This window comes from Pseudomonas sp. H3_E07 (assembly GCF_054668895.1).
The window spans coordinates 4595924-4824246 of record NZ_CP162795.1 but is presented as its reverse complement, the minus strand read 5'-3'; the positions used below and the strand labels follow the sequence as shown (position 1 = coordinate 4824246).

Genomic DNA, 228323 nt, shown 5'->3' with positions numbered 1-228323 from the left:
GACCGCCCGAGGCCTGGCCGCGACCAGGCAGGGTTACATCAATGGACTCGGCGGCGAGTTTGGCCGCGAGATCGGCCTCCTCCATGGTCGCCTTGCGCGCATTGAGCACCTCTGTGACACGCTCCTTGGCGACGTTGATCAGCGCACCGACTTGCGGACGCTCTTCAGCCGGCAAATTCCCCAGGGTCTTCATCACCTGAGTCAATTCACCTTTTTTGCCAAGGTAGTGAACCCGGATTTGCTCCAGGGCATTTACATCTTCAGCGCTTTGCACAGCCTCAAGGGCTTGGGCGACGAGCGCGTCCAGGTTTTCCATGTACAGACTCCAGATACAAAATAGGGGAAGAGCTTGAAGGCTCTTCCCCTATTTATGACGTTTAACACCTTGGGCTACAGCGTAACCCAAGGTGACTGTCGGGGGTACTTAAGCCAAGGTGGCTTTAGCTTTCTCGACAATCGCAGCAAACGCCGCTTTTTCGTTCACTGCCAGATCAGCCAGAACCTTACGGTCGATCTCGATGGACGCTTTTTTCAGGCCAGCGATGAAACGGCTGTAGGACAGACCGTTAACACGTGCACCAGCGTTGATACGAGCGATCCACAGAGCGCGGAACTGACGTTTTTTCTGACGACGGTCACGGTAGGCGTATTGGCCTGCCTTGATTACCGCTTGCTTGGCAACACGGAATACGCGTGAACGCGCGCCGTAGTAGCCTTTAGCAAGTTTCAGAATTTTTTTGTGACGTTTACGGGCAATGACGCCACGCTTTACACGAGCCATGAGTTACTTCCTCTATTCTTGATCCAAAAATTAACGAAGGCGCAGCATGCGCTCGACTTTTGCCACGTCAGACGGATGCAGCAAGCTGCTACCGCGCAGTTGACGCTTACGCTTGGTCGACATTTTGGTCAGGATGTGGCTCTTGAAAGCGTGCTTGTGCTTGATACCGTTAGCAGTTTTCAGAAACCGCTTAGCAGCACCACTTTTAGTCTTCATCTTTGGCATGTTCGGATACTCCGCATTCAGTTGATAAACATAATCAGAAGGCCTGCCGTGCCCTGTTGATTACTTCTTCTTTTTCGGGGCGATGACCATAATCAGCTGGCGTCCTTCCATCTTAGGATGCTGCTCGACGGAACCGTACTCCAGCAGGTCAGCTTCAACCCGCTTGAGGAGTTCCATCCCCAGCTCCTGGTGGGCCATCTCACGGCCGCGGAATCGCAAGGATACCTTGGCCCTGTCCCCATCACTCAGGAAACGTACCAGGTTGCGCAGTTTTACCTGGTAATCCCCTTCCTCCGTCCCTGGACGAAACTTGATTTCTTTTACTTGAATCTGCTTCTGGTTCTTCTTCGCCGCAGCAATCTGCTTCTTCTTTTCGAAGATCGACTTGCCGTAGTCCATCACCCGGCAAACAGGCGGGACTGCGTCGGCGGAGATTTCCACCAGGTCCAATTTGGACTCTTCAGCGATACGAAGCGCTTCATCAATCGAGACGATGCCAATCTGCTCGCCGTCAGCGCCAATTAACCGAACCTCGCGTGCCGAGATATTCTCGTTGATCGGGGCTTTCGGTGCAGCTCGTTTATCTTGTCTCATTTCACGCTTAATAATAATTACTCCGAATCTGGGCGACCACGCCGGGAAACCGCTTGCGCGAGGAACTCAGCGAACTGGGCGACGGGCATCGAGCCCAGGTCAGCACCTTCACGAGTACGCACAGCGACAGTCTGCATCTCGACTTCCCGATCTCCGATAACCAAAAGATAGGGAACCTTGAGCAAAGTATGCTCGCGGATTTTAAAGCCGATCTTTTCATTTCTCAAGTCGGACTTGGCACGAAATCCGCTTTCGTTGAGTGTTTTTTCAACTTCAGCGGCAAAATCTGCCTGTTTATCAGTGATATTCATGATCACTGCCTGGGTCGGAGCCAGCCACGCAGGGAATGCACCCTCGTAGTGCTCGATCAGGATCCCGACGAACCGTTCGAACGAGCCGAGGATCGCCCGGTGCAGCATGACCGGGTGTTTACGGCTGTTGTCTTCGGACACGTATTCGGCGCCCAGACGGATCGGCAGGTTAAAATCGAGCTGCAGGGTACCACACTGCCAGACGCGGCCAAGGCAATCTTTCAGTGAGAACTCGATCTTCGGACCGTAGAAAGCGCCCTCGCCCGGCTGCAGGTCGTACGCAAGGCCCGCGCTGTCGAGCGCAGCGGCCAGTGCAGCTTCGGCGCGATCCCACAGCTCATCGGAACCGACGCGTTTTTCCGGACGAGTGGACAGCTTCATCTCGACGTCGGTAAAGCCGAAATCGCGATAAACGTCCATGGTCAGCTTGATGAACGCGGCGGATTCAGCCTGCATCTGCTCTTCGGTGCAGAAGATGTGGGCGTCGTCCTGGGTAAAGCCACGCACGCGCATGATGCCGTGCAGCGCACCCGATGGCTCGTTACGGTGGCAGGCACCGAACTCGGCCAGGCGCATCGGCAACTCGCGGTAGCTTTTCAGGCCCTGGTTGAACACCTGCACGTGGCAAGGGCAGTTCATCGGCTTGATGGCGTAGTCGCGGTTTTCCGACTGCGTGGTGAACATGTTGTCGGCGTAGTTGGCCCAGTGCCCGGACTTTTCCCAGAGGCTACGGTCAACGACCTGGGGAGTCTTGATCTCCAGGTAACCGTTCTCGCGCTGTACTTTGCGCATGTACTGCTCAAGCACCTGGTACAGGGTCCAGCCATTCGGATGCCAGAACACCATGCCCGGCGCTTCTTCCTGGAGGTGGAACAGGTTCAGGCGCTTGCCGATCTTGCGGTGATCGCGCTTCTCGGCTTCTTCGATGCGCTGGATATAGGCCGCCAGCTGCTTCTTGTCAGCCCAGGCAGTGCCGTAGATCCGTTGCAGTTGCTCGTTCTTCGCGTCGCCACGCCAGTAGGCGCCGGACAGCTTGGTCAGCTTGAACGACTTGAGGAAGCGCGTGTTCGGCACGTGCGGGCCACGGCACATGTCGACGTATTCTTCGTGGTAGTACAGGCCCATGGCCTGCTCGTCCGGCATGTCTTCCACCAGGCGCAGCTTGTAGTCTTCGCCACGGGCGGTGAACACGTCGATCACTTCGGCGCGCGGCGTGACTTTCTTGATCACGTCGTAATCTTTTTCGATCAGCGCATGCATGCGCTGCTCGATGGCAGCCAGGTCGTCCGGAGTGAAAGGACGTTCGTAGGCGATGTCGTAATAGAAGCCTTCTTCAATGACCGGACCGATCACCATCTTCGCCGTTGGGTACAGCTGCTTGACCGCATGGCCAATCAGGTGCGCGCAAGAGTGGCGAATGATCTCCAGCCCCTCTTGATCCTTGGGCGTGATGATTTGCAGGCTGGCATCGCGAGTGATCAGGTCGCTGGCGTCGACGAGCTTGCCGTCAACCTTGCCGGCCACGGTGGCCTTGGCCAGGCCAGCACCAATGGATGCGGCGACCTCGGCTACGGAAACCGAATGATCGAATGAACGTTGACTGCCGTCGGGAAGAGTAATAGTTGGCATGGCGCCTCCTCTCCTAGTGGTGACCCCTACCAAAGGTCACGTGGGTTGGGATGAGCCAGTACAAGATCCAACACCAGGCCGCTCAGTAATGAACGCCTGCCTTACAGCGGCAGGAGCCTTTCGGCCAACCGATAATCGAACCAGAGTGACTGGAGTGAGCTAAAAAGAATATGGCAAGGCGGCAATTGGCGCGCCTGGAAATAGCCAAGCGCAAGATCCTAGCACAGATGAACGGTCATCGCGGCGCTGCTATCTTGCGTAACGACAAAATCCGGCCTTTATAGCTGCAAAAGTGAACTTGAGCTGTACGCACTACCTCAAACCCACTGAGAATCGCCGTTCGTCCTCGACCCAAAGGAGCATCCTCATGATGCGTTTTACCTCTACTCTCGCTCTCGCCGCTTCCCTGACTGTTCTTTCCCTTGGCGCGCACGCAGCAGCCCCGTCCAACTGGCCAGCCGGTGCTCGCGATAGCTTCGTCAGCGATTGCAGCGCAGCTGCCAGCCAGAACGTAGACGTCAAAACTGCCAAAGCCCACTGCGAATGTGGCGCCGACAAGATCAACGCCGAATTGAGCACTGCCGAAATCAAGGAACTGATGACCAATCAGAACGCCAGCCCGGAGCTTAAAAACAAAGCGGTCGCGGCTATTTCGTCCTGCAAAGTGGTGAAGAAAAAGTAAGATTTGCGGCTGATCACACAGCTGTTTTGCCGAAAAAATGGCCCGAAAACTGCCATTTCGCACAAATTACACAGCTTTTACGGCTTTTTTTACTAGCTGATATTTCGAGCCAAAGCCCCGTAATTCGGGGCTTTCAGCCGACCAAAGCACTTAATGCGACGCTATTGATTAGCAAACAATGCCTTGGGGGGGCTCCCAAGTCGAACATTTCGACTATGATAGCCCGGTGTGCCCAGTTGGCCTGAGCAGCACAGCACTACTGAAAATATATGTTTCTTGGAGATACACCATGTCTAATCGCCAAACCGGCACCGTTAAATGGTTCAACGATGAAAAAGGCTTCGGCTTCATCACTCCTCAAGGTGGCGGTGACGACCTGTTCGTACACTTCAAAGCTATCGAAAGCGACGGTTTCAAAAGCCTGAAAGAAGGCCAAACCGTTTCCTTCGTGGCTGAGAAAGGCCAAAAGGGTATGCAAGCTGCACAGGTTCGCGGCGAGTAATTCTCCGCTGAGCTAAAAAAACCCCGTCCATGTGACGGGGTTTTTTATGGGCGCTGCTAAAGCCTGGAGCGGTTTACCCGCAATTGACCCGCGTGATCACCAGGTTATCGTCGGTGTTCAGATTCAAGCGGTCGGAGCGGTACTCCAGCGTGATCATATCGTTAGGCTTGAGGATGCGTGCGTTCTGGGCACCGGCACGGGTACGGGCCTGCTCCAGCAACTGGGGCGAGGCTTTCTGGCCGATGGTGAATTCGGCGGCCTTCGACTCACAGCGGCTATGACCGGCATCGGCCACGGCGTCTTTGGCTGGCTCAGAGGCGCCCTGGGTGCTGCAACCCGCCAACGCGAGCGCTGCCAACAAAGTACCGAATGATGCGAGCTTCCAAGGCATGAAGCCTCCTATGATAAAAAATGGACAGAGATCGTGCGACAGCGATTGGGCGGATTGGTTTCAAGACGTAAACCGCCGCTGGGCAAGTCTGCCTGACTCTGGGCAGGCATTCGCCCGGTCAATCGTGACCAGATATGAATGTGTTCAGTAGATGTCGATGTAGTCGAACGCCGGCTTCGGCCAGTTTTCCTTCAGCGCATTGAAAATCTGCGTCACCCAGACTTCATCGCTGGCGGCCACATTACCTACGTATCCAGAGCCTTTTGCCCAGGTCTCCAGGCGGAACAGCAGCCCGTCGATATCCACACCACCTACCACCCTCCCAGAGGAGATATAGGCGATTCCGGCCTTGGTCACGCGCAACTGGGTATGTTCGTCGTCGCTGGCACTGGCGAGCAGCAGGCGCACATTTCCCAATGTCAGGTTCTCGGGATTGTTCAAATCGATCTGCACGTGGTGTCCCCGGCAATTAAACAGGCGAACAGTGTCGCACAGCGTCGCCGTCATTCCGAATCGCCTCATGCCTAAGTATCAGTGCCAAACGCGGTACAAAATGGTTAACTGGCCCGGTAAGAACCGCGTTCCAGCGCATTGCCCAGTACTCTCAACCCCGCGAGACAGTCATGACCACCGTAACGCTCCAAGCCGACATCAAAGCCAAGTGGCCACAAGGACAAAGCTCCTACAGTCCTGGCAGCCCAGAGGAATTGGCAATCATTGGTATCGACCTACTGGTCAAGGAACTGGGCACGCAGGCGGCGCAAGCGTTTATCGGCCAGATATTCGAAAAGTATCCGGCCGATCACATGGGGGCACACGACCCCGAGCGCGAATAAGAACCGGCCAGCGAACGCCGACCGGTCAACCCCTTACTTCAGGCGCGCCAGGCGCTCAGTCAACAAATCGAAGAAGCCCTGCGCGTCGCCATTCTCAACCCAGAACACATTCTTGTCCTGCTTCAGGCCGTCGTACCAATCGACGATGGTCTGGCCGAAGGTCGGGCCTTCACGGCTATCCACCACCATATTGGCCTGACGACCACTGAACAGCGAAGGCTTGAGCAGGTAGGCGATAACGGTAGCGTCATGCACCGGGCCGCCAGGAATGCCGTAGTGCTCCATGTCGCCCTTGACGTATTCGTTAAGAATATCGCCCACCACCTTGCTCGCGTTGTTCTTGATGTCGGCGATCTTTTTCAAGCGTGCTTCGCTGGTCAGTACCTTGTGGGTCACGTCCAGCGGCAGATAGGTCAGCTTTACGCCGCTCTTGAGCACAATCTCGGCTGCAACCGGGTCGGCGAACAGGTTGAACTCCGCCACCGGGGTGATATTGCCGCCATTGAAGTGCGCACCGCCCATCACCACCACTTCCTTGATGCCTTGGGTGATTTCCGGCGCCTGGGTCAATGCCAGCGCCAGGTTGGTCTGCGGGCCAAGCATGGCGATGGTGATACTGTGAGGCTTGGCGGTGCTGAGGGTCTTGATCAGGTAATCAACGGCATTGCCGTCCGCCAGGCCCTTTTTGGGCTCATGCACGGTGACACCGGAAATACCTTCCTTGCCATGGATGTTCTCGGCGTAGATCGGTTTGCGCAGAAGAGGTGCCGGCGCACCGGCGTACACCGGGATTTCTTCCCGCCCTGCCCACTCACGGGCCAGCCGGGCGTTACGGGAGGTCTTGTCCAGGCGAACGTTGCCGGCGACGGTGGTCAGCGCGCGGATGTTCAGCTCATCCGGAGAGGCCATGGCGAACAGCAAGGCCACCACGTCATCAGCGCCGGGGTCGGTGTCGATGATCAGATCGATCTTTTCCGCCGCCTGGGCGCTTGCAGCAGTGAGTGCGGACAAAAGCAGAACACTCCGGAACAGGTTTTTCAGGGTTGGAAGACTACATTGCATAAAACACTCCTTGTCGTTGAGAACGCTAGAACGTTACGCCGGACACCAGCGCGATATTGCAGTAAGGCTGGCATTCGCCAGTGCGCACCACGGCGCGTGCCTTGCGGCTGAGCTGTTTGAATTCTTCATGGCTGACCAGGCGCCGCTCACCGAGGGCGGTCTGTTCTGTGAGTGCGTTGAGTTCAGCCAGTGCCGGCGGTTGCTTGAGCAGGATTTCTTCGGCCAACACATGGCTCTCCACTTGCATTTCACTGAGCACGATACGCAAGGTGCTGATGAAATCCGGGATGCCCTGGGTCAACGCCAGGTCAATCAGCTCGACGCCCGGCGGCACCGGCAGGCCGGCATCACCGATCACCAGGATGTCACCGTGCCCCAGAGAGGCGATCACGCGCGACAGGGCGATATTGAGCAGAGGTGTCTTTTTCATGAGGGCACAAAACCTTGTACGTCGTGCAGCGTTGGAATAGAGGGCTGTGCACCGGCACGGGTGACCGACAGTGCCGCCGCGACCTGGCCAAAACGGATGGCCTCGGCCTCGCTTTTGCCGTTGGCCAACGCCGCGGCAAAGCCACCAACAAAGGTGTCCCCCGCAGCCGTGGTGTCGACTGCCTTGACCTTCGGCGCCTGCAAATGCTCAAAGCGCTGGCCGTCGGTAAACAGCGCGCCCTGAGCCCCCAGGGTGACGATGACTTTGCCGGCGCCCGCCTGAATCAATTGGGTCGCAGCCACTTTGGCAGCGTCAATCGAATCGACTGTCACGCCGCTGAGTGCGGAGGCCTCACTTTCATTGGGGATCAAATAGTCGATCGATGCATACCACTCAGCCGGTAATGGACCGCTGGCCGGAGCCGGGTTGAGGATCACCGTCTTACCCAGCTCACGGCCGCGCTTGAGCGCATAGCCCACCGTATTCATCGGGACTTCCAGCTGGCAGACGATCACGTCAGCCGCCTGCAATACTGCGTCGAACGCCTGCAACGACGCAGGCGTCAGTTCGCCGTTACTGCCCGCCACGATCACAATCGCGTTCTGGCTACTGTCATCGACCACGATCAGGGCCACGCCACTGGAGCCGTCCACGGTGCTCACGGCCTGGCAATCGATGCCTTCCACCAGCAATGCCTCGCGCAACTGACTGCCATAGGCATCGCTGCCAACGCAGCCAATCATTGAAACATCGGCCCCCAAGCGTGCCGAAGCTACAGCCTGGTTCGCGCCCTTACCGCCAGGCACCGTGGAAAACGTTTGGCCGATCAGCGTTTCACCGGCACGCGGCAGCCGGCTGGCGCGGGTCACCAGGTCCATGTTCAAGCTGCCTACTACCACTACTTTTGCTGGCATACATCAGTACTCATCAATTCGATTCAGCGGTATTGGGCAAATGTACCGGCGACGGGCGCCGTCGACTCGCGCAACACAATGCTCGGCGTCACGATACGTTGATCGATCGGCATGTGGGGTGTTGCAATTCTTCGCAGCAAGAGTTCGGCCGCCGTCTCGCCGAGTTGCACGATCGATTGCCCGACCGTGGTCAACGCCGGGTAGACATAACGGCCCATTTGAATGTCATCAAAACCGATCACCGACAGCTCGCCCGGCACGCGGATGTTACGCTCCGCTGCTGCGCGCAACACGCCGAAACCAATCATATCGTTGCTGGCAAAAATCGCGCTGGGCGGATTTTCCGTCAACAATTGCACGGCGGCGGTATAACCGCCCGTGCTGGTGAAGTCACTTTCCTGGGTGCGATTGGCTGCCACCGTTACGCCTGCCTCTCGCAGCGCACGGTGATAGCCCGCCAAGCGCATTTGCGCGACACGGGTATGGGCAGGTCCGCCGATGCAGGCGATGTCTCGATGGCCCAGTTCGAGCAAGTGTCGGGTCGCCAGGTAGGCGCCCTCCTCGTGGTCAATACGCACCAAATCCACGTCGATGCCATCCAGCGCCCGGTCGACAATCACCATGGGCGTACGTACCGCGCTCAATCCAGCGGCAAGGCCGCTGTCATCGCCGCCCACCGAAGTTACGATCAAGCCGTCGATGCGTTTTTCCAGCAACACGCGCAAATAGTTGCGCTGCTTTTCGGCATTGTCGTCGGAGTTGCACAGGATCACGCAATAGCCGTTACGCTCGCAGTAATCCTCGATGCCCCTGGCCAACTCGGCAAAATACGGGTTGAGGCTGTTGGGCACCAACAAACCGATGGTGGCTGTGGTCTTGGCCTTGAGCGAACGCGCGACGGCACTGGGCACGTAGTCGAGCTGTTTGATCGCCGCTTCGACCTTGATGCGCACCGGCTCACTGACCGGGCGCGTCTTGTTCACCACATGAGACACCGTCGTGTAGGAAATACCTGCAAGCGCTGCCACATCCTTGATCGTTGCCATGGTTCAGCCTCGCCGACTGGCGCGCTGACTGCGGTAGGTATCGAGGACCACGGCAATCACGATCACGGCACCGGTAATGATGCGCTTCGTGGGTTCCGTGGCGCCGATCTGCGCCAGGCCTGCCGCCAATACCGAAATAATCAATACACCAAAAAAGGTACTGATCACCGAACCGCGCCCGCCCATCAGGCTGGTACCGCCGATCACCACCGCCGCGATCACTTGCAGCTCAAGGCCGGAGCCGGCATTCGGGTCCGCCGCTTCCAGGCGCGAGATCTGGAACAGCGCAGCCACACCTGCCAACAGGCCCATGAGGCTGAAGACCAGGATCTTGTAGGGCTTGGGATTGATCCCCGCCAGGCGTACGGCCTCTTCGTTGGTGCCGATACCGATCAGGTAACGACCAAATACGGTGCGCGTTAGTACAAGCTGTGCGGCGATGATCACCAGCAAGGCGATGATGAACGACGGCGAAATACCAAAGGCAATCGGATTGGACAGCCAGGCAAACGAATCACCAATGTAGGCAGTGCGCGAGCCGGTCATCTGGTACGCGACGCCACGGGCCATCTCCAGCACGCCGAGGGACACGATAAACGACGGAATGCGCCAGGCCACGGTGATCGAGCCGGTGATGGTACCGGCCAAGGCTGCACAGCCCATACCCAGCACGGCAGCCGGCAACACACTCCAGCCCCAGCCGAGGATCGCCACGCTGACGGCCGACGCCGCCAGTGCCAGTACCGACCCCACCGACAGGTCAATGCCGCCGATGATGAGGATGAAGGTCATGCCCACCGCCAGTACCATCAAGTCTGGAATCTGGTTGGCCAGGGTGCTGAAGGTGTCATAGGACAGGAAGTGGTCGCTGAGCACCGAGAACAGAGCGATCATCGCCAGCAAGGCGCCCGCCAGGCCCAGGTAGGTGCCGAGGCCGTAGAAGTTGCCGCCAGTCTTGCCGGGGGAAGTTGTGGTTTTCATGGGGTATCCCTAAGCACTGCATCGTTGAGCAGCGCATCACGTTTCTGATAGCCGGCAAAGGCGGCGGCGAGCAATTCGTCCTGGGTCCAGCTGTCGCGCTCGAAGGTCTCGATCAAGCGACCGGCGGACAACACGCCGATGCGGTCGCAGATCAGCATGAGTTCACGCAGATCACTGGACACCACCACCAGCGCTTTGCCCTGGCGGGTCAATTCGCCAAGCAAGGCATAAATATCGAATTTGGCACCGACGTCGATGCCACGGGTCGGCTCATCGAACAGCATTACCGAGCAATCGCGCTCCAGCCAGCGGCCGATCACCACTTTCTGCTGGTTACCGCCGGACAGCTCGGAGACCAACTGCGCCGGGCTGGAACTGCGGATGCGCATGGCGTCGATCTGACGCTTGGCCAAGGCGGTTTCGTCGCGGCTGTTGACTACGCCCCCGCCAGAGATCTCCGGCATGTTGCCCAAGGCAATGTTGGCACTGATGGACTGGGTCAGCAGTAAGCCTTCCCCCTTGCGGTCTTCGGTGATCAGGGCAATGCCATGACCTACCGCGTCCACGGGCGAGCGGATGCTCACGACCTGGGCCGGCGAACCGAGCGCCACAGTGCCGCTGTCGGCCAGGTCGGCGCCGAAGATCAGGCGCAACAATTCAGTCCGCCCCGCGCCGATCAGGCCGGAGATACCGTAGATTTCGCCTGCGCGTACTTCGAAGGACACGTCGCGGACCTTGTCCGAGCGGGTCAAGCCTTTCACCGTCAGGGCCGAGCCGCCGATGGTGCGTGGGCCCAGGTCAATGTGCTCGCCCAGCTCACGCCCCACCATCAGGGTGACCAGTTGCTCGCTGTTGTAGTTGGCCATCGGCTCGACACAGACCAGCTTGCCGTCGCGCAACACCGCAATGCGCTGGGCCACACGCGCCAGCTCTTCCAGCCGGTGTGAAATGTAGATAATCGCCACGCCCCGGGCCTGCAGGCGGGTGATTTGCTCAAAAAGCATCTCGACTTCGCGGGCAGTGAGCATGGCCGTGGGTTCGTCGAGGATCAGTACATGGCAGTCGCCGATCAGGTTGCGGGCGATTTCGACCATCTGCTGATGGCCAATCCCCAAGCTGCCGACCAGTGTATCCGGGTCGATAGCATCCAGGCCGACCTGGGCCATGGCCTCGATCGCAGCCTTGCGCAGTTGCTTGCGGCTGATCCAGCCACAATGGCTGGGCAGGTTATCCAGGAACAGGTTTTCGGCGACAGTCAGGGTCGGCAGCAGGTTGAGCTCCTGCATGACCATGCGCACGCCCAGCTCTTCGGCCTGGGTGCGGCTGCCAGGGCGGAAATCCTGGCCATTGAACTGCATGTGCCCGGTGGTCGGTGTGACCAGCCCGCCGATGATCTTCGACAAGGTGCTTTTGCCTGCGCCGTTCTCACCGGTCAGCGCCAACACTTCCCCGCGATTGAGCGTCAGGGTGATGTCGGACAGAACCGGCTGGGCATAGGTCTTGCCGATACCGCTGACCGAGAGGACAGCGTTCGGGGCGGAAGATGACATAGGAAAATCTCCAGGCGCCCGCTCAGGACGAGCGGGCGCTGTTGGGTACTGCCAGGATTACTTCTTGAGGACGAGTTCGACCGGGGTTTCGATCACGCCGTCTTTGGAGTCGACTTTCTCACCCTTGACCAGCTTGAGCGCGTTCTGGATACCGAACACAGCTTGCTGGGCAGCTGCCTGGTCAGCGGTGGCGAGCACACGACCGTCTTGCAGCATCGGCTTGATGGCCTCGATGTTGTCGTAGCCGACCACCAGTACTTTGCCGGCCTTGCCTGCCGCTCGCACAGCGGAGACGGCGCCCAGCGCCATGTTGTCGTTACCGGCCAACAGCGCCTTGAGGTCCGGGTATTCACTCAGCATGGCGGAGGCGACCTTCTGGCCCTGGTCAATTTCCCAGTTGCCGGATTGAGTGGAAACGATCTTCATGCCTGCAGCGTCCATCGCATCCTTGTAGCCTGCGGTGCGCTGCTGGGCGTTGGTGGTCGTCGGCACACCTTCGATGATGCCAACCTTGTCACCCGAAGCCAGTTGCTTGGCCAGGTAATCGCCCACCAGCTTTGAGCCCTTGCGGTTGTCCGGACCTACGAACGGGATATCGAGATTCTTGCTTTTGAGCACGTCCGGGTCCAGGCGGTTGTCGATGTTGACGACTTTGATACCCGCATCGGACGCCTTCTTCAGCACGGTGACCAGCGCCTTGGAGTCAGCGGGTGCGATGACGATCGCGTTGACCTTGGCGAGGATCATCTGGTTGACGATATCGATCTGCGCGCTGGTGTCGGTTTCGTTCTTGATCCCGTTGGTGATCATGTCGAAATCGGCGGCGTGTTCTTTCTGGTACGTCTTGGCTCCGTCTTGCATGGTGACAAAGAATTCATTGGCGAGGGATTTCATGACCAGGCCGACCTTGGGTTTGGCGGCGTCATCAGCGAATGCAGAGGAGAGAGGCAGGGCAGCGGATGCGGCGGCAAGCACAGCGACAGCAAGAAGACGTCCAGCGAATGGCAGCTTCATGGGTTCACTCCGATCTTATGATTATTGTGAGCAACGCTTGCACCGAAGGGCACTTCGGCAGCCTTCCCACCCGGGTGGCTGAAACGAGCTGTCACGATACTCCAGGAGTGTTCCGTGAAACATCTCGCAAACGTTTGCGTTGTTCAAACTATGAGAACCTTGTCGAGATTTGTCAACGGTTGAAAATAGCCTTTCATCTCACCCTTCCCTCGCGATAGACAACCACGTCTGTAAACATAGCGCGCGCTTGATCGTTCTCTAAAACGACAGACTGTGCTGCGTCACGCCTGCAAACCTCCACGCAGCGAGCGCCAGCTCTTTCGGACAACCGAACGCAATGTCGTCTGATGTTCGGAAAGCCGGACGCCCACCGGGTCAATCGCCATTAAATTTCAATATAAGTTGTTATAAATCAATGATTTAATTTGTAAATGGATTCACGCTCGGCCTGGTACAAATCCTGCTCTACCCCGTTACCTCGTGGCATTCAGTATCGCCCGGGTGTTCTAGATGAACCTGCTACAGCACTCATCAAAAACCAGAGAGAAAAATAATGAAATCTGCACTGAAAAACTTTGTTCCGGGCGCGTTAGCCCTCCTGCTGCTGTTCCCCGTTGCCGCCCAGGCAAAGGAAGTTGAATCCAAGACCAAACTGTCCAACGTGGTGATCCTCGCCACCGGCGGCACCATTGCCGGCGCCGGCGCCAGCGCGGCCAACAGTGCCACCTACCAGGCGGCCAAGGTCGGCATCGAGCAATTGATCGCCGGTGTTCCTGAGCTTAGCCAGATCGCCAACGTGCGCGGCGAGCAAGTGATGCAAATTGCGTCCGAAAGCATCAACAACGAAAACCTGCTGCAGCTGGGTCGCCGCGTCGCCGAATTGGCCGACAGCAAGGACGTGGACGGCATCGTGATCACCCACGGTACCGACACCCTGGAAGAAACCGCCTACTTCCTGAACCTGGTGGAAAAAACCGACAAGCCAATCGTGGTGGTCGGCTCCATGCGCCCAGGCACCGCCATGTCGGCAGACGGCATGCTCAATCTGTACAACGCCGTGGCCGTGGCCGGCAGCAAAGATGCACGCGGCAAGGGCGTGCTGGTCACCATGAACGACGAGATCCAGTCGGGTCGCGACGTCAGCAAGATGATCAATATCAAGACCGAAGCGTTCAAGAGCCCATGGGGCCCACTGGGCATGGTGGTTGAAGGCAAGTCCTACTGGTTCCGCTTGCCTGCCAAGCGCCACACCATGGATTCGGAATTCGACATCAAGAACATCAAGAGCCTGCCCGATGTCGAGATTGCCTATGGCTATGGCAATGTGAGCGATACCGCCTACAAGGCACTGGCTCAAGCCGGCGCCAAAGCGATCATCCACGCTGGCACCGGCAATGGCTCTGTGTCCTCCAAAGTCGTGCCCGCACTGGTAGAACTGCGCAAACAAGGTGTGCAGATCATTCGTTCTTCCCACGTGAATGCCGGCGGCATGGTGTTGCGTAACGCCGAACAGCCTGACGACAAATACGATTGGGTCGCGGCCCTCGACCTCAACCCACAGAAAGCCCGCATCCTGGCAATGGTCGCCCTGACCAAGACCCAGGACAGCAAAGAGCTGCAACGGATGTTCTGGGAATACTGATTCCTAGCCGCGTCCTGTAGGAGCGAGCCTGCTCGCTCCTACAAATCCCCGCCCCCGCCCTACACGAAATTGCCTGATTTGCTGTCAGACGGACTTCTTGAAGTTTAAGCAGTTGCGAAAACGCCTACAGTTAAATACTGTATGTGCGTACAGCATATTAAGGAATACTCCGTGGCAAAGTCCTCTTCCGCAGCGCCAACCCCGCCCGATGCCTACGAACGCCTGGCTGTTCGTGTGCAAAAGATCATCAATTCGACCAACGCGCAGAAAGCCAAGGCGGCCTTGATCTTCCGTTTGCCGGAAGAGCCTGAGGATGAGTGGGCGCGTTTGCTGGAGGAAATCGCTGAAAACGACAACGTCACCCTCGCCTATCGGGACGACGGCGGTGTACAGATTTTCTGGGTTGTACCGAAGGAAGATTGATTCAATGAGTGTCCGTTTTATCGCTGTGTGCTGCCTGTTTCTCACCTTCACCGCCCACGCCCAGGCGCCCCGAACCTTCAGTGAAGCCAAGAAAGTCGCCTGGAAGCTCTACGCCCCACAATCCACCGAGTTCTATTGCGGTTGCAAATACACCGGCAACCGTGTGGATTTGAAGGGCTGTGGCTACATCCCACGCAAAAACGCCAACCGCGCCGCACGCATCGAATGGGAGCACATCGTTCCAGCGTGGCAGATCGGGCATCAGCGTCAGTGCTGGCAGGATGGCGGGCGCAAGAACTGCACGCGTCACGACGACGTGTTCAAGCGCGCCGAAGCCGACCTGCACAACCTGGTGCCGAGCATCGGCGAGGTCAATGGGGACCGTAACAACTTCAGCTTTGGTTGGCTGCCGGTGCAAAACGGGCAATACGGCTCTTGTCTGACCCAGGTGGACTTCAAGGCCAAGAAGGTCATGCCGCGCCCTTCCATTCGGGGGATGATCGCCCGCACGTATTTCTACATGAGCAAGCAGTACGGCTTGCGCCTGTCAAAACAGGATCGCCAGCTATATGAAGCCTGGAACAAGACTTACCCGGTGCAGGCCTGGGAGCGTCAACGCAACCAGACCGTGGCGTGCGTGATGGGGCGTGGCAATGAATTTGTCGGCCCGGTAAACCTCAAAGCCTGCGGTTGAACGTGGGCGGGGCGCCCGCCCACGTGGCCCTTATTGGGCGGCACTGTGCTCAATGATTTCTGACACAGTGTCGGTTTTTTTGGCGCGGGCCATTTTCTCGTTGAGCAGGGTCTGTTTCGCCTCGGCTTCAGCCTTGGTTGCGAAAGGCCCCAGCAGGACTTCGTCCTTGCCATCCACTTTCACGATGTAAAAATTGAAACCATGCTCCAGCAGCCAGGCCGTGAGGTCGGTGATCGCCTGCAACTTGTGGTCCGGCGGGCCTACCCGAACGTCCCATTCCTGGGCGGCAATCGCACCGGTCTGGGGCTGGCTTTCGGTCACGGCAGGCTTGGGCTTGGGCGCATCGACGCTTTTGCCTTCACCGCAACCGGCCAATGCCAACACCGCAATTGCCATCGCTACTTTACGCACTGCCCTGCTCCTTAAAAGATAAAGAGGCGACTTTATCATTCACTGTCTATTCTGGCCGTCATAAACGTTGGCTTAAACAATGCGAATCATGTATCGCAGACCTGTATGATGCCGCCATGGGAATTAATGTCGCCTCTATGCGTCCTAAAAGAGGCAGTCACAGGGAAGCGCTTAGCAGTAAGCTACACACATCCGACACCTGCCCTGTCTGAAACATGTGTCCTTAAAAGTAATCAAGGAGAAGTCCATGCTTATACTCACCCGCAAAGTCGGTGAAAGCATAAACATCGGTGATGACATAACGATCACCATCCTGGGCGTAAGCGGCCAGCAAGTACGAATCGGCATCAACGCCCCCAAAGATGTTGCCGTGCATCGCGAGGAGATCTACCAGCGCATCCAGGCTGGCCTGACTGCACCGGACAAAAACCAGACGCCTTGAAGCGCCTTCAGTAGCCAGCCTTTTCGTTCACTGTAATGGCTGGCGAAAACTTCTTCGGACTGCTCTGATCTTTGTTGCGTGATAGACGTCGCCAACGTGTTCATCTTCGTGGAAAGATGAAACTGTCTTCACGCCTGGAACTTGTTGTTTCATTCGCGGCCGAATCCCCTGACTGACACTCAGCCATCCATGTGCATTCAGGAGCACGTCGATGAGGCCTACGACCGCACCGCCTTTTTCCTACATTTCTTGGATAATTGCCCTATTGATCGGGTTGATCGTTGTGGGGCTGGCGTATGGCGTGAGGCATGCAATCGAAGGCACTGACTCCAACACCCCCCACTCCTGGCTGAACCTGACACTGCTGCTCGGCGGCTACCTGCTGCTGTTCTGCCTCCAACCCATCCAGAAAGCCGTGCAGCGTAAGTTGTGCCGGCAAGCGGCCCGTTGAAGCGGCACCGCTCGCTATCAGATCACCGGTATTTACAGCACCACAACACGACCTATGCTTGGGCGTGCATGATCAGGAAAAGGCACTGACGCAAGATGGATACCCTGAGCAAATCCCAGATCGAATCCGCACTGGCGGCACGGCTGCCGAGCTATCAGGTGACCTGTACGTTGCACGCTGACGGAACCCTTTCGGTCGTGCTCAGCGGGCCGGAAACCGACCATTTTGCAATTACCGGGATCGTGCGCGCGCATTACCGCGGAGCCGAAGCGATCGCAGGGCTGGCCAATGAAATACTCAGGGAGATGGTGCAGTCACGCAAGAGCATGAGGAATGACCGGATGCAGCCGCCCGATCCATCCAGCGCAGAACACGGCCGAGACCGTTAACGGGCTCGGCCTTTTCGCGTCAGCCCGCCGCGTTCTGCACGTACAACAATCCTTGTGCGTCACGCCGTACGTTTAGCTGCTCGTACCCGTCAATCGATGGATGCTCGGTAACCATTGGCGTGTGATGTGTCGAGGTCACGACCATCACATCCGCCTCTGCGGCCTCTCCCGCACGGATGCCTACCGTCGCATCTTCAAACACCAGGCACTCTTGCACCGGCACGCCCAGGCGTTGCGCGCCCAGCACGTAGCAGGCGGGGTTCGGCTTGCCGATGGCAACATCTTCGGCCGTCACCAGTACCGCCGGTGGCGCAATGCCCGCCGCTTGCAGGCGACGCAACGCCAGCTCCCTGGGTGCTGAAGTAACCAGTGCCCATTGATCGCCCGGCAGGCTGTTCAGAAACGTGACAGCACCGGGAATCGCGACAACGCCCTCGACATCATTGAGCTCTGCCTCGGTGATCCACCGCGCCTCAGCCTCGGGATCGACGCCGGGCAGTGCCTGGCGGGTGATGGTGTCGATCGCGCGGGCACCGTGAATGGTCTTCAAAAACGCCGGCACATCCAGACCATGGCGTTCAGCCCAGATGCTCCACACTCGCTCGGCGGCAGCAATGGAGTTGAGCAACGTCCCATCCATATCGAACAGAAAGGCACGGTAACGGCGGTTGTATACGGCTGAACCTCGGATGGACACTGCGCGGCTTCCTCATGGACGGAGACAAATGATGGGCCCAACGCAATCTACGGATCACCTCGTCGCTTGTAAACGCTCCCGACCCGATTGCATTACAGCTTTGTAATCAAACGGTAAGTCTTGTCACCACCCTCACTTCATACAGTGGAGTCGTCAGTCACCCACACCGGATGACGCCACTTCCTACTGATGAAAAGGGTCTTCACCATGAAACCTGCAAGCAAACTCTGCCTGATCGCCGCCACGCTGCTGATGCTGGGCACTGGCACCGCCATGGCCGGCACTGTCGCGCCGGTCAAAGCCAATAATGTGGTACTGGTGCACGGTTCCTGGGCTGACGGCTCAAGTTGGTCCGAGGTGATTACCCGCCTCCAGGCCGCTGGGCTGCACGTCACTGCCGTGCAGAACCCACTGACCTCGGTGGCCGACGATGTCGCCGCCACCAACCGTGTGCTGGATCAGCAAGACGGCCCTACCGTGTTGGTCGGCCATTCCTACGCAGGCACCGTGGTCAGCGACGCCGGGGTCAACCCGAACGTCAGCGCCCTGGTCTACGTGGCCGCCCGGGCTCCGGATGCCAACGAAGACTTCGTTGCACTCTCGGCCAAGTACCCGACCATGCCTGTACGCGCCGGCGTCGAAGATCACGGCGGCTACCTCACCCTGAACCAGGACGCCTTCCTCAAGTATTTCGCCGCCGACGTGCCGCGCGCCAAAGCCATGCAGCTGTATGCCGTACAGCAACCCATCACCAAGACGCTTTTCAGCGGCCGCACCGTCAATGCCGCCTGGCACACCAAGCCGTCGTGGTACGCGGTGTCGGCGAATGACCAGACTATCAACCCGGACCTGGAGCGCTTCCTTGCCAAACGCATGAACGCCACCACCATCGAGTTGCCATCAAGCCACTTGTCGCTGGTATCCCACGCCAAGGAAATCACCGACCTGATCCTCGAAGCCTCGGGCCGCCAGCCTTAAGCCTTGCATTACACACTTGTCATCATCCTGTTGGTTGGCTGTTCGGCCCCCCTGGTTACTGTGAACTCACTGCCATGACCTGGCAGCCAACCCATTAAGAGAGATACCGCCATGAAACTGTTTATCTTCGGCGTTGCCGCGTTGCTCGCTACCGGTTCCGTGTTTGCCGCCGAGCCCGTGATCCACGATAAAACCGGCTTTTTCGTCCACCTGGACGTGGCAAAAGTCCTGTCGAGCACCGACACCTACGGCCAATGCGGCATCGTCCCCGCACGCCTCAACTACCTCGACAGCCAAGGCCGCGAACACGTGCTGGACTACCAGGTGCAGGGCATCGGTTGCGCCAGTGACAATTGATCGGGCTACACTTGCGCCACGCATTGAGACAGGGCATTTCCCATGAACATTCTCGTAGTCGAAGACGAACCCAAGGCCGGCAATTACCTGCTCAATGGCCTGCAGGAACTGGGCTATTCCGTGAGTCTCGCCCGCGACGGCGTGGACGGTCTGCACCAGGCCCTGGAAACCCCGTTCGACGTGATCGTGCTGGATGTGATGATGCCAAAAATGGACGGCTGGGAAGTGCTGCGCCGCCTACGCAAGGAAGCTGACACGCCAGTACTTTTTCTGACTGCACGCGATGACATTGCCGATCGTATCAAGGGACTCGAACTGGGCGCCGACGATTACCTGATCAAGCCGTTCTCCTTCGCCGAACTGGTAGCACGCTTGCGTACCCTGACCCGTCGCGGCCCGAGCCGGGACGAGGAACAGCTGCAGATCGCCGACCTGCAAATCGACGTGCTGAAGCGCCGCGTTACCCGCGCCGGCACGCGCATTACCCTGACCAATAAAGAGTTCGCCCTGCTGCATCTGTTCGCAACCCACCAGGACCAGGTACTGTCCCGCTCGCTGATCGCCTCGCGGGTGTGGGACATGAACTTCGACAGCGACACCAACGTGGTGGACGTCGCCGTGCGGCGCCTACGCTTGAAAATCGACGACCCGTTCCAACTCAAGCTGATCCACAGCGTGCGCGGCATCGGCTACCGTTTCGATACCCAGCCATGAACACACGTCGCCATTACTCCCTGACCCTGCGCCTGGCGCTGATCTTTGCCCTGCTCGCCTTCGCCTTGCTGGCAACCCTGGGTGTGGCGTTGTACCGCGAGCTGGAGCGCGAGCTGATCATGCGTGACGATGCCGCCTTGATCTATCGCATCGACCAACTGCGCAACCTGCTCAATGACAGCAACACCCTGGACCTGATCAAGACCAAGCCGGAACTGTTCCAGAACATGCTGGGCAACCGTGAATCAGTGCTGAGCATCGCCGCGCCAGGGCAACAACCGTTGCTGACGGTCAACCCCGGCAATATCAACCTGCCCTCCGTGCCCCCCGTCCCGAAGAACCACAAGCTGACGTTTGCCGATGTGCACCACTTTCCCGGCATCAATGGCGTGCCCTTCGCGACCGTCGCCGCGTCCATCGACTCCGGCGACCTGGGCAGCCTGCAGGTCACCACGGGGCGCCTGATGACCGAGCGCACCGCCGTGCTCGCCAGCTACCGTTTGAGCGTTTATGTCCTGGCGAGCATTGCCGCAATCATCCTGGCCGTGGTCGGTTACCTGCTGGTTCATCGTGGGCTTTTGCCGCTGCGCCGCCTGGCCCGACACGCCCAGGGCATCGGCGTCGGCAACCTCGCCGAACGCCTCGACAGTCACGGCGCGCCAAAAGAACTGCTGCCGATGATTGATTCGTTCAACACCATGCTGGAGCGGCTGGCCAAGGGCTTTGTACAGCTGGGCCAGGTGTCCACCGACATGGCCCACGAACTGCGCACGCCGATCAACAACCTGCTGGGAGAAACCCAGGTCGCCCTGCAACAAAACCGCAGCATCGAGAGCTATCAGCAACTGTTGGCGTCCAACGTCGAAGAACTTGAACGCCTGGCACGGATGCTCGACAACATGCTGTTCCTGGCCCGCACTGACCCCGCCAGTGCCCTGCGTCAACGCCAGGAACTGAATGCCGCGGACGAAGTGGAACGCATCGCCGAGTACTTTGAAGGCCTGGCGGGGGATGTGGATATCAGCATTCTTGCTGAAGGCGACGGGGTAATCTGGGCGGAGCCGATGCTGCTGCGCAGGGCCTTGGCGAACTTGTGCGCCAACGCCATCAAATATGGTGCGCCGGGCACTGTGCTGCAGATCCGGGCGGTTCCAAGTGCCGAGGGCATTCACCTGAGGGTCAGCAATCGAGGCGAAACCATCGCCGCCGAGCACTTACCGCGACTGTTCGAACGGTTTTACCGGGTGGATGAGTCACGAGAACGTTCGGCGCAGTCCAATGGGCTGGGCTTGTCGATCGTGGCGACCATCATGCAGCTGCACAATGGACGTTACGACGTGAGCAGCGAGGCAGGGGTGACGTGTTTTGAGTTGTTCTTTCCGAAACGGGAAGACTGAGCGTCAAAACGCCCGGTGTTATTTTGCAAAAGTTTGTCGCTTACTGTTTGACTGAAGCCGCACTAATCTTTCTTCCCAAGGGGCTCAAGGCAGAGCCGGCAACCGCCAAAAAATGGAGATTCAGGAATGGAAATACGATTAGGTTTACTGGAAAAGGGGCTGGCTGAAATGAATGAAAAGCTGATCAGCGTTTCGAACAAGGCAGACGCCATGGATAAGCACTTCGCGTCCAAGGCAGACCTGGCAACCACTGAAACGAACCTTATCAAGTGGTACGTGGCCACCGCATGCGCAATGACAGGCCTAGCCTGCACGATCACCTTCGGGCTCACCCGACTGTTTGCAATGTGAGACGCGTCGGGCCGGTCAGCTGACCTGCCCGCCCGCTTCTTTGACATCCACCGGTGTATGCCAAGCTGTCAGTACAGCCGCCTGCAATCCCGCAACCATTGTATCCAGTGCCATCGAGGGCCGCTGCGAACCCGCCACCTGCTCCGGCAGAAACGGCACGTGGATAAACCCACTGCGTACCCCAGACCCTGCGAGCGCATGCTGCAGCAGATAAAAAACCTGATTACACACGAACGTCCCTGCCGTCTGCGATACCGAGGCCGCGATTCCCGCTTCACGCACGGCCTTGACCATCGCCTTGATCGGCAGCGTCGTAAAAAAAGCCGCCGGGCCGTCAGCCACGACTGCCGTATCGATAGGCTGCTCACCCAGATTATCGGGGATGCGTGCATCATTGATGTTGATCGCCACCCGTTCGACTGAGATATCGCTACGCCCCGGCCCCAATCCGGTGGCGATCACCATCGCCGGGTGCAACTCGTCGATCAGCCGGGTCAGGCATTCACCCGCCGTGGCAAATGCACAAGGCAGCCGGCGTGCAACAATCTTCACGTCGCTTCCCAACTGCACGCCATCCAGTTGGCGCACAGCTTCCCAGGAGGGGTTCACCGGGTCTTGATCAAAGGGTTCGAAACCCGTCAGCAGTACAATTCGCATCCTGGCCTCACATCAACAGGTAGAGCAGTACAATATTGACCACCAGCATCATCAACGCAGTCGGCAACTGCGCCTTGATCACCGCGTTCTTGTCCGGCAGCTCGAGCAATGCCGCCGGCACGATATTGAAGTTGGCGGCCATCGGCGTCATGAGGGTACCGCAATAGCCGGAAAACATGCCGATCGCCGCCATCACCGCCGGGTTACCGCCGTAGATACCGACCAGCACCGGCACGCCGACGCCGCCCGTCATCACCGGGAAAGCCGCAAAGCCATTCCCCATGATCACCGTAAACAACGCCATGCCCAGTACATAGACCATCACCGCCACCAACTTGAAATCCAGGTTGATATAGGTGGTGGTGACGTGCGCGACTGCCGTACCGACTCCAGCTTCGTTAAATAGTAAGCCCAACATTGCCAGCATTTGCGGAAGCACCATGGCCCAGCCAAGTGCTTCAGTCAGGCGACGGGATTCGCGCAAGGCTTGCACCGGCGTATCACGGGTCAGCCAGCAGGCCAGGCCGAGAGCGATCAGGCAGCCGATGCCGAGTGACACAAAGGTGGTGTTTTTCGGGTCCAGCAGCGGGACACCGCCGATCTCTGTGTGCTTGAGCAACACCGAACCGATGACGGTGGTCAGGGGAATGGCCAACGCCGGGATAAACAGCTTATGACCCAGGCGACCGGCACTGGCACGGGATGCCTTGTCATGCAGTTCGACATGTTTGCCACGACCGACGCCGCCCATGCCGGCGATCAGTGCCATTACCACGATGCCTGCGCCGATAGCCACCGACGGCAGACGCTCACCGATCAGGAACGGAATGGCGAACAACAGCCAGAACAGCGCAGTGGACCAGCGCTTTGGATGGGTTCGGTCCATCACAATCATGCCCGCCGTGATCAGTAGCAGAACGCCAGCCAGCCAGTACAGGTATTGAATGGAAATAATCATTGCACAGCCTCCACCGAGGCGGCGGCAGGCGTCATCTCACGGGTGAGTCTTCGGTCGAACCGATGCAGGCGGATTGCGTGGATGATGAAAGCGCAGATTGCCGTCGGAATCCCCCATACCGCAATGTGCAGTGGCTCCACATCAATCCCCGAGCCAAGCAGGAAGGTGTGCATCAAGGCAATCGCGCCAAAGGCGACAAAGATGTCTTCACCAAAGAACAGGCCGACGTTATCCGTCGCGGCGCACATGGCCAACACCTTGTGACGCAACTTGTCCGGCAGCTTGCCGTAGCGTTTTTCCGCCGCGCCCTCGGCCATCGGAGCCAACAGTGGCCGCACCATCTGCGGGTGTCCACCCAGGCTGGTCAAGCCCATGGCGGCCGTGGACTCGCGCACAAACAGATAGATGATCAACAAACGCCCCACCGTGGCGCGCTCGAACCGCGCAATCCAGTTCTGCGCATGCAGGCGCAGCCCATGACGCTCCAGCAGGCCGATGACCGCCAGGGGCAACAGGAGGATCAATTGCAGGGCACGGGTCTGAAGGAAGCCATCGCCCATGGTCGCGAGGATTTTTTCCAGAGGGAAATGGGCAGCAAGCCCGGTAGCGATAGCGGCGGCGGTGACCACCAACAGCGGGTTGAAGCGCAAGACAAAGCCAACCACGATCACAAGTACGCCGATCAACGGCCATAAGTTCACAACAGTTTGCATGGCGTGAGGTCCTTAAATGCGCGCTGCGGCGCCATTACAGCAGGATGTGAACAACGGGCTCACAGCAAGAATGGGCGTGCAGTCGGCTCGGTTTTTTATTGTTGACCCGAAAGGTCGAGCGTCAGTGGCGGCAACTTTGCTGCCTGGGGGCGGGAGGTGTCCAACAAGAAAAATTGTTGCTGCGAACCAATAAATTTTGTCGGTGATTGAAGCGCTATGGATTGTTCTCGAGGGTCGCGGCTGGGGCTGCCGCCCCACCAAAAGGGGCCTCGTCCTTCGGGGTGCGTCGGCATCACTGCCCGCATGCTTGCCGTGGCAATCTTCAAACCGCTGTCCAGCTGGCTCAAGCCCCCGCGCCACGAAGGTGAGACACCCGACAACGTGGCGCGGGAATTCCGTAATAAAAGCCTGCTCGCCACCCAGAAAGACCCTGGCGAGGAGAGAATCGAACCCTTATCGACTTAATCGAACGCTCCGTTGAGCACCTCGTAAATGATGCCTGAGGCGATGGCTACCAGTATCAAATCAGTGCCCGCTTGTTGCCACTCGTAGCCGTCGTAATGGGGCAACCTGCCCAGCAACCGGCCATCCAGCTTTTTGGCGATGCCAGGTGGAAGCGGCTTTCCTCTAGCGAGATTCTTCTGTATTCCGGGTGGCAGTGAAGGGCCTGGGCGCCAATAGTCACGATAGCCACCGATCACGCCCAGCACACCGCCCCGGTCAATGCTGGGCCCGTGATCCCAATCACTTGCGCTGGAACCTTTCCCCTTGTTGCCCTGGTTGCCATGGCCTTGGCCGCCTTGTGAATTGCCTTTCCCATTGCCTTGGCCTTTACCGTTGCCAGGATCGGCCAGGGCCGTCACCGAACCCACGGCCAATACAAGACAGGTAACCGCGGATACAAGCGAGCGAGCTTTAAACATGATCGTCTTCTCCGAAAGGGAACTCCCCCTTGAAATGTAGACGGGATTGCCGATTTTAGTTCCGCATTTCCGACCCTATTCGCTGCGTCCGGCAACCGGAGGGCAGCGCCTGACTGCAGATCATCCTGCACGTCGTGTTCTTTACTTTGGCGTTCTGAGAGGGGTGTCTTGCAAACGTTCTGAAGAAATCCAGGACAACAAAAAAGGGCCCACCTTTCGGTGAGCCCTTCTAGACCGCCCAGCAGAGCGGATTTTGTTTGGTAGGCGCGATTGGACTCGAACCAACGACCCCCACCATGTCAAGGTGGTGCTCTAACCAACTGAGCTACGTGCCTGCTGTGAGGCGGCATTCTACGGAATTCCGGAGGGGTGTCAACATCTTTTTTGCAGCTAACCCTATGAATATGCGAATTTTTTATTTGCGGGAAGCACACCCGTGAATTTCGGGTGGCTGGCAGGCAATTTTCAACTCAGGTAGGATCGACGCACTCGTAAAAAATATAAAACAGAGGTTCCAGGATGGCGAACACCCCCTACCCCCAGTCGTATTACGCCGCTTCCGCGAATGCCGTTCCGCCTCGCCCGGTACTTCAAGGCGAAGTCGAAACCGATGTGTGTGTGATCGGTGCCGGCTATACCGGCCTCTCCAGTGCCCTGTTTCTGCTGGAGAACGGTTTTCGCGTCACCGTGCTGGAAGCCGCCAAGGTGGGGTTTGGCGCCTCGGGCCGCAACGGTGGGCAGATCGTCAACAGCTACAGCCGTGATATCGATGTGATCGAGCGCAGCGTCGGGCCCAAGCAAGCGCAACTGTTGGGCCAAATGGCGTTTGAAGGCGGCAAGATCATCCGCGAGCGAGTAGCCAACTATCAGATCCAGTGCGACCTGAAGGACGGCGGCGTATTCGCCGCACTCAACAGCAAGCACATGGGCCACCTGGAGTCGCAGAAGCGTCTGTGGGAGCGTTACGGCCACACTCAACTGGAGCTGCTGGACGAACGCCGTATCCGCGAAGTGGTGGCCTGTGACAACTATGTAGGTGGCTTGCTGGACATGAGCGGCGGGCATATCCACCCGCTCAACCTGGCACTCGGCGAAGCTGCGGCCGTGGAATCCCTGGGTGGCACGATCTACGAACAATCGGCGGCAGTGCGGATCGAGCGCGGCGCAAATCCAGTGGTACACACCGCGCAGGGCAAGGTCAGGGCCAAGTTCATCATCGTTGCGGGCAATGCCTACCTGGGCAACCTGGTGCCGGAGCTGGCGGCCAAGTCGATGCCCTGCGGCACGCAAGTGATCACTACCGCTCCTCTGGGTGACGAACTGGCAAAAACCCTGCTGCCGCAGGATTACTGCGTCGAAGACTGCAACTATTTGCTCGACTACTACCGACTCACCAGCGACAAGCGCCTGATCTTCGGCGGTGGCGTGGTGTACGGCGCGCGCGACCCGGCCAATATCGAGGCGATCATCCGTCCGAAGATGCTCAAGGCGTTTCCGCAACTCAAGGATGTGAAGATCGACTACGCCTGGACCGGCAATTTCCTGCTGACCCTGTCGCGCTTGCCGCAAGTGGGACGCCTGGGCGACAACATCTACTACTCACAGGGCTGCAGTGGTCATGGCGTAACGTACACACACCTGGCGGGCAAGGTACTGGCCGAAGCGCTCAGAGGCCAGGCAGAGCGCTTTGATGCGTTTGCCGACCTGCCGCACTACCCGTTCCCGGGCGGGCAACTGCTGCGCACGCCCTTTGCGGCAATGGGTGCCTGGTATTACGGGCTGCGCGACAAATTGGGATTCTGACTCGGAACCGGTAGCCCGCTTGCGGTCGATGGCGATTTAACTGACGCCATCGCCCGCAATCAGGATCCCACGGGTCGCATTATCAAATCGCAGGCACAAAAAACCCCGGTCTTTCGACCAGGGTCTTTGCTATCGGATCAAAGTAGCCAGAGGCTTGCTTCGTGCTTCAAGGCGTTCAGTGGGCCTTGAGGCAGATATGGCGCAGCGGACGGGACTCGAACCCGCGACCCCCGGCGTGACAGGCCGGTATTCTAACCGACTGAACTACCGCTGCGTATCGCTTGACCGGCTGCGCGTAAAGCCTCAACCGTCTTTAAACATCTGATCGTTCAGCCTTGACTGTTCAATCTCAAGCCTGACGAATCAGACCTGGAAAATATGGCGCAGCGGACGGGACTCGAACCCGCGACCCCCGGCGTGACAGGCCGGTATTCTAACCGACTGAACTACCGCTGCGCGTCGGTGCAACCTTTAACGTTGCGTCTTGCCCTGAGGCAAAACTCTCAAGAAGTGGTGGGTGATGACGGGATCGAACCGCCGACCCTCTGCTTGTAAGGCAGATGCTCTCCCAGCTGAGCTAATCACCCTTTGCTTCGTTGAGGCCGCGAAATTTACGCAGGTAACGGACCTAAGTCAATAGCCTGCTTGAAGTTTTTCTGAAAAAGACAAAATTGCTTCAAGACGGCTACCCACCCTACTCGCTGTAAATCATCTTCTTGCTCATGCCACCGTCCACGACAAACTCTTGCCCGGTGACAAACCCCGCCTGGCGCGACAGCAGCCACGCCACCATCGCCGCCACGTCTTCTACAGTCCCCACCCTGCCCGCCGGATGCTGAGCGTGATCGGCATCACTCAACGGCGCAGCGCGGCGCGCAGCAGGGTCGCGCGCATCGATCCAGCCGGGACTGACCGCATTGACCCGCACTTCCGGCCCCAGACTCATCGCCAAGGCATGCGTGAGCGCCAGCAGGCCACCTTTGCTTGCCGCATAGGCCTCAGTGTCCGGCTCAGACTGGCCAGCCCGGGTCGATGCCAAGTTGACGATGGCACCACCATGGGCACGCAGGTAAGGCGCGCAATGCTTGGCCAGCAACATGGGCCCACTGAGGTTCACGGCGAGCACCCGATTCCAGTAAGCCAGGTCGAGGCTTTCCAAGGTGATGTTGCGAGGGTCAGCCACCGCGGCATTGCAGACCAGCGCATCCAGGCGCCCAAACTGCCCCAATACCTCGGCGACCCCCTGGGCCACCTGTTTTTCGTCGGCCACGTCCATGCTGATGAACCAGGCGTTTTCGCCCAGCACCTTGGACACCTTGGAGCCGCGCTCGCGGTCCAGGTCGGTCAACACCACCTGCCAGCCTTCGCTGATCAGCCACGCGGCAATGCCGAGGCCAATGCCCCGCGCCGCCCCCGTCACCAGCGCGACGCGCCCATTGCTGGCTGCCGCGGCTTCCATGGACCACTCGATCACAAGGCCGCCAGCCCACGAGCCAGGTCAGCTTGCAGGTCAGCGACGTCTTCCAGGCCCACTGCAATGCGGATCAGGCTGTCACGGATACCGGCCGCTTCACGCTCCTGCGGCGCCAGGCGCCCGTGGGAGGTGGTGCTCGGGTGGGTAATAGTGGTCTTGCTATCACCCAGGTTAGCGGTGATGGAAATCAGACGGGTCGCATCGATAAAGCGCCAGGCGCCCTCTTTGCCGCCCTTCACTTCAAAGCTCACGACGGCACCGAAACCACGCTGCTGGCGCTGGGCCAACTCATGTTGCGGGTGGCTCTTGAGGCCGGCGTAATGCACCTTCTCGATACCGTCCTGCTGCTCCAGCCACTCGGCCAGGGCCTGAGCGTTGGCGCAGTGGGCCTTCATCCGCAGGCTGAGGGTTTCCAGGCCCTTCAGGAAGATCCAGGCGTTGAACGGGCTCAAGGTCGGGCCAGCCGTGCGCAGGAAGCCGACGACTTCTTTCATCTGCTCGCTGCGCCCCGCAACCACGCCGCCCATGCAACGGCCCTGGCCGTCGATGAACTTGGTGGCCGAGTGCACGACGATGTCCGCGCCCAACTTCAACGGCTGTTGCAGCGCCGGAGTGCAGAAGCAGTTGTCGACCACCAGCATGGCGCCCTTGGCATGTGCCACTTCGGACAATGCGGCGATATCCACCAGCTCGGCCAATGGGTTGGACGGCGATTCGACGAACAGCAACTTGGTGTTGGCCTTGATCGCCGCATCCCAGCCAGACAGGTCCGCCAGGGGCACGTAGTCAACTTCGATGCCGAAACGCTTGAAGTACTTTTCGAACAGACTGATGGTCGAACCGAACACGCTGCGCGACACCAGCACGTGGTCGCCGGCACTGCACAGGCTCATCACCACCGCCAGGATGGCCGCCATGCCGGTGGCCGTGGCCACTGCCTGCTCAGCGCCTTCCAGCGCTGCGATACGCTCTTCAAACGCGCGCACAGTCGGGTTGGTATAACGCGAATACACGTTGCCCGGCACTTCGCCAGCAAAGCGCGCAGCGGCGTCGGCAGCGGTACGAAACACGTAGCTGGAGGTGAAGAACATCGGATCACCGTGCTCACCTTCCGGGGTGCGATGCTGGCCAGCGCGCACAGCCAGGGTATCGAAAGCTACGCCATCGAGGTCGCTGTCCAACCGACCGGCATCCCATTCCTGACTCATGCTGCGACTCCTTACTCAATTCTTTATTTAAGATACAAAACCGGCCCCTCAGGGCCGGTTGTCACTCAGTTGTTGTACAAGTCGATGATCGCGCTGACCGCCTGGGTCTTGATCTTCGAGGAGTCGTTGCGCGCCTGCTCGATCTTGTTCAGGTAGGTCTCGTCGACATCACCGGTCACGTACTTGCCGTCGAACACGGCGCAGTCGAACTGGTCGATCTTGATCTTGCCACCGCCAACCGCCTCGATCAGGTCCGGCAGGTCCTGGTAGATCAGCCAATCGGCGCCGATCAGGTCGGCCACGTCCTGGGTCGAACGGTTGTGAGCGATCAGCTCATGGGCGCTCGGCATGTCGATGCCGTAGACGTTCGGGTAACGCACGGCAGGCGCTGCGGAACAGAAGTACACGTTTTTAGCACCGGCTTCGCGGGCCATCTGGATGATCTGCTTGCAGGTAGTACCGCGCACAATAGAGTCATCCACCAGCATCACGTTCTTGCCGCGGAACTCCAGCTCGATGGCGTTGAGCTTCTGGCGCACCGACTTCTTGCGCGCAGCCTGGCCCGGCATGATGAAGGTACGGCCGATGTAGCGGTTCTTCACGAAGCCTTCGCGGAACTTGACGCCCAAGTGGTTGGCCAACTCCAGCGCAGCGGTGCGGCTGGTATCCGGGATCGGGATCACCACGTCGATGTCGTGTTCAGGACGCTCGCGCAGGATCTTCTCGGCCAGCTTCTCGCCCATGCGCAGACGCGCCTTGTACACCGAAACACCGTCGATGATCGAATCCGGACGCGCCAGGTAGACGTGTTCGAAGATGCACGGGGTGAGTTTCGGCGCCACGGCGCACTGACGGGTGTGCAGCTTTCCGTCTTCGGTGATGTAAACCGCTTCGCCTGGCGCGAGGTCGCGGATCAGGGTGAAGCCCAGCACGTCCAGGGACACGCTTTCGGACGCGATCATGTACTCGACGCCTTCGTCGGTATGACGCTGGCCGAACACGATCGGACGAATGCCGTGGGGGTCACGGAAGCCGACGATGCCATAACCGGTGACCATGGCCACTACCGCATAACCACCGACGCAACGGTTATGCACGTCGGTGACGGCGGCGAACACATCTTCTTCGGTCGGCTGCAGCTTGCCGCGCTGGGCCAGCTCGTGGGCGAACACGTTGAGCAGCACTTCCGAGTCGGAGTTGGTGTTGACGTGGCGCAGGTCAGATTCGTAAATCTCCTTGGCCAGCTGTTCAACGTTGGTCAGGTTACCGTTGTGCGCCAAGGTGATGCCGTAAGGCGAGTTGACGTAAAACGGTTGAGCTTCGGCCGACGTCGAGCTACCGGCAGTCGGGTAACGCACATGGCCAATGCCCATGTGCCCGACGAGGCGCTGCATGTGACGTTGGTGGAACACGTCACGCACCAGACCATTGTCCTTGCGCAGGAATAACCGGCCGTCGTGGCTGGTCACAATACCGGCAGCGTCCTGGCCGCGGTGCTGGAGGACGGTTAGCGCGTCATACAGCGCCTGATTGACGTTCGACTTACCGACGATACCGACGATGCCACACATGCGACGCAACCCCTACTTAATGAATCTTGACTGAACACAGCTTACTGAGGCGTTTTGGCCGGTAAGAGGTGTTCCTTGAACGGAAGATCAGCGGGTACGCTGATTCCGCTGGCCAGCCACTGACTGCTCCACCCCAGAATGAGGTTCTTGGACCAATCTGCAACCAATAGAAATTTTGGCACGAGTACCGACTCCTGCCACCACGAATCCTGCTGTACCGGCCCCAGGCTCAACAGCCCGACCGCCACGACCACCAGCAACGCGCCACGCGCGGCGCCGAAGGCCATGCCGAGAAATCGATCGGTCCCGGAGAGGCCGGTGACACGTATCAACTCGCCAATAAGATAATTGACCATTGCTCCCACCAGCAGCGTGGCGATGAACATGATGGCGCAGCCCGCGATGACGCGAGCCGAAGGTGTCTCGATGTATCCGGCCAGGTAGACCGACAATGAACCGCCGAACATCCAGGCTACGACTCCTGCGATGATCCAGGTCAGCAACGACAGTGCTTCTTTGACGAAGCCGCGGCTTAGACTGATCAAAGCGGAGATGGCGACGATTGCAACGATCGCCCAGTCAACCCAGGTAAATGGCACGTTTGAGCCTACGGACAGATAAGGCGGCGCATTTTAGCAGAGCGTCGGGCTGTCGGTAAGCTGTGATTGTCAGTGCCTTGCAAATCAGTCAGTTGGGGCGAGCGAATCCGATCTCAAGCCCACCACAAAACAAATGTGGGAGCTGGCTCGCCTACGATGGGGCGGGCACATTCAACATCCCTGTTGATTGGCCCACCGTCATCGCAGGCAAGCCAGCTCCCACACTTGGCCTGCATTCCAACCAGAGGCTGGCGGTATCAGCCGCGCTCAGGCTGGAAGCGGGTGACAAACCCCTTCAGGTTCTGCTGGCGATCCAGCAGGTCCCGCAGGCGATCCGCCTCGGCACGCTCGATCAGCGGACCGATAAACACCCTGTTCTTGCCGTCAGCGCTACGGATGTAAGCGTTATAGCCCTGGCTACGCAGCTTTTTCTGCAAGGCATCAGCGCCTTCGCGATTACCCAGGCTGGCCACCTGGATCGACCAACTGATCGGCAACCCATTCGGATCGATACGGCTTTGCCCCACGTCCGGCTTGCCCGGCGCGGCAGGTTGCGGCGCTACCGGCTTGGGTGCAGGTGCGGGCGCAGCGGGCTTGGCGGCAGCAACCGGTGCAGCGGGTGCCGGCTTGACCACCGGTACGCTCGGCTGAACCGGCATCGACGGGGCTTGCTGGGCAGCCACTTCAGCATCGGTCGGCACCGGCTCTTCTTCCGGCAAGGCCTGGGGCTCAGGCACCACCACCGGCTCAACCTGTACTTGCGGCACCGCCGGGGCCTGTGGGGCAGCCGGCGCCTCGACGACCACTTGACGCTCTTCATCCTGGCGAGAAAACAGCATCGGCAGGAAAATCACCGCCAACGCCACCAGAACCAGGGCTCCGACCATTCGCTGCTTGTATGCGCTATCCAGTAATGCCATGTGCAGCTTCCTCCGTGGAGCGCCGGGCCAACCACTCGAGCGCCTCGGCAACACAATAAAATGACCCGAACAACAGAATCTCATCGTCGGGGGTGGCAACGGCGCACTGTGCTTCAAGGGCATCGGTCACGCTTGCATACGACGCTACCGGCGCACCAAGGTTCTGCAAGGCCACTTCCAGCTCGGCGGCCGGACGGCTGCGCGAGGTATCCAATGGCGCTACCGCCCAAGCCTGGACGCTGCCCAGCAACGGCGCGACGACACCGTCCAGGTCCTTATCGGCCAGCAAGCCAAAGACTGCAAGACGACGACCGACCGGCGGCGTACGCGACAGGCGTTGCGCCAGGTACTCGGCCGCATGGGGGTTATGGCCCACATCCAGCAACAGGTTCAGGCGCTTGCCTTGCCATTGGAACTCACGACGATCCAATCGCCCGACCACACGTGTCGACAACAAGGTGGCGGCAATCTGCTCGGCATTCCACGGCAGGTCCAGCAACAGATAGGCCTGCAGCGCAAGCGCAGCGTTTTCCATCGGCAGATTCAGCAGCGGCAGGTCGCACAGCTCTACCACCTGGCCGCGGGCATCGCGCCCACGCCATTGCCAGTGCTGCGCACCGATCTCGAGATTGAAGTCGCGACCGCGCAGGAAAAACGGGCAATCCAGCTCGCGCACCTTGTCGAGCAAGGTGTGCGGCGGATCCAGGTCACCACACAGCGCAGGCTTGCCCTGGCGGAAGATCCCGGCTTTTTCATAGGCAACGGATTCGCGCGTATTGCCCAGGTAGTCGGCATGGTCCACGCCAATGCTGGTGACCAATGCCAGATCGGCATCCACCACATTGACCGTGTCCAGACGCCCGCCCAGGCCGACTTCCAGCACCACCACATCCAGTTGCGCACGCTCGAACAGCCAGAACGCCGCCAGGGTGCCCATCTCGAAGTAAGTCAGGGAAATCTCGCCACGGCCGGCATCGAGTGCGGCGAAGGCTTCGCAGAGTTGCTCATCCGTGGCTTCGACGCCATTGAGCTGCACCCGCTCGTTGTAACGCAGCAGGTGCGGGGAATTGTAGACGCCGACTTTCAGCCCTTGAGCCTGCAGCAGCGCCGCGACAAAGGCACAGGTAGAGCCTTTGCCGTTGGTACCGGTCACCGTGATCACACGCGGTGCCGGACGGCCCAACCCGAGGCGGGCCGCTACCTGTTGCGAGCGCTCCAGGCCCATGTCGATGGCGGACGGATGCAACTGCTCAAGGTAAGCGAGCCATTCGCCCAGGGTACGCTGGGTCATAGGTTTGCAGGCACCGGCGGCACGACGATCGGTTCAACTTTAGGCGCGACGTACACAGGGGTAGGCAGGCCCATCATTTGTGCCAGGAGGTTACCCAGGCGTGGACGCAGCTCACCGCGCGGGATGATCAGGTCGATAGCACCGTGCTCCAGCAGGAATTCGCTGCGCTGGAAACCTTCCGGCAGCTTCTCCCGCACGGTCTGCTCGATCACACGTGGGCCGGCAAAGCCGATCAATGCCTTTGGCTCGCCGACAATCACGTCACCCAGCATCGCCAGGCTGGCGGAAACGCCGCCGTAGACCGGGTCAGTGAGTACGGAGATGAACGGGATGCCTTCTTCGCGCAGACGCGCCAATACCGCAGAGGTCTTGGCCATTTGCATCAGGGAGATCAACGCTTCCTGCATGCGCGCACCACCGGAGGCGGCGAAGCAGATCATCGGGCAACGGTTTTCCAGGGCGTAGTTGGCGGCGCGAACGAAGCGCTCACCGACGATGGCACCCATGGAGCCGCCCATGAAGGAGAACTCGAAGGCCGACACCACGACCGGCATGCCCAGCAGCTTACCGCTGACGGAAATCAGCGCGTCCTTCTCGCCAGTCTGCTTCTGCGCGCCGACCAGACGGTCCTTGTACTTCTTGCTGTCGCGGAACTTGAGACGGTCAACCGGCTCCAGGTCGGCACCCAGCTCGTTACGACCTTCGGCATCCAGGAAGATGTTGATGCGAGCGCGAGCGCCGATACGCATGTGGTGGTTGCACTTGGGGCAAACGTCCAGGGTCTTTTCCAGCTCCGGGCGGTACAGCACCGCGTCGCAGGATGGGCACTTGTGCCACAGACCTTCAGGAACCGAGCTTTTTTTCACCTCGGAACGCATGATCGAAGGGATCAGTTTGTCTACTAACCAGTTGCTCATGCTTTCTTTCTCCAGTACCGGTGGCTTGAACACAGCCCCGCGTATGCCCTTGAGCTAAATTCATATGTGGCGATGACACAAGCTGGACGGGGTCAGACGTTCGACCGGCCTTTTCCCGCCTGTATCCTCAGCCTTCCAGACAACCTGCCAGCGCAGGGTTGCCACTTCGTTTCCGGACCACCCTCAGGCGGCGCCGGGCTGTTTTACACAGTGGTAGTTATGGACGGCGGCAGACTGCCAGCCGTCACATCCCGTCACTGCTGTTGCGCACGGCCTGCATGAATGCGCGAATCTTGCTGTGATCCTTGATGCCCTTGCCCTGCTCCACGCCGCCGCTGACATCCACGGCATAAGGCCGGACTTGCTCTATCGCCGCCCCGACATTACCGGGGTTGAGCCCGCCGGCCAGGATGATCGGCTTGCTCAGGCCCTCGGGAATCAGCGACCAATCGAACGCTTCGCCGGTACCGCCGGGCACGCCTTCGACATAGGTGTCGAGCAGGATTGCGCGGGCGCTGCCATAGGCCGCACACGCCGCAGCGATATCGTCCCCCGCCTTGACACGCAACGCCTTGAGGTACGGACGCTGGTAGCTTTCACATTCGTCCGGCGTTTCGTCGCCGTGGAACTGCAGCATATCCAGCGGTACGGCATCCAGGGTTTCGTTGAGCTCGCAGCGGCTGGCATTGACGAACAAACCCACAGTGGTCACGAATGGCGGCAACGCAGCGATGATCGCCCGCGCCTGCACCACACTCACCGCCCGCGGGCTCTTGGCATAGAACACGAAACCGAGAGCATCCGCCCCCGCCTCGACCGCCGCCAGCGCGTCTTCTATGCGGGTAATCCCGCAAATCTTGCTGCGAACGGCTGACATGTCGTGGAAACCCCAGGGATTGGACCGATAAAGTCCCGGATGGTAACAAAAGCTTTTCCGGGCGTCAGCCGCCAAGTTCGCTGAAACCTGTGAGGAAGTGTGGCCCGATGAAACGCTCCGGCAATTCGAACTCGTCACGGTACTCCACATCCACCAGGTACAAGCCAAACGGATGCGCCGTGACCCCGCCCGTACGACGGACGCGGCTCTCCAGTACTTCCTTGGCCCACTCCACCGGACGCTCGCCGGTGCCGATGGTCATCAGCACCCCGGCAATGTTTCGAACCATATGGTGGAGGAACGCCCCTGCACGGATATCCAGCACGATCATCTTGCCGTGACGGGTCACCCGCAGGTGATGGACTTCCTTGATCGGCGACTTGGCCTGGCACTGGCCGGCACGAAAGGCGCTGAAATCATGCACGCCGACCAGATGCTGTGCGGCTTCGGCCATGCGCTCGGCGTCGAGCGGGCGATGGTTCCAGGTGATTTCTTCGTTAAGGTGCGCCGGACGGATCTGGTCGTTGTAGATCACGTAGCGATAACGCCGGGCGATGGCCTTGAAGCGCGCGTGAAAGTGCGCTGGCATGACCTTGGCCCAAGTGACGCTGACGTCATGGGGCAAGTTGATATTAGCGCCCATCACCCACGCCTTCATCGACCGTTCAGCCTGAGTGTCGAAGTGCACCACCTGGCCACAGGCGTGCACGCCCGCGTCGGTACGCCCGGCGCACATCAGCGACACCGGCGAATCAGCCACTTTCGACAGTGCGTTCTCCAGGGTTTCCTGCACCGTCAGCACGCCGGACGCCTGACGCTGCCAGCCGCGATAGCGCGAGCCTTTGTATTCCACGCCCAGGGCGATGCGGTAAAAGCCTGCGGCCGCCATTTCGGCGGCCGCGTTATCTATATTTGCCAAGAACTGAGAGCCTGATGAGTTGCGCAAAGGCGGCCATTATGCCGATTTGTGTGAGTGCCCACAAAAGCAAAACGGCGACCCGAAGGTCGCCGCTGCCTTGACGATTGACGGTCAGACCAGCCTGCCGAGCATTTCCTTGGCCTCGCCACGCTGAGCTTCATCACCTTCGGTCAGCACTTCGCTGAGGATATCCCGCGCGCCGTCCGCATCGCCCATGTCGATATAGGCCTGGGCCAGGTCGAGCTTGGTCGCCACTTCGTCCGTACCGGAGAGGAAGTCGAATTCCGGCTCATCGTCGCCCTGCGCCGCGTCTTCTGCGGTGAAGGATGGCTCGATGGAAGGATGCTCCAGGCTCTGGGACAAACGGTCCAGCTCGGCGTTGACATCGTCCAGCTCGGACGCAAATGCATCAGGCTTGGCCGCCGCTTCCGGCTCATCGGCCAAGGACAAGTCGAAATCTTCCGGCAGGTCGAAGTCATCCAGCGCCGTCGGGGCCAGGGTGGGCGGCTCGACGGCCGGCACATCCTTCATCTGCTCTTCCAGGCCGGAGAGGAAGTCGTCATCGGATTGCGCCGAAGCCGGGCCATCCAATTGCAGGTCCAGGTCGAAGTCCGAGAGGGCATCCGGCGCGGCCTTGGCTTCGGTCTGCTGTTGCAGCAGCGATTCGAAGGTCTGCTGATCGTCCTTGGCTTCAGCCGGGGAGGCTTCTTCTAGGTCGTCCAGGCTCAGGTCGAAATCGGTGCCGAACGCTTCCGGCTCTGTAGCCGCAGGCGCTGGCTTGTCTTCCAGCAAATCCTTGACGTACTGAGCGTCCAAGGCAGCCGCGGCCACCGCAGCACTGACACCCGCCGCCAGCACGGCCATGGCCGGGAAGCGACTCTTGAGCTGTTCGACCTGGGCATGGTTCTCACCATTGGCCACCAGTTGACGCTCCTGGGTCACGAAGCCGTCCTTGTTGTTTTGCAGGCCGTAGACCTCCATCAGCTTCAAACGCAGGTCGCTGCGCTTGGGCTCCTGTTTGATCGCCTGCTCCAGCACATCGGCGGCCTGGTTCAGGTGACCACGGTCGACAAGGGACTGCGCTTGGGCCAGAGCATCGCTGGCGTTCACCGGAGCCACGGCAACCGCCAGCGGCGCCAGCACCGAGGCGACAGTCGGCACAGCGACTGCCGGCTCAACCGTAGGCGTGGGAGTTGGAGCTGCGGCCAGCTTGACGTTCGGCGGCGGCACTTCCAAGCCTTCGAAGCTGTCTGGTGGCAGATCCTGGTCGATGTTCGAGGTGAATACCGGCTCTTCAGCCAGCGCGCGCGCCATGCGCAGGTGTTTTTCCTCCTCGCGGCGCGCATTGCGGTGGCGCACCCACAACAGCAGGAGCAACAGCACCAGCAGGCCTGCGGCACCGCCGATCACACCGAGCACGACCGGGTTGGTCAGCAGGTCATTGAACTTGCCTTCGGCGCTGGCCGGCGTTGCATCCGCCTTGACCGGCTCAGGCGCCGGCGCGGCAGGTGCGGGGGTAGCAGTGGCGGCGTCGGGCACTGCCGGAGCGGCCACCGGCTCACCTGCCAACTGCGCGGGCATCGCCGCCGTGGCCGGAGCGGCCGGGGTGCCCTTTTCGGCCTGCAGACGTGCGAGCTGATCATTTTTCAGTTGAATCAGCTTTTGCAGCTTGTCCAACTGGCTTTGCAGGTCTGCTGCGCGACTTTTCAACTCTTCGTTGTCGCGACGGGTAGTGTCCAGTTGCTCCTGGGTCATCGCCAGTTTGTCGCTCAACGCCGCACTATCGCCCGCCTTGCCTTTGACGCCTTTCTTGGCCGCCTCAGCGGAAACCAGGCTCAGGTTGTCCTTGGCGCCGGTGCTCGCTGGCGCATTGCCGGCCTGGGTGCGCTTGGTGGCGTCCAGTTGCTGCTTGCCCGCGGCGGGATTGTTGGCGGCGCGTCGGCCTTGGCGCCAGGCCGCATTCTGCGCGCTGACTTCGGCGATCGCCTGGGGTTGTGGCAGCGAGGTGCTTTGCACGGGATCCGGCAGGCGCAGGACCTGGCCGGTTTTCAAACGGTTGATGTTGCCGTCGATAAATGCGTCGGGATTCAGCGCCTGGATTGCCAGCATGGTCTGCTGTACCGAGCCGCCATTGCGGTTCTTCGCGGCAATTTCCCACAACGTGTCGCGAGACGTCGTGGTGTGTTGTGCCGGCTTGCTCACGGCCGGCGCGGTGCTGGCCGGTGCCGCCAATCGCGGCGCAGGCGCGGCGGTCGTCGGTGCCGGCTGGTCGAACTTGGCCGGGTCAAGCAATACACTGTAGTCGCGCATCAAACGGCCATTGGGCCATTGCACTTGCAACAGGAAGCGGACATAGGAATCCGGCAATGGCTTGCTGGAGGTCACACGCACCACGCTGCGGCCGCTGGGATTGACCACCGGGGTAAACGTCAGGTCGTCGAGGAACGCCTGGCGATCAACGCCGGCATCCACGAAGGCTTGGGACGAAGCCAGGCTTGGCGTGATCTCGGAGGCGGTGAGCCCACCGACATCGAGCAATTCGATTTCCACCGCCAACGGCTGGTTCAACTTCGACTTGAGGGTCATCTCCCCCAGCTGCAGCGCCTGCGCCATACCGGAGGACAGCGCCGAGGCGGCCGCTATTGCTAACACCAGTTTGCGAACTTGAACCATAGCCTCATCCTTTGTCTGAACACTCCCCGGCCTGCGAGAAGGTTGGTAACCGCTGCCATAAGGCATGGCGAGCCGATAGGTCACCGACGCGCAACTTTTCCTGCCTGGGGCCAAGCATAGCGCTTGGCTAGAATCAATCTACAAATTGCCGCCAAGTATCTTTTACGCAAGGCCTTTTATCAACAACTGCGCCAGCTGTACGGCGTTCAGTGCCGCGCCTTTGCGTACGTTATCTGACGTCAGCCACAGATTTAGTTCCGCAGGGTCATCCACACCTGCGCGGACCCGTCCTACATAGACCACGTCCTGGCCAACCGCGTCGCCCACCGCCGTTGGGTAGTCCCCCTCCTCAACCCGCTCTATTCCCGGCGCTGCGTCGAGCAGGCGGTTCACGGCGGCGAGGTCGACCGGTGCACCCAGTTGCAGAGACACTGTCAGGCTATCGCCAAAAAACACCGGGGCTTGAACGCAGGTTGCGGAAATCTTTAGCAAAGGTAATTCCAGCACTGCGCGCAGCTCGTGTACGAGGCGTTTCTCCAGGGCTGTATGACCTTGGGCGTCCGGTGTACCGACCTGAGCCAGCAGGTTGAAGGCGACCTGCCGATCAAACACCTTCGGTTCCAGTGGGCGCATATTCAGCAGCTCGGCGGTTTGCCGGGCCAATTCGCTGACGGCTTCACGCCCCTGGGACGACATTGCCAGGTTGGCGGTGACGCTCACGCGCTGGATATCCAACAGGCCCCGCAATGGCGCCAGGACGACTGCCAGGTGGGTCGCCGATGGACTTGGGCTGCCGAGCTGGAAGGGTCTTTCCAGGCCGTCGAGCACATGGGCATTGACTTCCGGCACCACCTGCGGTGCCTGTTCGGCCGACAGCGCGCCCGACAAGTCGATCACCGAGCAGCCCACCGCCGTGGCACGCGGCGCAAAACTCAAGGTCACCGCCGGCCCCGCCGCAAAGAACGCCAGCTGGACTTTGCTGAAGTCGAACTCATCGACCTCCCTCACCCGCACGTTCTTGCCGCGAAACGGCACCGATGCACCGGCAGAGTTACTGCCCGCCAGCAGGTGCAGGGTGCCCACCGGGAAGCCCAGTTCTTCGAGGATCTGCACCAGGGTTTCGCCAACGGTGCCGGTGGCGCCAATCACGGCGATATCAAAGGTCTGGGTCATGGGGGCTGCCTCGGGCATTGCGGGGGGAGCGGCACTTTACCGGGTGGTGGGGGGTGAGGCAATTAACCCAGCTTTTGTGGTGTGGCTGATGGCCTCTTCGCGAGCAAGCCCGCCCCCACATTCGACCGAGTTTCGTCAGTTGAAATGCAATCAAATGTGGGAGCTGGCTTGCCTGCGATAGCGCCCGAAAGAACAATAAAAAACCCGCGCCTGTCACCAGAACGCGGGTTTCTCATCTTGCCTTACGCCATCAACGCTCCAGCAGAATCCGCAGCATGCGACGCAGTGGTTCGGCCGCGCCCCACAGCAGTTGGTCGCCCACGGTGAACGCGCCCAGGTACTGGGTGCCCATGTTCAGCTTGCGCAAGCGGCCCACCGGTACATTCAGGGTGCCGGTGACCTTGGTCGGGCTCAGCTCCTGCATGCTGATGTCGCGGTTGTTCGGCACCAGCTTGACCCAAGGGTTGTGCTGGCTGATCAACGCTTCGATATCGGCGATCGGCACGTCTTTGTTCAGTTTGATGGTCAGCGCCTGGCTGTGGCAGCGCATCGCGCCGATACGCACGCAGATGCCGTCCACCGGGATCGGGCTCTTGAAGCGACCGAGGATCTTGTTGGTCTCGGCCTGGGCCTTCCATTCTTCACGGCTCTGGCCGTTCGGCAGTTCCTTGTCAATCCAGGGGATCAGGCTGCCGGCCAAAGGCACGCCGAAGTTCTCGGTCGGGTAGGCCTCGCTGCGCATGGCCTCGGCCACACGGCGGTCGATGTCGAGGATCGCGCTGGCCGGGTCAGCCAGTTGATCGGCCACAGCCGCGTGGGTCGCGCCCATCTGCTTGATCAGTTCACGCATGTTCTGCGCGCCGGCACCGGAGGCCGCCTGATAGGTCATGGCGCTCATCCACTCGACCAGGCCCGCTTCGAAAAGGCCACCCAGGCCCATCAGCATCAGGCTGACGGTGCAGTTGCCGCCGACATAGTTCTTGGTGCCCGCGTCCAGCTGCTGGTCGATGACCTTGCGGTTCACCGGGTCTAGGATGATGACGGCATCGTCCTGCATGCGCAGGCTCGACGCGGCGTCGATCCAGTAACCCTGCCAACCGGCTTCACGCAGCTTGGGGAAGACTTCGCTGGTGTAGTCGCCACCCTGACAGGTCAGAATCACGTCGAGGGTTTTCAGCTCTTCAATGTTGTAGGCGTCCTTGAGCGGGGCAATGTCCTTGCCCACGGACGGCCCTTGGCCACCCACGTTCGAAGTGGTGAAAAACACCGGCTCAATAAGATCGAAATCCTGCTCTTCCAGCATCCGCTGCATGAGCACGGAACCGACCATACCGCGCCAACCGATCAGACCTACACGTTTCATCGCAACTACACCTTGTTAAAAAGTGGGCCGCCTTGCAGCAAGAACTGCAAGCGGGCCCGAGAGATTACAGATTCCGCAGCGCGGCGACTACTGCGTCGCCCATTTCTTGCGTACCGACCTTGGTGCAACCCTGCGACCAGATGTCGCCGGTGCGCAAACCCTGATCCAGCACCAGGCTCACAGCTTTCTCGATCGCGTCGGCTGCGTCGCTCAGGTTGAAGCTGTAACGCAGCATCATCGAGACCGACAAAATCGTCGCCAGCGGGTTGGCAATGCCCTGGCCCGCGATGTCCGGCGCCGAACCGTGGCAAGGCTCGTACATGCCCTTGTTATTGGTGTCCAGGGACGCCGACGGCAGCATGCCGATGGAACCGGTGAGCATCGACGCCTGGTCGGACAGGATGTCGCCGAACAGGTTGTCGGTGACGATCACGTCGAACTGCTTGGGTGCGCGCACCAGTTGCATCGCAGCGTTGTCGACGTACATGTGGCTCAGCTCGACATCCGGATAGTCCCTGGCCACTTCCTCGACGATTTCGCGCCACAGTTGGCTGGAGGCCAGGACGTTAGCCTTGTCCACCGAACAGACTTTCTTGCCGCGCACGCGGGCCATGTCAAAACCGACACGGGCGATACGGCGGATTTCGCTCTCGCTGTACGGCAGGGTGTCGTAGGCCTGGCGCTCGCCATTTTCCAACTCACGCACACCGCGTGGCGAGCCGAAGTAGATGCCGCCGGTCAGCTCACGCACGATGAGGATATCCAGGCCCGCGACCACTTCCGGCTTGAGGCTCGACGCGTCAGCCAGTTGCGGGTAGAGGATCGCCGGACGCAGGTTGCCGAACAGGCCCAGTTGGGCGCGAATTTTCAGCAGGCCGCGCTCAGGACGGATGTCACGTTCGATCTTGTCCCATTTCGGGCCACCCACGGCGCCGAGCAGCACGGCATCGGCCGCACGGGCACGGTCCAGGGTTTCATCGGCCAGGGGCACGCCGTGCTTGTCGATGGCCGCGCCGCCGATTACGTCGTGGCTCAGCTCGAAGCCCAGGCTGTACTTGGAGTTGGCCAGTTCCAGCACCTTGACCGCTTCGGCCATGATTTCCGGACCAATACCGTCGCCAGGGAGAATCAGAATCTGCTTGCTCATGCGTTCCTCATTTCATCAAGCGACCCGCCCGTGGGCAGGTCGGGAAAAATCGATCAGCGTTCGGCGAAGACCACCAGTACGTCGGTGCTGAAGGTGCCGTCGGCCTGAATTTCGTAATAATCGCGCACTTCCTGGCCCATGGCCTTCTGCAGCTCAAGGATTGCAGCGCGCAATACCTCTGGCGTGCGCATGCGCTCGACCCAGGAGGTGTATTCCAGGCGCAAGCGTTGGCGGCTGCTCGTGCGCACGTGCAGACCGGACTCGCTGAGCTGTTGCATCCACTCCGCGGCGGAATAATCGCGCACGTGGCTGGTGTCGCGCAGCACTTCGACGGTTTGCAGGTAAGTGTCCAACAGCGGGCTGCCCGGTGACAAGACGTCGACGAACGCCGCCACGCCGCCCGGCTTGAGTACGCGGCGCACTTCGCGCAGGGCCAGGCCGAGGTCGCTCCAGTGGTGAGCCGAATAACGGCTGAACACGAAATCGAACTCGCCATCGACGAACGGCAGACGTTCGGCAGCGCCGTGCACGGTGGTGATGTTGCCCAGGCCACGATCCCTGGCAGCGGCTGCAACCACGTCGAGCATCTGCTGGGACAGGTCATACGCCACCACGTCCTTGACCAGCGGCGCCACATGGAAACTCACATGACCGGCACCGCAGCCCAGATCCAGCAGCCGTGCAGCGCCCTGCCCGGCCAGTTCGGCCTGGAGCAGCGCGAATTCGGTGCCTTGGGCGTGCACGGCACTGCTCAGGTAGGCAGACGCCTGTTCGCCGAATTGTTTTTGCACGACGTGGGTGTGGGCGGTGGTGGTCATGGTGGCTTTCCTTGGGACGTGTGTTGTTTTTGCTGCCGCCTTCGCGAGCAAGCCCGCTCCCACATTTGACCGAGTTTCTTCAGTTGAAATGCAATCAAAAGTGGGAGCGGCGGTGCGACGATTCGACTTGCTCGCGAAGGGACCTGTCCGGCTTATATAAAATCAAGCATCGCGAAACAACCAAGGCTGGCTCGCCCGGTGCTTGGCTTCAAACGCTGCAATCGCATCGCCGTCCTGCAAGGTCAGGCCGATGTCGTCCAAGCCGTTGATCAGGCAGTGCTTACGGAACGCATCGACTTCAAAGTGATACACCTTGCCATCCGGACGGGTCACGGTTTGCGCAGCCAGGTCGACGGTCAGTTGGTAGCCCTCTTCGGCCTCCACCTGCTTGAACAGCTCGTCGACTTCTTCGTCGGTCAGGATGATCGGCAACAGGCCGTTCTTGAAGCTGTTGTTGAAGAAGATGTCGGCATAGCTCGGCGCGATGATGCTGCGAAAGCCATATTCTTCCAGGGCCCACGGCGCGTGTTCACGGCTGGAGCCGCAACCGAAGTTTTCCCGGGCCAGCAGTACGCTGGCGCCTTGGTAACGCTCGGCGTTGAGCACGAAGTCCTTGTTCAGCGGGCGCTTGGAGTTGTCCTGGTAGGCGTAGCCCACGTCCAGGTAACGCCACTCGTCGAACAGGTTCGGGCCAAAACCGGTGCGCTTGATCGACTTCAAGAACTGCTTGGGGATGATCTGGTCGGTGTCGACGTTGGCACGGTCCAATGGGGCGACAAGGCCGGTGTGTTGGGTAAAAGCACGCATCGGGTATTCCTCAGATCAATTCGCGAACGTCGATGAAACGACCGTTGACGGCAGCCGCAGCAGCCATGGCCGGGCTGACCAAGTGGGTACGCCCACCGGCGCCCTGACGCCCTTCGAAGTTACGGTTGGAGGTGGAGGCGCAATGCTCGCCCGATTCCAAACGGTCCGGGTTCATCGCCAGGCACATCGAGCAGCCTGGCTCACGCCATTCAAAACCGGCTTCAAGAAAGATCTTGTCCAGGCCTTCGGCTTCGGCTTGCGCTTTGACCAGGCCCGAACCCGGCACCACGATGGCTTGTTTGATGGTCGACGCCACTTTGCGGCCCTTGGCGATCACCGCCGCAGCGCGCAGGTCTTCGATCCGCGAGTTGGTGCAGGACCCGATGAACACGCGGTCCAACTGGATGTCGGTGATCGCTTGGTTGGCCTGCAAGCCCATGTACTTCAAGGCGCGCTCGATGGAGCCGCGCTTGACCAGGTCGGTTTCTTTAGCCGGGTCCGGCACGTTCTGGTCGACGGCCAGGACCATTTCCGGCGAAGTGCCCCAGCTGACTTGTGGCTTGATCTGGGCAGCGTCGAGCTCGACCACGGTGTCGAACACCGCGTCGGCGTCGGAGACCAGGTCCTTCCAGGCTTCAACAGCGGCGTCCCAATCCGCACCTTGCGGAGCAAATGGGCGACCCTTGACGTATTCGACGGTTTTTTCGTCCGCCGCGACCATGCCGACGCGGGCACCGGCTTCAATGGACATGTTGCAGATGGTCATGCGGCCTTCGATAGACAGGTCGCGAATCGCACTGCCGGCGAACTCGATGGCATGGCCGTTACCGCCAGCGGTGCCGATCTTGCCGATCACCGCAAGGACGATGTCCTTGGCAGTCACGCCAAATGGCAATGTGCCTTCGACCTTGACCAGCATGTTCTTCATTTTCTTGGCGACCAGGCACTGGGTGGCGAACACATGTTCCACCTCGGAGGTGCCGATGCCGTGGGCCAAGGCGCCGAATGCACCGTGGGTGGAGGTGTGGGAATCACCGCACACCACGGTCATGCCCGGCAAGGTGGCGCCCTGCTCCGGGCCGATCACGTGCACGATGCCTTGACGCACGTCATTCATCTTGAATTCGGTAATGCCATATTCGTCGCAGTAATCGTCGAGGGTCTGAACCTGCAAACGCGAAACCTGGTCGGCAATCGCGTCGATGCCACCTTTGCGCTCGGGAGTGGTCGGCACGTTGTGGTCGGGGGTGGCGATGATGGAGTCGACGCGCCAAGGCTTGCGCCCGGCCAGACGCAGGCCTTCGAACGCTTGGGGCGAGGTCACTTCATGGATGATGTGACGGTCGATATAGATCAGCGACGAACCATCGTCGCGCCGTTTCACTTCATGGGAATCCCAAAGCTTGTCGTAAAGCGTTTTGCCGGCCATCAGTCGGTCCTCATCAGCGGTATTTCTTTATGCCGGGCTTTTCAATAACCCTTTGGCTTGTGAGGCTGATGGTATGGCGCTACATTAAATAACTCAAATTCATATTTTTTATGCTTTGGATTACCAACTGGAATACATCCATGGATCTGGCCAACCTCAATGCCTTCATTGCCATCGCCGAGACTGGCAGCTTCTCCGGCGCCGGCGAGCGCCTGCACCTGACCCAACCGGCCATCAGCAAACGCATCGCCGGTCTGGAGCAACAATTAAAGGTGCGCCTGTTCGATCGCCTGGGCCGTGAAGTCGGCTTGACCGAAGCCGGACGGGCCTTGCTGCCGCGCGCCTATCAGATCCTCAACGTGCTGGACGACACCCGCCGCGCACTCACCAACCTCACCGGCGAAGTCAGCGGCCGGCTGACCCTGGCCACCAGTCACCACATCGGCCTGCATCGCTTGCCGCCGGTGCTACGTACTTTTACCCGGGAATACCCGAATGTGGCGCTGGATATTCAGTTCCTCGATTCGGAAGTGGCCTACGAAGAAATCCTCCATGGCCGCGCCGAAGTGGCGGTGATTACCCTGGCGCCCGATCCTCACAACCTGGTACGCGCCACCCCGGTCTGGGATGACCCGCTGGATTTCGTGGTGGCGCCGGAACACAGCCTGATCAGCAACGGCAGCGTCAGCCTGGCCGATATTGCCGGCCACCCGGCGGTTTTCCCTGGAGGTAATACCTTTACCCACCATATCGTCAGCCGCCTGTTCGAGGCCCAGGGCCTCACCCCGAACATCGCGATGAGCACTAACTATCTGGAAACTATCAAGATGATGGTGTCCATCGGCCTGGCCTGGAGCGTGCTGCCACGCACCATGCTCGATGATCAGGTGGCAAGTATCGCTTTACCGGGCATACAGCTCAGTCGCCAGCTAGGCTATATCGTGCACACCGAAAGGACGCTGTCGAACGCTGCGCGGGCTTTCATGAGCCTATTGGATGCACAGGTCGATCTGCCAGGGATACCGGCATGAAGCCGTGCGGCCTCAAGGTCTGAACAGAACCGCGCTGAACGCCCATTGAGCCAAGGCCCTTTGATAATGCGCAACCCCGTCGATTCCGTGCCACCCCTGCCCCGCATCTACGCCCTGGATCCCCAAGCGGCGGAACAAAGCTGGGACAGCGCCCCGCAATTGCTGGCAGCGCTCAATGCTGCCCGGCTAGGGGCTTGGTGTTGGGAAATCGACAGCGGACGTATCAGCTGGTCACGGGGCACCCAGGCACTGTTTGGCTTTGACCCACGCCAGCCGCTGCCCAACGACCTGGACTACCTGGACCTGCTGGCCCCCGAAGACAGCGCCCGCGTAGTGCGAGCATTCCATGCGGTGCTGGCGGGCGAGCCGTTCGAACAGGCCATGCATCACCATATCCAATGGCCAGATGGCAGCCTGCACTGGCTGGAAATCAACGGCAGCCTGGCGCCGGACAAGGCCGGACGGCGCCGCATGATCGGGGTGATCCGCGAAATCACCCACCAGCGCGACCGCGAAAACGCCCTCAGCCACTCCGAGAAACGCTTCGCCACGCTGTTCCACCTGTGCCCGAACATGGTCCTGCTGACCCGCCAGGCCGACGGCCTGATCAGCGAAGCCAACCAGTATTTTGAAATGCTGTTCGGCTGGCCGCTCGCCGACGCCATCGGCCGCACCACCCTGGACCTCGGCCTGTGGCGCCACCCGGAGCAACGCGCGCAGCTGGTAAAAGCCACCCAGCGCAAGGGCGAGCCGATCACCATGGAGGTGCAGTTTTGCGCCAGTAATGGCCAAATCCACGATGGTACCCTCAGTGCACAGAAGGTCGAGCTGGAGGGCGAGGCCTACCTGATCAGCACCTTTCTCGACACCACCGAGCGCAAAAACGCCGAGCAGGCCCTCAAGGACAGCCAGGAGCGCCTCGACCTGGCCCTGGATTCGGCGCAACTGGGTACCTGGGACTGGCACATCCCCACCGGCATGCTCTATGGCTCGGCCCGCGCCGCCCAATTGCACGGGCTGCCGCCGGAACCCTTCCATGAGTCGTTCGACGCCTTCTTCGAAGGCATGCCCGATGACGAGCGCGAAAGCATGCGCAACGCCTATCGGACCCTGCGCGAAGGCCCAGCCGGCAACTATCAACTGACTTACCGCGTGCCGATGGAAGACGGCAGTTCGCGCTACCTCGAAAGCCGCGCGCGCCTGTACCGTGACGAACAGGGCGCACCGCTGCGCATGGCCGGCACCTTGCTGGATATCACTGACCAGGTGGAACGCGAACAGCGCCTGACCGCCTCCGAGGAAAAATTCGCCAGCCTGTTCCAGGTCAGCCCCGACCCGATCTGCGTCACCTGTCTGGACGGCGGCACGTTTATCGAGATCAACCCCGCGTTTACCCAGACGTTTGGCTGGACGGCCGCCGAAGTCATCGACAAGAGCGCCGAACAGATCGGCCTGTGGGACGAATCCAGCAAGCGTCTGCAACGGATCGAGCGGGTGATCCGCGAGCAGGCGTTGAGCAATGTGGCGATCGTGGCGCATCACAAGAACGGTCAGGCGCTGACCTGCGTGATTTCCAGCCGACTGATCAAAGTGGGCGACCAGCCGTGTATCGTCACCACCTTGCGCGACATCACTCAGCAGCAACGCTCGGAAGCGGCGCTCAAGGCCAGCGAAGAGAAGTTCGCCAAAGCCTTCCATTCCAGCCCCGATGCCATCTCCATCACCGAGCGCGACACCGGCCGTTATGTGGAGGTCAACGACGGCTTCTGCCGCCTGACCGGCTATCGCGCCGAGGAGGCCATCGGCCTGACCCTTTACCAGATCGGCATCTGGGCCGACGAGAACCAACGCGCCGCGCTACTGGCCGAATTGCAGATCAAGGGCCGTATCAATTACTTGGAAATGCTCTGGCACAACAAGCGCGGTGAGTTACTGGCAGTGGAAGTCTCGGTAGAGCCCATCACCTTGAACGAAACCCCGTGCCTGCTGCTGACCGCACGAGACGTGAGCCTGCTGAAAAACGCCCAGGCACAGATCCGCCACCTCGCCTACCACGACCCACTGACCAACCTGCCCAACCGCGCCCTGCTGATGGACCGCCTGAGCCAGCAGATCGCCCTGCTCAAGCGGCATAACCTGCGCGGCGCACTGTTGTTCCTCGACCTCGACCACTTCAAGCACATCAACGATTCCCTGGGCCATCCGGTGGGCGATACCGTGCTGAAGATCGTCACTGCCCGCCTGGAAGCCAGCGTGCGCATGGAAGACACCGTGGCGCGCCTGGGTGGCGATGAGTTCGTGGTGTTGCTCAGCGGCCTGGATGGCACGCGCACGGAGGTCAGCAACCAGGTACAGGAGCTGGCCGACACGTTGCGTGAGCTGCTTTCCGAGCCGATGTTTCTGGACGGCCATCGTTTACAGGTCACACCGAGCATTGGCGTGGCATTGATTCCCGATCACGGCTCCACGCCGGCGGACCTGCTCAAGCGTGCCGATATCGCCCTGTACCGCGCCAAGGATTCAGGACGCAATACCACCCAGATGTTCCACAACAGCATGCAAAAAACCGCCAGCGAACGCCTGCGCATGGAGACCGACCTGCGCCTGGCCCTGTCGCGCGGTGAATTCAGCGTGCATTACCAACCGCAAGTGGATGCGCGCGGCAACCGCATCGTCGGCGCCGAGGCTCTGGTGCGCTGGCAGCATCCGCAGTTGGGCGCGCAGTCACCCTCCGAATTCATCAAGGTGCTGGAGGACAGCGGCCTCATTCTTGAAGTCGGCACCTGGATCCTGGATGAAGCCTGTGCGGCCTTCCAACAACTGATTGCGGAAGGCCTGGTCGACCCGCTGAATTTCAGTCTGTGCGTGAACATCAGCCCTCGGCAGTTCCGCCAGAACGACTTCGTGGAGCGAGTGGAGCGCAGTCTCAAGCAGCACAAATTGCCGTTCAGCCTGTTGAAACTGGAAATTACCGAAGGCATCGTGATCCAGAACCTGGACGACACCATCAGCAAAATGCGTCGCCTGAAAAAACTCGGCGTGAGCTTTGCGATGGATGACTTCGGCACCGGCTATTCATCGCTCACTTACCTCAAACGCCTGCCGGTGGATGCACTGAAGATTGACCAGTCTTTTGTGCGTGACGCCACCCATGACCCCAACGATGCCGAGATCATCCGCGCCATTGTCGCCATGGCCCGCAGCCTGAACCTGGAGGTGATTGCCGAAGGGGTGGAAACCCAGGACCAACTGGCCTTCCTGCAGGGCCTGGGCTGCCATTTGTACCAAGGGTATTTGCATAGCCGACCGCTGCCCATGATCGGATTCCGCGAGCGTTTACTCGCGGGAGAAGGCCGTGGTTAAACCAGTTTCAAGGCGTGACCTTCCTTTTGCATCCAGTCCGAACCTTGCAACTCGCGCTTGATGCCATATTCATCAATGACCCCCTCCACAACGACCACCGAATGCCCGAAGTTCGCCAAGGTGCCTGGCACGCCTGATGCCAGCTCCTGCACGCTACTGGAGCGGGTAAAGGCGTATAAGCCGAGGCGACGCAACGCATCGCCCGGAATCTCACCGTCGTTCAGCGTTTTCAGGGCGGCGTCAAAACTTGCACTGGCGCGGAACTCATGATTTTCCAGCTGGGCACGCTTGGCGCTCGCCGCGTAGAGGAATACCGCATCGTCAACCAGGCCCTTGTCCTCGCCATGGAAGTTGGCAGCCGCTCGCGCCCTTTGCAACTCGACGTGAGTGAAGCGCACCGTGCAACCATCACGCATGATGGTGGTGAAACCTTCGGGCGTTTCGGTGACATGCTTGAAGATCCCCATAGGGTTCTGCCCATACTTCATCATCGCAGCCTTGATTGCCGACACCGTGACACAGTTACCCTCGACGCCTTGATAGAAACCGTTCCAGATATCGACAGGCTTTGTGCCGACGGGCACCGCCGAGAACTGCGCAGGCTTACCGTTGGGTTCGACCGGTACGTCTGCGGCAAGCTGGTAGCCATAATCCTTGCTGACAGCCGCTTGCCCACCGTTATCATGCTTGATGCCATCCGCGACCAATGCACCCGAATAGTTAAAGGTGCTGATAACGCCGACGCTGCCTGGCTCACGCAATTTATCGGGGGGCACAATGCGTATGAAGCCGATCAGGCCCATGCCTTTCAACACGCGATAGGTGTGCTCCCCACGCAAGGTGCTCGATAGCGCTGCATCAAACTCAACATTGCCCTCGACCTGCTTGCGCTTGGCAAAGGCGGCCAGCATGAAATTGGCATCGGCGCCCATTGGCGCGTCAGGGCCGGTCAATCGTGAGGCTTCACACGTGCGTTGCAACTCCTGCGCTGACAGCGTCACTTCAAACCCATCTTTCATGGTGATGCGGTAACCCGTTTTCGTGGCCTCGACCGTTTCAAACATGTCGGAGGGCGAGCGGCCAAACCGCAGCATCATCATCTTGATGACGGCAGCATGGCTGCTCAGATCAAACACTTCGCCGAAACCACGCGAGACCGGCGCAAATCCCTGCAACACCTCTGCAACGCCGGGACGGACACTTTTGTTGCGCAGTTCAACCTCGGGGACGACCGTCGGCGTTTCGGGGGCAGGGGCAATACGGGGCGTTGGCACACTGTCGCTCACCAACGTATACATATAGCTTCGATCGGGAGAACGTTGCCGACCAAACTGATGCGCCTTGTCAGCGTAAATTAACGACGAGCCAGAGTCATAGCTGTCTGCAACCCCCGCCAGCCCCTCCGAGATAGCCGTTGCAGTGGGGCGGTATTGGAGATGGCCGGACAACCCCATGCCTTTGAGCATGTTGAACGCCGTTTCACCCTGCAACGACTGGGTCAAGACCGACTCAAAACCAGGCCGATCAGCCGCATTACCGCTGCCTGATTGTTTGCGCTTGATAAACACAGCCAACGCAAAATGGGCACTGCTCAGTGCATCGTTGTGATGGCCGGTAAAACGCGACGCGGACGCCGCCTGCTGCAACTCCTGTTTGGAAACATGCAGCGTGTAACCATCTTTCATGGTCACGTCATACCCATCGTTACTGCCCTTTACTTCGTTGAAAAAATCCGCAGGACGCGGGCCAAACGTGAGCATCATCAGATTAATGACGGCGCTGTGCGAACTGGCATTGAAATGCTCACCGAAGCCACGCTCCGGCACATCAACAGGGGGAGTGCGAGATATTCCTGAAGCACTCGACAACTGCGCAGCCATGGGGTTAGAACGCACGAAAGATCCAATTGCAAACGTACTCATATCGTTAACTCTTTTATTAATTAGTTGGACGAGTTCGTGACAAGAAAATCAGATCAAACGTTGTTGTCACATCAACGCGATGGCTTGGCCGCCTGTGGGCCGGCCGCCTTTGCGCCCATAGTTCTCTTCAATTCCGTCCACGATAGCCACTGAGTGCCCGCGCCGGTTGACCATGCCAATCAATGACTTGTCAGCGAATTCACGCACCGATACACGCTTCATATGGTCTTTTAGCCCCAGACGTTTGAACCCCTCCCCAGGGCCCCATTCATCTTCACCATCGTTGAGGCTTCTTATGGCGGCTTCATAACTTTTGCCTGCCCGTCCGTCGTTGTTCTCCATTTGCGCCCGCTTGGCAGAAACTGCAAACAGGAAATGTGCATCCTTGAGCATGCCAGGATCATTTATTCCAACAAAGTTGGAGCCGCGGATGGCACTGTCCAACTCCGCCTTGCTGAGTTCTACCGTCATGCCGTCACGCATGACAACTTTAAATCCATCCACGCCTTTCTCGACAGACTTGTAAATATCCTTAGGGCTTTGGCCAAACTTTGCCATCGCCGCCTTGATAGCGGAGATTGTCACACAGTTACCATTTCTGCCCTGACGAAAACCACTGAAGATATCTTTGGGCTTTGCACCTCGACGCTGAGTGGAAAGCTCGGGGATAGGTTCGTTTTGTTTATCGGTGAGCCTCGTATCGGGAGTGGGTTGTACGCGTGGCGACGGTGCAGGTACATCGTTGTTTTTCGGTTCAACCGGACGCACGTCTCCACGCAAGAGGCTTTGCAATTGAGTGAAAAACTGCTTGAACACTTCTCCCAACATGCTGAGCAAGGCCGAAGTGTCCGCGTTATTACTGAAACTATCGGACTTTACCTCTGAGCGAGGAACAGCTGTTGCAGTACGAACGTTTTCTCTGGGCACAGAGTGGAGCGATGCACGAACTGAATGGTCTGGTGTCCGGCAAGGCTCAATAGTTGGCGATACAACACGGTTATGGCTTATCGATAACATGTTTTAAGTCTCATTGAGTGCCCCCTGGCCGTAACGACCAGAGGACCAGCATTTATGTTCAACGCGTCAAGATAACGGGCTCAAAAACGTGGACGGAGGCCAGGCTTGTTAGCTCGGTGGTTGTCGAAACGCTTATGGGATTGGCTGCTGCAATCATCAACCAAGTCATCCGGTGCGGGGGATGTAAGGTCCGTATTGGGTGGGGTATTAGGCTTTGGATTCACAGGGGCCGGGGTATCAGGCTTTGGATTCACGTTGGTCGGGGTAACAGGCCTTGGATTCACATGGATCGGGGTATCAGGCTTTGGATTCACGTTGGTCGGGATGTCCGGCCTTGGATTCACATTGGTCGGGGTAACAGGCTTGGGATTCACGTTGGTCGGGGTAACAGGCTTGGGATTCACGTTGGTCGGGGTAACAGGCTTGGGATTCACATGGGTCGGAATGACCGGAGGCTGTGGCGACGGCTGTCCGTCGGGCTTCGGCATTACCGGGGGTTGTGGAGACGGCTGCTTATCAAGCCTCGGCGTCACCGGGGGTTGTGGCGCTACTTTTTCATCTGTATGCGGGCAATGACAGTTTTGGACCTGCACCGTCACGTTGATATCAGACGACAGCTTATTTTTATAATCCACAGGGGTGAGAGGAGGCTTTGCCTGCTGAGTATCGAGTTTGCCGTCAGGCCTAATGCTCACCTGGGTACGACCATCCGGCATGACTTTAACCTCCGGGTCCGGTTTCACCCGTGCCTTGGTATCCGCTTCGGGTGCAACCTTGTCCTGCGCCTTCGCATCCACAACGGTCTTGGCATCGGTGCCAGGCAGCACGGTCTTCTTGGTATCCGCCCCCGGTGCGACCTTGTGCTCGACCTTCACATCCGGCACGTTCTTGGCATCGGTGCCAGGCAGCACGGTCTTCTTGGCATCCACCCCCGGTGCGACCTTGTGCTCGACCTTCCCATCCGGCACGTTCTTGGTATCGGTGCCAGGTAGCACGGTCTTCTTGGTATCCACCCCCGGTGCGACCTTATGCTCGACCTTCCCATCCGGCACGTTCTTGGTATCGGTGCCAGGTAGCACGGTCTTCTTGGTATCCACCCCCGGTGCGACCTTGTGTTCGGCCTTCATATCCGGAACGTTCTTGCCATCGGTACCAGGCTTCACCGGGGGCTGGGCATCAAGGTCACTAGGCAGGCGGGGCAACACCCCCATGCCCGCGAGCATGCTACGCATCGCTTTGACCGCGAACTCAAACATGGCAAATAACTTTTCCAGGGACTCCTTATTCATCGGCACATTGTTTTCTTTTGGTGTCGGACTACTGTCCTTTAGAAACTTATTCATACTGTCCATAGACGGCGACAATTCGAGCGATTTATCAGCGTGCACGGAAGTCTGGTTAAGCTGTGGATAATGTGTGTTCGTTGGCATGAACTGCTTGGCCGAGACATTAGACATATTTTTATTCCTGAATCTGTGCCCACCCCCGCACCGGCAGGAGAGAGACCATGATTGACATTAAGTGTGAAACAACGGTGAGTTCGACAAACTCGCAAGATTCGTGGGGCGCAACGGAGATGAGTTCCGAATAATCGTGGCTTATATAAGGAAACCAATTGGGCACCCGAGACGTTTGCCTATGGACATTCGCAGAAAAACCCAGACTGCACGCGCCTCACATCCACCCAAGAGTGGAAACTTCAGGAAACACCCCATGAACAAAGCAACTTAATGAAAACAACAACGCTATTTAAAAAACAAAAGCCATGTTAATTGGCGCACGCGCAAGTACCTGTCCTACCACCCGAGAACATTAAAAAATTAAACTTCAGTAGCAGTTGAGCCAAACATTCATACGCCTTTGCATATATCTCGCAACACCACAACAACCACCCAAAACAAATAAAAACCCAAGCCAGGCCCAGGCAGCACAGGGCGATGCCAAACATATTTTTCAGACAAAAAAAAGGCACCTTTCGGCGCCCCTTACAGCAACAGATGAAACACTTATATATGTAAACCTAATCTTGCAGCGCCACAGACTGTTCGCGCCGACTGGGCATACCCAACAAACGCCCGACCTGCTCCAGGTCGGTTTCCCTGCGCATCAGCGTAAACAAATCCACCGCCTCAGGGTAATTGCGGGTGAGCATCGCCAGCCATTGCTTCAAACGCCCCGGCGCCTGACGCTCGGTCAGTTGTGCCACCGACTGGGTCCAAAACTCCTGGAGCATCGGCTGCATCTCTGCCCACGTCATCTCGACCACCTCCTCCCCTGCCCGCGCCGCAGCGATCTGCCGCGCCAGGTCCGGACGCGCTACCAGGCCACGGCCCAGCATGATGTCTTCGGCGCCACTGACTTCGCGACAGCGCTTCCAGTCTTCAACACTCCAGATATCGCCATTGGCGAACACCGGGACCTTGACCACCTCCTGTACGCGCGGGATCCATTCCCAATGGGCAGGCGGCTTGTAGCCGTCGGTCTTGGTACGCGCATGCACCACGATATGCGCCGCGCCGCCTTCGGCCAGGGCCGTGGCGCAGACCAGAGCGCCATCCGGGCTGTCGAAACCCAGGCGCATTTTCGCGGTGACGGGAATGTGGGCCGGCACTGCGCGTCGGACGTGTTCGACGATCTGGTTGAGCAGCTCCGGCTCCTTGAGCAGCACCGCACCGCCTCGGGACTTGTTGACGGTCTTGGCCGGGCAGCCGAAGTTCAGGTCGATGACCTGCGAACCCAGCTCACACGCCAGCGCGGCGTTTTCCGCCAGGCACACCGGGTCGGAGCCGAGCAATTGCACACGCAACGGCACACCCGCAGCGGTGTGGGCACCGTGGAGCAGTTCCGGGGCGAGTTTGTGGAAATACGCTGGGGTGAGCAGGCGGTCGTTGACGCGGATGAACTCGGTCACGCACCAGTCAATACCGCCGACACGGGTGAGAACGTCCCGCAGGATGTTGTCGACCAACCCCTCCATGGGCGCCAAAGCAATTTGCATGGAAAACACTCAACAAAAATCGTGGCGCAGTTTACTGGGTTTCCCACAGCAACCGTTAACCCCCTGTCAGGGCGGGGCCATAACCGTCGAGAAATTCCGCGGGCATGCGCTTGGGCTTGCCGGTGGACAGCTCGATGCAGACAAAGGTGGTGTGCGCGCGTAGCAGGGTCGCGCCGTCACGCGGGCGTACCAGTTGAAAGCGCCGGGTCATCTTCAGGCGCTGGTCCCAGTCGACGATCCAGGTGGCCAGTTGCAACTCATCGCCTTCGTAGCCTGCGGCGAGGTAGTCGATCTCATGACGCACCACCGCCATGGCACGGTCCAGGCGGCGATATTCGGTCAGGTCCAGGCCCAGCCGCTGGGAATGGCGCCAGGCGCAGCGCTCCAGCCAGGACACGTACACCGCGTTATTGGCGTGCCCCAGTCCGTCGATGTCTTCAGGGGCGACCTGCAGATCGATGATAAACGGCGTTGCCAAATCCCAGCCCATGCCTTGCTCCCGGTCGATTAACTTAACCGGGGCAGTGTATCAGGCAGTTTGCCGCTCCTGTAAACGACGGCCGGCCAGCAGCGCCAGCACACCGTCGATCACGCGCGGATCGGCCAGTACTTTCTGGTGACCGCCCTGTTCCAGGCGCAGCAGACGGCTGTCAAACCAGGCTTCGTGAATGGCTTGGGAGGCTTTGACCGGGACGAAGGTATCGTCTTCGGCGTGCACGATCAGGCCAGGAATGTTCATCTGGTAGTGGGCCACATCCAAATGCTTGAGCGGCATGCCGAAGGTCATTTCGACCTCATGGATGAAGGCTGAGCGTGCCCGCGCCGGCAAACCTACCATCTTGGTGAAGCCACGCAGCACATCCAGAAAGCGTGACGGTGCAGCGATGCTGACCAGCGCCTCGGTACGCAAGCCCAACTGCACCGCCAACATCGCACTGGCGCCGCCCATGGAATGGCCGATCACCGCGTGCAGCGGCGGCAACTCGGCAGCGGCTTCGAGCATGGCACGGGCGAACAGCAGCACATGGGCTTCACGCCCTGGCGAACGACCATGGGCAGGGCCGTCGAGCGCAATCACTGAATAACCGTTATCGACCAACGCCGTGATCAGGCTGGCGAATTGAGTGGGCCGCCCTTCCCAACCGTGCATCAACAATACTGCGGGCCCCTGGCCCCAACGCAAGGCGGACAAACCGAAACGCAAGGTGATGCGCTCCGATTGCGCCAGCAGCGGCAGCTCCCAGTCACGCGGCGGCAGGTCGCGGGGTGTCATGAAGGCGCGGCGCATCTTGCCGGCCACCGTTTGCGGCGCCAGGTGCCCCAGGGTGCCGTTGAAGCGACGAATCCAGGTTAATGTGCCCATCATGACAACCCTCTTCTAGCGCACGGCCGACTTGGCGGCGCGCAGCACACGGTCAGACAACTCACCGGGCCCCAAGGCGCGGGCCAAGGCCAGGCCACCGATCATCAGCGCCATGTCAGCCAGGGCTTTGTCGGTGTCTTCAGGGCTGGCGGCGAGTTGCGCGGCCATCAGCTCGCAATGCTCGTTCAGCGCTTGGCGGAATTCATCTGGCAGGCGGCTCATCTCGCCGACAGTTGCCGGGATCGGACAGGCCTGGGCAGTTGAGTCACGGTGTTTGCGTGACAGATAAAACGCCGCCACAAGGCTTCTGCGCTCCTCTCCGGTCAACTGGGCGTCCATGTCATCAATCGACGCACGACGCTTGGCCAGCAACTGGGTGAAGGCCTCCAGCATCAGTGCGTCCTTGCTTTCGAAGTGCGCGTAGAAACCACCGACGGTCAGCCCCGCCGCGCCCATGACTTCACCCACACTCGGCTCAGCCGGGCCGCGCTGGATCAACGCGGCGCTGGCGGCCTGCAAAATGCGTTCGCGGGTTTGCGCTTTTTTATCGCTCATCATTGCCTCCGATGCTCATGGGTTGAATATTATTACCATAATAATATTCCGCAAGCCACCCGCGCGACCGTTGGTCAGAGGAGAAGAATGGGAAAGAGGAGAGAATTGGCCAAACGCCAGACAAACAAAAGGGCCATTCAATAATTGAATGACCCTTAAAAATCCCGCAGAGCGGGTAATCGTGGCGTCCCCTAGGGGACTCGAACCCCTGTTACCGCCGTGAAAGGGCGGTGTCCTAGGCCACTAGACGAAGGGGACACAAACCTTCTGTACACTGATCAGCGCTGAGAACTGATCGATTCAAGGACGGTGTGGCCAGACCTTGAACCTGTAAATTGGTGGAGCTAAACGGGATCGAACCGTTGACCTCTTGCATGCCATGCAAGCGCTCTCCCAGCTGAGCTATAGCCCCGGATTTTTCGTCTCGCGACGCAGCAGACCTTTCGAGCTGCTTGTTGAAACTGGCGTCCCCTAGGGGACTCGAACCCCTGTTACCGCCGTGAAAGGGCGGTGTCCTAGGCCACTAGACGAAGGGGACAAAACCTTCTGTACATCTGATCAGGGCTGAGACCTGATCGATTCAAGGACGGTGTGGCCAGACCTTGAACCTGTAAATTGGTGGAGCTAAACGGGATCGAACCGTTGACCTCTTGCATGCCATGCAAGCGCTCTCCCAGCTGAGCTATAGCCCCTCATCGGTGAGGACGGGGCGAATCTTAATGGCGCTTTGGAAGTGTGTCAAATTTATTTTCAACAATTTCCAAAATTTTTTGCCGGGATAACAATCACTTACCGGTGAAACCCCGGAAAACCGGGGTTTCGCCGTTTCAACCGCATGCTCAGCCGATAGCGCCCAGCAGCTTTTCCCACTCTTTGTTTTCTTTCTTCGACACACCACCAAGCAAATCAAGGGCTTGGCGCAGACGGAAACGGGTCAGGTCCGGGCCGAGGATTTCCATCGCATCGAGCACCGACACCGAACTGGCCTGGCCGGTGATCGCGGCAAACATCAGCGGCATGGCATCGCGCAGCTTCAATTCCAGAGACTCCACCACCGCCTGGATCGTCGCGGTGATCGCATCCTTCTCCCACTGGCGCAGGCTTTCCAGCTTCCACAGGATCAATTGCATCAACTGACGAACCTGATCGCCCGAGAGTTTCTTGGACTCGAACAGCTTGGGATCCGGACTAACGCCCCCGGCAAAGAAGAAGCTGGCCAACGGTGCGACCTGGCTGAACGTCTCCACCCTGCCCTGCACCAGTGGCGCAATCTTCATCATGTACTCAGGGTTCAGCGCCCACTGCTGCACGCGGCTGGCGAATTCATCCACCGGCAGGTCACGCAGCCATTGGCCGTTGAGCCACGACAACTTCTCGATGTCGAAGATCGGCCCACCCAAGGACACTCGGGACAGGTCGAAGTTGTCGACCATTTCCTGCAGCGAGAACTTCTCGCGCTCGTCCGGCATCGACCAGCCCATGCGGCCCAGGTAGTTGAGCATCGCTTCCGGCATGAAGCCCATGCGCTCGTAGAAAGTCACCGAGGTCGGGTTCTTGCGCTTGGACAGCTTGCTCTTGTCCGGGTTACGCAGCAGCGGCATGTAGCACAGCTGCGGTTGTTCCCAGCCGAAGTACTCGTAGAGCAGGATCAGTTTCGGCGCCGACGGCAGCCACTCTTCACCGCGCAGCACGTGGGTGATGCCCATCAGATGGTCGTCGACCACGTTGGCCAAAAAGTACGTCGGCAGGCCGTCGGTCTTCATCAGCACCTGCATGTCCATGCGGTCCCACGGGATTTCGACGTCACCGCGCAGCATGTCCGGCACCACGCACACGCCTTCGCTTGGCACTTTCATGCGGATCACATGGGGTTCGCCAGCGGCCAGGCGACGGGCCACTTCTTCCTTCGACAGCAGCAACGCGCGGCCATCGTAGCGCGGGGTTTCGCCACGGGCCTGTTGCTCGGCGCGCATCTGGTCGAGTTCTTCGGCGGTGCAGAAACACGGGAAGGCATGGCCCATGTCGACCAATTGCTGGGTGTACTGCTTGTAGATGTCGCTGCGCTCGCTCTGGCGATACGGGCCGTGCGGGCCGCCGACGTCCGGGCCTTCGGCCCAGGTAATGCCCAACCAGCGCAGGGCATCGAAAATCTGCTGTTCCGACTCGCGGGTGGAACGCAGTTGATCGGTGTCTTCGATCCGCAGGATGAATTCACCGCCGTGCTGCTTGGCAAAGCAGTAGTTGAACAAGGCGATGTAAGCAGTGCCAACGTGGGGATCCCCAGTAGGCGATGGCGCGATGCGCGTGCGGACGGTGGTCATGGCAGGTCTCGAATGGGCGATAAAACTGAAAATTGAAACAAGGGGGAATGGTAACAGCCTGGGGTGGTTGGGCTCCAGCCTGGGTGAATCCGGGAGACCGAGGCGCGGCCATCGCAGGCAAGCCAGCTCCCACATTTTGATTTGTGAATACAGTCAAATGTGGGAGCTGGCTTGCCTGCGATGAGGCCAGTCCTGTCAGCGCAGATCAAACAGCCAAAAGGCGCTCGCGCAACTTGCCGATCTCATCGCGCGTCTGCGCCGCCGCCTCAAACTCCAGATCACGCGCCAACTGGTACATCTTCTCTTCCAACTGACGGATCCGCTTGGTGATCTCACTCGGCGAGCGCAATTCGTTCTCGTACTTGGCGCTTTCCTCGGCAGCCTTGGCCATGCCTTTGCGCTTCTTGCTGCGCGAGCCCGGCACAGTGGCGCCTTCCATGATGTCGGCAACGTCCTTGAACACGCCTTTCGGGGTGATGCCATTTTCCAGGTTGAACGCGATCTGCTTGTCGCGACGCCGCTGGGTCTCGCCAATCGCCCGCTCCATGGAACCGGTGATGCGGTCCGCGTAGAGAATCGCCCGGCCGTTGAGGTTACGCGCCGCTCGGCCGATGGTCTGGATCAGCGAGCGTTCAGAGCGCAGGAAGCCCTCCTTGTCCGCATCGAGGATTGCCACCAACGACACTTCCGGCATGTCCAGGCCTTCGCGCAGCAGGTTGATGCCTACCAGCACATCAAAGGTGCCCAGGCGCAAGTCGCGAATGATCTCTACACGCTCCACGGTGTCGATGTCCGAGTGCAGGTAACGCACGCGCACGCCGTGGTCGGCCAGGTAGTCGGTCAAGTCTTCGGACATGCGCTTGGTCAGCGTGGTAACCAACACCCGCTCTTCCAGGGCCACGCGCTTGGTGATTTCCGAGAGTAAATCGTCGACCTGGGTCAGTGCAGGGCGGATTTCGATTTCCGGGTCGACCAGGCCTGTCGGCCTTACCAACTGCTCGATCACGCGCCCGGCGTGCTCGGCCTCATAGTTACCCGGCGTGGCGGACACAAAGATGGTCTGCGGGCTGATGGCTTCCCACTCGTCAAAACGCATCGGCCGGTTATCCAGTGCCGACGGCAGGCGGAAACCGTACTCCACCAGCGTTTCTTTGCGGGAACGGTCGCCCTTATACATCGCGCCCACTTGCGGCACGCTGACGTGGGACTCGTCGATTACCAGCAGCGCGTCAGGCGGCAGGTAATCATATAGCGTCGGCGGCGGCGCACCGGATTCGCGGCCCGACAGGTAGCGCGAGTAGTTTTCGATGCCGTTGCAGTAGCCCAGTTCCAGGATCATCTCCAGATCGAAGCGGGTGCGCTGCTCCAAGCGCTGGGCTTCCACCAGCTTGTTGTTGGAACGCAGGTACTCCAGGCGCTCGGCCAACTCGACCTTGATGCCTTCAATGGCGCCCATCAGGGTTTCACGCGGGGTCACGTAGTGGCTTTTCGGGTAGAAGGTGAAGCGCGGCAACTTGCGGATCACCTCGCCTGTCAGCGGGTCGAAGGCCGACAGACTCTCGACTTCATCGTCGAACAGCTCGATGCGGATCGCTTCCAGGTCGGATTCCGCCGGGTAGATGTCGATGACATCGCCGCGCACGCGGAAGGTGGCACGGGCGAAGTCCATGTCATTGCGCGTGTACTGCAGGCTGGTCAGTCGGCGCAGCAGCTCGCGCTGGTCGAGCTTGTCGCCGCGATCGACGTGCAGGACCATCTTCAAATAGGTTTCCGGGCTGCCCAGGCCGTAGATGCACGACACTGTGGTGACGATGATCGCGTCCTTGCGCTCCAGCAAGGCCTTGGTCGCCGACAGCCGCATCTGTTCAATGTGATCGTTGATCGACGCATCCTTCTCGATGAAGGTATCGGAGGACGGCACATAGGCTTCGGGCTGGTAGTAGTCGTAGTAGGAAACGAAATACTCCACCGCATTGTTCGGGAAGAACGCCTTGAACTCGCCATAGAGCTGCGCGGCCAGGGTCTTGTTCGGCGCCAGCACCAGGGTGGGCCGATTGATCTGCGCAATCACGTTGGCAATGCTGAAGGTCTTGCCCGACCCGGTCACCCCGAGCAGCGTCTGGTGGGCCAGGCCGGCTTCAATGCCCTCGACCATCTGGCGAATGGCTTCCGGCTGATCGCCAGCGGGTTCAAAGCGGGTGACGAGTTGGAAATCCGACATAACGTACCTCGTGTGGTCACCCCCAGACTGTAAACCCGTCGAGGACGAAATAGACCGCCACCCGCGAAGACTCAGAGCGGATAGTAGGAAAAAACCATGATAGACATAGAAGTGGTGGCGAATGTCATGGGTTTCAAGGCAATCGTCGCGCACGCCCTTACCAATCAATGTTGCAATAAGACTAACGGTCGGCAAATAAACCGAAAAACTTGGCCGAAAAGCCATTTCGGCTGTCGCCCTTGGCGGTGATGGCCTCTATACTAGCTCCCCGTTTGTGCACCGCTCTAGTGCATTCGGCTGGAGCGCGACACGTCCCTCCTATCCCCCATAGAGCTGCCGCAAAAATGAGCCTGTTCTCCGCTGTCGAAATGGCACCACGCGATCCTATCCTGGGCCTCAACGAAGCATTCAACGCCGATACACGAACCACCAAGGTCAACCTTGGCGTGGGCGTTTACTGCAACGAGGAGGGGAAGATTCCACTCTTGCGTGCCGTTGCCGAAGCGGAAGCCATTCGCGTGGCGCAACACGCCGCCCGTGGTTACTTGCCGATCGACGGCATCGCGGCCTACGACAAGGCCGTGCAAACCCTGCTGTTCGGCGCTGAATCGCCACTGCTGAACGCTGGCCGCGTCACCACCGTGCAAGCGGTAGGCGGCACTGGCGCCCTGAAGCTGGGTGCAGACTTCCTCAAGCAATTGCTGCCAGACGCCGTCGTCGCCATCAGCGACCCGAGCTGGGAAAACCACCGCGCGCTGTTCGAAACCGCTGGTTTCCCGGTGCAGAACTACCGCTACTACGACGCCGCCACCCACGACGTGAACCGTGCCGGCCTGCTCGAAGACCTCAACGCCCTGCCGTCCCAGTCCATCGTGGTGCTGCATGCCTGCTGCCACAACCCGACCGGCGTCGACCTGAGCCCGGCCGACTGGCAGAACGTGCTGGACGTGATCAAGGCCAAGAACCTGGTGCCATTCCTCGACATGGCCTACCAGGGCTTTGGCGATGGCATCCACGAAGACGCTGCCGCCGTGCGCCTGTTCGCTGAATCGGGCCTGACCTTCTTTGTGTCCAGCTCGTTCTCCAAGTCGTTCTCGCTTTACGGCGAACGTGTGGGCGCACTGTCCATCGTCGGCGACTCCAAGGAAGAAAGCGCGCGCATCCTGTCCCAGGTCAAACGCGTGATCCGTACCAACTACTCCAACCCGCCAACCCACGGCGCGGCGATCGTTGCAGCGGTGCTGAACAACCCTGAGCTGCGTGCCCAGTGGGAAGCCGAACTGGCCGAAATGCGCCTGCGCATCCGTGGCATGCGCGAGCAGATGGTGGCCGAACTGGCCAAGGCAGCTCCGGGCCACGACTTCAGCTTCGTCGGTCGCCAGCGTGGGATGTTCTCCTACTCTGGCCTGACTGTTGAGCAAGTCACCCGCTTGCGCAGCGAGTTTGGTATCTATGCCCTCGATACCGGCCGTATCTGTGTGGCAGCGTTGAACCAGTCGAACATTGATGCAGTCACAAAGGCGATCGTTCAGGTGCTGTAAACCTGCAGCGGTTGCACCAGAAGGGGAAGCCTATGGCTTCCCCTTTTTCGTATCCAGCCCCTAGACTGAACCTTGACCGCCCCTTCGCTGTGAGAATGCTATGAGAAACGATGACCTGGACCTGCGTGCCGACCGTGACGAACTGGATGACTACGCCCCACGCGCACCGCAACCCAAGCCTCAAAAAAGCCTGGTGCTGCAAGTGGCGCTGGGCGTCTTTCTGGGCGGCCTGGCGCTGTGGCTGGTGCAATTGGGTGCGACCGCACTGATGGCAAAGCTGGCGATGGGCACCCTGCAATTCGGTGGCTAAGCCGCACGGATGGCGCCCTGCTCCTCCAATAACTTCACGAAACTGTTCAAACTCTGCGACACCGTCCCCCGCCGCCAGATCAGCCAGGTGTGCAGGATCCGGAAGTTGTCCATCAGCGGCCAAACACTCACCGCCGCCGACCCCGGCATGCTGTCGAGCATGCTGCGCGGCATCAGCGCGAGGCCCGCGCCGGCGCTGACGCAAGCGAGCATGCCGTGGTAGGACTCGATCTCGAAGATCTTGCCCGGCACGGCGCCGTCCTGTGAAAACCAGCGCTCCAGGTGATGCCGGTACGAGCAGTTGGAGCGAAAGGTGTAGATGCTCTCCCCGTTCACGTCCTGCCCACGGGTGATCGGCGCGTGATGCAGCGGCGCAATCACCACCATCTCTTCCTCAAACACCGCCACACCTTCCAGGGTCGCGTGCAATAGCGGGCCGTCGACAAACGCTGCCGTCAGCCGCCCCGACAACACGCCTTCGATCATGGTGCCTGAAGGCCCGGTACTCAGGTCCAACTCGACCTTGGTGTGTTTCTGGTTGTACGCCGCCAGCAACGCCGGGATACGCACCGCCGCCGTGCTCTCCAGCGATCCCAGGGCAAACGCACCCTGGGGCTCCTCCCCCGCGACTGTCGCGCGGGCTTCCTGCACCAGGTCGAGGATGCGCCGCGCATAACCGAGGAAATTCCACCCGGCCGGTGACAGGCGCAGGCGGCTTTTCTCGCGGATGAACAACTCCACACCGAGGTCCTGCTCCAGTTGCTTGATGCGCGTGGTCAGGTTCGACGGCACGCGATGAATCAACTGCGCGGCGGCGCTGATGCTGCCTTGCTCGGCAACGGCCTTGAAGATTTCCAGTTGCACCAGGTCCAAATCATTCTCCAATCGTGAATGTATTGCTTAATATTATTCAGTTTCCAGAAAAGATATAGCCCCGTACGCTGAACTCAACCTAATTCACTCAGCAGGACGGTGCCATGAACGCGACTACCCACGCCCTCTCGATCAACCCGGCCAACGGCGAAACGGTCGGCAGCTATCCGTATGAAACCGCGCAGCAACTGGACGCCGCCCTCGACCGCTCCACCCTCGCCTTCCGTGCCTGGCGCCGTCAGCCGGTCAGCCAGCGCGCCGAGTTGCTGCTGAGCCTGGCCAGCGCCCTGCGCGAACAAGCCGAAGACATGGCGCAGATGATCACCCTGGAAATGGGCAAACCCATCGCCCAGGCCCGTGCCGAAATCGAAAAGTGCGCGCAACTCAGCGAGTGGTACGCCGCCCACGGCCCGGCCATGCTCGCCCCGGAACCGACCCTGGTGGACAACGGCAGTGCGCAGATCGAATACCGCCCGCTAGGCCCTATCTTCGCCGTGATGCCGTGGAACTTCCCGGTGTGGCAAGTGCTGCGCGGCGCCGTACCGACGATGCTGGCCGGCAATACCTACGTGCTCAAACACGCGCCAAACGTGATGGGCAGTGCCTATCTGATCCAACGAGCGTTCCAGAAGGCCGGCTTCGCCGAAGGTCTGTTTGAAGTGGTCAACGTGACCAACGACGGCGTGTCCAAGGCCATCGCCGATCCGCGCATCGCCGCCGTCACCCTGACCGGCAGCGTACGTGCAGGCATCGCCATCGGCTCTCAGGCCGGCGCCGCGCTGAAAAAGTGCGTGCTGGAACTGGGCGGGTCCGACCCGTTCATCGTACTCAACGACGCCGACCTCGACGCCGCGGTGCAAGCGGCGCTGATCGGTCGTTTCCAGAACAGCGGCCAAGTCTGCGCCGCCGCCAAGCGCCTGATCATCGAAGAAGGTGTGGTGGAGGCTTTCACCGTCAAATTCCTGGAAGCCAGCCGCGCTCTGGTGATGGGCGACCCGACGTCAGCCGCCACCTACATCGGCCCGATGGCACGCTTCGACCTGCGCGACGAGCTGCACGGCCAGGTCCAGGCGACCTTGGAAGAAGGCGCCACCCTGCTGCTGGGCGGCCACAAAGTGCCCGGCGCCGGCAACTACTACGAACCGACCGTGCTGGCAGACGTCACCGACCAGATGACCTCGTTCAAACAGGAACTGTTCGGCCCAGTCGCCTCGATCATCACCGCCCGTGATGCCGACCATGCGGTGGCCCTGGCGAATGACAGCGAGTTTGGCCTCACGGCCAGCATCTTCACCACCGACTCCGCGAAGGCACGGGACATCGCCAATCAGCTGGAAACCGGCGGCATCTTCATCAACGCCTTCAGCGTCTCCGACCCTCGGGTGGCATTTGGTGGCGTGAAAAAGAGTGGTTTCGGACGCGAGCTATCGCACTTCGGCGTGCGGGAATTCTGCAACGCCCAGACGGTGTGGCTGGATCGCAAGTAAATCAAGCGACATCGGTGGCAAGGGGGCCTGTCGAACCGTCCCGCTAGACCTAAAGCGGCCTCAACAGCGAATATGCCGTCGCACGCACTGCACCAGCCCATCCAGCGCCTGCGACTTCACCGGCGCGAGCACGCAAACGGTGTGCTCGCGCTCGTCGTCCTTTACCGTCACGGTGTAATGCACTTGGCCCGGATTACCGGGGGCAGGCGCATTGCTGGGCGGCAGTTGAAAGAAGTCGCAAGCCTCGACAAGCTGCCGCAGCTCCTGTTGTTCCTGCTCCGGCAGCGTGTCCAGTTCCACCGTCTGTGGCTTGGCCAGGCCCGGAAAAAAACCGGGCCCGCCGTTTTCCTTGATTGAAATTTGCATGGCCGTTCCTCTCGTCAGACAGCAATGCCGACCGCCTTCCAACCGTCCTTGACCGCTTTCTGTTCGTCCTTGTTAGCGCCGTAGAGTCGGCCTGCAATATCGTAAGTAATGCGCGCAAAGCGCAGGAAACCCGAGTTGGGCCGCAGCCGCGCATCACGCAGCGCGTCATACCAGATGCGCCCGGCGCGCTCCCAGGCGAACCCGCCCAGTATGGTCGCCACCTGGTAGAACGCATGGTTGGGAATGCCGGAGTTGATATGCACCCCGCCATTGTCCTCGTAGGTCTGCACAAAATCATCCATGTGCCCGGGCTGGGGGTCCTTGCCCAGCAGTTTGTCGTCAAACGCCGTGCCGGGGGCTTTCATCGAGCGCAGGGCGGTGCCTTTGATCTTTTGGGTGAACAGCCCTTTGCCGATCAACCAATCGGCGTCTTCCGCACGTTGCTTCAACGCATACTGCTTGATCAGCGAACCGAACACGTCCGACAGCGATTCATTCAACGCCCCGGACTGGTTGAAATACATCAGTTTGGCCTCGTCCTCGGTGACGCCGTGGGCCAACTCATGGCCAATCACGTCGAGGGCCACCGTAAAGCGGTTGAACAACTGCCCGTCTCCATCCCCGAACACCATCTGGGTCGAGTTCCAGAACGCATTGTTGTAGTTCTGGCCAAAGTGCACAGTGGCGTCCAGCGCCATCCCGGCATCGTCGATGGAGTTGCGATCGAAGACCTCGTCGAAAAAATCGAAGGTGGCGCCCAAGCCATCATAGGCCTCGTCCACCGCCGCATCACCACTGGCGGGCTGCCCCTCGCCACGCACCAGCGTGCCCGGCAGGCTGTCGGCGCCCTCGGCGCTGTAGATCGAGCGGCGTTTATCGGCCCCCATGGCCAGGGCCATATGCGCCGGCCCTTTGGCAGGCACGGCGACCATCCGTAGCGAGCGGAACGTTGTGTCCTTGGCGCGGGTGCGCAACGCGACCTCCCGTTGCGCTTTGTCCCCGTTGCGCGCGATCTGGTCGAGCATATAGGGCGGGATCAGGCAGAAAATCGGATTACGATTCGGCTGGCGAACACACATTGGCTGGCTCCATTTGGCAGGTAACAACGTCCGGGTCATCGATTCAGGATAGCCTCCAGGGGTTATCGCGTGTCATCAATTGTCATTAACCTATGTTGCAGTCGTGTTTATCCAAGGAGGACTGACCGATGCCCGCACGTAAAGCCAAAATCGACCTTTCATACCGCCCCAGGCTCGCTGACCTGCGCCCATTGATCGCACCGAGCCCCACATTGCTGGAGGCACGAGCCGCGACGCCCCGCGTCACCTCGGCCAACGACTTGAAGGACCGACGCGGCTACGCTGAGGACTTTCTCGGCAGCTTCGGGGTGCCCTGGCCTACGGTTGAAGAGACCTTGGCCGGCGATGTCCAGAAGCGCCTGGACTACACGCACTTCTCGATAACGATGTCACGCTCGAAGCGGCTCGCGCTGTATGTGGGCGTCAACATCGATGGCGGGCAGCATGTGGACATCATTCGCAGCAACGACACCTGGGCCTACGACGGACGCCTGCCCATTGATGCGCAGGTGGGCGAAGCACTGTATGCCAGCAACGGCCTGGATCGCGGCCACCTGGTGCGCCGACAAGACCCCAACTGGGGCGACGCGGCGCAAACCGCCAACTTCGACACCTTCCATTTCACCAACTGTTCACCGCAGATGAGCGGGTTCAACCAGAAAACCTGGCTGGAGCTCGAAGACTACATCCTCGACAACACCCAGCGCTGGAAAGCCCGAGCCACCGTGTTCACCGGCCCGGTGTTCGCCGACGACGACCGGGTGTACCGGGGCGTCCAGATCCCCAAGGCGTTCTGGAAAGTGGTCGCCTACCTCAGCGATGACGGCAAGCCTTCGGCCAGCGCCTACATGATCGACCAGAGCCGCGAGCTGGGCCAGCTCGACCTGGTGTTCGGCCAGCTCAGGACCTACCAGCGCAGCGTAATCCAGATAGAACGCCTCACCGGCCTGCGTTTTGCCAACCTGGCCGACTACGACGGCTTCAGCAACGAAGAACGCGCCACCGGCACGCGGATTGAAGCGCTGATACAGGGGCCTGAAGACATTCGTCTCTGACCGAGCGTGCCTCGGGCTATATCGCCCCGCCCTAATCAACTACCATACCGCGCCGGTTCCCAAACGGGACTAATAGGGAATCCGAAGCGCGGTACACCCTCGCCAATCGGAACTGCCCCCGCAACTGTAGGTGCTGAGCCTGCTCCCTGATGCCACTGGACCTTGTCCGGGAAGGCCGGAGCCTGGCGACGACGCATCAGTCAGGAGACCTGCCGGCCCAAGCTCAATTACCAACCGGCGGGGTGTCCGGGAAGGACATTCTTGCCTGTTTTTCTAGTGCAGCGCTTAAGGGTGTATTTCCGAATGGCACGTACGGTTCATTCGGAGATTGCCCCATGCTGCCACGCGTTACCGCCCTGCTCACCGGCCTGGGCTTCTGTGCCCTCGCCCAAGCCGCGCCCACCCACTACCCGCTGACCGTGGAAAACTGCGGCAGTCGCCTGACCTTCCAGCAAGCCCCCGCCCGCAGCGTGACCATCGGCCAGGCGGCCACAGAGATGCTCTACGCATTGGGCGTGGGGGACAAAGTGGTCGGCACCTCACTGTGGTTCAACAGCGTACTGCCGCAGTACAAGGTGCAGAACGACAGCATCGAGCGGCTAGCCAACAATGAGCCGAGCTTTGAAGCCGTGATCGCCAAGCGCCCGCAGCTGGTGGCCGCCGAGCTGGAGTGGGTGGTCGGGCCCCAGGGCGTGGTCGGCACCCGCGAGCAATTCCATGAACTGAAGATCCCCACTTACCTGCTGCCCTCCGACTGCGAAGGCAAGGACAACCTGGTAGGCGCCGACGGCACACGGCTGGAGCCGTTCCGTATCGAAACGATCTATAAAAGCATCGGCCAACTCGCCGAGATCTTCGACGTACAGGCGCGCGGCCAACAGTTGAACGACGACCTCAAGGTACGCTTGGCCAAATCTGTTGCCACCGTGCAAAGCAAAGGCCTCAAGCAAGCCAGTGCCTTGGTGTGGTTCTCCAGTTCCGAGATGGCCAGCGATCCTTACGTGGCCGGCCACAAGGGCATTCCAGAGTTCATGCTGGAAACCCTCGGTCTGCACAACGTGGTGCAATCCGTTGAAGAATGGCCCGCCGTCGGCTGGGAAACCCTCGCCAAGGCCAACCCGACCTTTCTGGTGATCGCACGCATGGACCGCCGCCGCTACCCCGCCGACGACCATGAAAAGAAACTGGCCTTCCTGCGCAGCGATCCCGTGACTCGCAACATGGACGCGGTGAAAAACAACCGCATCATCATCCTCGATGCCCTGGCGCTGCAGGCCAGCATCCGCACGTTCGACGGGCTTGAGCAACTGGCCACGGCCATCGACGGCTACGACCTGCCCAAATGACGCGCACCCTACTCGCCCTGGCCCTGCTATTAGCCGCCCTACTCGCGGGGGTGGCGATCGGCGAAACCGCCATCTCACCGCAAGTCGTGCTCCAGGTGCTCGCCAACAAACTGTGGGCGGCCAGCTACGTGCTTGACCCCATCGACGAAGGCGTGGTGTGGAACTACCGCCTCACCCGCGCCCTGGTCGCCGCTGCGTGTGGCGCCGGGCTGGCGACGTGCGGGGTGATCCTGCAATCGCTGTTGCGCAACCCACTGGCCGATCCCTACCTGCTGGGCATCAGTGCCGGCGCTTCGACTGGCGCGGTGCTGGTGGCGTTGATCGGCGTGGGCGGCGGGTTGATTTCGTTGTCGGCGGGCGCGTTTGTTGGCGCCATGGCGGCGTTTGCGTTGGTGATCCTGCTGGCGCGCGCCAGCGGTTCGGCCAGCGGCACCGGCCAGATCATTCTGGCGGGCATTGCCGGCTCGCAGTTGTTCAATGCGCTCACCGCCTTCCTGATCACCAAATCCGCCAGTTCCGAACAGGCGCGCGGCATCCTGTTCTGGCTGCTCGGCAACCTCAGTGGTGTGCGCTGGCCCTCGGTGTGGTTAGCGGTGCCGGTGGCCGTCGCAGGCTTGGCGGTGTGCCTGTGGCACCGCCGTGCGTTGGATGCGTTTACCTTCGGCAGCGACTCGGCAGCGTCCCTCGGCATTCCGGTGCGCCGGGTGCAATTTGTGCTGGTGGGCTGCGCGGCCCTGGTGACGGCGGTGATGGTGTCGATTGTTGGCTCCATCGGCTTTGTCGGATTGGTAATCCCCCACGCCGTGCGCCTGCTGCTCGGCACCGGGCACTCGCGCTTGCTGCCGGCCAGTGCGTTGGGCGGCGCGTTGTTCTTGATTGCAGCCGATGTACTGTCGCGCACCTTGATCAAAGGCCAGGTGATTCCGGTCGGCGTGGTCACGGCGCTGGTCGGCGCGCCGGTGTTTGCGCTGATCCTCATTGGCCGGAGGAATGCGCGATGACAGTACTGAGCTGCAGAGGGTTGGGCTTCAAGGTGCGTGAAGCGCAGTTGCTGCGCGATATCCATCTGGACGTGCAGCCGGGCGAAACCCTCGGCATCGTCGGGCCGAACGGCTCCGGCAAATCCACCTTGCTCAAGCTGCTCGCCGGGCTGCGCACGCCGGCGTCCGGCGAAGTCTTACTGGGCGGCCAACGCCTGGGCAAGCTGTCGCGCCGCGCCATCGCGCAGCAGCTGGCGGTGGTGGAACAGCAGGCCGACACCGACGACGCCATCCGCGTGTTCGACGCGGTGGCGCTGGGCCGCACTCCATGGTTGTCAGCGCTGAGCCCGTGGTCCGGCGAAGACGACGCCATCGTCAATCAGGCCTTGCGTGACGTCGACGCCACCCACTTGAGCCATCGCGCCTGGCGCAGCCTCTCGGGCGGTGAACGCCAACGCGTGCACATCGCCCGTGCGTTGGCGCAGCGGCCGCAGATCCTGTTGCTGGATGAGCCGACCAATCACCTGGATATCCAGCATCAGCTCGGCATTTTGCAGGGCGTGCAAGGGTTGCCCGTCACCACCTTGATTGCCCTGCATGATCTGAATCAAGCGTTGACCTGTGATCGGCTGGCGGTGCTGGATCACGGGCGGTTGGTGGCGCTGGGTAAACCACTGGAGGTCCTGACGCCGCAGCGTTTGCAGGAGACGTTTGGGGTGCAGGCGCACTACCTGACGGACCCGTTCGATGGGGCGCAGATACTGCGCTTGCGCCCGAACTGATCAGGGCATTCAACTGTTGTGTTAGAGGGCGCGCTGCATATGCGTCGTGCGCCACACCAGGTCCGCGTCCACATCCACTACCTCGAACCCCTGTCGAAGCCAAAAATCAATCGCCCCCGGTAAAAACGGATGGGTGTGCAGGTACATCACCGCGACCCGATCCTCTTTAGCTTGCACCTCCAGCGCACGGTACAACTCGCCCGCCAGACCACAGCGGCGAAACGCCGGCAGCACAAACAGGCGCACCACCTCCACGGTCTTGCGGCCCTGGTAATTCAACTGCGGGAAACGCCCGTCATAGGGCAGATAGCCGATGCCAGCGACGATCTGGCCCTCATCGCGAGCAACAAGAAAATGCCCATCGCCCTGCAGGTAGGTCGCCTCGAAATGCGCCAGGTCCGCCGGCACTCCCGTCGCGCTGAGCGTGGGGAAAAGCTCGGCGCGGGCGCGCAGCACGAACCTCATGACCTCAGGGATATCCGCCGCTGTGACTGCCTGAATACTCGGCCTTGGGCTCATGCAACCTCGATCTGCGTAATCCCCATCACCTGTGCCTGCTGCAGAATTTCATCCGGCGTCGCATCCGCAGGCGGCAGGATCAAACCATTTTCCGCATCGCCGAAATGCAACTGCAGCAAGTGCAACGCCGCTTCATGCACCGGCAGTTGGGGTTGCTGGAGTGCGAACACGTGGGTCCGCGGTTCGTCGTTGAACAGGTAGTTGAGGGTGTATTCGCGCATAGGGGAACCCTTGTTATGGAAGATGAACAACCTGACCAACCGATCAACTTTTAAGTTCCAGGCCCATTCACACGATGCCTTATCCACTGGCGACTATAGGCAAGCACACTCGCCCCCATTGCCACCGGAAAATGAATAAAGCCATGCGCCGCCTCCGGCAACAAATGCGCTTCTGCCCCCGGCCACCGTTCAGCGATCAACAGCGTGTCATCCTTCAACGGGTCCAGTTCACCCACAAACATCAACGCCGGGGGCAGGCCTTCAAAGTCGCCATACAACGGTGACAACGGCGGCTGCCGACGCATGTCATCGCTCAACCCCGGCGTGAGCATGCGCAGCGCCTCGACCATGCCCGGCCCGTCCAGCAATAAGGTGTCCGGCCCTGCCATGCGCACACTGGGTGTGCCGGCCAGGTCATAAACGCCGTAATACAACATCGCGCCGCTCACCCGCTGGAGCAACGCCGGCCATTGCTTCAACGCCAGTAAGGTCGCCGCGGCCAAATGACCACCGGCCGATTCGCCGACGACGATCACCGGCAGGTCGGCAAATTCCTCGGTGGTGAGCAGCCAACGCGCCGCCGCCAGGCAGTCGTCCATCAGGCCCTCGATCGGTGTGTCGATCGCCAGCCGATAATCCACCGACACCACTGCCACGTCGCAGGCATTGACCAGGCCCAGGTTGAGGTCGTCATCCATCTGCGCGTTGCCGATCACCCAGCCGCCGCCGTGGATATCCAGCACCACGCCTTTGGGCTTGCCCCTTGGGCGCAGGATGCGCACGGGCACTGAGTCGGCGCAGTGGGTTTCAGCCAGAGGGGCTTTCTTGATCTTTTGACTGACCCGCAACAGCGCCTGGATCAAACGCGGCGTGACCCGATTACGGATCTTGAAGCGCGGCAACCAGGCGAGCTTTTGATTGAAGCGGCGCATCTCGACCCGTTCTGTCTCACTGGCGGGCCAGGGTTGATAAGCCATCAGCGATTGTTCCGCAGGATCGAGAAGTTCAGCGCCGCCGCCACGCACAGCCACGCCAGGTACGGGAACAGGATCAAGCCGGTGATCAGGTCCAACTGCACCGCCAACACCACCATCGCCGCGACGGTCAGCCACAGCACCGCCAGAATCACCATCCCGGCCAGGAGGCGATGAGCACCGAAGAACACCGGCGTCCACAAGGTGTTCAACGCAATCTGCGCCGCCCACAGCGCCAACACGGTTTGGCTGCCAGGCATCAGGCTCAGGCGATAACCGGCCCAGGCCAGCAGCAGGTAGATGAGCGTCCACGCCACCGGGAACAGCCAATTGGGCGGGGTGAAGCTGGGTTTGACCAGGGATTCGTACCAGGCACCGGGTTTAAAGAGCATGCCGGTACTGGCAGCGGCGGCGCAGGCGAGCAGGAAAATGAAGAAAGTCATGAGCGGTCCTTGGCTGGGCATTTCAAGCTTTGACGTGTTGTATGCAGGTAAAAGTTCACTGCGGATCAACAGGTGGGAACTGGCAATGCCGGGCCACTTTATCGCCTGGCCTAGCGCTTTCGCAGCCTCGCTAAAGCCAGGCAGGCTCCACAATCCTTAACCCAGGCCAGCGCGCCTTATAACTGCGGGCCTTCTGCATAAACAACTCAGGCTCCGGATGCACCGGGTTGATGCGCAGTACCCCCTGCTCCACATCCTCCAGCCCATAGGGCGCGTACACCTCGCCCGTCGCAATCTCCAGGCCGATGCAGGTGCCCGCGACCAGATACCGGTCGATGCCCTGTTTGGCCGTGTGCAACTGCGGATAAGGCCGACCAAATCGCTCGCCGTACCAGAGATGAACCCGTGCCTGATTTTTGACTTCCACATTCACGCCCAGGTCCTGAAACAACACCTCGGCCGCACGGATCACCGCGTCCTCAGCCTCGTAGGACAGGTCCGTATCAAAGTAGAAAACGTCGTAGTCCTTGATGCCCTGGGCAGCAGGCAGGTTCGACTGATGATTCCACACCGCCTGGAACAGGCAGCCCGCTGTGAGAAAGCACTGGTCCACCCCGAGGTCAGGCAGGCGCGCGGTGATTTCGGCGTTGATGGGGTTGGCCATGGCCAGGTTGAGCAAATCGTCGACAGTCAATGTCATGGGCATTCCTTTCTATCGGGCCAGCGTCAGGCACCCACTCTAGCGCACCCTCATGACAGGACTAGCACCTAGCCGTTCAATTCAGTTGCCCGGTGACTCGCCGCGTCGTCGTAGGCCACATACAGCGACTCGGCGACCTGGCTTTTGATCGCCTTGGTGGATTCCAGCCCGAGAACAAAACCTTCGGCCTTGCCACCGGCGCGGTTGAGTGCTTCGTGGGTGGCAGCGCCGGTGATGGCGTCGAGGAGTTTGCTGGCGTGCGGGCCTACGCCTTTAGGGAGGGAAATCTGGTCGATGGACATGGGCGATACCTTGCAAGAGAGAGATCGGTAGCGCGTGGAACCACTGCCGGGGAGGCATGGTAGACCGGTTTGCACAGAAAGGGGCTGGTTTTGATGCTGGCACCGGCAACGACGTCTTCAACGGACATGCACCATCATGAGGAGGGCTAAAGGTTCAGTGAAATCAATTCAGTTTCACTCACGTTATAGCCCTGCCTAAAATACACCTTACTTAAAGACAAGTTATAGACCGCTGAATAAGTACCTGAACACTCAATACCTTCAGGTTCTATCGCGACAAAAAGGGTGTGGTATCACAATGAACAAAGAGTTTGCATTTACGGTCAAGAGCATTCGTTTCGACGAACACTACCACCCCGCCGAAAATACGCGCATCACCACCAACTTTGCCAATTTGGCGAGGGGCGCGAGTCGTCAAGAAAACTTGCGCAATACGTTAAGGATGATTGACAACCGTTTCAACGCCTTGGCCCACTGGGATAACCCAAAAGGCGATCGTTATTCTGTCGAACTTGACATCATTTCCGTTGAAATGGACATCGATGATCAACGTAGCGGCCATGCCATTCCGTTGATTGAAATATTGAAAACCCATATTGTCGATCGAAAAACCAACGAGCGCCTGCCAGGCATTGTCGGTAATAACTTCTCCTCTTACGTGCGCGACTATGACTTCAGCGTGCGCTTGCTGGAGCACAACAAGGACCGGCCCCACTTCAGCACACCCGCTGACTTTGGGGAGCTGCACGGAAAGTTATTCAAGAGCTTCGTCAACTCAAGCACTTATAAAGAACACTTTAACAAGCCGCCCGTCATCTGCCTGAGTGTGTCGAGTGCCAAGACCTATCATCGCACTGAAAACCTGCACCCTGTACTGGGCGTCGAATACCTGCAAGATGAATACTCCCTGACGGATGAATACTTCAAGAAGATGGGGCTGAAAGTGCGCTATTTCATGCCTGCCAATAGCGTGGCGCCCTTGGCTTTTTACTTTGCTGGCGATGTGCTCAGCGACTACACCACGCTTGAGCTGATCAGCACCATCAGCACTATGGACACCTTCCAGAAGATTTACCGCCCGGAGATCTACAACGCTAACTCTGCAGCCGGTAAATCTTACCAGCCCAGCCTGCAACACCAAGATTATTCATTAACGCGGATTGTGTATGACCGCGAAGAACGCAGCCGATTGGCCATTGAACAGGGCAAATTTGTTGAGGAAAACTTCATCAAGCCCTACCAGTCGGTGCTGGAGCAGTGGTCTGCCCACGGCGCGCGTTGATTCATTTAAAATGACAAGGTCACCCCGAATGAAAAAGTTATTACCTACTTCAACGGCCGGCAGCTTGCCTAAACCGTCCTGGCTTGCACAACCCGAGACACTTTGGTCGCCCTGGAAACTGCAAGACGAGGCCTTGCTCGAGGGCAAGCAAGATGCGTTGCGCTTGTCCCTGCAAGAACAACAAAACGCCGGCATTGATATCGTCAGTGATGGTGAACAAACGCGCCAACACTTCGTCACCACCTTTATCGAGCACCTCGGCGGCGTTGATTTCGAGAAGCGTGAAACTGTCAGAATCCGTGACCGTTATGAGGCGAGCGTCCCGACGGTGGTGGGTGCTGTCACGCGTCAAAAGCCGGTGTTTGTCGAGGACGCCAAGTTCCTGCGCCACCAAACTCATCAACCGATAAAGTGGGCCCTGCCAGGCCCCATGACGATGATCGATACGCTGTATGACAACCACTATAAAAGTCGCGAAAAACTGGCCTGGGAATTTGCCAAGATCCTCAATGAAGAAGCCCGCGAACTGGAGGCGGCAGGTGTGGACATCATCCAGTTTGACGAGCCGGCCTTTAACGTCTTCTTCGATGAGGTGAATGATTGGGGCGTTGCCACCCTGGAAAGGGCCATCGAGGGCCTTAAATGTGAAACCGCGGTGCACATCTGCTACGGCTACGGCATCAAAGCCAATACCGATTGGAAAAAGACGCTGGGCTCCGAGTGGCGGCAATATGAAGAGGCGTTTCCCAAGCTGCAGCAATCCAGTATCGATATCGTCTCGCTGGAATGCCATAACTCCCATGTGCCCATGGAACTCATCGAACTCATTCGCGGTAAAAAGGTGATGGTCGGTGCCATTGACGTGGCCAACCACGCCATTGAAACACCGGAAGAAGTCGCCAATACCCTGCGCAAAGCCCTGCAGTTCGTGGATGCCGACAAGCTTTACCCGTGCACCAACTGCGGCATGGCCCCCCTGCCCCGCCGCGTGGCACGCGGCAAGCTGAATGCGTTGAGTGCAGGCGCTGAAATCATCCGCCGAGAACTGTCGAACTGATGCCCACCCTGTCACGTCCCCGTGCGGCCATCGAGCCCTTGAGTTTTCGCGAAGCGCTCGGGCACTACGCCTCCGGCATCACGGTGATTACATCGCACATCGATGGCGAGCCGATTGGCTTCACCTGCCAGTCGTTCTACAGCGTGTCGATGAACCCACCGCTGGTGTCATTCAGCGTCATGGCCAGTTCCGCCAGCTACCCCAAAATCCGTCAGGCCGGTCGATTCGCCGTCAATATCCTCTCGGGCGCGCAGGTCAGGATCTCCAACCAGTTCGCGCGGCGCGGCACCGACAAGTGGCACGACGTCGACTGGCAGGCATCGCCGCTGGGCAACCCGATCATCGCCGGCAGCCTGCATTGGCTGGACTGCGACATTCACGCCGAACACGCCGCCGGAGATCACCTGATCGTGATTGGCGAAGTGAAAGCACTGAACCTGCAAGAGGCGGAAGCGACGCAGCCGTTGCTGTATTTCAAAGGGCAATATTGCAACATCGCCGCGCCTGACGTGGTTTGAGCCTCTACCCACGCCGCCGTGACTGCACCTACGGCAACGCCAGCGTCATCGTCAGCGATGAAGAACACCTGGTGAAACGCGTGATGCAATTGACCGCCGGCCAAGGCGTTTATCCTGAATGAGCTGGCGTCGGGCGCGTTGTCGCCGGTGATTGAGAAGAAACAAAGGGAAGCCTTGCCCTCAGCTGTGAATGGGCAGCGCCAACCCAAACACTACAAAGAACCCACCGCAGACTTTATTGAACCGTCGCCCGCTACGCGCCAGCCAAGGTCGAACCCGGTGTGCGGCGCTGGCCACTGTGTATTCAACGACAAACTCGACGACAGCGTAGGTCAGTGCAATGGTGGCCGTCTGCGCGATGAGGCCTCTGTGCGGGTCCAGGAAAGGTGGAATAAACGCGGTAAACAGCAGCAATGCCTTGGGGTTTGAAATGGCCGATACCAGTCCCTGACGAAACAGCGACCCACTGCTCAGCGTCGGGGCGCCGGCCGCGTCCAGGCTGACCGGGGCGGATCGCCACAACCCGAAACCCAACCAGATCAGGTACAGCCCACCAGCCACTTTCAAGGCGGTAAACCAGGTGGCGGAGGCCTGGATCAACGCGCCCAGGCCCAGTGCGCACAGCATGAGCACAAAGGCAAAGCCGAGCACGCCTCCGCTGATAGTGAACAGGGTTTTGCGGCTGCCATGGATCGCGCCATGGGTAAGCGCCAACAACGCATTGGGGCCAGGCACTACCGCTATGCCACAGCAGGTGAACAGGTAGAGCAACCAGGTCTCGAAGGGCATGATCAGGTCCGGCAACGGTGGATTCAAGCCCGTATCCTGCGAGCGAACGGCTATCATGAAAAGCGCATAATTCACTACACAGCCATTCGATAAACGAATAGAGGTAAACCGCATGCCTTCCAGTGATTTGCAGATCGATTGGCTCAAGTGCTTTGTGGCGGTGGTGGACGCCGGTTCGCTGTCGGGCGCGGCCCATGAGGTCAACCGTTCGCAGTCCGCCGTCAGCATGCAAATGAAGAAACTGGAGGCCGCGCTGGGACGGCCTTTGTTGAACCGAGGCCCGAGGCACCTGCAGTTGACCGATGACGGCCAGACATTGCTGGGCTTTGCCCGTCGCATGCTCGCCTTGCACGCCGAAACCCAGGCGGCGTTTCATGGTGAATCCTTGACCGGGCGCATTCGTCTCGGGGTCGCGGAAGACTATGCGGCAAAGTATCTCACGCCGGTGCTCAAGCGTTTTGCGCCGCGTTACGCCGGTGTGGACATCGAACTGACCTGTGAACAGTCCACCGCACTGATCCCACGCGTGCGCAGTGGTGACCTTGATCTGGCGCTGGTGTCCAGGGACTCGCCGCACAGTGGCACCTTTCTGTTCAAGGAACCGATGGTGTGGCTAGGCTCGCCTCAGTTCGAACTGTGGCGCCGGGACCCGGTGCCTATCGCCGTCTACGAAAGCGCCAGCCTGGCTCGCCGGTATGCGGTGAATTCACTGGCCCAGCAGGGGCGTCAGTTCAAGGTGGTGTACAACAGCTCCAGCCTCGCCGGCCAAGTGGCTGCGGTTGAGGGCGGGCTCGCGATTGCCGCAATTACTCAGTGCACGGTGCAGCCGTCACTTCAGGTCTTGGGCAGCGAGCACGGTTTGGGGAATATCGAGCCGATGGAGGTGTCGATTCTACGCAGCCGGGCGTCTCGCGGGTCGAAGGCGGTCAATAGCCTGCATGGGTTTATCATCAGTGCGCTAAGAATTCAGCCCTAGCCATCACCTGCGCCCTGTTAATCTGCGGTGCCTGCCTTCTTTCGGAGCTTTCTGTGACTTCATCAAAACGCGACAGCGCCCGCATCGAACGTCGCCTTGTCGCCACCCTGACCGACGCTTGCGAAACCGCCAAAGCCGAAATCCCAGGGTTTGAATGGCTGACCCACACCGTCAACTACGCCGACTTCCCCCACAGTCTGCGCATCACTTGGGTCTTCGACACCCGCGCCAACCAGGCGCATGCCGTGGCCACGGGGCTGGAGGCACGTCTCCGCGAGCTGACCGCCACCGCGCTGCACGACGCCGAGATCCCGCCTGTACATTTGGCGCGTTGTGTTCACGTTGATTCTGAAGAAGCCTGCCATGCTCAGCACGGCGGCAATTGGCGTTTGCGCCTGACGCGCTCAGCCAACTAGAGCCTGGCGCCCAACTGCTGGATAATGCCTCGCCCTGTTTCTCGCCCGCCGATAAGGAAGTCCTTTCCCATGAAGTTGCCGTTTTCCGCTGCCCTGCTCGCATCTGCCCTGCTGTCGCCTTCGATTGCCCAGGCTGACGACGCTGCGTTGGTCGACACGCTCAAGGCCTTCACCCGCTGTGACGAGACGTTCTTCAGCCGTCTGAACACCCACCGTGACGCCTGGCAGGCCTATGCACCGCTCAAGCAGGAAAAGGACTTCGCCTGGATCGCGGTGCGCGATCGCACCGACCCCAAGGCCACTGCGGTGCCGGTGAGCGCGCCAGCCATTGCGGGGTTGAAGCTGCTGTCCTACAACGACGAGGTCAGCGATCTTGGCCCGTTGGGCCTGTATTATTTCTGGGGTTTCACGGTGGACGGCAGTCTTGATGACGTCGCCCAGCGCTTCGCGGCATTGCTGGACCAACCGGGGGCGCTGCAAAAAGGCGAGGGGCAATACACGCGCAGCGAGTTGAAGGTGGGCAACAGTTGGCAGGCGATCAAACCCATGCCGGGCAAGGCGCCGGGGCTGCGCAATGTGGAACGGGTGCTGATCGTGGAGCCGGAGGGCAAGTATTCCCGTGTGAGCTGTTCGGTGCAGGGCGGCGTGAATGCCGGGTTGCTGGCGCTGTTGCGGCCGGACATTGCGCCGGTGGATTACCCGCGCACCGTGGCCGACACTAACCTCGCCGATGTGCCGGTGCCGCCCAACGTGCTCCAGGGCCTCGACTCGCCGCTGTTGCAGCCCAAGTTCAAGACGTTGAGCTACACCTACCTGTCAAAGAATGGCGCGGGCAAGGACGCACCGATCACGATCAGGTTCAAGGCCGAGGGCGGTTTGCTGGTGAAAAATGAAGCCTACGGCAGCGCCTTCAATGTGGACCGTTTGATGCTGGCGGACCTGATCCAGCTGAAATCGAAAATGAACGGTGTGGGCGACGGCCAGGTACTGCAGACCCGCGAGGCCGAGGTGAAACTACCGACGAGCTGGGCGCCGGGCCAGACCTTGAGTGCCCATCTGAAGATGGCCAATGTACCGGTCAAGTCCACCGACAAACCGACCGAAACCACCTTGACCTGCAAGGTGGGCGAGCGCTTCCCGGCGCGCCAGGTGTTTGCGTCGCTGACGGGCGATGCGATCCGGTTGGCCTGCGAGCAGGACGGGTATTCATCGTCGCGCGCGTTTATCGAGGACCTGGGCGTCGCGCTGACGCTGGAGTCGACATCGAGCCAGACCCACTATGTGAATGAAATCCAGACGCTGGACGTGGTGCGCTGACGCAGGTTGGTCTGACCACTGCAAAGGGATAGGTGGGTCTCAAAAGCTGCGGATCAGCGAGCCGAAAAGATCCCCTTCAGGCATCTTGCTCAACGGAATATCAGCATTCTCGAACCACGCTTGCCCGGCCTCAGGATGCGGGCCACTTAGCACCACCACGCCTTTCTCATAGGTGTACCGCGCGGCCGCCACATCACCGTTGCGGTAGGTCGCGATGGTGGTGTGTGACCCTTTGGGAAAGTACGGGCCGTCCTGGAAGAAGACGTGGTCAACCTTGCCCGCCCAGGTGACCTGAACGGCGGCATCGGCAATGCCAGGTACTTCAAAACCGGGACGACCGGCTTCTGCGTCGAGGTCCTGCGGGATCAAACCGAGGTTGCTGTCATCCGCCAGGTAGGCGCCCATGCACAACCCCAGGTAGCGCCCACCGTTGGCAACATAACCACGGATGGCCTCGCTGCGCGCCTCTCCCAGGCTGCGCAGGGCGCCGGCGATGTCCTGGCCGCCGCCGGGTTGCACGTAAAGGTCATAGCGCGCCAGGGTTTGCGGCGTGATGTCGATCGACTCATCCGCGCCCACAAAATCAATGTGGTAGTCAGGGTTGAGGCGTTGCAGGGCTTTTGCCACGTTTTCGGAACAGTCGTCACAGCCCGCCGGCCCCCGGTAAATGGCGACGTGGGTGATAGGCGTGCCGGCCTCGGCCGGTGACGGCAGCAACAGGGCAAAGGCAAACAACGTGGCGGCGATGGCTCGCAGGTTCATGGCGTACGACTCCGGTTTGGACACCGCCAAGCCTATAGCGATTGCCCCGTTCAATTCGTTAACAGTTGTAAACACTGCGACGAGAAATGAACGGAGCCCCGCTGCTGCTTTAAAACGTCACGCCGGGGCCTTTATTTGGCAAACGCATACTCCCCGCCCTGCTCCACTGCCTTGCGATACGCAGGTCGCGCCTGGAATTTCTGCACCCACGCCGCCAGGTTCGGATAAGCCTGCAACTTGCCCTGGGCCTTGGCGATTTCACCGATAAAGCTCATCTGGATATCCGCGCCGCTCAGTTCATCGCCGAGCAGGTAGCTTTTATCCGCGAGCACGTCGTTCAGGTAACCGAGGTAGTTGGCCACTTCCGATTCGATACGCGGATGCAACGGCGCGCCAGCCTCGCCCAGGCGGCCGACGTAGAGGTTGAGCATCAGCGGCAACATGGCCGAACCTTCGGCAAAATGCAGCCATTGCACGTATTGGTCGTAGGTGGCGCTGGCCGGGTCCGGCTGCAGGCGGCCCTGGCCGTGGCGGCGGATCAGGTAGTCGATGATGGCGGCGGACTCGATCAGCACCCGGTCGCCGTCTTCGATCACCGGGGATTTACCCAGCGGGTTGATCGCCTTGAGTTCCGGTGGTGCGAGGTTGGTTTTCGGGTCGCGCTGGTAGCGCTTGATCTCGTAGGGCAGGCCGAGTTCTTCGAGCAGCCACAGGATGCGTTGCGAGCGTGAGTTGTTGAGGTGGTGGACGATGATCATTGAGTGCTCCGCGGGGCGAGAGGGGTGTCTTGGAAACAGACTACGCCAGCCTCCGCGAGTGCCGACAAATTATTTTCTGCGTGACAGACGCCGTGGTTACCATGGGGATCGGTTCGGAAGGGGACACACCATGGATCTGAAATTCAGCCACGTCGACATACTGGTCGAAAACCTTGAGGAAGCCTGTGCCTATTACGCACGCATCCTCAATGCACGCATCTCCAAGACCTTCGTGTGGGAACGCGGCGGCCTGCATGTGCGCTATGCCGTGGTGCTGATGGGGCAAGAACGCTTCATGCTGGTCCAGCCGATCGCCGGGAACCTGCGCGAACTGTTGGATGCTCACGGCGAAGGCATGATTTATCGCCATTGCTACACCACGCCGGACATCGAGATCGCTTATGACCAACTGATCGCCGCGGGTGTGCAGCCTGAGAACGAGAACGGCGTGCCTCTGGCCCGTGAGCATCTGCAGTCCCCTTCCGGAGGGCGCATTATCTGGCTGCCCAAACGCTTTGGGCATTTCTCCATGGAGATCCTGGAAGAGGCGACGCTGGAGGCGTTTATTCTGGAGGCGTTTGACTGATCGAGGCCCACGCCGCCTGCGCCAGCAATTGCGCGTAGTGATTCGGGCTGTGCTTGACCCGGCCGGATAACCACGCACGGGCGTAGCTTTCCGCCGAGCCGATGATCAGCGACAGCAACAATTCCGCCGGGATATGGCTGAACGCCTCACGGCGGCCTTCGCCGCTCATCCACTCGGTCAATTGCGCATTGCGCTGCTTGTTGCGGGTGAGCAGTTCGTCCTTGTGCGGGCCGTTGGCCACGGCGAAGCGGCTCTGGAACATAAAGCGTGCCCACTCGGGTTGCGCATCCACCCACTCCACATAACTGCGTACCAGCGCTTCCACCCCCGCCTGAGCGGTTTGTGCCTGCTTGAGGTGTTGTTCTCGCAGTGCGGCCTGATCGTCCAGCGCGGCAAAAAACAGCGCGGCGACGATACCTTCCTTGTTGCCGAAATGATGGTAGATGGCGCCCACACTGGTCTCGCACCGCGCGCGGATGGTTTCGATATTCGTCGCTTCAATACCGACTTCGTTAAAGCTGGCCAGGGCCTCGCGCAGGATGCTGCGCTTGAGGTCGCTGCGCCGGCTCGGGAAGGTGCGCTCGATCAGATCAGGTGCGTGCATGAAGTGGCTCGCCAAATGTGCGGAGTCTAAAGGTACAGCCGCCTGCAGAGAAGGCATGGCTTGACACTCGCGCAATTTACAGAATATTGTTCCGTTACAGAATATTATTCTGTTAACCCATTGCGAGGATAATCCATGAGCCAGTTTCTCAGCATGTTCAACAGTGTAGGCCCGGCAGCGTTCAGCCAAATGGCCTGCCAAGTGGCGCCCTACTTCAGCACCATCAACCCGGAAATCGCCGAACTGCGCCCTGGGCATGCCGTGGTCAACGTGCCGTTTCGCAAGGAAATCACCAATCACCTGGCCTCCGTGCATGCCATTGCGCTGTGCAACGCAGCGGAATTGGCGGGTGGGACGATGACGGACGTGTCGATCCCGTCAGGTGCCAAATGGATTCCCAAGGGCATGACCGTGGAGTATCTGGCGAAGGCCAAGTCAAACATCCGCGCCGTAGCGGATGGCAGCGGCATTGATTGGTCAACCGCTGGAGACAAGATCGTGCCGGTGGATATTTTCGATGAGGGTGAGGTGAAGGTGTTTACCGCGAAGATCACCATGAACGTGAAGATCGCCTGAGGCCGTGATGGCAGGCTCGGCCTTTGCCGAGCCACGCTTCAGCTCACCATCGACCACAGTGATGCCCCTACCCCGGTGATGCTCTCCCCCGCAATCAAACCGGCGGCAGCGGTGATCGCAAAGCGCTCGGTGAGGCTCGGCCAGCGGCAGCTCACCAGCCAGGTCAGTATCGCGCCCAGGGCCATCATCAGCGAGACCGAGGCCGGCAATACGAAGGCCAGGCCAAGGGCGGCGGCACTCGGAAGGAAGCGGGCACGATGGGCAGGCAACGTGCTGTCCAGCACACCCAGCACCACGCCAACCAAGCCGCCAATGACAATCGCCCAGCGGATGCTGGTGGACAGAGAATCGAGTCCATGGGTGAGGGTTTGCGCCACGGCTTTCCAGGTGGCGACCGCCGGTGCCGGCCATTCTTCGGTGAGCAGCATGGATTGCGGATCAGGGATCAAGGCCAGGTAGGCGAATACGCCGACAATGCTGCCGATGAAGATCCCCAGGATTTGCGCGATCACTTGCTTGTGCGGCGTGGCGCCAATGGCCTTGCCCACCTTGAAATCATTCATCAAGTCCGTGCATTGCCCGGCCGCACCGCCGGCCGTGTTGGCGCTCATCAGGTTGATCGGCACCTGCCCCGGCGCGACGATGCCGAAGCTCAGCTGGGACAGTTGCCCGATGGCACCGATGGGCGGAATACCGGTGGCGCCCACCACGCGCGCGGCGACGGCGGCGAGGCAGATCGCCAAGGGAATAGTGAGCAACGCCATGCCCAGGTTGATACCGAACAGCAGCGCTTGCAGGCTCACCACCAGCACAATCGCCAACGCAAAACCGGCGGCCGGACCTGGCTTGGGCACTGTCCAAGTCGATCCACCGCTGGAGTGCGTTGACCTGTACAACGCCCACAAACGAATCGCCAGCGACGCTAAAGTGGAACACACCATCAAGCTCACGCCCGGCCACAGCAACCACTCCACCAGCGCGGCGAACTGCGGGCCGCTGCTGTCCGCAGGCAACGTGACCAGGTGTTGCGCCAACAGCCAGGGGCCCAAGCCGCCCCAGGCGAGCAAAGCACCGAGCAGCAGAGTCAGGCCCACGCGAATGCCGATGATGCCGCCGAAGCCCACCAGCAGCAGCGAAGGGTCGGCGGTGAAGGTCAGGCGCTCCAACTGAGCGCTGGGCGACCAGCGCGGGAAGGCCCACATAAAGGTGTCCACCCACTTGACCAGCCCGGAGAGCAACGCGGCGCTGAGCAACACCTTCAAGCGCGTCGCGGCTTCGCGGCCGTGGTTATAGATGTGCAACAGGGTTTCCAAGGTGGCCATGCCTTCGGGGAATTTCAGTGCCTTGTCATTCAGCAGCGAGGGCCGTAGATACCAGGCGATCCAGATGCCCAGGAAACTCACCGAGAACACCCAGGCGATCATCGGAACGGCGTCCAACTGGTTGCCGGTCAACAAGGTATAGGCCGGGATCGGCGCCACCAACCCACCGGAAATGATTGACGCGGCGGCCGACGCGACGGTCTGGTTGATGTTGCTTTCGTGCAAGGTCCACGGCAGGTGCTCGGTGGAACGCTTGGCCACTCCCTGAAAGATGGCGTAGCCGATCAGTAGCGCGATGATCGACATGTTGAACGACCAGCCGATCTTCAACCCGGCATACACATTGGAAGGCGTAAGGAGGATGCCGAGGACACTGCCGGTGATGACCGCGCGCAAGCTCAGCTCGCGGGTGACGGGGCCGTGCGGGAGAGTCGTTGGCGGGGCTGAAGTCATGCGGAGTCCTTTCGGCGACGAAACGGGGCGACTTAGTAAGTGAGCCCTGGAGCGACCGAAGGTTCCTGCCATGAGGATCGGGACAATGTGGTGAGCGGGCTTGCCCCGCTCACCACAACACGCTTGCCCTTCACAAAATCCTGGTCAGCTCAGACGAAATCGCGCGGTGTTGTCGCTCAGCGCCTGGCTGCCTTTGCTCAGGGTGTCAGCCGCCTGGTTCACTGCCCGCGCACCGTCCAGTAAACGCCCTGCCGCCTGGTCCACTTGCTGGATATTGCCGCTCACTTCATCCGCCGTGGCGGCTTGCTCCTCAACCGCGGTGGCGATCTGTGCCAGGGTGTCGGTGACGTGCTGCACCGCGCCGGCAATCTCGCCCAAACGGGTACCCAGCCCGGTGACGGATTGCGCATCCGTCAGCGCTTGCTCACACGCCGCGCCCATCAGGGCGACTGCCTGGCTGACCGTGGCGCGCAGGCTGTCGACAGTGCCGGCGATCTGCGCCGTGGAGGCCTGGGTACGTTGCGACAGGCTGCGCACTTCATCGGCGACCACGGCAAAACCGCGCCCCTGTTCACCAGCACGGGCGGCCTCGATGGCGGCGTTGAGCGCCAGCAGGTTGGTCTGTTCGGCGATGCCACGGATGGTGTCGACCACCGATTGAATCTGCTGCCCCTGCTGGCTGACCTGCTCCAGCGCATCGGCGGTGTCGGTCAGGCGCACGTTGAGTTGCTGGATGCTGGCTGTGGTGCGCTGGCTGTCGCGGCTGCTGTCTTCGGCAATGCGCCGGGTCTGTTGGGCGCTGTCCGAAGCGTGCTCACAGCTTCTAGCGACGCCCAAAGACGTCGCGGCCAGTTGGGTGGCGGCGGTGGCAATCTGGCTGATTTGTTGTTGCTGGTCTTCGACTTCGGTGAGGGTGTTGCCCGATTGGGCGTTGAGGGTCAGCACTGCCGAACCCAGCTGCTGCGTCTCGTGATTGACTCCCAACAGGCTGGTGCGCAGTTGCACCACCGCCACGTTGAGCGCGGTGCTGATGGCCGCGAGTTCATCGCGCCCTTCCACCGCCACTTCGACACACAGGTTGCCGTCCCGCAGGGATTCGGCCAGGGTGGTGATGCCGCTGGCGCTGCGGCGGATCGAGGCTTGCAGGCACATGAACAGGTACAACGCGGCCAAGGCCAGCAGGCTGAACGTTGCTGCCACCGGCACGAATTTCTGCAACGAACGGTCACGGTAGTGGCCCAGGCGCGCATCCAGCGAGGCGAGGGACTGGTTGCGCAGCGCGCCCAGGCTGTCGAGCATGCCGTCGACACTGGTGTCGAAGGCCGCCGTGTCGAGTTTGATGGTGCCGCCGAACACGCCGTCGTCGAGCACTTTGAGTTCGCTGTCCAGGCGTTGCAGGCTGTTGTCGTACTGCGCCGTCCAGGGTTCAATACCCGCATATTGCTTGGCCTTGAGTGAGGCCGCCGCCTTGACCAATTGGTCCCGCGCATCGCCAATGCGGCTGCGCAAATCGCGCATCTGCAAACGGCTCTGCAAGGTGAACTGACCCGAAGCAATGGACGCCTGACCGACACTGGCCATGCGGCCGATGCGCTCGATCAGGTCGGGGGTGTACTGGGTGGAAATCTGCATCAGCAGGTAGGTTTCCAGCCACGGGTCGAGGATCAGCCCGGCATCCAGGGTGATCTGCTCGCGCAAGATTTGCATCGCGGTCAGGGCCGAGGTGAAACGGTCGTAGCCATCCGGCCACCAGCCCACGGTACGCAGGGATTGGGAGTCCATGCCCTTGACCGTGGCCTGCAACGCGTCAAAGCGGGCCTGGATGTCCGCACTGGCGTTCTGGGCTTTGAGCGAATCGCCCAGGGCTTGCAGGCTTTGCAGGATCACCGGGAAATTGGCGTCGACCTTGTCCATCGCCGCCTTCGCCGCCGGGGTGGGCGCGTGCAGGATGTCTGCCGCTTTCCAGCGCGCGGCGAGGTTGCGTTGGGCCGTCAGTTGGCCATCGAGCGCATCCAGGGCCAGCAGTTGCCGAACCCCGGACTGCTCGCTGGAAATCACGGTCAATTTGTCGCGATAGTCCGAACCGATCATCCACAGGCTACCCGCCAGGGGCAGCATGAACAGGAAGAACAGGATCTGGAACTTGCGCGCAAAACCGAAACGCCCCAGCAGGCGGATACCGGGTGATAAAAGGCTGTGCATGTCCGACCACTCCCCAAAAACGACCCACGCGGTGCACCGCGGGGTGAAGCCTTGAAATGACTAACGGCAAAATGCCATGTCATTGATTAGCTTGGCTCAAGCAAGATACGGGCCGTGGGTAGTGGGGCTGGAGACAGGCGGCCTCGCGCGTTTAGCGTGCAAGTGCCGTGCTCGAAAATGGGGCAAAAGCACTCAGTGCTGAAGACGCCGCTGTAACTATTGGCGCAGTCCGTAGGAACAGCGGAATTACTTCCTGCTGATTAGCGCTTTTCTCCACGCTCACACTGAAATCTCCTAACACCACTGGAGATTCATCATGCCCGTACGTCCATTGACCAGTTCTGAAAACCGAACCTTCCGCGCAGCACGCTGGGCGGCACTGCGTTCACTCAACTACACCATCGACCAACTCAATGCCGGTAATGCCACTGTCGCCCGGGTTTGGATGGGCGTCGCCCATCCTCAGAATCTGCAGGAATTGGCGCGACGCCTGGGGCTGATTCGTACGGCGTTGAGCAACATTCATCAAAACCAGGTTTTTTATGACACAGACCCGCAGGCTGACTGGTTCGCCAAAGTAAACGTCAACCTTCAAGGCCCGGCGCACGTCATCACAGTCGCCCGCCCCTTCTTCGAGGCCCCGACGTATGGCAATGACTCCCGCGCCGGTACGCTTATCCACGAAACCAGCCATTTCCGCGATGTGCTGAACACTGACGACAATGCTGATGGACGCGACGCCTGCCTGCGCCTGGTTCAGCAGGCACAGCAACATGACGGGAACCTGAATGCCGTCATTAACAATGCCGACAGCTGGGAGTATCTGGTGGAAGACACCTATTGATCCAGGGCTGCGGCAATCGGAAAAAGCCTGTTTTCGGACAGGCTTTTTCATCCCCCACTATCAGGAGTTGAACATGGAACGTCGATTATTGATGGGCGCCTCACTGGCAGCGCTATACATGTTGGCGGCGCCGGCGCACGCGCTCAGTACTGCCGATGTTGAACCTCAAACGCTAAAAGAGTATGCCGTCACACTAAACGCCCATGCAAGTCATTTTCAGTGGCAGCAATTATGGAGAGCCACGCGTGAGCATGGTTTTTTCAACAAAAACTCCCCCACGTACTTCACTGCACCCATGGCACAAGTACCCGACCTTGTGTCCACCGTTTTGAATAAGGCAACGACCGTTACACCCTTCGCGTCAACCCGCGCCACCTACCGCTATGACTTTGCAGACAAAGTAGGTTTATTCAACAACGTGGCCGTCACGGCACTGTGCGTTGATGTGGACTGGCGCACTCTGCACGAAGGCGCCGATGTTGAAGATGCCCACGCGATGCGATCGGTGAGCCTGTTGCTCGCCAAACCCTGCCCTTGATGCAAACAGCCACCCAAGATTCGCTTGGGTGGCTGTTCCTAGAGTGTTACAAAGCACTCGCCAACAAAGCGGCTTCCTTGCAACGTCGGGTGGAATAACGATCGCCGAAATTCCTCAAGTTGCTCTCGGCTGCGTTCCAGTCCGCCGCCACAACTTGCGCCCAGAACTTCGGTGTTCGGCTGGCAAGGTTGCCATATTGGAAGGCAACCGAGGCGATCACGGTTTGCATCGGAGCGGGTAATGCATCAAATGGGCGTCCGGCAGCTTTGCTGTAATCACTGGCCAGGCGCTTGATGAAGGGTGCCTTGTAGGCCTCGTCAATCCTACGCGCATCCTCCGCACTGACATTCAGCGGCAGGCGTTCGAGGCATGCGACGGCTTCCGCACCGATCAACCCCAGGTAGGGTAAAAGCCGGTCACTGAGATCCTTGGGCAGCATAGTCAGGTCCTTTTGCTGGCCCAGGTCAAAGCCGGTGCCGATGGTGACGCCGCTACGGCTGTTTTCCGGATCAGGCACGTAACCACGTGTGGCGCTACCGCCTTCGAGCTGAGCGATGAAAGCCATATCTATCGAATTGTTGGGCATGGTGAGTTTCCTCTTGGGTTTAGGAAACTGCAGTCCATCACCCACGCCTCCCCCTCTTCAGAAGGTAAAACTTCCCCATCTTCATAGGTAAAGTTTCCTACTGATTATCCGCACGCATTACTTCCTAAGCTCTGACCAGCTCACATCACAAGGAGGTTAGGCCGATGGAACCGAAAGACCTGGAACACATCGATGTTCGACAACTCCCCCACTCCCTTCAGGTGCTGGTTGCCTGTATCGGTATGGAAAACGCGTTCCGCCTGACCTGCGTATATGGCGGTCGCCCCAAGTACATCCCCAAACACGCACAACGTACTTCGCTGGCGCTGATTTTATCGCCGGAAGCCTTACGGGCCTTAATCAATGACTTCGCAGGTATTTCTTTGGAGATACCCAAGTCCGACCATTTTTTTCGGCAGATCCGTAATCAGAATATCCAGATGGGTATTTCCGATGGCATTTCACGAAGTGTATTAGCCGAGAAGTACGGACTGAGCCTGCGGCAAATCGCCAATATTCGCCGCCAAGACATTTGCATTCATCGGTAATTACTTCCTACTGAATCACAAAGTGCCACATGGATAAATTGAAGTTGCGCACTTTCGCGCACTCAAGATAAGGAAATTAAAAATGCCAGATATTGATAAAGGTCTCATTGGAGGCGTGATCGCCGCACTCCCACTGGACAAGATGATTACCGGGCCGCTGATGGCAATGATCCAGGCCCAAGTCGCTGCCAGTAAAGCGTATGCGGACTTTCTCATGGGCGTGTGTATCCAGGACGGCAAGGCCGTTTCGGTACAGTTTGACTATGACGAAACCCTCGTCGATGAGCAGGGCATCTACAAAGGCACGGTCAGCAAGACCATGCGCATTCCGCTGCTGGCTGCGATCAGCCACCCCAACATCACCATCGAAGAAGGCAGCATCGAGTTTGAGCTGACCATCACCCAAATGGCCGAGGACACCAGCTCCAATGATGTTTCCGGCAGCTTCGACGCCAAGATGGGCTGGGGTCCTTTCAGCGTTTCGGTCAAAGGTGCCGCCAGCCACAAGTCATCCCAGACACGTAAGACAGATACCCGCGCACGCTACGAAATCAAGACCAAAATCGTTCGCCAAGACCCACCGGAAGCCTTGATGCGCGTCATCGATTTCCTCACCGATGCCGCCACCAAGCCGGTCACTCTGCCGAGCGCCACTCCAACCAGCCCGACTGAGCTGCCAAAAGCAGGGGTGCTTCCACTGCCTGACGCCAAGCCTGCGGAAAAAACCAAATAGTCCCACCCCGCCCCGTCCCTCTGGGCGGGGCAACCCACTCGACTTGAAAGGAGCTCACCATGGCATTTTTTTCGCGCCCCAAGGAACCCATGTCGGCCAGCGACTTGAGCCACATCACCCGCGGGTTGCAGCAGGCCGCAGCGGCCACGCATAACTTGATCGCCCATCAATACATTGCGCTGTTCGACCAGTTCTTCGACTACAACGCTGAGGACCTGGGCACGCCAATGAAAGCCAAGATGGTGGAGATTTCGCTGACCGAGGGACATACCATCAGCGTACCGCTGATCGCACTGGTCGCGCCGAAGGGTTTGGCGCTGCACAAGATGGATGTAGACCTGTCGGTAAAAATGCACAGCACTGAGGTGCAAAAAGCCAGCCACGACCTGGAGAACGGCGACCTCCACAGCGAGAAGTTTTTCGTGACCTTTGGCGCCACCAAGCGTGAGGGTCAGGAACGCGATCCCGATGAGGTGCAGATTCGTATCGAGTTCAAGGCGTGCGAGCCACCGGAGGCGATCAACCGAATCATCGAGGAGTACACCCATTTGATCAGCCCCATCGCAAACCCGCCAGGTCCGTCCCCTATCACCGAACAGCCCACCGCACAGGCCCCTTCGGACTTCGCCCCCTAAAGGCGCTTAAAAGGACCTATTGCATCACCTTGTACCGGTCGAAATTATTGATGTGATCATCCAGATTATCCTCAAGCATCATCCGGTACTGGTCACAGAAGTACTTCAACATCGCCTCCCGTGCATCGGCCATTTCCGCGCCGGACTTGAAGTTGCGCGCACTGGCCCAGGCATTGAAGCGCGTGGTGCCGAACATCATCGAGGCGCTGACCTGGCCGAGGTTTTCGTGAGCCTGCAGCTGCTGGTTCGACAGTTCGATGTGCGCGTCGGCGCGGTCGTAGAAAGTGAGGTCGGTGGCGTCGGCCATTGTCGGTGTCCTAGGTCATCAGGTTTGAATGAAGGGGTATCAGGCCAGTAACGCGGCAATCCATCTGGCCTGTTGGGCAATCTCTTGTCGCTTCTCTTGCGACACCGCCTGCCGAGCGCGCTCGAAGCTGGACAGGGTCTTGTGCTTCTGGCGCAACATGCGTTGCCACTTGGCGATGAACGCCGGGCTGCGGGCCTGCATTTGCAGCGGCCCGAAGTACAGCTGTTCAGCAGTGTAAGCCACTGGCCCAGCGCGCTCGGCGACGATGATTTCGTAGTAGAAACGGTTCTCCAACAGCAGCTCTTCACTGAGGATCGTATAACCGTTATCCATCAGCCATTGGCGCAGCGGTTGCTCGCCGCCGTTGGGTTGCAGGATCAGGCGTTCCTGGCCGCTCAGGTGCTGCTTGCCGCTTTCGAGGATGTCGCGAATCGTCTCGCCGCCCATGCCGCAGAGGCTGATCGCGGTGATACCGTCATGAGGTTCGATGGCCGCCAAGCCATCGGCCAGGCGCACCGTGATCTGTTGCTCCAGGCCGTTGTCGCGCACGCTACGTTGCGCCGCATGAAAGGGCGTGGTCGCGACCTCCCCCGCCACGGCCGACGTGATCAGGCCGCGACGCATCAACGCCACCGGCAAATAACCGTGATCGGAGCCAATATCGGCCAGGCGCGCGCCAGCCGGTACGTTGGCGGCGACGCGCTCCAGGCGTTTGGACAAGGTGTGTTCGTTCAACGGCCCTGCTCCCCCGAAAAACGATCCCGGCTGTTCGTCAGGTGCAACACCATGGCCGCGCGGGCAGCGTCCGGGTCCTGGCGTTTGATCGCGTTGAAGATCGCCTCATGTTCCAGGTTCGCCAACTGGCCCAGCTTGGCAAAGTCGGCGCCGCCACGTTCATCGCCTTTCACCTGGGTGCGCGGGATCATTGCATTGCCCAGGTGCAGCATGATTTCGGTGAAGAAGGTATTGCCGGTGGCCTCGGCGATCAACTGGTGAAAGCGTTTGTCTTCCTCCACGCAGCTGTCGTTGTTGGCCAGGGAGGCCTGGTAGTCGTCGAGTGCCTGGCGCATGTGGTCCAGCTGTTCGTCGGTGCGGCGCAATGCCGCCAGCGCGGCGGCTTGCACCTCCAGGCCCAGGCGCAGTTCGAGCATGTTGCGCACGCTGGCCACCGTGTCCACATGCAGGCGCAAGCCCTGCTGGGCCTGTTGCGCCAGCACGAAGGTGCCGATGCCGTGGCGGGTCTCGACCAGCCCGGAGGCCTGCAATTTGGAGATCGCTTCGCGCACGACGGTTCGGCTCACACCGTGCTCAAGCACGATGGTGGATTCCGAAGGCAGCTTTTCGCCGGGTTTCAATTGGCCGAGCAGAATGCGCTGGGTCAGCACATCGACCACGCCCTGGGCCAGGTTGGTGGAGCGTTTACGCAGGGGGATTCCACTTTCGATGGGCATTGCAACAGGTCCACGGGGTTGAGCTGCGGGGAGCTTAACACCCAGCCCGGCGCCAAGCGTGGGTTGATTGAAAAAACCCACAACTTGTATGACAACCAAACTTATCGTTCACGCTCACAGACACCCTCCTCACGCTCTTTGCCGGTAAAAATCTCGCTCAAGAACCCGCACCGCGCCCAATAAACACGCTATAAATAACCGGAATATCTGTTCTACCCACCGCGTTATAAGAAGAAAAACACTCCCCAGCGGATTGCGGTCGCAAGAAACCTACTTGTATGATGTCTATCAACAAGACACGCAAACCCGCATAAAAATAATCAGGGGGAGTTTTGAATTGTGAACAATTCAAGCCATGCATCTGCCGCTCCACACCGTGATCCCGTCCTCGCGCGCGCCGTGAGCAAAGTGAAGAGCCATGTGCTCCCACTGTTCGTGATCATGTTCATCCTCAACTACATCGACCGGGTCAACATCGGCTTTGTGCGCACGCACATGGAGCATGATCTGGGCATCGGCGCGGCCGCCTATGGTTTCGGCGCCGGGTTGTTCTTCATCGGCTACGCCCTGTTCGAAGTGCCGTCCAACATGCTGCTGCAAAAGGTCGGCGCACGTCTCTGGCTGACCCGCATCATGTTCACCTGGGGCATCGTCGCCACGCTGATGGCGTTCATCCAGAACGAAACCCACTTCTATATCCTGCGCTTCCTGCTGGGTGTGGCCGAGGCCGGCTTCTTTCCTGGGGTGATCTACTACTTCACACGCTGGCTGCCTGGCGCGGAACGCGGTAAAGCCATTGCAATCTTTTTGAGCGGCTCGGCGGTTGCGTCGCTGATTTCCGGCCCGCTTTCAGGCGCGCTGTTGCAGATCGAAGGCTTTGGTTTCCATGGCTGGCAATGGATGTTTGCCATTGAAGGCCTGGCCTCGGTGGCACTGGGGTTCTTTGTGTGGTTCTGGCTGGACTCGAAACCCCACGACGCCCAGTGGATGACCCGCGAAGAGCAGGACGCGCTGGTCAACGCCATCGACCAGGAGCAGCGCGACCGTGAAGCCCTCACCACGGTCAAACCGACCCTCGGCAAACTGCTCAAGGACCGCCAGATCCTGCTGTTCTGCGCACTGTACTTTTGCATCCAACTGACGATCTATGCCGCAACCTTCTGGCTGCCGAGCATCATCAAGAAGATGGGTGACCTCACGGATGTGCAGGTCGGCTTCTTCAACTCGATCCCGTGGCTGATCTCGATCATCGCCATGTATGCCTTCGCCTCGCTGTCTGGCAAATTCAAGTTCCAGCAGGCTTGGGTCGCGGCGGCGCTGTTGATTGCGGCAGCGGGCATGTTCATGTCTACCACGGGCGGGCCGATCTTTGCCTTCGTGGCGATCTGCTTCGCGGCCATCGGTTTCAAGTCGGCGTCGTCGCTGTTCTGGCCGATACCCCAGGGTTACCTGGATGTGCGCATTGCCGCCGCGGTGATCGCGCTGATCAACTCCATCGGCAATCTGGGCGGCTTCGTCGCCCCCACCACCTTCGGCTTCCTGGAACAGACCACCGGCTCGATCCAGGGCGGCCTTTACGGCCTGGCCGGCACTTCGTTGCTGGCCGCGATCCTGGTGTTTTTCGCCAAGACCTCGCCCTCTGCCGTTCCGATTTCACCGAGCGCCGAGCCAACAAACGCCGCCCTCAGCAAACCTCTTTGAGCTTATTCAGGAACTTGCCATGACTACGCCCGTCGTTACTCACTTTCAGGTCATCCCCGTCGCCGGCCATGACAGCATGCTGCTCAACCTCAGCGGCGCCCACGGCCCCTACTTCACACGCAATATCGTGATTCTCAAGGACAGCTCCGGCAACACCGGCGTGGGCGAAGTGCCCGGTGGCGAGCGCATCCGCGAAACCCTGGAAGACGCTCGCAGCCTGGTGATCGGCCAACCCATTGGCCAATACCAGCGCATCCTCAACCAGATGCGCAGCACCTTTGCCTCCCGCGACGCTGCCGGTCGTGGCTTGCAGACCTTTGACCTGCGTATCACCATCCACGCCGTCACGGCCATGGAAGCCGCGCTGCTCGACCTGCTGGGTCAATTCCTCGACGTCCCGGTGGCGGCCTTGCTCGGTGAGGGGCAGCAACGCGACGCGGTAAAAATGCTCGGCTACCTGTTCTATGTCGGCGACCGCAGCGCAACCCCTCTGGCCTACCGCAACGAAGCCGACAGCGACGATGAGTGGTTCCGCCTGCGTCACGAAACAGCCCTGACGGCCGACGCCGTGGTGCGCCTGGCTGAAGCCGCCAAGGCCAAGTATGGTTTCAACGACTTCAAGCTCAAAGGCGGCGTGCTGAGCGGCGACGAAGAAATCCAAGCCGTCACCGCCCTGGCCGAACGCTTTCCGGATGCCCGCATCACGCTCGACCCGAATGGCGCCTGGTCATTGAAAGAAGCCATCCGGCTGTGCCGCGACCAGCACCACGTACTCGCCTACGCAGAAGACCCTTGCGGCGCCGAGAACGGCTACTCGGGCCGCGAAGTCATGGCCGAATTCCGCCGCGCCACGGGCCTCAAGACCGCCACCAACATGATCGCCACCGACTGGCGTGAAATGGGCCATGCGATCCAACTGCAATCCGTCGACATCCCCCTCGCCGATCCGCATTTCTGGACCCTGCAAGGCTCGGTACGCGTGGCGCAGATGTGCCATGAATGGGGCCTGACCTGGGGCTCGCACTCCAACAACCACTTCGATATTTCCCTGGCGATGTTCACCCAGGTAGCCGCCGCGGCCCCTGGCGACATCACCGCCATCGACACCCACTGGATCTGGCAGGACGGTCAACACCTGACCAAGGCGCCACTGAAAATCGAAGGCGGCTACGTGAAAGTGCCAAACAAGCCAGGCCTGGGGGTGGAGATCGACATGGACGCGGTCGCCAAGGCCCATGAGGTGTACAAAGGCATGGGCCTCGGCGCGCGGGATGACAGCGTGGCGATGCAGTTTCTGATTCCGGGGTGGCGCTTCAACAACAAGCAGCCGTGCCTGGTGCGCTGATTCAGAGGTTTGTAGGGGCGGGCTTGCTCGCTCCTGCAATCGGCCGCACAGTCAGCTCAATCCCTGGCGCCAGCATCAGCTTCTGGATCATTTCATAGCGCGTCTTTGCCCCGCTTTTCTGGTCGGTTTTATCGCGCCCCCACAGCCTCAAGTAGGCCGTGATACCCGTACGCACGAAATACATCCAGTAGCCGGGCCCGACAACCATTGGGTGGATACTATGAGGGCTTGTTTCCCCCGTGTTTAAAGCACCCGATCAAACAAAGGCGCCACGTCATACCGCCGCTTCAACATCTGCGCATCCACCAAAAAATCCGCCGTGGCCTGGGCCTCGCTGATAATCGTCGGCGAGATCGGCAGCACCTTGATCGCGTCGCGCTTGAACCACACCTTGGCGATTTCCGGCGCCGACTGGTTGGCCTTGGACCAGGCTTCGGCGTACTCATCGACGTGGGTGTTGCTCCACTGACGGGCGCGGGTCAGGCGGGCGATGAAGTCCTTGATGATCGCGCTTTTCTGCGCCAGGGCCGGCTCGTAGGCGACGATGTAGGTCGGTGCGCTCATTAGGCCCTTGGCGTTGCGGATCAGGGTGCTGCCTTCTTTTTCCTGCAGCGACACGTAGGGTTCCCAGGTGCCGAAGGCGTCGATGTCGCCCTGGGTCAGCGCCAGGCTGGCCTCTGCCGGCAGCAGGTATTTGAAGTTGACGCTGCTGCGCGGCACACCGGCTTCATCCAGCGCCTTGTATGCCAGTTGCTGGCTCCACGAGCCGTTCCAGATGGCGACGGTCTTGCCTTTGAGGTCAGCCACCGAGTGAATGCCCTTGCGCGCCACGATACCCACACCGTCGAGGCTGGTCTGGGTGCTGGCGACCACTTTGACCGGCGCACCATTGGCGGCCAGGCTGATCACCGGGGTGTCGCCGACGATGCCCACATCCAGCGCGCCGCTGGCCACGGCCGAGGCCACCGGCGAGCCGGTGTTGAACCGTTTGAAATCGATTTTGTACGGCAGGTCTTTAAGCTCACCCGACAGCTCCAGCACGATACGGTTGGAGAAAAACTGATCACCCACGGTGAGGGTCAGCGGCTCGGCGGCTCCGGCCGACGTTCCAGACAGTGCAAGAGAGGCCAGGCCCAGCAAGGACAGCAGTGTTCGACGGTTGATCATGGAAAATCCCACAGGGTTGGAGGGTTGGTTCAACCATCTGTGGGTATGCAGTCTGGCCGTTTGACGTAGAAGCTAACGCAATAAAAGCGCGGGGTTTAATACTGTTAGGCACTATCGATAGAACCGTCGTACAGCTCGCTAGCTGCTTTTCGTATTAAAAACTTTGCCGCACCTGAGTTAGGGTGGCCGTACCAGACCACTGGACCCCAGCACCTGAACCATTTTCTGCAAGGTCCATTGCATGTCGATTCCCACTTTGAATATCTGGGGCACACCGCCCACCGCCCGCTACGAACAACTGGCCGCGCCGTTTCGCCCCCTCTTTGCGCAGATTCTCGCGCAGGCGGCGGTGGCGGATCAGACACGCGGCAGCCTCGCCACCGTGATCCAGCAACTGAACGCCTTGGGCTTGCCGCGCTGGCGTCTGCCGGCCAGTTACGGCGGCCAGGATGCGACGCTGGTCGAATTGCTGACGTTGCTCACGGAACTGTCCGCCGCCGACTCCAACATCACCCAAGCCCTGCGTGGGCACTTCGGTTTCTGCGAAGACGTGCTCAGTGCCAAGGACCGGGTTTGGCGCGCCAAATGGCTAGACCGGCTCGGCCAGGGCGCCCTGCTCTCCCCCGGCAGCACCGAAGTCGGCAACCAGACCCGCGGCGATTTCGAAACCCGCCTGCACCGTGACGAAGCTGGCGCCTTGCGCATCAGCGGCAGAAAGTTCTACACCACCGGCGCGCTCTACAGCGACCTGATCAACACCATCGCCACCGGCGAAGACGGCACGATCTACAGCGTGGTCGTCGACCTCAAGGCCCCCGGCGTGCAGATCGTCGATGACTGGAACGGTTTCGGCCAACGCCTCACCGCCAGCGGCACCTGCATCTTCGACAACGCGCCCGTGGTGGACGACGACGTACGCCTCACCCAACAGCGCTTTGGCCACGGTCAATCGTTCTTCCAGCTCTACCACCTCAGTACCCTCGCCGGCATCGCCCGCCGCGCCGCCCTCAGCGGCGCCGAAGAACTCCGCCAACGCGCGCGCACCTTCACCACCGGCAATGCCGACACCGCCGGCCAGGACGTGCAACTGCTGCAAGTGATCGGCGAAGTCGCCAGCCAGGCCTACGCTGCGCAAGCCATCGCCCAGCAAGCGGCGCAACGGCTGGAGCACACCGCGCAGTATGTAATCGCCCATGACCAACCGTTGCACGATGACGATCCGCAGGTCGCGCTGGCTGAATTGGAAGTGTGCCTGGCCGTGAACCCGGTGGTGGATGCGACACTGGCGGCCACCACGGCGCTGTTCGATGCACTGGGCGCCAGTGCCACCGCCAGCAACAAGGCGCTGGACCGGTTGTGGCGAAACGCGCGAACCCTGGCGAACCACAACCCGCGCGTGTACAAGTCGCGGATTGTGGGCAATTACCTGGTGAATGGGATCCTGCCGCCTGCGCAGTGGCGGGTGGGTGTGGCACAGGTATAACGGCCAGAGGTCACAGACACCCCGCTGTGCCCTGGTTCATCAGGACTTCCAGCGGGGTTTGCATGGTCGCTCTCCGGTTGTTTGCGGCGAGTGCATCGCGTGTAAAACAGTGTGCGACGGGGCAACAACGCTCGTAATCCTACCTGGGTAGGGGCCGTGTATACCTTAGTTTGCAGGCTGGCTCACAAACTCCAGCACCCGCGCCAGCATCCGATCACAGGCCTGCAACTGCGCCACGCTGATAAACTCGTCCGGCTTGTGCCCCTGCTCCATGCTGCCCGGCCCGCACACCACCGTGGGAATGCCGGCCTGGTCAAACAATCCGCCTTCAGTGCCAAAGGCCACGGTGGCGAACTCCCGCGAGCCGCAGAACTGCGCCACCCACTCGGCGGCCTGGCTTTCCAGCGACGTGGCCAACCCCGGATAGCTGGACAACTCGCTGAGGCTGATCGCCGATTGCTCGCTCACCGCCCGCATCGCCGGCAACAGGGTTTGCTCGGCGTATGCCTGCAATTGCCGGGCAACCTGCCAGGGATCCTGGGCGGGCAAGGAGCGCACTTCGAAATCGAAACTGCAGTCCTGCGGAACGATGTTCAGTGCCTTGCCACCGTTGATCAGGCCGGTCTGCACCGTGGAAAACGCCGGAGCAAAGCGCTGATCCAGATGCTGCGGCGCCTTGAGCGTTTCGCCGAGCCGCACCAGTTCGCTGATCAAACACGCGGCGTATTCAATGGCATTCACGCCCGCCGGTGCATAGGCCGAATGGCACGCCGCTCCGTGCACGTGGCAACGCATCGCCAGTTTGCCCTTGTGGCCGAGTACCGGCTTGAGTTCGGTGGGTTCGCCGATCACGCACAGCAGCGGTTTGACCGGTTGCTCATGGAATCGCTCGATCAGCGAACGCACACCCAGGCAACCGACTTCTTCGTCATACGACAGCGCAATGTGCACCGGCATGCGCAGCGAAGCCTTCACCAGGGCCGGCACGCACGCCAGCACACAGGCGATATAGCCCTTCATGTCCGCCGTACCACGGCCGTACAACTTGCCGTCTTTCTCGGTGAGGTCAAACGGCGCCACGCTCCAGCGCTGCCCCTCCACCGGCACCACGTCGGTATGCCCGGACAACACGATGCCGGGCACTTCTGCCGGGCCGATAGTCGCGAGCAGGTTGGCCTTGCTCTTGTGTTCGTTGTACACCAACGCGCAGGCCACGCCGTGGTCCTGCAAATACGTGCGCACAAAGTCGATCAGGGCCAGGTTGGATTCGCGGCTGGTGGTGTCAAAACGCACCAGTTGCGCCAGCAGTTCGCGGCTGTTCATCGATCGTCTCCGGGTACGGCGTAGCCGGGTGCGATCTGCGGGTTGATGGCACGGTCGATGTAGGCCTGCAACTGCCCGCGATAAGCCTGCCAGAGCTGGTCGAGGGCGCCGATGGGGTCTTCATCCGCCCAGTCCACCCGCAGGTTGACGATGGGCCACAAGAGGTCATCCACCACCACCAGTGCCGCCGAATGCACCGGCCCGGCTTCACCACCGCCTGCCTCACCGGCGTGCATCGCCGCCAGCAAGCGGTCGGCCAGATGCCCGGAGGCTTTTTCGAAAGCAGCCACCATGGCATCGATCACAGCAGGATGGGCGAGCATATTCCCCGCCGCCACACACTGCTCGCCACTCACCGCATGGTGGATGCCCAGGGTCTGCGCGCCGCTGAAATGCGCCGTGCGGCCTGCGTTATCAATCACCGTCACCTGGCGATATTCACTGTGATCCTGCCCAGCCAAGGCGGCCAGCGCCTCACTCGGCGCCACCCCCTGTTCCAACAGGTCCAGCACCTGCGGCCCCAGGCTCGGCAAGGTGATGTTCTGCGACGCCACTGCCCCTACGCCGGGCCGCAGCCACGGGCAACGCGCGCCCACGGCAATGCTCGAAGAGCTGATGGCGATGCCCAACTGGCCCGTCTCGGCGCAGCGGGCGACAACGGAAAAAGTCATGTGGAGTCCTCAGTCGAGCACGGAAGGGTCTGCGTCGATCATCAACTGCTTCATTTCTTCAAAGTGCCGGCGCGAGAAATCGGCAATACCTTCCCAGCCGCGCGCGGTTTTTTCCGCCACTTCATCGGACAACACCCGCAACGGCTGCCCGGTGGACCAGGCGGTGACGAGGATCTGGCAGGCGCGCTCCAGGGTCCAGATATCGTCAAAGGCTTCACCGATGGAGCCGGCCGTGACCATCACGCCGTGATTGCCCATCAGCAGCCGACTCTTGCCATCCAGCAGCCCGGCCAGGCGTGCGCCTTCGGCCTCGGTGTCGGCCATGCCGCCGTACAGTTCGTCCACCGCCACGCGGTTGAAATAACGCGCGGTGTTCTGGTCGATCGGCGGGATATGCGGCTTGGCCAGGCAAGCCACTGCCGTGGTGTAGACCGGGTGCAAGTGCAACACCGCGCGGGTCTGCGGCAACAGGCGATGGATCTGCCCGTGGATCGACCAGGCGGTGGGGTCCACGTTCGGGTGATCGGCACAGGCCGAATCATCGGCGTTCAACAACAGCAGATCGCTCGCGCGAATACGTGAAAAGTGCTTCCACTTCGGGTTGAGCAAAAACTGTTTGCCATCGGCCGACACCGCAGCACTGAAGTGGTTGGCCACGGCTTCGTGCATGCCCAGGTGCGCGATGATGCGAAAGGTCGCCGCCAGGTCGATGCGCGCCTGTTCTTCGTGGGATAACGCCATGAATCGGTCTCCGCAGGGCGCGGCCGCACGCGAATGCGGCACGCGCTGATAGGTTTACTTCGGCATCAGCGCCGCGATGTCGGCATCGGTCGGTGCCTGGAAGTTGTACTTCTTAAGCAAGGCGGCGTATTCCGGCGTGGCGCGGTATTTTTCCAGGCCGTCGAGCAAGGCCTTCTTCACCGTGTCATTGCCCTTCTTCACACCAAAGCCGTTCAGCACCGGGTAGATCAGCGTGTCGGAGGAAATCACCACGCGGCTGCCGAGCTTGTCGATCACGCCACGGGCCACGGCGGCGTCGGTGATTTGCGCTTCTACCGCGTGGGCCAGCAGGGCCTGGGTAGTCTGCGGGTCGGTGCTGTATTCGCTGATCTGGATCGGCTTCAGTCCCTTGGCCACGCAGTACTCGGTGGACAGCTTGTTCATCTGCGCCAACCACGAGGTGGCGCCCATGGAGCCGATCTTGTGGCCGCAGAACTCTTCCGGGGTCTTGGGCTGGAAGATGCTGTCCTTGAGGGTGAGGATCGACTCACCGCTCTTGAGGTAAGGGATCATATCGATGACTTTGACCCGTTCCGCCGTGATGTACATCGACGAGTTGGTCACATCGAAACGCCCGGCCTGCAGGCCGGTGATCAGGTTGGGGAAACGCGTGTCGAGGGTTTCGACCTTGCGGCCCATGACCTTGCCCAAGCCGTCCATGAACTCGATGTCAAAACCTGCGGGCTTGTTGTTATCCATGTACTCATAAGGGAAGAATGTCACGTCGGAGCCGGCGATGATCTTGCCGTCCTGCTGGAACGCCGAAGCTGCCAACGAAGTCATCGCAACCGCGGCGCCCAGCAGGCACACGGCAAGGGGACGAATACTTTTACGAAACGCTGTCATGGTGATTACCTGCAAGGTTTTTGGGAGGTTAGGCAGTGGCGGAATCTTGGCCGGCCTGTTGCACGAAGAACGAGGCGCCACGGGGCTTCTGCGGCAAGCGCATGTGGTTGTCCGTGGAACGCACCAAGCCGCTTTCTTCACCGGCCACCAACAGGCCGGCGTGTGCACTGGGCAATGGGTTTTCGCCGAATGGCAACGCGTCTTCAGCGGCGTACACGCTGATGAAGAGGGTCCGCGGCAGTTCGGTCTCGTTAGGGCTGGAGGCATGCAGCAGACGGGTGTGCATGAAGCACACGGAGCCAGCGGGGCCGTAGCAGGCCACCGGGTGCTGGCAGTGCGCGTCAACGACGGCGTCGTCCACGGAACCGGTGAAACGCTGGTGCTGCCAGTGCGACCACAGCGGGCCCTTGTGGCTGCCGGGGATCACGTTCAGCGGTCCGTTTTCAGGGGTCACTTCGCTGACCATCAGCAAGGCGGTGACGATGTCGTCGTTGCTGTGGGGCGTGAACAGGAAGTCCTGGTGCCACTTCACCTGAGTCGCAGTGTGGGGCAGTTTCGAGTTGATCTTGCTGTGGTGAAAGCGTGCGCCATTGGCGCCGATCAGCTGTGCGGAAATCGCCGCCATGCGCGAGTGCAACGCCACGCGCTCATAGGCCGCTGAGATCTCGGTGGGCGAACTGACCCGGCGCAGCGACGGGTGATCGGCGCGGTGGTCGCCCTCCAGGTCAAAGCGCTCGCGGCCATCCACGGTGGCGCCCCAGCCCTGCGAGTGGCCGCGGCTTTCTTCGACCCACTGGTCGAAGTCGTGTTGCAGCTCAGCCACTTCCGCCGATGACAGCACGCCTTCGACCACCAAGAAACCGTCCCGCTGGAATTGTTCGATTTGCGCTTGCTCGATCATGTTGTGTGTCCTGAACGTTGAGGGGGTCACGCCAACGAGACGTCCTTGAGGAACGCCTCCACGCGTGGGTTGTGTCCGCTGCGCAGGGCGCCCGGCGTGTCGTCGCAGACCACGCGGCCCTTCTCCATGAATACGATGCGGTCGGATACCTTGAAGGCGAAGTTCATCTCGTGGGTGACGATCACCATGGTGATGCCCTCCTCGGCCAGGGCTTCGATGACTTGCAGCACTTCGTTGACCTTCTCCGGGTCGAGCGCCGAGGTGGGCTCGTCGAACAGCATGATCTGCGGGCGCATCATCAAGGCACGGGCAATGGCCACGCGTTGCTGCTGGCCGCCGGACAGCTGGTGCGGGTACTTCCAGGCGTGGTCGAGCATGCCGACCTTGTGCAGCAGTGCGTAGGCCTGCTGCTTGAGTTCGGCGGTCGCGCCCAGGCGATGGTATTTCGGCGCCATCAGCAGGTTGTCGAGCACGGTCAGATGCGGGAACAGGTTGAAGCTCTGGAACACCATGCCGATGTTCAGGCGATGCTCGGCGTGCTCGATGTACTGGGGTTTCTGCGCGCCGACTTTATTCAAGTGAATGAACGGCTGGCCGTTGATCCTGATTTCGCCGTTGTCCAGTTGTTCAAGGCCGTTGAGCAGGCGGATCAACGTAGTCTTGCCGGAGCCGGACGGGCCGATCACCGACACCACTTCACCGGGCTGTATTTGCAGGTTGACCGAGCCCAGCACCTCGATATCGTTGTAGGCCTTGTGCAACCGCGCAGCTTGCAACGCGGGCTCGCCGTGGGTGGCCGGACGCGCCAAGGCTGTGCGCTGCTGACTGGCCAGGGCCAGCACCGCCGCATCGGGAACACGGGAGACGTTGCGCTCGTTGACGTCGAGAAAGCGCTCCAGGCGTTTGAGCAGGAAGTCGAACACCGTGACGATAAACACGTAGAAGAACGCCACCGCCGCCATGGTCTCGATCACCAGGAAGTTCTGCGAATACAGGCGCTGGCCGACCATCAGGATTTCAGTCAGGGAAATCACCGACACCAGGGAGGTGAGCTTGACGATGGAAATGTATTCGTTGGCCAGCGATGGCAAGGCCACCCGCAGTGCCTGGGGAATCACCACGCGCCATTGGGTGCCGAAAAACTTCAGGCCCAGCGCCCGCGCTGCTTCGGCCTGCCCTTTGGGAATCGACAGCAGTCCACCGCGATGGATCTCAGCCACGTAGGCGGTTTCGCAGATCACCAGCGCCAGCAGGCCGGACCAGAAAGGGTCGGCCAGGATCGCCGAGGTGCCGGGCAACGCTTGCGGCAGGTTGTAGATAAAAATCAACAACACCAGCAGCGGCAGGCTGCGGAACAGCCAGATATAGCCGCGGGCCGGCACACTGAGCAGGCCATGCCTGGACTGCTTGGCCAGCGCCAGCAGAAAGCCCAGGCCAATGCTCAAGACCCAGGTCAGGGTACTGAGCTTGATCACCGTCCACGTCGCCCGCCAGAACTCGGCATCGCCCAGCAAACCAAACATGTAATTCCAGTCGAATGTCATCGTCGCTGTGCCCTGAGAAATTGATCTACATCGATGGGTTCAGAGTCGTGGGGGGAGGCACTTGGGGTCAATTCGTAAAAGCCGGGGCACTGGGTAGGCAGAACCTATGCAGCGACATTACAGTGATAAGCCGGCTTGCCCCGCGCCAGCGCGGGGCAAGCCCGCTCACCACCAGGTGATAGGTGCCCCTTTGTGGAGCATCCTCAATTCACACCGGTCAGCGTCCGCACCGCATGGGGGTCGAAAAAGCTCGGCGGCGCCATGCCGGGGATGTACTGGTCGGACACGAACATGCGGCAACGCTCGGCAAACGCCGACACCACGCGCGACAGCTGAGTGTTGCTGGCCGTGGCGTAGCCCAGGCGCATCGGCCGGTGTGCGCCGGCCAGTCGCAGGCGGATCACGCGCTTGCCGTCCTGGGACAGGTTCGATTTGGGTCGCGCATTCGCAAAGGAATAGCCGATGCCATTGCCCACCATGGCACGCACCGTTTCGAGGTTGGTGGAGCGCATGATGATGTTCGGCGTAGTGCCGGCCTGGATGAACAGGCTGAGGAAATAGTCGCGGCTCCACGGAGTGTCGAGCAGCACCACCGGGTAAGCCTCAAGGTCTTGCATGCTGACGGCCGGTGAATTCGCCAGCGGGTGATACTCGCCGACCATCACGTACGGCGGCAGCTGCGCCAGGGGTTGAAAGTCGATGTCCGCACTGGTCACCAAGTCGTAGGTCAGGGCGATATCCAGCTCACCGCTGCGCAGTTTTTCCAGCAGCTCTTCATGGTTACCCTCAGCTTGCGTCAGCCGCACGCCTGGAAACGCCCGGCCGAAACCAAACACCAGTTCCGGCGTGATCATCGGCGCCAGCGACTCCAGGCAGCCGACTCGCAACGGCCCACGCACGGTGTTCAAGGACTCCGAAGCGATGGTGTAAAGGTTGGTCATCTGCTCCAGGATCAGCTTGGCTTCCTGCATCACCAGGCGCCCCACCGCCGTGAGGGAAATGCCCTGGGCGTGGTGGCGGATAAACAGTTGAATGCCCAGCTCGGCCTCCATATGGGTGATCGCCGCCGAGATCGATGGCGACGACACGTGGATGCGTTCAGCGGCCGCACTGATGCTGCCCGCCTCTCCCGACGCGACGAAATACTCCAGTTGACGCTGAGTAATACGACTGAGCATCACGCCTGCCCTCTCAACAATGACTGTAGGGGAAGCGTTGCAGGGTTCGTGCCGGGTCACGCGCCAGGCGATGAGTTGCAGGGGCTTCGGTTTTTCCTAAGCACTACCCCGCGCAAATGCTGGTTTCGCCGGAGTCAGGGCGGTGTGAAGCTGGCGTCATCCCGTTTCCCACGAGTTGCCGTTATGCCGACCCACACTCGCATCCGCATGTTCAACACCCGACAGACCTACCCTAACCAGGCGCTGGACAACGACCTGTGCCAGGCCGTGCGTGCCGGCAACACCATCTATGTGCGCGGCCAGATCGGTACCGACTTCGACGGTAACCTCGTCGGCCTCGGCGATCCACGCGCCCAGGCCGAGCAAGCGATGAAGAACGTCAAGCAACTGCTAGAAGAGGCGGGTTCTGATCTGTCGCACATCGTGAAGACCACCACCTACCTGATCGACCCGCGCTACCGCGAGCCGGTGTACCAGGAAGTCGGCAAGTGGCTCAAAGGCGTATTCCCGATCTCGACCGGGCTGGTGATCTCGGGCCTGGGCCAGCCGGAGTGGTTGATGGAAATCGACGTGATCGCGGTGGTGCCGGATGACTGGCAGCCCTGAATGACCTGGAGTACGCCATGACCCACCCTGTGTTTTTCCTCAACGGGCCCAACGCCAATCTCTATGGCCTGGACAAAGCCGGCACCTACGGCAGCGAAAGCTTTGCCAGCATCCAAGCCCGCTGCCAAGACCTCGCCGCGACCCTGGGCCTGACCCTGGATTTTCGTCAGAGCAACCATGAAGGCGTGCTGGTGGACTGGATTCAAGAGGCACGATTGAACGCCGACGCCATCGTGATCAACGCCGCCGGGCTCAGCTACAGCTCGGTGCCGATCCTCGATGCGCTGCTGGCCTTCGACGGTCCGATCATCGAAACGCACATGAGCAATATCTGGAAGCGCGAACGCTTCCGGCACCACTCCTACGTGTCCAAAGCCGCCACCGGTGTGATCGCCGGGCTGGGGGCGCTGGGTTACCAACTGGCACTCACGGCCGTGGCCGAATTGCTGGACCAAACCGCCTAATGACTGTGCAGGAACCGCCTATGTCCGTCGAAAAAATCAACACTCTGGTCGTCGGCGCAGGCCAGGCCGGCGTCGCCATGAGCGAACACCTATCGCTGATGGGCGTGCCGCATATCGTGCTGGAACGCCACCGCATCGCCGAACGCTGGCGTTCGGAGCGCTGGGACTCCCTGGTCGCTAACGGGCCGGCCTGGCATGACCGGTTTCCCGGCCTCACATTCGAAGGCATTTCGCCGGAAGCCTTCCCCCCCAAAGAGCGTATGGCCGACTACTTTGAAGCCTACGTGGACAAATTGCAGGCCCCCGTGCGCACCGGCGTCGAGGTGCAGCAGGTAGAGCGTCATGTGGGACGACCCGGCTTCAAAGTGACCACATCGGCCGGCGTGATCGAAGCCGCCAATGTGGTCGCCGCCACCGGCCCGTTCCAGCGCCCGTCCATCCCGAACATCGTCCCGACCAACGCACCGCTGCATCAACTGCACTCTTGCACCTACAAGAACCCCGGCCAACTCCCCGAAGGCGCAGTACTGGTCGTCGGCGCCGGCGCCTCCGGCTCGCAAATCGCCGAAGAACTGCAAAAGGCCGGCAAGACCGTGTACCTCTCGGTGGGCGAACACTACCGCCCTCCCCGCGCCTATCGCGGTCGCGATTACTGCTGGTGGCTGGGTGCGTTGGGCCTATGGGATGAAGTCAAAATCCAGCCGAAGAAGAAGCACGTCGCCTTTGCGGTCAGCGGTTACGAAGGCGGTAAGACGGTCGACTTCCGCCGCCTGGCGCACCAAGGGATTCATCTGGTGGGCGTCACCGAGAATTGGAAAGACGGCGTCATGACCTTCCAACCCGGCTTGGCCGAGAACGTGGCTCAAGGGGATCGCGCCTACTTTGACGTGCTGCGCGATGCGGATGCCTATATCGAGGCGAACGGGTTGCCGTTTCCCCCGGAACCGCAGGCCTGGGAGTTATTGCCAGATCCTGAGTGTTTGATGAATCCGATGTTGAGCCTGGACCTGGCAGAAGCGGGCGTGACCACGATCCTCTGGGCCACTGGCTTCACGTTCGATTTCAGCTGGTTGAAGGTCGATGCATTCGATGAGAAAGGCGAGCCGTTCCACAAGCGCGGGATCTCCGCGCAGAGCGGGATTTACTTCCTGGGCCTGCCGAATTTGGTGAACCGCGCATCGTCGTTTATCTATGGGGTTTGGCACGATGCGAAATACCTGGCGGACCATATCGTGTTGCAGAACGAGTACATGGCGTACGACAAGTCCTGATCCCTGACGACGGCTCGGTTTTTTTGCGATCTATCGGTGTTGTGTCAACACAAGCCCGTGTGCCCCTGCCCTTTCAGCCGCGCTTCGGCAACGTCCAGTTCGGCCGGATAAAGTGGCAGGTATACCCGTTGGGAATCCGCTCCAGATAATCCTGGTGCTCCGGCTCTGCCTCCCAAAACGGCCCCGCCGGCGCAATCTCCGTCACCACCCGCCCCGGCCACAATGTCGAGGCATCCACATCCGCCACCGTATCCTCGGCCACATCCCGTTGCTGCTCGCTCAGGTAATAAATTGCCGAACGATAGCTCGGCCCAAGATCATTGCCCTGCCGGTTGGGTGTGCTCGGGTCATGGATCTGGAAAAAGAACTCCAGAATCTGCCGGTAGCTGATCACCGCCGGGTCAAACACGATCTCGATCGCTTCCGCATGGTTGCCATGGTTGCGATAGGTGGCATTCGGCACATCGCCGCCGGTATAGCCGACGCGGGTGTGCAGCACGCCGGGGTAGCGGCGCAACAGGTCTTGCATCCCCCAGAAGCAGCCGCCGGCGAGGATCGCGGTTTCGGTTGAGTGGGTCATGGTGTGTTCTTCCGCGCAATGGATACACGCTAGTTATGGGGCTGTGTTGGCAAATACCAAGGGTAAGGGGTACCCAGACGATTGGTTTCGGGTAATGATGCGCCACCAGAATCAAGGACGATAACAACAATGAAAACCGCGTTGCGTACGCTGCTGCTCTGCCTGGCCACTCCCGCCCTCGCGGCCGAGAGCCCCGTCGGCTTCAGGACCGCCACCCTGCCCGACGCGCAGAGCAGCCGCCCGTTGGAGATGGTCGTCTGGTATCCCGCGGCAACCACCGCCAAACCCGTGCTGATCGCCGACAACGCCGTCTTCATCGGCGCCCTCGCTGTGCCCGATGAAACGCCGGCTGCCGGTGAACACCCGCTGATCGTGCTCTCCCACGGCTACGGCGGCAATTGGGGCAAACAGGTGTGGCTGGCCAGTGCCTTGGCGCACAACGGTTACGTGGTGGCGGCGGTGAATCACCCCGGCACCACCACCAAAGATCGCAGCCCGCAGACCGCCGCTCAGTTATGGAAACGCCCGGCTGACCTGAGCCGCGCCATCGATGCGGTCCTGGCCCAGCCCAAGCAATTTGGCGCGGTGGCGGAACACCGGATTGCCGTAGTAGGCCACTCCCTCGGCGGCTGGACCGCGTTGGAGATTGCCGGCGCACGCTTCGATCCCGACCTGTTCACGAAGGAATGCAACGCACACCCGAAGCTCGGCGGCTGCATTGGCTACCACGAGATGAACCCCGCCGGCACAGCCGAAGGCAAAGCCCAGTTGGCCGCGGACTTGAGCGACAAACGCGTCACCGCCATTGTGTCTTTGGACCTGGGCCTCGCGCGCGGCTTCACCGACGCCAGCCTGGCCGCACTTCCCGTACCGGCGCTGGTGATTGCGGGCGGCGTGCCAACGGAGGATATGGACCCGAACCTGGAGTCCGCCGCCTTGGTCAAGCGCCTGCCAAAAGCCTCGACCCAATACGTGGAGATCGGCGATGCCACTCACTTCACGTTCATGTCGATCTGCAAGCCGGGCGGGATGGAGTTGATTGAAGAAAGTTCACCTGGGGACGGCATGATTTGCCGGGATGGTGAAGGGGCTCGGCCCAGGGCAGAAATCCAACAACAGGTGGTAGGCCTGATCACTGCGTTCCTGCAGCAATCGTTCAACCATTGATCAACTGAGTCACCCATGGAGAGCAACATGCAAGAAAGCGAAGCGTTGAGAGGGTTACGAGGCTGGCTCGTGCTCATTGTAATAGGCCTGGTCATCTCGATTTCCCGCACGGCCTATAGCCTTCTCGCGGTGCATTACCCTCTTTTTGCAGATGGCACTTTTACCGTGCTGTCTACGCCTGGGACGACGCTGTACAACCCGTTGTGGGCGCCGATTTTGGTGTCGGAAGCGCTGATTAATGGGTTGTTTGTCGCCACCTACGCCTACCTCATTTACCTTTTCATCTCCGAGCACTATCTATTCCCCAAGGTTTATATCGCGACGGTGATTGCGTCGGCGGTGTTCATTCCCCTCGATGCCTGGGTGTGCTCACTGGTGTTCGTAGATGAACCCATTTTCGACTCCAACACGACAAAAGAGCTGGCACGGACATTGATTACCTTGTTCATCTGGGTGCCTTACATGCTGGTATCCAAACGGGTAAAGGCAACGTTTGTCATGCATAAGCCGCAGAGAGCGGACGCGCACACGGCCGTTATCTCTTGAGCGTGCATGGCTAACCCCAAGGACACCGCCTTCGCCTATCAATCGGTGTATCGCTACCTCGTCGAGTTGATCGAGGCCAGCTCAGCGCAAGGCGAGCAAAAACTACCGTCCCTGCGCCAATTGGCGCAGCGCCTCGGCGTGTCGGTGTCGACCACCAAATACGCCTATTCGTTGCTGGAGGATGAGGGACGGGTCTACGCCCGGCCCAAGCTCGGTTATTTCACGCGGTTGATACCCGCGCCTTTATCGACTGAACGCTCATCCAACCTGCTCGACCAGGTCTTCGCCAACTCCCGCCAACCGGGCATGCTAGCCCTGAGCGCCGACGTCCCGGCCATCCTGCTATCGCTGGAAAACCCGCTGCTGATGATCGAGCGCGAACTGGCCCGCCACTACCCGCGTGCCCTTACACCGCAGTACCTGCCCTACGGCGAGCCCGAGCTGCGCGCAGCGTTGGCCGAGCGCTACACCTGTTCCACGGACCACTATTGGCAGGCCGGTCAGGTGTACATCGGCGCGGACCTGCACAGCGTGCTGGAGCTGTCGCTTAACGCCCTGGACCTGGCCGGCACCGTGGCGTTGGTGGAATCACCGTGTTCGTGGGCGATCCTGCGCCAGTTGCAGGCGGCGAACATCCGTGTGATCGAACTGCACCTGGACGCCGACGGCCGCTTCGACCTGCACGCCCTGAATGAACGGCTCGAACATGAGCCCATCCGCCTGGCGGTACTGTCATCCACCGTGAACATTCCCCACGGCAGCCGCATGCCGAGCGAAGATAAACAGCAGATCTGCCGGTGGCTGGCGGAACGGGACATCTGGTTGTTCGAAAACGACACCTACGGCGACTTGTATTTCGCGACCCAACCGGCGCGCTACCGCGACTTTGCCGACCCACAGAGGCTGCTGGTGTTCTCGACCTTCGATAAGGTGATCGGCTCGGAGGCACCCTACGGTTATGTGTTGTGCCGTGGGTGTGGGCCGCAGTTGCAGCGTATGTTCCTGGAGCGGGCGTTTCGCCTCTCACCGATCCGTCAGAAAGCGATCGCCAAGCTGTTCACTTCCAAGCGCATCGACGCGCACCTGCACAAGCTGCGGGCCTTGTTGCACGACTGCATGATCCGCATGAAAAACCTGCTGGACCAATACGCCAGGGGTGCCTTTGAGGTCATGACTCCACAAGGCGGGGCGTGCTTCTGGCTTGCGGCGATGTGCCCGGTCGACATGCGCCGGGTGTTCGAACACCTGCTGGTCGAGCGCATCGTCATCGCCCCCGGTGAACTGTTCAGCCAGCAAGGCAGCTGGAAACAGCACCTGCGCCTGAGCTTCACCCTCGATTGGAGCAAGGATATCGCCCAGGCCGTGGAGCAGTTGTCGCAGGCGATTCGTCAGAGTCCGTAGCAGTGCCGCGCCTCTGGGAACCGGCCGTGACGTACCTCTTCGGCGAACCGCTCGCAGGCGTCGCGGATCACTGCCCCCACATCCGCATACTGTTTGACGAAGCGCGGCAGGTGTTCACCGCCCAGGCCCAGCACATCTTCAGTGACCAGCACCTGGCCGTCGCAGGCCGGTGAAGCACCGATGCCGATGGTCGGCATTTTCGAGTCGAGGGTAATCTGACGCGCCACACCTTCAGCCACCCCTTCAAGCAACAGGCTGAAGGCACCCGCCTGCAGATTGGCGCGCGCGTCTTCGGCAATCCGCGCGCCGGCCTCAGCGGTGAGGCCCTGGGCCTTGAAGCCGCCCATCACGTTGACGAATTGCGGCATCAGCCCCACATGAGCCATTACCGGAATACCCCGCGCCACCAGGAATTCGACGGTGCCGGCCAAGGCCTGGTTGGCCTCCAGCTTGACGGCATCGCAGCCGGTGCGCGCCAGTACCTGGGCGCAATTGCGAAAGGCCTGCTCATTGGATTCCTGATAACTGCCAAACGGCATGTCGGCAATGACACACGCCAGCCGGGTGCTATCGACCACAGCGCGGGTGTGGCCGATGATTTCTTCAAGCTGCATGCTCAAGGTCGAGGGCCGGCCATAGCCGACCATCGCCGTGGAATCACCGACCAGGATGAAATCGACCACGGGGTCGATCAACTTGGCGATGGCACTGGAGTAGGCCGTCAGGGAGACGATCTTCTGCTGGCCTTTCATGGCGACCAGTTGCGGGACTGTCAGACGTTTGGTGCGGGTGTGGATGCTCATCCGTGTCTTCCGTTATGCGCTGGAGCACCCGATTATTGGCGAAAGGCCAGGCGATTCAATGCACAGATCGGCGCTAAAAAGCGACCCAGTGAACGAAACTGGTATCATCCCGGCCCTGTACAACCCGGGTAGAACGACATGAACCGCCAGAAAAAACTCCAGCAGCTCTTCAAGGAAAAAGCCAAGAAGGCCAACGCCAAATTGGCGCCGAAGAAAAAGGACAAGTACATCAGCAAAGCGGACCGGGAAAAGCTGGCGGCTGAAGCGGCTCAGGCGCCAGACAACGCCCCGGAAAACTGATTCAGCAACCGCTCAACGCCACCTGCGGTCGCTCACCCGCAAAGAACAACGGCCGCAGCCGTACACCCACGCTGTTGCCGATAAACGCCGCCACCAACCATACCCAGCCATGCAGGCTGCCCGAGGCGATGCCGCTGAAATACGCGCCGATGTTGCAGCCGTAGGCCAGGCGCGAGCCGTAACCGAGCAGCAGGCCGCCGATCACCGCCGCCACCAGAGAGCGCGTTGGAATCTTCAGGCTGGGGGCGAAACGCCCGGCCAGGCCGGCGGCCAACAGGGCACCGAGGACGATGCCGATGTCCATTACGCTAGTGATGTCCTCCCACACCGGCGCAGCAAGCGCCTTGGCGTTGCCCGGCATCTGCCAGAACGCCCAACTGGCCACGTCCACCCCCAGGCCGCTGGCGACTTTGGCCCCCCACAAGGCAAACGCCGAGGTAATGCCCCAAGGCCGACCTGCCAGTGCCAGGGTGGTGTAGTTGAGCAAGGCCAGGCCGATTGCGCCCCACACCAACGGCCACGGGCCGCGCAGGAAGCGGTGCAGGCCTTGATGCTCACTTTTAACGCCCTCCTCCAATTGACCATGACGGCCCTTCTCCAGGCGCACGGTCACCAGCGCAATGATCGCGAACACCGCCAGGCTCAAGCCCATCGCCGGCACTACGCCGAAGATCTTGACGATGGACACCGCCGGGAATGACGGCAGCGCAAACCACCAGTCCACGTGGTGCGTGGCGATCAGCGAACCACAGATAAAGAAGAACAACGTCACCAGCATGCGCGCATTACCGCCGCCCACGGTGAACAGCGTGCCCGACGCACACCCGCCGCCCAACTGCATGCCGATACCAAAGATGAACGCCCCGAACACCACCGAAAGCCCGGCCGGCGCCACCAGCCCGACCACCGGCTGCCCGAACAAACTGCCGGCCCCCAACGCCGGGAAGAACAACAGCACCGCGATCGCCAGCATCACCATCTGCGCACGCAAACCGGCGCCACGGCGATCATTGATGAACACGCGCCAGGCCGAGGTGAACCCGAAGGCGGCGTGGTAGAGCGTCAAGCCCAGTGCCGCGCCGACCACCAGCAACAGCACCTGGCGTGAGCCGACGCTGTTTTGCAGGAACAGGGCGCCCAGCACCAGGATGATAAAGGCCACCAACGGCGCGAGGGGCCTGCGCGCGGGGGTGAGAGGGAGAGAGGTGCTCATGGGGTATCCCGGTAGGTTTGAATGAGTTGATTGCCAGGGCGCTAGTATAAGCCCTAAGCCCTCCCCTCAAACAAAGCGGACTGCTGCCTATCAAAGCAACAGCCGCTTACCGTGATGCTCATGGGTGATTCTTCAGATTGGGTCTTCCCCATTCAACCATCTATTCAGTTGTTTAAGTGTAAGCGTGTCCAATCCCTTACTCTCAAAATCAATCCCAAACCCCTTTCTTTTTCTTGCGTAATTTTTAGATGAGCGCAGGTCACTAATGATAGTCTTCGCACTTTCATATCTAAGTCGTTGCTCAGCGCTTCCAATTCTTTCAAGAATTCCTCGACAGAGCTGTTCAGGATCAGGAAGAACAGGGAAAAGCATTCTCTTTTTTATTATTTTTATTTCGACAGACTTCATCACCTCTGCAACTAACGGCTCAGAACGACTCTTCGCCACATCCGTTTCCAATTGTTGTAAAAAATCGCAAACATGAAGACTTGACTTATAGGCAAAAAAATCTAAAACCAAGCCATATATATGAGTCACCACGACTAGCCAATCACGAACTGCAGAGTTCAACTCCATATGTAACGGAGACGCCAACTCTCTTTCTATTTTATTTTTCGCCTTAGCATCCTTCCCAAGCTCTTGTTTATTTATAAAAATGTAAGATACACCTTCAAAATCTGAAAAAATATCAATTGGAACAGAGCTAAAATGCTGACAGTAATTCCTTAAAACCTCAAAGATACGATAATTAAAATCCTCATCATAATAATAACCCAATATCAACCTTAACTGCCTATAGCGTCGTTTTTCATTCTTTTCATGGTGACGCTTTAAGATATCAATAAACAGCTTGTGCGCATTGAGAAGATTCAACAGCGAGTTTTGCACCCGAGTTCTTTTGGCAAAAATAGTTTGTGTATCAGTTGACGCAGTAAGATCTAATAACTCTGCCAAATCTGAAGTCAGCACCTGATGATTGCGCCAAACAGCGTCAGACAACGAATGAAAGAAAATATAATTTCGTATATCCCGATATTTCTCATCTTGCTCCATGAGCTTTATATTACAAGCGAGATTCAACTTTTCTTTCATCCAGCAAAACCCTTAAACGTTCACACGAGGTTAATAGCAGAGCCGTAGCCCTGCCCTCATTAAAATCTAAAAAGTCTACTTTTTTAGGCAATTCCTTGCCTGCTGCACTGCATCAAACCAGCGATACGCCACCATTACCGCAAGTACCACCACACACTCCAGCGCTATATACCCCCACGAAACCACCCCATTGGAATTCTCTAGGATAAAGCCGGGAACCAACTGCAACGGGGTGTCTCTATACACAGTATTTAGGGTGGTAGATGCCGCCACCTTTAAAACGTCAGTCGATAACATCACACAGAGAAAAGCCATAATCGAGCTATGTATTAGAAATGACAACCGGCGACTACATCCGGCATATGAAACTGCCATACCAACCAAAAGTAAAACCAGCGCAGACAAATAAGAAACCAAGCTCATCCACTCACTATACTTATAGGTAAGTAAAATCACGCCGGTAGCAACCAGCGCGCCTAATGCAACAGAAAGCATATCGACAAGCCCGGATTTAAAACCGGAAACAAAATGCTTTTCTTTAGGTAAATTATCACTCATCTCAAACTCCCTTTGATTTAACCAACCACTTAAAAATACCCTGATCTGCGAGATTTACCGATTATTCTCGCAAAAAGAGGTGTGACGCAGAGAAACTGTTACGGCGTAAAATAGCCATATGCCACCATTCATTATGCCGCACTACTAATGGGATGGGAACCAAGCCATGTCATGTCAAGGTTTGTTGTTTCATGCAGGCGTTGACCGGCAATGCTCCCCAGGTACCGCCGGCTTGTGGAATATTTCTCAATGTATCAGGTACGCCCCACCGACCCCGACACCGGAAGATCCCCCAACAACCTGAGCCCGGTGCTCTTCACAAACGTCTCGTAGTCCATCGGCTTTTGAATGCGTGTTTCCGCATTGGGCAGCACATACGCCCAGGCGCGTTTGCTTGAGGCGTCGTACACCAGCTTGAACAGGCGCGTCGGCACCCAGACCTTGTTGGCGCCGATGGTGCCGTAGCCAGGGTCGAACAGCGGGCCGGTGAACACGTACACATCGCCGCCGGCGCGCACGGCAAACTTGCGTACGTCGGCCTCGACCTTGCTCCAGATTTTGCGGTTGTTGGTGGGGTCCTGGGGCACCATGTTCGACAGCGCAAATGACTGCGCCATGGCGTTGGCGTTCGGCGCATCGGCGGCTGGGGATTGGTGGCCACGGTCCACGGCCGGATGCTGAGCGCGGTAGTCACTCAACTCCGCACGACCGCTTTTGGGAATACGTGGGTCGGCGTAAAACTGGTTGGTGCGCTCCTCGCCCTTGGCGTCTTTGAGAAGTGCGGCATTCAGGCGCTCGACCACCACCAGAGGGGTCTTGCTGGTTTGCGAATAGAGCACTGCGAAATGGTCGGAGCACAGGGCCAGGGGTTTCATCGCGGCCGGGACGGTGGCGGTCTTGATCGGGGTGGCGGGGAACAGATCGGCGCAGCTGTCGAAGGTGAGCTGTTTTTCCTGTTTGGAATAGAGGTCCGGCAGGCTTCGGGCGTTGGCCCCGGAAGAAAGCAAAACAAGGGCGGTCAGCCCAACGGCAATTTTGCGTAGGTACATGCATTAAATCTTCGAAAGGGAGTGAAGCGACAGGCTCCGTCGAGCGGAGCCAAGTGGATGATATTGCGAGGGTTATTGACTGGCGAATGTCGGATTAGTGCCCGACCGCTGTGGGTTTTCCCGCATCCCGCGCGCCCGGCTTGAAACCATGGGCGCTGGCCCCCCAGGCAATCGCCAGCGATACGCCGATCAGCACCAGCATCGCCCACGGAAACGACGCCACGCCCCAGGTGTCCAGCAATACCCCGCCGACCACACCGCTGCCGGCGATCGCGCTGTTCCACGCCACCACATTCAGCGACAGCGCAACGTCAGCGCCATCTCCCGCCGCATCAGCCAGGGCGGTTTGCAGCAATGTCGCGGCGCCCCCGAAACTCAGGCCCCACACCGCTACGCCGAAGTAGATCACCACGGGTACATTCCCGAGCAAGCCGAACACCGCGCTCATCGCGGCAAAGGCCACCAGGCTGACCAGCACGGTCCGGCGCAGCAGCGGCTCGACCCATTTGGCCGTGAGCCAGATTCCCGCCAGCGCGGCCACCCCGAACACCAACAACACCAGGTCAACCCGATCCGCCAAGCCAGCCGGCGCCACGAACGGTGCGATGTAGGTGTACAGAATGTTGTGCGCCAGCATCCAGCTGATTACCACCGCCAACACCGGCCGTACGCCCGGAGTGGTCAACACCTTGCCCAGGGACAAACGTTGATGCGTAGGTTGAGGCGCATAGTCCGGGACTTTCACCAACACCCACACAATCAGCACCAGGCTCACCGCCGACATCAGGCCAAAGGTTGTGCGCCAGCCGACCAACCCACCCAGCCATGTGCCCAACGGCACACCCAACGACAGCGCGATCGGCGTACCAACCATCGCCAATGCCAGCGCCCTGCCCTGTTGATGCGGCGCCACCATGCGCCGGGCGTAACCGGCCAACAGGCTCCAGGCCAACCCCGCCGCCACACCGGCAAAGAAGCGCGCCACCAGCGTCACGCCGTAATGAGACGACCATGCGGTGATGGAGTTGAACAGCAAAAAACCGACGATGGTCAGCAACAACACATTGCGCCGCCGCCAGCCACGGGTGGCGATGGTCATGGGGATCACCGCCAGCACCGAGCCCAAGGCATAGGCGGTGACCATTTGCCCGGCCATGGAGGGCGAAATCGCCAGGCCTTCGCTGATCAACGGCAACAAGCCCGCCGGCAGGGTTTCGGTGACGATGCAAATGAAGCCGGTCATGGCCAGGGCAAGCAATGCGCCGATGGGCAGGCGGTCGGATGACGCCGATAACGTAAGTGAAGGTGTCACAGAACACTCCTTGAGCGAGACTTAGATACTGATCGATACAAATGTTGCAACTGAGCGCACCGCGTTGTCAACGACTTATGTATCGACTAGTATCTATATCGCTAGCCACCGGAGACTTGACATGGCACAGATGGGCCGCCCCCGTACCTTCGACCGCGAACGCGCTGTGGACCAGGCCTTGCACCTGTTCTGGCAACACGGCTACGACGCCACCTCCCTCGCCCAGCTCAAGGCCGGCTTGGGTGGCGGCATCTCCGCACCGAGTTTTTACGCGGCCTTCGGCTCCAAAGAGGCGCTGTTCGACGAATGCGTGCAGCGTTACCTGGCGACCTACGCCAAGGTCACCGAATGCTTGTGGGACGAAAGCCTGCCGCCGCGCCAGGCGGTTGAAACGGCGCTGCGCCAGTCGGCGCGCATGCAGTGTGAAGACGGGCATCCCAAGGGGTGCATGGTGGCGTTGGGGGTGATGAGCGCGCCGAGCCCGGATAACGCGCGGGTGGCAGATGGGTTGACGCAGTCGCGGCTGCGCACCCGCGCGGGGATTGTGGCGTGCGTAGAGCGGGCAATGCGCCTTGGGCAGTTGCCACAGACCATCAACCCGGCCGTGATGGCAACGGTGTTTGACAGCTTCCTGCAGGGCATTTCGATTCTGGCGCGGGACACTGTGCCCCATGCCACTATCGACGCGGCCATCAGCCAACTGCTGCTGACCTGGGATATCGCCGCCTCTACTGCGCCGCCCATTCGTCCCGACACTGCATCAGGAAATCCACAAACGCCCGCACCCGATGCGGCACATATCGCCCATGGGGATACAACAAGGTAAACGGCCGCGAGCGCCCACCAAACGGCTGCAACACCTCCACCAGGCTACCGTTGGCCAGCGCCTGCTCGACGATGAACTTGTAGGTCTGAAACAGCCCCGCGCCATGCATGGCCAGGGTCACACCCCCCAGCACATCGTCGGAGCAGCTGTACCCCGCCTCCCCCGCATACTCCTGCGCCTTACCGTCTACCTGGAACAGCCATGAGATCCGACGACCATTGCTCGGCAGTTCGTACTGGATGCATTCATGGGCGGATAAATCCTCCAGCGTCTGTGGGATGCCAGCGCGCCTAAGGTAGGACGGAGATGCGACCACCACCAGCTCGCCGTCCTCCAGCAGGCGGGCAATCAGCGACGAGTCCGGCTGGGCGCGCACGCGGATGGCCAGGTCATAACCTTCGGCGACGAAGTCGATATTGCGGTTGCTGATGTGGATATCCACCGTGACTTGCGGGTACAGCGCACGAAACCTCGGCAATAGCGGCAGCAAGCGGTGATGGGCGTAGGTGGTGGGAATGCTGATGCGCAGCAGGCCAGACGGCACGGCCTGCGCGCCCATCACTTCCTGCTGAGCTTCCACCAACTGGGTCAGGGCCTGGCGGCATTGCTCGAAGAAGGTCCGGCCGCTGTCGGTCAGTCGGATGCTGCGGGTGGTGCGCACAAACAACCGTGAACCCAAGCGTTCTTCCAGGCGCGAGACACTGCGGCTGACCGCTGCGGGGGTCACACCGGCAACCTGCGCGGCAGCGGTGAAGCTGCTGGCTTCGGCAGCGAGGCAAAAGAGTTCGATACTGCCGAGCTGCAAATCTTCGAAATGGCGTTTCATGATCGCTCCCTAGAACAACAGCCGCGAGAAATTGCAGCACGCTTGTGCCAGTTGCGCCACCTCTTGATTCAACCCGTATTGCCGGTCCATCCGGTGCAACGCCACATACTGGATATCCGGCAGCACCGGCTCTGTGACCAACGCGCGCAAGGTGCCTTGCTCGATCAGATGGGACAGGCATGCCAAGGGCAGGTAGCTCACGCCGATCCCCGACAGCGCCAACCCGGCTTGCACCAGCAGGTTGTGGCTGGTGAGGGTACGGGGCAGTTGCACGTTGTTTGCCGCCAGCCAGCGCTCGTAGATCATCCCGGTTCCCGACTGTGCGCCCTGGGTAAGCACGGTGTAGCTGGCCAAGGTCTCGAGGCTGATGGGGTCGACGTCCGGGATCAGGCCAGGGGAGCACATCCAGGCGTTTTTCACGCATTGCAGGGGGGTGCTGTGGAAGCGCGGATCGCTGTAGACGTCGGGCACGATCACCAGGTCCAACTGGTCGCTTTCCAGTTTGCGAAACAGCTCGCTGCTGAGTTCCACCGACGGCTCGATCTGCACCTTGGGGTAGGTCTGGCGCAGCGCCTCCACCAACGCCGGCAGCCAGGTCAGTGCAGTGAGTTCAGTGACGCCCAGGCGAAACCTGCGCACTAGCACTTCACGGGCGCTGACCCGCTCCAGTAACTGGTCGCGACTGTTGAGCAGGTCGCGGGCGTAGTCCAGCAACTCGCCGCCCTTTTCCGTCAACCGTGCGTTGCGCTTGCTGCGGTCGAAAATCTCCACATCGAAGGTTTCTTCCAGCTCCTGGATGCGCTTGGAGATCGCTGACTGCGACATGTTCAGCTTGTTGGCCGCCGCTTCAAAACTGCCCAGTTCAGCGATCCAGTAAAGCGCGTCGATTTGCTTGAAGGTGATCATGGCGAGGCTATCATGAAAAAAATCGATGCTATCACATCATAAAATATCGCTAAAACTCTCCGATCATCACTCCTAAGATCCGGCCATAGCCCATCGCTATCCAAACGACTCTGGAGATTTGCCATGTCCTTGCCCGGTTCACGCATCCTTCCCAACGCCCCCATGGCCCCGGCCGAACTGGTCGAGGCATTCGCTCAGGTGGTGACCCCACACATCAGCGACAACCTTGGCCGGCATATCGGCGCGCGCGGCCTAACGCGCTACAACCGCAGCGGCAAACTGGTGGGCACGGCGATCACGGTGAAGACCCGACCTGGCGACAACCTGCTGATCTACAAAGCCATGAGCCTGCTGCAACCTGGTCACGTACTGGTGGTGGACGGCCAGGGCGATACCAATAACGCGGTGATCGGTGAGCTGGTCAAGCTCTACGCCCAGCAACGTGGTTGTGTGGGCTTTGTGATCGACGGTGCGATCCGCGATGTCGCCAGCTTTGACGACACGCCCTGCTACGCCCGCGCCGTGGTGCACACCGGCCCCTACAAGACTGGTCCCGGTGAAGTGAACGTGCCGGTGTCCATCGGTGGCATGCTGGTCAACCCCGGCGACCTGGTGGTGGGTGATGAAGACGGCCTGGTCGCGTTTTCCCAGGCCGACGCCGCCGAAGTGCTGCGCCGTGCCGCGCAACATGCCGAACATGAAGAGGCCGTCAAAGCCGAGATCGCCAGCGGTGCCGTGCGCCAGAGCTGGATCGACAAGGTCCTGGACCACGCAGGGTTGGCGCCATGAAGCACTTTTTGTCTGACCGCGTCCTGGGCATCGCGCCCTCCCCCAGCATTGCCGCCAATGCGTTGGTGACCGAACTGCGCGCCCAAGGCCGCGATATCGTCAATTTCACCGTGGGCGAGCCGGACTTCGACACCCCGGCGCATATCCTTGCGGCGGCCAGCCAGGCGATGCACAACGGCGACACCCACTACACATCCACCACCGGCACCCTCGCCCTGCGCCAGGCCATCTGCCTCAAGCTGCAGCAGGACAACGACCTGGCCTACGGACTGGATGAAGTGGTGGCCGGTTGCGGCGGCAAACACGTCATCTACCATGCGCTGGCCGCCACGCTGAATCGGGGTGATGAAGTCATCGTGCACACGCCTTATTGGGTGTCGTACCCGGACATTGCACGGCTCAACGATGCAACACCGGTGATCATTCCCGGCGATGAAAGCCTGGGTTTCAAGCTGTCCCCCGACGCCCTTGAACAGGCGATCACGGCGCGCACCAAATGGGTGATCCTCAACAGCCCGAACAACCCCAGTGGTGCGGTGTACAACGAGACCGAATTGCTCGCGCTGGCGCAGGTGTTACGTCGTCATCCCCATGTGCTGATCATGGCTGACGAGATCTACGAACACTTCATCTACGGCAGGGCCCGGCATGTGCCATTGACGCGCCTGGCGCCCGACCTCAAGCCGCGCACGCTGATCGTCAACGGCGCGTCCAAAGGCTATGCGATGACCGGTTGGCGCCTGGGTTTCGGTGCAGGCCCGGCCTGGCTGATCGCGGCCATCGCCAAGCTGCTGTCGCAAACCACTACCTGCCCCAGCTCCCTCAGCCAGGCCGCCGCCGTGGCCGCATTTACAGGCGACCAGGCGCCCATCGCCGCTATGCGCGAGGAATACCAGCAACGCCGCGCACGCATGCTGGCTCTGCTGGCGGACATCCCCGGCTTGAGCTGTACCCCACCAGACGGCGCGTTCTATGTGTTCGCCAACGTGAGCGGGCTGATGGGCAAGCTCACCCCGCAAGGTGATCGCCTCGACAGTGACACCCAACTGGTGGACTACCTGTTGCGTGACTACGGCCTGGCCACAGTGAGCGGTGCGGCGTATGGCATGTCGCCCTATGTGCGCCTGTCCTTCGCAAGCTCGTCAGAAGTGATCGAAGAAGGTTGCCGTCGTCTCAAGGACGCGTGCCGCGACCTGCGCTGACGCCCTTTGCTGCACCCGGCGGCCACCGGACGGCCGCTGTTTTGACTGCCTAGAACAACAACTTAAAAATCATTGATCTCAAATGAGGCATTCCTATGCACACGCCCCGTATCGCGCTGGTCTGGCAAATCATGATCGGCTTGCTTGCCGGCATCGCCATTGGTGCCCTGTTGCACCAGCTCCCCGAATCCCGGCCGTGGCTGGTGGACAATCTCCTGCAACCGGCGGGCGATATCTTTATCAAGCTGATGAAGATGATCGTGGTGCCCATCGTGTTTGCCTGCATGGTGGTGGGCATTGCCGGGCACGGCGACGGTAAATCCCTGGGCCGTATCGGCGCGCGCTCCCTGGGGTATTTTTTCTGCATCACCACCTTGGCGATCATTGTCGGGCTGGTGCTGGGCAATCTGCTCAAGCCGGGGGCCGGCACTGAACTGTCGAGCCTGCATGCAGCGTCTATCACTCTGCCTACTAGCAGCGGCGCAGGTCACAGCCTGGGGCAGATTATCGTCGGGATCATCCCCGATAACGTGATCAGTGCCATGGCCCAGGGCAGCCTGTTGTCGGTACTGTTTTTTGCGGTGATGTTCGGCCTTGGCGTGGCACGCCTGCCCGCCGAGCGCAAAGACCCGGTGATCGCGCTGCTGCGAGGCGTGTCGGATGCCATGTTCAAGGTCACGTCGATGATCATGGCCTACTCGCCCATCGGCGTGTTCGGCATGATCGCTGTGACCGTGGCCAACTTCGGATTTGGTTCATTGCTGCCGTTGGCCAAGCTGATCATGGTCAGTTACGTGTCTATCGCGTTCTTTGTACTGGTGGTGCTCAACCTGGTGGCGCGCCTGTGCGGGATCAATCTGTTTGCCTTGATGCGCCATATCAAGGATGAACTGATTTTGGCCTTTTCCACGGCGAGTTCAGCGTCGGTCATGCCGCAATTGATGAAGAAGCTCGAGACCTACGGCGTGTCGCCTTCGCTGGTGAGCTTTGTGGTGCCGGTGGGTTACTCGTTCAACCTCGACGGTGCCTCGCTGTTCCTTGGGATCGGCACGCTGTTCGTGGCGCAGCTATACGGAATCGACCTGAGCCTTGGGGATCAGGCGCTACTGGTGGTGACCATGGTGCTCACTTCAAAGGGGGCTGCGGGTGTGCCGGGGTTCATGTTCGTGATTCTCTCCGCAACGCTCGCCAGTGCCGGATTGCCATTGGAAGGGATCGCGTTTATTGCCGGGGTGTATCGCTTGATGGAGATGCCGACTACCGCACTGAACGTGCTGGGCAACGCGCTGGCGCCGTTGGTGATTGCCAAGTGGGAGGGCCGTGACGCTAAGGCGACGCACGAACCGAGCGCCAAGAATGTGCCTTCACGGTAGCAAGGGTCTTACGAATAAAGGCGCTCCAAAGAGCGCCTTTATTCATTTCAACTCACTGCTCGCCGATGGATTTTACCTCAGCCTTGGCAGCGCCACCGATGGCAATGCGTTTAGGCTTGGCTTCCTCCGGCACGACCCTGAGCAGGTCGATGCTCAGTAAGCCATTGGAAAGCTGTGCGCCTTGCACTTCGATGTGGTCAACCAGGCGGAACGACAGGCGGAACGCGCGCTGAGCGATGCCCTGGTGCAGGTAGGTGATACCTTCATTGTGTTCGCGTTTGCCGCCAGCGACGGTCAACACGCCCTTTTCCACCTGGATTTCCAAGTCATCTTCCACCAGGCCTGCGGCCGCAATGACGATTCGGTAGTGGTCCTCGCCATGCTTTTCGACGTTGTGCGGTGGGTAGGTGGTACCGGCCTCGCTGCGAAGCGCCGATTCGAAAAGGTCGTTGAAACGGTCAAAGCCGACGGAATGGCGGAACAGTGGGGCCAACGAAAGAGTAGTAGCCATTGCAAAATCTCCTGAGGTTTCTCCAAGTGATTTGGTACGCGACCCGTATTCGGCATCGCGTAAAACCTAAGTAGGTTCAGGCTTAAAATTTTCAAGCGGTGCCCACAAAAAAATTTACCCGATGCGATAAGCCCCCGACGAAAGGCTCACACACCTACGTGCGAGGACGGTCGTGGGATCAACCAAGGCGACCCGGTGGGCACCGATTTCAAACACGTCACAATGCGCCAGTACCAGAGGCAACTCGGTACACCCAAGGATCAACACCTTCGCCCCCTGTTCACACAAATGCTCCGCCGCCAGCAGCAACTGCTCGCGGCACACGCCCTGGGTAAACCCCGCCTTGATCCCCCGCTCGCCGTAGATCGCCTCCATCACCAACGCCTGGTAATCAAAACCGGGGGTGATCAGTTCCAACCCCGAACGTCGCGCGGCCTGGTGATAGACCTGGCTTTGCAGCGTGCCTGAAGTCGCCAGCAAGCCAATCGCCTGGCCACACCCATAGGTGTGCACAATCCACTCCACCGTCTCGCTGAGCATGTTGACGATGGGCACGCGCAAGTGCGCCTGGATGCGCTCGACAAACGCATGGGCAGTGTTGCACGGGATCGCGATGGCTTGGGCGCCGGCGCTTTCCAGGCGTTTGCAGGTGGCGAACAGGGCCAGGGTAGGGTCAGTTTCGTCGCGCAACAGGTTGGCGGTTCTATCAGGTATCTGCGGGTTCTGCTCCACCACCATCTTGATATGGTCCTGGTCCTTGCCTGCCGGCGTGTGGGCGACCACCTTGCCCATGAAGTCCACGGTCGCCGCGGGCCCGACGCCACCGACGATGCCCAGTTTGAACGGCGACTGGCGCGTCGGACCGTCGGCCTGGGTGGCGAACTCGGCGTAGATCTGGTTGATGTCGAGCACGCTGATACCACGCCGTTGCAGATCGCCGCACACCAGCGACAGCTCGGTCATGCCCGGCACGATCACCGTGGCGCCCTGCCCTTGCAATGACAAGCACGCCTGGTACACCGACTCCAGCGGCACGCCATCGAGGTGGCCGTCCTTGATGCCGTTGACGCCGTACATCGCCTCCATCAGCGCGACCTGGGCGTGGTCCTCCGGATACACCAGGTTAAAGTGCTGACCGAGGTGCTTTTCAAACAGACCACAGTGGCGCACGAAGTCCGACGCGATCACCCCCAAGGTGGTGCCCGGTGCAACAAAACGCAGGATGTGCCGGACGAGCGCCTGCATCATGTCCAGCACGGGGATGCCCAATTCCTGCTGGATTTCCTCGCGAAAGGTCTGGCTGGCGAAACAGGGTAGCAGCACGGCATCCACACCGCTGTCTTCAAAGGTCTTGCACACCTGGAACACATAGAATTTGCGCGCGGTCATGCTCGCGTGGCGATCCAGGGGCAGCCGCACATCCTTGAACGGGTGCTGCTCGAATAGGAAATGATAACGGCCCTGGTCTTCCAGCACGGCCCTGGATTTGACCAGCTTGTAGAACAGATCGCCGCCCGCCAGCGAGCCGAGCCCGCCGACGATGCCCAATCGAGAAGTGGTGGTCATGCGCGCGCCCCCTGCGGCAGCTCAGCGGGTTCTTCTTCGGCCTCGGATTTCGCGACCACTGCCGTGGCGATGCTGTTGCCCACCACGTTGGTGGCGGTGCGCGCCATGTCGAGGAACTGGTCGATGCCGATGATCAGCAGCAGGCCGGCTTCGGGCAGGTTGAACATCGGCAAGGTCGCCGCGACCACCACCACCGAGGCCCGCGCCACGCCGGCCATGCCTTTGCTGGTGATCATCAGCGTCAGCAGGATCAGCAGTTGCTGGGTGAAACTCAGGTCGATGTTGTAGGCCTGGGCGATAAACATGATCGCGAATGCCTGGTACATCATCGAGCCGTCAAGGTTGAAGGAATAGCCCAGCGGTAACACGAAACTGGACACACGCTTGGGGGCGCCGAATTTCTCCAGGGCCTCCATGGTTTTCGGGTAGGCCGACTCGCTGCTGGCCGTGGAAAATGCCAGCAGGATCGGCTCGCGGATCAGCTTGCCGAGGGTGAACACCGAGCGCCCGAGAAACAGGTAGCCGGCGGCGAACAGCAAGACCCAGAGCAAGGCGATGCCCAAGTAGAATTCGGCGATCAGCTTGGCGTAATCCGCCAGCAGGCCCAGGCCGTTGGTGGTGATCGCCGAGGCGATGGCGGCAAATACGCCGATCGGCGCGAAGGCCATCACGTAGTCGGTGATCTTGAACATCACCTTGGCGAGTTCGTCCACGGTGTCGGTGATACGCGTATAACCCGCACGTTTGACGCCGGCCAGGGCGAAGCCGAAGAACAGCGAAAACACCACGATCTGCAAGATCTCATTGTTGGCCATCGCTTCGGCGATGCTGCGTGGGAACACATGACTGATGAAGGTCTTGAGGCTGAAGTCGCCAGTGTTGACCGGCACCGCCGCCGTGGCGTGCTGCACCACCTGCATATTTAACCCGGCGCCCGGCTGGAACAGGTTGACCAGCGCCATGCCAAGCATCAGCGAGACCAGCGACGCCGTGACAAACCAGAGCATCGCCCGCATCCCGATGCGACCCACCGAACGCGAGTTGCCCATGCTCGCAATGCCCCCCACCAGGGTGGCGAACACCAGCGGTGCAATGATCATCTTGATCATGCGCAGGAAGATATCGGTGACCATCGAAAAGTACCCGGCCAGCGCCTTGGCCGCTTGTTCGCTGCCGGCATAGTGGTGACACGCCCAACCCACCAGCACGCCCAGGGCGATGCCGACTGCAATACGACGCGGGAGTTTGTTCTTGTTCACAGGTGCGGCCCTCGGATGGCTTTTGTTGTATGCAGCGGATTCTAGGGACCGCCCCCGCTCCCCATGATGAGTAATCCGGCTAACCCCATGCGCTTTTGGAATAGTTTGTAAAAAGCCAGGCCTGGCCTGGGCGTGACCGCTTACACTCCTGGCTCATCGCCTGGAGAACCGGCATGCAGATCAAATGGTTGGATGACCTCTTGGCCATCGCCGAGTGGAAGAACTTTTCCCGCGCCGCCGAAATGCGCTGCGTGACCCAGTCGGCCTTGTCGCGGCGCATTCGCTCATTGGAAGAATGGGTGGGTGTCGAGCTGGTCGACCGCGGCACCTACCCGGTGCAACTCACCGCCGCAGGGGTCGCCTTTTGCAGCGAAAGCCGCGATGCCCTCGCCGGCCTCATGCGCCTGCGCGCCAGCCTGCGCGAAGTGGAGCGCATGCCGGGACGCTCGATCCAGGTGACCGCCGGCCACAGCCTGTCGATGACCTTCCTGCCCAAGTGGCTGGCGCAGTTCCAGCGACACGCCGAGAAGTTCAATGCGCGGGTGGTGGCGGCGAATATTCATGATGCGGTGATTGCACTGGAGGAAGGCAGCTGTGACCTGATGATTGTCTACCACCACCCGCTGGCGCCTATCCTGCTGGACGCGGAACGCTTTGGCAGCCTGGCCCTGGGGCATGATGCATTTATCCCGCTGTGCGCACCGGACAAACGCGGCCGGCCGCTCTATCGCCTGCCGGGAAATGCAGGGAAACCCGTGCCGCATCTGGCGTACACCGCCACGACGTTCCTGGGTCGGGTTGCGGAAATCGTGATCAAGAATGGCCCTGCCCCCGCGGTGCTGGAACGCTGCTACGAAGCTGACATGGCCATGCTGCTGATGCGCATGGCGATCGAAGGTTACGGCGTGGCGTGGCTGCCGCAGAGCGCGGTGGTCGATGAGCTTGAACGTGGCGTGCTGGTGCGCGCTGCAGGTGAGGAATGGAGTACGCGTCTGGAAATTCGCTCGTACTGCGCGATTGAAAACCAAAACCCGACGATGCGGAAGTTGTGGCGCACACTGGAAGGCTGGCGGGCGGAAATTTGATACAGCGGTAAAAATCGCGACTTTATCTTGCGCATTGACATATCGGTAAATCTCGATATCCTCGCGACATGGACCTACTCGAAATATTCAAAGCCCTCTCAAACCGTACTCGACTCGAAATCCTGAAAGGTTTGAAGGATCCCGAAAAGTACTTCCCGCCACAGGATGAAGGGGACGTTCATACCGTGGGCGTCTGTGTCAGCAGTATTCAGGAGGGCGTCGGGCTGTCGCAGTCAACCGTGTCTGATTATCTGGCCACGCTGCATCGGGCAGGCCTGATCGAAACACGGCGCATTGGCCAGTGGACCTACTACAAGCGAAACGAAGCAACCATCAGTGCGCTTGCCGAGATCATTGGCAAGGACCTGTAATTTTTTGCTCCAGGATATCGAGATTTCCCGATATCCCTTTTTACCGAAACGAGGTGAGGCAATGAAAGCGCAGATACTTAAGTCGTTTGGCAGCCCGGATTCGTTCGAACTCTGCGAGGTGCCCAAGCCGGTACCGCACACCGGGCAAGTGCTGGTTCGGGTTCACGCAACGTCCATCAACCCTTTGGATTATCAGGTGCGACGTGGCGACTATGCCGACCTGGTGCCCCTCCCCGCCATCACCGGCCACGACGTCTCCGGTGTTGTCGAAGCCATCGGGCCGGGCGTGACCAACTTCGCACCAGGCGACGAAGTCTGGTACACCCCGCAGATCTTCGACGGCCCCGGCAGTTACGCCGAATACCATGTAGCGGCCGAGAACATTGTGGCAAAGAAGCCTCTCTCGTTAAGCCACCTTGAGGCGGCCAGCCTGAGTCTGGTTGGCGGTACCGCATGGGAAGCGCTGACCGTGCGCGCGGCACTGCGGGTGGGCGAAAGCATCCTGATACATGGCGGCGCTGGGGGTGTCGGCCATGTGGCAATCCAACTGGCAAAAGCTATCGGTGCAAAGGTGTTCACTACCGTGCGCGAGGCTAATGCTGAGTTCGTTAAACGCATGGGCGCCGATGTGATCATCGACTACGAAAAGGAAGACTATGTCGACGCCATCATGCGGGAAACGGCTGGCCGTGGAGTCGATGTGGTATTCGATACCCTCGGCGGCAACACACTGTCGCGCAGCCCTGATGCGCTCGCGCAAATGGGCCGTGTGGTCTCGATCGTGGACATCTCCCAGCCGCAAAACCTGGTCCAGGCCTGGGGCAAAAATGCGAGTTATCACTTTGTGTTCACGCGGCAAAATCGCGGCAAGCTGGATGAGTTAAGCAGCTTGGTCGTACAGGGTCAGTTGCGCCCGCATGTCGGCGCGGTCTATGCGCTTGCCGACATTGGACTCGCCCATGCGCGGCTGGAGAGCCGCAACAACGGCATCCAAGGGAAGATTGCGATTGCCGTCGCGCCTATTGAAGGCGCCACGCCATGATTTACGAGATCGCCCTGCTGCCCGTTCACAAACAACACATCGATGCATTCCGACTGGCATTTGCGGAGGTCGCACCGTTGCTCAGCCGCGCGAAAGGCTACTTGGGCCATTTGCTCGCGCAAGGCATCGAAACGCCGGAGCGATTCAACCTGATCGTGCGCTGGGAATCGCTCGAAGACCACACACCGGGCTTCGAAGCGAGTGAAGACCATCGGGTGTTCATGTTGGGGCTGGAGAACTATTTTTCGGACGAGCCGCAGGTGTATCACATTGAGGGGCTGGAGTTTGCTGGATGCGCCGGCTTGTGCCTATCGACTAAACATTCAAGGCTTTAAGCAGGGTCCGAACACCTTCATCGGCGCAGAACGCACCTAAATTGGCGCCAACCGTGGTCTTACCCGGCTCGCCTTTGGTTGAAACGACTGCAGCGACTTTCATGGAGCTTCCCTCTGAATCGTAGGATTAGAGACGGCTTCATGCGGGTCACACTGCGCGCCTTGATCACCCCGGAGAAATCCAAGGCAAAAAAAAGCCTGCATCTCTGCAGGCTTCTTTTTATGTCGCTATCTGGCTCCACGACCTGGACTCGAACCAGGGACCCAATGATTAACAGTCATTTGCTCTACCAACTGAGCTATCGCGGAATGCGCCGTATGTTACTGATTGAAAAGGAGAAGTCAAGCTTTCTCTGGCATTCGGCGCGATTAAATCGGATGACCGGTTGAAACCGCGTGCTCCCTGGCCAACTCCAGCCAGGCCAAGGCAGCCGGCGGCAGGTGGGCGCTGGTGCGCCAGGCCAGGGCGATGTGCCAGTCGGTGTGGGGTTCGTCCAAGGGGATCAGGGCGATGCCGGCGTGTTGATGCTTGTACGCCAGCATGCGTGGCACGAAGGCCACGCCCAAGCCGGCGGCGACCAGGTCGATGATGAAGTCGATCTGCCCGCTGCGGGCCGTCACCTTGGGGGTCACGCCTTTGCGCTCGCAGGCGGCGAGGATCTTGGCGTTGAGGGCGAAACCGGCTTCGAACAGGATGAACGGCGAATCGGCCAGGTGGGTGAAGTCGATCCGCTCAAGGTGGGCCAGCGGGTGGCTCATGGGCAGCACGGCCATCAGCGGCTCATTGCGCACGGGCTGGTAATCGAAATCTTCGTCCACCGGCAACAGCAGCGCCGCCAGGTCGACCTCCCCCGCTTCCAGGCACTCGCGCAGCTTTTTGCTGCCGTACTCGGTGAGCTCGATGTCGATGTCCGGGTAGCGGCTGCGGTAGGTCGCAAACATCGTCGCGAACAGCACACCGCAGCCCACCGGCGGTAGGCCGATGCGCAGCACGCCACGCTTTAAACCGCGCAGGTCGTTGATCTCGGCCACCAAGTCGTTGCGCTCGGCGAGCAGGACCAACGCGCGACGGTAGGCGATTTCGCCGGCGGCGGTCAGTTCGTTGCGGTGGCCCAGGCGATTGAGCAACGGTGTGCCCAGTTCATCTTCCAACGTCTTGACGGCCTTGCTGACGGAGGACTGGGTCAGGGACACCACCTCCGCCGCCTGGGAGAAACCACCCTGGCGCACCACTTCGACAAAGGCGCGTAATGTTCTCAGGTTCATCAGTATTCCTTTGGCGACTGACTACCATCGATAAAAGTTGTTTTTATCATGCCAGAGAAATGCCTATCCTGCCTGCACCTTGCCTTGTGGAGCCCCTAATAATGATTATCTCCTCCGCCTCCGACTACCGCGCCGCCGCCAAGCGCAAGCTGCCGCGTTTCCTGTTCGATTACATCGACGGCGGCGCCTACGCCGAACACACGCTGCGCGCGAACAGTTCGGACCTGGCCGAGATCAGCCTGCGACAGCGCATCCTGCGCAACGTGGACAACCTGAGCCTGAAGACCACGCTGTTCGGCCAGGAACTGGACATGCCGGTGATCCTCAGCCCGGTGGGCCTGACTGGCATGTACGCACGACGTGGCGAAGTGCAAGCGGCCAAGGCGGCGGCAAACAAGGGCATTCCGTTCTGCCTGTCGACGGTGTCGGTGTGCCCGATTGAAGAGGTGGCGTCGCAAAGCGCGCAGGCGATCTGGTTCCAGCTGTATGTGCTCAAGGACCGTGGCTTCATGCGCAACGCGCTGGAGCGCGCGCAAGCCGCGGGCGTCACCACACTGGTATTTACCGTGGACATGCCAACGCCCGGCGCGCGTTATCGCGATGCGCACTCGGGCATGTCCGGGCCGTTCGCGGCACAACGGCGCATGCTGCAAGCCGTCACCAAGCCGCAATGGGCCTTTGATGTGGGGTTGATGGGGCGCCCCCATGATCTGGGCAATATCTCCAAATACCTGGGCAAACCCACTCACTTGGAAGATTACATCGGCTGGCTGGCGAACAATTTCGACGCCTCCATCAGTTGGAAAGACCTGGAGTGGATCCGCGAATTCTGGAAAGGCCCGATGATCATCAAAGGTATCCTCGACCCCCAGGACGCCAAGGACGCGGTGAGTTTCGGCGCCGATGGCATCGTGGTCTCCAACCATGGTGGTCGCCAGCTGGACGGCGTGCTGTCCACCGCCAAGGCCCTGCCTCCGATTGCCGATGCCGTGGGCGATGACCTCACGGTGCTGGTGGATTCCGGCATCCGTTCCGGGCTGGACGTGGTACGCATGCTGGCCCTGGGCGCCAAGGCCTGCCTGCTGGGTCGCGCGACTGCCTATGCGCTGGCCGCCGACGGCCAGCACGGCGTGGAAAACCTGCTGGACATCTTCGCCAAGGAAATGCGCGTGGCCATGACCCTCACCGGTGTGACCTCCATCGCGCAGATCGATCGCTCCACCTTGGTTTAACCCTGCTGCTCGACGATCCCCGCGGGCCTGGCGGCAAGACGGTGGTGCCGGCGGCCGTCTGGCGTCCCATGGCGCCATGGGCAGTGGTGTGCGGGTGATGGGCGGCGCTTATTTTATCTGTGGTGTCATTCCGGCGTTGTTTATTCGCGATAAACAGTGCGAACCACAGAAACTTCAAGACCACCGCCGAGTTGCCAATTAACTGGCGTCATCCTTCAGCGACTGTTTTTGGCGGTAAAAACAGTCGATTGATTTATAAGACTTTTTATTAAGTTGAACCTCTCTGGCATGAATCTCGCTCTAACTCTGTTCTAGCAGGTAAGGCGATGACAAGACGTGCGGCAGTGCCCAGGGGTTATAACCCATTGCAAAGCGGTCTAGACTGTTACCTATGTTTTACGGAACTGAAGGAACAGTAAGACGCTTGGCACTCGCCACTCTCATTGAGCCTGTAAGACAGCCAAGTGCTTAGAGGCCGATCGTTTATGAAAACACCCACCCAGACCAACGCAATTGACTTCGATACTGCCAAATTGCAACGCCTGGGGTTTGGTCAACCATCTCTCGTACCACGTCGCCCCACCACCCTTGCCCAACTTCGCCAGCAACTGGGCCTGCAATTGCAAACCAGCCTGGAGCCGGAGCGCATCCTCGGGGTGTTCTTCCGTGAGATCCAGCGCCTGGTGCCCTTGGACGCCTTGCAATACCGCCATCAAGCCAGCGATTTGCGCCTGGAGTTCGGCCATCGTGGCCACCATTCTGTGAGTTACAGCCTGAGCCATGAAGGCGAGCACCTGGGCGAGCTGATCTTTCGTCGCAACCAGCGCCTGGCGGAAGAAGAACTCGGCCAACTCGAATCCCTGCTGGCCACCCTGCTCTACCCGATGCGTAACGCCCTGCTCTACCGCGCCGCCACCCGCAGTGCCTTGCGCGACCCGCTGACCGAGACCGGCAACCGCATCGCCATGGACCAAACCCTGCAACGGGAAATCGACATGGCGCGCAGGCACCTCAACCCGCTGTCCTTGCTGATGCTGGACATCGACCACTTCAAGACCATCAACGACACCCACGGCCACGCCACTGGCGATAACGTGCTGCGCGCCGTCGCCGCGGCGATCAAAGGCCAGTTGCGCAATGTGGACATGGTGTTCCGGTTTGGCGGGGAAGAGTTTCTGATCCTACTGTCCAACACGGGTCGCGATGCGGCGGCGATGGTTGGCGAACGCCTGCGCCAGGCGGCACAGACCCAGGATTACTGGGCGGATGACACGCGGATTGAATTGACGGTGAGCCTGGGTTGCTCGACCTTGCTGGCCGCTGAGTCCGCCGAAAGCCTGCTGCGTCGGGCCGACAGCGCCTTGTACGTGGCCAAGCGCGAAGGGCGTAACCGCCTGGCGATGGCGGGGTAAGCCCCCGCCATCACCGTTACATCACGCTTCGCTGACGACCCGCGCCTGGCGCTCGCGCACCACGGCCGGAGCTTTTTCTTTCTCCAGACGCATGCAGCTTTCCAGGAACAGGTACATGTAGTCGTAGCTCTTGCACACGGCTTGGCGCAGCTCCGTCTGCAATTCCTTGGACGGGTTCATCCCGGCCAGGGTGCAGATGATTTCCAGCGCTTCCCATGGGTGCGCATCGTCATACTGGGCGTGCATCTTCAGCCACTTCATCGCACGCTTGCGCTCTTCCTCGGGGAAAGCCGCCGCATAGACGCCGGTCGAACACACCACGGCGGACCATTCCCCGGTAGCCCCTTCGATCGCATAGTTGGTCGCGGCAATGGCCACGATCAGCGAATCGGCGGAGCTGGTGTGCCAGCACCAATGGCTCAGCGCATGCAACTCCGGCGGCACGTTCTGGGCCTGCAGGTCCTCCAGGCTGACCCCGTGGGCACGGGACCAATGCACCCAATAGTCGGCGTGGTTGAGTTCCACACGAATATTGCGCATCAGCCAGCGGCGCGCCATATCCTCCCCAGGATGGCGGGCAAATTTGGTCTTGGTGAGGTTCTGTGCCATGTACAAGGCAAACTGTTCCACCACAGGCCAGCCACCAATCAGGTAATGGCGCATGGTCTTGGCACTGAGCGAGTTGTCGCGCATGCGCTGGTACAGTTCGTGTTCGACAACGCGGCGCTTGCTCTCGCTACAGTCCAGGATCAGTTTCTGAGCCCAGGCCGGATAACTGGAGGCTTCCATAAGCGGGCCGGTTCTGATGAAGGTGTCGATCACTGTTAAGGCTCCTTTTTAAGTGTGATTGTACAGACCAGCAAATGTTTCAGCGGAATGTGCCGGGCGCCTTGAATAACAGAGGCTGCGGCCGCACAGGTCGACACTGCAAGCTATCAAAGGTAAACAATTGCGGTCGTTCAATCAGGTAGCCCTGAGCGTAATCCACACCAATTTCGAGTAATGCCTGTTCGATTTGCGGTGTCTCGACAAATTCAGCAATTGTGCGCTTACCCATGACGTGGCCGATGTGGTTGATCACTTCGACCATCGCGCGGTTAATCGGGTCGTCCAGCATATCCTTTACGAAACTTCCATCGATCTTCAGGAAGTCTACAGGTAAATGTTTGAGATAGGCGAATGAGGACATTCCGGCACAAAAGTCATCCAGCGAGAAATGACAACCTAAGGCTTTGAGTTCATTAATAAAGCGGATCGCACTACCCAAGTTTGCAATAGCACTGGTTTCGGTTATTTCGAAACAGATCATGCCCGGCGGAATAGTGTATGTATGAAACTTCTCACGTAAAAAACCGAGGAAGTCATCATCCCCAATGGTGATGCCTGACAGGTTGATCGCACACATGGCCATGGGAAGACCCGGCCGCTCCTGCATGCACCGGTTGATGATCTTGAACACATTTTCCACCACCCAGCGGTCCAGTGACGTCATCAGACCGTAACGCTCGGCGGCGGGGATAAAGCTGTCGGGCAGGATGATGCGTCCGGCCTCGTCGTGCAGCCGCAGTAGGATCTCAATATGCCCATCGCCACCATTGGTCTGCCCGAGGGGCGAGATTTCCTGGGCGTACAGGCAGAACCGGTTCTCTTCCAACGCCATGTGCAGGCGCTGCACCCAGGCCATTTCGCCAAAGCGCAGCGACAGTTCCGAGTCGTCGGCGTGGTACACCTGCACGCGGTTGCGGCCCTTTTCCTTGGCCATGTAGCACGCCATGTCAGCGGCGCGCAGTGAGGTTTCCAAGGTGGTCGGGGTGTGCCCCAGGTGCACTAGGCCAATGCTGACGGTGGTCATGAACGGCCGGCCCTTCCACACAAAGTGCAGGTTTTGCACGGTGTGGCGCAGGCTCTCGGCAATCTTTTCTGCCACCGCCGCCGGGCAGTTTTCCAGCAGGATGCCGAATTCATCTCCGCCCAACCGCGCCAGGGTGTCGCCTTCGCGCAGGTCCGACTGCAGCAGCGCACAGATATGCCGCAGCAACTCGTCCCCCGCCGCGTGGCCGCAGGTGTCGTTGACCAGCTTGAACTGGTCGAGGTCTAGGAACATCAATGCATGGCGCCCGCCATTCTGCTGGGCGGTGGGATGCAGTACCTGTTCCAGGCGGAATTCGAATTCGCGACGGTTGGCCAGGCCGGTCAGGGCATCGTGGGTCGCCTGCCAGGACAGGTTGGCGATGTATTGCCGCTCCTGGGTCATGTCATGCAACACCAGCACCGCCCCCGTGACCTTGCCGGTGCTGCGGATCGGCGCGCCCACCAGCGTCACCGAGACCGTGCTGCCATCCAGGCGCTGGATGGTTTTGGAATGCTCGCTGCCGCCGCTGAGTTGGCCCTTGACGATATGTTCGATCAGGGTAAAGCCGTCTGGTTGCGCATTGTCATCCAGCAGGTTGAACAGCGCAGCCAGGGGCAGACCTTGAGCCTGGGCCGAATTCCAGTGGGTCAGCGCTTCGGCCGCCGGGTTCATGTAGGTGATGGCGCCGTCGACATCGGTGGTGATCACCCCGTCGCCAATCGACTCCAACGTGATCTGCGCACGCTCTTTCTCTTGTTGCAGGGCGTCGGCAAACGCGTGGCGCTGGGTCAGCAGCTTATGGGTGCGCAACAGTGCCAGCACGATCAGCCCCAGGGCCGTGGCCAGGTTGGTGATCAGCAGCAACCGCAGGATCATCCGCGAGCCTTCGCCCAACGCATCACTGAACGCCTTGGCAGCCGGCGTCACACCTTCGTTGATGCCAACGATATGTGCTTTCCACTGGCGTACGTCGTTGGCGCTGACCTGATCACGGGTGATCGCGCCGTGCATTTCACGGGCGAGGTCATCCAGTTGCATCAGGTAGCCATCGCCCACTGCCCACAACTCGATGGCTTTTTCCAGGTAGCTGAAATGACGAAAGTTGAGGTACAGCCAGATCAGGTTGGACACGTCATCCGGGTGGTTGCCGCCCTTGAGAATACCCAGGCGTGCGGCGCTCAGGTCAGGGGTAGGACGGTCCAGGGCAGTGCGCAGTTCGTGGCCGCCCTGAGGCACGGCAATGGCCTGCTGATATTTGAGGTAAGTGGTTTCGTCGCGGCTATCGGCGTACAGCGTCAAGTAATAGATGGCGTCCTTCTGGCCTTTGGACCACAGGCTTTCACCGGCCACATAGCCACGCACTGCCGAAAGCACGTAGAGACTGACGCAGCCCAACAATGCCTGGAACAGTACAACGGCGATAAAGGGCCAGACGATGCCCAACAGTTTTGGCGTTCCGAGAGTCCGCTTTTGCTTCATGAAGTCCCTTGCACATGCACTGCTGGATACGCACGCGAATATCCGCTTCCGATAGCTCAGCCCAGGCTAAATCAACGCACTTGTTGCAAGTGTCCATAGAGTTTGGCGTACAAGCCGCCATCGGCAATCAATTGCTGATGATCACCGTCCTCGGCAATATGACCGCCGTCGAACACCAATACTCGATCTGCCTGCTTAACCGCCGACAGGCGGTGGGCAATGATCAGTGTAGTACGCCCGCTCAGGAAGCGTGCGAGCGCCTGATGCAGGTTGTACTCGGTGGCGGCGTCCAAGGCGGAAGTCGCTTCGTCGAGGATCACGACCTTCGGCTCGGCCAACACCATCCGCGCAATCGCCAGGCGCTGACGCTGCCCGCCGGAAAACCGCACGCCGGAACGCCCCACCACACTGTCCAAGCCCAAGGGCAGTGACTTGACGGTAGCATCCAGTTGGGCGATTTCCAGTGCCTGCCAGCACGCCTGGTCACTGCGCTCACGGCCCATGGTCAGGTTGGCGCGCACGGTGTCATTGAACAATGCAGGGTGTTGCAGCACCACGGCGACATTTTCGCGAATCGTCTCCAGGCCGATTTCCTGCTGGGTGGCACCACCAAAACGGATGGTCCCGGCCTGGGGCGTGTAGAGGCCGAGCAAGAGTTGCACCAAGGTACTTTTGCCACCACCGCTGGCGCCGACGATTGCCACCTTCTCGCCGGGGGCGATGGCCAGGTTCAACTGGTCAAGCACCAGGTCTTCGCCATAACCGAAATTGAGTCCACGCACTTCGATGCCGACGGTCTCACGCCCAACGAATGGGTCTTCGCCCCCGGCGTATTGCGGCTCATCAGCACGCGCCAGCAACTCATTGATCCGCGTCAGCGCCCCGCCCGCCGCGTAGTACGCGTATTGCAGATTCAGCAACTGTTCCACCGGGCCAATCATGAACCACAGGTAACTGAACACCGCGAGCATCTGGCCGATGGACAGGTCGGAGAACAGCACGGTGAGCATGGCCGCTGCGCGAAAGATGTCGATGCCGAACTGGAACAGCAAACCACTGGCGCGGCTGGAGGCGTCGGTTTTCCACTGGGAATGGATCGCGTAGTCGCGCACTTCCTGGGCACGCTGGCCCAGACGCCCCAGGAAGAACCCCTGGCGATTGCCAGCGCGGACTTCCTGGATCGCGTCCAGGGTTTCAGTCAGGGCCTGGGTAAAACGTGAAGTGCTGTCGTTTTCCAGCTTCTTCAGGTGTTTGACGCGCTTGCCCAACTGCACCGTGGCATAGATCACCAGCGGATTGAACAGCAGGATCAGCAGCGCCAGTTGCCAATGCATCCACACCAGGATCGCCGAAGTGCCCACCAGCGTGAGCATGGCCACCAGGAACCGGCTCAGTGTTTCGCCGACGAATTTGTCCAGCGTGTCGAGGTCGGTGACCAGGTGCGTGGTGACCGTGCCGCTGCCCAGGCTTTCATACTCGCCCAGGGAAATACGCTTGAGCCGCTCGATCAGGCGCACGCGGATGCGGTACACGATGTCCTTGGCCAGCCGCGCAAACAGCCGCGCCTGCACCACGTTGAACACCAATGCGCCGCAGCGCAGGAACAGGGTCACCAGCAGCATCAGCCCGATATAACCGGCCGCTTTCTGCCAGCCCAGCGGCAGCGCGTGGTTCATCACGTTGAGGGCTGCGTCGCCGTGGCCCAGCAGTACTTCATCCACCAGCAGGGGCAACAGCAAGGGGATCGGTACGCTGCACAGGGTCGCCAGCACGGCGACGCCGTTGGCGATCCACAGGGATTTCTTGTGACGCAGGGCCAGGCGGCGAATTTCCGCCCAGGTCAGGCGATCGGTGCGCTGGGCGGGTTCATGCACAGGTGGCTCGCTCCAGCCATCGGCCCAGCAAAGGCGACAGCTCGGACAGCGGCTGGTAACCGTTGGTCAGCAAGGCCAGTTGACCATTACGCTCGGCCAGCAGCGTCGGGAAACCGGCGATGCCCAGGTCCTGCACCCAGGTGAAATCGGCCGCCGTGGCCGCATGCTGCTCGGCGCGGTCGAATTCGCCGGCGAACTCGATACGCGGGATCCCCGCCTGCTCGGCGAGTTCCACCAACACGCTGGCGAGGGTCACGTCGCGGCCTTCGACATAGAACGCACGCTGGATCAGCCCCAGCAGCTTCCAGGCGCAATCCGGCGCCAGGCTGCGGGCGGTGACAATTGCCCGGCACGCCGGCTCCGTGTCATACACAAAACCGTCGGGCAACGCGCCTTCACGTTTGAACGGCTGGCCGGTAGCGTCAGTGACCGCCTGCCAATGCTCCAGAATGTAGCGCCGGGTGGTCGGCTCCAGTGCCGCGCCACTGCCGGTACGCAAGCCGCCCACCACCAGGTGCAGCTCCACACCGGCCGCCTGGGCCTGCTCCACCAACGCTTTGGCCACCGGGGCAAAGCCCCAGCACCAGGAACACATCGGGTCCATTACATAGAGCAGGCGCGCGGACATGGCTCAGGCCTCGGAAGGAGTTTGCTTGTAGTTGAAGCCAATCGGGTGCGGCAGGTTGCGGGCCTTGGCCAGCTCGATCTGCTTCTGCCGGTCGATCGCACTGCGACGGGTCTTCTCCGGCAGCTTATCCCAGCAATGCGGGCAACTGATGCCCGCCACATAATGCTCGGAGGCGCGGTCGTCGACACTGACGGGTGTGCGGCAGGCATGACATTGATCGTAGTCGCCTTCGCTCAAGTCGTGGCGCACGGTCACGCGATTATCGAAAACAAAGCAGTCGCCCTGCCACTTGGTTTCTTCCTGCGGCACCTCTTCGAGGTACTTCAGGATGCCACCCTTGAGGTGATAGACCTCGTCGAAGCCTTCGCTGAGCATGTAGCTCGACGCTTTCTCGCAGCGAATGCCGCCGGTGCAGAACATGGCGACTTTCTTGTGCTTGGCCGGATCGAAGTTGGCTTTGATGTAGTCGGGAAATTCGCGAAAACTGGTGGTTTTCGGATCGATCGCGCCTTCAAAGGTGCCGATGGACACTTCGTAGTCGTTACGGGTGTCGATCAACAGCACCTCTGGGTCGCTGATCAGCGCGTTCCAGTCCTTCGGGTCGACATAGGTACCGACTTTCTTGTTCGGATCGACGCCTTCGACGCCCAGGGTCACGATCTCTTTCTTGAGCTTGACCTTGGTGCGGTAGAACGGCTGGTCGTCGCAGTAGGACTCTTTGTGGTCGATGTCGACCATGCGCGGGTCGTTCTTCAGCCAGGCCATCAGGCCGTCAATGCCTTCGCGGCTGCCGGAAACGGTGCCGTTGATGCCTTCTTCGGCGATCAGCAAGGTGCCTTTGATGCCGTTGTCGACCATCGCCTGCAGCAGTGGCTCGCGCAGGGCGACGTAATCTTCGAGGGTGACGAACTTATACAGTGCCGCCACGACAATCGGTTGAGTCATGGGTGTTCTCTCCAGGTGGCTACCCTCGTAAGGGGTGAACCGGATGCTAAAAACGCGAACCACGTCGCGCGGCGCGCATTCTAGCAAAACCGCGACGCCACCGCATCGACACTCCGTTAACGATATTTCCCTGACACGCTCACGCCTTTGGCTGACCTCGGCCCGAGCCACCTGCGTGATAGCGTCTTGCGTCGCCCAGTGGATCCACCTTTGGGCTCACAGGAAGATCGATGACATGGACACCTTAAACCGTTCGTTATTGGCCAGGCTGGTGGAACAGCCCGTTACTCCAAGTGTTGGGAAGGTCGACTTCACCACTGCCATGGATCTGCTCCGCTTCACCAGCGTCTTCGACATCGTCGAGCTGCCCGAGGCCGAGTTCATCCGTCGACTGGCCCAGTACAATGATGACGACGGCGCCCAGGCTTATAAAAACGCATGCTCCTACACCACTCAGTTGCAATGGCTGTACGACCAACAACCATTGAACACCCCTCATGCCCGTAGCAAACGCGACCTTGAGCCGAGCGCGCCCAGCCTGCTCAATGAGGACTGGGGCAATGCCTGCCACCCCGATGCCATCGCCGCTATCGATTCGCCTGTCGCCTACCTGCGAGCACTGTTTCTTTTTGCAACTCAGCTTGAAAAAAACGGCAAGGGAACGAAAACCAAAATCCTCTTGAGCCAACGGCGCCCAGAGCTGAAAAATTTACCGATTGACCACGACACGACCTTTGCCCAGCGCCCGCTGCTGACGCTGATCGATGACATGTTGCGCAAACAGATCAAACTCCATCACCCGCAGGAGAAGGTGCGCGCGCTGCTCAGCAAGCAACGCTACCCCTTGACACTGCCTTACCACCATCATCACCTTCAATGCCGCCTGGGACTGTCGGGAACCCAGCACGCCTTGGGTGAATTGAATTATCGAATCAGCAAGCGGCTGCCGTTTGACGATGCCGGCAGCACACGGTATGGCACGGTCAAAGCGCGCAACAATGACGTGCAATGCCTGCTAAGCGAACTGAATCCCCAACAGCAAGAACTGTTGACGCAGCCACACGTCACGGGAAGCACTCTGTTTGAAACCTACTTTGGCAGACCCAGTGCACCGGAAAACCTTGACGACTTTCTGAAATGTACGGCGCTGGACACTACCCAGTTACAAGCCCTCCTGGCGCAAAACAGTTTCGCCGCCCATGCCTCCCTCTCGGCGTCTAAACAGTTGCTGACCTATGGTGCCCGCTATGTCAATGGCACAGACCGCCTGCCCAAGCTAGAGGTTGGCCAATCCGCCGACGGGAAAACAGCGACACTACTCAATACCAGCCTCGATCGGTTCGACCGTCTGCATCGGATGATCCGCCTGCAAAAGTGGATCGATCTGCCATTCGCCGAACTCGATACGCTGATCGTCAGCACCATGATGCTTGAGGGCACAGCCAACGCCGATCTTCAGATAAGCCACACCACCCTGCGCGCACTGGGGGTCTACCGCTATCTTCGTGGGCGCTACAGGCTCAAGCCGCTGGAATTTTCGGCGTGGCTGGATCGCCTACCCGTGCAGGCCAGCGCCAACGAGCCCGCCTTATTCGATCAGGTGTTCAATCGCACACTATTGTCCGGGCGACCGCTACCGCTGGACGACCAAACCTTCGATTCGCATACCCGCCAGCAGCTTTGCGCCGCGTTGGCGTTGAGTGATACACCGGACTCGCTGCAACTGCTGACAGACGCGTTCCCCAACCCTCTCCACAGGAACCTGGTCACGTACTCCGGGATCTATCGGCTGGCACGCATTGCCCAGGTTTTCGGCCTTTCTGTCTTGCACTGCAAACAACTGGCCGACCTGCTCGGCCCGTCCACCTGGAGCAAGCTGGCCAACCCCACATTAAGCACCGAGATGGACTTTCTCGATGTGCTCATGCGATTGGACTGGGCCGTCACCTGGCTCAGGGACAATGACACCAGCGTAACGCAGTTGCGCCAGCGATTGCTGCTGGAGCCCGCCGCTGATAACTCGGCGCTCAAGCGCTGGGTCGATTTACTCCCAAAGGGGCTTGAGGCGTGCATCCAAGAGTTTTTGGAAAACCCGGCGCCGGCCCTCTACAGCAATGAGCTTAAGCGCTACTACAGGCTACATTTCAAAAAAACGGACACTGAGCCCACCCACCTGATCCTGCTGGCGCCGGATATCACCACGCTGTTGCCGTTGCCGGTTAACAGCACGTCACTGCGTCAATTACTGATCAACCCCCATTGGCTGGACAGCGAAAAATCCCCCACAGAACTGGTCGAGCTGAGCCTTGGCACGCTCTATCTATTGCAGCGTTTCAGAGACTGCTGCGAGAGGTATGGCCTGGCACAGGACAGCCTATTGGAGTATTTCGAGAGCGCCAACAGCATCGGGTCTCAACCCCTCGATACCCGGCTAAGTCAATGGTTGGGGTGGGACGAAAAAGAACTGCGGGCGCTCACTGAGACCTTGCCCACACACAGGGTCAAGTCCATGGACCAGTTGGACTGGATCATGCGCTGCCGGCAAGCCTGCACCATCACCCGCCTCTCCAGCCAAATGCTGCTCGACGCCAGCGAGCTGGATACCGCCAGCGACTTCAATAAATGGAAGCTCGTGGGCGAAGCCATCATCGCCGCACGTCAGTAAAGGCTTTCTCTCAACCAGCAGACTCAAGGAATGATCATGTCTGAGACCCTCGACCAGCACCTCAGTGAAGCCTGGCGTGACGCCATGCTCGCCTACTATCTGGCCCATTGCATCGACACCGAGCTTAAAGACTCGCTGCGCACCCCCAACGACCTGTACGACTACTGGCTATTGGACGTTCAGATCAGCCAGGCGGTACCGACCAGCCCGGTCGCCAGTGCGATCACCAGCCTGCAGCACTACATCAACCGGATTCACTCGGGCCTCGAACCGGGTTATGAGACCCAGGGCATGTCGCCCCACGAGAGCCTGGCCTGGCAGAAGTCCCTGCACACGTACCCCCTGTGGAGCGCCAGCCAGCAACTGCGCTATCACCCGCATAACTTTCTCGACCCCACACTGCGTGAGGACAAGAGCGAGAGCTTCCAGCAACTGGAAAACGACCTCAACCAACATCGAATTCAACCCAACACTGTGCAGAACGCCATACAAGGCTATTTGTCACGGTTCGAAGGGATCGCCAGTATTCATACGCTCAATGGCTACATTGACGGCAATGTCGCGCAGTTGGATACCAGCACCTATTACTTCGTCGGCAAGTCCGCCACCGACAACCTCTATTATTGGCGTTCACTGGACCTGTCCAAACGCTCCACCGGCAAGCCTGACGCGCCTGCGCCTCTGGCCTGGACAGACTGGGAACCCGTCAACCTGACGTTTTCCGCCGATACACCCGATCACAGTATTCGCCCGGTCCTGTTCAATCATCGGCTGTTTATTGTTTGGGCCGAGAGCATCAAGCCTGCGCCCTACCAATCCTTCAAGGCACAGGGAAACGGCAATGGCGACTACGAGGACAACGGCGACGACGAAAAACAACGCCAGACTGAGTGGCTGAACAGCCGGTTCGTGAAGTTTCGCCTGTGTTTTTCCTATAAAAAACTGGATGGCACCTGGAGCCTTCCGCACACAGGCCTGGAAGAGCACTGCGTTACGCGGGGCATCAACGCACTCACGTCGGCGCAACTTATCAGCATCACGCAGACCGTTGCCGTGGTTGATAGCCGCGCCCCTCACACCCTGTTCCTGGGAATAAGGGCCAACACCCTGAATCATGGCAGCGACCAAATGGGCGATTTTTTCCAGGCCATCCGCGTCGATCAGTCACTGGGTATAAAAATCGTCGCTTCTGCGGGCAGCCCTGGCCGATACAAGATCGTGCCGGGCTCAGACGTCGCTCAGGAAACCATCAGGTTGCTGGAAGCCTATGAGGCTACAAAGAACACGCCACTGCAGACCGCGTTGTTGGGTGGCGCCGACCCGGGCAACGTATTTTCCAGCGTGTTACTCCCTCCGTTTGCCCACCAATACTTCCGCCTGTTTTTCGATATAAACAAGGACAACTTACAGTTCAAGACACGCGTAGCGCTGGAGCAGGACAAAAGAACCGTAACCTTAGCGGCTCAAGCACTCGAGATCGAACACCAGAAGACGTGGGACTTTGAATTCAGAAGCAAGGATATAGAGGCTGCCGATACCGCCACCACAAGCTTTGATCCGGTCACCAAAGAGTTCGTCTTCACCTCGAAAACCATTCAGCCCTTTCTGCAGACTTACAGCATCACCCTTGCATCCCAGTACTCCGCGTTCAGCATTACCCTGGTCACCAAATCTGCGTTGCATGACCCGACCTCATTCGAAGTTGAACTCATGAGCGGCTCGAACATCAGGATCGACTGCGCGATACACCCCGTCGGAAGCGCCACCTACCACTCGATGTTCTTTAAAAACCCCAGGACCGGAAAAAGCTTTTCCAACGCCATCTATGACAAAAACTCCATATTGTTGAACCTTGTGGGGCAGATGAACACGATGCCGGACATGAGACCGGGACAACAAAATCAAGTTAAGCCCGTCACTGAATACTCCCTGGCCGGGAAGTTTCTCAACAAAAATGCATTCCTCCACTTATATACCCATCATCAGGATCCCTTCCTGGCGATACTCGACCGCTACAGCGGCTACGCCCTGCCAGGTGATGAGGCCGCCAACAAAAAACTGCACTTCATGAATGACCTGAGGCTTGAGTCCGTCAACACTTCCATGCCCAAGGTGCGTTTTTACAAGCACGTCATCATGCAGTCCAAACTGGAAGACGTACCCACCCCGCAAGCCATCAATAACAACACCGCCCGAATCCTTAACTTTACGGACGTCGAACACGAAAGCCTGGCGGGCGCGTTCCCAGAATTAGCAACCGGGCATCTGGCGAGTACACGGATAACGTTATCCGATGAGCAAACCGCATCAGCCATCACGGTGATCCATGGCGTCATCACACTGGAGAGTCAAGAGAATGAGGTGAAAGTCCTCGGCTATGCGCTCAAGGCTGTCAAATGCACCCTCGACACATCCCTTACCGTCGACGAGCCTGCCCATTCCCCCCGCATCATGCGCCAGCAGCAAACAACCGGAGAGACGGTCGAATCCATTGATTTTTCCACAAGCTTCGTCCGGAAGATCCCGGCAATCCGACTCAATACCAGCGTTGCGAGTCAATTGATCCAGACTGCCTTGCTCAGCTTCGACCCCTTATTTTTACGGTCCCCTGAGGATTGGACGGAACCGGCATTGACGGCTGACGCCTCACGCGTGCCCCTGGACTTCCAGGGTGCGCACGGCAAAAGTTTGCGGGAGCTGTTCATCTATTTGCCTTGGACCCTCGCACATTGCTTCAACCAGCAGCAGCAATACGCTCAGGCTGAAACCTGGTTGCACTACTTGTTCGACCCTCGCCGAACAGACGCCGGGGCGCTGAGTGTGTTGCTCAGCAAAACCGTTGAGCTGAGCTACGCCTGCCAACACCCCCAGAGCCCGCATTACCTGGCTCTCAGTTTTCCGACCTACCTTCGCAAGGCGTTGTACCTCCTCAATGTGGATATTCTGATCAACCGGGGCGATGCGGCCTATCGCCAGGTAAGCCCCGACAGCCTGGCCGAAGCCAAACTCTGGTACATCCAGGCGCAGAACCTGCTCGGCCTGCGCCCGACAATCACACGTGCCGATGCCTGGACCTCGCGCACATTGCGCACACTGGCGCAAGCGGACTCTCCGGCAGTACGCCAGTTGGAACAACAGCCCGAATACACCGCGCTACTGTCCCGGCAATGTGAAACCACCGGGCAACGTACCTGGCTCACGGACAGCCCCTACTTTTACCGCCCGTTGAACACGCAACTGGTCACACGCTGGGACACATTGGAAAGTCGCCTGCATGGGCTGCGCCATCATCTGGACATTGCCGGCAAGCCGTTGCGCCAAACCCTCTTTGCGACCCCCTTGCCCCCCGCGGCCCTGCTGACGCGAAACGCACAGAGCGCCACGGGTGGCGCCAGTGCCCTGTCACCGGTCCGGCCTGAAGTGGGTCACTACCGGTTCCAGGTCATGCAGGGGCATGCCTTGAGCGCAGTCGACAGCCTGGCGCAGTTCGGCACCACGCTACTCACGCTGATCGAGCGCAAGGAACAGGCGCACTACCTTGAGGTGCAGCAACAGAACGCCTGGCAACTCGCCGAGCTGGTGTTGACCCAGCAAACCCAGGCCCTGGCCATCGACGAAAAAAACAAAGACGCACTACGTCGCAGCCGCGCAATCGTCCACGGGCGACTGGACTTCCTGGCGCACCAGCTCAGCGAAGGCATCAGCACCGGTGAAATGTCGGCCGGCCAACACTATCTGGAGAGCGCCGCCTGGGAGAGAAAAGTCGCGATTGCCGGCATGGGCGCCGGTGCCGCCATGCTCGCGCCCAATATCTTCGGTACGTCGTTCGGGGGGATGCGTTTTGAGGGCGCGTTCCAAGCCTACCAGGCCTTCGCCCAGGGCGAGGCCAACACCGCCCGCGCCAACGGTAACGAGCTGGAACGCACCGAGCAATTCAATCGTCGTGCCCAGGAATGGGCCTACGCCGAACAACAGGCCCGCCTGGAATTGGCCCAGATCGACGCCCTGCTGCTGGTGCATGCCGAGCAGGAAAAAGCCACTCGCCTGCAACTGCGCAGCGCCCACAGCGCATTGGCCCAGGCCAAGTCAGCCTACGAACTCCTCGGCATGCGCTTTACAGGGGCACAGCTTTATCAATGGCTCACTGCGCAACTGAGCACGTTCTATTACGCACTGTATGACAGCGTCCACTCCCTGTGCCTGGCCGCTGAAGCCTGCTGGCAGTATGAGACCGCCGAGAGCCGGCAGTTCTTTCAAGGTGAAGCCTGGCACCACGCCTCCCGAGGACTGTTGAGTGCTGAAAACTTGAAACTGAACCTGGTAAAAATGAACACTGCATACCTGCAGCACACGCCACGCGAGCTGGAAATCAGCAAAACCGTGTCACTGCGCCATCGCTTGATCGAGTGCTCGGTCGTAACCAAAGGGCAGGCGTCTCAAGCCGCCAAAACCTGGACCGAGCACAAGGCGGGGCTAGTAAGCGGCGGCACGATTGGTTTTTCCCTGACCCAGGCGTTACTGGATGAGGACTATCCTGGACACACCCTGCGACGGATCAAGCACGTCAGCGTCTCACTTCCCGCCACGCTGGGGCCTTATGAAGACATCAAGGCGACATTGACCCAAACCAGTAATAAAATTCAGATGCCTGATGGCATCACCAAAAACGACTTCAGGGCACACCAGCAAATCGCCTTGTCACGCGGGCTGGATGATAACGGCCTGTTTACCCTCAGCTTCGACAACGATCCACGTTACCTGCCATTTGAATACACCGGGGTCATCTCCAACTGGATCCTGGAGTTCCCCAATCCTGCCCGGCAAAAAGCCGTCCTTGAATCAATCAACGACATTGTCATTCACCTGCGCTACACCGCCAGGGTGCCGGCTGCCAACGGGAGCCGGGCATGAACGACGATACACTCAACCTGCAGGTCAATACCCCGGCCCTGCCCAAAGGCGGCGGTGCCATTCAAGGCACCGGCAAAGGCTGGGGCGATGTCGGCGCCAGCGGCATGGCCACCTTTGAGATTCCCTTGCCGGTTTCTCCCGCACGCAGCTATGCGCCAGCCCTGTCGCTGACCTACCACAGCGGCGCCGGTAACGGTCCCTTCGGATTGGGTTGGAGCGTGCCCCTGCCTGCCGTCAGCCGGCGTACTTCCCATGGCGTGCCGGCCTACACGGAGCACGACGTAATAGTGGGCCTCGACGCGCAAATATGGCTACCCGAGCGCGACGCCGAAGGGGCAATCGTCAGCCGTCGCCAGACCGCGTTCAATGATTTGCCACTGACCATCGCCTACACGGTCACGCGGTACTTTCCCAGGCTCGAGAGCCGCTTCGACCGTATCGAGCACTGGCATAGTGCAACCGATCCAGCAGGCTTCTGGTTGATACAAAGTGCCGATGGCAGTCAGCACTTTTACGGGAAGACCCCATTGGCCCGGATTGCCGATCCGGACCGCCCGCACCACGTGGCGCAATGGTTGTTGCAGGAAAGCCTGAATGCCCACGGCGAGCACATTTATTATCACTACAAACAAGAAACCGACCCCTCGCGCTACCCGAGGGACTGTCGAGCCCAGCATTACCTGGAGCGCGTCTGCTACGGCAACTTCATCGCCAAGGAGCAGGAACAGCTCTACCTCTGGCAGACCGACGATAAGCCGGACATGGGTTGGCACTTTCAGTTGCTCTTTGACTATGGCGAACGTGACCTTGAACTGGATAAGCGGCCGACGTACCAGGCCACGCGGGAATGGCCGGCACGACCCGATCCCTGCTCGGATTTTTCGTTCGGCTTCGAGTTACGCACCCTGCGCTGTTGCAACCAGATGCTGATGTTTCACCACTTCCCCAAGGAAGCGCAAATGGGCGCCGACCCGGTGCTGGTCAACCGTCTGCTGCTGGAATACCGCGCACCCAGCCATGTCAGCCTGTTGATGGGAGTGCATGAGCAGGCGTTCGACAGCGCGGGCAATAGCGTGAGCCGCCCGCCGCTGGAGTGTTTTTACCATTCGAGCCAGCTCAAGGTGGACAAGAGCGGCTATCAGCCCTTCAGTTCGCTGCGCGGTCTGCATGACAGCGATCGTTATCAACTGGTCGATCTGTATGGCGAAGGCCTACCGGGTGTGTTGTATCGCGCTGACAAGAGTTGGTACTACCGTGAACCCCTCCGGCCGCAGCATACGAAAACCGGCGACGAGGTGATTTACGGCGAGGCCCGGGAATTGGCGCGGGTACCGGTCGCCGACAGCGCCCGGCCCATTCACCAGGCGCTGGCGGATGTGGACGGCGATGGCCGCCTGGACTGGCTGGTTGCCCACCCGGGAATGAGCGGCTTTTTCAGCCTGGACGAACAGCGCAACTGGTCAACCTTCACGCCGTTCGATGCGTTCCCGTCGGAGTTTTTCCATCCCCAGGGAGTACTCGCCGACTTGATGGGGACGGGACATCCCGACATTGCCATGATCGGCCCCCGTAGCGTGCGCCTGTATGCCAATCGCCAAAAAAAAGGCTTTGAACCCGCCATTGAGGTGTCTCATACGCTCGACGATACCCTGCCGATCATTTCTGCCTCGCCCAACGAACTGGTGGCCTTCAGCGATGTGCTTGCCACGGGCCAGCAGCATCTGGTGCGTATACGTCATAACGAAGTGAAATGTTGGCCAAACCTGGGTCGAGGACGTTTTGCCCAAGGGTTTGTGTTGGCCACGCTGCCGTTCCGTTATGAAATGTTCAAGGCAACCCATGTATTGCTGGTCGACCTGAATGGAGGTGGCGCTACGGACTTGCTGTATTTGAGCGCCGACCACCTGAGTATTTTCCTCAATAAAGGCGGCAACGGCTTCGAGGTACAGCCGATCAAAATCCCATGGCCCGAGGGCGTGCGGTATGACGACCACTGTCAGGTCAACGTCGTCGACGTGACCGGCCTGGGCTGCCCTAGCCTGATCCTGACCGCCGCCCACCAGACCCCCATGCACTGGCGCTACGACTTTTTTACCCGAAAGCCCTGGCTGCTCCTGCACACCGACAACAACATGGGGGCTCAGGCCTCGATCAAGTATCGCAGCAGTGCCCAGGAATGGCTGGATGAAAAACGTGAGCGCCCCGCCGACGGCCAGCCTGCTCTCTGCCAATTACCCTTTGCGCTGCTGCTGGTCAGCCAACACACCCAGCGAGACGAAATTACCGGCAACCAACTGACCCAACGCTGGCGCTATCGCCAGGCGTATTACGACCGCACGGACCGCGAATTTCGTGGCTTCGGGCTTGTGCTGCAAACCGACACCGAAAGCAGCACAGACACACAACACCTCCAGGGTTTCAGCGCACCCGTGCGCACCAAAACCTGGTTTCATACCGGGCAATCCATCGACATGCCCACCCTCGGCCATAGCACTCACGACCCACAGGCCAAGGCCATGGGACGCACGCTGGTCAGCCGATACAAGGCGACGTCCGGGGCGCAGCCGCTGGATCATCACGACGACTTGATCAGCGATCCTGCGCCGTCGCTGGCACGCGAAGTGGCGCGCGCACTCAGCGGCAGCGTGCTACGGGTAGAGGTGACAGCGGCGGACCCGGCGCAAGACGCAGTGCCCTATACCGTCACGCAACAGCGTTATCTGATCCGTGAACTGGCGCCGAACAGCGCCCATACACCCTACGCCCGGCTACTGCCATTAGCCCTGGAGTCGATCAGCTATCAATATGAAGGGGTGGAAGATGATCCCGTGTGCCAGCACCAGATCAACCTGCGCTGGGATGCCTATGGTTACCTGGTGCACGGCGTCACCCTGCACTATGCCCGCCGTACAAACGCTGACAGCTCACCGCCCACCGTGTTGGTCGACGAGCATCACAAGCGCTGGTGGCACGATACCCATGACAGCGCGCAACAGTTCTATTACCTGAGCGAAACGCTGGCACAGCACATTCATTTGGACGACGCACCGCACTGGCGCCTGGCCTTGCCCTACCGCCAACGACACAACGCCCTGGTGCTGGGCAAGGCCCCAGCGGCTGGCGGGTTAGACCTCAAGCGTATCGCCTATGAGGCGTTCATCGACAACCTCGACGGTCCATTGGCCGCAGGTGCCAAGCGTGAGCTGAGCAGCTTGTCGGTGCAACGCTATCGGCAAGCCGGTGGCCTCGGTAAAACCCTGGAGCCGGGCCTCGCCACTGTCCAGGCCTTGACCGATTACCTGGAAAGCGCAGAGCTGGATGACCAGGCCCTAAATGTCTACAAGGACATACCGGCGATGCCCAACCAACCTGCGGTGGACCTGGTGCAAAAGCTCAGCGACAGCGGCTATCACCCCATGGAGCTGTTTTTTCTCTTCCCCGGCGAGGTGCCGCCCAAGGAAAATCGCCTGTGGTCGATTCGCCGGCACTTTCCCCGCTATGGCAAGGCCACCCAGTTTTATCGGATAAGGGCGCTGCGGGCCACCGAGGCCCACGGTGAAACAACGCTCAAACATGACCCCTACATGTTGCAAACTGTGCGTGTAAAAATGCCCGACGGTTGTGTGACCAAAGCCGAATACGACTATCGATTGCTGCTGCCGACAAAAATTGTCGACCCCAATGGCAATATTCAAGAAGCGCTGTATGACGGTTTCGGGCAAATGCTCGTCAACACCTTTCGCGGTCGCGAGCAAAGCCTCAACGTGGGTTTCGACGCCTTGGAGCGCTACCGCCCGCTCAAGGATGTAACGCCCGGGTTTGCCATAGAACACGCGCAAAGCGTGTTGCAGAGCATGGCCCGCCTACACTGCTACGCCCCATTCAGTTGGATGGGCGCGGTCGACTTGGCCCTGGTCAAGCCAGAGTGGGTCGCCAAAGCCTACCTGCTCCCCAGCGGGCATATCCGCGCGGGCGCGAGGGCACGTCTGGGCGCACGAGCGCGCCAGGGTAGCGGTCGCCAGGGGCTCAGCGACAGCGACAAACAACTCAAGGCGTTGATCGACAACGCCCGTCGGACCCCGGTGCATGGGCTCATGTTGCAGGCCGACCGCTACCCGGACGATGCCGCCCAACAGATCCGCATGACCTTGACCTGTTGGGATGGTTTTGGTCGTACCTTGCAGACCAAGCAAAAGACTGAGTCAGGCCTGGCCAATGCGGTCGACGACAAGGGCAACCTGCTGGTCGATGAGGTGCCCGATAAGGCACCCGGCACCTTGAAAAAACAGCTGCGCCAAGTGCAAGCCGACCCCCGCTGGCGCGTCAGTGAGCGTGTCGAATACAACAACAAGGGCCTGGTCATTCGCGTCTACCGCCCCTACTTCGCCGACAAGCACGCCTACGTCAACGATCAATCCATGCGCGAACTGGGCCACTGCGACCGACAGTTCTATGACCCCCTCGGACGCCCGACACAGACACTGACCGCAGGAGGATTCATGCGGCGTACCACCTATTGGGCCTGGTACACCGTCAACGAGGATGAAAACGACACGGAGGGAGTACTCCAGGTAACCCCATTGACTGAACAGTAAAGCCTGGGCCAGCGTGGCCACCTCACCATTGCAAGGCGGCCACGCTGAACCGTTCAGTCAGTGCGTCGCCCGTATTGAACCCCTGGAGCGGGATAGTGAGCTGACCGGTTTGTAGCGACGCCAAAGGGAAGGGTCGGACCGCCAAGGGGCGTCAACCTGTTGTTTCTGATGATAGAACGTCACATGGCCTGGCACGCGCGATCGATGTCGATAAAGCCAGCGCAGCTCCGAACCCGCGAAAGAGGTCTCGGTCTTATTGATCACGTTGGCCATATCCAGATGATCAAGCGCAAAATGCACATGGCGAATACTCTGAGGGTCCGTCAGCGTTTTCAACGCTGACTTACTGGCGCGACTGACCAGCTTGCCCTCGAACGTACGCAAGCTCATGCCATGGTCTAAAAGGGTTTTCTCGAACGAATAGGTACCAGAAGAATAGTCACTCACGAATTTCTTCGCGAACGCTCGGTTGGCGGCGGTCGACGTACAGCCCGCATACTTCGACTTAATGGCGTCATAGAACTGCTGCGCGATCGGTGCGCCATGCACCTGGAGCTGTTGTTCAAACTCATCGTCGGTGAGCCTGCCCTTCCCGTACTCAACGTACACAGGGATGAGTTCCTTTTTCAACCTTGCCATCGCCGCGCCCATCTCTTCAGCCCCGAAATAGGTGACCATTGCGTCCCCACGTGCCGTCAGCTTTGACCAAAAGCTGCGGTAGCTTGTCACGGTACTGCCCTTACCGAAAATGATGTCGCCTCGACTGGGTTGAAATTGCTCGCCAAACGACGCTTGCGTGCCATCGGCATCCGTGAATCGCAGGGGGTTGCCCAACGTCATGGCGTACAGATTCAGACCGTCCACATCACCCAAAGGGTCCGGGCTGATCCATCGTTGCAACCACGGCGCGTAATACCGCGATCCGTAGTAATACAGCCCTGTCGCGTCGCGCTCCTTACCCGCGTAGCGGCGAACCTGATAGGTAGCCCTCTGCGTACCGTTGGTAGCCCACCACGCCGTTGCGCCATAAGGATAATAATGTTCCTGGCTCAACAACTGCGCTTGCCCGTCCAGCTCCAGTAAATGGCTATTGAGGTGATCAAGGATACTGAACTGCAGCTGTTCTTCACTCATATCACTGGGGCCACCGGCCTCCCACTGCAACACCGTGGCCCGGCCGCCGCCCGTATCAATGTCCAGCACACTCAAGCGCTTGCCAGGTTGTCCATGCAGGTGCAAACCCGGCAAGTAACACGTGATATGTGTATGGGGTTTGCCAGCGACCTGCTGGCTTCTGATCTTGGCTGCCCGCTGGCCTTGGCCATCGTAGAGGTAACGTTCCACATCAGGATCACCCTGCGCGCGCCGCACCTGCGTCGCGTGGGTGAGTTGATTACTTACGTTCCAGCCTAACTGCTGGCCGCTGCCGAGTATTTGTTGGTTGCCGTTGGCATCAAACATCGTTGCCCATGGTTGCGGCGCTCCATCAGTGACCGACAAGGCGCGATTGCTGCCCACCGCTACATTCATGTCCCGGGTATAACCTGCTCCACTGCTCGGCACATGGCGAAGACGTGTCAAGTTGCCATTCTCATCGTAAGTGTAATGCTGGGTGTAATTGCGCCAGAGTCCGGGGGCGGTTGCACCGAACGTCACCCGCTCCGCAGTTGCCTGACCACCTCTGTTGCCGGCATTTTCCCGACCGCTGGCCTGGGTTAACTGGTACAAACTGTCGTACTGGTAACGACTGACCGCATCAATGCGAGCATTGCTGTGCCATTTAGTCGGCTGGGCCTGGTCGCTGAGGCTGAGGATGTTACCTACCGGATCGTACTCGTACACAAGGTCCTGTAGAGGCTTGGCGGCCTCGCCCTTGCGATACACCGTCAGCTGCAACAAACGATTATCTTCGGCGGCGTATTTCGCCCTCTTGGTGACGTCATTGCCCATCCGTTCGGACTCCACCAGACCGCTGGCGTTGTACACACGCTGGTTCATCAACACTTGGCGCGTGCCCCCGCGCAGGGTCAGCGCAACCTCCAGCAGCCAGCCTTGTTGCCCATAGCGCTGGTGCCGACGATTGCCCTTGGCGTCGATCAGCTCCAACAGCGCCCCCAAGGCATCGTAGCGCCAGGTCGTGGTATAGGCGTTGGGCTCTAGCTGTTCGGCTTGAGTTTCATCGCTCGGCGGCCAGTCAACTGTCGGAGTATCCATGCGAAACCGTCGAGTCTGCTTGATGACGCTCCCACCGATCCCGTACCCACCCATCCACAAAACACCGGCCGGGTCCGCATGACGAATCAGTCGACCACAACGGTTGCCAGCCCTCTCGGCGGGCGCGGCTGCCGCATAGGTCAGGCGCTCGACACAACGCCGCGCCGGCTGATCCGCCGCTTGTTCGAAGATGGCCAAGGGGCGCACCTGGGTATCGTACTCATAACACTGGTGAGAGCCTCGGGCGTCCCAGCGTTCCAGCACTTGACCGCCCCCGCCCAACAGTGACATCTGCCAGCCGGCGTCCACACTGTCGGTACACAGCAATTGCCCCGAGAGGCTGTAATACTGGCGCTGATTGGGGCGGACGCTGGCCGATGCCGACTCACTCAGCGCGTGCAGTCGTGGGTCCCATTGTTCCAGCAACCTCCCTTGGCTGCCAAACACCCGGCGCTCAATACGTGCGCGGGGCAGGTCCTGGGAGGTGTCACGATGATAGGCCACGCTGCGGACCGCCAAACCACGAGGATCAATGGCCGATAGCGTGGGCGTATGTTGGTGCAGGAGATGAGACATGGCGTAACAACCTGAATAGCAGACGATCAGCCAAGCCTAGAGATAGCTCACACGCACACGTGGTACTGAGCGCAATGTAGTGTGTCGATATATGAATGAGCCGCTGCGGCGGCCCATTCATCCTCCTACTTTGTAGGCCGCGGGCCTCGGCGCCAGCCCGCCTCCAAGGTCGAATACCCGCGCCTGGCAAACTGTACGAAAAAGCCACGCCATTCGGTCAGCGCAGAAATCATCCCGCGGGCCACCATCACAATGTTGCGAGTCACCCGGCCCTGGGAGGCCACCGGCGAGCCCGTCAGCGCAACGGCCAATGCCTCGACACCGGACGCAGCCCAATGCGTCCACACCTGATTGAACATTCTGCTCAGCCCTCCGTGCGCCGTCGCGACAGGGTCCGGCAGCTGCAGGGTTTGACCATGGGAGTCATGGGTGGCCGTCGGGTGACCTCCACGAATCATCGTTCCCATCGCTGCATCGTAGGCCTCTATTGCGGGTGTGACATTGGGCAGCATCAACGCAGGCACTTCCCCGCCGTATACCGCGTTGGCCACCGTTGCGAGGCCATAGGCCGCCGTTGCTCCGGCGGTGCGCGTGACCCTGCCGCGCAGGGGCGTGCTGCCCCAGGAGACGCCGGTACCGTGCCCACGAAGGACCTGCTGCACGAGTTCCCTGGAGAGTGCGCGTACATGCCCACCCAACCGCCGGACTGCCACCGGGTCCCAGCTGTGCTCGGCTTGATCACCTATCGAGTCGCCATAAACGGTATACCCCACACCCGCAGCACCCGCAAAAAGAGCGCCGATCTGTGGCGCAAATCGCGTCCAGTTACCCGCGACACCGGTGCTCATATGTGCCGTGGAGACGGCATCCAGCACCGCGACGGTAAGGCGCAAGATTTGGTTGCGTTGGGCGGTGGGCTGGATGTTGCTGAAGACCGCCAGATCGACACCTGTCGAAATAGCATTGGCAATATAGGTGGATAAACCATCGCGAATCGCAGCCGATGCGCCCGCCTGCATTCTGGGTCGAGCAATACGCGCCATATGCGCGAGCCTGCGACTGATGGAAAGCCTGCGCAGTTGTGTCTGCCGGGGCTGCTCCAAAGCCGGTGTCGCCGTCAGCCCCTGCTCATCGACCTTGGTAACGGGGTTGCCGCCGACCATGGCGTACAAATTCAAGCCATCGGCATCGCCGGTCGGGTCCGGGCTGATCCAGCGACACAACCACGGCGCGTAATACCTGAAGCCGTAGTAGGACAGCCCACTGGCATCGCGCTCCTTGCCCGAATAACGGATGAATTTATAGCTCGCCTCGCTGGCGCTTTTCGCCGCCCACCACGCGGTACCACCGTAGGGATAATAGCTTTCCTGGCTGAGCAGCTGTGCCTGCTCACCCAGTTCCATCGTGCTGCTGCCCAAGTGGTCGGACAAGCCATAACGGATCTGCACATCCTGGCTGCTCCCCGAAGGGTGACGATCCCAGAACAGTAGCCGGACGGTGAGAGTACCGACATCAAGGTTGAGTACATTCAGTTGCTCACCCGTTGCACTGTCATGGCGAATCTCCAACCCTGGCAAGTAGCGCACCTGCGCCGTATGCGACACGCCCTTGGCGTGGGTTACCCGGCGCTTGAGGATGCGTCGACCGGTTGCGTCGTACGCATAGCGTTCCTCATCGTCGTTTCCTCCCTCGCGCTGCACCTGGGTGATGCGCACCAGTTGATTGCGCACATCCCAGCCCATCCCATGATGGCCCTCAAACGCTTGCAGATTGCCGTTGCGGTCAAAGTCCTGCCCCCACCCCGACACGGCACTGCCGTCGGCCTGCGGCATGAAATGATTACTGGTGGCGGCCACGCTCATCCGGCGCGTGAAACCCGTGCCACTGCTGGGCACATGCTGCAACTCAAGCAAATTGCCGGCCGCGTCATAGCTGAACTGTTGGGTGTAGCGACGCCAGACGCTGTCGTCAGTCGAGCCGAACTCCAGCCTTGCGGGTAACGCGGGTCCCCCCTGGTTGCCAGCGGTTTCGCGCCCGCTGGCCTTGGTCAATTGCGATAACGTGTCGTACTCATAGACGCAGGCCGAACTGATCCGGGTGTTGCTCGACCATTGTGTCGGCTGGGCGAGGTCGTCGATCCGCACAATGTTGCCGACGCAATCATAATCGTAGGTCAGGTCTTGCAGCGCCGTGCTCGCCGCCCCTTGCACACGGGCACTCATCTGCCGCAAGCGACCATCGGTTTCACGGTAAAGCAGGGTACGCACAACGCCATTCCCCGCGCGCTCACTGATCACTTGGCCCGCCGCATTGTAGCGACGCTGGCCCATCAACGGCGTGCGCACGCCGCCCGTGGGCAACACAACGATGCTCGCCGGTTGGCCGTCAATGCCATAGGCATACTCAAGGCGATTGCCCTTGGCATCCGTATGATGCAAGCGCTCACCCAGCGCGCTGAAACCCGTTGAGGCCTGGAAGTCCTCAGGTTCCAGGCGTGCGTCGCGTTGCGCATCGTCCAGCGGCCAATCCAGCGCCGCAGTCGCCTGCCGGAAGCGTCGAGTTTGCCGGACAACTTCTCCGTGCAGACCATACAACTCGTGGAACAACGAACCACCGCCGTCATCATGCCGAATCACCCGGCCACAGCGATTGTGTGCGGCTTCCTCAAGCGAGTGTGAAGCATAGGCAATACGCTCGACACACAGCGGTTGCTCGTCATTGGCCGCTTGCTCGAAAACGGCGATGGGCCGCACGTATTGATCGTAGTGATGCGCCTGATGAGCGCCCCGCCCATCCCACTCTTCCAATAACTGCCCGGCCTCACCCGGTAACGTGAGCCGCCAGCCGGCATCCACGCTGTCGATGCGCAATGCATTCCCGCCAAGGCTGTAGACCGTGCGTTGATTGGCCTGGGTGCCAGCCTCTGAGTGCGACAATTGCAACAGACGCGGATCCCACTGCTCGATCATCAAGCCGGAACTGTCAAACACCTGACGATGAATGCGCACTTGCGGTTCAGACTGTGCGTTTGAGCGGTGATACTCGACGTTACGAACAATCAATCCACGTGGGTCGAATGCCGTAAGTGAGGGAGTGTTTCGATGAAGTGAAATAGGCATGATTTCCTGACCCCAATGACACAATGGTCAGAAAAGCCTAAGGATCATGTCTTGGAGAAAGGAGGTATCAGGGTATGCAGGCATCAACCGGTCATCGCCGGTTGAAACCTGCAGACAACCTCAATGCCCGCCGGCGCAGGTCGGCGAGGCCGGGGCTGCGTCGATTTTCGCCCATTCTTCAGGCGTGTAGGTATGCAGCGCCAGCGCATGAAACTCGCTCATCAGGTCACCGAGGGTGGCGTAGACCTTCTGGTGGCGCTTGACGCGGTTGAGCCCATCGAACTGCTGGCTCACCAGCACAGCCTTGAAGTGGGTCTGCAACCCACGGCTGTGCATATGGCTTTCATCCAGCACGCTCAAGTGATTCGGGCCCAGTGCGGCAAGTGCCGTTTCGATACGCTGTTGCATGGTCATTGCCGGCTCCACTTACTTCTTGGCAGGGGCGGCGGGTTTCTTCGCCGGTGCCAGTTCGTTGGTCATGTCTTCCAGCAGCTTGTTCACCACCGGCACGGCGCTTTCCAGCTTGGCCTGGGTCATCTGGGCCGATTGCTGGGTCAGTTGCGGCATTTTTTCCAGGACTTTCTTGCCCAACGGCGACTGGTAGAAAGCAACCAGGTCCTTGAGTTCGGATTCGCTGAAGTTGGTGGTGTAGAGCTTGACCATGTCCGGTTTCAGTTTTGGCCAGCCGATAGCCTGGTCCAGGGCAGCGTTGGCCTTGGCCTGGTAGCTGTCCAGTACGGACTGCTTGGCGGCAGGCGCCTTGGTCTGTTCGAAACGCTGGGCGAACATTTGCTGCACTTGCATGTACACCGGGGTACCCAGCTTGTCAGCGTGGGCCAGGGTAAGGAAGGCTTCGGCACTGGCGTTGTGGCTGGCGGTATCGGCAAAAACCTGGCCGCTGGCGCAAACCAGAGCAACCGCGGTACAGATGGCACGAAGACGAGTCATCGAGTTTCCTTTTCTAGCAGGCGAGGTAAGACCCCAAGGGCGCCCATTCTGCGCCTAAAAAACCTTAGGGCTCAACCCCAGGCCTCGTAGGACAAGGATTCTCGGGGGATGAACCCGATGAAACGTCTTTTAGGGAACCCCACCGGTCGATCAAGGCCTAAACTGCGCAAACAGACCTGAAGGAGTGTGCCCGATGAGCCGTATCGAAACCGACAGCCTGGGAGAAGTCCATGTCCCGGATGACGCTTACTGGGGCGCCCAGACCCAACGTTCACTGGTGAACTTCGCCATCGGCGAACAGCGCATGCCCCTCGCGGTACTGCACGCCCTGGCCCTGGTCAAGAAAGCGGCGGCACGGGTCAACGACCGTAATGGCGACTTGCCCGCCGACATCGCCCGCCTGATCGAACAGGCCGCCGACGAAGTACTCGCCGGGCAACATGACGACCAATTCCCCCTGGTGGTCTGGCAGACCGGCAGCGGCACCCAGAGCAACATGAACGCCAACGAAGTGATCGCCGGCCGCGCCAACGAACTGGCGGGCAACCAGCGCGGTGGCAAGAGCCCGGTTCACCCCAACGATCACGTCAACCGCTCCCAGAGTTCCAATGACTGCTTTCCCACAGCGATGAGCATCGCAGCCGTCCAGGCTGTGCATCAGCGTTTGTTACCGGCTATCGCCACGCTTTCCGGTGGTCTGGCCGAGCAGGCCGCCAAGCACATGAAGCTGGTGAAGACCGGCCGCACGCATATGATGGATGCCACGCCGATTACCTTCGGCCAGGAGCTCTCGGCCTTCATCGCCCAGCTCGATTACGCCGAACGCGCCATTCGCGCCGCCCTCCCCGCCGTCTGCGAATTGGCCCAGGGCGGCACGGCCGTCGGCACCGGGCTCAATGCGCCCCATGGCTTTGGCGAGGCGATTGCCTCCGAGCTGGCGGCGCTGTCGGGCTTGCCATTCGTCACGGCGCCGAACAAATTCGCCGCCCTCTCCGGCCATGAACCGCTGGTGACCCTGCACGGCGCGCTGAAAACCCTGGCCGTGGCCCTGATGAAAATCGCCAACGACCTGCGCCTGCTGGGCTCCGGCCCGCGCACCGGCTTGGCCGAGGTGAAGTTGCCGGCCAACGAGCCGGGCAGTTCGATCATGCCGGGCAAGGTCAACCCGACTCAGTGCGAAGCGCTGTCGATGCTGGCCTGCCAAGTGCTGGGCAATGACGTGACCATCGGCATTGCCGCCAGCCAGGGGCATTTGCAGTTGAACGTGTACAAGCCGGTGATTATCCACAACCTGCTGGAATCCATCCGCCTGCTGGCCGACGGCTGCAACAACTTCCAGGAACACTGTGTGGCCGGGCTTGAGCCCGACCCCCTGCAAATGGCCGAGCACCTGGAACGCGGTCTGATGCTGGTAACCGCGCTCAACCCGCACATCGGCTACGACAAGTCGGCAGAAATCGCCAAGAAGGCTTACGCCCAAGGCCTGACCCTAAGGGAGGCCGCGCTGGACCTGGGCTACCTCACCGATGCGGAATTCGACCAGTGGGTTCGTCCGGAAGATATGCTGGGTGCCTAGGGCGCCACGCGTAACCGCCGGGCCTTGAGCCCGGCGAGCAACGACGGCGCCAGCGCCACGGTCGCCGAGCCCAGCACCACCACCAATGCCCCGGCATAACCCAGGGCGTTGATTTCTTCAGCCTGCACATACGCCGGCCACAGCCACGCCGCCAGGGCGACTGCCACAAAGGTCACCAGAGGTGTGAGCGCCAAGGTCGCGCTGACCCGCGACGCTTCCCAGTGGGCCAGCGCTTCGGCAAAGGCACCGTAGGCCACCAGGGTATTCATGCAGCACGCCAGCAACAGCCAGGCTTGCAGTGGGCTCAGGTCCAAGGCCTCCAGTGGATGCGCCCAAGGCGTGAGCAACAAGGCGCAGGTGAGGTAGATCACCATCATCACTTGCAGCGAATTCCATACCGTCAGCAACTGCTTCTGGCCCAGGGCGTAGAACACCCAAATAGACGTGGCGAGCAGGATGGTCAGCACGCCGGCGGTATAGGCGCCAAGGGACGTCAGCAACTCTTCCAGGCGCTGATTGAAGAACAGGCCGAAGCCTGCGATCAACACCAACAGCCCGAGTACCTGCCCGCGACTGAAACGCTCCTTGAACACAAACACACTGGCGATCATCAAGAAGATCGGCCCCATCTGCACCACCAGTTGCGCCGTACCAGGGCTGAGCCTTTTCAGGCCCACCAGGTACAACACGTAGTTGCCCACCAGCCCACACACCGCCATCCCTACCAGCCATCCGCCCTTGGGGCCCAACACGCTGCGGCTGGGCAAGCGCTTGGTCAGCGCCAGGTAGACGAACAGGCAACTGCCGGCCACGATCAGGCGAAACCAGGTGACGGTGATCGGGTCCATCACTTGCAGTACCTGCTTGAGTTTGATCGGCAGAATGCCCCAGAGCAGCGCGGTCAGCAGGGTCAGCAGAAAACCATAGACCCAGCGGCCGGAAGAGATGTGCATGAGTGCCCCAGAAGCCAGAGGAAGTGGAGCCGCATTCTAGGGGCAAGCGAAAGGATTGGGCTACGCCGCATTTCAAAATATGGGAGGGGGCGTGCCCCCTCCCACATTGACCTCATTTAGCCAATTGAAACTAGCGCACCGCTTCGAACAAGCCTGTGGCGCCCATGCCTCCGCCCACGCACATGGTGACGATACCGTAACGCAGATTACGCCGTTGCAACTCACGCACCAGGTGCCCCACCTGCCGCGACCCGGTCATGCCGAACGGGTGGCCGATGGAAATCGAGCCGCCGTTGACGTTGTACTTGGCATTGTCGATTTCCAGGCGATTACGCGCATACAGGCACTGGGAGGCGAATGCTTCGTTGAGTTCCCACAGGTCGATGTCCGCCACCTGCAAGCCTTTGGCCTTGAGCAGCTTGGGCACCGAGAACACTGGGCCGATACCCATCTCGTCCGGTTCGCAACCGGCCACCGTGAACCCACGGAAAAACGCCTTCGGCTTGAGCCCCAGTGCCAGGGCTTTTTCCAGGCTCATCACCAAGGTCATCGAAGCGCCGTCGGACAATTGCGACGAGTTACCCGCCGTCACCGAACCGTCTTCGGCGAACACCGGCTTCAAGCCCTGCAAGCTGGCCAGTGTGGTGTCCGGCCGGTTGCAATCATCGCGGTCGACTACGCCATCGAGCACCTGCACGTCTCCGGTGTTCTTGTCTTCGACCTTGTACTTGACCGCCATCGGTACGATTTCATCGTCGAACAAACCATCAGCCTGAGCCTGGGCCGTACGTTGCTGGCTTTGCAGCGCATACATGTCCTGTTCTTCGCGGCTGACGCTATAGCGCCGCGCAACAATCTCGGCAGTCTGGCCCATGGGGAAATAGAGGCCCGGCACCTGCTCTTTCAGCAGCGGGTTGATCAGGTTGTCGGTGTTGACGCTTTTCAGGGTGAGGCTGATGGACTCGACGCCACCGGCGACGATGATATCGCTGCAGCCCGACGCGATCTGGTTGGCCGCGATGGCAATCGCCTGCAAGCCCGACGAGCAGAAGCGGTTGAGGGTCATGCCCGCCGTGCCGGTGCCCAGTTGCGACAACACCGCCACGTTGCGCCCGATGTTGTAGCCCTGGGCGCCTTCGTTGGAGCCGGCGCCGACGATGCAATCTTCCACGGTGGCCGGGTCGATACCGTTACGGGTGAGCAGCGCGTTGACGCAATGGGCCGCCATGTCATCCGGGCGGGTCTGGTTGAACTTGCCACGAAAGGATTTGGCCAGGCCGGTTCGTACGCTGTCGACGATCACTACTTCACGCATGGGCTACCTCGATCTTGTGAGGGTTGGGAGATGGATCGAGGATAGATCCAGCTCCCGTCAACCGCGACGATCATTCACCCTGTGGATAGGCCTACTTCTTCTTGCCTTTCTTGACTTTCTTGTCGTGCTTGTCGGATTTCTCGAACGCCTCTTCCAGCGCCTGGTTGATCGTGCGCAGCACCTTGACCCGCGCCCAGCGCTTGTCGTTGGCTTCCACCAACGTCCAGGGCGCGATTTCGGTGCTGGTACGGTCGACCATATCGCCCACGGCGGCACGGTAGTCGTCCCACTTGTCACGGTTGCGCCAGTCATCCTCGGTGATCTTGAAGCGCTTGAACGGGATTTCCTCGCGGGCCTGGAAGCGTTCCAGCTGGGTGGCCTTGTCGATGGCGAGCCAGAACTTGACCACAATCACACCCGCGTCGCGCAGTTGTTCTTCAAAGTCGTTGATCTCGCCATAAGCGCGCATCCAGTCCGTCGGGGTGCAGAAGCCCTCGATACGCTCCACCAGCACACGACCGTACCACGAACGGTCGAACACGGTGAACATGCCCCGCGCCGGAATCTTTTGCCAGAACCGCCACAAATACGGTTGAGCGCGCTCATCTTCACTGGGCGCGGCAATCGGCACGATGTGGTACTGGCGTGGGTCCAGCGCCGCCGCTACCCGACGGATCGCCCCGCCTTTGCCTGCCGCATCGTTGCCTTCGAACACCGTGACCAACGCGTGCTTGCGCATGCGCTTGTCGCGCATCAGACCGGAGAAACGCGCCTGCTCGGTGATTAACTGTTCTTCGTAATCGTCCTTCTCCAGGCGTTGCGTCAGGTCGAGGCTGTCCAGCAGACTCTTCTTGTCCACCGACGCAATCAACGGCGCCGGATTCATACCGCTGGCCTTGCCCTTGGGCAGCTTCAGCGCATTTTGCATGCCCTCCAGCAGCAGCTTGCCCACGGTGAGCCCACGGTAGTTGCTGTCGACCCCTTCGATCACATGCCACGGTGCATAGTCGCGGCTGGTACGACGCAGCACACGCTCACCGAAATGCACGAATTTGTCGTAGGTCTCGGACTGCTGCCAGTCCAGCGGGCTGATACGCCAGCTGTGCAGTGGGTCGTCGGCCAGGGACTTGAGCCGCGCCTTCATCTGCTTCTTGGACAGATGAAACCAGAACTTGAAGATCAGCGCGCCTTCATCGCACAGCATCTTTTCCAGGCGCTCGGCACCGGCAATGGCCTGGTCAAGACGTGCGTCCTTGATCTGCCCATGCACCCGGCCCTGCAGCATCTGGCTGTACCAGTTGCCGAAAAAGATCCCCATGCGGCCTTTGGCGGGCAGTTGCCGCCAGTAGCGCCAGGCGGGCGGACGGGCCAGTTCTTCGTCGGTCTGCTGGTCAAAGGTGCGCACTTCGATCAGGCGCGGGTCCATCCATTCATTGAGCAGCTTGACGGTCTCGCCCTTGCCGGCGCCTTCGATGCCGTTGATCAGGACGATCACCGGGAAGCGCTTCTGTTGTTGCAGTTCGTACTGCACTTCCAGCAGGGCTTCGCGCAAGGCCGGCACTTCGGCGTCATACGTGTCTTTGTCGATGGCGTGACCGATTTCGGCGGATTCGAACATGGGCAGCTCCGTTTCAAGATGACTCAAGACTAGCGGATTGGGCACCACGCCAGTCAAGGAATTCCAACAGGCTTGCCGTGGATCAATCATCGGGGGCGACGGCTAATTCCCCGGAACGTGGCAAATACCCAGGTCCTGATCCTTCAACATCTGCTGCGTGAGGCGTTCCACCACGCCGCTTATTGCTCGCCGGCGCGGCGAACGCAGGGCCTCCATTTGCTCGAGGTATTGCGCGTCGGTGAGGTTCTGGCTGTTCTCGAAGAGTGTTTGCTGCCGCGAATCGAAGGACGCTGTCGCTGACTGGAATGCATCAGGAAATTGCTGTTTAAGGTGGGCTCTCCAGAACGCCAACTGTGTAATGAAACGCAGGAATGCAGGTGAGAGTTCTGCCGTGCGCACTTGGGAGTGCGCCACCTCCAGACCCTCGTTGGTCACATTGGCGAATAGTGCAAAATTCAGGTGCTTGGGCTGCCCCGGCAATTGCAGGGACTGGGCCAAGCCGACCCGGAATGCCAGGCTGACTTCCAGCGGGTCCACAGAAAAGTGTTCGGCAGCGTAGGTCGAAGCAATTTTTTCCAGCTCGCTAAGGCGAAACAAACCGCGGCTCAACTTCAACAGCGCCCCGGAGTTGCCCTGCGCGCGACCAGCCTGGAGCGTCGCGCTCTCAACCTCCTTCAAGACTTCCAACTGACTGAAAATCTGCGCAGTCCCATCTGAACAGTTCGCCGGATGAGCGGCCAGTTGAAAGACCCGCTCACGCAGCCCGACACTGTCATGGGTCGCCTGCAAGACCTCCCAGACGCGCCGGGTCAAATCCTCGCGTACGTAACGACTGTCCGCAGTCGCTGACAGTTGGGCCAGCAACTCGAACAATGGTGCCGATTCCGGATCGTCGCGAAGGTTGGCCCAAACCGCACGTTTGTGGGCATCTCGGCTGGCCGTGTCCTTTGGCAACCACAACGCCCTGGCTTTCAACTCAGTCATGCGGGGTTGATCGTCCTCGACATACCCCATGCCAATCCCCACTTCGTCGCGATAACGCTCAAGTGCCTCGACCGTCGAACGGGATAACGGGTTACCGCCCAGGTTAACCGACTGGCTGAAACTACGCGGCGTGGTAAACACCCACTCGGGCAGCACCGTGATCGAGTTGCCGCGAAGGTCCATTTGCTCCAACTGGGCCAACCGCCCGAGCCCTACGGGCAGGTCGGTGATTTTTGTGTCCTGCAATAACAGCGTATGCAAATCACGCATCTTGCCGACATCCACCAGCTTTTCCAGGGGATTGTGGCTCAAGTCCAGCCTCCGCAACGTGCTCATGTCAGCCAATTTCACCCGGGTGTATTCGGTCAGGGCCAACCGGTTGCGGGGCATCGACAGACTGTCGAGCGCCAACATGCGTGAGAGTATTTCCGGTAATCGGGTCAGACGGTTTCGGTCCAGGTCCAGACGCCTCAGCCCCTTGAAACACTTCAGGAAATAAGCGACATCATCGCCTAACTGCATGTTCTTGAGTGACAGCTGCTCGACATGGTCGAAACGGATTTCAGGGGGCACCGTCGGCAACGAACCAATGCGCATCCCGTCCAGGTTTAAACTGGGTACGGACGTCTGGTGTTCATTCAGAGCAAAACTTTGACGTCGCCAACAGGCCTCAAGGCGCTCTGCCACCTGCTCGCGGCTATACCGGATGTCACTCAGGCCCGGCTGTTTATCCAGGCCCTGGATATCGCTCTTCCAGTGCCTGAGCAGTGCTCGCAAATGAGCCAGCTCTGCCTCCAGACGCTTTACCGCCTTGGCCCGGGAAAGATGGTCTGCGCCCAAGGCCAGCAGCAACGACGACACTTGCCCGTCACTGAACAAGGGGTATAACCCTTTCACCTTACGCACCAGCGCGGGCGGATGAACCAACGGCCCCGTCGGTGAGTCGGCCATTCTGCAGGACGCTGCCTCCAGCACGGGCTCTTTGACTTTGCCGGAAAACGCTTCGGCGGCCAGTTCCCGTTCCCCCTTCGCCTGCGACGCGCACATGTAGCGCAACCGCCAGAGGTTGCTGGCCTCCTCGGGTGGTAAACCCAGTGCCACCCGCTGGCGCCCCGTCAGCGCCGCATCAATTGCCTCGAACAGGCCGTCCGGTCCGGCATAAGGCCCACCGATACGCAGGCCCTTGTCATTGAACGCTTCAAACCCGGCGTCCGATCTGACCACGACTCGCCGCACGCTGGCCCCAGTGAGTGCGCCCAAGGCCAGCAACTCGCCCTGTGGCGAATCCTGGCGCAACTCGAGCTGCAATTCCCGCCCCCACCCCGCTACACGCGGCATTGACCGGACCGCGAGGAGCGCGGTATCCAGACTGGCCAACTCTGGCTGCTCAAACCCCATCAGGGCGCGGTCCAGGCGTTGCTCCCCAAGGGCACGTTGCACTGCCTCGGCCAGTGCCATGGGAATCCGTTGATTATCATGCAGGGACTCACGCTGCACCGTTGAGGTCTCGGCCATCAATTCGCGCAGTAGCGTACAGGGCAATTGCGGATAGGCACGTCGGAGCAACGCCCCTTCAGGCGGGACTGGGCCGTCATAGGCCTGATACAGCTGCTCAAACAACGGCTTGTGATCAGCCTTGAGCTGCGCGAGCAACTGACGGGACAGCACCGCGTGCTCATGATCGGCCGCAACACCCTCTCCCAGCAGGGCGACTTTTTGTGGCTCATCCAACCCGGACAACAGCACATCGAACACTTTCCCCTCGCTGAGCATCTGCTCGGTGACCGGCAAACGCAGGCTCACGGGGTTAGACGCTGCGTTGGCGGGGTAGCGGGCCTTGACGCTGCCCTGGGCATCCAGCAGCTCAAAATAGCGTCCCTCAGGCCACCCTTGTAACAGGGGCAAGGCGTGCATCTGCACGGTTGAGTTTTCGAGGCTGGGGGAGGCACCGTTTTGCAACTGCCAGATCAAATCGCGAATGGACTGATCCAGCCTGAAACGCTCGTACAGGTCGCGAAAGCGTGCGGGAAAGGGTAAGCACTCCTGGGCCTGATAGACGCCCCAATCGTGGGGTTTGTCCATAATGGACTTGATCTGTAGAAGTTTCCTTGGCGGGAGCGAGGCGCCGGGGCCCGTCGGTTTCAAGCGTGAAAAGAGATACTCGGGGTCCTCCCACTCGTCAGGTTTTTCCAACGCAAAACGCCAACACCCCTCACCGTTATGCAGCACTTCGGGGCGATAAGCCGTGTGCCGAGCCGGGTGGTGTGCCCGCCACTGACCCAGTTTGGCGTCGAACGAAACCCGGTGCACACAATCATTGATCACGACATATGAATGCCCCTCCACCTTGTAGACGCCAGAAGCGTCCGCCGGCTCGTCGTCGATAAGGCTCCGATCGTGGGCGTACTGGATGAAATTGGGGCGCCACAGCCGCTGGTTCCCATCAGCCGGGCGAACCACTTCATACTTGCCAAAAAAGCTGTCCAGGCTAAGGCCGCTGCGCTTGAGCACCGACCCGACCACCTTGCTCCCTGCCGCGAATAACACCATCGAGGTGATAGTTTCCGCCACCCCCGCCAACTGCTTGAACGCCTCTTCCTTGTCACCCCGGCGCCAATCTTCAATGCCCTCATATAGCTCCCCGAGCATTTGGCCCAGCGCCACGCCCGTCATCAACATCCCCAGCTCCGGGACGACAAACCCGGCGAGGTTGAGCACCGTCAACCCGGCATCCAGGTACGCCTGCAAGCGATGTTCACGGACCTCTTCATCCACGTCAGCCACCGGCACCGCCAGCGCCCGAGCATCGGCTTGCAGCTTTGCTGTGTAAGCGTCGAAAAAATGCTGCGCCAGGCTGACCGTAATGCGGTTTTCTTGCAGCACCCCCAGCGTGTGGGCATGTTCGAAACGGCTAAAGAAACCGGCCCGGTCGCCCTGACTCAGGTAGCGGCTAAAGAAGGTACGGTAGGCGGCTACTTCACTCTTGCGCTTAAGGTAGACCTGGAAATCGTCCAGCGAGGAATACTCAAACAATGGCCGCTCGGGCTCATTGGGCATATACACCACACAAGGCTCATGCGGGTATTGCACAATCGATCGACCCGAGAACACCAGGATGCTCCACAAGCAACCGCCCTGTGTATTCAACCCCTGCCAAATGACCGGAAGCCCTTGAAAGCGCACCCCTGCCGCCTGAGCCTGGGACGGTGTGAGTGAGCGGTCCAGCAAGGCGCACAGCATCCCATAGGTGGCCTGGGTGATATCCCCCCGCATCAGGGCGATATGGGCATCGATTTTCATATCCAGGGTTTTCATCCGGCCAATATCGGTCGCCACATCATTGATGTAGGGCTCATCACTCGCCGGGGCGCTGTCCAGTTTGAGCACGTCACGGATGTGCTGCTGATACAAGCGGCCAAGATCCAGGGCCCGACACCCCTGGGCAAACGCATGGGGTGACAGGCCGATGACCTCCCCCGCCGCAGACCCCGACTGCAGCAGCGACCCCGCCGGATAGTGTTGCGCTTGCGCCTCTTGCTCAGAAAAGTTCTGCATCGCCACATGCAACAGGCTGTCCCGCACCAGCCTCACCTTTTTCACGTACTGCAACGGTAAAAGCTCTGTCTCGTACTCGTTCACAGCACGCACGAAGCGATCTTTTTTGGGCTCCAGCGTCAACTGCCACCGTGTCTGGCAGTAGTCCTTGAGCCGCTCATTGCAAAACTCATCCAGCGCCTGCAAGGGCTTCATGCGCTCGGCGACGCTCGCCTGGGCACCGCCCACCTGTACGACCTCTCTCTCCAGTGCTTGCAGCACGCCAGGCGGCGCGTTGACCATCCAACCCGGCAGCTTTTTTTGCAGCAGTTGAGCCTTGTCCAGATCGCCGATCATTTCCAGTAAAGCTGCTTGCAGTTGCCTCTGGGTCAACTGGTTCAACTTGTTATTCAAATCATCCTTGGGCTGCATCAGCAATATCCTTTATTGCCAGAAAATCAAGGAATGACGATACCGCGGCGGCCTGCACGGAATTAGCGCTGATTGTTGATGGGTTGGCGGGCGCGCACAGCAGTTTTTCCCATGCAAAAACTGTAGGGCTACCACCCTGGATCAGCCCTGTGGCGCGTGATCGGCTAGAATGGCCGCCTTGCCTTTGCCTGCGTTATTTTTATGAGCCGCCCATGAACCCCGTAACCCACGCCCAGCTCGACTGGGACGACCAAGGCCGCCCGCGTTCGCGGGTCTTCGACGATGTGTACTTCTCCGACAAGTCAGGCCTTGAAGAAACCCGCTATGTGTTCCTTGAGCAGAACCGTTTGCAAGAGCGCTTTGCCGCCTTGCCGGTGGGCGGTCGGTTGGTGATTGGCGAGACCGGTTTCGGCACGGGCTTGAATTTCCTATGCGCCTGGCAACTGTTTGAACAACACGCGGTAGCCGGTGCGCACCTGCACTTTGTCAGCGTAGAAAAGTACCCGTTGAGTCGCGCCGACCTGCAACGTGCCCTCGCCCTCTGGCCCGAGTTGCAGCCCTTGGCCGGGCAACTGCTGGCCCAGTACATCGCCATTCACCAGGGTTTCCAGCGCCTGGTGCTGGATAACGGTCGCGTGACCTTGACCCTGTTGATCGGCGATGCCCTGGAGCAGTTGCCACAACTGGACGCACAGGTCGATGCATGGTTTCTCGACGGCTTCGCCCCGGCGAAAAACCCGGAAATGTGGACCGCCGAGCTGTTTGCCGAACTGGCGCGCCTGGCGGCTCCAGGTTCGACCATCAGCACCTTCACCAGCACCGGTTGGGTACGCCGGCTGATCAATGCCGCCGGGTTCAAAATGAAACGCACACCGGGCATTGGCCACAAGTGGGAGATCCTGCGCGGCGAATTCCTCGGCTGGCCGGCGGACGCACCCGCACCGTCCGCTGCCAAACCATGGTTTGCGCGCCCTGCGGCGTTAGCGGGCGAACGGCACGCGCTGGTCATCGGCGGCGGCCTGGCCGGTTGCGCCACCGCCTCCAGCCTGGCGGCACGCGGTTGGCAAGTCAGCCTGCTGGAGCGCCACGCGAGCCTGGCCCAGGAGGCCTCGGGTAATCCGCAGGGCGTGCTGTACCTCAAGCTGTCGGCCCATGGCACAGCGCTGTCGCAACTGATCGTCGCTGGGTTCGGTCACACCCGGCGCCTGCTGGAGCACCTGCACCGTGGCGTCGACTGGGACGGCTGCGGCGTGCTGCAACTGGCCTTCAACGCCAAGGAAGCCGAACGCCAGGCACAGCTTGCACACGCGTTCGCACCGGACCTGCTGCACCTGCTGGACCGTGATCAGGCTCAACAACAGGCGGGGATCAGGCTGGCCCAGGGCGGTCTGTTTTTCCCGGAAGGTGGCTGGGTGCATCCTCCGGCGCTGTGCCAATGGCAAGCGGCGCATCCGCTGATTAAGGTACTCACTCATCATGAGGCCCTTGAGTTGCACCGTGTCGACGACCAGTGGCAAGCCCGCGACGGCGATAGGGTACTGGCCAGCGCCACGGTGGTCGTGCTCGCCGGGGCTGCCGACATCAAGCGATTCGCGCTGAGCGCTGACTTGCCGCTCAAGCGTATTCGCGGGCAAATCACTCGGCTGGCGCAAACAACGGCCAGTGCGGCCCTGGCCACGGTGGTCTGCGCCGAGGGTTATGTCGCGCCAGCCCGGCGTGGCGAACACACCTTGGGCGCCAGCTTTGATTTCAACAATGACGACCTCACACCAACGGTTGCCGAACATGCCGGCAACCTGGCGATGCTGCGCGAGATTTCCGAAGACCTGGTGCAGCGCCTGGGGGCCAATCAACTGGTACCAGAACAACTGGAGGGCCGTGCCGCCTTTCGTTGCACCAGCCCTGACTACCTGCCAATCGTCGGGCCATTGGCCGACACCGAGGCGTTTCAACGCACCTATGCGGTACTGAGTAAAGATGCCCGCCAGGTACCGGACATGCCCTGCCCATGGCTGCCGGGGGTGTACATCAACAGCGGCCACGGCTCTCGCGGGCTGATCAGCGCGCCGCTCTGTGGCGAGTTGCTCGCCGCCTGGCTGAATGACGAACCGCTGCCGGTTCCGGCCAGCGTAGCCGAGGCTTGCCACCCGAATCGGTTTGCCCTGCGCGCGTTGGTAAGAGGCAAGGCAACGGTCAACAAAGAGCGGCATTGAAGCCATCACGGCTATTTGCCTTATAACTTATTGGTCTAAAACTCCGCGGATAGCACTGGGTCAGTTTCTGGGTACGCGCCCTTTGGGCGTATTGAGAATGACCCCTCCCCAACGGAAAAACCGGTAAGGAATTTATGTGCGGATTAGCTGGAGAATTACGTTTCGATGCCCAACCTGCCGACCTGGCTGCGATTGAGCGCATCACCCATCACTTGGCCCCACGCGGCCCTGATGCCTGGGGCTTTCATGCCCAAGGGCCGATTGCCTTGGGCCACCGCCGCCTGAAAATCATGGACCTTTCGGACGGCTCAGCCCAACCGATGGTCGATTCGCAGCTCGGCCTCAGCCTGGCCTTCAACGGCGCGATCTATAACTTCCCGGAATTGCGTCAAGAGCTGGAAGCCTTGGGCTACGCCTTCTATTCCGGTGGTGACACCGAAGTCCTCCTCAAGGGTTATCACGCCTGGGGCGAGGCGCTGCTGCCCAAGCTCAATGGCATGTTTGCCTTTGCCATCTGGGAACGTGATGCCCAGCGCCTGTTTATTGCCCGCGACCGCCTTGGGGTGAAGCCCTTGTACCTGTCGCGCACCGGCCAGCGCCTGCGCTTCGCCTCGGCATTGCCGGCGCTGCTCAAGGGCGGTGATATCAACCCGATCCTCGATCCGGTCGCCCTCAATCACTATCTGAATTTCCATGCCGTGGTGCCTGCGCCGCGTACCTTGCTGGCGGGCATTGAAAAACTGCCGCCAGCGAGCTGGATGCGCATCGACGCCAGCGGCAAGACAGAACAGAAAACCTGGTGGACCCTGCCCTACGGCCCACATGAAGATGAAAAAAACCTGACCCTGGAAGACTGGACCGACCGCGTCCTCGACAGCACGCGCGAAGCCGTGGCCATTCGCCAACGCGCGGCGGTGGATGTGGGCGTGCTGCTTTCCGGTGGCGTCGACTCAAGCATGCTCGTCGGCCTGCTGCGGGAAGTGGGCGTACAGGATCTGTCGACATTTTCCATCGGTTTTGAAGACGCCGGCGGCGAGGCCGGGAACGAGTTCCAGTACTCCGACCTGATCGCCAAGCACTATGGCACCCGCCACCACCAGTTACGCATCGCCGAAAGCGAGATCATCGAGCAATTGCCGGCGGCGTTCCGTGCCATGAGCGAGCCGATGGTCAGCCACGATTGCATCGCCTTCTACCTGCTGTCGCGGGAAGTGGCCAAGCATTGCAAAGTGGTGCAGAGCGGCCAGGGCGCAGATGAACTGTTCGCCGGTTACCACTGGTACCCGCAGGTGGACGGCGCGAGCGATCCCTATGCCGCTTACCGCGACGCGTTTTTCGACCGCAGTTACGACGATTACGCGGCCACTGTCGCGCCGAAATGGCTGACCGCCAATGATGCCGCCGGCGACTTCGTGCGCGAACATTTCGCCATGCCCGGCGCCGACGCCGCCGTGGACAAGGCTCTGCGCCTGGACAGCACGGTGATGCTGGTAGATGACCCGGTCAAACGCGTCGACAACATGACCATGGCCTGGGGCCTGGAAGCACGTACGCCGTTTCTCGATTACCGCCTGGTCGAACTCTCGGCCCGCGTGCCCGGCCAGTTCAAACTGCCCGACGGCGGCAAGCAAGTCTTGAAGGAGGCCGCGCGCCGCGTGATTCCGAGCGAAGTCATCGACCGCAAGAAAGGCTACTTCCCGGTGCCGGGCCTCAAGCATTTGCAGGGCGATACCCTGAACTGGGTGCGTGAACTGCTGCTCGACCCGAGCCAGGATCGCGGCCTGTTCAACCCGACCATGCTCGACCGCTTGCTCACCGACCCGCAAGGCCAACTGACCCCGCTGCGCGGCTCCAAGCTGTGGCAACTGGCGGCGCTGAACCTGTGGCTCAGCGAACAAGGAATCTGATCAATGAAACCCCACGCAGCGGCTTACAGCCAACGCTTGCTCAAAGGCCAGGCGCCCACTTACGAGCGCCTGCAAGCGCGCCTGGCCGAAGATGGTAGCCCCTTGGCGGCCGAACCGATTGCCGTGCATTGCGGTTGGGGCCGATTGTTGATCGGTCATACATTTCCAGACCCCGCCAGCCTCGCCCAGGAGTTGCTCAACGAGCAGGCTGGCGAAAGGGATATCGCGCTCTACGTGGCCGCGCCCCAGCAGATATTGGGGATTGATCCGCAGCAGTTGTTCCTTGATCCGTCTGATACCTTGCGCCTGTGGTTCAGCGACTATCGCCCAGCGACTCGGGTATTTCGCGGTTTCCGCATTCGCCGGGTGCAGTCCGAGGCGGATTGGCTGGCAGTGAATCAGTTGTATCAAGGGCGCGGCATGTTGCCCGTCGACGCCGAACGCCTCACCCCACGCCACCAAGGTGGCCCGGTGTATTGGCTGGCCGAGGATGAAGACAGCGGCGCCGTGATCGGCAGCGTAATGGGCCTCAATCACCAGAAGGCTTTTCACGACCCGGAAAACGGTTGCAGCCTGTGGTGCCTGGCGGTCGACCCGCAATGCACCCGGCCCGGCGTGGGTGAAGTGTTGGTGCGCCATTTGGTGGAACACTTCATGAGCCGTGGCCTGAGTTACCTGGATCTGTCGGTGCTGCACGACAACCGTCAGGCCAAGAACCTCTACGCCAAGCTCGGCTTCCGTGCGCTGACCACCTTTGCGATCAAGCGCAAGAACGGCATCAACCAGCCGTTGTTCCTCGGCCCGGGCCCGCAGGCGGGGTTCAATCCCTATGCGCGGATCATTGTCGAGGAGGCCCACCGGCGTGGTATTGACGTACAGGTGGATGATGCGGATGCCGGGTTATTTACCTTGAGCCACGGTGGGCGTCGCGTGCGTTGCCGTGAATCCTTGAGCGATTTGACCAGTGCCATCAGCATGACCCTGTGCCAGGACAAAAGCCTGACCCATAAAGTGTTGAAAGCCGCCGGTTTGAAGCTGCCGTCGCAGCAATTGGCAGGCAGCGCCGATGACAACCTGGACTTCCTCGATGAACACCAGCGCATCGTCGTCAAGCCGCTGGATGGCGAGCAAGGCCAGGGCGTGGCGGTGGATTTGCAGAGCATCGAAGAGGTGCAACAGGCGATTGAAACCGCGCGCCAGTTCGACAGCCGTGTGTTGCTGGAGAGCTTTCACGAAGGTCTGGACCTGCGCATTCTGGTGATCGGTTTCGAGGTGGTCGCCGCGGCGATCCGTCGTCCTGCTGAGGTGACCGGCGACGGCCATCACTCCATCGGCGCGTTGATCGAAGCCCAAAGCCGTCGCCGCCAGGCTGCCACCGACGGCGAAAGCAAAATCCCCCTGGATGGCGAGACCGAACGCACCTTGCAAGCCGCCGGTTTCGACTACAGCAGCATCCTGCCCCGTGGCCAGACCCTGGCCGTGCGCCGCACCGCCAACCTGCACACCGGCGGCTGCCTGGAAGACGTCACCGACATCTTGCACCCCACGCTGGTGGACGCCGCCGTGCGCGCCGCCCGCGCCCTGGACATCCCCATGGTGGGCCTCGACCTGATGGTGCCCGCCGCCGATCAACCCGAGTACGTGTTTATCGAAGCCAACGAACGGGCCGGCCTGGCCAATCATGAACCGCAGCCTACCGCGGAGAAATTTGTGGATTTGCTGTTTCCCCATAGCTGAACGATCCGAACCCCAGGAGTCTTTATGAGCCGAACCATCCCCGAACCGGATCTGAATTACCTGCAAAAAGTCCTGCTGGAAATGCTCGCCATTCCCAGCCCCACCGGGTTTACCGACACCATCGTGCGCTACGTCGCCGAGCGTCTGGAAGAACTGGGTATCCCGTTTGAAATGACCCGGCGCGGCACCATCCGCGCCACCTTGAAAGGCCAGAAAAACAGCCCCGACCGCGCCGTGTCCGCGCATCTGGACACCATCGGCGCCGCCGTGCGCGCGATCAAGGACAACGGCCGCCTGAGCCTGGCGCCAGTGGGCTGCTGGTCGAGCCGGTTTGCCGAAGGTAGCCGTGTCAGCCTGTTTACCGATAACGGCGTGATCCGTGGCAGTGTGTTGCCATTGATGGCGTCCGGGCATGCGTTCAACACCGCGGTGGACGAAATGCCGGTGAGCTGGGACCACGTGGAGTTGCGCCTGGACGCCTACTGCGCGACCCGTGCCGATTGCGATTCTTTGGGGATTGGCATCGGCGATTATGTGGCCTTCGACCCACTGCCGGAGTTCACTGAGAGCGGCCACATCAGCGCCCGCCATCTGGATGACAAAGCCGGTGTTGCCGCCCTCCTCGCTGCGCTCAAGGCCATCGTCGACAGTGGCGAACCCTTGCTCATCGACTGCCATCCACTGTTCACCATCACCGAGGAGACCGGCAGCGGCGCGGCGGCCGCTCTGCCCTGGGACGTCAGTGAGTTTGTCGGCATCGATATCGCCCCCGTCGCCCCCGGCCAGCACTCCAGCGAGCACGCGGTGAGCGTGGCGATGCAGGATTCCGGCGGGCCGTATGACTATCACCTGTCACGGCATCTGCTGCGTCTGGCGTCGGACAATGAACTGCCAGTACGCCGCGACCTCTTCCGCTATTACTTCAGCGATGCGCATTCGGCGGTCACTGCCGGCCACGATATCCGCACTGCCTTGTTGGCATTCGGTTGTGATGCGACCCACGGCTACGAACGTACCCACATCGATAGCCTCGCGGCCCTGAGTCGCTTGCTGGGCGCTTACATTCTCAGCCCGCCGGTGTTCGCCAGCGATGCACAACCGGCCCAGGGTTCCCTGGATCGGTTCAGTCATCAGATCGAGCACGAGACGCAGATGGAGAGCGACACACGTGTGCCGTCGGTAGACAGCCTGGTGGGCAACAAGTCCTGAGGCTGGCAACTGGGGTCCCGGCGCAGTAGCATCGCCGGGATCCATTACCCGAGGCTTGTATGCTGATTCCCTACGACGCACTTGAAGTCGACACCCTGACCCGCCTGATCGAAGACTTCGTCACCCGTGACGGCACCGACAATGGCGACGACACGCCCCTGGAAACCCGCGTGCTGCGCGTACGCCAGGCGCTGACCAAGGGCCAGGCGCTGATCGTATTCGACCCGGAAAGCGAGCAGTGCCAGTTGATGCTCAAGCACGATGTGCCCAAGCATCTGTTCGACTGACCGGGGTTTCAGGGGTTGGGCACAGGCACTGGAGGGTGTCTGGCGTCTTGGCGCTCAAGGATTTTCTGGTACACCTCCGCGCGATGAACATGCACCCCGGCCGGTGCTTCCACACCGAACTTGACCTGTTTACCGTTCAACTCAAGGATATGTACGGCGATGTCATCGCCGATGGAGATGACTTCGCCTACAGCGCGGCTTAAGACCAACATGGCGGTTGTCCTTTTAATAGTGAAAGGACCTTGACCATGCGCGCAGGGGATGGGTCGCAGCAATGGCTCGCGGCGAAAACAGGCAGCACCTACAAAGACAGGTAAATTGCCTGACATACTAGCGCCTGATCAGCCCTTGGCCGCCTGCGCTTTGGCGCGCATTTTGTCGGCCATGGTGGTCATCTCGTCATAGAGCAGCTGCGGGTTCTTCTGCTTCAACGCCCACGCCATCCGCCCCTGTTCGTGGGGCAGGATCATGAACTCGCCTTCCGCGACGCGCTGGTAGATGTAATCGGCAATATCCGCCGCCGAGATCGGCGAGCTCTCAAGCAACTTGCCCACTTGGGCCTTCATCGCCGGGGTTGGCCCACGGAACGAGTCGAGCAGGTTGGTCTGGAAGAACGATGGGCACACCACGTGCACGCCGACTTCCTGCTGCTTGAGTTCCACCAGCAGGCTTTCCGACAGCGCCACCACGCCGGCCTTGGCCACGTTGTAGTTGCTCATCGCAGGGCCCTGCATCAGCGCAGCCATCGACGCGATGTTGATAATGCGGCCCTTGCTCTTTTCCAGCAGCGGCAGGAACGCCTTGCACCCCTTGACCACACCCATCAGGTTGATTGCGATCTGCCAGTCCCAGTCTTCCAGGGACAGTTCGGCGAAGAACCCGCCCGAGGCCACACCGGCATTATTGACGATCACATCGATGCCACCCAGCTTCACTTCGCACGCCTGGGCAAATGCGGTGAGCTGGCTGTAGTCGCGTACATCGCAGCGTTGGATAAAACCGTCGCCACCGCTCTCGCGTACACGCTTGAGGGTTTCTTGCAGGCCCGGTTCGCTGACGTCCGACAAGGCCAACTGCCACCCTTCACGGGCCCAGCGCAGAGCGATTTCGCGGCCCAGGCCCGACCCGGCACCAGTGATCATCATGCGATTTTGCATAGGAAGTATGCCTTGTGGTTCACGGAAGAAGTAACCGGCAGTGTAGCGAAGGTTTTTCCCACACCCATCCACCATCAGAGTGATGAATAGCCCTGGCAAACCGCGGGCTCGGTCGGATAGCGAGGCGTAGCCTAAGTTCAATCTTTTTCAACTAAGCAGAAGAAAGTGTTCACGCAGTAAAAGAAATAAGCGCCACTGCAAAATGCTTTAAAAAAACAGGGAATTTTCCACGAAGAGGTGCAGTCGGAGTTATTAAGGCGTCCGTATTTAAGTCGGTTTTAAGTCGGGCCTACTTTTTAAACAACCGGTCTTTAAAGAAGGCCTACAAGGAAAAAAACCATGAGCCTTATTCTGATCATTATCCTTATCCTCCTGCTGGTGGGCGGCCTGCCGGTGTTCCCGCACTCGCGTAGCTGGGGTTATGGCCCATCGGGCATCCTGGGCGTGGTCCTGGTCGTGCTGCTGGTGTTGTTGTTGCTCGGCAAAATATAAACGCCGGGCAAAAAAAGAGGCCTTCTTGAAGGCCTCTTTTTTATTGCCGGTCGATTAGTCCGGCTTACCGTCTACCACCCCTGCGGTGTTATCCAACAGGCTCTTGGTCGCTGTCTGCAGGAACGATTCAAGCTTCTGCTTCAGTGCGGCCTCGTCTGGCGATTCGGAAATGACCTTACCACTCGGCTCGGCGCCCAGTTCGTACGACCACAGCTTAGGCGGCATTTCCTTAGGCAATACCAGCACGCGGTCGCCCGTCAGCAGCGCCACGGTCTGGTCGCTACCCGACGGTTTGATCACGCCGAAGCCCTTGTCGCCTTCCGGCAGGTTCAACAGGTCGCGGCCCCAGCACTGGTGCAGGGTTTCGCCACCGAGACGGCCCATGATGGTCGGCACGATGTCGATCTGGGTCCCCACGGTGTGGTCACGCTCGCCGAACTTCTCCTGTATGCCCGGTGCGATCATCAGCATCGGCACGTTGAAGCGGCCCAGGTCCATTTCAGTAATCTGTTGCTCGTTACCGAAACCGTGGTCGCCGACAATCACAAACAGGGTTTCCTTGAAGTACGGCTCCTTGCGGGCCTTTTCAAAGAACTGGCCCAGGGCCCAGTCGGAGTAGCGCATCGCCGTCAAATGTTCGTCGAGGCTGCCACGGCCCGTGACCTTTTCCACCGGCAATGGTGTCGGCAACGCATACGGCGTGTGGTTGGACAGGGTTTGCAGCAGGGCATAGAACGGCTTGCCGCCTTCACGGGCTTTCAATTCTTCCAGACCACGGTTGAACATGTCCTGGTCGGACACGCCCCACGTCGGATCGGAGAACACCGGGTCGACGAAGTCGTTACGACCGATGAAGTTGGTCATGCCCTGGTTGCTGAAGAAGCCTGACTGGTTGTCCCAGGCAAAATCACCGTTGTAGACGTACACGTCGTCAAACTTGCGCGCGCTGAGCAACTGCGGCAGGCCCGACAGCTTGTGGCTGCCTTCCGGGGTCTGCATCAGGTATTCGAACGCCGGCAGGTTCGGGAAGCACGCCATGGTGGCGAACATCCCTTGGTGGGTGTGCGTGCCGTTGGAGAAGAAGCGGTCGAACAGCAGGCCTTCCTTGGACAGTTTGTCGAAGTACGGCGTGATATTGCCCGGACGGCCCAGCGCACCGACCGAATGACCGGCGAAGCTTTCCATCAGGATCACGACGACGTTCTTGATTGGCAGGGTTTTCTCGGCCGGCGGGGTGAACTCACGGCGCACGGCGGCGGTGTCGGTATCCACCAGTTTTTCTGTCGGCAGCACCAGCATGTCACGCACGGTCTGGGTCGCCAGCGGCTGCTCCAGTGTGGCCTTCCAAGTGTTGTCACGGTGCTCGGAGAAACGTGCCTTGGCCGCGCCGATCAACGACAGCGTGCCATTGAGACCCAGCTGGTTGGCGAAGTTCGAGTCGGTGGTGTACACGTCACCCCAACGCAGCGGCGGGCCCTGGCGCAGGGTGCCACGAATGGCGACCACGGCGATCAGCAGGCAGACCACAAACACCGCGATGCGGGTGTACCACGGCGCTACCTGCCGGGTGCCGATGCTGCCACCGCTGAACGGGCCGCGCGGGCGCGTTGCGCGATCGGCACCTGTAAAGGCCATGCTCAGGATCAGCGTACCCACGGCCCAGGCCAGCAGGTAGCGCACCACAGGGAAACCGTACCAGAGCATGCTCATCACGGTACTCGGGTCTTCCTTCACGTACTGGAAGACCAAACCGTTGAGGCGCTGGTGGAATTCGCGGTAGAAGTCCATTTCCATCAGGCCCAGGAACAGGGCAATGCTGGACACGACGGTCAGCCACAGACGGAAGAACCCACGCGCGGCCATGGCGCGGACGCTGAACAGTGCCAGCAGCAGCGGGATCAACGCGTACATCACGAAGCGGATGTCCAGGCGCGTGCCATTGCCGAACGCTTCCAGGAAGGTCGAGGCCGGCGTGTCGAGGATCATCTCGCGGTTGTACACCAGCAGCGCGAGGCGCAGCAGGGAGAACATCACCATCATGACCAGTGCACAGAGCAGTGTGTACGCCAGATGGGATTTGACGGTTGGTTGCAGCAGGCGATTAGAAGCTCGCTGCTGATTCAGGGCGTCCGGGTTTGCCATGTCGTTTTAGGACCCATTGGAAGTTTAAGTGACGAAGTAGTGCAGTGGCGCAAATGGTGCCCGATCAACGGCAGCAAGGCTATTAATTACTGAACGCGCACCCCTGCCCCGCCTTGAGTGGCACTGGGATTAGAGCCCCTGGCAGGGAAATGAAGCCGGCGAATTGTCTTGGATGGGATGTGAAAATTCCGTGCAACGAATATTTCGATACACAAATCTAATGGGTGTACGCAAACCAATGTGGGAGCTGGCTTGCTCCCACACGAACGGTGCTCAGTCTAGATCTATCGGATAATCAAATCCGCACATTGCCCCGCGGCCCGGCAATCGCCCAGATGATCAGCCCCAGCACCGGCAGCAGTAGGATCAGCAAAATCCACAGCACCTTGGCGCCCGTGCTCGCGCCGCTTTTGAATACGTTGATGATCGCCCAGATATCCAGCGCCAGGATGATCAGCCCGATCAAGCCATTAAAAGTGGAACCCATGGTGTCGCTCCTAAAGTGAGGGCATGCACTTGTAGGATAGCCAGCCCTGGTGGGGGTTCCGTTTTATTTCAGACGTGAACGGCGATCTTCAGCGCTTCCAGGGACGGCTCGCCCTTGATGCCCAGTTCGGCGCACAACTCCAGCACCCGCGGCAGGTCGTTGCCGTAGACCAGCACGGCCTGGATCTCGTCATCCAGCAGTTGGCTGAAGTTAAGCAGCACATAGCCACCGTCTTCCGGACTCAGGGCACTCATCTGGATCTGGATGCGGTTCAACGCCGTGAGGTCTTCGGTCTTGGCCAGTTGCTTGGGTTTGAGGTTGAACGCCACGCCTGGGCCGAACGACGCGACGATCTGCGCGAACAGGTCGCCGTAGGTATCGGCCTGGAACAGCACGGTGTCTGGCAGGCTGCCGACCACGATCCATTCCCCCAACGGAATCGGGAAGCTGTCGTCGTAGTTGATATCCGGGTTGGCCGCCAGAAACGCCGCCGGGTCCGCGTAGGCCTGGGCCGCTTCATCGGCAATGCGCGCCACTTCGTCCTCGCTCATGACGCCGGCGCTGATTTTGCTGATGAGTTCGACGAGGGCGGTTTTCATGGGCGTGGTCCTGTAGCGGGCTGAATTGGGGCCGGGAAGATAACACCGGCTACCCTGTACAACAACTTCGCGCAATTGTAGGACCTGCTCAGGTGCATGCGTAGTCCAATTCCGAAATTCCATCACGCTGATTTATGGCGCCTTCAGCTACTTATAGTCCGTGACCCTGTTTGTTCCTCTAAGGACAGAGCGCATGGCCCAAGCGTATATCAATCAGTACACCACCGATTTGCTCAGTTTGAAGTCGCGCTTGTTACCCGGATCAAGTCGAGCGTTGAGTGAAAAGTTCGATGCACTGAACCTGCACCTGCGTCATGGCTTGGTCACGCCAGGTCAGAGGGTGCTAATTCCGCAAGAATATGGTGTGGCCTGTACTGCCGATGATGCGTGGCTGATGCGCCACGTACAGGAGATACGGCCCAGGTTGGACCAAGATGCTTCGGCGGGAACGGTAGTCATTGGTCACTATGACGTGCTTCAGAGTTGGTTGGGGTATGGCTCCCTGGGCGTAGGCAGCACGACCTCCGCGTGGGCACAGCATGTGGACGAAGTAAAGCAGGCACTGAGCGAGATTGAACAACGTCACCAACGATTCAAGAACGGTACGCTGGAGAGGAGGACGTTTCTCCAGCAACGGGACCTTTACGTCAAACGCGGCGAGATCACCGAAGAGGAGCTCGCCGCGATCCCTATTGTTTTGAAACGCTGGCTTATCGCTTACTACTGTTTTTCAAGGCTGCAAATTACCGGTGTATTCACTTGGTATGTTTGGGCCAAGCTACTGTAACCCGTGATTCGCCTTCCTCGACCTACACCAGTTTTTGCAACTTCGCCGCCGTATCCACTGCGCCCATGGTGTGTGCCGCCGCCAACGCGGTTGCGCCCTGTGCATCAGTGGCCTTGGGATCGGCGCCCTGGCCGAGCAGGTAGTCGAGCATTTCCACGCGATTGAACATCGCGGCCATCATCAGTGCCGTACGGCCATCGGAGGAAGACGCGTCCACTGGCGCACCGCCTTCGATCAGTGCCTTGACCACCTCCAGGTTGCCCTTGAAAGCAGCACCGGCAATCGGCAGCTGGTTCTTGTCGTTGGCAATCAGCGGGTCAGCCTTGAATTCCAGCAGCACTTTTACCGCGTCGGCATGACCGTGATAGGCCGCAAGCATCAGCAAGGTGTCGCCATTGTGATTACGAAAGTTGGCTGGCAAACCCTTGGCCAGCAGCGCGGCAAGCATGGCGGCGTCGCCTTTGCGGGCGACGTCGAACACCTGCTCGGCAAATTCTGCGGCTTCGTCATCGGTCATTTGTTTGGCTTGGTCTGACATGTGGGGCTCCTTGTCTGGTCCTCTATATGGCGCCCAGTGTCGCGAGGGAGTTCCCACCTGTCATGGCTTTTTTGTCAAAAGCCTCCATAGGCATATTCAATCGCGCGGCTTAATAACGAAAGTGTCCGGCCTGGATCTGCGCCAACAGCTGCCCAGTGACCGGCACATAGCAGTCCGAACCGGGCAACCAGGCGTAGACCGGGTCATTGCCCGCCTTCTCCGGGTCGAACGCCTCTTCCTTGAGCTTCACCTTCTGGTATTTGAACGTACCGGTGGTCTCCATTTTGACCTTGATGCGCAGGAACAGCGGCACCGCGTAGTGTGGCAACTGGCCGTGGGCAAATTGCAGTAACTCACGCATATCCAACGAGGCCAGCGACTCACTCGGGGTGATGGCAACCATCCCGGCGCGGCCATTGGTGTTTTCGATTTCGACACCGTAGGCCACCACTTCAGCGATCTGCGGGTGTTGCAGCAGCACGTTCTCCACTTCGGTGGTGGAGACGTTTTCGCCCTTCCAGCGATAGGTATCCCCCAAGCGGTCGACGAATTGCGCATGACCGAAGCCGATGCTGCGCACCAGATCACCGGTATTGAAGTAGCGATCGCCCTTCTCGAACACGTCGGTGAGGATCACCTTACGGTTCTTTTCCGGGTCGGTGTAGCCGTCATAGGGCGACTTTTCATCGATCCTGGCCAGCAATAGACCTTGCCCGCCGGTCTTCACTTTAAGCATGAAGCCATCGCTGCCACGAACCGGCTCGCCGCTGTCATGGGCGTAGTCCACCAGCGCCCAATGCTGCAGGCAAAAGCCGACGGTGTTGTCGAAATTCAATATGTTGGTGAAGCCGATGTTGCCGTCGCTGGCCGCATACAACTCGCAGACATGCTCAACGCCGTACCGCGCCTTGAACTGCGCCCACACGCCGGGACGCAGGCCATTGCCGACCATCTTGGTCACACGATGATCGCGGTCGCTGACGTTGGTAGGTTGATCAAGCAGGTAACGGCACAATTCGCCGACATAACCCAGGGTGGTCGCCTTGAACCGTCGAGCGTCATCCCAGAATTGGCTGGCACTGAACTTGCGCCGGATGGCAAACCCCGACGCCCCGATAATCGCCGAGCCCCAGCACACACAGAGACCGGTGGCGTGGTACAGCGGCAAGGTGCAATAGAGGACATCGTCCGGGCCCATGTCCAGAGCGATGCTGCCAAAACTGACGGCGGTCTTGGTCCAGCGGCCATGTTTCATGATGCCGGCCTTGGGCAGGCCCGTCGTGCCGGAGGTGTAGATATAGAAGCAGGGGTCGTTGAAGAAGATCTGCGCGCTGCTCGGCGGGTTATCCACCGGGGCTTCGGTGCTGGCGGCCATCAAGTCGGAGTACCCGTCAGGCAGCGCGCTGGCCTGTTGATCAGCGACAAACCAGGTGCGCTCGGCGGGAATCGCCACTTGATTGCGTACGGCCTCGTAGGCAGCCACCAATTCCGCGCCCACCACGATCGCCGCCGGGCTCACCAGGTTCAGGCTGTGCACCAGCGCCGCCTGGGTCTGCGCCGTATTGAGCATGGCGCAGATACCGCCCAACTTGGCGACGGCCAGCACATTCAGCAGCAACTCGGGACGGTTTTCGATGAACATCGCCACCACATCGCCCTTACGGATGCCCTGAGCATGCAAGTGGTGGGCGATACGGTTGGCCGACTGGTTGACTTCGGTGTAGCTGAGTACGCGGTCGGCGTACAACAACGCGGCGCCATCCGGATTGCGCAGGGTGGCTTGCTCGAAGTGCCAGCCCAGGCCGCAGGGTTGCTGAGGGTCGGTGACGTTGGCGGCACGCATGCCGCGCACTACCCGTGGCAGGGCGCGGACAATAGCGGGCACCTTACGCAGCATCATGCCCCAGGTAATCATGTCGTTTGGCGAATGGTTCATGGGAACGTCCTTTTTCTTATTCTTAGTAAACCTTGCAGGAAAGTACGTCAGCCTCTCTTGGGCTGTACACGCAGGATTTGAAAAGTTTTGTATCCCGATGAACGACCGATGGAAAAAGGAATTTCGCAACGCGGGCGCAGTCTTTAAGGGTAATGGCGCGTCCGTCCAGCCGTGTCGAGCCACGCAAAATGCAGGATGCATGATGGCCATTCATGCAAATTGCACGAAATCGAAAATTTACACTTTTTGTATCTTATTGATTTATAACGACATTTTATAAAATCAATAGCTGGCACAATCACTGCACCTATCACTCCATGCTTGCCAACTTGAGCCAACGGAGCTGATAGACATGAGCCTGATCCAAGATAAATTCGCTTCAGTATTTTCCAACTACGACGTCACCACTCAGCCACGTCCCGACGGTGGCATCCTGTTGACCCTGCGTAACAGCGAAGGCAAGCAGGTCAAGCGTTCGATCTCCTACCAGCAGTTGCATACTGCCGACCAGTTGACTTGGGTGATCAGCGCCATCCGCCGCGACCTGGCTGAACAAGCCAGCGACCTGCCCCAAATTTCGATGCTGCAAAGCCAGAACCGCTTTGCCCTGCCGACTTACCACTCGGCTTAAGCAGCCGATACAGAAAAGGGCCGCGACACCCAGGGTGTCGCGGCCCTTTTTTTGATGCCTTCAGCAAAGCCCCTTGCGCGCCGCTTCGTTCATCGCCTGGACACGGTTACTGACTTCCAACTTGCCGTAGATATTGCGCAGATGGAATTTCACCGTGGCTTCAGACGTGGCGCGTATCTGGCTGATCTCCCACACCGTCTTGCCTTCCGAGGCCCAGCGCAGTATTTCCAGCTCCGTGGGCGTCAAGCGCTTGCCCGCCAGATTAATACGCCGCCTGACTGCGTTGGGCACCAAATACGGGGCCGCTAACGATTTACTTGGGCCTCTCATTAGTTTCTCTCCTTTTTTATTGGCGGACGTCCTATCACCCTTCGGATTCCTCCTATTGACGGATGATATAAACGTGCTTGCCGAAGAGAGTTACATAAGGCGTGGGATTAAAGCGTGGCCCCCAGAATAAACAGCAAGGCCCTACACGATCTTAAGTTTCTTCCCACAACAACTTCCAACGTACGGGGGTTGAAGTTTCTGATGGCTCGCGATTAATCATCCAATCCGGGAAAACGCCGGGCAATATCGTCACCCGTGAACTCCGGAATCCCGCCCTCCGCTGTATTGAATAAACGCAACGCCACAAAGTGCGGGTGCTCGCCCGCGTCAAACCAGTGCGCCATACCGGCCGGGATTACCAGCAGGTCGTTTTTCTCACAGCGTACGGCGTATACGTAGTCGCCAATGTGCAGCGTGAACAGGCCCTGGCCGGCGAGGAAAAACCGCGCGTCGTCTTCGCTGTAGCGGCGCTCGTCGAGAAATTGCCCACGTAATTCGGCGTTCTGCGCCTGATCACCGGCGTCCCTCAGCACCTCGACAGCACGGTAGCCGAGGGTATCGATATGCGCCTGACAGGCGGCGATCAGCTCGGCATCGCTGGCGCCCTTCTCGACCGGGCCGGGCTGCCAGCGCTCGAAACGCACACCATGCTCGGCCAAGGTGGCGGCGATGTCATCGAAATGGGTCAGGACCTTGTTCGGCGTATCCGATGTAGCGACGGAGTAGACAGCGACATAACTCATTGAAGGGTTCCTTGGTTCTGCTCTTGCAATCGAAAACCGATAATAACGGCGGCCGCCAGGGCGGCGACGCTGGCGATGCTGAAGGTCAGGGTCGGCCCCAACAGGTTCCAGCTATAGCCGGAATACAGGGCGCCCAATGCGCCACCGGTGCCGGCCAACGCTGCATACAGCGCCTGGCCCTGACCTTGTTGCCTGTCGCCAAAACTGCGCTGCACGAAGGCAATCGCCGCCGCATGAAAGCTGCCGAAGGTCGCGGCGTGCATCACCTGCGCCAGCAACAGCACCCAGAAAAACTCGGCAAACGAGCCCAGCAGCAGCCAGCGTAGCGCCGCCAACAGGAAACTCGCCAGCAGCACCCGGCGTACCGAAAAGCGCGAGAGGATGCGGCTCATGGCAAGGAACATCAGCACTTCAGCCACCACGCCCAACGCCCACAGCATGCCGATCACACCACGGCTGTAGCCCAGATGTTCGAGGTGCAGGGTGAGAAAGGTGTAATACGGGCCATGACTCATTTGCATCAGCGCCACGCAGGCATAAAACGCCAGAACGCCGGGGCTCCGCAATTGTTTGAGAAAGCCCTCGCCCGCCAGACGATTGCCGTGACTGGCAGGTTGCGCATTCGGCACCCACACGCTGGCGCCGATGATGCCGGCCATGATCACCACGACTACCACTGGGTAGATGTCCAAGCTCAGCCAGTCGAACAGGCGGCCCATGATCACCACGGTGAGAATGAAGCCGATGGAGCCCCACAGGCGGATCTGGCTATAGCGCGAGGTCTGTTTTTGCAGGTGCGCGAGGGTGATCACTTCGAACTGCGGCAGCACCGCGTGCCAGAAGAACGCGTGCAGGGCCATGACCAGCGCGAGCCAGGCATACGTGTGGCTGATGAAGATCAGCGAAAAACTCGCCAGGGTGCACACCGCGCCGAAGCGCACGATGGCCAGGCGCCGGCCGGTGTAGTCACCCAGCCAGCCCCACAGATTGGGCGCCACGCAGCGCATCAGCATGGGGATGGCCACCAGCTCGCCAATGCGCGCGCTGGAGAAGCCCAGGTGGTCGAAGTACAGCGCCAGGAATGGCGCCGTCGCCCCCAGAAGGGCGAAGTAGAACAGATAGAAGCTGGAGAGGCGCCAGTATGGGAGGGCCGGGGTCATGACTGCGGCTGCTTCGCCGCCCAGCGCGAGCCAGCTCGCTCACCACAGCACGCTGGCTCTTTCCAGCAGGTTGTCACAGCTGGCCCAGCACCGGCGTACTCACACGAACATCGGCATTCTGCCCACGGTTGCGCAGCAGGTGGTCCATCAACACGATGGCCATCATTGCTTCAGCGATCGGCGTAGCACGGATGCCGACGCAAGGATCGTGGCGCCCCTTGGTGATCACGTCCACCGGGTTGCCGTGCACATCGATCGAACGGCCCGGCGTGGTGATGCTCGACGTCGCCTTGAGCGCCAGGTGCGCCACAATCGGCTGGCCGGAGGAAATACCACCCAAGATGCCGCCCGCGTTGTTGCTGAGGAAACCTTCCGGGGTCAGCTCGTCGCGGTGTTCGGTGCCGCGCTGGGACACACAGGCAAAGCCGGCGCCAATTTCCACGCCTTTCACCGCGTTGATGCTCATCAGCGCATGGGCCAGTTCAGCGTCGAGGCGGTCGAAGATCGGTTCGCCCAGACCGGGTTTCACGCCTTCGGCGACCACGGTGATCTTGGCACCGACGGAGTCCTGGTCGCGGCGCAACTGGTCCATATAGGCTTCCAATTCAGGCACCTTGTCCGGGTCGGGGCTGAAGAAAGCGTTGTCGTCCACGCTGTCCCAGGTCTTGAACGGGATTTCAATCGGGCCCAGTTGGCTCATGTAGCCGCGGATCACGATGCCCTGGGTGGCCAGGTATTTCTTGGCAATGGCACCTGCCGCCACGCGCATCGCGGTTTCGCGGGCCGAGCTGCGGCCGCCGCCACGGTAATCGCGTTCGCCGTATTTGTGGTGGTAGGTGTAGTCGGCGTGGGCCGGACGGAACAGGTCCTTGATCGCCGAGTAGTCCTTGGACTTTTGGTCGGTGTTGCGGATCAACAGGCCGATGGCACAGCCAGTGGTGCGGCCTTCGAATACGCCGGAGAGAATTTCGACTTCGTCGGGCTCCTGGCGCTGGGTGGTGTGGCGGCTGGTGCCGGGCTTGCGGCGGTCGAGGTCACGCTGCAGGTCTTCCAGGGACAGCTCGAGGCCGGGCGGGCAGCCGTCGACAATGGCGACCAACGCCGGGCCATGGCTTTCGCCCGCGGTGGTGACAGTGAACAGCTTGCCGAAGGTATTGCCGGACATGCAGGGCGCTCCGTGAAATCAGTTGAATCAAGTCAACCGTAATAACTTAAGGCGGCCAGTATACGCAGGCTAACCGAGTAGTTCATCCTCGAAACCTTAGCGGTAGACCTTGGTCCAACCGGCACCTTCCTCATGATGGCGCGATGATGCTGCGAGTACTGCTTTTGACCCTCACCCTGTTTTCCAGCCTTGGCTTCGCCGCCTCCCCTGTGGTGCTGCAACGGCCTATCAGCCTGGACACGGGCAGCGGCGAGCTGTTTGGTTCGCTTTTGCTGCCTAAATCCGAAGAACCCGTACCGGTGGTGCTGATCATCGCCGGCTCCGGCCCCACCGACCGCAACGGCAACAGCGCCGACGGCGCACGCAACGACAGCCTCAAGCGCCTGGCCTGGGTGCTGGCGCGACATAACATCGCCAGCGTGCGCTACGACAAGCGCGGGGTCGCGGCCAGCCTGGCGGCCACCCCCGATGAACGCAACCTGACCCTGGACGCTTACGTCGCAGACGCCGTGGCCTGGGGCAAACTGCTCAAGGCTGACAAACGCCTGGGCCCGCTGATTGTGCTGGGTCATAGCGAAGGTGCGCTGGTGGCGGCCCTCGCCGCGCCGCAACTGGACCCGGCGGGCGTGGTCTCGCTGTCCGGTAGCGCGCGCCCGGTTGATCAAGTCATCCGCCAACAGTTGGCCGATCACCTGCCCCCTGCCCTGCTGCTGCGCAGCAACCAAATTCTTGATCACCTCAAGGCCGGCCAAGTGGATGCGGATGTGCCTGGCCCGCTGGAAGGCATTTTCCGACCCAGTGTGCAGCCGTATCTGATCAGCCTGTTCCGTGCCCATCCGTCGGCCGCCTTTGCAAAGTTGAACATGCCGGCACTGATCATCCAGGGCACCCACGATATTCAGGTCGGCGTGGGCGACGCTCAGCAACTGAAAAACGCCAAGCCCGACGCGCAGCTTGCAGTGATCGAGGGCATGAACCACGTGATGCGTATCGTGCCCAACGACGTGAAGCAGCAATTGGCCTCCTACAACGACCCGCAACGGCCCCTCGCCGCCGAGCTAGGCAACCGCCTGGTGCGCTTTATCGACGGACTTCAACCCCGTTAAGCGACAATTTGCCTCCAGTCCTGAGGAAAACGGCCGATAAGCCCAGAGTCGACAGTAAAAAGACTGTCGGCTAGCTGGGCTTGGACAGGATCGCGCCGCATGACAACCACTGAAGCAACACCGGAATCCACCGCCGACACCCCGGCTGAACAAACCGAGGCCGTCAACGTGGCGCCCCTGCCGTGGGCAGACGCGCAGGCCGAGCATTTCAAGATGCTGCGCCTGGCGCCCCTGGCCACCGACCGCGCCACGGGCGTGCGGCCGTTGCGGTTCGTGCAGTTCGGCTATGCCGAGCGCCATGACAAACACCGTAGCCTGCTGCGCATGGTCATCCAGTTGCCCGGCCAACGCGTGCGCCGTGAACAGAATCAGCTGGATATCTGGGTCGACCACGATACGCATCGCGTGCACTTTGGCCCTGGTAACAGCCTGGAAATCGAGCCGGCCAACCGTGGCTTGGGCCGCTTCCTCGTCGCCCAAGGCGCAGCGTGGGCGAAAAAGAAGTGGTCGCACTATCGCGTCGACGGCGTCGACCTGGCCAACAAAGATGCGCTGAACGAAGCCACCCGCCTGCGCCGCGATCACTTCCTGCGCATCCAGGGCTTTGATGTGGCCTACGCCGATGTGCAGCACCTGAAAGGTAACGTTCAGCCGGGCAAGGTCAGCAACGTGCTGGACAGTTGGAACACGGAAAAAGTGCAATTCGTGGAGATTCTGGAAGCGGCGCAGATGCTGCAACAAGCCGAGCAGAACCTGGCGGAACAGGAAGTGAAGCTGCGCAAGGAAGAGGAAAAGGTGATCAAGTTCAAGCGCGAGGACAGCGGGTTGCGCTTTACCATCACTTGCCTGGTGGCGTTTACGGTGTTTCAGGCCGGGTTGTTGATCTGGATTGCGACGCACCGTTAGTGGCCGCAAACGCAATCAAATGTGGGAGCTCGCTTGACTGCGATAGCAGTAGGTCAGCGCCCACATCTGCTACTGATACACCGCTATCGCAGGCAAGCCAGCGCCCACACTGACCGCGTTCCTACCGTTAAACCTTGGCGGCAAATACTGCCTGATGCTGGCGGCACTGCTCCGCCGTCAACATAAACACCCCATGCCCACCGCGCTGGAAATCAAGCCAGGCAAAATCCACTTCCGGGTACAGCGCCTCGACGTGCACCTGGCTGTTGCCCACTTCAACAATCAGCAGGCCCTTCTCGGTCAGGTGGTCCGCCGCTTCGGCCAGCATGCGCCGCACCAGGTTCAGGCCATCGTCGCCACACGCCAGGCCCAGTTCCGGTTCGTGCTGGTATTCGTCGGGCATGTCGGCGAAGTCTTCGGCATCCACATACGGCGGGTTGGACACGATCAAGTCAAAGCGCTGGCCCGGCAGGCCGTCAAAACCGTCACCCTGCACGGTGTAGACACGCTCGTCGACACCATGGCGCTCGATGTTCTGGTTGGCCACTTCCAAGGCTTCGAAGGACAAATCCCCCAGCACTACTTCGGCGTCCTGGAACTCATAAGCGCAGGCAATGCCGATGCAACCGGAGCCGGTGCACAGGTCGAGGATGCGTGCCGGTGGCTGGGCCAACCAGGGTTCGAAGCGGTTTTCGATCAGTTCGCCAATCGGTGAGCGCGGGATCAGCACGCGCTCATCGACGATAAACGACATGCCGCAGAACCAGGCCTCCCCAATCAGATAAGGCGTCGGCACGCGTTCGTGGATGCGGCGGTGCAGCAAGCGTTGCAGGTGGGCAATTTCCTCTTCTTCCAGGTTGCAGTCGAGGTAGCTGTCGGCGATTTCCCACGGCAAGTGCAACGCACCGAGCACCAGTTGCCGGGCATCGTCCCAGGCATTGTCGGTGCCATGGCCAAAATACAGGTCTTCCCCATGGAAACGGCTGACAGCCCAACGGATATGGTCGCGCAAGGTGCGCAGGCGGGAAGAAGTGGTCACGGGGGCAAGCTCCTGGAAAAAACGACTGGCGATTCTAACAGCCTTCACCTGTACCGACGATGTACGGAAACCCGTCGCCATCCGTCGGATTTCATCCAAATTGCCATCATTGTGGTAAACAGGCCCACCTCTTGACATGGCTGCACGCCAACAACGGCGTACCTTACGATGGTAGCGATTCACAGAACCGCTCAGCCAGTGGACAATGTCGCAAAAGCCCCCCTCACAGGAGCCCCAGAATGTCCGTTCCAAAGACGATGTTTCAACTCAGCGGTCGTGGTTACGCAGCGGCGAACCTCAGCCATGCGACCCTCGTGATCATCGACGCCCAGAAGGAATACCTCAGCGGCCCCCTCGCCCTCTCGGGCATGGACGCGGCTGTCGGCAACATCAAGCAACTTGTGTCAGCCGCACGCAACGCCGGGCGGCCGATCGTGCATGTCCGTCACCTAGGTACCGTTGGCGGCCTGTTCGACCCGCAGGGTGAGCGCGGCGAATTCATTCCCGGCCTTGAGCCTGAAGGCGACGAAACCATCATCGGCAAGCTGCTGCCCAGCGCCTTTCACGGCACAGGCCTGGAAAAACACTTGCAGGACCTCGGTTCCCTGGACTTGATCGTTTGCGGCTTCATGAGCCACTCCAGCGTCAGCACCACGGTGCGCGCGGCCAAGAACCTGGGCTTTCGCTGCACCCTGGTGGAAGACGCCTGCGCGACCCGCGACCTGCCTTACAAAGGCGGCATCCTCAGCGCCGAACACGTGCAGCAGACTGAAATGGCCATCATGGCCGACAACTTCGCCACCCTGGCGTTGACCAAAGATCTGATCTGATCGACCTTCTGATGAGCGGCGCGGCAATGTTTATTGCCCCGCTCATCCGCAAAGCCCTTTCATTTGGCGCATTTACCCCTCCCCCCGGAACAACCTGTGTATTGTCCGGTCGAAGGGCCGATACCCTGGAGGAAAGGTCGGAATGAAGATATCCGATGGTTTTGATGCTCGTCGCTTGCGCCCCAAGGGCCCGAGCAACTGGCGTCTGCGCCTGGTGGCCGGCATTGCCGCGCTGCTGGCGATAGTTGGTTTGCTGTTGGCCGGCGCTGGTGGCGCGGGTCTGTTTGGTCACTCGCCCGCGCTCGGCGAGCTGAATGCCAGCCCAGGTGGCTCGGCGATTCTGTTGGCGATCGGGCTGTTGGTGCTGTGGTTGGGCGTATGGTTATGGCGACGCAGCCGTCGGAAAATGCGTCAGCCGTTGTCGCTGAATATCGCTTCACACCTGATGAAAAAGCACGACTGATGGCGCTTGGATAGCGTTTCCTGCGCCCTGGCCGCCGCGATTTAGGTAAACTGCCCGCCCTTCGCGGAGGCCAACATGCAAGACGACGATTTTTCCCTGTTCAAAAACGAGCTGCGCGGCGTCAAGCCGATCAAGCACGACCGCGCCGACACCGGCAAACCCAAGGCCGACCGGGCGCAGATCGCCAAACTGCGCCAGGCCGCGACTGTGCGCACCGAGGCCACCACCGTGGATGGCCTGTCGGACCAGTTCGTCATCGATGTCGGCCCCGAAGATGAGCTGATGTGGGCCCGTGATGGCGTGCAGGAAAGCCAGATGCGCAAGCTCAAGGCCGCCCAGATCCCGTTCGAAGGCAGCCTCGACCTGCATGGCATGAGCGTGGAGAAAGCCCGGGAAACCCTGTGGGCCTTCCTCGCCGAAGCCACCCGATTCGAAATCCGCTGTGTACGCGTCACCCACGGCAAGGCCGTGCGGCTGGACGGCAAGCGGCCGATGATCAAAAGCCACGTCAACACCTGGCTGCGCCAGCATGCCCAGGTGCTCGGCTTTACCTCATGCCAAGCCCGCCACGGCGGCGCGGGGGCAGTGTATGTCATGCTCAAACGCACCATGATGGAAGGGCGCGACGAGTAACAAGTGCCATCGTCAGGCTTGCAGCGATGTGCCCGTCACCGTAACCTTGCGCTTTGCGAAAATCCCACAGGTAGTTTCATGTCCCTGGAACAGAATTACACGGCGATCCTCGGCCAACTCGGCGAGGACGTTTCCCGCGAGGGCCTGCTCGACACGCCAAAGCGTGCCGCCAAGGCGATGCAGTACCTCTGCCGCGGTTATGAGCAGACACTGGAAGAAGTCACCAACGGTGCCTTGTTCAGCTCTGACAACAGCGAAATGGTGCTGGTCAAGGACATCGAGTTGTACTCGCTGTGCGAACACCACCTGCTGCCGTTCATCGGCAAGGCGCACGTAGCCTATATCCCAAGCGGCAAGGTGCTGGGCCTGTCAAAGGTTGCGCGGATTGTCGACATGTATGCCCGCCGCCTGCAGATCCAGGAAAACCTTAGCCGCCAGATCGCCGATGCCGTGTTGCAAGTGACCGGTGCCCTGGGCGTGGCCGTGGTGATCGAAGCCAAGCACATGTGCATGATGATGCGCGGTGTGGAGAAACAGAATTCGTCGATGATCACGTCGGTGATGCTGGGTGAATTCCGCGAAAACGCGGCCACCCGCAGCGAATTCCTCAGCCTGATCAAGTAACAGGCTGAGTACGAAAAAGCCGGCGTTCATCGCCGGTTTTTTTTCGCCCGCAAAATTGAGGTAAGCTGCGGCCCCTTCTTCATGGGCAAGAGGTTTCAGCCATGTTCGTCAAAGCACTTCGAGTGGGCCTCGGCCACGTCATCATCGCGGGCGACTTTCTTACCCGCCCTCGCAAAAAACAGCGTTCCGCCGAGCAACAGGCACAGGTGAACGCAGCGGCCAAGGAACTGACCCTGTATCAGTTCCACGCCTGCCCGTTCTGTGTGAAGACCCGCCGCACCTTGCACCGCCTGAATGTGCCCGTCGCGCTGAAAGATGCGAAGAACAACGAACAGGCCCGCCAGACCCTGCTGGAGCAAGGTGGCAAGATCAAGGTGCCGTGCCTGCGTATCGAAGAGAATGGCCAGACCACCTGGATGTATGACTCCAAGGTGATCATTGATTATCTGGACAAGCGCTTCGCTGCGGTCTGACAGGCTTACGCCGCTTCCACATTTAGTTCAGTCTTGCCAAATCAAGATCGAGTAACGCCGAGCCCAGGCACTTGCCATGGGCATCCAGCGCCAGCGAACGGGTGACCCCACCGCGCAGGATGCCCGGCAGTACGAAGTTCAGGGCCTGCACGTTCGGCAATTCATAGCGCCGCACAGGCGCCGCCCCAGGCTCCCGCAACCCCGCGAAAAACTCGGCCACGCGCTCGGCCGTCAACTGTTCGCACAGCAGTGGGTAATCCTCGGCACGGTAGGCAATGATCGAGATATTCGACGTATCGCCCTTATCCCCAGTACGGGAATGGGCCAGCGTGTGCAATTTCATGCTTCGATCCTCGGATTGACCTTATCGCGCGGTAGCAACAACGACGCCACCGCCACCACCTGACGTACGCTTTTGCTCGCGCCGCCGCCGCCCGACGGGCCGTTGGTGTAAAGGGTTTCCACTTCATTGCCCACCCGCACCGCCTCGCCGCGATCGTCACAGCGCGCTGCCACGCGCAGGCGTACTTCCCAGGGCTCGACCGTGCTGCGTGGGCCGTGGAGCGAGTCCATGCCGATCAGTTCGGCACGCACGTCCTGCATCTTCACGCCCATTAACTCAAGCCGCTTGAGGACGACATCCCGCGCCAGCTGCGCCCGTGCGACAGCACCGGGACCGCCGTAGGACATCTGCCCCTCACCAATCCAACCGTCCAGATAGCCGACGCTGACCTTCAACTTTTCGGGGCGTGCACGGCCGTCCGCACCTTGGGCACGCACGCGATCAATACTTTCCTCAACAAAGCCCACTCGAGAGAAATCGGCCGTCACGTCAGGCGTGAGGTACGCCGCCGGGTCATGCACTTCATAGATAAGCTGCTCAGTGCAGGTTGCCCCGCTGACCCGCCCGCCGGATCCGGCCACCTTGGTAATCAAGGCTTCACCCTCTGCGTCAATCTCGGCCAGGGGGAAACCCAGGCGCGCCAGGTCCTCCACATCCTTGAAGCCAGGGTCTGCAAAATAGCCACCGCTGACTTGCCCGGCGCATTCAAGCAAATGCCCCACCAACGTGCCACGCCCCAGGCGCTGCCAATCGTCCGCGGCCCAACCGAATTCAAACATCTGCGGTGCCAGGAACAGCGAAGGGTCAGCCACGCGCCCGGTGATTACCACGTCCGCATCCGCGCGCAGCGCCTGCAGAATGCCGTCGACGCCCAAATAGGCATTCGCGGAAATCAGCCGCTCGCCAAGGGACTCGACGGTCTGGCCGTTATCCAGCAAACACTCGGGCCGCAACGCCTTCAACACATCATCGCCGACGACCGCAACCACCTTCAGATCAAGGCTCAGTTTCTTAGCTATTCGACGCACCTCACTGGCGGCCGACACCGGATTGGCCGCGCCCATATTAGTGATCACCCGCAAGCGACGGCGGCCGTCCTTTTCGCCAACAAAGGGCAGCACGCGGCGCATGCGTTCACTCAGCAGCGGATCGTAGCCACCGTCTGGATCGTTGATCCGCGCCTGTTGCGCCAAGGCAATCGTTCTTTCGGCCAGGCACTCGAACACCAGGTAATCCAGGTCGCCCTGTTCGGCCAGTTCCACGGCAGGTTCGATACGGTCGCCGGAATAGCCGGCGCCGGAACCGATGCGCAAGGTTTTCATCTCAAATAACTCCCAGGAGCAACGCCGTCAGGGTCATCAACACCGACGCGGCGAACAGAAACGGAATGGTGAAGCGCTGGTGATCGGCCAGTTCGATCTTGCACAGGCCCACCAACAGGAAGGTCGCGGGCGTCAGCGGGCTGACGGGGAAGCCGGTGGTGTGCACACCCAGCAACGAGGCCTGGGCCACTTGCAGGGGGTCGACGCCCAAGGCTTTGCCGACTTCGGCGATCACCGGCATCACGCCGAAATAGTAGGAATCTGGGTCGAACAACATGCTCAACGGCATGGAAATAAAACCCACCACCGCAGGAATCAACTTGCCGTGGCCGGCGGGAATCTGCGCCACCGCCACTTCGGCAATCGCCTTGAGCATGCCGGTGCCCTGCATGATGCCGGTGAACACCCCGGCGGCGAGCAGGATGCTGGCCATGGTCAGGGCGGTCTTGGCATGGGCATCGATGCGGGCGCGCTGGGCGTCGACGTTCGGGTAGTTGATGCACAGCGCCACCACGGTGCCGAGCATGAACATCACCACCGGGTCGACCCAGCCGGCAATCATCACCACCATCACCAGCACGGTCAGGATCAGGTTGACCCAGAACAGGCGCGGGCGACGCAGCTTGATATCGTCGTCACTGAGTACTCGCTGGGGCACTGCATCCACGGTGGAGCCGGCGCCGAGGCCCAGGCGTTTTTCTTCGCGACGGCCCAGCCACCAGGCACAGGCGAAAACGAAGATCAGGCCGACGATCTGCACCGGGATCAGCGGTTGGAACAGGTCTGCCACCGGCACGTGCAGGGCGGCCGACGAACGCAACACCGGACCGGTCCACGGCAAGAAGTTGACCCCGGCCGCCATCGCGCAGACACAGGCAAGGATGCGTTTATCGATGCCCAGCCGTGTATAGAGCGGCAGCATCGCCGGCACCGTCACCAGAAAAGTCACTGCACCGGAGCCGTCCAGGTGCACCAGCAACGCCAGGGTCGCGGTACCGACGACAATGCGTGTAGGACGCGTCCCTACCGTGCGCAGGATGCGATCGATGATGGGGTCGAGCATGCCGGCATCGGTCATGATCCCGAAAAACAGGATCGCGAACACAAACATGCCCACGACCGGGGCGACGTTCTTGATACCGGTGATGATGAAAGCGCTGGTTTGCAGGCCGAACCCGCCGAGCAACGCGGCGATGATCGGCAGTGCGATCAGGGCCACCAGGGGCGAGAGGCGTTTGCTCATGACGGCAGCGAGCAGGCACAGGATGGTAATGACACCCAGGGTAGCGAGCATGGGTTACTCCAGAGCGGCCTTGATAGCCGGTTATTGTTTTACCCGGAGTATTGGAAGCGGGTTAGTCTTTGTAAATTGGAATATTCACCAGCTAGTGTTCGGAAAAACAAAATGAAGAACAGTATCCAACACATTCAAGCGTTTCTGGCGGTGGCCCGCACGGGCAGTTTCACCAAGGCAGCCAATGAGCTGCATCTGTCGCCTTCTGCACTGACCGTGCAGGTGCAACAACTGGAGGATTGGCTCGGCGTCGCCCTGCTCGACCGCAGCCCGCGCCATGTCAGCATCACCGCCGCCGGCCAGGACGCGCGCGGCCCAATGGAAAAACTGCTGCTGGACCTGGACAACATCGTCACCGGCTCCCGCGACCTGGCCGCCCTGCGTCGAGGCGTGGTCACAATCGCCGCGCTGCCTTCGGTATGTGCCGGCGCTTTGCCGCCGGTTCTACGCTTGTTTCGCGAACGCTTTGCCGGGATCGAGGTGCGCCTGCATGATCTGGTGGCCCATCGCATTCACGCTCAGGTGCGTTCCGGCGAGGTGGATTTTGGTATCGGCGTGCGCGCACGGCTCAGCCATGGCCTGGAATTCGTGCCGGTGCTGAATGATCGCTTGTGCGCGTTTGTACCGCTGGATCATCCCCTCACCCGCTTTCCCCAACTGACCCTGGAGCAGTTGGCGGACCAGCCGATCATCCTCACCGGTCGCGACAGCAGTGTGCGCGAGCAGGTGGATGCGTTGTTTGACCAGACACGACTGACCCTGAACGCAGGCATGGAGGCCAACTACATGTCGACGGTGTTGGCGCTGGTGCGCCAGGGGCTGGGGATCAGTGTTCTGCCGGAATCGGCGGCGGACAGCCTGGAGGGATTGAAGCGCATCAACATCGAGCATCCCGGCGTGAACCGGGAAATCGGCTTGATCAGTCGGAGCGGGATGGGGCTGAGCCCCGCAGCGCAACGCTGCTTCGATCTGCTGCACGACGAACTCCCTGACACACCCTTGAGCTAAATGTGGGAGCGGGCTTGCTCGCGAATGCGGTGCGTCAGTCGAATCATCAGTGACTGACACACTGCATTCGCGAGCAAGCGCGCTCCCACATTTCGACCCCGTTATCAGTCCAGCATCGGCACATACTTCGGATGGCTGGCTACCCGCGCCATCCACGCCTGCACACCCGGATAGGCGTCCAGGTCAAAACCACCTTGATGGGCCACATGGGTGTAGGCATACAAGGCCACGTCGGCGATGGAGAACTGATCGCCCACCAGGTACGGCGTCAACTGCAACTGGCGCTCCATGACCTTCAGCGCTTTGTAACCGCCCTTGTGCAGCTTCTTGTATTCCTCCAGACGCTCCTGGGGAAGCCCCAGGTAAAACTGGATAAACCGCGCTACCGCAATGTACGGCTCATGGCTGTACTGCTCGAAGAACTGCCACTGCAGCACTTGGGTGCGCAGGCGCGGCTCGGACGGCAGAAACTCACTGCCATCGGCCAGGAAGTTGAGGATCGCGTTGGACTCCCACAGGCAAGTGCCGTCTTCCAGTTCCAGCACCGGGATCTTGCCGTTGGGGTTCTTCGCCAGGAATTCGGCGGTCTGGGTGTCACCCTTGAGGATGTCCACATCCACCCATTGATACGGGATGCCCAGCAGGCTGAGCATCAATTTGATCTTGTAGCAGTTGCCCGATTTGTAATCGCCATAAACCTTGTACATGGGGCTCCCCTTATGCCGCTTGCGCGTGCTGTGCTTGCCGGACCACGGCGGCCAGGCGCTTGAGACCTTCGTCGAGGCGGGCCGGGTCGATATGGCTGAAATTGAGCCGCAGCGAACCAGGGTGTTGGTCCGGTTCGGAAAAGAACGGTTCACCGGGCATGAACGCGACGTCCTGTTCCAACGCTGGCGCCAACAAGGTGCGGGTGTCGAGTGGTTGTTTCAAGGTCAGCCAGAAGAATAATCCACCTTGGGGCACTTGCCAGTCGGCCAGATCGGCAAAATGACGCTGTAGCGCAGCCTGGAACGCATCGCGGCGTTCGCGATAAAAACCGCGCAGTTCCACCAGGTGCTGCTGGTATTTTTCGCTGCCGATCCACTGCATCGCCTGCCATTGGCCGACACGATTGGTGTGCAGGTCGGCCGATTGCTTGAGTTTGAGCAGGTGCGCAAACAGGTCCGGGCTGGCGATCAGGTAGCCGACACGCAGGCCTGGCAACAGGGTCTTGGACACGGTGCCGGTGTAGATCCAACTGGCCTTTTTCAGGCGCCCGACGATGGGTTTGGCACTGCCGCCATCGAAGGTCAGTTCACGGTAGGGCTCGTCTTCGATGAGCGTGACACCGAATTCATCGAGCAATGCGGCGACAGCTTCGCGCTTGGCTTCGCTGTAACGCACCGCCGAAGGGTTCTGGAACGTCGGGATCAGGTAGATGAATGCCGGACGATGGCGTTCGAGGCTGGCGCGCAGCGCGCTCAGGTTTGGGCCGTCGGCCTCCAGTTGTACCGTGAGGCAATCGGCGCCGAACAATTGGAAGATCTGCAACGCGGCCAGGTAGGTCGGGCCTTCCAACAGAACCTGGGTGCCTTTATCGATGTACAGCTTGGCCGCCAGGTCCAGGGCTTGCTGGGAACCGCTGACCACCAGCACTTGGCTGGCCTGGCACGGCACGCCGAGTGCGCGGGCTTCGGCGGCGAGCAGTTCACGCAATTGGGGCTCGCCTTCGCTCATGCCGTATTGGCCGATGTTGAGGGGCATGTCATCCCAGTCCAGCGCGGGCAGCATGGCTTCGGCCGGGAGGCCACCGGCGAACGACATCACTTCCGGGCGCTGGGCTGCCGCGAGGATTTCACGGATCAAGGAGCTTTTGAGGCGCGTAACACGTTCAGAGAAGGCCATAAGGTCACCGGTAGCGAAGCCTGTGGGAAATACGTCAAACTGATTGACCGAAATTACGACGACTTAGACGGATACGTCAATATGCTTGACCTTAAAAACCCCACCGCCCAGCAAGAAGCCATGGAAGCGTTCTTCTTCGGCTACCAGGCGTTTACCGCCAAGGCCGACGAAATGCTTGAGCGCCGTGGTCTGAGCCGGGTGCATCAGCGCATTGTGTTTTTTATCGCGCGTTACCCAGCCTTGAGCGTGAAGGAACTGCTGGAATTGCTCGGCGTGAGCAAGCAGGCGCTGAACATTCCATTGCGCCAGTTGCAGGAAATGCACTTGGTGAACAGCGTTGCGTCCGAGACCGACAAGCGCAAACGCCTGCTGGAATTGACTGAGGAAGGCTCGCGTTTCGAGCACTCTCTGCGTCGTGAACAGGTGAAACTGTTGCAACGCGCGTTCAGTGAAGCGGGCGAAGAAGCGGTGACGGGATGGCTGGCCGTCAACCAGGCATTGAGCGCGAGCTAGCCCTTCACGCGGCTATTCGAAAACATTATTTGCTTTATTTGTATACAAAAGCATAATTCGCTTCGTGCGAGTTCCTGACCTATTGGTCAACAAAACCCGCCAGTACCTCAAAGCGCTGCGGCCCATCCGTGACCGGCGCTGGAAATAACAATAAAACTCTTGAGGAGTACTCGCTGTGGATAGCCGCAAATCCGAAGCCCCGACGCTCGACCTTGCCCCCTCACAGAACGGCTGGCTGGAACGCCTGTTCAAACTGCGCTTGCATGGCACCACAGTGAGGACCGAGCTGATCGCCGGCCTTACCACCTTCATCACCATGGCCTACATCATCTTCGTCAACCCCAATATCATGGCCGACGCCGGCATTGACCACGGCGCGGCGTTCGTTGCCACCTGCATTGCCGCCGCGCTGGGTTGCCTGCTGATGGGCCTGTACGCCAACTGGCCGGTGGGCCTGGCGCCGGGCATGGGTTTAAACGCGTTCTTCACCTACACCGTGGTCGGCACCATGGGCTACACCTGGGAAACCGCGCTGGGCGCGGTGTTTATCTCCGGCGTGTTGTTCATGGGCCTGACGCTCTCGCGGGTGCGTGAATGGCTGCTCAACAGCATTCCCGTCAGCCTGCGCCACGCCATGGGCGCCGGGGTGGGCTTGTTCCTCGGGGTGATCGGCCTGAAAACCGCCGGGATTATCGTCGAGAGCCCGGCCACGCTGATCAAGCTCGGTTCGCTGCATGAACCCGCGCCGCTGCTGGCGGCCGTGTGCTTTCTGCTCATCGCCATCCTCAGCTACCACCGCGTGTTCGGCGCGATCCTGATCAGCATCATTGCTGTGACCCTGGCCGGCTGGGGCCTGGGTTTGGTGCACTACAACGGTATGATCTCCACCCCACCGAGCCTGGCGCCGACGTGGATGGCGATGGACATTAAAGGTGTGTTCAATGTCAGCATGATTAGCGTTGTATTTGCATTTCTTTTTGTACACATGTTTGATACCGCAGGTACACTGATGGGCGTCGCGCAACGGGCCGGCTTGGTCAATGCCGATGGCAAGATCGATAACCTCTCCCGCGCACTGAAAGCCGACAGCGCTTCCAGTGTGTTCGGCGCCATGGTTGGCGTGCCGCCGGTGACCAGCTATGTGGAAAGTGCCGCGGGTGTGGCCGCCGGTGGCCGCACCGGGTTGACCGCCGTGACCGTCGGTATCCTGTTTGTGGCCGCGATGTTTTTCGCGCCGCTGGCCGGCATGATCCCAGCCTATGCCACGGCCGGCGCGCTGATTTATGTGGCGATGCTGATGATGGCGAGCATGGCGCATATCAACTGGGACGAAGCCACCGACAGCATTCCGGCGATCGTCACGGCGATTATGATGCCGCTGACGTTTTCGGTCGCCGACGGCATCGCCCTGGGCTTTATCACCTATGTGGCGCTGAAGGCGGGCACCGGCAAGTACCGCGACATTTCCGTAAGCCTGTGGGTGCTGTGCGCGATTTTCATCGCCAAGTTCGTATTTCTATAAAAAGGAGTGACGCATGACCCTGGAAACCTGGCTGCTGTTCAGCGGCGCGGCATTGATCGTGATCCTGATCCCGGGGCCACTGTCCCTGTTGATGATCAGCAACAGTCTCAACTATGGTCTGCGTCGCTCGTACCCGGCGTTTCTTGGCGGCGTGTTTGCCTCAATCTGTCTGTTGAGCGCCTCGGCACTTGGCCTGGGCGCGTTGCTGCTGGCCTCAGAACAAGTGTTCAGCGCACTGAAGATCGTCGGCGCGCTCTACCTGTTCTACCTCGCCTGGCAGAGTTGGCAGCAATCGCGCCAACCCTCCCAGGGTGCGGTGGTCCCCCAGGCCATCGCCACACCGCGTTTTCGCGCCTTGTTTGGCCGCGCCTTTGTACTGGGCGCCAGTAACCCCAAGGACATCCTGTTCTTTGCTGCTTTCCTGCCGCAGTTTCTCAACCGCGAGCAACCGTTCCTCTCACAACTGTTGGTCATGATCGCCACCTGGGCCATGCTCGATCTGCTCTGCAAATTGGCCTACGGCCTTGGCGCCCAGGGCGCTGCGCGCTATCTGCGCAGCGGCAACGGCCAGAGCTGGTTCAACCGTGTCAGTGCGGGGCTATTCGGCGGCGCGGGGGTGATGGCGCTGATCAAGGTCAGGACGGGCTGACTTTGGCAAAATAAACGCTGGGTTGACTCATGCCCTCAGTACTCCATTGAATGCCTGCAACAATCCTGATCAGACGGTTTTCCCTCATGGCACGCTTGACGCTTGCCAACGGAAGCAGATGAGGATGGTCGATGAAGGTTTTTTTGAACCATTCATTCGTCAGCCGTGTGTTCAACCTTATCGTACCTGCGTAAGTCCAATGGGTTGATAGGTAGTAAACCTCGTTCGAACTGGAAAGGGGATGAGTCGCGATCAGGTCATGTACAAGTACATTCGAACGTCTTACCTGAACCTGCTGCACATCGAAGCCCTGCTGCTGCAACTCCCGCGTGACAGCCTGACGCATTGCAATACCCCGCTGCTCCGTCTGCCTGCCGCCCCGGGGGCGAAGCGCCGGGTCCAAATTGTGGATCCGAAAATCGACACGAGTGAAGCCTGGGGCCTTGTCTTCCTGACTAATGTATATCGATGTTCTTCCCCTCTCGGTGGCCCGCAGCATTCTCAGCAAATCATCCGTCTGACCCGGCCTCGCGGGGGCCGCGGGCAACCAATTGTCCAACGTCGCCCTGACATTGAGCATGTGGCTGGCCGTCGCGGGACGCTCCGGGCCTGACAATTCAATAATCCTTGCCACGGCAAACTCTCGGCTTTTGGCGGTAAGGGTCGGGAACGCTGTGCCTACAGACTGCGACAAAGGCCTATCGAACAAGCGTTTATGAACCTGCCAGTGACCCGCAGGATTACGTGACACCGGAAAGGGCTGCTCGTGTAACTCCGAGCTTGCCCAACGTTCAAGGCTCAGGGTCGCCAGTGAAACCAGCGGCTCATTGCGGTGGATAAACACGATGCCATCCAAGGGCGCCTGGTCACCTTGCGGGAGCAGCCTGGAATAACCACTCCACAGATCAAGCACGCCGGCATCAGGGGGCGCCATCTGCAGGAGATAGTGCGGAAATCCACGGGCATCCAACGCGTTATGGAATATCCCAGGCGCCGGGGAACTCATCTGCGTGTCCGGAGGTTGGGTACGCCAATTCAACCAATGGTCAGACGTCGTCATGGACTGACGAATGGCGTCTTCCGTTGCCCCGCGCACAGTCGGTGGGCGCCAATCGGGCGGCGGTGGCGTGGGTGGACGCCACGGGTTGAGACTGCCCGAACTCGGCCCCGCCATCGGTTGCGGCGCATCCGCGCTCAGTAACCATTCCCTGGGCTGGTGGATAGTCAGAATCAGTTCGTCTTGACCCGGTGACTGCCGGTTTTTCAGACGCAACCACTGCTCGCTGCCGCGCCGGTAAAGCGGAAACTGGTGGGTGCCATCCTCCACGAAACACTCGCCATTTTTCACGTAGACACCACGCTCGCTGGCACCTTTGAGCGCTACGGCTCCCTCAGGTACGCCTTTGACCTTGAAACGCTCCAGCGCTTTGAGCTGAGTCACCGCGGGTGGCGCAAAGCGCGAAGGCCCACTGTTTTCGGCCATGCGCAAGCGATGTATCCGACCCAACACGGCGCTCAGTGTTGGCCGTGCAATACGGGGTACGGCACTGCCCGCCTTCCTCGGGCCGGGTATGAAGTTCGAAAACAGGTCGATCGCCAAAAACACGCTCATAAAACCCACATCGACGGCATCGTGAGCATCACCAAAACGATGAAAACGCCGCGCGACCAGCAACAACTCATAGGCTTCATTGAACATCCCGTAGAGCGGAGAAAAAAAACCTACCAACCTACGCCGGGTGGCATCGCTCTGCTCACCCAGGCGGCGAGCTCGATATTCCTGCAGCGTCTTGCCGGAATCACTGGCGGCCTGGGTCCGGCGTTGCAGTTCAAGCACGCTGGCGCGGTACAGCAAGGCCTGGGCATGGCTGTGAGAGGTTGGGACAACCGCCAGCCAGTGCTGTGGATCACAGGCAATCTGCTCGAGGACTTGAGCTTCAATCAGGTCCGGTATCGGTGTGGGCTCCAGGTGCTTGATGCTAAATGAGCGTACAAACTCAAGCCCCTGCCAAACCCCCTTCACCATGAAAAAACCAGGTAATCGGTCCAGCAAACTGAAGGTGATGCCATCCGGATGATGGGTTATTGGATCAATTGCCCAACCGGGGGCGACCTGTCGCGCCAGCGCCTTGGCGTTGTCCGGCAATGCACCGATACGGTTGAGTTCATCATGGGCCCGTTGCAGGCTGCCGTACTCGGTGAGTATCAGGTTTTGCGCCGCCTCGGGCCAATAGACCACGCACACCCCGGAAGTCTCGTCGTGCACCAGCACAATCCCCGCGATATAGCGATCATGCAGCATCGTGTGCCCCACCAATTGAATCACGTACAACTGCAACTGGTGCTGGTTTTTCAACAGATCTTGCGGTGTTCTTGCCGCCATTGCCGTGTTGAATACACGCTGTGCGGTAGCCGACAGCCCCCGCTGAGCGGCCGAGAAAAGATGATGCTCAAAGCCGGTGCGCAAGGCACGATTCAATAGCTCGGGAATACGCCCTTCGCCGGGCCTTCCGTGAGCGTCAACGCGTGGATAAAACACCTCATTGATCAACGCATCGTACTGGCCGCCGATATCCAGTGAGGACACCAGACTGATCAGGTAACCCGCATTGAGCCGCTGCTGCCAGTCAGGCTTTAGATAACGGGCACGATTGAGTCGCCACTTCGTCCAGGGGGCCAGCGGGTCCAGGTTGTGCAGTGCCAGTTGCAGCAGACTGAACGTTGTCCGCTCAGCGGTCGGGGTCAGTCTTATGTTGCGATCGCCCACCGTGCACGTGGCTGAGCCGACACAAAAGCTGCCGTATACGCCATCAGGCATATCAATAAAGGGCGCATCGATATCCCACTGCGGGGAGATACCATCCTGACTCAAGCGAGTCTTCAAGGTGCGACGGGCGAACGTATACAGGTCAGGCAGCACGTACTCAAGCCGGTTTTCGAAGGCATAGGTACTGCTCAGGTACAGACGCTGCAAGTGCATGAATTTTTTACGCTGGGCGCGCGTGGCATATGCCAGCCACGTGGGCAGTTTCTTCGCCTCAGACACGGTTTTGCGCAGTAGCTCGACATTCGCCCAAGCCTGGCTCAGGGCATTATTGACGGGGATTTTCAGCTGCTCCTCCAGCTCGCCCCTCAATAGCGCACGACTCAACTCGGGGCCCTTTACCTCACTGAAAATGCGTGTAATGTCCTCGGTGCTTGTCTCCAGGCGATGGTAACAACCGAGCAATTTTTTCAGTGCGGCCAGCGCTGGCTTGCCCTTGATCTCAAGGTAGCGAACAGCGAGTGTTGCCCGCGCCGCATGGGCACGCAGGTCGCGGCGTTTATCACGCTCGACAGCGCCCCACAGCACCGAGCCGTCAAGGCTGCTCAAGCTGGCCTTTAGGCTCCGGGTCAATGCGTCCACACAGGAAAACGCCTTTACCCCACCCTCCACTCCAAACGCGTACAACACCACCGGATGCTGGCGGGTCGGGACCCTCATCGCAGCCGCCGTCGTTATCACCCAGACGTTATGAAGCGGGTAGAAGGCGTCCGGCTCGCTGCCCACCGCAATCGACAACACCCGGGTATCAGTGTCCGCGGATCGGGTTGCCGAGGGCTGCGCTACCACTTCAATCACCAAATCTCGATGGGCCGTACCGATCAACTTGAGTCGGTGTAGCAACTGAACCTCACACCGCAAGGATTCGGTCTGGGCCTGCATAAAACGATTAACCCGTCGGGCTCTACCTGCTCCGTCAGGACGCTCCGCCCAGAAAGCCAGCTCGAGCAGCCGGGACCTTGCGTTTTGCATCGCCGTATTCAGCACAAAGGCATGCACGCTGAGTTGCCCCATCAGGGACATGATCTCCAGATAGGCTGGCGTTTCTGCGCTGATGTCATCCAGGTTGAGCAGTGCGAGCAGACGTTTTTCATAGCGCTTGACCTGCTGTTCCTCGGTGAGCAGGGCCAAACCCGGCGCTGAACTGGCGAAGACTATTTCTTCAGCGCGTCGTTGCTGGTCCCACCTGAGCAAGTGATCGCCCATGGAGCCGAGCCGAGCGCCACCGGCCAATTGCTTTCGGGCGCACTGCGCATGCGTAAGAAACAGCGCTGCGTTCAGGGGTTGAGGTGCGGGTTTCTGGTCAGAAAACACGTGCGCAAAATGAACCTTTACCGCACATCCCAGCTCGTTGTTCCATTGCCCGGCCAGTAACGCCTGGGCGCCCTGCTCCAGTGCATCGTCCATCACCTCCAAGCCACAAATAAAACCAGCCGCTGGCGATATATCTGCCGGCCGGTGCAACGCCTTACGGCGACTGATCGGCAAGCAATCCCAGAGCTCATGGAACAGGGACTCGTTCAACGCCAGCAGGTCGCACTGCAGGGCATTGAAGGACGCGGCCTCGTAAAAATTCCGAACCGCCCCCGGTAGATAAACCACATGTGACGCGTCGCTGGAATTGCCCTCCCGGTAAAGATACAACGCACCGGGAATCGCGACGGCAGGAGTACCCGGCCACATCAATTGGCTCACTTTCACGCTGGCCCACTCCCCACCGGCGCGCTCACGCGCTGCTGCGGCCGGAGCATCGATCAGGGCTTGCACCATGGCCATGCCCGCACTCGTCAACTCCTCCAACTGCAACGCCATGAAGGCACGGTCGGCGAAGAGCGCCTTTTGCAACTCGACCCAACGCTCGCGACGTGTGAGCCAGGATCCAGGCACCAGGGTGTTCCAATAGCGCGAGGCCGCGTGATCCAGTCGCTCAAAGAGCCTCAGCGCTATAACACGCTGCAAAACCTCCTGCGGCGTGTACGGTAACTGCTTGTTCGGATCGCCCCTGACACTCAATGCAGTGAATTGATTGACGTTGGTCACCACCGTGGGCAGGGCCAGTAACGACAACGCCCGGTCGGTCAGGCTGTCGACTTTGTGGGGTATGCCCGGTGGCCTGGACTCGGTAAACAACAGGCTATCCGGTTCCATTGCGAACGCTTTGCGCAACTGGGCGCGAATGACCGCCAGGATTTTGGGCGAACGCCCTATCAGGCGAGCAAGTTCATGCGTCGACTCTTTACACCGCGAGTCGGCAAGCGCGATCTGATTGATCAGACGGCTGGGGCGGGTGGCGGCGGCGATCCGCCGCATCAATGGCTCCCGAATAGACTGTAACGCATGGGGATCGTCGGGATCGAAAGAGGGCGCAGCGCTCGGGTGATCCGTGGGCAATGTCATGATGCTTTCTTATCGAGGAGGAAAACGCCCAGCCTAAACATCACCAACCGCCCCACGGCACTAGATAGTTAGCCGTGCAACGGGCAAAAAAAGCCCGCAGTGTGCGCGGGCGAAACCAACGAAGAGCTTTGGGGGTGTGAAGCGAGGTGACGCTCAGCTACCGCGATAGGTGGAGTAGCTGTAAGGCGAAATCAGCAGCGGGACATGATAGTGATCCTGTTCGGCGCTGATGCCGAAACGCAGCACCACCACGTCGAGGAAGGCAGGCTCTGGCAGTTGCACACCACGGGCGCGGTAATAATCACCCGCGCTGAATTGCAGCTGGTACACCCCACTGCGGTAATCATCGCCTTGCAACAATGGCGCGTCGCAGCGGCCGTCGCTGTTGGTCACCGCGGTGGCTACCCGCTCCAGCTGTGCGCCTTCGACGCGGTACAGCTCCACCTTGATCGCGCTGCCGGGGCAACCGTGTGCGGCGTCCAAAACGTGTGTGGTCAAACGTCCCATGGCGTCTACGCGCCTCCCGTAGTCAGTAGAAGAGTGATCCGCACTTTTTCAGAGCAGCGAAAAAGCCGGCAGTGACTGATTAAGACACTTTTAAATAAAATTGTACACAATAAATTCAACACGCCATCGCTCCCCTTTGGAAGCGAGCGCGCTCGCGAAAATCGTCAACAAAAACCCTGGCGTTCAGGCTGAAAGTTGACGCTCTCAGGTTTTTCACGGGCACACTCGCTCCCGCAAGGAATTTTTGCCAGGTTAGCTGACCGGTTGGGCAAGTTTCTTGCAGGTGTTTATTCCAGTGGCCCGCGGAAAAAATGCAGAAATCTAGGCTTACAAAGTGGACAATAAGTTGTATACAATCACTCATCGCTAACACGACGAACAAGAAGGAAGACTGCAGTGAGCGCTGACTACCCACGCGACCTGATCGGTTACGGCAGTAACCCTCCTCACCCCCACTGGCCGGGCAAGGCGCGCATTGCGCTGTCTTTCGTACTCAACTACGAAGAAGGTGGCGAGCGCAACATCCTGCACGGAGACAAAGAGTCCGAAGCCTTCCTTTCGGAAATGGTCTCGGCCCAGCCGCTGCAAGGCGCACGCAACATGAGCATGGAGTCGCTGTACGAATACGGCAGCCGTGCCGGCGTGTGGCGCATCCTCAAGCTGTTTAAAGCATTCGATATCCCACTGACCATCTTCGCCGTGGCCATGGCTGCCCAGCGTCACCCGGATGTGATCCGCGCGATGGTCGAGGCCGGCCACGAAATCTGCAGCCACGGCTACCGCTGGATCGACTACCAGTACATGGACGAGGCCCAGGAGCGCGAGCACATGCTCGAAGCGATCCGCATCCTCACCGAACTGACTGGCGAACGCCCACTGGGCTGGTACACCGGCCGCACCGGCCCCAACACCCGGCGTTTGGTGATGGAGGAAGGCGGTTTCCTCTACGACTGCGACACCTACGACGACGACCTGCCCTACTGGGAGCCCAACAACCCCACCGGCAAGCCGCACCTGGTGATTCCCTACACCCTGGACACCAATGACATGCGCTTCACCCAGGTGCAGGGTTTCAACAAGGGCGATGACTTCTTCGAATACCTCAAGGACGCCTTCGACGTGCTCTACGCCGAAGGCGCCGAGGCGCCGAAGATGCTTTCCATCGGCCTGCATTGCCGCCTGATCGGCCGTCCGGCACGCCTGGCGTCGTTGAAGCGGTTTATCGAGTACGCCAAAGGTCACGAACACGTGTGGTTCACTCGCCGCGTCGATATCGCCCGTCACTGGCAGGAAACCCATCCGTACACGGGAGCAGCGAAATGACTGCGTTCCAAACCCTTAAGCCGTCGACCCTGAGCCGCGATGAATTCGTCAACGCCTTCGCCGACATCTACGAACATTCGCCATGGGTGGCCGAAAAGGCCTTCGCGCTGGGCCAGGACGCATCGATCGACCAGATCGAAACCCTGCACCAGCGCATGAGCGACATCCTGTTGAGCGCTGATCATGCCAGTCAACTGGCGCTGATCAACGCTCACCCGGACCTGGCCGGCAAAGCCGCCGTCCAGGGCCAACTGACCGAAGCCAGCACGAATGAGCAAGCTGGCGCCGGTATTCACCAATGCACGGCCGAAGAGTTCTCACGCTTCACCGAGCTGAACGATGCCTACAAGGCCAAGTTCAAGTTTCCCTTCATCATGGCGGTAAAAGGCAGCAACCGACATCAGATCCTGGCCGCGTTCGAAACGCGCATCCACCACTCGGCGGACGCTGAGTTCAAATGCGCACTGGCCGAGATCAACAAGATCGCGTTGTTCCGATTACTGACCCTCTAAACGACCATCCCCAGCCACTCTTTTTAAGGCAGACAAGAAGAATGAAAGCTTACGCCGTACCTTTCGAAAAGTTCGTCAACCTGGCCGACGCCCGCCTGGGCACCAAGATCATCTCCGTCACCGATGACTGGTTCGCCGACGCCAACCGCCTGTTCCAGCCGACCCCGGCCGTGTGGAAGGAGGGCGTTTTCGATGACAACGGCAAGTGGATGGACGGCTGGGAGTCGCGCCGCAAGCGCTTCGAAGGCTACGACAGCGCAGTGATCCGCCTGGGTGTACCCGGTTCGATCAAGGGCGTGGACATCGACACTTCATTCTTCACCGGCAACTTCCCGCCGTCGGCCTCCCTGGAAGCCTGCTTCCTGGCTTCGGGCGAGCCGGATGACAACACCCAGTGGGTGGAAGTGCTGTCCGCCGTCGAGTTGCAAGGCAACAGCCACCACTACCACGAGATCAACAACGACCAGGCGTTCAGCCACCTGCGTTTCAACATCTACCCGGATGGCGGCGTGGCCCGTCTGCGCGTGTACGGCGTGCCGTTCCGCGACTGGTCCTCGGTGGGCGACAACGAACAGGTCGACCTGGCTGCCGCACTCAACGGCGGTCGCGCCCTGGCCTGCTCCGATGAACACTTCGGCCGCATGAGCAACATCCTCAACCCAGGCCGTGGCATCAACATGGGTGACGGCTGGGAAACCGCACGTCGTCGCACGCCAGGCAATGACTGGGTGATCGTCGCCCTGGGCCACCCGGGCGAGATCGAGAAGATCATCGTCGATACCCTGCACTTCAAGGGCAACTACCCGGACACGTGCTCGATCCAGGGCGCCTTCGTGAAGGGCGGCACCGACAGCCAGATCGAAACCCAATCGTTGTTCTGGCGCGAATTGCTGCCGGCGCAGAAACTGGAAATGCACGCCGAACACACCTTCGCCGAGCAGATCAAGGCGCTGGGGCCGATTACCCACATCCGCCTGAATGTGTTCCCGGATGGTGGTGTGAGCCGCCTGCGCGTCTTGGGCAAGGTAGCGAAATAAGGGTGAACCCAATCGCGGGCTAGCCCGGCTCTCACAGGGGTACGCGGTCAAATGTGGGAGCCGGGCTTGCCCGCGATAGCGGTAGACCAGACAACATCAAATTCGGAAACTTAAGAAGACAGCCATGCGCACACTGATGATCGAACCCCTGACCAAAGAAGCCTTCGCGCCTTTCGGAGACGTTATCGAAACCGACGGCAGCGATCACTTCATGATCAACAACGGGTCGACCATGCGCTTTCACAAATTGGCCACGGTCGAAACCGCACAGCCGGAAGACCACGCCATCATCAGCATCTTCCGCGCCGACGCGCAGGACATGCCGCTGACTGTGTGCATGCTGGAACGACACCCGCTGGGCAGCCAGGCTTTCATTCCGCTGCTCGGCAACCCCTTTCTGATCGTGGTCGCGCCACTTGGCGATGAACCTGTATCGGGCTTGGTCCGCGCCTTCGTCACCAACGGCAGGCAGGGCATTAATTACCATCGCGGCGTCTGGCACCACCCGGTGCTGACGATCGAAAAGCGGGATGACTTCCTGGTGGTTGATCGCAGTGGCACAGGCAATAACTGCGATGAGCATTTTTTCAAAGAGGATGAGCGGTTGATCCTCGCCCCCCACCAATAAGAGAAGGTCTGATCACCCGACAACAAGGGTGACAGGCGAGAGGTAAAAACTGTGGAAGCACATTTGATGGAATGGCTGAACCTGAGCGTGCGCTGGGTTCACATGATCACGGGCGTCGCGTGGATCGGCGCTTCTTTCTACTTCGTCTGGCTGGAAAACAACCTCAATCGCGTCAACCCCAAGAGCGGCCTGGCCGGTGACTTGTGGGCGATCCACGGTGGCGGTATCTACCACCTGGAAAAATACAAACTGGCGCCGCCGACCATGCCGGACAACCTGCACTGGTTCAAATGGGAAGCCTATTTCACCTGGATGTCGGGCATTGCGCTGCTGTGCGTGGTGTTTTACTGGAACCCCACGTTGTACCTGCTGGCCCCGGGCAGCAGCCTCAGTGGTCCGGAAGGCGTGTTGCTGGGCATAGGCTCACTGTTCGCCGGCTGGTTCATCTACTCCTTCCTTTGCGACTCGGCCCTGGGCAAGCGCCCTGCCCTGCTCGGCTTCATTCTGTTCGTGCTGTTGATTGCCGCCGCATACGGCTTCAGCAAAGTGTTCAGTGGCCGTGGCGCCTACCTGCACGTCGGTGCGGTGATCGGCACCATCATGGTCGGTAACGTGTTCCGCATCATCATGCCGGCGCAACGCGCGTTGGTCGCAGCGATCGCAGAGAATCGCACGCCCGACCCGGCACTGCCGGCCAAGGGCTTGCTGCGTTCGCGTCACAACAACTACTTCACCTTGCCGGTGCTGTTCATCATGATCAGCAACCACTTCCCGAGCACCTACGGCAGCCAATACAACTGGCTGATCCTGGCGGGTATCGCGGTGGCGGCGGTGTTGGTACGGCACTACTTCAATACCCGTCACAACAGCCAGAAGTATGCGTGGACCTTGCCGGTTGGCGCGCTGGCGATGATCTGTCTGGCCTACGTCACCGGACCAAAACCGGTGTCGACCGCACCAGAAGTGGCCAAGGCGCCCGCCGCCATCGAGTACCAGCCATTGCCGGAAACGGCGCTGGGCGGTGGTTTGAAACCCGCTGCACCTGCCGCACCGGCCGCTGAACCGGCACCGGCCCAGGCCACCACGGATTTCGGCCAGATCCACAGCGTGATCGAGCAGCGTTGCACTGTGTGCCATTCGGCCAAGCCCACCAGCCCGCTGTTCAGCACCGCGCCGGCCGGGGTGATGTTTGACACACCGGCGCAGATCCAGCAGCAGGCCGCGCGTATTCAAGCGCAAGCCGTGACGAGCCAGATCATGCCGTTGGGCAACATCACCCAGATGACCCAACAGGAGCGGGATTTGATTGGTACCTGGATCAACCAGGGAGCCCGCACCAATTAACTGACTGACTCACACAGATCCAAATGTAGGAGCGGGCTTGCTCGCGAAGGCGCTGGATCAGTCAGCACACTCAATGACTGACACACCGTATTCGCGAGCAAGCCCGCTCCCACAGAGAATTTGTGGTGCTGTAGAGATTGCGTTCCACACAACACAAAAATAAAAAAGATCCGAGGTGTTGCATGACCGAGTTAGCCGAACCGCAGATTCCCGCCGCGCCCGCCATGGTGCGGCTGCCCCTCTTGCAACTGATTCTGGTAGGCCTGCAACACGTCTTGCTGATGTACGGCGGCGCCGTCGCCGTGCCCCTGATCATTGGCCAGGCCGCCGGCCTGAGCCGTGAAGAAATCGCCTTTCTGATCAACGCCGACCTGCTCGTGGCCGGTATCGCCACCATGGTGCAGTCGTTCGGCATCGGCCCGGTGGGCATTCGCATGCCGGTGATGATGGGCGCCAGTTTTGCCGCCGTCGGCAGCATGGTCGCGATGGCCGGCATGCCAGGCATCGGGTTGCAGGGGATCTTCGGCGCGACCATCGCCGCCGGGTTCTTTGGCATGCTCATCGCGCCGTTCATGTCCAAGGTCGTGCGTTTTTTCCCACCATTGGTGACTGGCACAGTGATCACCGCAATTGGCCTGTCGCTGTTTCCAGTGGCGGTGAATTGGGCCGGCGGCGGCAGTGCCACCGCCACGTTCGGCTCACCAATCTACCTGGCGATTGCCGCACTGGTACTCGCCACCATCCTGCTGATCAACCGCTTCATGCGCGGCTTCTGGGTGAACATCTCGGTGCTGATTGGCATGGGCCTGGGCTACGCCTTGTGCGGTGCACTCGGTATGGTGGACCTCAGCGGCCTGGCGATGGCGCCCTGGGTGCAGGTGGTAACACCCTTGCACTTCGGCATGCCTACGTTCGAATTGGCGCCGATCCTGTCGATGTGCCTGGTGGTGGTGATCATCTTTGTCGAGTCCACCGGGATGTTCCTCGCCCTGGGCAAGATCACCGGCCAAGACGTCACGCCGAAGATGCTACGCCGCGGGCTGCTGTGTGATGCCGGCGCGTCGTTCTTTGCCGGTTTCTTCAACACCTTTACCCACTCCTCGTTCGCACAGAATATCGGCCTGGTGCAGATGACCGGCGTGCGTTGCCGTTCGGTCACCCTTATGGCCGGGGTCTTCCTCATCGTGCTGAGCCTGTTGCCCAAGGCCGCCTACCTGGTGGCGTCGATTCCTCCGGCGGTGCTGGGCGGCGCGGCCATCGCCATGTTCGGCATGGTGGCGGCGACCGGGATCAAGATCCTGCAGGAAGCCGACATCGCCGACCGTCGCAACCAGTTGCTGGTGGCGGTCAGTATCGGCATGGGCCTGATCCCCGTGGTGCGCCCGGAGTTCTTCGCGCAGCTACCGTTGTGGATGAGCCCGATTACCCACAGCGGCATCGCCATGGCCACGCTCAGCGCGTTGTCGCTGAATATCCTGTTCAACATCCTGGGCGGCGCGGAACGCCCTGAAGTTGCCCCTACGCATTGATTCCTTCGTTCTAACAAAAACAATAACGAAACAGGAATATCAACATGCACACCCTTCACTTGGGGCCGGCCACAAGCCGTGCCCCATTCTCGCCCCACGCGCTCTCTAACAGCGCACTTGAGCCACGGCCTGGGAGCCAGTATTCTCCGCGCCCGCTCGAATCGACTCAAAAAAAAACAGCGAATGTAAAAGCTGACTGCAAGGCCAACTTATCCCGGCCTTATGTCTGCGGCCAAAGTGCGCAAAAGTCCTCTGAATTCGACTGCATCCGATGCAGCCGACAGGGATTTTTTGGCTTTTCAAACACCTTGGCGCAGCTCTTGCTAAAAGCACTAAAGCTGACCGAACAGACGATTTTTTCAGCGAACCAAAAGGCGCCACACCAGAGCGCCTGCGTAGAAGAAAAACCATAAAACTTTAACTCGGGAGCAACCGAATGAAACCTATGTTCAAAGGCCTGATGCTGGCAGGATCACTGCTGGCCGGTGGCCAAGCCGTGGCCGGTGACCTGTTGCAGTGGCAGAACAACAGCCTGACTTATCTGTGGGGCAAGAGCTTTACCGTCAACCCGCAGATCCAGCAAACCGTCACGTTCGAACATGCCGATGCCTGGAAATACGGCGACAACTTTATCTTCGTCGACCGCATCTTTTACAACGGCAAGGAAGACGGCAACGTCGGCCCCAGTACTTACTACGGTGAAATAAGCCCGCGCCTGTCGTTCGGCAAGATCTTTGATAAAGACCTGTCGTTCGGCCCAATCAAAGACGTGCTGCTGGCGTTCACTTACGAGTTTGGCGAAGGCGATAACGAGTCGTACCTGCTCGGCCCTGGCTTTGACCTGAACATTCCCGGTTTCGACTACTTCCAGTTGAACTTCTACCAGCGCCAGACCGAAGGCAATCGCCCGGGTGACGGTGTTTGGCAGATCACTCCGGTGTGGTCGTACACGATCCCGGTGGGCAACTCGAATATCCTGATCGACGGCTTTATGGACTGGGTAGTCGACAACGACAAAAACGCCCGTGGCACTTACCACGCCAACCTGCACTTCAACCCGCAGGTCAAATATGACCTGGGTAAAGCGCTGCATTGGGGCGACAAGCAGTTGTATGTCGGCTTTGAATACGACTATTGGAAGAACAAGTACGGGATCGAAGATTCGGGCGCGTTCAAGACTAACCAGGACACTGCGAGCTTCCTGGTCAAGTATCACTTCTGATTGACCCTCGTAGGAGCCGGCAAGCCGGCTCCTACAGGTTCGGTGTCAGGCCGAGGAACCGGGTGAGTTCCTCGCGCTTGGCCAGCGCATCCTTGCGCCCCAACTCGATCAACTCGCTGCAATACCCCGCCTCGAACAGCAAGTAACTCAATACCCCTGCCCCACTCGTCTTGGTCGCCCCCGGCCCACGCAAAAACAAGCGCAATGCCGCCGGCAATTCCTGACGGTGCCGCGCGGCGATTTCATCGATCGGCTGGCTAGGTGCAATCACCAGCACGTCCACCGCCGCCACACCAGGCGCGGCATGGCTGAACTGATTCAAGCGCTCCAGCAACTCGATATCGCTTTCCAGGCTGTCAATGAACGTGCTGTTGAGCATATGCCCGCCGATCTGTGCCAAGGTCGGCTCCTGGCCGGTGTAGGTACGTTGCGTCGCGGGTTCATTGCCGCGTGGGTTGCCGCTGACGCCAACCACCAACACGCGACTGGCCCCCAGGTGCAACGCCGGACTGATGGGCGCCGACTGCCGTACGGCGCCGTCGCCGAAATACTCCTGGTCGAGTTTGACCGGCGCAAACAGCAAGGGAATCGCTGAACTGGCCAGCAGGTGTTCAACCGTTAGTTGCGTGGGCATGCCGATGCGACGATGGCGCAGCCAGGCGTCGATGGTGCCGCCGCCCTGGTAGAAGGTCACTGCGTGGCCGGACTCGTAACCGAAGGCCGTGACCGCCACCGCGTGCAGGTGCTTATTGCGAATAGCTTCATCGATGCCGGGCAAGTGCAGCTTGTCTTTGAGCAGCGCTTTGAGGGGCGTGCTGTCGAGCAGCGCCACCGGCACCTGAGCGCCCAGGCCCAGGAGGCTGTGGATCAAGAAACGGCTGGCCTGGCGGATCACCCCCGGCCAATCACTGCGCAGCACCAGATGGCTACGGAAGCCCTGCCAGAAAGCGGTAAGACGTTGTATCGAGGCCCTGAAGTCCGTGGCGCCACTGGCCAGGCTCACCGCATTGATCGCGCCGGCCGAGGTGCCGACAATCACCGGGAAAGGGTTGGGTGCGCCCGGCGGCAACAGTTCGGCAATTGCCGCCAATACCCCCACTTGATACGCCGCTCGCGCCCCGCCGCCGGAAAGAATCAAGCCTGTAACCGGTTCAGCTGGGCGCATTGCGTCACTCCATGTGGGGAAATGTCTGTCTTATCGGCGGCGTTTTTCGTACAGCTTAGGCTCACCCGGTGGCCGGCTCTTGAAGCGGCGATGGGTCCACAGGTATTGCTCAGGGCATTCACGTACCGAGGCTTCTACCCATTGGTTGATGCGCAGGCAGTCGACTTCATCGCTCTCGCCTGGGAAGTCAGTCAACGGCGGATGAATCACCAGGCGGTAACCGCTGCCATCGGCCAGGCGCTGCTGGGTGAACGGCACCACCAATGCCTTGCCCAGCTTGGCGAACTTGCTGGTGGCCGGCACGGTGGCGGCCTGGATACCGAACAGCGGCACGAAGATGCTTTGCTTGGCGCCGTAGTCCTGGTCCGGCGCGTACCAGATGGCCCGGCCGGCGCGCAGCAGCTTGAGCATGCCGCGCACGTCTTCGCGCTCCACGGCCAGGGAATCGAGGTTGTGGCGCTCGCGGCCACGGCGCTGGATGTAGTCGAACAATGGGTTGCCGTGCTCGCGGTACATGCCATCGATGGTGTGCTTTTGCCCCAGCAACGCCGCGCCGATTTCCAGGGTAGTGAAGTGCAGGGCCATGAGGATCACGCCCTTGCCATCCAGCTGGGCTTGCTTGAGGTGTTCCAGGCCCTCGACGTGGGCCAGGCGCGCCAGGCGCTGGCGCGACCACCACCAGCTCATGGCCATCTCAAAGAAGGCGATGCCAGTGGAGGCGAAATTTTCCTTGAGCAGCTGTTTGCGCTCTTTGGCGGATTTCTCCGGGAAGCACAGTTCCAGGTTGCGCGCGGCAATGCGGCGACGCTCGCCGGCCACACGGTACATGCCGGCGCCCAGCAGGCGACCAATGGTCAGCAGCGCGCGATACGGCAGTTGAGTGACCAGCCACAACAGGCCGAGTCCTAGCCATAACAGCCAGAAACGCGGGTGAAGAAATACAGCTCGAAAACGCGGGCGATCCATTACAGATTCCGGTAAAGACAAGGGCCGCGCATTCTACAACGGTTCGACTCGGCTTGCGGCGGGTGAGTGTTCTCGTTATAAGTCTCGACACTTTTCGTGACAAGCCGCTTTTGCCGACCATGAGCCAAACCGAACCGCTAGACCAAGATCCCGTGTTCCAGCTGAAAGGCAGCATGCTCGCCATCACCGTGCTGGAACTCGCCCGTAACGACCTCGACGCCCTGGACCGCCAGCTCGCCGCCAAGGTCGCCCTGGCGCCGAATTTCTTCAACAATGCCCCGCTGGTACTGGCGCTGGACAAACTGCCGGCCGGCCAAGGCAGCATCGACCTGCCCGGTCTGATGCGCGTGTGCCGCTCCCATGGCCTACGTACCCTGGCAATCCGCGCCAGCCGTATTGAAGACATTGCCGCTGCCATCGCCATTGAACTGCCAGTACTGCCACCGTCCGGCGCGCGCGAGCGTCCGCTTGAACCATTGGTCGGTGAAGAGAAGAAAAAACCGGAAAAACCACCCGAGCCTACGATCAAGCCTACAAAGATCATCACCTCGCCCGTACGCGGCGGACAGCAGATTTACGCCCAGGGTGGCGACTTGGTGGTGATCTCTTCGGTCAGCCCGGGGGCGGAACTTCTTGCCGATGGCAACATCCATGTATACGGCCCGATGCGCGGACGTGCCCTCGCCGGCATCAAGGGTGATACCAAGGCCCGTATTTTTTGCCAGCAGTTGACCGCTGAGCTAGTGTCCATCGCAGGCCAGTACAAGGTTTCAGAAGATTTGCGCCGTGATCCGCTGTGGGGGGCTTCGGTGCAGGTCAACCTGTCGGGCGATGTGTTGAACATCATCCGTCTTTAACGGATACTGCCGCATTTTCCAAGCATCTCTAGACTCTGATAGCACAGCGAAACCGGCATTACTTATGTAGGAATATTTTTTTCCTACAAGGCTGTCCGCCTGCAGCGAGTTCCAAGAGATGTTTTTCAGGGACCGAAACGTCCTTCTTCCTTAGGGGTGAAACACCTTGGCCAAGATTCTCGTGGTTACATCCGGCAAGGGTGGTGTGGGTAAGACCACCACCAGCGCCGCTATCGGTACCGGTCTCGCTCTGCGCGGCCACAAGACAGTTATTGTCGACTTCGACGTCGGCTTGCGTAACCTCGACCTGATCATGGGTTGCGAACGCCGCGTGGTGTATGACTTCGTCAACGTGGTCAACGGTGAAGCCAACCTGCAACAGGCCCTGATCAAGGACAAGCGCCTTGAGAACCTGTACGTGCTGGCCGCCAGCCAGACCCGTGACAAAGACGCGCTGACCAAAGAAGGCGTAGGCAAAGTCCTGGCCGAGCTGAAGGAAACCTTCGAATACGTGGTCTGCGATTCGCCGGCCGGTATCGAGACCGGCGCTCACCTGGCGATGTACTTCGCCGATGAAGCCATCGTCGTGACCAACCCGGAAGTCTCCTCCGTACGTGACTCGGACCGCATGCTGGGCCTGCTGGCCAGCAAATCCAAGCGCGCCGAAGAAGGCCAGGACCCGATCAAGGAGCACTTGCTGCTCACCCGTTACAACCCTGAGCGCGTCAGCAACGGCGAAATGCTCGGTGTTGAAGACGTGAAGGAAATCCTCGCAGTGACCCTGCTGGGCGTGATCCCAGAATCCCAGGCCGTCCTGAAGGCTTCCAACCAGGGTGTTCCGGTGATTCTTGACGACCAGAGCGACGCCGGCCAGGCGTACAGCGATGCAGTGGATCGCCTGCTGGGCAAGACCGTGGAACACCGCTTCCTCGATGTCAAGAAGAAGGGATTCTTCGAGCGTATCTTTGGAGGCAACTAAACAATGAAATTTCTCGACTTCTTTCGCGCCAACAAAAAGCCTACGACCGCGTCGGTAGCGAAAGAGCGTCTACAGATCATCGTGGCGCACGAACGCGGCCAACGCAGCACGCCGGACTACCTGCCAGCCTTGCAGAAGGAACTGGTTGAGGTGATCCGCAAGTACGTCAATATCGGCAACGATGACGTGCATGTCGCTCTGGAAAATGACGGCAGCTGCTCGATTCTGGAACTCAATATCACCCTGCCTGATCGTTGATCGAACAGGCGGTCGCCACGGCGGCTCACACACCTTGATCCCTTTTCGGGAATCGGGTGGGCGAGCCGCCGTTGGCGTTTGTTACGAGGCTGTTTAATGCCGCTGTCCAACATCCATATCCTCTATCAGGACGACGCTGTCCTGGTGGTGAACAAGCCCACCCTGCTGCTCTCGGTGCCTGGCCGCGCCGACGACAACAAGGACTGCCTGATCACCCGCCTGCAGGAAAACGGCTATCCCGAAGCCCGCATCGTCCATCGCCTGGACTGGGAAACCTCCGGCATCATCCTGCTGGCCCGTGACGCCGACACCCACCGCGAACTGTCCCGCCAGTTTCACGACCGTGAAACCGAAAAGGCCTACACCGCCCTGGCCTGGGGCCAACCGGAACTGGACAGCGGCAGCATCGACTTGCCTTTGCGCTACGACCCGCCAACCAAACCACGGCATGTGGTGGACCACGAATTCGGCAAGCATGCGCTGACCTTCTGGAAAGTACTGGAACGGTGTGGCGACTGGTGCCGTGTGGAGCTGACGCCGATCACCGGGCGTTCGCACCAGTTGCGTGTGCATATGCTGTCCATCGGGCATCCGTTGCTGGGTGATGGCTTGTATGCCCATGAACAAGCGTTGGCTGCCTGGCCGCGGCTGTGCCTGCATGCAAGCATGCTCAGTTTCACCCATCCACAAAGCGGCGAGCGCTTGCGCTTTGAGTGCCCTGCCCCCTTTTAAGCTGCGAACACGGGTAAATGTGGGAGGGGGCTTGCCCCCGATGGCGGAGTGTCAGTCACTGTATTTGCTCACTGACACACCGCCATCGGGGGCAAGCCCCCTCTCACATTTGTTCTGTGCACTTCTTGCCATCGAACGGTAAACTCCGCGCATTGCTGTCTGGAGCTATTTATGCGCGAAGCGTTGAATCAAGGCCTGATCGACTTCCTCAAGGTCTCCCCTACTCCTTTTCATGCCACTGCCGCCCTGGCCCAGCGCCTGGAAGCGGCCGGTTATCAGCGTCTCGATGAGCGCGAAACCTGGACCACCGAGGCCAACGGTCGCTATTACGTGACCCGCAACGATTCCTCGATCATCGCCTTCAAGCTCGGCCGTCATTCGCCGCTGCAGGGCGGTATCCGCCTGGTCGGCGCCCACACCGACAGTCCGTGCCTGCGGGTCAAGCCCCAGCCGGAACTGCAACGCCAGGGTTTCTGGCAACTGGGCGTGGAAGTCTATGGCGGCGCACTGCTGGCGCCATGGTTCGACCGCGACCTGTCCCTGGCCGGCCGCGTGACGTTCCGCCGCGACGGCAAGGTCGAAAGCCAGTTGATCGACTTCAAGCTGCCTATCGCTATCATCCCCAACCTGGCCATTCACCTAAACCGTGAAGCCAACCAGGGCTGGGCGATCAATGCCCAGACTGAGCTGCCACCCATCCTCGCGCAATTTGCCGGGGACGAGCGCGTGGACTTCCGTGCCGTGCTCACCGAGCAGCTTGCACGCGAACATGGTTTGAACGCCGACGTGGTGCTCGACTACGAGCTGAGCTTCTACGACACCCAAAGCGCTGCAGTCATCGGCCTGAACGGCGACTTCATCGCCGGTGCACGCCTGGACAACCTGCTGTCCTGCTATGCCGGCCTGCAAGCCTTGCTCACCAGCGACAGCGAAGAAACCTGCGTGCTGGTGTGCAACGACCACGAAGAAGTCGGTTCCTGCTCGGCGTGCGGTGCCGATGGCCCGATGCTGGAACAGACCCTGCGTCGCTTGTTGCCGGAAGGTGATGAATTCGTACGTACCATTCAGAAATCCCTGCTGGTGTCGGCGGACAACGCCCACGGCGTACACCCGAACTACGCCGAGAAGCATGACGCCAACCACGGTCCCAAGCTCAACGCCGGCCCGGTGATCAAGGTCAACAGCAACCAGCGCTACGCCACCAACAGCGAAACCGCCGGGTTTTTCCGCCACCTGTGCATGGCCCAGGAAGTACCGGTGCAGAGCTTCGTGGTACGCAGCGACATGGGCTGCGGCTCCACCATCGGCCCGATCACCGCTAGCCACCTGGGCGTGCGCACCGTGGACATCGGCCTGCCGACGTTTGCCATGCACTCCATTCGTGAGCTGTGCGGCAGCCATGACCTGGCGCATCTGGTGAAGGTGCTGGGCGCGTTCTACGCGAGCCACGACTTGCCCTGAGACCGAGGCGCGGCCATCGCGGGCAAGCCCGCTCCCACAGGGGAATGCATTTCAACTGTGAGAGCGGGCTTGCCCGCGATGACGATTGCAGATACCCACCACGCTATCTGACTCACATCAATTCCATTTCCCGTAATCGCGCCTAGACTTGTCAGTATTCCCACTCCGACAAGGCCGTCGCACCATGATCTCCATGTCCTCCTTCCACGCCATGCTTATCCCGATCCTGATCGGCATGATCATGCTTGCCGTAGGCTTCAACTTCCGTGACAAGCCACTCGGCGTGTTTGGCATGTGGATCGGCATGCTGCTGATTCTCGGCACCGTGGTGTACAAGATCCTCGCAAAACTGGCTGAATAACGATTGCGCTCGTACACTCGGTCAACTCGTCGTTTCCAAGGTTGACCGCCTCGTGCTTTCCCGTCTGTTTGCCCTGCCCTGCTATTGCTTGATCGCCCTGCTGACGCTGCTGCCGCTGACGCCTGCCCACGCCGTGGGCTTGCCCGGCCTGCTCGGCAACACCAACAAGACCCAGCCCCAGGCCCAAGTGCCGTTGGGGCAGTCATTGGACGAAGTGATCAAGACCCTGGAAAACGACCAGCAACGCACCCAGTTGCTGAGTGACCTGAAAAAGCTGCGTGAAGCCACGAAAAAAGCCCAACCGGCCGCCGAAGAAGGCGTGCTGGGGTTGATCGGCGGCACCCTGGCCAACCTGGAATCACAGTTTTCCGGGGCCGACAGCCCGCTGGGGCGCTGGGCCAATGAAGTCGACCTGGCCAAGGAAGAACTCAGTGCGCTGATGTTGCCGGCCAACGAATGGCTGCCGATCATTTTCGGTTTTGCTTTGATCCTTGCGGTATGGAGCCTGCTCGCTGCCGCGCTGATCTGGCTCAGCCACCGCGTACGCGAACGCTTCGGCCTGCCTGAAGAGTTGCCGCAACACCCACGCACCTGGGACATGGTGCGTTTCGCCCTGCGTAAACTCGGCCCATGGCTGATCGCCCTGGTGATCACGGTGTACCTGAGCTATGCGCTGCCCTCGTCCCTGGGCAAATCCTTGGCGATGGTATTGGCCTATGCGCTGGTGGTAGGCACCTGTTTCTCGGCGATCTGCGTGATTGCATTTTCCGTGCTCGACGGCCCGCATCGCCATCGCGCGCTGTACATCCTGCGTCATCAGGCTTTCCGCCCGTTGTGGTGGATCGGCAGCTTCGCCGCCTTCGGTGAAGCCTTGAGCGACCCACGGTTGGTCACGGCGCTTGGACAGCACTTGTCCCATACCGCCGCGACCGTCGCCAATGTGATGGCGGCGCTGTCGACCGGGGTGTTCATCCTGCGTTTCCGCCGCCCCATCGCCCACCTGATCCGCAACCAGCCACTGTCGCGCCGCCTCACACGCCGGGCCCTCAGTGACACTATCGAAATCATCGGTTCCTTCTGGTACATCCCGGCGTTGTTGTTGGTGGGCATCTCGCTGTTCGCCACCTTCGTCTCGGCGGGCGATACCAGCACGGCATTGCGCCAGTCGCTGCTGTGCACGGTGCTGCTGGTACTGTGCATGGTGATCAACGGCCTGGTACGCCGTCACGCCCTCAAGCCGCAGCGCGGGCACAAGCGGCATGCGCTGTATTCCGAACGCCTGAAGAGCTTTGTCTACACCCTGGCCCACCTGGTGGTATGGCTGGCGTTTATCGAGTTGGGCTTGCGGGTGTGGGGCCTGTCACTGATCCGCTTTACCGAAGGCGATGGCCATGAAGTCAGCGTCAAGCT

216 protein-coding genes, 9 tRNA genes, 2 pseudogenes and 1 riboswitch (2 of these 228 running past the window's edge) are annotated in these 228323 nt (G+C 60.1%); of the genes and pseudogenes, 97 read left to right on the top strand and 130 right to left on the bottom strand.

Going from position 1 to position 228323, the window contains the following annotated elements:
* The 5 genes from pheS to thrS form a co-directional block, all read right to left on the bottom strand.
* Positions 1–316, bottom strand: the 5' portion of a protein-coding gene (pheS, locus tag AB4O08_RS22215) for a phenylalanine--tRNA ligase subunit alpha (protein ID WP_010209123.1). 701 nt of this gene lie to the left of the window's left edge; the window shows 316 of its 1017 coding nt (coding positions 1–316); its start codon is at positions 314–316; its stop codon lies beyond the left edge, outside the window.
* Between the two features lie 108 nt (positions 317–424).
* Entirely contained in the window at positions 425–781 is a 357-nt protein-coding gene (rplT, locus tag AB4O08_RS22210) for a 50S ribosomal protein L20 (protein ID WP_002553161.1), read from the bottom strand.
* Positions 782–811: 30 nt separating this feature from the next.
* On the bottom strand, positions 812–1006 hold the full coding sequence (rpmI, locus tag AB4O08_RS22205) for a 50S ribosomal protein L35 (RefSeq protein WP_002553160.1): 195 nt from the start codon (positions 1004–1006) through the stop codon (positions 812–814).
* A 60-nt stretch (positions 1007–1066) separates the two neighbouring features.
* A complete protein-coding gene (infC, locus tag AB4O08_RS22200) occupies positions 1067–1618 on the bottom strand; it encodes a translation initiation factor IF-3 (protein WP_169850653.1) in 552 nt (183 codons plus the stop codon).
* The gene (gene thrS / locus AB4O08_RS22195; RefSeq protein ID WP_010209120.1) at positions 1618–3540 is read right to left on the bottom strand and encodes a threonine--tRNA ligase; all 1923 of its coding nucleotides are present in this window, start codon (positions 3538–3540) and stop codon (positions 1618–1620) included. Before thrS ends, infC begins: the two co-directional genes overlap by 1 nt.
* A gap of 367 nt (positions 3541–3907) precedes the next feature.
* Here thrS and AB4O08_RS22190 point away from each other — a divergent pair, with 367 nt between their 5' ends.
* A complete protein-coding gene (locus AB4O08_RS22190) occupies positions 3908–4222 on the top strand; it encodes a hypothetical protein (RefSeq protein WP_010209119.1) in 315 nt (104 codons plus the stop codon).
* Positions 4223–4511: 289 nt separating this feature from the next.
* Complete coding sequence (locus tag AB4O08_RS22185) at positions 4512–4724, top strand: cold-shock protein (RefSeq protein ID WP_003234260.1); 213 nt, start codon at positions 4512–4514, stop codon at positions 4722–4724.
* Between the two features lie 73 nt (positions 4725–4797).
* Here the strand turns inward: AB4O08_RS22185 and AB4O08_RS22180 are convergent, their stop codons facing one another.
* Complete coding sequence (locus AB4O08_RS22180) at positions 4798–5115, bottom strand: I78 family peptidase inhibitor (RefSeq protein ID WP_010209117.1); 318 nt, start codon at positions 5113–5115, stop codon at positions 4798–4800.
* Between the two features lie 144 nt (positions 5116–5259).
* The gene (locus AB4O08_RS22175) at positions 5260–5568 is read right to left on the bottom strand and encodes a hypothetical protein (protein WP_029529088.1); all 309 of its coding nucleotides are present in this window, start codon (positions 5566–5568) and stop codon (positions 5260–5262) included.
* A gap of 170 nt (positions 5569–5738) precedes the next feature.
* Between AB4O08_RS22175 and AB4O08_RS22170 the strand changes: the two genes are divergently transcribed.
* Positions 5739–5951: a hypothetical protein gene (locus AB4O08_RS22170; protein ID WP_010209115.1), complete on the top strand. Its 213-nt coding sequence runs from the start codon at positions 5739–5741 to the stop codon at positions 5949–5951.
* A 33-nt stretch (positions 5952–5984) separates the two neighbouring features.
* Here the strand turns inward: AB4O08_RS22170 and AB4O08_RS22165 are convergent, their stop codons facing one another.
* The 7 genes from AB4O08_RS22165 to AB4O08_RS22135 are packed head-to-tail and all read right to left on the bottom strand — an operon-like array spanning position 5985 to position 12948.
* Positions 5985–7013: a nucleoside hydrolase gene (locus tag AB4O08_RS22165; protein WP_021491189.1), complete on the bottom strand. Its 1029-nt coding sequence runs from the start codon at positions 7011–7013 to the stop codon at positions 5985–5987.
* Between the two features lie 25 nt (positions 7014–7038).
* Entirely contained in the window at positions 7039–7443 is a 405-nt protein-coding gene (gene rbsD, locus AB4O08_RS22160) for a D-ribose pyranase (RefSeq protein ID WP_010209113.1), read from the bottom strand.
* Positions 7440–8357, bottom strand: a complete 918-nt coding sequence (gene rbsK, locus AB4O08_RS22155; RefSeq protein ID WP_010209111.1) for a ribokinase — start codon at positions 8355–8357, stop codon at positions 7440–7442. The genes rbsD and rbsK overlap by 4 nt, the downstream gene beginning before the upstream one ends.
* A 23-nt stretch (positions 8358–8380) precedes the next feature.
* Entirely contained in the window at positions 8381–9403 is a 1023-nt protein-coding gene (locus tag AB4O08_RS22150) for a LacI family DNA-binding transcriptional regulator (RefSeq protein WP_010209108.1), read from the bottom strand.
* Between the two features lie 3 nt (positions 9404–9406).
* The gene (locus AB4O08_RS22145) at positions 9407–10384 is read right to left on the bottom strand and encodes an ABC transporter permease (RefSeq protein WP_010209107.1); all 978 of its coding nucleotides are present in this window, start codon (positions 10382–10384) and stop codon (positions 9407–9409) included.
* Positions 10381–11934: a sugar ABC transporter ATP-binding protein gene (locus AB4O08_RS22140; RefSeq protein ID WP_044287546.1), complete on the bottom strand. Its 1554-nt coding sequence runs from the start codon at positions 11932–11934 to the stop codon at positions 10381–10383. The genes AB4O08_RS22145 and AB4O08_RS22140 overlap by 4 nt, the downstream gene beginning before the upstream one ends.
* 57 nt (positions 11935–11991) lie before the next feature.
* Positions 11992–12948: a sugar ABC transporter substrate-binding protein gene (locus AB4O08_RS22135; RefSeq protein ID WP_010209103.1), complete on the bottom strand. Its 957-nt coding sequence runs from the start codon at positions 12946–12948 to the stop codon at positions 11992–11994.
* A gap of 553 nt (positions 12949–13501) precedes the next feature.
* On the opposite strand from AB4O08_RS22135, the gene AB4O08_RS22130 reads away from it, so the two are divergent.
* The 3 genes from AB4O08_RS22130 (at position 13502) to AB4O08_RS22120 (ending at position 15707) form a co-directional block, all read left to right on the top strand.
* Positions 13502–14590: an asparaginase gene (locus tag AB4O08_RS22130; protein WP_010209102.1), complete on the top strand. Its 1089-nt coding sequence runs from the start codon at positions 13502–13504 to the stop codon at positions 14588–14590.
* Between the two features lie 171 nt (positions 14591–14761).
* Entirely contained in the window at positions 14762–15013 is a 252-nt protein-coding gene (locus AB4O08_RS22125) for a DUF1654 domain-containing protein (protein WP_010209101.1), read from the top strand.
* Positions 15014–15017: 4 nt separating this feature from the next.
* Entirely contained in the window at positions 15018–15707 is a 690-nt protein-coding gene (locus AB4O08_RS22120) for an endonuclease (protein ID WP_010209100.1), read from the top strand.
* A gap of 30 nt (positions 15708–15737) precedes the next feature.
* On the opposite strand, the gene AB4O08_RS22115 is transcribed toward AB4O08_RS22120, so the two are convergent.
* Complete coding sequence (locus tag AB4O08_RS22115; RefSeq protein ID WP_021491190.1) at positions 15738–16103, bottom strand: SPOR domain-containing protein; 366 nt, start codon at positions 16101–16103, stop codon at positions 15738–15740.
* A 262-nt stretch (positions 16104–16365) separates the two neighbouring features.
* On the opposite strand from AB4O08_RS22115, the gene csrA (AB4O08_RS22110) reads away from it, so the two are divergent.
* From csrA (AB4O08_RS22110) to AB4O08_RS22100, 3 genes are all read left to right on the top strand, one after another.
* Positions 16366–16560: a carbon storage regulator CsrA gene (gene csrA / locus AB4O08_RS22110; RefSeq protein WP_003192511.1), complete on the top strand. Its 195-nt coding sequence runs from the start codon at positions 16366–16368 to the stop codon at positions 16558–16560.
* A 211-nt stretch (positions 16561–16771) separates the two neighbouring features.
* Entirely contained in the window at positions 16772–17011 is a 240-nt protein-coding gene (locus AB4O08_RS22105; protein WP_029529087.1) for a hypothetical protein, read from the top strand.
* A 95-nt stretch (positions 17012–17106) separates the two neighbouring features.
* The gene (locus AB4O08_RS22100) at positions 17107–17400 is read left to right on the top strand and encodes a hypothetical protein (protein ID WP_010209097.1); all 294 of its coding nucleotides are present in this window, start codon (positions 17107–17109) and stop codon (positions 17398–17400) included.
* Positions 17401–17419: 19 nt separating this feature from the next.
* On the opposite strand, the gene AB4O08_RS22095 is transcribed toward AB4O08_RS22100, so the two are convergent.
* Positions 17420–18097, bottom strand: a complete 678-nt coding sequence (locus tag AB4O08_RS22095) for an HAD family hydrolase (RefSeq protein WP_044287547.1) — start codon at positions 18095–18097, stop codon at positions 17420–17422.
* Positions 18098–18304: 207 nt separating this feature from the next.
* Between AB4O08_RS22095 and AB4O08_RS22090 the strand changes: the two genes are divergently transcribed.
* The 5 genes from AB4O08_RS22090 to AB4O08_RS22070 all read left to right on the top strand — a co-directional run bounded on the left by AB4O08_RS22090 (position 18305) and on the right by AB4O08_RS22070 (position 21894).
* A complete protein-coding gene (locus AB4O08_RS22090; protein ID WP_042571791.1) occupies positions 18305–19075 on the top strand; it encodes an alpha/beta fold hydrolase in 771 nt (256 codons plus the stop codon).
* Positions 19076–19186: 111 nt separating this feature from the next.
* Complete coding sequence (locus AB4O08_RS22085; protein ID WP_010209091.1) at positions 19187–19432, top strand: DUF2790 domain-containing protein; 246 nt, start codon at positions 19187–19189, stop codon at positions 19430–19432.
* 42 nt (positions 19433–19474) lie between these two features.
* Entirely contained in the window at positions 19475–20146 is a 672-nt protein-coding gene (locus tag AB4O08_RS22080) for a heavy metal response regulator transcription factor (RefSeq protein ID WP_010209090.1), read from the top strand.
* Complete coding sequence (locus AB4O08_RS22075) at positions 20143–21543, top strand: heavy metal sensor histidine kinase (protein WP_044287549.1); 1401 nt, start codon at positions 20143–20145, stop codon at positions 21541–21543. The genes AB4O08_RS22080 and AB4O08_RS22075 overlap by 4 nt, the downstream gene beginning before the upstream one ends.
* A gap of 126 nt (positions 21544–21669) precedes the next feature.
* Positions 21670–21894, top strand: a complete 225-nt coding sequence (locus tag AB4O08_RS22070) for a hypothetical protein (protein WP_010209088.1) — start codon at positions 21670–21672, stop codon at positions 21892–21894.
* A 15-nt stretch (positions 21895–21909) separates the two neighbouring features.
* Here the strand turns inward: AB4O08_RS22070 and pcp are convergent, their stop codons facing one another.
* From pcp to AB4O08_RS22055, 3 genes are read right to left on the bottom strand one after another with little or no spacing between them, the layout of a single operon-like run.
* Entirely contained in the window at positions 21910–22551 is a 642-nt protein-coding gene (gene pcp, locus AB4O08_RS22065; protein WP_044287551.1) for a pyroglutamyl-peptidase I, read from the bottom strand.
* Positions 22552–22558: 7 nt separating this feature from the next.
* Positions 22559–23509 carry a DUF979 domain-containing protein gene (locus tag AB4O08_RS22060; protein WP_010209085.1) on the bottom strand — a complete coding sequence of 317 codons (951 nt, stop codon included), beginning with the start codon at positions 23507–23509 and terminating at the stop codon, positions 22559–22561.
* Complete coding sequence (locus AB4O08_RS22055; protein WP_010209084.1) at positions 23506–24222, bottom strand: DUF969 domain-containing protein; 717 nt, start codon at positions 24220–24222, stop codon at positions 23506–23508. The genes AB4O08_RS22060 and AB4O08_RS22055 overlap by 4 nt, the downstream gene beginning before the upstream one ends.
* Positions 24223–24525: 303 nt before the next feature.
* Here AB4O08_RS22055 and AB4O08_RS22050 point away from each other — a divergent pair, with 303 nt between their 5' ends.
* On the top strand, positions 24526–24687 hold the full coding sequence (locus AB4O08_RS22050) for a hypothetical protein (RefSeq protein WP_010209083.1): 162 nt from the start codon (positions 24526–24528) through the stop codon (positions 24685–24687).
* Here AB4O08_RS22050 and AB4O08_RS22045 read toward each other — a convergent pair.
* Positions 24684–25145, bottom strand: coding sequence for an anti-virulence regulator CigR family protein (locus AB4O08_RS22045; RefSeq protein WP_010209082.1), 462 nt, complete (start codon positions 25143–25145; stop codon positions 24684–24686). The genes AB4O08_RS22050 and AB4O08_RS22045 overlap by 4 nt on opposite strands.
* Before the next feature lie 258 nt (positions 25146–25403).
* Positions 25404–25480, bottom strand: a tRNA-Val gene (locus tag AB4O08_RS22040).
* A 184-nt stretch (positions 25481–25664) separates the two neighbouring features.
* On the opposite strand from AB4O08_RS22040, the gene AB4O08_RS22035 reads away from it, so the two are divergent.
* The gene (locus AB4O08_RS22035) at positions 25665–26948 is read left to right on the top strand and encodes an NAD(P)/FAD-dependent oxidoreductase (RefSeq protein ID WP_044287552.1); all 1284 of its coding nucleotides are present in this window, start codon (positions 25665–25667) and stop codon (positions 26946–26948) included.
* 197 nt (positions 26949–27145) lie between these two features.
* Here the strand turns inward: AB4O08_RS22035 and AB4O08_RS22030 are convergent.
* The 19 genes from AB4O08_RS22030 to leuC all read right to left on the bottom strand — a co-directional run bounded on the left by AB4O08_RS22030 (position 27146) and on the right by leuC (position 46134).
* A tRNA-Asp gene (locus AB4O08_RS22030) sits at positions 27146–27222 on the bottom strand.
* 105 nt (positions 27223–27327) lie between these two features.
* Positions 27328–27404, bottom strand: a tRNA-Asp gene (locus AB4O08_RS22025).
* Positions 27405–27459: 55 nt separating this feature from the next.
* Positions 27460–27535 (bottom strand) — tRNA-Val (locus tag AB4O08_RS22020).
* 107 nt (positions 27536–27642) lie between these two features.
* Entirely contained in the window at positions 27643–28407 is a 765-nt protein-coding gene (locus AB4O08_RS22015) for an SDR family oxidoreductase (RefSeq protein WP_021491192.1), read from the bottom strand.
* Between the two features lie 11 nt (positions 28408–28418).
* Entirely contained in the window at positions 28419–29630 is a 1212-nt protein-coding gene (locus AB4O08_RS22010; RefSeq protein ID WP_010566994.1) for an O-succinylhomoserine sulfhydrylase, read from the bottom strand.
* Positions 29631–29695: 65 nt separating this feature from the next.
* A complete protein-coding gene (purF, locus tag AB4O08_RS22005) occupies positions 29696–31201 on the bottom strand; it encodes an amidophosphoribosyltransferase (RefSeq protein ID WP_021491193.1) in 1506 nt (501 codons plus the stop codon).
* 41 nt (positions 31202–31242) lie between these two features.
* Entirely contained in the window at positions 31243–31800 is a 558-nt protein-coding gene (locus tag AB4O08_RS22000; protein WP_003192538.1) for a CvpA family protein, read from the bottom strand.
* A gap of 257 nt (positions 31801–32057) precedes the next feature.
* A complete protein-coding gene (locus tag AB4O08_RS21995) occupies positions 32058–32720 on the bottom strand; it encodes an SPOR domain-containing protein (RefSeq protein ID WP_010209072.1) in 663 nt (220 codons plus the stop codon).
* Positions 32704–34011: a bifunctional tetrahydrofolate synthase/dihydrofolate synthase gene (folC, locus tag AB4O08_RS21990; protein ID WP_010209071.1), complete on the bottom strand. Its 1308-nt coding sequence runs from the start codon at positions 34009–34011 to the stop codon at positions 32704–32706. The genes AB4O08_RS21995 and folC overlap by 17 nt, the downstream gene beginning before the upstream one ends.
* Positions 34008–34928, bottom strand: a complete 921-nt coding sequence (accD, locus tag AB4O08_RS21985) for an acetyl-CoA carboxylase, carboxyltransferase subunit beta (protein WP_010209070.1) — start codon at positions 34926–34928, stop codon at positions 34008–34010. Before accD ends, folC begins: the two co-directional genes overlap by 4 nt.
* 244 nt (positions 34929–35172) lie before the next feature.
* Entirely contained in the window at positions 35173–35805 is a 633-nt protein-coding gene (locus AB4O08_RS21980) for a phosphoribosylanthranilate isomerase (RefSeq protein WP_460114347.1), read from the bottom strand.
* A 64-nt stretch (positions 35806–35869) separates the two neighbouring features.
* Complete coding sequence (gene truA / locus AB4O08_RS21975; protein WP_010209068.1) at positions 35870–36694, bottom strand: tRNA pseudouridine(38-40) synthase TruA; 825 nt, start codon at positions 36692–36694, stop codon at positions 35870–35872.
* Between the two features lie 141 nt (positions 36695–36835).
* A complete protein-coding gene (locus AB4O08_RS21970; protein ID WP_460114346.1) occupies positions 36836–39397 on the bottom strand; it encodes a FimV/HubP family polar landmark protein in 2562 nt (853 codons plus the stop codon).
* A gap of 162 nt (positions 39398–39559) precedes the next feature.
* A complete protein-coding gene (locus tag AB4O08_RS21965; protein WP_305436301.1) occupies positions 39560–40570 on the bottom strand; it encodes an aspartate-semialdehyde dehydrogenase in 1011 nt (336 codons plus the stop codon).
* Positions 40571–40820: 250 nt separating this feature from the next.
* A complete protein-coding gene (gene asd / locus AB4O08_RS21960) occupies positions 40821–41933 on the bottom strand; it encodes an aspartate-semialdehyde dehydrogenase (RefSeq protein ID WP_021491198.1) in 1113 nt (370 codons plus the stop codon).
* Positions 41934–41997: 64 nt separating this feature from the next.
* The gene (gene leuB, locus AB4O08_RS21955; protein ID WP_187517141.1) at positions 41998–43080 is read right to left on the bottom strand and encodes a 3-isopropylmalate dehydrogenase; all 1083 of its coding nucleotides are present in this window, start codon (positions 43078–43080) and stop codon (positions 41998–42000) included.
* 53 nt (positions 43081–43133) lie between these two features.
* Complete coding sequence (locus AB4O08_RS21950) at positions 43134–43898, bottom strand: class I SAM-dependent methyltransferase (RefSeq protein ID WP_305469293.1); 765 nt, start codon at positions 43896–43898, stop codon at positions 43134–43136.
* A 162-nt stretch (positions 43899–44060) separates the two neighbouring features.
* Positions 44061–44705: a 3-isopropylmalate dehydratase small subunit gene (leuD, locus tag AB4O08_RS21945; protein WP_010209061.1), complete on the bottom strand. Its 645-nt coding sequence runs from the start codon at positions 44703–44705 to the stop codon at positions 44061–44063.
* A 10-nt stretch (positions 44706–44715) separates the two neighbouring features.
* Entirely contained in the window at positions 44716–46134 is a 1419-nt protein-coding gene (gene leuC / locus AB4O08_RS21940; protein WP_010209060.1) for a 3-isopropylmalate dehydratase large subunit, read from the bottom strand.
* A gap of 140 nt (positions 46135–46274) precedes the next feature.
* Between leuC and AB4O08_RS21935 the strand changes: the two genes are divergently transcribed.
* Both AB4O08_RS21935 and AB4O08_RS21930 read left to right on the top strand, forming a co-directional pair.
* A complete protein-coding gene (locus AB4O08_RS21935; RefSeq protein ID WP_021491201.1) occupies positions 46275–47165 on the top strand; it encodes a LysR family transcriptional regulator in 891 nt (296 codons plus the stop codon).
* A 66-nt stretch (positions 47166–47231) separates the two neighbouring features.
* Positions 47232–50528, top strand: coding sequence for an EAL domain-containing protein (locus AB4O08_RS21930; RefSeq protein ID WP_010209058.1), 3297 nt, complete (start codon positions 47232–47234; stop codon positions 50526–50528).
* Here AB4O08_RS21930 and AB4O08_RS21925 read toward each other — a convergent pair.
* The 13 genes from AB4O08_RS21925 to uvrB form a co-directional block, all read right to left on the bottom strand.
* On the bottom strand, positions 50525–52450 hold the full coding sequence (locus AB4O08_RS21925; RefSeq protein WP_460114345.1) for a hypothetical protein: 1926 nt from the start codon (positions 52448–52450) through the stop codon (positions 50525–50527). The two genes, AB4O08_RS21930 and AB4O08_RS21925, sit on opposite strands and share 4 nt — an antisense overlap.
* Positions 52451–52516: 66 nt before the next feature.
* The gene (locus AB4O08_RS21920) at positions 52517–53278 is read right to left on the bottom strand and encodes a hypothetical protein (RefSeq protein ID WP_305375777.1); all 762 of its coding nucleotides are present in this window, start codon (positions 53276–53278) and stop codon (positions 52517–52519) included.
* A 269-nt stretch (positions 53279–53547) separates the two neighbouring features.
* The gene (locus tag AB4O08_RS21915; protein ID WP_460114344.1) at positions 53548–54924 is read right to left on the bottom strand and encodes a hypothetical protein; all 1377 of its coding nucleotides are present in this window, start codon (positions 54922–54924) and stop codon (positions 53548–53550) included.
* Positions 54925–55487: 563 nt separating this feature from the next.
* Positions 55488–56465 carry a tRNA dihydrouridine synthase gene (locus AB4O08_RS21910; protein WP_021492566.1) on the bottom strand — a complete coding sequence of 326 codons (978 nt, stop codon included), beginning with the start codon at positions 56463–56465 and terminating at the stop codon, positions 55488–55490.
* 55 nt (positions 56466–56520) lie between these two features.
* A complete protein-coding gene (locus AB4O08_RS21905) occupies positions 56521–56955 on the bottom strand; it encodes an acyl-CoA thioesterase (RefSeq protein WP_042571801.1) in 435 nt (144 codons plus the stop codon).
* 39 nt (positions 56956–56994) lie between these two features.
* The gene (locus tag AB4O08_RS21900) at positions 56995–57828 is read right to left on the bottom strand and encodes an alpha/beta hydrolase (protein ID WP_010209051.1); all 834 of its coding nucleotides are present in this window, start codon (positions 57826–57828) and stop codon (positions 56995–56997) included.
* A 15-nt stretch (positions 57829–57843) separates the two neighbouring features.
* The gene (locus AB4O08_RS21895) at positions 57844–58383 is read right to left on the bottom strand and encodes a TetR/AcrR family transcriptional regulator (RefSeq protein ID WP_010209050.1); all 540 of its coding nucleotides are present in this window, start codon (positions 58381–58383) and stop codon (positions 57844–57846) included.
* 182 nt (positions 58384–58565) lie between these two features.
* Positions 58566–58641 (bottom strand) — tRNA-Glu (locus AB4O08_RS21890).
* Positions 58642–58719: 78 nt separating this feature from the next.
* Positions 58720–58795, bottom strand: a tRNA-Ala gene (locus tag AB4O08_RS21885).
* A gap of 50 nt (positions 58796–58845) precedes the next feature.
* A tRNA-Glu gene (locus tag AB4O08_RS21880) sits at positions 58846–58921 on the bottom strand.
* Positions 58922–58999: 78 nt separating this feature from the next.
* Positions 59000–59075, bottom strand: a tRNA-Ala gene (locus tag AB4O08_RS21875).
* 147 nt (positions 59076–59222) lie between these two features.
* Positions 59223–60704, bottom strand: coding sequence for a glutamate--tRNA ligase (gltX, locus tag AB4O08_RS21870; protein WP_010209049.1), 1482 nt, complete (start codon positions 60702–60704; stop codon positions 59223–59225).
* A 205-nt stretch (positions 60705–60909) separates the two neighbouring features.
* Positions 60910–62925 (bottom strand): excinuclease ABC subunit UvrB, encoded by a 2016-nt coding sequence (gene uvrB, locus AB4O08_RS21865; protein ID WP_010209048.1) that lies wholly within the window; start codon positions 62923–62925, stop codon positions 60910–60912.
* Positions 62926–63269: 344 nt separating this feature from the next.
* On the opposite strand from uvrB, the gene AB4O08_RS21860 reads away from it, so the two are divergent.
* Positions 63270–64466: an amino acid aminotransferase gene (locus tag AB4O08_RS21860; protein WP_042571803.1), complete on the top strand. Its 1197-nt coding sequence runs from the start codon at positions 63270–63272 to the stop codon at positions 64464–64466.
* A 100-nt stretch (positions 64467–64566) separates the two neighbouring features.
* Positions 64567–64776: a hypothetical protein gene (locus tag AB4O08_RS21855; protein ID WP_010209046.1), complete on the top strand. Its 210-nt coding sequence runs from the start codon at positions 64567–64569 to the stop codon at positions 64774–64776.
* On the opposite strand, the gene ptrR is transcribed toward AB4O08_RS21855, so the two are convergent.
* Entirely contained in the window at positions 64773–65648 is an 876-nt protein-coding gene (gene ptrR, locus AB4O08_RS21850) for a putrescine utilization regulator PtrR (RefSeq protein ID WP_010209045.1), read from the bottom strand. The two genes, AB4O08_RS21855 and ptrR, sit on opposite strands and share 4 nt — an antisense overlap.
* A 104-nt stretch (positions 65649–65752) precedes the next feature.
* Here ptrR and AB4O08_RS21845 point away from each other — a divergent pair, with 104 nt between their 5' ends.
* Complete coding sequence (locus AB4O08_RS21845; RefSeq protein ID WP_010209044.1) at positions 65753–67135, top strand: aldehyde dehydrogenase family protein; 1383 nt, start codon at positions 65753–65755, stop codon at positions 67133–67135.
* Positions 67136–67195: 60 nt separating this feature from the next.
* Here the strand turns inward: AB4O08_RS21845 and AB4O08_RS21840 are convergent, their stop codons facing one another.
* A complete protein-coding gene (locus AB4O08_RS21840) occupies positions 67196–67501 on the bottom strand; it encodes a protealysin inhibitor emfourin (protein ID WP_010209043.1) in 306 nt (101 codons plus the stop codon).
* Between the two features lie 14 nt (positions 67502–67515).
* Positions 67516–68580: a M4 family metallopeptidase gene (locus tag AB4O08_RS21835; RefSeq protein WP_010209041.1), complete on the bottom strand. Its 1065-nt coding sequence runs from the start codon at positions 68578–68580 to the stop codon at positions 67516–67518.
* Positions 68581–68708: 128 nt separating this feature from the next.
* Between AB4O08_RS21835 and AB4O08_RS21830 the strand changes: the two genes are divergently transcribed.
* From AB4O08_RS21830 to AB4O08_RS21815, 4 genes are all read left to right on the top strand, one after another.
* Complete coding sequence (locus tag AB4O08_RS21830; protein ID WP_021490740.1) at positions 68709–69635, top strand: DNA/RNA non-specific endonuclease; 927 nt, start codon at positions 68709–68711, stop codon at positions 69633–69635.
* A 36-nt stretch (positions 69636–69671) separates the two neighbouring features.
* A riboswitch (cobalamin riboswitch) is annotated at positions 69672–69866 on the top strand.
* A 104-nt stretch (positions 69867–69970) separates the two neighbouring features.
* The gene (locus tag AB4O08_RS21825) at positions 69971–70981 is read left to right on the top strand and encodes an ABC transporter substrate-binding protein (protein WP_198581057.1); all 1011 of its coding nucleotides are present in this window, start codon (positions 69971–69973) and stop codon (positions 70979–70981) included.
* Positions 70978–71982: a FecCD family ABC transporter permease gene (locus AB4O08_RS21820; RefSeq protein ID WP_010209036.1), complete on the top strand. Its 1005-nt coding sequence runs from the start codon at positions 70978–70980 to the stop codon at positions 71980–71982. The genes AB4O08_RS21825 and AB4O08_RS21820 overlap by 4 nt, the downstream gene beginning before the upstream one ends.
* Positions 71979–72743, top strand: coding sequence for an ABC transporter ATP-binding protein (locus AB4O08_RS21815; protein WP_010209035.1), 765 nt, complete (start codon positions 71979–71981; stop codon positions 72741–72743). The genes AB4O08_RS21820 and AB4O08_RS21815 overlap by 4 nt, the downstream gene beginning before the upstream one ends.
* A 21-nt stretch (positions 72744–72764) precedes the next feature.
* Here AB4O08_RS21815 and AB4O08_RS21810 read toward each other — a convergent pair whose 3' ends face one another.
* The 6 genes from AB4O08_RS21810 to AB4O08_RS21785 all read right to left on the bottom strand — a co-directional run bounded on the left by AB4O08_RS21810 (position 72765) and on the right by AB4O08_RS21785 (position 75902).
* The gene (locus AB4O08_RS21810; RefSeq protein WP_460114343.1) at positions 72765–73262 is read right to left on the bottom strand and encodes a GNAT family N-acetyltransferase; all 498 of its coding nucleotides are present in this window, start codon (positions 73260–73262) and stop codon (positions 72765–72767) included.
* On the bottom strand, positions 73259–73483 hold the full coding sequence (locus tag AB4O08_RS21805) for a hypothetical protein (protein WP_010209031.1): 225 nt from the start codon (positions 73481–73483) through the stop codon (positions 73259–73261). The genes AB4O08_RS21810 and AB4O08_RS21805 overlap by 4 nt, the downstream gene beginning before the upstream one ends.
* A gap of 50 nt (positions 73484–73533) precedes the next feature.
* On the bottom strand, positions 73534–74460 hold the full coding sequence (locus AB4O08_RS21800) for an alpha/beta hydrolase fold domain-containing protein (protein WP_460114342.1): 927 nt from the start codon (positions 74458–74460) through the stop codon (positions 73534–73536).
* Positions 74460–74900 (bottom strand): tryptophan-rich sensory protein TspO, encoded by a 441-nt coding sequence (tspO, locus tag AB4O08_RS21795; protein WP_021490746.1) that lies wholly within the window; start codon positions 74898–74900, stop codon positions 74460–74462. Before tspO ends, AB4O08_RS21800 begins: the two co-directional genes overlap by 1 nt.
* A gap of 130 nt (positions 74901–75030) precedes the next feature.
* The gene (locus AB4O08_RS21790) at positions 75031–75600 is read right to left on the bottom strand and encodes a nucleotidyltransferase family protein (RefSeq protein ID WP_010209024.1); all 570 of its coding nucleotides are present in this window, start codon (positions 75598–75600) and stop codon (positions 75031–75033) included.
* 68 nt (positions 75601–75668) lie between these two features.
* Positions 75669–75902: a hypothetical protein gene (locus AB4O08_RS21785; protein ID WP_010209023.1), complete on the bottom strand. Its 234-nt coding sequence runs from the start codon at positions 75900–75902 to the stop codon at positions 75669–75671.
* 298 nt (positions 75903–76200) lie between these two features.
* Between AB4O08_RS21785 and AB4O08_RS21780 the strand changes: the two genes are divergently transcribed.
* The 4 genes from AB4O08_RS21780 to AB4O08_RS21765 are packed head-to-tail and all read left to right on the top strand — an operon-like array spanning position 76201 to position 78881.
* Positions 76201–77184, top strand: a complete 984-nt coding sequence (locus AB4O08_RS21780; RefSeq protein ID WP_236298283.1) for a DUF1852 domain-containing protein — start codon at positions 76201–76203, stop codon at positions 77182–77184.
* Between the two features lie 28 nt (positions 77185–77212).
* Positions 77213–78241, top strand: coding sequence for a methionine synthase (locus AB4O08_RS21775; protein WP_106119570.1), 1029 nt, complete (start codon positions 77213–77215; stop codon positions 78239–78241).
* Positions 78241–78759: a flavin reductase family protein gene (locus tag AB4O08_RS21770; protein ID WP_010209020.1), complete on the top strand. Its 519-nt coding sequence runs from the start codon at positions 78241–78243 to the stop codon at positions 78757–78759. The genes AB4O08_RS21775 and AB4O08_RS21770 overlap by 1 nt, the downstream gene beginning before the upstream one ends.
* Positions 78756–78881: a hypothetical protein gene (locus AB4O08_RS21765; protein ID WP_010209019.1), complete on the top strand. Its 126-nt coding sequence runs from the start codon at positions 78756–78758 to the stop codon at positions 78879–78881. The genes AB4O08_RS21770 and AB4O08_RS21765 overlap by 4 nt, the downstream gene beginning before the upstream one ends.
* A gap of 58 nt (positions 78882–78939) precedes the next feature.
* Here AB4O08_RS21765 and AB4O08_RS21760 read toward each other — a convergent pair whose 3' ends face one another.
* Positions 78940–79548, bottom strand: a complete 609-nt coding sequence (locus tag AB4O08_RS21760; RefSeq protein ID WP_460114874.1) for a LysE family translocator — start codon at positions 79546–79548, stop codon at positions 78940–78942.
* A gap of 112 nt (positions 79549–79660) precedes the next feature.
* Between AB4O08_RS21760 and AB4O08_RS21755 the strand changes: the two genes are divergently transcribed.
* From AB4O08_RS21755 to AB4O08_RS21745, 3 genes are all read left to right on the top strand, one after another.
* Positions 79661–80524: a LysR family transcriptional regulator gene (locus AB4O08_RS21755; protein ID WP_460114341.1), complete on the top strand. Its 864-nt coding sequence runs from the start codon at positions 79661–79663 to the stop codon at positions 80522–80524.
* A gap of 53 nt (positions 80525–80577) precedes the next feature.
* A complete protein-coding gene (locus AB4O08_RS21750; protein WP_010209011.1) occupies positions 80578–80940 on the top strand; it encodes a hypothetical protein in 363 nt (120 codons plus the stop codon).
* Positions 80941–81009: 69 nt separating this feature from the next.
* Positions 81010–82257: a hypothetical protein gene (locus AB4O08_RS21745; protein WP_010209010.1), complete on the top strand. Its 1248-nt coding sequence runs from the start codon at positions 81010–81012 to the stop codon at positions 82255–82257.
* A 39-nt stretch (positions 82258–82296) separates the two neighbouring features.
* Here AB4O08_RS21745 and AB4O08_RS21740 read toward each other — a convergent pair whose 3' ends face one another.
* Together AB4O08_RS21740 and AB4O08_RS21735 are read right to left on the bottom strand one after the other, a co-directional pair.
* Positions 82297–83019, bottom strand: a complete 723-nt coding sequence (locus tag AB4O08_RS21740; RefSeq protein ID WP_460114340.1) for a BPL-N domain-containing protein — start codon at positions 83017–83019, stop codon at positions 82297–82299.
* Between the two features lie 131 nt (positions 83020–83150).
* Positions 83151–83777, bottom strand: a complete 627-nt coding sequence (locus tag AB4O08_RS21735; protein WP_010209008.1) for a glutathione S-transferase family protein — start codon at positions 83775–83777, stop codon at positions 83151–83153.
* A 130-nt stretch (positions 83778–83907) separates the two neighbouring features.
* Between AB4O08_RS21735 and AB4O08_RS21730 the strand changes: the two genes are divergently transcribed.
* Complete coding sequence (locus tag AB4O08_RS21730) at positions 83908–84363, top strand: VOC family protein (protein WP_021490752.1); 456 nt, start codon at positions 83908–83910, stop codon at positions 84361–84363.
* Here the strand turns inward: AB4O08_RS21730 and AB4O08_RS21725 are convergent.
* Complete coding sequence (locus AB4O08_RS21725; protein ID WP_010209000.1) at positions 84341–84967, bottom strand: TetR/AcrR family transcriptional regulator; 627 nt, start codon at positions 84965–84967, stop codon at positions 84341–84343. The two genes, AB4O08_RS21730 and AB4O08_RS21725, sit on opposite strands and share 23 nt — an antisense overlap.
* A gap of 135 nt (positions 84968–85102) precedes the next feature.
* Here AB4O08_RS21725 and AB4O08_RS21720 point away from each other — a divergent pair, with 135 nt between their 5' ends.
* A complete protein-coding gene (locus tag AB4O08_RS21720; protein ID WP_010208999.1) occupies positions 85103–85543 on the top strand; it encodes a hotdog fold domain-containing protein in 441 nt (146 codons plus the stop codon).
* A gap of 38 nt (positions 85544–85581) precedes the next feature.
* Here AB4O08_RS21720 and AB4O08_RS21715 read toward each other — a convergent pair whose 3' ends face one another.
* Positions 85582–87318 carry an OPT family oligopeptide transporter gene (locus tag AB4O08_RS21715; RefSeq protein WP_010208998.1) on the bottom strand — a complete coding sequence of 579 codons (1737 nt, stop codon included), beginning with the start codon at positions 87316–87318 and terminating at the stop codon, positions 85582–85584.
* Positions 87319–87462: 144 nt separating this feature from the next.
* A complete protein-coding gene (locus AB4O08_RS21710; RefSeq protein WP_010208996.1) occupies positions 87463–89520 on the bottom strand; it encodes a methyl-accepting chemotaxis protein in 2058 nt (685 codons plus the stop codon).
* 316 nt (positions 89521–89836) lie between these two features.
* Here AB4O08_RS21710 and AB4O08_RS21705 point away from each other — a divergent pair, with 316 nt between their 5' ends.
* Complete coding sequence (locus AB4O08_RS21705; protein ID WP_010208994.1) at positions 89837–90364, top strand: M35 family metallo-endopeptidase; 528 nt, start codon at positions 89837–89839, stop codon at positions 90362–90364.
* 73 nt (positions 90365–90437) lie between these two features.
* A complete protein-coding gene (locus AB4O08_RS21700; protein WP_021490755.1) occupies positions 90438–90902 on the top strand; it encodes a hypothetical protein in 465 nt (154 codons plus the stop codon).
* Positions 90903–90948: 46 nt separating this feature from the next.
* Here the strand turns inward: AB4O08_RS21700 and AB4O08_RS21695 are convergent, their stop codons facing one another.
* On the bottom strand, positions 90949–91488 hold the full coding sequence (locus AB4O08_RS21695) for a pesticin C-terminus-like muramidase (RefSeq protein WP_021490756.1): 540 nt from the start codon (positions 91486–91488) through the stop codon (positions 90949–90951).
* Between the two features lie 164 nt (positions 91489–91652).
* On the opposite strand from AB4O08_RS21695, the gene AB4O08_RS21690 reads away from it, so the two are divergent.
* From AB4O08_RS21690 to AB4O08_RS21680, 3 genes are all read left to right on the top strand, one after another.
* Complete coding sequence (locus AB4O08_RS21690; protein ID WP_010208990.1) at positions 91653–92036, top strand: Mor transcription activator family protein; 384 nt, start codon at positions 91653–91655, stop codon at positions 92034–92036.
* A gap of 82 nt (positions 92037–92118) precedes the next feature.
* On the top strand, positions 92119–92769 hold the full coding sequence (locus tag AB4O08_RS21685; protein ID WP_010208988.1) for a DUF2589 domain-containing protein: 651 nt from the start codon (positions 92119–92121) through the stop codon (positions 92767–92769).
* 59 nt (positions 92770–92828) lie between these two features.
* Complete coding sequence (locus AB4O08_RS21680) at positions 92829–93404, top strand: DUF2589 domain-containing protein (RefSeq protein ID WP_010208987.1); 576 nt, start codon at positions 92829–92831, stop codon at positions 93402–93404.
* A 16-nt stretch (positions 93405–93420) separates the two neighbouring features.
* Here the strand turns inward: AB4O08_RS21680 and AB4O08_RS21675 are convergent, their stop codons facing one another.
* The 3 genes from AB4O08_RS21675 to AB4O08_RS21665 are packed head-to-tail and all read right to left on the bottom strand — an operon-like array spanning position 93421 to position 95162.
* Positions 93421–93711: a DUF3144 domain-containing protein gene (locus tag AB4O08_RS21675; RefSeq protein WP_010208986.1), complete on the bottom strand. Its 291-nt coding sequence runs from the start codon at positions 93709–93711 to the stop codon at positions 93421–93423.
* Between the two features lie 39 nt (positions 93712–93750).
* Entirely contained in the window at positions 93751–94446 is a 696-nt protein-coding gene (locus AB4O08_RS21670; protein ID WP_010208985.1) for a tRNA (adenine(22)-N(1))-methyltransferase, read from the bottom strand.
* Positions 94443–95162 (bottom strand): FadR/GntR family transcriptional regulator, encoded by a 720-nt coding sequence (locus tag AB4O08_RS21665; protein ID WP_010208984.1) that lies wholly within the window; start codon positions 95160–95162, stop codon positions 94443–94445. Before AB4O08_RS21665 ends, AB4O08_RS21670 begins: the two co-directional genes overlap by 4 nt.
* Positions 95163–95501: 339 nt before the next feature.
* Here AB4O08_RS21665 and AB4O08_RS21660 point away from each other — a divergent pair, with 339 nt between their 5' ends.
* Both AB4O08_RS21660 and gudD read left to right on the top strand, forming a co-directional pair.
* On the top strand, positions 95502–96863 hold the full coding sequence (locus tag AB4O08_RS21660; protein ID WP_010208979.1) for an MFS transporter: 1362 nt from the start codon (positions 95502–95504) through the stop codon (positions 96861–96863).
* A 19-nt stretch (positions 96864–96882) separates the two neighbouring features.
* Complete coding sequence (gudD, locus tag AB4O08_RS21655; protein WP_010208977.1) at positions 96883–98208, top strand: glucarate dehydratase; 1326 nt, start codon at positions 96883–96885, stop codon at positions 98206–98208.
* Position 98209: 1 nt separating this feature from the next.
* Here the strand turns inward: gudD and AB4O08_RS21650 are convergent.
* Both AB4O08_RS21650 and AB4O08_RS21645 read right to left on the bottom strand, forming a co-directional pair.
* Positions 98210–98410, bottom strand: a pseudogene (locus AB4O08_RS21650) (type II toxin-antitoxin system RelE/ParE family toxin); the annotation flags it as partial.
* 41 nt (positions 98411–98451) lie between these two features.
* A complete protein-coding gene (locus tag AB4O08_RS21645) occupies positions 98452–99375 on the bottom strand; it encodes an ABC transporter substrate-binding protein (RefSeq protein ID WP_460114339.1) in 924 nt (307 codons plus the stop codon).
* 241 nt (positions 99376–99616) lie between these two features.
* On the opposite strand from AB4O08_RS21645, the gene AB4O08_RS21640 reads away from it, so the two are divergent.
* Positions 99617–100858, top strand: a complete 1242-nt coding sequence (locus AB4O08_RS21640) for an acyl-CoA dehydrogenase family protein (protein WP_042571813.1) — start codon at positions 99617–99619, stop codon at positions 100856–100858.
* 165 nt (positions 100859–101023) lie between these two features.
* On the opposite strand, the gene argE is transcribed toward AB4O08_RS21640, so the two are convergent.
* The 7 genes from argE to AB4O08_RS21605 all read right to left on the bottom strand — a co-directional run bounded on the left by argE (position 101024) and on the right by AB4O08_RS21605 (position 108101).
* Positions 101024–102181: an acetylornithine deacetylase gene (gene argE / locus AB4O08_RS21635; RefSeq protein WP_010208972.1), complete on the bottom strand. Its 1158-nt coding sequence runs from the start codon at positions 102179–102181 to the stop codon at positions 101024–101026.
* On the bottom strand, positions 102178–102852 hold the full coding sequence (locus AB4O08_RS21630; RefSeq protein WP_010208971.1) for a DUF1028 domain-containing protein: 675 nt from the start codon (positions 102850–102852) through the stop codon (positions 102178–102180). Before AB4O08_RS21630 ends, argE begins: the two co-directional genes overlap by 4 nt.
* Before the next feature lie 9 nt (positions 102853–102861).
* Complete coding sequence (locus AB4O08_RS21625; RefSeq protein WP_010208969.1) at positions 102862–103593, bottom strand: class II aldolase and adducin N-terminal domain-containing protein; 732 nt, start codon at positions 103591–103593, stop codon at positions 102862–102864.
* 54 nt (positions 103594–103647) lie between these two features.
* Positions 103648–104478, bottom strand: coding sequence for an ABC transporter substrate-binding protein (locus AB4O08_RS21620; protein WP_460114338.1), 831 nt, complete (start codon positions 104476–104478; stop codon positions 103648–103650).
* 28 nt (positions 104479–104506) lie between these two features.
* The gene (locus tag AB4O08_RS21615) at positions 104507–105379 is read right to left on the bottom strand and encodes a phytanoyl-CoA dioxygenase family protein (RefSeq protein WP_021490764.1); all 873 of its coding nucleotides are present in this window, start codon (positions 105377–105379) and stop codon (positions 104507–104509) included.
* A gap of 26 nt (positions 105380–105405) precedes the next feature.
* The gene (locus tag AB4O08_RS21610; RefSeq protein ID WP_031290383.1) at positions 105406–106923 is read right to left on the bottom strand and encodes an amino acid ABC transporter permease/ATP-binding protein; all 1518 of its coding nucleotides are present in this window, start codon (positions 106921–106923) and stop codon (positions 105406–105408) included.
* 203 nt (positions 106924–107126) lie between these two features.
* Positions 107127–108101 (bottom strand): LysR family transcriptional regulator, encoded by a 975-nt coding sequence (locus AB4O08_RS21605; protein WP_010208965.1) that lies wholly within the window; start codon positions 108099–108101, stop codon positions 107127–107129.
* A gap of 183 nt (positions 108102–108284) precedes the next feature.
* On the opposite strand from AB4O08_RS21605, the gene AB4O08_RS21600 reads away from it, so the two are divergent.
* The 3 genes from AB4O08_RS21600 to AB4O08_RS21590 are packed head-to-tail and all read left to right on the top strand — an operon-like array spanning position 108285 to position 110442.
* Entirely contained in the window at positions 108285–108707 is a 423-nt protein-coding gene (locus AB4O08_RS21600; RefSeq protein WP_010208964.1) for a RidA family protein, read from the top strand.
* A gap of 17 nt (positions 108708–108724) precedes the next feature.
* Positions 108725–109171 (top strand): type II 3-dehydroquinate dehydratase, encoded by a 447-nt coding sequence (locus AB4O08_RS21595; protein ID WP_010208963.1) that lies wholly within the window; start codon positions 108725–108727, stop codon positions 109169–109171.
* 20 nt (positions 109172–109191) lie between these two features.
* The gene (locus AB4O08_RS21590) at positions 109192–110442 is read left to right on the top strand and encodes a flavin-containing monooxygenase (RefSeq protein ID WP_236267580.1); all 1251 of its coding nucleotides are present in this window, start codon (positions 109192–109194) and stop codon (positions 110440–110442) included.
* A gap of 73 nt (positions 110443–110515) precedes the next feature.
* Here the strand turns inward: AB4O08_RS21590 and msrA are convergent, their stop codons facing one another.
* Positions 110516–111022, bottom strand: coding sequence for a peptide-methionine (S)-S-oxide reductase MsrA (gene msrA / locus AB4O08_RS21585; protein ID WP_047540541.1), 507 nt, complete (start codon positions 111020–111022; stop codon positions 110516–110518).
* A gap of 129 nt (positions 111023–111151) precedes the next feature.
* On the opposite strand from msrA, the gene AB4O08_RS21580 reads away from it, so the two are divergent.
* Genes AB4O08_RS21580 through AB4O08_RS21570 form a run of 3 tightly spaced genes read left to right on the top strand, consistent with a single transcriptional unit; the run spans position 111152 to position 114136 of the window.
* A complete protein-coding gene (locus tag AB4O08_RS21580; RefSeq protein ID WP_460114337.1) occupies positions 111152–112189 on the top strand; it encodes an alpha/beta hydrolase family protein in 1038 nt (345 codons plus the stop codon).
* Positions 112190–112216: 27 nt separating this feature from the next.
* On the top strand, positions 112217–112735 hold the full coding sequence (locus AB4O08_RS21575; RefSeq protein WP_010208957.1) for a DUF2569 domain-containing protein: 519 nt from the start codon (positions 112217–112219) through the stop codon (positions 112733–112735).
* Positions 112736–112741: 6 nt separating this feature from the next.
* On the top strand, positions 112742–114136 hold the full coding sequence (locus tag AB4O08_RS21570; RefSeq protein WP_010208955.1) for an aminotransferase-like domain-containing protein: 1395 nt from the start codon (positions 112742–112744) through the stop codon (positions 114134–114136).
* Here AB4O08_RS21570 and panB read toward each other — a convergent pair.
* The gene (gene panB, locus AB4O08_RS21565) at positions 114124–114939 is read right to left on the bottom strand and encodes a 3-methyl-2-oxobutanoate hydroxymethyltransferase (protein ID WP_010208954.1); all 816 of its coding nucleotides are present in this window, start codon (positions 114937–114939) and stop codon (positions 114124–114126) included. The two genes, AB4O08_RS21570 and panB, sit on opposite strands and share 13 nt — an antisense overlap.
* A 138-nt stretch (positions 114940–115077) precedes the next feature.
* On the opposite strand from panB, the gene AB4O08_RS21560 reads away from it, so the two are divergent.
* Positions 115078–115239 carry a DUF2986 domain-containing protein gene (locus tag AB4O08_RS21560; protein ID WP_010208953.1) on the top strand — a complete coding sequence of 54 codons (162 nt, stop codon included), beginning with the start codon at positions 115078–115080 and terminating at the stop codon, positions 115237–115239.
* A gap of 1 nt (position 115240) precedes the next feature.
* Here the strand turns inward: AB4O08_RS21560 and AB4O08_RS21555 are convergent, their stop codons facing one another.
* The 5 genes from AB4O08_RS21555 to AB4O08_RS21535 form a co-directional block, all read right to left on the bottom strand.
* A complete protein-coding gene (locus tag AB4O08_RS21555) occupies positions 115241–116452 on the bottom strand; it encodes a YeeE/YedE family protein (RefSeq protein ID WP_069672425.1) in 1212 nt (403 codons plus the stop codon).
* 132 nt (positions 116453–116584) lie between these two features.
* Positions 116585–117544 (bottom strand): hypothetical protein, encoded by a 960-nt coding sequence (locus AB4O08_RS21550; RefSeq protein ID WP_042571822.1) that lies wholly within the window; start codon positions 117542–117544, stop codon positions 116585–116587.
* Between the two features lie 75 nt (positions 117545–117619).
* The gene (locus AB4O08_RS21545) at positions 117620–118102 is read right to left on the bottom strand and encodes a hypothetical protein (protein ID WP_069672424.1); all 483 of its coding nucleotides are present in this window, start codon (positions 118100–118102) and stop codon (positions 117620–117622) included.
* 254 nt (positions 118103–118356) lie between these two features.
* On the bottom strand, positions 118357–119151 hold the full coding sequence (locus AB4O08_RS21540; protein WP_042571824.1) for a DNA/RNA non-specific endonuclease: 795 nt from the start codon (positions 119149–119151) through the stop codon (positions 118357–118359).
* 94 nt (positions 119152–119245) lie between these two features.
* A complete protein-coding gene (locus AB4O08_RS21535; RefSeq protein ID WP_029529082.1) occupies positions 119246–120463 on the bottom strand; it encodes an MFS transporter in 1218 nt (405 codons plus the stop codon).
* 121 nt (positions 120464–120584) lie between these two features.
* Between AB4O08_RS21535 and AB4O08_RS21530 the strand changes: the two genes are divergently transcribed.
* Complete coding sequence (locus tag AB4O08_RS21530; protein ID WP_460114336.1) at positions 120585–121289, top strand: TetR/AcrR family transcriptional regulator; 705 nt, start codon at positions 120585–120587, stop codon at positions 121287–121289.
* On the opposite strand, the gene AB4O08_RS21525 is transcribed toward AB4O08_RS21530, so the two are convergent.
* Both AB4O08_RS21525 and AB4O08_RS21520 read right to left on the bottom strand, forming a co-directional pair.
* Positions 121192–122115 (bottom strand): LysR family transcriptional regulator, encoded by a 924-nt coding sequence (locus tag AB4O08_RS21525; RefSeq protein WP_021490773.1) that lies wholly within the window; start codon positions 122113–122115, stop codon positions 121192–121194. The two genes, AB4O08_RS21530 and AB4O08_RS21525, sit on opposite strands and share 98 nt — an antisense overlap.
* Before the next feature lie 9 nt (positions 122116–122124).
* Positions 122125–123021: a LysR family transcriptional regulator gene (locus AB4O08_RS21520; protein WP_021490774.1), complete on the bottom strand. Its 897-nt coding sequence runs from the start codon at positions 123019–123021 to the stop codon at positions 122125–122127.
* Between the two features lie 123 nt (positions 123022–123144).
* On the opposite strand from AB4O08_RS21520, the gene AB4O08_RS21515 reads away from it, so the two are divergent.
* The 3 genes from AB4O08_RS21515 to AB4O08_RS21505 all read left to right on the top strand — a co-directional run bounded on the left by AB4O08_RS21515 (position 123145) and on the right by AB4O08_RS21505 (position 126385).
* On the top strand, positions 123145–123810 hold the full coding sequence (locus AB4O08_RS21515) for an RraA family protein (RefSeq protein ID WP_010208940.1): 666 nt from the start codon (positions 123145–123147) through the stop codon (positions 123808–123810).
* Entirely contained in the window at positions 123807–125012 is a 1206-nt protein-coding gene (locus AB4O08_RS21510; RefSeq protein ID WP_010208938.1) for a pyridoxal phosphate-dependent aminotransferase, read from the top strand. The genes AB4O08_RS21515 and AB4O08_RS21510 overlap by 4 nt, the downstream gene beginning before the upstream one ends.
* A gap of 95 nt (positions 125013–125107) precedes the next feature.
* A complete protein-coding gene (locus tag AB4O08_RS21505) occupies positions 125108–126385 on the top strand; it encodes a cation:dicarboxylate symporter family transporter (RefSeq protein WP_010208937.1) in 1278 nt (425 codons plus the stop codon).
* A 52-nt stretch (positions 126386–126437) separates the two neighbouring features.
* Here the strand turns inward: AB4O08_RS21505 and AB4O08_RS21500 are convergent, their stop codons facing one another.
* The 3 genes from AB4O08_RS21500 to AB4O08_RS21490 form a co-directional block, all read right to left on the bottom strand.
* The gene (locus tag AB4O08_RS21500; protein WP_010208936.1) at positions 126438–126896 is read right to left on the bottom strand and encodes an Hsp20 family protein; all 459 of its coding nucleotides are present in this window, start codon (positions 126894–126896) and stop codon (positions 126438–126440) included.
* Positions 126897–127010: 114 nt separating this feature from the next.
* Entirely contained in the window at positions 127011–128462 is a 1452-nt protein-coding gene (gene cuyB, locus AB4O08_RS21495) for a cysteate racemase (protein ID WP_460114335.1), read from the bottom strand.
* Positions 128459–129721 carry a dicarboxylate/amino acid:cation symporter gene (locus tag AB4O08_RS21490; RefSeq protein WP_010208934.1) on the bottom strand — a complete coding sequence of 421 codons (1263 nt, stop codon included), beginning with the start codon at positions 129719–129721 and terminating at the stop codon, positions 128459–128461. The genes cuyB and AB4O08_RS21490 overlap by 4 nt, the downstream gene beginning before the upstream one ends.
* A 173-nt stretch (positions 129722–129894) precedes the next feature.
* Between AB4O08_RS21490 and AB4O08_RS21485 the strand changes: the two genes are divergently transcribed.
* The 4 genes from AB4O08_RS21485 (at position 129895) to AB4O08_RS21470 (ending at position 132554) form a co-directional block, all read left to right on the top strand.
* Complete coding sequence (locus AB4O08_RS21485; RefSeq protein ID WP_460114334.1) at positions 129895–130806, top strand: LysR substrate-binding domain-containing protein; 912 nt, start codon at positions 129895–129897, stop codon at positions 130804–130806.
* Positions 130807–130874: 68 nt separating this feature from the next.
* Positions 130875–131177 carry an ArsR/SmtB family transcription factor gene (locus tag AB4O08_RS21480; RefSeq protein WP_010208932.1) on the top strand — a complete coding sequence of 101 codons (303 nt, stop codon included), beginning with the start codon at positions 130875–130877 and terminating at the stop codon, positions 131175–131177.
* Between the two features lie 61 nt (positions 131178–131238).
* Positions 131239–132219 carry a zinc-dependent alcohol dehydrogenase family protein gene (locus tag AB4O08_RS21475; protein WP_021490777.1) on the top strand — a complete coding sequence of 327 codons (981 nt, stop codon included), beginning with the start codon at positions 131239–131241 and terminating at the stop codon, positions 132217–132219.
* Positions 132216–132554: an antibiotic biosynthesis monooxygenase family protein gene (locus tag AB4O08_RS21470; protein WP_252959230.1), complete on the top strand. Its 339-nt coding sequence runs from the start codon at positions 132216–132218 to the stop codon at positions 132552–132554. Before AB4O08_RS21475 ends, AB4O08_RS21470 begins: the two co-directional genes overlap by 4 nt.
* Here the strand turns inward: AB4O08_RS21470 and AB4O08_RS21465 are convergent.
* From AB4O08_RS21465 to AB4O08_RS21455, 3 genes and pseudogenes are all read right to left on the bottom strand, one after another.
* A pseudogene (locus tag AB4O08_RS21465) lies at positions 132553–132657 on the bottom strand (ParA family protein); the annotation flags it as partial. The gene AB4O08_RS21470 and the pseudogene AB4O08_RS21465 overlap by 2 nt on opposite strands.
* 130 nt (positions 132658–132787) lie before the next feature.
* Positions 132788–132863, bottom strand: a tRNA-Asn gene (locus tag AB4O08_RS21460).
* A 60-nt stretch (positions 132864–132923) separates the two neighbouring features.
* A complete protein-coding gene (locus tag AB4O08_RS21455; protein ID WP_021490785.1) occupies positions 132924–133820 on the bottom strand; it encodes a LysR family transcriptional regulator in 897 nt (298 codons plus the stop codon).
* 101 nt (positions 133821–133921) lie between these two features.
* On the opposite strand from AB4O08_RS21455, the gene lldD reads away from it, so the two are divergent.
* Positions 133922–135052: an FMN-dependent L-lactate dehydrogenase LldD gene (lldD, locus tag AB4O08_RS21450; RefSeq protein WP_010208917.1), complete on the top strand. Its 1131-nt coding sequence runs from the start codon at positions 133922–133924 to the stop codon at positions 135050–135052.
* Positions 135053–135537: 485 nt separating this feature from the next.
* A complete protein-coding gene (locus tag AB4O08_RS21445; protein ID WP_106119554.1) occupies positions 135538–136464 on the top strand; it encodes a GGDEF domain-containing protein in 927 nt (308 codons plus the stop codon).
* A 21-nt stretch (positions 136465–136485) separates the two neighbouring features.
* Here AB4O08_RS21445 and AB4O08_RS21440 read toward each other — a convergent pair whose 3' ends face one another.
* From AB4O08_RS21440 to trhO, 5 genes are all read right to left on the bottom strand, one after another.
* A complete protein-coding gene (locus AB4O08_RS21440; protein ID WP_197999029.1) occupies positions 136486–137253 on the bottom strand; it encodes a TenA family transcriptional regulator in 768 nt (255 codons plus the stop codon).
* A 79-nt stretch (positions 137254–137332) separates the two neighbouring features.
* Entirely contained in the window at positions 137333–139795 is a 2463-nt protein-coding gene (locus tag AB4O08_RS21435) for an EAL domain-containing protein (RefSeq protein WP_021490788.1), read from the bottom strand.
* Positions 139796–139866: 71 nt separating this feature from the next.
* Positions 139867–141669, bottom strand: a complete 1803-nt coding sequence (locus AB4O08_RS21430; protein ID WP_021490789.1) for an ABC transporter ATP-binding protein — start codon at positions 141667–141669, stop codon at positions 139867–139869.
* On the bottom strand, positions 141662–142264 hold the full coding sequence (locus AB4O08_RS21425) for a DsbA family protein (RefSeq protein WP_175439633.1): 603 nt from the start codon (positions 142262–142264) through the stop codon (positions 141662–141664). The genes AB4O08_RS21430 and AB4O08_RS21425 overlap by 8 nt, the downstream gene beginning before the upstream one ends.
* A gap of 36 nt (positions 142265–142300) precedes the next feature.
* On the bottom strand, positions 142301–143242 hold the full coding sequence (gene trhO / locus AB4O08_RS21420; RefSeq protein WP_010208911.1) for an oxygen-dependent tRNA uridine(34) hydroxylase TrhO: 942 nt from the start codon (positions 143240–143242) through the stop codon (positions 142301–142303).
* Positions 143243–143477: 235 nt separating this feature from the next.
* Here trhO and AB4O08_RS21415 point away from each other — a divergent pair, with 235 nt between their 5' ends.
* Genes AB4O08_RS21415 through AB4O08_RS21405 form a run of 3 tightly spaced genes read left to right on the top strand, consistent with a single transcriptional unit; the run spans position 143478 to position 155413 of the window.
* Positions 143478–145907: a Tc toxin subunit A gene (locus tag AB4O08_RS21415; protein ID WP_460114333.1), complete on the top strand. Its 2430-nt coding sequence runs from the start codon at positions 143478–143480 to the stop codon at positions 145905–145907.
* A gap of 36 nt (positions 145908–145943) precedes the next feature.
* Positions 145944–150818: a Tc toxin subunit A-related protein gene (locus AB4O08_RS21410; RefSeq protein ID WP_460114332.1), complete on the top strand. Its 4875-nt coding sequence runs from the start codon at positions 145944–145946 to the stop codon at positions 150816–150818.
* Positions 150815–155413 (top strand): SpvB/TcaC N-terminal domain-containing protein, encoded by a 4599-nt coding sequence (locus tag AB4O08_RS21405; protein WP_460114331.1) that lies wholly within the window; start codon positions 150815–150817, stop codon positions 155411–155413. Before AB4O08_RS21410 ends, AB4O08_RS21405 begins: the two co-directional genes overlap by 4 nt.
* Before the next feature lie 57 nt (positions 155414–155470).
* Here the strand turns inward: AB4O08_RS21405 and AB4O08_RS21400 are convergent, their stop codons facing one another.
* From AB4O08_RS21400 to AB4O08_RS21385, 4 genes are all read right to left on the bottom strand, one after another.
* Positions 155471–158203 (bottom strand): RHS repeat-associated core domain-containing protein, encoded by a 2733-nt coding sequence (locus tag AB4O08_RS21400; RefSeq protein WP_460114330.1) that lies wholly within the window; start codon positions 158201–158203, stop codon positions 155471–155473.
* 125 nt (positions 158204–158328) lie between these two features.
* Positions 158329–161211, bottom strand: coding sequence for an RHS repeat-associated core domain-containing protein (locus AB4O08_RS21395; RefSeq protein WP_236267121.1), 2883 nt, complete (start codon positions 161209–161211; stop codon positions 158329–158331).
* Positions 161212–161442: 231 nt separating this feature from the next.
* Entirely contained in the window at positions 161443–161736 is a 294-nt protein-coding gene (locus AB4O08_RS21390) for a BolA family protein (RefSeq protein ID WP_010208898.1), read from the bottom strand.
* A gap of 12 nt (positions 161737–161748) precedes the next feature.
* On the bottom strand, positions 161749–162270 hold the full coding sequence (locus tag AB4O08_RS21385) for a DUF2059 domain-containing protein (protein ID WP_010208895.1): 522 nt from the start codon (positions 162268–162270) through the stop codon (positions 161749–161751).
* A 193-nt stretch (positions 162271–162463) separates the two neighbouring features.
* Between AB4O08_RS21385 and AB4O08_RS21380 the strand changes: the two genes are divergently transcribed.
* A complete protein-coding gene (locus AB4O08_RS21380; RefSeq protein ID WP_460114329.1) occupies positions 162464–163846 on the top strand; it encodes a class II fumarate hydratase in 1383 nt (460 codons plus the stop codon).
* Here the strand turns inward: AB4O08_RS21380 and AB4O08_RS21375 are convergent.
* From AB4O08_RS21375 to AB4O08_RS21360, 4 genes are all read right to left on the bottom strand, one after another.
* Positions 163843–164799 (bottom strand): DMT family transporter, encoded by a 957-nt coding sequence (locus AB4O08_RS21375; protein WP_460114328.1) that lies wholly within the window; start codon positions 164797–164799, stop codon positions 163843–163845. The two genes, AB4O08_RS21380 and AB4O08_RS21375, sit on opposite strands and share 4 nt — an antisense overlap.
* Positions 164800–164929: 130 nt before the next feature.
* Positions 164930–166114 (bottom strand): thiolase family protein, encoded by a 1185-nt coding sequence (locus AB4O08_RS21370; RefSeq protein WP_106119548.1) that lies wholly within the window; start codon positions 166112–166114, stop codon positions 164930–164932.
* Between the two features lie 91 nt (positions 166115–166205).
* A complete protein-coding gene (pap, locus tag AB4O08_RS21365) occupies positions 166206–167732 on the bottom strand; it encodes a polyphosphate:AMP phosphotransferase (protein WP_010208889.1) in 1527 nt (508 codons plus the stop codon).
* A gap of 102 nt (positions 167733–167834) precedes the next feature.
* Positions 167835–172682 (bottom strand): NEL-type E3 ubiquitin ligase domain-containing protein, encoded by a 4848-nt coding sequence (locus AB4O08_RS21360; RefSeq protein ID WP_460114327.1) that lies wholly within the window; start codon positions 172680–172682, stop codon positions 167835–167837.
* Positions 172683–172894: 212 nt separating this feature from the next.
* Between AB4O08_RS21360 and mnmC the strand changes: the two genes are divergently transcribed.
* From mnmC to AB4O08_RS21335, 5 genes are all read left to right on the top strand, one after another.
* On the top strand, positions 172895–174895 hold the full coding sequence (mnmC, locus tag AB4O08_RS21355; protein WP_460114326.1) for a bifunctional tRNA (5-methylaminomethyl-2-thiouridine)(34)-methyltransferase MnmD/FAD-dependent 5-carboxymethylaminomethyl-2-thiouridine(34) oxidoreductase MnmC: 2001 nt from the start codon (positions 172895–172897) through the stop codon (positions 174893–174895).
* Between the two features lie 134 nt (positions 174896–175029).
* Positions 175030–176802 carry an N-acetylglutaminylglutamine amidotransferase gene (locus AB4O08_RS21350; protein ID WP_010208886.1) on the top strand — a complete coding sequence of 591 codons (1773 nt, stop codon included), beginning with the start codon at positions 175030–175032 and terminating at the stop codon, positions 176800–176802.
* Between the two features lie 3 nt (positions 176803–176805).
* On the top strand, positions 176806–178539 hold the full coding sequence (ngg, locus tag AB4O08_RS21345; protein WP_010208885.1) for an N-acetylglutaminylglutamine synthetase: 1734 nt from the start codon (positions 176806–176808) through the stop codon (positions 178537–178539).
* A gap of 24 nt (positions 178540–178563) precedes the next feature.
* On the top strand, positions 178564–179748 hold the full coding sequence (locus AB4O08_RS21340; protein WP_010208883.1) for an osmoprotectant NAGGN system M42 family peptidase: 1185 nt from the start codon (positions 178564–178566) through the stop codon (positions 179746–179748).
* Positions 179749–179807: 59 nt separating this feature from the next.
* Positions 179808–180035: a YheU family protein gene (locus AB4O08_RS21335; RefSeq protein ID WP_003192759.1), complete on the top strand. Its 228-nt coding sequence runs from the start codon at positions 179808–179810 to the stop codon at positions 180033–180035.
* A gap of 8 nt (positions 180036–180043) precedes the next feature.
* Here AB4O08_RS21335 and csrA (AB4O08_RS21330) read toward each other — a convergent pair whose 3' ends face one another.
* Together csrA (AB4O08_RS21330) and AB4O08_RS21325 are read right to left on the bottom strand one after the other, a co-directional pair.
* Positions 180044–180247 carry a carbon storage regulator CsrA gene (gene csrA / locus AB4O08_RS21330; protein WP_010208881.1) on the bottom strand — a complete coding sequence of 68 codons (204 nt, stop codon included), beginning with the start codon at positions 180245–180247 and terminating at the stop codon, positions 180044–180046.
* A 129-nt stretch (positions 180248–180376) separates the two neighbouring features.
* Positions 180377–181192 (bottom strand): SDR family oxidoreductase, encoded by an 816-nt coding sequence (locus AB4O08_RS21325; protein WP_010208880.1) that lies wholly within the window; start codon positions 181190–181192, stop codon positions 180377–180379.
* Positions 181193–181531: 339 nt separating this feature from the next.
* On the opposite strand from AB4O08_RS21325, the gene AB4O08_RS21320 reads away from it, so the two are divergent.
* Positions 181532–181684 carry a DUF3309 family protein gene (locus AB4O08_RS21320; RefSeq protein WP_010208879.1) on the top strand — a complete coding sequence of 51 codons (153 nt, stop codon included), beginning with the start codon at positions 181532–181534 and terminating at the stop codon, positions 181682–181684.
* A gap of 54 nt (positions 181685–181738) precedes the next feature.
* Here the strand turns inward: AB4O08_RS21320 and AB4O08_RS21315 are convergent, their stop codons facing one another.
* The 3 genes from AB4O08_RS21315 to AB4O08_RS21305 form a co-directional block, all read right to left on the bottom strand.
* A complete protein-coding gene (locus AB4O08_RS21315; RefSeq protein WP_010208877.1) occupies positions 181739–183826 on the bottom strand; it encodes an LTA synthase family protein in 2088 nt (695 codons plus the stop codon).
* 295 nt (positions 183827–184121) lie between these two features.
* On the bottom strand, positions 184122–184313 hold the full coding sequence (locus tag AB4O08_RS21310) for a PLDc N-terminal domain-containing protein (RefSeq protein WP_003172956.1): 192 nt from the start codon (positions 184311–184313) through the stop codon (positions 184122–184124).
* Between the two features lie 68 nt (positions 184314–184381).
* Positions 184382–184912: a hypothetical protein gene (locus AB4O08_RS21305; RefSeq protein WP_042571839.1), complete on the bottom strand. Its 531-nt coding sequence runs from the start codon at positions 184910–184912 to the stop codon at positions 184382–184384.
* Positions 184913–185105: 193 nt separating this feature from the next.
* On the opposite strand from AB4O08_RS21305, the gene AB4O08_RS21300 reads away from it, so the two are divergent.
* Complete coding sequence (locus AB4O08_RS21300) at positions 185106–185699, top strand: hypothetical protein (protein WP_050513948.1); 594 nt, start codon at positions 185106–185108, stop codon at positions 185697–185699.
* Positions 185700–185721: 22 nt separating this feature from the next.
* On the opposite strand, the gene AB4O08_RS21295 is transcribed toward AB4O08_RS21300, so the two are convergent.
* Positions 185722–186237, bottom strand: coding sequence for an ankyrin repeat domain-containing protein (locus AB4O08_RS21295; RefSeq protein ID WP_021490800.1), 516 nt, complete (start codon positions 186235–186237; stop codon positions 185722–185724).
* 109 nt (positions 186238–186346) lie between these two features.
* Complete coding sequence (locus tag AB4O08_RS21290) at positions 186347–188173, bottom strand: long-chain-acyl-CoA synthetase (RefSeq protein WP_010208871.1); 1827 nt, start codon at positions 188171–188173, stop codon at positions 186347–186349.
* 352 nt (positions 188174–188525) lie between these two features.
* Here AB4O08_RS21290 and AB4O08_RS21285 point away from each other — a divergent pair, with 352 nt between their 5' ends.
* Positions 188526–188804 carry a DUF3509 domain-containing protein gene (locus AB4O08_RS21285; protein WP_010208870.1) on the top strand — a complete coding sequence of 93 codons (279 nt, stop codon included), beginning with the start codon at positions 188526–188528 and terminating at the stop codon, positions 188802–188804.
* A 60-nt stretch (positions 188805–188864) separates the two neighbouring features.
* Here AB4O08_RS21285 and AB4O08_RS21280 read toward each other — a convergent pair whose 3' ends face one another.
* The 4 genes from AB4O08_RS21280 to aroC form a co-directional block, all read right to left on the bottom strand.
* On the bottom strand, positions 188865–189134 hold the full coding sequence (locus tag AB4O08_RS21280; RefSeq protein ID WP_010208869.1) for a response regulator transcription factor: 270 nt from the start codon (positions 189132–189134) through the stop codon (positions 188865–188867).
* Positions 189135–189346: 212 nt separating this feature from the next.
* Positions 189347–189877, bottom strand: a complete 531-nt coding sequence (locus AB4O08_RS21275; protein WP_010208868.1) for an acireductone dioxygenase — start codon at positions 189875–189877, stop codon at positions 189347–189349.
* Entirely contained in the window at positions 189874–191037 is a 1164-nt protein-coding gene (locus tag AB4O08_RS21270) for an MFS transporter (RefSeq protein ID WP_010208867.1), read from the bottom strand. Before AB4O08_RS21270 ends, AB4O08_RS21275 begins: the two co-directional genes overlap by 4 nt.
* Positions 191038–191110: 73 nt before the next feature.
* Positions 191111–192202, bottom strand: a complete 1092-nt coding sequence (gene aroC / locus AB4O08_RS21265) for a chorismate synthase (RefSeq protein WP_010208866.1) — start codon at positions 192200–192202, stop codon at positions 191111–191113.
* Positions 192203–192345: 143 nt separating this feature from the next.
* On the opposite strand from aroC, the gene AB4O08_RS21260 reads away from it, so the two are divergent.
* A complete protein-coding gene (locus AB4O08_RS21260; RefSeq protein WP_176331982.1) occupies positions 192346–193308 on the top strand; it encodes an alpha/beta hydrolase in 963 nt (320 codons plus the stop codon).
* A 99-nt stretch (positions 193309–193407) separates the two neighbouring features.
* Positions 193408–194214, top strand: a complete 807-nt coding sequence (locus AB4O08_RS21255) for a hypothetical protein (protein ID WP_045791803.1) — start codon at positions 193408–193410, stop codon at positions 194212–194214.
* Positions 194215–194341: 127 nt separating this feature from the next.
* Here AB4O08_RS21255 and prmB read toward each other — a convergent pair whose 3' ends face one another.
* Positions 194342–195253, bottom strand: coding sequence for a 50S ribosomal protein L3 N(5)-glutamine methyltransferase (gene prmB, locus AB4O08_RS21250; RefSeq protein WP_042571844.1), 912 nt, complete (start codon positions 195251–195253; stop codon positions 194342–194344).
* A gap of 239 nt (positions 195254–195492) precedes the next feature.
* On the opposite strand from prmB, the gene AB4O08_RS21245 reads away from it, so the two are divergent.
* The 5 genes from AB4O08_RS21245 to AB4O08_RS21225 all read left to right on the top strand — a co-directional run bounded on the left by AB4O08_RS21245 (position 195493) and on the right by AB4O08_RS21225 (position 198276).
* The gene (locus tag AB4O08_RS21245; protein WP_010208860.1) at positions 195493–196083 is read left to right on the top strand and encodes a cysteine hydrolase family protein; all 591 of its coding nucleotides are present in this window, start codon (positions 195493–195495) and stop codon (positions 196081–196083) included.
* Positions 196084–196225: 142 nt separating this feature from the next.
* Positions 196226–196546 (top strand): hypothetical protein, encoded by a 321-nt coding sequence (locus tag AB4O08_RS21240; RefSeq protein WP_010208859.1) that lies wholly within the window; start codon positions 196226–196228, stop codon positions 196544–196546.
* Positions 196547–196621: 75 nt separating this feature from the next.
* On the top strand, positions 196622–197179 hold the full coding sequence (locus AB4O08_RS21235) for a Smr/MutS family protein (RefSeq protein ID WP_042571845.1): 558 nt from the start codon (positions 196622–196624) through the stop codon (positions 197177–197179).
* A gap of 78 nt (positions 197180–197257) precedes the next feature.
* Positions 197258–197803, top strand: a complete 546-nt coding sequence (folE, locus tag AB4O08_RS21230) for a GTP cyclohydrolase I FolE (RefSeq protein ID WP_003236739.1) — start codon at positions 197258–197260, stop codon at positions 197801–197803.
* Between the two features lie 101 nt (positions 197804–197904).
* Positions 197905–198276: a glutathione S-transferase N-terminal domain-containing protein gene (locus AB4O08_RS21225; RefSeq protein ID WP_010208853.1), complete on the top strand. Its 372-nt coding sequence runs from the start codon at positions 197905–197907 to the stop codon at positions 198274–198276.
* A 22-nt stretch (positions 198277–198298) separates the two neighbouring features.
* Here AB4O08_RS21225 and AB4O08_RS21220 read toward each other — a convergent pair whose 3' ends face one another.
* Genes AB4O08_RS21220 through AB4O08_RS21210 form a run of 3 tightly spaced genes read right to left on the bottom strand, consistent with a single transcriptional unit; the run spans position 198299 to position 201235 of the window.
* Positions 198299–198619 carry an AtuA-related protein gene (locus tag AB4O08_RS21220; protein WP_010208852.1) on the bottom strand — a complete coding sequence of 107 codons (321 nt, stop codon included), beginning with the start codon at positions 198617–198619 and terminating at the stop codon, positions 198299–198301.
* Positions 198616–199941, bottom strand: coding sequence for an acyclic terpene utilization AtuA family protein (locus tag AB4O08_RS21215; RefSeq protein ID WP_154846756.1), 1326 nt, complete (start codon positions 199939–199941; stop codon positions 198616–198618). The genes AB4O08_RS21220 and AB4O08_RS21215 overlap by 4 nt, the downstream gene beginning before the upstream one ends.
* A 1-nt stretch (position 199942) precedes the next feature.
* A complete protein-coding gene (locus AB4O08_RS21210; protein ID WP_016976366.1) occupies positions 199943–201235 on the bottom strand; it encodes a CitMHS family transporter in 1293 nt (430 codons plus the stop codon).
* A gap of 111 nt (positions 201236–201346) precedes the next feature.
* Between AB4O08_RS21210 and AB4O08_RS21205 the strand changes: the two genes are divergently transcribed.
* Positions 201347–202243 carry a LysR family transcriptional regulator gene (locus tag AB4O08_RS21205; RefSeq protein ID WP_010208849.1) on the top strand — a complete coding sequence of 299 codons (897 nt, stop codon included), beginning with the start codon at positions 201347–201349 and terminating at the stop codon, positions 202241–202243.
* 104 nt (positions 202244–202347) lie between these two features.
* On the opposite strand, the gene AB4O08_RS21200 is transcribed toward AB4O08_RS21205, so the two are convergent.
* Positions 202348–202950 (bottom strand): glutathione S-transferase family protein, encoded by a 603-nt coding sequence (locus AB4O08_RS21200; protein WP_021490803.1) that lies wholly within the window; start codon positions 202948–202950, stop codon positions 202348–202350.
* 10 nt (positions 202951–202960) lie between these two features.
* Complete coding sequence (locus AB4O08_RS21195) at positions 202961–204127, bottom strand: aminotransferase-like domain-containing protein (RefSeq protein ID WP_069672404.1); 1167 nt, start codon at positions 204125–204127, stop codon at positions 202961–202963.
* 81 nt (positions 204128–204208) lie between these two features.
* Here AB4O08_RS21195 and AB4O08_RS21190 point away from each other — a divergent pair, with 81 nt between their 5' ends.
* From AB4O08_RS21190 to AB4O08_RS21180, 3 genes are all read left to right on the top strand, one after another.
* Positions 204209–204640, top strand: a complete 432-nt coding sequence (locus AB4O08_RS21190) for a MarR family winged helix-turn-helix transcriptional regulator (RefSeq protein ID WP_010208844.1) — start codon at positions 204209–204211, stop codon at positions 204638–204640.
* Positions 204641–204815: 175 nt separating this feature from the next.
* Positions 204816–206162 carry an NCS2 family permease gene (locus AB4O08_RS21185; RefSeq protein WP_021490805.1) on the top strand — a complete coding sequence of 449 codons (1347 nt, stop codon included), beginning with the start codon at positions 204816–204818 and terminating at the stop codon, positions 206160–206162.
* A gap of 13 nt (positions 206163–206175) precedes the next feature.
* Positions 206176–206811, top strand: a complete 636-nt coding sequence (locus AB4O08_RS21180) for a LysE family translocator (protein WP_010208841.1) — start codon at positions 206176–206178, stop codon at positions 206809–206811.
* On the opposite strand, the gene AB4O08_RS21175 is transcribed toward AB4O08_RS21180, so the two are convergent.
* Both AB4O08_RS21175 and uraH read right to left on the bottom strand, forming a co-directional pair.
* A complete protein-coding gene (locus AB4O08_RS21175) occupies positions 206798–212032 on the bottom strand; it encodes a dermonecrotic toxin domain-containing protein (protein WP_460114325.1) in 5235 nt (1744 codons plus the stop codon). The genes AB4O08_RS21180 and AB4O08_RS21175 overlap by 14 nt on opposite strands.
* 153 nt (positions 212033–212185) lie before the next feature.
* Entirely contained in the window at positions 212186–212539 is a 354-nt protein-coding gene (gene uraH / locus AB4O08_RS21170; protein WP_010208838.1) for a hydroxyisourate hydrolase, read from the bottom strand.
* A gap of 396 nt (positions 212540–212935) precedes the next feature.
* Between uraH and puuE the strand changes: the two genes are divergently transcribed.
* The 8 genes from puuE (at position 212936) to AB4O08_RS21130 (ending at position 220134) form a co-directional block, all read left to right on the top strand.
* Positions 212936–213862 carry an allantoinase PuuE gene (gene puuE / locus AB4O08_RS21165; protein ID WP_010208837.1) on the top strand — a complete coding sequence of 309 codons (927 nt, stop codon included), beginning with the start codon at positions 212936–212938 and terminating at the stop codon, positions 213860–213862.
* A complete protein-coding gene (gene uraD / locus AB4O08_RS21160; RefSeq protein ID WP_010208836.1) occupies positions 213859–214374 on the top strand; it encodes a 2-oxo-4-hydroxy-4-carboxy-5-ureidoimidazoline decarboxylase in 516 nt (171 codons plus the stop codon). The genes puuE and uraD overlap by 4 nt, the downstream gene beginning before the upstream one ends.
* 41 nt (positions 214375–214415) lie before the next feature.
* Positions 214416–215411 carry an allantoicase gene (alc, locus tag AB4O08_RS21155; protein ID WP_010208835.1) on the top strand — a complete coding sequence of 332 codons (996 nt, stop codon included), beginning with the start codon at positions 214416–214418 and terminating at the stop codon, positions 215409–215411.
* Between the two features lie 124 nt (positions 215412–215535).
* On the top strand, positions 215536–216039 hold the full coding sequence (locus tag AB4O08_RS21150) for an ureidoglycolate lyase (RefSeq protein ID WP_010208834.1): 504 nt from the start codon (positions 215536–215538) through the stop codon (positions 216037–216039).
* A gap of 51 nt (positions 216040–216090) precedes the next feature.
* Positions 216091–217383 (top strand): urate hydroxylase PuuD, encoded by a 1293-nt coding sequence (locus tag AB4O08_RS21145; RefSeq protein WP_044287594.1) that lies wholly within the window; start codon positions 216091–216093, stop codon positions 217381–217383.
* 182 nt (positions 217384–217565) lie between these two features.
* Positions 217566–218912 carry a nucleobase:cation symporter-2 family protein gene (locus tag AB4O08_RS21140; RefSeq protein WP_010208832.1) on the top strand — a complete coding sequence of 449 codons (1347 nt, stop codon included), beginning with the start codon at positions 217566–217568 and terminating at the stop codon, positions 218910–218912.
* Positions 218913–218956: 44 nt separating this feature from the next.
* The gene (locus tag AB4O08_RS21135) at positions 218957–219325 is read left to right on the top strand and encodes a hypothetical protein (RefSeq protein ID WP_144410408.1); all 369 of its coding nucleotides are present in this window, start codon (positions 218957–218959) and stop codon (positions 219323–219325) included.
* 23 nt (positions 219326–219348) lie between these two features.
* Positions 219349–220134 carry an outer membrane protein OmpK gene (locus tag AB4O08_RS21130; protein WP_010208831.1) on the top strand — a complete coding sequence of 262 codons (786 nt, stop codon included), beginning with the start codon at positions 219349–219351 and terminating at the stop codon, positions 220132–220134.
* A 31-nt stretch (positions 220135–220165) separates the two neighbouring features.
* Here AB4O08_RS21130 and AB4O08_RS21125 read toward each other — a convergent pair whose 3' ends face one another.
* Together AB4O08_RS21125 and AB4O08_RS21120 are read right to left on the bottom strand one after the other, a co-directional pair.
* Positions 220166–221299, bottom strand: coding sequence for a patatin-like phospholipase family protein (locus AB4O08_RS21125; protein ID WP_154846755.1), 1134 nt, complete (start codon positions 221297–221299; stop codon positions 220166–220168).
* Between the two features lie 30 nt (positions 221300–221329).
* Complete coding sequence (locus tag AB4O08_RS21120; RefSeq protein WP_010208829.1) at positions 221330–222265, bottom strand: lipid A biosynthesis lauroyl acyltransferase; 936 nt, start codon at positions 222263–222265, stop codon at positions 221330–221332.
* A 119-nt stretch (positions 222266–222384) separates the two neighbouring features.
* On the opposite strand from AB4O08_RS21120, the gene minC reads away from it, so the two are divergent.
* From minC to AB4O08_RS21085, 7 genes are all read left to right on the top strand, one after another.
* Complete coding sequence (gene minC, locus AB4O08_RS21115; protein ID WP_010208827.1) at positions 222385–223122, top strand: septum site-determining protein MinC; 738 nt, start codon at positions 222385–222387, stop codon at positions 223120–223122.
* A 166-nt stretch (positions 223123–223288) separates the two neighbouring features.
* Positions 223289–224101 (top strand): septum site-determining protein MinD, encoded by an 813-nt coding sequence (gene minD / locus AB4O08_RS21110; protein ID WP_003175251.1) that lies wholly within the window; start codon positions 223289–223291, stop codon positions 224099–224101.
* Positions 224102–224104: 3 nt separating this feature from the next.
* A complete protein-coding gene (gene minE / locus AB4O08_RS21105; RefSeq protein ID WP_010208824.1) occupies positions 224105–224359 on the top strand; it encodes a cell division topological specificity factor MinE in 255 nt (84 codons plus the stop codon).
* Between the two features lie 96 nt (positions 224360–224455).
* Positions 224456–225091 carry an RluA family pseudouridine synthase gene (locus AB4O08_RS21100; RefSeq protein WP_010208822.1) on the top strand — a complete coding sequence of 212 codons (636 nt, stop codon included), beginning with the start codon at positions 224456–224458 and terminating at the stop codon, positions 225089–225091.
* A gap of 171 nt (positions 225092–225262) precedes the next feature.
* A complete protein-coding gene (locus tag AB4O08_RS21095; protein ID WP_010208821.1) occupies positions 225263–226552 on the top strand; it encodes a M18 family aminopeptidase in 1290 nt (429 codons plus the stop codon).
* A gap of 184 nt (positions 226553–226736) precedes the next feature.
* On the top strand, positions 226737–226913 hold the full coding sequence (locus AB4O08_RS21090; RefSeq protein ID WP_010208820.1) for a hypothetical protein: 177 nt from the start codon (positions 226737–226739) through the stop codon (positions 226911–226913).
* A 52-nt stretch (positions 226914–226965) separates the two neighbouring features.
* Positions 226966–228323, top strand: the 5' portion of a protein-coding gene (locus AB4O08_RS21085) for a mechanosensitive ion channel family protein (protein WP_305375269.1). It continues 808 nt past the right edge of the window; 1358 of the gene's 2166 nt are visible here — the first part of the coding sequence; it begins with the start codon at positions 226966–226968; the stop codon falls past the right edge of the window.

Coding starts and splice junctions, on each gene's coding strand:
- AB4O08_RS21305 (WP_042571839.1), bottom strand. CDS start 184,912: ATGAAAACCGCCCTCGTCGAACTCATCAGCAAAATCAGCGCCGGCGTC.
- AB4O08_RS21440 (WP_197999029.1), bottom strand. CDS start 137,253: ATGGAAGCCTCCAGTTATCCGGCCTGGGCTCAGAAACTGATCCTGGAC.
- AB4O08_RS22135 (WP_010209103.1), bottom strand. CDS start 12,948: ATGAAGCTGCCATTCGCTGGACGTCTTCTTGCTGTCGCTGTGCTTGCC.
- AB4O08_RS21615 (WP_021490764.1), bottom strand. CDS start 105,379: ATGATCGAGCAAGCGCAAATCGAACAATTCCAGCGGGACGGTTTCTTG.
- AB4O08_RS21320 (WP_010208879.1), top strand. CDS start 181,532: ATGAGCCTTATTCTGATCATTATCCTTATCCTCCTGCTGGTGGGCGGC.
- AB4O08_RS21225 (WP_010208853.1), top strand. CDS start 197,905: ATGTTCGTCAAAGCACTTCGAGTGGGCCTCGGCCACGTCATCATCGCG.
- AB4O08_RS21700 (WP_021490755.1), top strand. CDS start 90,438: ATGGAACGTCGATTATTGATGGGCGCCTCACTGGCAGCGCTATACATG.
- AB4O08_RS22140 (WP_044287546.1), bottom strand. CDS start 11,934: ATGTCATCTTCCGCCCCGAACGCTGTCCTCTCGGTCAGCGGTATCGGC.
- AB4O08_RS21570 (WP_010208955.1), top strand. CDS start 112,742: ATGGCTAACCCCAAGGACACCGCCTTCGCCTATCAATCGGTGTATCGC.
- AB4O08_RS21510 (WP_010208938.1), top strand. CDS start 123,807: ATGAAGCACTTTTTGTCTGACCGCGTCCTGGGCATCGCGCCCTCCCCC.
- leuB (WP_187517141.1), bottom strand. CDS start 43,080: ATGAGCAAGCAGATTCTGATTCTCCCTGGCGACGGTATTGGTCCGGAA.
- AB4O08_RS21190 (WP_010208844.1), top strand. CDS start 204,209: ATGCTTGACCTTAAAAACCCCACCGCCCAGCAAGAAGCCATGGAAGCG.
- purF (WP_021491193.1), bottom strand. CDS start 31,201: ATGTGTGGCATCGTCGGTATCGTCGGTAAGTCGAACGTCAATCAGGCG.
- panB (WP_010208954.1), bottom strand. CDS start 114,939: ATGAGCATCCACACCCGCACCAAACGTCTGACAGTCCCGCAACTGGTC.
- AB4O08_RS21715 (WP_010208998.1), bottom strand. CDS start 87,318: ATGACTTCAGCCCCGCCAACGACTCTCCCGCACGGCCCCGTCACCCGC.
- AB4O08_RS21935 (WP_021491201.1), top strand. CDS start 46,275: ATGGATCTGGCCAACCTCAATGCCTTCATTGCCATCGCCGAGACTGGC.
- AB4O08_RS22010 (WP_010566994.1), bottom strand. CDS start 29,630: ATGAGTCAGGAATGGGATGCCGGTCGGTTGGACAGCGACCTCGATGGC.
- AB4O08_RS22050 (WP_010209083.1), top strand. CDS start 24,526: ATGCTTGCCGTGGCAATCTTCAAACCGCTGTCCAGCTGGCTCAAGCCC.
- AB4O08_RS21245 (WP_010208860.1), top strand. CDS start 195,493: ATGTCCGTTCCAAAGACGATGTTTCAACTCAGCGGTCGTGGTTACGCA.
- AB4O08_RS22035 (WP_044287552.1), top strand. CDS start 25,665: ATGGCGAACACCCCCTACCCCCAGTCGTATTACGCCGCTTCCGCGAAT.
- AB4O08_RS21410 (WP_460114332.1), top strand. CDS start 145,944: ATGTCTGAGACCCTCGACCAGCACCTCAGTGAAGCCTGGCGTGACGCC.
- AB4O08_RS21725 (WP_010209000.1), bottom strand. CDS start 84,967: ATGCACGCACCTGATCTGATCGAGCGCACCTTCCCGAGCCGGCGCAGC.
- AB4O08_RS21590 (WP_236267580.1), top strand. CDS start 109,192: ATGTCCGTCGAAAAAATCAACACTCTGGTCGTCGGCGCAGGCCAGGCC.
- AB4O08_RS21805 (WP_010209031.1), bottom strand. CDS start 73,483: ATGCGCGAATACACCCTCAACTACCTGTTCAACGACGAACCGCGGACC.
- AB4O08_RS22170 (WP_010209115.1), top strand. CDS start 5,739: ATGACCACCGTAACGCTCCAAGCCGACATCAAAGCCAAGTGGCCACAA.
- AB4O08_RS21825 (WP_198581057.1), top strand. CDS start 69,971: ATGCTGCCACGCGTTACCGCCCTGCTCACCGGCCTGGGCTTCTGTGCC.
- minE (WP_010208824.1), top strand. CDS start 224,105: ATGAAATTTCTCGACTTCTTTCGCGCCAACAAAAAGCCTACGACCGCG.
- AB4O08_RS21370 (WP_106119548.1), bottom strand. CDS start 166,114: ATGCGTGAAGTAGTGATCGTCGACAGCGTACGAACCGGCCTGGCCAAA.
- AB4O08_RS21180 (WP_010208841.1), top strand. CDS start 206,176: ATGACCCTGGAAACCTGGCTGCTGTTCAGCGGCGCGGCATTGATCGTG.
- AB4O08_RS21595 (WP_010208963.1), top strand. CDS start 108,725: ATGACCCACCCTGTGTTTTTCCTCAACGGGCCCAACGCCAATCTCTAT.
- AB4O08_RS22090 (WP_042571791.1), top strand. CDS start 18,305: ATGAAACCTGCAAGCAAACTCTGCCTGATCGCCGCCACGCTGCTGATG.
- AB4O08_RS21895 (WP_010209050.1), bottom strand. CDS start 58,383: ATGAGCGATAAAAAAGCGCAAACCCGCGAACGCATTTTGCAGGCCGCC.
- AB4O08_RS21855 (WP_010209046.1), top strand. CDS start 64,567: ATGAGAAACGATGACCTGGACCTGCGTGCCGACCGTGACGAACTGGAT.
- AB4O08_RS21205 (WP_010208849.1), top strand. CDS start 201,347: ATGAAGAACAGTATCCAACACATTCAAGCGTTTCTGGCGGTGGCCCGC.
- AB4O08_RS21685 (WP_010208988.1), top strand. CDS start 92,119: ATGCCAGATATTGATAAAGGTCTCATTGGAGGCGTGATCGCCGCACTC.
- rbsK (WP_010209111.1), bottom strand. CDS start 8,357: ATGCCAGCAAAAGTAGTGGTAGTAGGCAGCTTGAACATGGACCTGGTG.
- AB4O08_RS21840 (WP_010209043.1), bottom strand. CDS start 67,501: ATGCAAATTTCAATCAAGGAAAACGGCGGGCCCGGTTTTTTTCCGGGC.
- minC (WP_010208827.1), top strand. CDS start 222,385: ATGAGCCAAACCGAACCGCTAGACCAAGATCCCGTGTTCCAGCTGAAA.
- AB4O08_RS21520 (WP_021490774.1), bottom strand. CDS start 123,021: ATGATCACCTTCAAGCAAATCGACGCGCTTTACTGGATCGCTGAACTG.
- accD (WP_010209070.1), bottom strand. CDS start 34,928: ATGAGCAACTGGTTAGTAGACAAACTGATCCCTTCGATCATGCGTTCC.
- AB4O08_RS21480 (WP_010208932.1), top strand. CDS start 130,875: ATGGACCTACTCGAAATATTCAAAGCCCTCTCAAACCGTACTCGACTC.
- AB4O08_RS21925 (WP_460114345.1), bottom strand. CDS start 52,450: ATGAGTACGTTTGCAATTGGATCTTTCGTGCGTTCTAACCCCATGGCT.
- AB4O08_RS21275 (WP_010208868.1), bottom strand. CDS start 189,877: ATGAGTTATGTCGCTGTCTACTCCGTCGCTACATCGGATACGCCGAAC.
- AB4O08_RS21195 (WP_069672404.1), bottom strand. CDS start 204,127: ATGGCCTTCTCTGAACGTGTTACGCGCCTCAAAAGCTCCTTGATCCGT.
- AB4O08_RS21335 (WP_003192759.1), top strand. CDS start 179,808: ATGCTGATTCCCTACGACGCACTTGAAGTCGACACCCTGACCCGCCTG.
- asd (WP_021491198.1), bottom strand. CDS start 41,933: ATGAAACGTGTAGGTCTGATCGGTTGGCGCGGTATGGTCGGTTCCGTG.
- AB4O08_RS21300 (WP_050513948.1), top strand. CDS start 185,106: ATGGCCCAAGCGTATATCAATCAGTACACCACCGATTTGCTCAGTTTG.
- AB4O08_RS22060 (WP_010209085.1), bottom strand. CDS start 23,509: ATGATTATTTCCATTCAATACCTGTACTGGCTGGCTGGCGTTCTGCTA.
- cuyB (WP_460114335.1), bottom strand. CDS start 128,462: ATGACCACCACTTCTCGATTGGGCATCGTCGGCGGGCTCGGCTCGCTG.
- AB4O08_RS21665 (WP_010208984.1), bottom strand. CDS start 95,162: ATGCCCATCGAAAGTGGAATCCCCCTGCGTAAACGCTCCACCAACCTG.
- AB4O08_RS21915 (WP_460114344.1), bottom strand. CDS start 54,924: ATGTCTAATGTCTCGGCCAAGCAGTTCATGCCAACGAACACACATTAT.
- AB4O08_RS22015 (WP_021491192.1), bottom strand. CDS start 28,407: ATGGAAGCCGCGGCAGCCAGCAATGGGCGCGTCGCGCTGGTGACGGGG.
- AB4O08_RS21800 (WP_460114342.1), bottom strand. CDS start 74,460: ATGGCTTATCAACCCTGGCCCGCCAGTGAGACAGAACGGGTCGAGATG.
- AB4O08_RS21435 (WP_021490788.1), bottom strand. CDS start 139,795: ATGAAGCAAAAGCGGACTCTCGGAACGCCAAAACTGTTGGGCATCGTC.
- AB4O08_RS21755 (WP_460114341.1), top strand. CDS start 79,661: ATGCCTTCCAGTGATTTGCAGATCGATTGGCTCAAGTGCTTTGTGGCG.
- folE (WP_003236739.1), top strand. CDS start 197,258: ATGTCCCTGGAACAGAATTACACGGCGATCCTCGGCCAACTCGGCGAG.
- AB4O08_RS21475 (WP_021490777.1), top strand. CDS start 131,239: ATGAAAGCGCAGATACTTAAGTCGTTTGGCAGCCCGGATTCGTTCGAA.
- rbsD (WP_010209113.1), bottom strand. CDS start 7,443: ATGAAAAAGACACCTCTGCTCAATATCGCCCTGTCGCGCGTGATCGCC.
- AB4O08_RS21735 (WP_010209008.1), bottom strand. CDS start 83,777: ATGATCATCGTCCACCACCTCAACAACTCACGCTCGCAACGCATCCTG.
- csrA (WP_003192511.1), top strand. CDS start 16,366: ATGCTTATACTCACCCGCAAAGTCGGTGAAAGCATAAACATCGGTGAT.
- AB4O08_RS22045 (WP_010209082.1), bottom strand. CDS start 25,145: ATGTTTAAAGCTCGCTCGCTTGTATCCGCGGTTACCTGTCTTGTATTG.
- AB4O08_RS21730 (WP_021490752.1), top strand. CDS start 83,908: ATGGATCTGAAATTCAGCCACGTCGACATACTGGTCGAAAACCTTGAG.
- AB4O08_RS21625 (WP_010208969.1), bottom strand. CDS start 103,593: ATGGCGTTATCCCACGAAGAACAGGCGCGCATCGACCTGGCGGCGACC.
- argE (WP_010208972.1), bottom strand. CDS start 102,181: ATGAACAGCCGCGAACTGCTGGCGCAACTGGTGCGTTTTGACACCACC.
- AB4O08_RS21720 (WP_010208999.1), top strand. CDS start 85,103: ATGAGCCAGTTTCTCAGCATGTTCAACAGTGTAGGCCCGGCAGCGTTC.
- AB4O08_RS21400 (WP_460114330.1), bottom strand. CDS start 158,203: ATGTCTCATCTCCTGCACCAACATACGCCCACGCTATCGGCCATTGAT.
- AB4O08_RS21505 (WP_010208937.1), top strand. CDS start 125,108: ATGCACACGCCCCGTATCGCGCTGGTCTGGCAAATCATGATCGGCTTG.
- AB4O08_RS21645 (WP_460114339.1), bottom strand. CDS start 99,375: ATGATCAACCGTCGAACACTGCTGTCCTTGCTGGGCCTGGCCTCTCTT.
- AB4O08_RS21385 (WP_010208895.1), bottom strand. CDS start 162,270: ATGACTCGTCTTCGTGCCATCTGTACCGCGGTTGCTCTGGTTTGCGCC.
- AB4O08_RS21605 (WP_010208965.1), bottom strand. CDS start 108,101: ATGCTCAGTCGTATTACTCAGCGTCAACTGGAGTATTTCGTCGCGTCG.
- AB4O08_RS21790 (WP_010209024.1), bottom strand. CDS start 75,600: ATGACATTGACTGTCGACGATTTGCTCAACCTGGCCATGGCCAACCCC.
- AB4O08_RS21845 (WP_010209044.1), top strand. CDS start 65,753: ATGAACGCGACTACCCACGCCCTCTCGATCAACCCGGCCAACGGCGAA.
- AB4O08_RS21815 (WP_010209035.1), top strand. CDS start 71,979: ATGACAGTACTGAGCTGCAGAGGGTTGGGCTTCAAGGTGCGTGAAGCG.
- leuC (WP_010209060.1), bottom strand. CDS start 46,134: ATGGCCGGCAAAACGCTTTACGACAAGCTTTGGGATTCCCATGAAGTG.
- uvrB (WP_010209048.1), bottom strand. CDS start 62,925: ATGTCGGATTTCCAACTCGTCACCCGCTTTGAACCCGCTGGCGATCAG.
- AB4O08_RS21140 (WP_010208832.1), top strand. CDS start 217,566: ATGACCGAGTTAGCCGAACCGCAGATTCCCGCCGCGCCCGCCATGGTG.
- AB4O08_RS21810 (WP_460114343.1), bottom strand. CDS start 73,262: ATGAGCCCAAGGCCGAGTATTCAGGCAGTCACAGCGGCGGATATCCCT.
- AB4O08_RS21540 (WP_042571824.1), bottom strand. CDS start 119,151: ATGTACCTACGCAAAATTGCCGTTGGGCTGACCGCCCTTGTTTTGCTT.
- gltX (WP_010209049.1), bottom strand. CDS start 60,704: ATGACCACCGTCCGCACGCGCATCGCGCCATCGCCTACTGGGGATCCC.
- AB4O08_RS21995 (WP_010209072.1), bottom strand. CDS start 32,720: ATGGCATTACTGGATAGCGCATACAAGCAGCGAATGGTCGGAGCCCTG.
- AB4O08_RS21600 (WP_010208964.1), top strand. CDS start 108,285: ATGCCGACCCACACTCGCATCCGCATGTTCAACACCCGACAGACCTAC.
- AB4O08_RS21310 (WP_003172956.1), bottom strand. CDS start 184,313: ATGGGTTCCACTTTTAATGGCTTGATCGGGCTGATCATCCTGGCGCTG.
- AB4O08_RS22075 (WP_044287549.1), top strand. CDS start 20,143: ATGAACACACGTCGCCATTACTCCCTGACCCTGCGCCTGGCGCTGATC.
- rpmI (WP_002553160.1), bottom strand. CDS start 1,006: ATGCCAAAGATGAAGACTAAAAGTGGTGCTGCTAAGCGGTTTCTGAAA.
- uraH (WP_010208838.1), bottom strand. CDS start 212,539: ATGGGACGTTTGACCACACACGTTTTGGACGCCGCACACGGTTGCCCC.
- AB4O08_RS21315 (WP_010208877.1), bottom strand. CDS start 183,826: ATGGCAAACCCGGACGCCCTGAATCAGCAGCGAGCTTCTAATCGCCTG.
- AB4O08_RS21360 (WP_460114327.1), bottom strand. CDS start 172,682: ATGCAGCCCAAGGATGATTTGAATAACAAGTTGAACCAGTTGACCCAG.
- AB4O08_RS22150 (WP_010209108.1), bottom strand. CDS start 9,403: ATGGCAACGATCAAGGATGTGGCAGCGCTTGCAGGTATTTCCTACACG.
- AB4O08_RS21175 (WP_460114325.1), bottom strand. CDS start 212,032: ATGACATTGCCCACGGATCACCCGAGCGCTGCGCCCTCTTTCGATCCC.
- AB4O08_RS22185 (WP_003234260.1), top strand. CDS start 4,512: ATGTCTAATCGCCAAACCGGCACCGTTAAATGGTTCAACGATGAAAAA.
- AB4O08_RS21470 (WP_252959230.1), top strand. CDS start 132,216: ATGATTTACGAGATCGCCCTGCTGCCCGTTCACAAACAACACATCGAT.
- AB4O08_RS21125 (WP_154846755.1), bottom strand. CDS start 221,299: ATGCGCCCAGCTGAACCGGTTACAGGCTTGATTCTTTCCGGCGGCGGG.
- AB4O08_RS22055 (WP_010209084.1), bottom strand. CDS start 24,222: ATGCAAACTGTTGTGAACTTATGGCCGTTGATCGGCGTACTTGTGATC.
- AB4O08_RS21555 (WP_069672425.1), bottom strand. CDS start 116,452: ATGAGCACCTCTCTCCCTCTCACCCCCGCGCGCAGGCCCCTCGCGCCG.
- csrA (WP_010208881.1), bottom strand. CDS start 180,247: ATGTTGGTCTTAAGCCGCGCTGTAGGCGAAGTCATCTCCATCGGCGAT.
- AB4O08_RS21135 (WP_144410408.1), top strand. CDS start 218,957: ATGCACACCCTTCACTTGGGGCCGGCCACAAGCCGTGCCCCATTCTCG.
- AB4O08_RS21340 (WP_010208883.1), top strand. CDS start 178,564: ATGAGCCGAACCATCCCCGAACCGGATCTGAATTACCTGCAAAAAGTC.
- msrA (WP_047540541.1), bottom strand. CDS start 111,022: ATGACCCACTCAACCGAAACCGCGATCCTCGCCGGCGGCTGCTTCTGG.
- folC (WP_010209071.1), bottom strand. CDS start 34,011: ATGACCCAGCGTACCCTGGGCGAATGGCTCGCTTACCTTGAGCAGTTG.
- AB4O08_RS21375 (WP_460114328.1), bottom strand. CDS start 164,799: ATGCACATCTCTTCCGGCCGCTGGGTCTATGGTTTTCTGCTGACCCTG.
- AB4O08_RS21835 (WP_010209041.1), bottom strand. CDS start 68,580: ATGTGTGTTCGCCAGCCGAATCGTAATCCGATTTTCTGCCTGATCCCG.
- AB4O08_RS21900 (WP_010209051.1), bottom strand. CDS start 57,828: ATGGGCACATTAACCTGGATTCGTCGCTTCAACGGCACCCTGGGGCAC.
- mnmC (WP_460114326.1), top strand. CDS start 172,895: ATGAACCCCGTAACCCACGCCCAGCTCGACTGGGACGACCAAGGCCGC.
- AB4O08_RS21820 (WP_010209036.1), top strand. CDS start 70,978: ATGACGCGCACCCTACTCGCCCTGGCCCTGCTATTAGCCGCCCTACTC.
- AB4O08_RS21740 (WP_460114340.1), bottom strand. CDS start 83,019: ATGAACCTGCGAGCCATCGCCGCCACGTTGTTTGCCTTTGCCCTGTTG.
- AB4O08_RS21575 (WP_010208957.1), top strand. CDS start 112,217: ATGCAAGAAAGCGAAGCGTTGAGAGGGTTACGAGGCTGGCTCGTGCTC.
- AB4O08_RS22180 (WP_010209117.1), bottom strand. CDS start 5,115: ATGCCTTGGAAGCTCGCATCATTCGGTACTTTGTTGGCAGCGCTCGCG.
- AB4O08_RS22085 (WP_010209091.1), top strand. CDS start 19,187: ATGAAACTGTTTATCTTCGGCGTTGCCGCGTTGCTCGCTACCGGTTCC.
- AB4O08_RS22120 (WP_010209100.1), top strand. CDS start 15,018: ATGAGTGTCCGTTTTATCGCTGTGTGCTGCCTGTTTCTCACCTTCACC.
- AB4O08_RS21525 (WP_021490773.1), bottom strand. CDS start 122,115: ATGAAACGCCATTTCGAAGATTTGCAGCTCGGCAGTATCGAACTCTTT.
- AB4O08_RS21285 (WP_010208870.1), top strand. CDS start 188,526: ATGAGCCTGATCCAAGATAAATTCGCTTCAGTATTTTCCAACTACGAC.
- AB4O08_RS21770 (WP_010209020.1), top strand. CDS start 78,241: ATGCCCACCCTGTCACGTCCCCGTGCGGCCATCGAGCCCTTGAGTTTT.
- pcp (WP_044287551.1), bottom strand. CDS start 22,551: ATGCGAATTGTACTGCTGACGGGTTTCGAACCCTTTGATCAAGACCCG.
- AB4O08_RS21200 (WP_021490803.1), bottom strand. CDS start 202,950: ATGTACAAGGTTTATGGCGATTACAAATCGGGCAACTGCTACAAGATC.
- truA (WP_010209068.1), bottom strand. CDS start 36,694: ATGGCGGCCGCAGGCTTTTACCGCATCGCCCTGGGCGTGGAATACAAA.
- AB4O08_RS21680 (WP_010208987.1), top strand. CDS start 92,829: ATGGCATTTTTTTCGCGCCCCAAGGAACCCATGTCGGCCAGCGACTTG.
- AB4O08_RS21235 (WP_042571845.1), top strand. CDS start 196,622: ATGCAAGACGACGATTTTTCCCTGTTCAAAAACGAGCTGCGCGGCGTC.
- uraD (WP_010208836.1), top strand. CDS start 213,859: ATGACTGCGTTCCAAACCCTTAAGCCGTCGACCCTGAGCCGCGATGAA.
- AB4O08_RS21970 (WP_460114346.1), bottom strand. CDS start 39,397: ATGGTTCAAGTTCGCAAACTGGTGTTAGCAATAGCGGCCGCCTCGGCG.
- AB4O08_RS21445 (WP_106119554.1), top strand. CDS start 135,538: ATGAAAACACCCACCCAGACCAACGCAATTGACTTCGATACTGCCAAA.
- AB4O08_RS21630 (WP_010208971.1), bottom strand. CDS start 102,852: ATGACTTTTTCCGTTGTCGCCCGCTGCGCCGAGACGGGCCAGTTGGGC.
- AB4O08_RS21120 (WP_010208829.1), bottom strand. CDS start 222,265: ATGGATCGCCCGCGTTTTCGAGCTGTATTTCTTCACCCGCGTTTCTGG.
- AB4O08_RS22165 (WP_021491189.1), bottom strand. CDS start 7,013: ATGCAATGTAGTCTTCCAACCCTGAAAAACCTGTTCCGGAGTGTTCTG.
- AB4O08_RS22070 (WP_010209088.1), top strand. CDS start 21,670: ATGGAAATACGATTAGGTTTACTGGAAAAGGGGCTGGCTGAAATGAAT.
- AB4O08_RS21785 (WP_010209023.1), bottom strand. CDS start 75,902: ATGTCCATCGACCAGATTTCCCTCCCTAAAGGCGTAGGCCCGCACGCC.
- AB4O08_RS21830 (WP_021490740.1), top strand. CDS start 68,709: ATGCCCGCACGTAAAGCCAAAATCGACCTTTCATACCGCCCCAGGCTC.
- aroC (WP_010208866.1), bottom strand. CDS start 192,202: ATGTCCGGCAATACCTTCGGCAAGCTGTTCACTGTCACCACCGCGGGC.
- AB4O08_RS21695 (WP_021490756.1), bottom strand. CDS start 91,488: ATGCCCAACAATTCGATAGATATGGCTTTCATCGCTCAGCTCGAAGGC.
- AB4O08_RS21500 (WP_010208936.1), bottom strand. CDS start 126,896: ATGGCTACTACTCTTTCGTTGGCCCCACTGTTCCGCCATTCCGTCGGC.
- AB4O08_RS21675 (WP_010208986.1), bottom strand. CDS start 93,711: ATGGCCGACGCCACCGACCTCACTTTCTACGACCGCGCCGACGCGCAC.
- AB4O08_RS21405 (WP_460114331.1), top strand. CDS start 150,815: ATGAACGACGATACACTCAACCTGCAGGTCAATACCCCGGCCCTGCCC.
- AB4O08_RS21150 (WP_010208834.1), top strand. CDS start 215,536: ATGCGCACACTGATGATCGAACCCCTGACCAAAGAAGCCTTCGCGCCT.
- AB4O08_RS22080 (WP_010209090.1), top strand. CDS start 19,475: ATGAACATTCTCGTAGTCGAAGACGAACCCAAGGCCGGCAATTACCTG.
- AB4O08_RS21100 (WP_010208822.1), top strand. CDS start 224,456: ATGCCGCTGTCCAACATCCATATCCTCTATCAGGACGACGCTGTCCTG.
- AB4O08_RS21560 (WP_010208953.1), top strand. CDS start 115,078: ATGAACCGCCAGAAAAAACTCCAGCAGCTCTTCAAGGAAAAAGCCAAG.
- AB4O08_RS22105 (WP_029529087.1), top strand. CDS start 16,772: ATGAGGCCTACGACCGCACCGCCTTTTTCCTACATTTCTTGGATAATT.
- AB4O08_RS21690 (WP_010208990.1), top strand. CDS start 91,653: ATGGAACCGAAAGACCTGGAACACATCGATGTTCGACAACTCCCCCAC.
- AB4O08_RS21210 (WP_016976366.1), bottom strand. CDS start 201,235: ATGCTCGCTACCCTGGGTGTCATTACCATCCTGTGCCTGCTCGCTGCC.
- AB4O08_RS22145 (WP_010209107.1), bottom strand. CDS start 10,384: ATGAAAACCACAACTTCCCCCGGCAAGACTGGCGGCAACTTCTACGGC.
- AB4O08_RS21550 (WP_042571822.1), bottom strand. CDS start 117,544: ATGAAAGAAAAGTTGAATCTCGCTTGTAATATAAAGCTCATGGAGCAA.
- AB4O08_RS21760 (WP_460114874.1), bottom strand. CDS start 79,548: ATGCCCTTCGAGACCTGGTTGCTCTACCTGTTCACCTGCTGTGGCATA.
- AB4O08_RS21530 (WP_460114336.1), top strand. CDS start 120,585: ATGGCACAGATGGGCCGCCCCCGTACCTTCGACCGCGAACGCGCTGTG.
- AB4O08_RS21620 (WP_460114338.1), bottom strand. CDS start 104,478: ATGACAGCGTTTCGTAAAAGTATTCGTCCCCTTGCCGTGTGCCTGCTG.
- AB4O08_RS21290 (WP_010208871.1), bottom strand. CDS start 188,173: ATGAACCATTCGCCAAACGACATGATTACCTGGGGCATGATGCTGCGT.
- AB4O08_RS21965 (WP_305436301.1), bottom strand. CDS start 40,570: ATGACCCAGACCTTTGATATCGCCGTGATTGGCGCCACCGGCACCGTT.
- AB4O08_RS21090 (WP_010208820.1), top strand. CDS start 226,737: ATGATCTCCATGTCCTCCTTCCACGCCATGCTTATCCCGATCCTGATC.
- AB4O08_RS21215 (WP_154846756.1), bottom strand. CDS start 199,941: ATGAAAACCTTGCGCATCGGTTCCGGCGCCGGCTATTCCGGCGACCGT.
- AB4O08_RS21130 (WP_010208831.1), top strand. CDS start 219,349: ATGAAACCTATGTTCAAAGGCCTGATGCTGGCAGGATCACTGCTGGCC.
- AB4O08_RS21780 (WP_236298283.1), top strand. CDS start 76,201: ATGAACAAAGAGTTTGCATTTACGGTCAAGAGCATTCGTTTCGACGAA.
- AB4O08_RS21640 (WP_042571813.1), top strand. CDS start 99,617: ATGTCGATTCCCACTTTGAATATCTGGGGCACACCGCCCACCGCCCGC.
- AB4O08_RS21350 (WP_010208886.1), top strand. CDS start 175,030: ATGTGCGGATTAGCTGGAGAATTACGTTTCGATGCCCAACCTGCCGAC.
- trhO (WP_010208911.1), bottom strand. CDS start 143,242: ATGACTCAACCGATTGTCGTGGCGGCACTGTATAAGTTCGTCACCCTC.
- AB4O08_RS21860 (WP_042571803.1), top strand. CDS start 63,270: ATGAGCCTGTTCTCCGCTGTCGAAATGGCACCACGCGATCCTATCCTG.
- ngg (WP_010208885.1), top strand. CDS start 176,806: ATGAAACCCCACGCAGCGGCTTACAGCCAACGCTTGCTCAAAGGCCAG.
- AB4O08_RS21260 (WP_176331982.1), top strand. CDS start 192,346: ATGATGCTGCGAGTACTGCTTTTGACCCTCACCCTGTTTTCCAGCCTT.
- AB4O08_RS21425 (WP_175439633.1), bottom strand. CDS start 142,264: ATGTGTTCCTGGTGCTGGGGCTTTGCCCCGGTGGCCAAAGCGTTGGTG.
- AB4O08_RS22115 (WP_021491190.1), bottom strand. CDS start 16,103: ATGGCAATTGCGGTGTTGGCATTGGCCGGTTGCGGTGAAGGCAAAAGC.
- lldD (WP_010208917.1), top strand. CDS start 133,922: ATGATTATCTCCTCCGCCTCCGACTACCGCGCCGCCGCCAAGCGCAAG.
- AB4O08_RS21390 (WP_010208898.1), bottom strand. CDS start 161,736: ATGACCATGCAACAGCGTATCGAAACGGCACTTGCCGCACTGGGCCCG.
- AB4O08_RS21240 (WP_010208859.1), top strand. CDS start 196,226: ATGAAGATATCCGATGGTTTTGATGCTCGTCGCTTGCGCCCCAAGGGC.
- AB4O08_RS21705 (WP_010208994.1), top strand. CDS start 89,837: ATGCCCGTACGTCCATTGACCAGTTCTGAAAACCGAACCTTCCGCGCA.
- leuD (WP_010209061.1), bottom strand. CDS start 44,705: ATGCGTGCTTTTACCCAACACACCGGCCTTGTCGCCCCATTGGACCGT.
- AB4O08_RS21950 (WP_305469293.1), bottom strand. CDS start 43,898: ATGACCACCACCGCCCACACCCACGTCGTGCAAAAACAATTCGGCGAA.
- AB4O08_RS21745 (WP_010209010.1), top strand. CDS start 81,010: ATGAAGTTGCCGTTTTCCGCTGCCCTGCTCGCATCTGCCCTGCTGTCG.
- pap (WP_010208889.1), bottom strand. CDS start 167,732: ATGTTCGAATCCGCCGAAATCGGTCACGCCATCGACAAAGACACGTAT.
- AB4O08_RS21295 (WP_021490800.1), bottom strand. CDS start 186,237: ATGTCAGACCAAGCCAAACAAATGACCGATGACGAAGCCGCAGAATTT.
- AB4O08_RS22100 (WP_010209097.1), top strand. CDS start 17,107: ATGGATACCCTGAGCAAATCCCAGATCGAATCCGCACTGGCGGCACGG.
- AB4O08_RS21610 (WP_031290383.1), bottom strand. CDS start 106,923: ATGACATTCGACTGGAATTACATGTTTGGTTTGCTGGGCGATGCCGAG.
- AB4O08_RS21325 (WP_010208880.1), bottom strand. CDS start 181,192: ATGCAAAATCGCATGATGATCACTGGTGCCGGGTCGGGCCTGGGCCGC.
- AB4O08_RS21255 (WP_045791803.1), top strand. CDS start 193,408: ATGACAACCACTGAAGCAACACCGGAATCCACCGCCGACACCCCGGCT.
- tspO (WP_021490746.1), bottom strand. CDS start 74,900: ATGACTTTCTTCATTTTCCTGCTCGCCTGCGCCGCCGCTGCCAGTACC.
- AB4O08_RS21380 (WP_460114329.1), top strand. CDS start 162,464: ATGAGCCGTATCGAAACCGACAGCCTGGGAGAAGTCCATGTCCCGGAT.
- thrS (WP_010209120.1), bottom strand. CDS start 3,540: ATGCCAACTATTACTCTTCCCGACGGCAGTCAACGTTCATTCGATCAT.
- AB4O08_RS21415 (WP_460114333.1), top strand. CDS start 143,478: ATGGACACCTTAAACCGTTCGTTATTGGCCAGGCTGGTGGAACAGCCC.
- AB4O08_RS21280 (WP_010208869.1), bottom strand. CDS start 189,134: ATGAGAGGCCCAAGTAAATCGTTAGCGGCCCCGTATTTGGTGCCCAAC.
- AB4O08_RS21095 (WP_010208821.1), top strand. CDS start 225,263: ATGCGCGAAGCGTTGAATCAAGGCCTGATCGACTTCCTCAAGGTCTCC.
- AB4O08_RS21220 (WP_010208852.1), bottom strand. CDS start 198,619: ATGAAATTGCACACGCTGGCCCATTCCCGTACTGGGGATAAGGGCGAT.
- AB4O08_RS22190 (WP_010209119.1), top strand. CDS start 3,908: ATGATGCGTTTTACCTCTACTCTCGCTCTCGCCGCTTCCCTGACTGTT.
- AB4O08_RS21580 (WP_460114337.1), top strand. CDS start 111,152: ATGAAAACCGCGTTGCGTACGCTGCTGCTCTGCCTGGCCACTCCCGCC.
- rplT (WP_002553161.1), bottom strand. CDS start 781: ATGGCTCGTGTAAAGCGTGGCGTCATTGCCCGTAAACGTCACAAAAAA.
- AB4O08_RS21270 (WP_010208867.1), bottom strand. CDS start 191,037: ATGACCCCGGCCCTCCCATACTGGCGCCTCTCCAGCTTCTATCTGTTC.
- gudD (WP_010208977.1), top strand. CDS start 96,883: ATGACTACGCCCGTCGTTACTCACTTTCAGGTCATCCCCGTCGCCGGC.
- AB4O08_RS21485 (WP_460114334.1), top strand. CDS start 129,895: ATGCAGATCAAATGGTTGGATGACCTCTTGGCCATCGCCGAGTGGAAG.
- AB4O08_RS21930 (WP_010209058.1), top strand. CDS start 47,232: ATGCGCAACCCCGTCGATTCCGTGCCACCCCTGCCCCGCATCTACGCC.
- AB4O08_RS21710 (WP_010208996.1), bottom strand. CDS start 89,520: ATGCACAGCCTTTTATCACCCGGTATCCGCCTGCTGGGGCGTTTCGGT.
- AB4O08_RS21455 (WP_021490785.1), bottom strand. CDS start 133,820: ATGAACCTGAGAACATTACGCGCCTTTGTCGAAGTGGTGCGCCAGGGT.
- AB4O08_RS21545 (WP_069672424.1), bottom strand. CDS start 118,102: ATGAGTGATAATTTACCTAAAGAAAAGCATTTTGTTTCCGGTTTTAAA.
- AB4O08_RS21775 (WP_106119570.1), top strand. CDS start 77,213: ATGAAAAAGTTATTACCTACTTCAACGGCCGGCAGCTTGCCTAAACCG.
- AB4O08_RS21920 (WP_305375777.1), bottom strand. CDS start 53,278: ATGTTGGGAGAAGTGTTCAAGCAGTTTTTCACTCAATTGCAAAGCCTC.
- AB4O08_RS21905 (WP_042571801.1), bottom strand. CDS start 56,955: ATGGGCTGGGATTTGGCAACGCCGTTTATCATCGATCTGCAGGTCGCC.
- AB4O08_RS21910 (WP_021492566.1), bottom strand. CDS start 56,465: ATGCAAATTGCTTTGGCGCCCATGGAGGGGTTGGTCGACAACATCCTG.
- AB4O08_RS21515 (WP_010208940.1), top strand. CDS start 123,145: ATGTCCTTGCCCGGTTCACGCATCCTTCCCAACGCCCCCATGGCCCCG.
- AB4O08_RS21980 (WP_460114347.1), bottom strand. CDS start 35,805: ATGTCAGCCGTTCGCAGCAAGATTTGCGGGATTACCCGCATAGAAGAC.
- AB4O08_RS22130 (WP_010209102.1), top strand. CDS start 13,502: ATGAAATCTGCACTGAAAAACTTTGTTCCGGGCGCGTTAGCCCTCCTG.
- alc (WP_010208835.1), top strand. CDS start 214,416: ATGAAAGCTTACGCCGTACCTTTCGAAAAGTTCGTCAACCTGGCCGAC.